General features: G+C 41.6%; 172 protein-coding genes, 1 tRNA gene and 10 pseudogenes (2 of these 183 cut by a window edge). 86 read left to right on the top strand and 97 right to left on the bottom strand.

What is annotated here, in order from left to right; translation table 11 throughout:
* Positions 1-457, top strand: the 3' portion of a protein-coding gene (locus EPB74_RS01825; RefSeq protein ID WP_274902437.1) for a hypothetical protein. It extends 122 nt beyond the left edge of the window; the window shows 457 of its 579 coding nt (coding positions 123-579); the start codon falls outside the window, past its left edge; the stop codon is at positions 455-457.
* A 125-nt stretch (positions 458-582) separates the two neighbouring features.
* Positions 583-3216, top strand: a complete 2634-nt coding sequence (acnD, locus tag EPB74_RS01820) for a Fe/S-dependent 2-methylisocitrate dehydratase AcnD (RefSeq protein WP_274902668.1) — start codon at positions 583-585, stop codon at positions 3214-3216.
* Between the two features lie 115 nt (positions 3217-3331).
* Here acnD and EPB74_RS01815 read toward each other — a convergent pair whose 3' ends face one another.
* Positions 3332-3622 (bottom strand): type II toxin-antitoxin system RelE/ParE family toxin, encoded by a 291-nt coding sequence (locus EPB74_RS01815; RefSeq protein WP_089554731.1) that lies wholly within the window; start codon positions 3620-3622, stop codon positions 3332-3334.
* Positions 3623-3639: 17 nt separating this feature from the next.
* Positions 3640-3861 carry a TA system antitoxin ParD family protein gene (locus EPB74_RS01810; RefSeq protein WP_089554732.1) on the bottom strand — a complete coding sequence of 74 codons (222 nt, stop codon included), beginning with the start codon at positions 3859-3861 and terminating at the stop codon, positions 3640-3642.
* A gap of 101 nt (positions 3862-3962) precedes the next feature.
* Here EPB74_RS01810 and prpF point away from each other — a divergent pair, with 101 nt between their 5' ends.
* Positions 3963-5228: a 2-methylaconitate cis-trans isomerase PrpF gene (gene prpF, locus EPB74_RS01805; RefSeq protein WP_274902436.1), complete on the top strand. Its 1266-nt coding sequence runs from the start codon at positions 3963-3965 to the stop codon at positions 5226-5228.
* On the opposite strand, the gene EPB74_RS01800 is transcribed toward prpF, so the two are convergent.
* Positions 5225-5689 (bottom strand): DMT family transporter, encoded by a 465-nt coding sequence (locus EPB74_RS01800; protein ID WP_274902435.1) that lies wholly within the window; start codon positions 5687-5689, stop codon positions 5225-5227. The genes prpF and EPB74_RS01800 overlap by 4 nt on opposite strands.
* 116 nt (positions 5690-5805) lie before the next feature.
* Here EPB74_RS01800 and EPB74_RS01795 point away from each other — a divergent pair, with 116 nt between their 5' ends.
* The 3 genes from EPB74_RS01795 (at position 5806) to EPB74_RS01785 (ending at position 10049) form a co-directional block, all read left to right on the top strand.
* Positions 5806-7659 (top strand): ABC transporter ATP-binding protein, encoded by a 1854-nt coding sequence (locus tag EPB74_RS01795; protein WP_274902433.1) that lies wholly within the window; start codon positions 5806-5808, stop codon positions 7657-7659.
* A gap of 102 nt (positions 7660-7761) precedes the next feature.
* Entirely contained in the window at positions 7762-8352 is a 591-nt protein-coding gene (locus tag EPB74_RS01790; protein WP_274902431.1) for a GNAT family N-acetyltransferase, read from the top strand.
* Positions 8353-8546: 194 nt separating this feature from the next.
* Complete coding sequence (locus tag EPB74_RS01785; protein WP_274902430.1) at positions 8547-10049, top strand: bifunctional 2-methylcitrate dehydratase/aconitate hydratase; 1503 nt, start codon at positions 8547-8549, stop codon at positions 10047-10049.
* Positions 10050-10088: 39 nt separating this feature from the next.
* Here EPB74_RS01785 and EPB74_RS01780 read toward each other — a convergent pair whose 3' ends face one another.
* Together EPB74_RS01780 and EPB74_RS01775 are read right to left on the bottom strand one after the other, a co-directional pair.
* Complete coding sequence (locus EPB74_RS01780) at positions 10089-10841, bottom strand: SDR family oxidoreductase (RefSeq protein ID WP_274902429.1); 753 nt, start codon at positions 10839-10841, stop codon at positions 10089-10091.
* Between the two features lie 239 nt (positions 10842-11080).
* Complete coding sequence (locus tag EPB74_RS01775; RefSeq protein ID WP_079691773.1) at positions 11081-12568, bottom strand: nucleobase:cation symporter-2 family protein; 1488 nt, start codon at positions 12566-12568, stop codon at positions 11081-11083.
* 500 nt (positions 12569-13068) lie between these two features.
* Between EPB74_RS01775 and EPB74_RS01770 the strand changes: the two genes are divergently transcribed.
* From EPB74_RS01770 to EPB74_RS01755, 4 genes are all read left to right on the top strand, one after another.
* Complete coding sequence (locus tag EPB74_RS01770) at positions 13069-14478, top strand: DUF2868 domain-containing protein (protein ID WP_274902427.1); 1410 nt, start codon at positions 13069-13071, stop codon at positions 14476-14478.
* A gap of 86 nt (positions 14479-14564) precedes the next feature.
* Complete coding sequence (locus tag EPB74_RS01765; protein ID WP_274902425.1) at positions 14565-16259, top strand: GTPase/DUF3482 domain-containing protein; 1695 nt, start codon at positions 14565-14567, stop codon at positions 16257-16259.
* 80 nt (positions 16260-16339) lie between these two features.
* A complete protein-coding gene (locus EPB74_RS01760) occupies positions 16340-17008 on the top strand; it encodes a hypothetical protein (RefSeq protein WP_274902424.1) in 669 nt (222 codons plus the stop codon).
* A 102-nt stretch (positions 17009-17110) separates the two neighbouring features.
* Positions 17111-17674 carry a hypoxanthine-guanine phosphoribosyltransferase gene (locus tag EPB74_RS01755; protein WP_274902423.1) on the top strand — a complete coding sequence of 188 codons (564 nt, stop codon included), beginning with the start codon at positions 17111-17113 and terminating at the stop codon, positions 17672-17674.
* 104 nt (positions 17675-17778) lie between these two features.
* On the opposite strand, the gene recD is transcribed toward EPB74_RS01755, so the two are convergent.
* From recD to EPB74_RS01740, 3 genes are all read right to left on the bottom strand, one after another.
* Positions 17779-19983, bottom strand: a complete 2205-nt coding sequence (gene recD, locus EPB74_RS01750) for an exodeoxyribonuclease V subunit alpha (RefSeq protein ID WP_274902422.1) — start codon at positions 19981-19983, stop codon at positions 17779-17781.
* 40 nt (positions 19984-20023) lie between these two features.
* On the bottom strand, positions 20024-24460 hold the full coding sequence (locus EPB74_RS01745; protein WP_274902420.1) for a UvrD-helicase domain-containing protein: 4437 nt from the start codon (positions 24458-24460) through the stop codon (positions 20024-20026).
* Positions 24461-24536: 76 nt separating this feature from the next.
* Positions 24537-28901 carry an exodeoxyribonuclease V subunit gamma gene (locus tag EPB74_RS01740; protein WP_274902418.1) on the bottom strand — a complete coding sequence of 1455 codons (4365 nt, stop codon included), beginning with the start codon at positions 28899-28901 and terminating at the stop codon, positions 24537-24539.
* A 516-nt stretch (positions 28902-29417) separates the two neighbouring features.
* Between EPB74_RS01740 and EPB74_RS01735 the strand changes: the two genes are divergently transcribed.
* The 11 genes from EPB74_RS01735 (at position 29418) to EPB74_RS01685 (ending at position 37918) form a co-directional block, all read left to right on the top strand.
* On the top strand, positions 29418-29951 hold the full coding sequence (locus tag EPB74_RS01735) for a hypothetical protein (RefSeq protein WP_274902416.1): 534 nt from the start codon (positions 29418-29420) through the stop codon (positions 29949-29951).
* Between the two features lie 41 nt (positions 29952-29992).
* Positions 29993-30832: a hypothetical protein gene (locus EPB74_RS01730; RefSeq protein WP_274902415.1), complete on the top strand. Its 840-nt coding sequence runs from the start codon at positions 29993-29995 to the stop codon at positions 30830-30832.
* A 72-nt stretch (positions 30833-30904) separates the two neighbouring features.
* Positions 30905-30980, top strand: a tRNA-Arg gene (locus EPB74_RS01725).
* A gap of 220 nt (positions 30981-31200) precedes the next feature.
* A complete protein-coding gene (locus EPB74_RS01720) occupies positions 31201-32664 on the top strand; it encodes a tyrosine-type recombinase/integrase (RefSeq protein WP_274902414.1) in 1464 nt (487 codons plus the stop codon).
* A 184-nt stretch (positions 32665-32848) separates the two neighbouring features.
* Positions 32849-33715: a hypothetical protein gene (locus EPB74_RS01715; protein ID WP_274902413.1), complete on the top strand. Its 867-nt coding sequence runs from the start codon at positions 32849-32851 to the stop codon at positions 33713-33715.
* Between the two features lie 128 nt (positions 33716-33843).
* Positions 33844-34140, top strand: a complete 297-nt coding sequence (locus EPB74_RS01710; RefSeq protein WP_274902412.1) for a helix-turn-helix transcriptional regulator — start codon at positions 33844-33846, stop codon at positions 34138-34140.
* 1 nt (position 34141) lies between these two features.
* Positions 34142-34426, top strand: a complete 285-nt coding sequence (locus EPB74_RS01705; RefSeq protein WP_274902411.1) for a helix-turn-helix domain-containing protein — start codon at positions 34142-34144, stop codon at positions 34424-34426.
* A complete protein-coding gene (locus EPB74_RS01700) occupies positions 34423-34710 on the top strand; it encodes a hypothetical protein (protein WP_274902410.1) in 288 nt (95 codons plus the stop codon). The genes EPB74_RS01705 and EPB74_RS01700 overlap by 4 nt, the downstream gene beginning before the upstream one ends.
* Complete coding sequence (locus EPB74_RS01695; protein ID WP_274902409.1) at positions 34703-34900, top strand: hypothetical protein; 198 nt, start codon at positions 34703-34705, stop codon at positions 34898-34900. The genes EPB74_RS01700 and EPB74_RS01695 overlap by 8 nt, the downstream gene beginning before the upstream one ends.
* A gap of 109 nt (positions 34901-35009) precedes the next feature.
* Positions 35010-37283: a YfjI family protein gene (locus tag EPB74_RS01690; RefSeq protein WP_274902408.1), complete on the top strand. Its 2274-nt coding sequence runs from the start codon at positions 35010-35012 to the stop codon at positions 37281-37283.
* A gap of 131 nt (positions 37284-37414) precedes the next feature.
* Entirely contained in the window at positions 37415-37918 is a 504-nt protein-coding gene (locus tag EPB74_RS01685; RefSeq protein ID WP_274902407.1) for a DUF4268 domain-containing protein, read from the top strand.
* Between the two features lie 164 nt (positions 37919-38082).
* Here the strand turns inward: EPB74_RS01685 and EPB74_RS01680 are convergent, their stop codons facing one another.
* Positions 38083-39189 carry a hypothetical protein gene (locus tag EPB74_RS01680; RefSeq protein WP_274902405.1) on the bottom strand — a complete coding sequence of 369 codons (1107 nt, stop codon included), beginning with the start codon at positions 39187-39189 and terminating at the stop codon, positions 38083-38085.
* Between the two features lie 492 nt (positions 39190-39681).
* Here EPB74_RS01680 and EPB74_RS01675 point away from each other — a divergent pair, with 492 nt between their 5' ends.
* Entirely contained in the window at positions 39682-40212 is a 531-nt protein-coding gene (locus tag EPB74_RS01675) for a hypothetical protein (protein ID WP_274902403.1), read from the top strand.
* 118 nt (positions 40213-40330) lie between these two features.
* Here EPB74_RS01675 and EPB74_RS01670 read toward each other — a convergent pair whose 3' ends face one another.
* The 7 genes from EPB74_RS01670 to EPB74_RS01640 all read right to left on the bottom strand — a co-directional run bounded on the left by EPB74_RS01670 (position 40331) and on the right by EPB74_RS01640 (position 50688).
* Positions 40331-43585 carry a type I restriction endonuclease subunit R gene (locus EPB74_RS01670; protein WP_274902402.1) on the bottom strand — a complete coding sequence of 1085 codons (3255 nt, stop codon included), beginning with the start codon at positions 43583-43585 and terminating at the stop codon, positions 40331-40333.
* 46 nt (positions 43586-43631) lie between these two features.
* Complete coding sequence (locus EPB74_RS01665) at positions 43632-44015, bottom strand: hypothetical protein (protein WP_274902401.1); 384 nt, start codon at positions 44013-44015, stop codon at positions 43632-43634.
* A gap of 30 nt (positions 44016-44045) precedes the next feature.
* Entirely contained in the window at positions 44046-45350 is a 1305-nt protein-coding gene (locus tag EPB74_RS01660) for an SEL1-like repeat protein (RefSeq protein WP_274902400.1), read from the bottom strand.
* A 271-nt stretch (positions 45351-45621) separates the two neighbouring features.
* On the bottom strand, positions 45622-46377 hold the full coding sequence (locus tag EPB74_RS01655) for a hypothetical protein (protein WP_274902399.1): 756 nt from the start codon (positions 46375-46377) through the stop codon (positions 45622-45624).
* A gap of 37 nt (positions 46378-46414) precedes the next feature.
* The gene (locus EPB74_RS01650) at positions 46415-46924 is read right to left on the bottom strand and encodes a DUF3592 domain-containing protein (protein ID WP_274902398.1); all 510 of its coding nucleotides are present in this window, start codon (positions 46922-46924) and stop codon (positions 46415-46417) included.
* Between the two features lie 6 nt (positions 46925-46930).
* Complete coding sequence (locus EPB74_RS01645) at positions 46931-48304, bottom strand: restriction endonuclease subunit S (RefSeq protein WP_274902395.1); 1374 nt, start codon at positions 48302-48304, stop codon at positions 46931-46933.
* Positions 48304-50688, bottom strand: a complete 2385-nt coding sequence (locus EPB74_RS01640) for a type I restriction-modification system subunit M (protein ID WP_274902393.1) — start codon at positions 50686-50688, stop codon at positions 48304-48306. Before EPB74_RS01640 ends, EPB74_RS01645 begins: the two co-directional genes overlap by 1 nt.
* 1129 nt (positions 50689-51817) lie before the next feature.
* Here EPB74_RS01640 and EPB74_RS01635 point away from each other — a divergent pair.
* A pseudogene (locus EPB74_RS01635) lies at positions 51818-52147 on the top strand (HPP family protein).
* Between the two features lie 34 nt (positions 52148-52181).
* Here the strand turns inward: EPB74_RS01635 and EPB74_RS01630 are convergent.
* On the bottom strand, positions 52182-53579 hold the full coding sequence (locus EPB74_RS01630; RefSeq protein ID WP_274902392.1) for an aminotransferase-like domain-containing protein: 1398 nt from the start codon (positions 53577-53579) through the stop codon (positions 52182-52184).
* A gap of 170 nt (positions 53580-53749) precedes the next feature.
* Here EPB74_RS01630 and EPB74_RS01625 point away from each other — a divergent pair, with 170 nt between their 5' ends.
* Positions 53750-54421: a LysE family translocator gene (locus tag EPB74_RS01625; protein WP_274902391.1), complete on the top strand. Its 672-nt coding sequence runs from the start codon at positions 53750-53752 to the stop codon at positions 54419-54421.
* A gap of 75 nt (positions 54422-54496) precedes the next feature.
* Complete coding sequence (locus EPB74_RS01620; RefSeq protein ID WP_274902389.1) at positions 54497-55453, top strand: EamA family transporter; 957 nt, start codon at positions 54497-54499, stop codon at positions 55451-55453.
* A gap of 310 nt (positions 55454-55763) precedes the next feature.
* Here EPB74_RS01620 and EPB74_RS01615 read toward each other — a convergent pair whose 3' ends face one another.
* The 4 genes from EPB74_RS01615 to EPB74_RS01600 form a co-directional block, all read right to left on the bottom strand.
* Complete coding sequence (locus tag EPB74_RS01615) at positions 55764-56417, bottom strand: DUF1345 domain-containing protein (RefSeq protein ID WP_274902666.1); 654 nt, start codon at positions 56415-56417, stop codon at positions 55764-55766.
* A gap of 96 nt (positions 56418-56513) precedes the next feature.
* Positions 56514-59252, bottom strand: a complete 2739-nt coding sequence (gene mprF / locus EPB74_RS01610) for a bifunctional lysylphosphatidylglycerol flippase/synthetase MprF (RefSeq protein ID WP_274902387.1) — start codon at positions 59250-59252, stop codon at positions 56514-56516.
* Between the two features lie 170 nt (positions 59253-59422).
* Positions 59423-60127: a COG4705 family protein gene (locus tag EPB74_RS01605; protein ID WP_274902385.1), complete on the bottom strand. Its 705-nt coding sequence runs from the start codon at positions 60125-60127 to the stop codon at positions 59423-59425.
* Positions 60076-60228 (bottom strand): hypothetical protein, encoded by a 153-nt coding sequence (locus EPB74_RS01600; protein ID WP_274902384.1) that lies wholly within the window; start codon positions 60226-60228, stop codon positions 60076-60078. Before EPB74_RS01600 ends, EPB74_RS01605 begins: the two co-directional genes overlap by 52 nt.
* Before the next feature lie 263 nt (positions 60229-60491).
* Between EPB74_RS01600 and EPB74_RS01595 the strand changes: the two genes are divergently transcribed.
* From EPB74_RS01595 to EPB74_RS01560, 8 genes and pseudogenes are all read left to right on the top strand, one after another.
* A complete protein-coding gene (locus EPB74_RS01595; protein WP_274902382.1) occupies positions 60492-61076 on the top strand; it encodes a PepSY domain-containing protein in 585 nt (194 codons plus the stop codon).
* Between the two features lie 159 nt (positions 61077-61235).
* Positions 61236-61895, top strand: coding sequence for a response regulator (locus tag EPB74_RS01590; protein ID WP_274902381.1), 660 nt, complete (start codon positions 61236-61238; stop codon positions 61893-61895).
* 52 nt (positions 61896-61947) lie between these two features.
* Entirely contained in the window at positions 61948-63603 is a 1656-nt protein-coding gene (locus EPB74_RS01585) for an ATP-binding protein (protein WP_274902380.1), read from the top strand.
* A 76-nt stretch (positions 63604-63679) separates the two neighbouring features.
* Positions 63680-64213, top strand: a pseudogene (locus EPB74_RS01580) (COG4705 family protein); the annotation flags it as partial.
* Positions 64214-64861: 648 nt separating this feature from the next.
* The gene (locus EPB74_RS01575; protein ID WP_274902377.1) at positions 64862-66535 is read left to right on the top strand and encodes a glycosyltransferase family 2 protein; all 1674 of its coding nucleotides are present in this window, start codon (positions 64862-64864) and stop codon (positions 66533-66535) included.
* Positions 66536-66655: 120 nt separating this feature from the next.
* Positions 66656-68011 carry a glycosyltransferase gene (locus EPB74_RS01570; RefSeq protein WP_274902376.1) on the top strand — a complete coding sequence of 452 codons (1356 nt, stop codon included), beginning with the start codon at positions 66656-66658 and terminating at the stop codon, positions 68009-68011.
* A gap of 2 nt (positions 68012-68013) precedes the next feature.
* Positions 68014-69225, top strand: a complete 1212-nt coding sequence (locus EPB74_RS01565) for a hypothetical protein (protein WP_274902375.1) — start codon at positions 68014-68016, stop codon at positions 69223-69225.
* 97 nt (positions 69226-69322) lie between these two features.
* Complete coding sequence (locus EPB74_RS01560) at positions 69323-70309, top strand: glycosyltransferase family 2 protein (RefSeq protein ID WP_274902373.1); 987 nt, start codon at positions 69323-69325, stop codon at positions 70307-70309.
* 15 nt (positions 70310-70324) lie between these two features.
* Here the strand turns inward: EPB74_RS01560 and EPB74_RS01555 are convergent, their stop codons facing one another.
* The 4 genes and pseudogenes from EPB74_RS01555 to EPB74_RS01540 form a co-directional block, all read right to left on the bottom strand.
* Positions 70325-71080, bottom strand: a complete 756-nt coding sequence (locus tag EPB74_RS01555) for a hypothetical protein (RefSeq protein WP_274902372.1) — start codon at positions 71078-71080, stop codon at positions 70325-70327.
* Between the two features lie 472 nt (positions 71081-71552).
* Entirely contained in the window at positions 71553-71912 is a 360-nt protein-coding gene (locus tag EPB74_RS01550; RefSeq protein WP_274902371.1) for a hypothetical protein, read from the bottom strand.
* Between the two features lie 37 nt (positions 71913-71949).
* Positions 71950-72705 (bottom strand): hypothetical protein, encoded by a 756-nt coding sequence (locus EPB74_RS01545; RefSeq protein ID WP_274902369.1) that lies wholly within the window; start codon positions 72703-72705, stop codon positions 71950-71952.
* 71 nt (positions 72706-72776) lie between these two features.
* Positions 72777-73265, bottom strand: a pseudogene (locus tag EPB74_RS01540) (glycosyltransferase); the annotation flags it as partial.
* A 67-nt stretch (positions 73266-73332) separates the two neighbouring features.
* Between EPB74_RS01540 and EPB74_RS01535 the strand changes: the two are divergent.
* On the top strand, positions 73333-73473 hold the full coding sequence (locus EPB74_RS01535; protein ID WP_165767644.1) for a hypothetical protein: 141 nt from the start codon (positions 73333-73335) through the stop codon (positions 73471-73473).
* Between the two features lie 170 nt (positions 73474-73643).
* On the opposite strand, the gene EPB74_RS01530 is transcribed toward EPB74_RS01535, so the two are convergent.
* On the bottom strand, positions 73644-74795 hold the full coding sequence (locus EPB74_RS01530) for an acyl-CoA dehydrogenase family protein (RefSeq protein WP_274902366.1): 1152 nt from the start codon (positions 74793-74795) through the stop codon (positions 73644-73646).
* A 287-nt stretch (positions 74796-75082) separates the two neighbouring features.
* Between EPB74_RS01530 and EPB74_RS01525 the strand changes: the two genes are divergently transcribed.
* The gene (locus tag EPB74_RS01525) at positions 75083-75790 is read left to right on the top strand and encodes a TetR/AcrR family transcriptional regulator (RefSeq protein WP_274902364.1); all 708 of its coding nucleotides are present in this window, start codon (positions 75083-75085) and stop codon (positions 75788-75790) included.
* 73 nt (positions 75791-75863) lie between these two features.
* Here the strand turns inward: EPB74_RS01525 and EPB74_RS01520 are convergent.
* From EPB74_RS01520 to EPB74_RS01485, 8 genes and pseudogenes are all read right to left on the bottom strand, one after another.
* A pseudogene (locus EPB74_RS01520) lies at positions 75864-76999 on the bottom strand (RNA-guided endonuclease InsQ/TnpB family protein).
* 135 nt (positions 77000-77134) lie between these two features.
* Positions 77135-78160, bottom strand: a complete 1026-nt coding sequence (locus EPB74_RS01515) for an MBL fold metallo-hydrolase (RefSeq protein ID WP_274902362.1) — start codon at positions 78158-78160, stop codon at positions 77135-77137.
* A gap of 182 nt (positions 78161-78342) precedes the next feature.
* Entirely contained in the window at positions 78343-79581 is a 1239-nt protein-coding gene (locus EPB74_RS01510) for an outer membrane protein transport protein (protein WP_274902361.1), read from the bottom strand.
* A 144-nt stretch (positions 79582-79725) separates the two neighbouring features.
* A complete protein-coding gene (locus EPB74_RS01505; RefSeq protein WP_274902360.1) occupies positions 79726-81411 on the bottom strand; it encodes an AMP-binding protein in 1686 nt (561 codons plus the stop codon).
* Positions 81412-81472: 61 nt separating this feature from the next.
* A complete protein-coding gene (locus tag EPB74_RS01500) occupies positions 81473-82570 on the bottom strand; it encodes a CaiB/BaiF CoA transferase family protein (RefSeq protein WP_274902359.1) in 1098 nt (365 codons plus the stop codon).
* Positions 82563-84758, bottom strand: coding sequence for a 3-hydroxyacyl-CoA dehydrogenase NAD-binding domain-containing protein (locus EPB74_RS01495; protein WP_274902357.1), 2196 nt, complete (start codon positions 84756-84758; stop codon positions 82563-82565). The genes EPB74_RS01500 and EPB74_RS01495 overlap by 8 nt, the downstream gene beginning before the upstream one ends.
* Before the next feature lie 56 nt (positions 84759-84814).
* Positions 84815-86023 carry an acetyl-CoA C-acetyltransferase gene (locus EPB74_RS01490; protein WP_274902356.1) on the bottom strand — a complete coding sequence of 403 codons (1209 nt, stop codon included), beginning with the start codon at positions 86021-86023 and terminating at the stop codon, positions 84815-84817.
* Positions 86024-86142: 119 nt separating this feature from the next.
* On the bottom strand, positions 86143-87294 hold the full coding sequence (locus EPB74_RS01485; RefSeq protein ID WP_274902354.1) for an acyl-CoA dehydrogenase family protein: 1152 nt from the start codon (positions 87292-87294) through the stop codon (positions 86143-86145).
* A gap of 361 nt (positions 87295-87655) precedes the next feature.
* Between EPB74_RS01485 and EPB74_RS01480 the strand changes: the two are divergent.
* From EPB74_RS01480 to EPB74_RS01470, 3 genes and pseudogenes are all read left to right on the top strand, one after another.
* Positions 87656-87775 (top strand): annotated as a pseudogene (locus EPB74_RS01480) (IS1/IS1595 family N-terminal zinc-binding domain-containing protein); the annotation flags it as partial.
* Between the two features lie 99 nt (positions 87776-87874).
* A complete protein-coding gene (locus tag EPB74_RS01475; RefSeq protein ID WP_274902353.1) occupies positions 87875-88144 on the top strand; it encodes a hypothetical protein in 270 nt (89 codons plus the stop codon).
* Between the two features lie 74 nt (positions 88145-88218).
* Positions 88219-88644 (top strand): hypothetical protein, encoded by a 426-nt coding sequence (locus EPB74_RS01470; RefSeq protein WP_274902351.1) that lies wholly within the window; start codon positions 88219-88221, stop codon positions 88642-88644.
* A 251-nt stretch (positions 88645-88895) separates the two neighbouring features.
* Here the strand turns inward: EPB74_RS01470 and EPB74_RS01465 are convergent, their stop codons facing one another.
* Positions 88896-89891 (bottom strand): phosphatase PAP2 family protein, encoded by a 996-nt coding sequence (locus tag EPB74_RS01465; protein ID WP_274902350.1) that lies wholly within the window; start codon positions 89889-89891, stop codon positions 88896-88898.
* 262 nt (positions 89892-90153) lie between these two features.
* Positions 90154-90639: a hypothetical protein gene (locus EPB74_RS01460; RefSeq protein ID WP_274902349.1), complete on the bottom strand. Its 486-nt coding sequence runs from the start codon at positions 90637-90639 to the stop codon at positions 90154-90156.
* A gap of 153 nt (positions 90640-90792) precedes the next feature.
* Here EPB74_RS01460 and EPB74_RS01455 point away from each other — a divergent pair, with 153 nt between their 5' ends.
* The 11 genes from EPB74_RS01455 to EPB74_RS01405 all read left to right on the top strand — a co-directional run bounded on the left by EPB74_RS01455 (position 90793) and on the right by EPB74_RS01405 (position 102481).
* Positions 90793-92493, top strand: a complete 1701-nt coding sequence (locus EPB74_RS01455; protein ID WP_274902348.1) for a phosphoethanolamine transferase — start codon at positions 90793-90795, stop codon at positions 92491-92493.
* A 45-nt stretch (positions 92494-92538) separates the two neighbouring features.
* Positions 92539-93225 carry a response regulator transcription factor gene (locus EPB74_RS01450; protein ID WP_274902347.1) on the top strand — a complete coding sequence of 229 codons (687 nt, stop codon included), beginning with the start codon at positions 92539-92541 and terminating at the stop codon, positions 93223-93225.
* 99 nt (positions 93226-93324) lie between these two features.
* Positions 93325-94632: a sensor histidine kinase gene (locus EPB74_RS01445; protein WP_274902346.1), complete on the top strand. Its 1308-nt coding sequence runs from the start codon at positions 93325-93327 to the stop codon at positions 94630-94632.
* 178 nt (positions 94633-94810) lie between these two features.
* On the top strand, positions 94811-95254 hold the full coding sequence (locus tag EPB74_RS01440) for a diacylglycerol kinase (protein ID WP_274902345.1): 444 nt from the start codon (positions 94811-94813) through the stop codon (positions 95252-95254).
* Positions 95255-95301: 47 nt separating this feature from the next.
* The gene (locus EPB74_RS01435; RefSeq protein WP_274902344.1) at positions 95302-96036 is read left to right on the top strand and encodes a PAP2 family lipid A phosphatase; all 735 of its coding nucleotides are present in this window, start codon (positions 95302-95304) and stop codon (positions 96034-96036) included.
* A 48-nt stretch (positions 96037-96084) separates the two neighbouring features.
* Positions 96085-96783, top strand: coding sequence for a VIT1/CCC1 transporter family protein (locus tag EPB74_RS01430; protein WP_274902343.1), 699 nt, complete (start codon positions 96085-96087; stop codon positions 96781-96783).
* A 398-nt stretch (positions 96784-97181) separates the two neighbouring features.
* Entirely contained in the window at positions 97182-97796 is a 615-nt protein-coding gene (locus tag EPB74_RS01425; protein WP_274902342.1) for a YceI family protein, read from the top strand.
* 102 nt (positions 97797-97898) lie between these two features.
* Complete coding sequence (locus EPB74_RS01420) at positions 97899-99263, top strand: cytochrome c (RefSeq protein WP_274902341.1); 1365 nt, start codon at positions 97899-97901, stop codon at positions 99261-99263.
* 108 nt (positions 99264-99371) lie between these two features.
* Positions 99372-100973, top strand: coding sequence for a flavin monoamine oxidase family protein (locus tag EPB74_RS01415; protein WP_274902340.1), 1602 nt, complete (start codon positions 99372-99374; stop codon positions 100971-100973).
* Between the two features lie 76 nt (positions 100974-101049).
* On the top strand, positions 101050-101703 hold the full coding sequence (locus EPB74_RS01410) for a c-type cytochrome (protein WP_079693071.1): 654 nt from the start codon (positions 101050-101052) through the stop codon (positions 101701-101703).
* Positions 101704-101779: 76 nt separating this feature from the next.
* On the top strand, positions 101780-102481 hold the full coding sequence (locus EPB74_RS01405; RefSeq protein WP_089555781.1) for a DUF1003 domain-containing protein: 702 nt from the start codon (positions 101780-101782) through the stop codon (positions 102479-102481).
* Positions 102482-102498: 17 nt separating this feature from the next.
* Here EPB74_RS01405 and EPB74_RS01400 read toward each other — a convergent pair whose 3' ends face one another.
* Complete coding sequence (locus EPB74_RS01400) at positions 102499-103644, bottom strand: M14 family metallopeptidase (protein WP_274902339.1); 1146 nt, start codon at positions 103642-103644, stop codon at positions 102499-102501.
* 542 nt (positions 103645-104186) lie between these two features.
* Between EPB74_RS01400 and EPB74_RS01395 the strand changes: the two genes are divergently transcribed.
* On the top strand, positions 104187-105176 hold the full coding sequence (locus EPB74_RS01395; protein WP_342462730.1) for a YhdH/YhfP family quinone oxidoreductase: 990 nt from the start codon (positions 104187-104189) through the stop codon (positions 105174-105176).
* Positions 105177-105444: 268 nt separating this feature from the next.
* On the opposite strand, the gene ppc is transcribed toward EPB74_RS01395, so the two are convergent.
* The 4 genes and pseudogenes from ppc to EPB74_RS01375 form a co-directional block, all read right to left on the bottom strand.
* On the bottom strand, positions 105445-108240 hold the full coding sequence (gene ppc, locus EPB74_RS01390) for a phosphoenolpyruvate carboxylase (RefSeq protein ID WP_274902337.1): 2796 nt from the start codon (positions 108238-108240) through the stop codon (positions 105445-105447).
* 138 nt (positions 108241-108378) lie between these two features.
* A pseudogene (locus EPB74_RS01385) lies at positions 108379-108519 on the bottom strand (benzoate transporter); the annotation flags it as partial.
* A gap of 592 nt (positions 108520-109111) precedes the next feature.
* Positions 109112-110171 (bottom strand): annotated as a pseudogene (locus tag EPB74_RS01380) (aldehyde dehydrogenase family protein).
* A 139-nt stretch (positions 110172-110310) separates the two neighbouring features.
* Positions 110311-111702, bottom strand: a pseudogene (locus tag EPB74_RS01375) (GntP family permease).
* A 174-nt stretch (positions 111703-111876) separates the two neighbouring features.
* Between EPB74_RS01375 and EPB74_RS01370 the strand changes: the two are divergent.
* A complete protein-coding gene (locus EPB74_RS01370; protein ID WP_274902336.1) occupies positions 111877-112647 on the top strand; it encodes an IclR family transcriptional regulator in 771 nt (256 codons plus the stop codon).
* A 458-nt stretch (positions 112648-113105) separates the two neighbouring features.
* Here EPB74_RS01370 and EPB74_RS01365 read toward each other — a convergent pair whose 3' ends face one another.
* Entirely contained in the window at positions 113106-113882 is a 777-nt protein-coding gene (locus EPB74_RS01365; RefSeq protein ID WP_274902335.1) for a hypothetical protein, read from the bottom strand.
* A gap of 447 nt (positions 113883-114329) precedes the next feature.
* Here EPB74_RS01365 and EPB74_RS01360 point away from each other — a divergent pair, with 447 nt between their 5' ends.
* Positions 114330-115673 (top strand): lysine N(6)-hydroxylase/L-ornithine N(5)-oxygenase family protein, encoded by a 1344-nt coding sequence (locus tag EPB74_RS01360; RefSeq protein ID WP_274902334.1) that lies wholly within the window; start codon positions 114330-114332, stop codon positions 115671-115673.
* A 251-nt stretch (positions 115674-115924) separates the two neighbouring features.
* Here the strand turns inward: EPB74_RS01360 and EPB74_RS01355 are convergent, their stop codons facing one another.
* Positions 115925-118090, bottom strand: coding sequence for a heavy metal translocating P-type ATPase (locus tag EPB74_RS01355; protein WP_274902333.1), 2166 nt, complete (start codon positions 118088-118090; stop codon positions 115925-115927).
* A gap of 169 nt (positions 118091-118259) precedes the next feature.
* On the opposite strand from EPB74_RS01355, the gene cadR reads away from it, so the two are divergent.
* Complete coding sequence (gene cadR / locus EPB74_RS01350) at positions 118260-118670, top strand: Cd(II)/Pb(II)-responsive transcriptional regulator (protein WP_274902332.1); 411 nt, start codon at positions 118260-118262, stop codon at positions 118668-118670.
* Positions 118671-118897: 227 nt separating this feature from the next.
* Here cadR and EPB74_RS01345 read toward each other — a convergent pair whose 3' ends face one another.
* Both EPB74_RS01345 and EPB74_RS01340 read right to left on the bottom strand, forming a co-directional pair.
* Complete coding sequence (locus tag EPB74_RS01345) at positions 118898-120358, bottom strand: cytochrome P450 (RefSeq protein ID WP_274902331.1); 1461 nt, start codon at positions 120356-120358, stop codon at positions 118898-118900.
* A gap of 127 nt (positions 120359-120485) precedes the next feature.
* Positions 120486-120806: a 2Fe-2S iron-sulfur cluster-binding protein gene (locus tag EPB74_RS01340; protein WP_274902330.1), complete on the bottom strand. Its 321-nt coding sequence runs from the start codon at positions 120804-120806 to the stop codon at positions 120486-120488.
* Positions 120807-120961: 155 nt separating this feature from the next.
* On the opposite strand from EPB74_RS01340, the gene EPB74_RS01335 reads away from it, so the two are divergent.
* Positions 120962-122047, top strand: coding sequence for a helix-turn-helix domain-containing protein (locus tag EPB74_RS01335; protein ID WP_274902329.1), 1086 nt, complete (start codon positions 120962-120964; stop codon positions 122045-122047).
* Positions 122048-122456: 409 nt separating this feature from the next.
* Here the strand turns inward: EPB74_RS01335 and EPB74_RS01330 are convergent, their stop codons facing one another.
* Together EPB74_RS01330 and EPB74_RS01325 are read right to left on the bottom strand one after the other, a co-directional pair.
* Positions 122457-123767, bottom strand: a complete 1311-nt coding sequence (locus tag EPB74_RS01330) for an iron-containing alcohol dehydrogenase (RefSeq protein ID WP_274902328.1) — start codon at positions 123765-123767, stop codon at positions 122457-122459.
* A 149-nt stretch (positions 123768-123916) separates the two neighbouring features.
* Positions 123917-125350 carry a coniferyl aldehyde dehydrogenase gene (locus tag EPB74_RS01325; RefSeq protein WP_274902327.1) on the bottom strand — a complete coding sequence of 478 codons (1434 nt, stop codon included), beginning with the start codon at positions 125348-125350 and terminating at the stop codon, positions 123917-123919.
* 186 nt (positions 125351-125536) lie between these two features.
* Here EPB74_RS01325 and EPB74_RS01320 point away from each other — a divergent pair, with 186 nt between their 5' ends.
* Positions 125537-126571 carry an AraC family transcriptional regulator gene (locus EPB74_RS01320; protein ID WP_274902326.1) on the top strand — a complete coding sequence of 345 codons (1035 nt, stop codon included), beginning with the start codon at positions 125537-125539 and terminating at the stop codon, positions 126569-126571.
* 432 nt (positions 126572-127003) lie between these two features.
* Here EPB74_RS01320 and truC read toward each other — a convergent pair whose 3' ends face one another.
* The 4 genes from truC to EPB74_RS01300 all read right to left on the bottom strand — a co-directional run bounded on the left by truC (position 127004) and on the right by EPB74_RS01300 (position 132190).
* Positions 127004-127762 (bottom strand): tRNA pseudouridine(65) synthase TruC, encoded by a 759-nt coding sequence (gene truC, locus EPB74_RS01315; protein WP_274902663.1) that lies wholly within the window; start codon positions 127760-127762, stop codon positions 127004-127006.
* A 494-nt stretch (positions 127763-128256) separates the two neighbouring features.
* Positions 128257-129621, bottom strand: coding sequence for a flavin monoamine oxidase family protein (locus tag EPB74_RS01310; RefSeq protein ID WP_274902325.1), 1365 nt, complete (start codon positions 129619-129621; stop codon positions 128257-128259).
* Between the two features lie 366 nt (positions 129622-129987).
* Positions 129988-131472, bottom strand: a complete 1485-nt coding sequence (locus EPB74_RS01305) for a histidine kinase dimerization/phospho-acceptor domain-containing protein (protein ID WP_274902324.1) — start codon at positions 131470-131472, stop codon at positions 129988-129990.
* A 1-nt stretch (position 131473) separates the two neighbouring features.
* Complete coding sequence (locus tag EPB74_RS01300; protein ID WP_079691842.1) at positions 131474-132190, bottom strand: heavy metal response regulator transcription factor; 717 nt, start codon at positions 132188-132190, stop codon at positions 131474-131476.
* Positions 132191-132507: 317 nt separating this feature from the next.
* Between EPB74_RS01300 and EPB74_RS01295 the strand changes: the two genes are divergently transcribed.
* The 4 genes from EPB74_RS01295 to copM all read left to right on the top strand — a co-directional run bounded on the left by EPB74_RS01295 (position 132508) and on the right by copM (position 137202).
* On the top strand, positions 132508-134994 hold the full coding sequence (locus EPB74_RS01295; RefSeq protein ID WP_274902323.1) for a copper-transporting P-type ATPase: 2487 nt from the start codon (positions 132508-132510) through the stop codon (positions 134992-134994).
* A gap of 157 nt (positions 134995-135151) precedes the next feature.
* Positions 135152-135769, top strand: coding sequence for a DUF411 domain-containing protein (locus tag EPB74_RS01290; protein WP_089554442.1), 618 nt, complete (start codon positions 135152-135154; stop codon positions 135767-135769).
* Positions 135770-135814: 45 nt separating this feature from the next.
* Positions 135815-136300 carry a DUF305 domain-containing protein gene (locus EPB74_RS01285; protein ID WP_079691844.1) on the top strand — a complete coding sequence of 162 codons (486 nt, stop codon included), beginning with the start codon at positions 135815-135817 and terminating at the stop codon, positions 136298-136300.
* Between the two features lie 143 nt (positions 136301-136443).
* Positions 136444-137202 (top strand): CopM family metallochaperone, encoded by a 759-nt coding sequence (copM, locus tag EPB74_RS01280; RefSeq protein WP_274902322.1) that lies wholly within the window; start codon positions 136444-136446, stop codon positions 137200-137202.
* Positions 137203-137774: 572 nt separating this feature from the next.
* On the opposite strand, the gene EPB74_RS01275 is transcribed toward copM, so the two are convergent.
* The 7 genes from EPB74_RS01275 to EPB74_RS01245 form a co-directional block, all read right to left on the bottom strand.
* On the bottom strand, positions 137775-138701 hold the full coding sequence (locus EPB74_RS01275) for a bestrophin family protein (RefSeq protein ID WP_274902321.1): 927 nt from the start codon (positions 138699-138701) through the stop codon (positions 137775-137777).
* Between the two features lie 149 nt (positions 138702-138850).
* Positions 138851-139576 (bottom strand): DUF3726 domain-containing protein, encoded by a 726-nt coding sequence (locus EPB74_RS01270; RefSeq protein ID WP_274902320.1) that lies wholly within the window; start codon positions 139574-139576, stop codon positions 138851-138853.
* Between the two features lie 13 nt (positions 139577-139589).
* Entirely contained in the window at positions 139590-141317 is a 1728-nt protein-coding gene (locus tag EPB74_RS01265) for a hypothetical protein (RefSeq protein ID WP_274902319.1), read from the bottom strand.
* 103 nt (positions 141318-141420) lie between these two features.
* The gene (locus tag EPB74_RS01260; protein WP_274902318.1) at positions 141421-143103 is read right to left on the bottom strand and encodes a BCCT family transporter; all 1683 of its coding nucleotides are present in this window, start codon (positions 143101-143103) and stop codon (positions 141421-141423) included.
* A 115-nt stretch (positions 143104-143218) separates the two neighbouring features.
* A complete protein-coding gene (locus EPB74_RS01255) occupies positions 143219-144205 on the bottom strand; it encodes a membrane dipeptidase (protein ID WP_274902317.1) in 987 nt (328 codons plus the stop codon).
* Positions 144206-144316: 111 nt separating this feature from the next.
* Positions 144317-145780, bottom strand: coding sequence for an aldehyde dehydrogenase family protein (locus EPB74_RS01250; RefSeq protein ID WP_274902316.1), 1464 nt, complete (start codon positions 145778-145780; stop codon positions 144317-144319).
* A 96-nt stretch (positions 145781-145876) separates the two neighbouring features.
* Entirely contained in the window at positions 145877-146266 is a 390-nt protein-coding gene (locus EPB74_RS01245) for a RidA family protein (protein ID WP_274902315.1), read from the bottom strand.
* A gap of 175 nt (positions 146267-146441) precedes the next feature.
* On the opposite strand from EPB74_RS01245, the gene EPB74_RS01240 reads away from it, so the two are divergent.
* Positions 146442-147359, top strand: coding sequence for a LysR family transcriptional regulator (locus EPB74_RS01240; RefSeq protein ID WP_274902314.1), 918 nt, complete (start codon positions 146442-146444; stop codon positions 147357-147359).
* A gap of 184 nt (positions 147360-147543) precedes the next feature.
* Here EPB74_RS01240 and tehB read toward each other — a convergent pair whose 3' ends face one another.
* Positions 147544-148110 (bottom strand): tellurite resistance methyltransferase TehB, encoded by a 567-nt coding sequence (tehB, locus tag EPB74_RS01235; RefSeq protein WP_274902313.1) that lies wholly within the window; start codon positions 148108-148110, stop codon positions 147544-147546.
* A gap of 40 nt (positions 148111-148150) precedes the next feature.
* Positions 148151-148828: a glutathione S-transferase gene (locus EPB74_RS01230; protein ID WP_274902312.1), complete on the bottom strand. Its 678-nt coding sequence runs from the start codon at positions 148826-148828 to the stop codon at positions 148151-148153.
* 487 nt (positions 148829-149315) lie between these two features.
* Here EPB74_RS01230 and EPB74_RS01225 point away from each other — a divergent pair, with 487 nt between their 5' ends.
* The 4 genes from EPB74_RS01225 (at position 149316) to EPB74_RS01210 (ending at position 154014) form a co-directional block, all read left to right on the top strand.
* Positions 149316-150020, top strand: a complete 705-nt coding sequence (locus tag EPB74_RS01225; RefSeq protein ID WP_274902311.1) for a hypothetical protein — start codon at positions 149316-149318, stop codon at positions 150018-150020.
* Positions 150021-150555: 535 nt separating this feature from the next.
* Positions 150556-152082 (top strand): copper-containing nitrite reductase, encoded by a 1527-nt coding sequence (nirK, locus tag EPB74_RS01220; protein ID WP_274902310.1) that lies wholly within the window; start codon positions 150556-150558, stop codon positions 152080-152082.
* A gap of 212 nt (positions 152083-152294) precedes the next feature.
* Complete coding sequence (locus EPB74_RS01215) at positions 152295-153137, top strand: formylglycine-generating enzyme family protein (protein WP_274902309.1); 843 nt, start codon at positions 152295-152297, stop codon at positions 153135-153137.
* Positions 153138-153267: 130 nt separating this feature from the next.
* On the top strand, positions 153268-154014 hold the full coding sequence (locus tag EPB74_RS01210) for an SCO family protein (protein ID WP_274902308.1): 747 nt from the start codon (positions 153268-153270) through the stop codon (positions 154012-154014).
* Between the two features lie 116 nt (positions 154015-154130).
* Here the strand turns inward: EPB74_RS01210 and EPB74_RS01205 are convergent, their stop codons facing one another.
* The 4 genes from EPB74_RS01205 to EPB74_RS01190 all read right to left on the bottom strand — a co-directional run bounded on the left by EPB74_RS01205 (position 154131) and on the right by EPB74_RS01190 (position 164105).
* The gene (locus EPB74_RS01205; RefSeq protein WP_274902307.1) at positions 154131-155657 is read right to left on the bottom strand and encodes an acetyl-CoA hydrolase/transferase family protein; all 1527 of its coding nucleotides are present in this window, start codon (positions 155655-155657) and stop codon (positions 154131-154133) included.
* Between the two features lie 500 nt (positions 155658-156157).
* Complete coding sequence (locus EPB74_RS01200) at positions 156158-161446, bottom strand: YadA-like family protein (RefSeq protein ID WP_274902306.1); 5289 nt, start codon at positions 161444-161446, stop codon at positions 156158-156160.
* Between the two features lie 308 nt (positions 161447-161754).
* The gene (locus EPB74_RS01195) at positions 161755-163419 is read right to left on the bottom strand and encodes a sensor histidine kinase (protein WP_274902305.1); all 1665 of its coding nucleotides are present in this window, start codon (positions 163417-163419) and stop codon (positions 161755-161757) included.
* Entirely contained in the window at positions 163419-164105 is a 687-nt protein-coding gene (locus tag EPB74_RS01190) for a response regulator transcription factor (RefSeq protein ID WP_274902304.1), read from the bottom strand. The genes EPB74_RS01195 and EPB74_RS01190 overlap by 1 nt, the downstream gene beginning before the upstream one ends.
* Positions 164106-164277: 172 nt before the next feature.
* On the opposite strand from EPB74_RS01190, the gene EPB74_RS01185 reads away from it, so the two are divergent.
* Entirely contained in the window at positions 164278-164808 is a 531-nt protein-coding gene (locus EPB74_RS01185) for a Spy/CpxP family protein refolding chaperone (protein WP_274902303.1), read from the top strand.
* A 161-nt stretch (positions 164809-164969) separates the two neighbouring features.
* On the opposite strand, the gene EPB74_RS01180 is transcribed toward EPB74_RS01185, so the two are convergent.
* From EPB74_RS01180 to EPB74_RS01170, 3 genes are all read right to left on the bottom strand, one after another.
* Complete coding sequence (locus tag EPB74_RS01180) at positions 164970-166742, bottom strand: hypothetical protein (RefSeq protein ID WP_274902302.1); 1773 nt, start codon at positions 166740-166742, stop codon at positions 164970-164972.
* Positions 166743-166829: 87 nt separating this feature from the next.
* Positions 166830-168890 (bottom strand): hypothetical protein, encoded by a 2061-nt coding sequence (locus EPB74_RS01175; protein ID WP_274902301.1) that lies wholly within the window; start codon positions 168888-168890, stop codon positions 166830-166832.
* A gap of 222 nt (positions 168891-169112) precedes the next feature.
* Positions 169113-169547: a hypothetical protein gene (locus EPB74_RS01170; protein ID WP_274902300.1), complete on the bottom strand. Its 435-nt coding sequence runs from the start codon at positions 169545-169547 to the stop codon at positions 169113-169115.
* A 206-nt stretch (positions 169548-169753) separates the two neighbouring features.
* Here EPB74_RS01170 and ggt point away from each other — a divergent pair, with 206 nt between their 5' ends.
* From ggt to cysE, 6 genes are all read left to right on the top strand, one after another.
* Complete coding sequence (gene ggt / locus EPB74_RS01165; protein ID WP_274902299.1) at positions 169754-171691, top strand: gamma-glutamyltransferase; 1938 nt, start codon at positions 169754-169756, stop codon at positions 171689-171691.
* 310 nt (positions 171692-172001) lie between these two features.
* Positions 172002-175748 carry a DNA polymerase III subunit alpha gene (gene dnaE / locus EPB74_RS01160; RefSeq protein ID WP_274902298.1) on the top strand — a complete coding sequence of 1249 codons (3747 nt, stop codon included), beginning with the start codon at positions 172002-172004 and terminating at the stop codon, positions 175746-175748.
* Between the two features lie 92 nt (positions 175749-175840).
* Positions 175841-176224: an Hpt domain-containing protein gene (locus EPB74_RS01155; protein ID WP_079691876.1), complete on the top strand. Its 384-nt coding sequence runs from the start codon at positions 175841-175843 to the stop codon at positions 176222-176224.
* Positions 176221-177162, top strand: coding sequence for an RNA methyltransferase (locus EPB74_RS01150; RefSeq protein ID WP_274902297.1), 942 nt, complete (start codon positions 176221-176223; stop codon positions 177160-177162). The genes EPB74_RS01155 and EPB74_RS01150 overlap by 4 nt, the downstream gene beginning before the upstream one ends.
* Before the next feature lie 188 nt (positions 177163-177350).
* A complete protein-coding gene (locus EPB74_RS01145) occupies positions 177351-177794 on the top strand; it encodes a YtoQ family protein (protein WP_079691878.1) in 444 nt (147 codons plus the stop codon).
* Positions 177795-177984: 190 nt separating this feature from the next.
* Positions 177985-178884, top strand: coding sequence for a serine O-acetyltransferase (gene cysE / locus EPB74_RS01140; protein WP_446740007.1), 900 nt, complete (start codon positions 177985-177987; stop codon positions 178882-178884).
* 136 nt (positions 178885-179020) lie between these two features.
* Here cysE and EPB74_RS13425 read toward each other — a convergent pair whose 3' ends face one another.
* The 8 genes from EPB74_RS13425 to pheA all read right to left on the bottom strand — a co-directional run bounded on the left by EPB74_RS13425 (position 179021) and on the right by pheA (position 187122).
* Positions 179021-179296, bottom strand: a complete 276-nt coding sequence (locus EPB74_RS13425; RefSeq protein ID WP_446740006.1) for a DUF488 domain-containing protein — start codon at positions 179294-179296, stop codon at positions 179021-179023.
* A 195-nt stretch (positions 179297-179491) separates the two neighbouring features.
* Positions 179492-180031: a DUF924 family protein gene (locus tag EPB74_RS01135; protein ID WP_274902295.1), complete on the bottom strand. Its 540-nt coding sequence runs from the start codon at positions 180029-180031 to the stop codon at positions 179492-179494.
* 65 nt (positions 180032-180096) lie between these two features.
* Positions 180097-180603, bottom strand: coding sequence for a 2-amino-4-hydroxy-6-hydroxymethyldihydropteridine diphosphokinase (locus EPB74_RS01130; RefSeq protein WP_274902294.1), 507 nt, complete (start codon positions 180601-180603; stop codon positions 180097-180099).
* Between the two features lie 13 nt (positions 180604-180616).
* The gene (folB, locus tag EPB74_RS01125; protein ID WP_274902293.1) at positions 180617-181012 is read right to left on the bottom strand and encodes a dihydroneopterin aldolase; all 396 of its coding nucleotides are present in this window, start codon (positions 181010-181012) and stop codon (positions 180617-180619) included.
* 45 nt (positions 181013-181057) lie between these two features.
* Positions 181058-182017, bottom strand: coding sequence for an EamA family transporter RarD (gene rarD, locus EPB74_RS01120; protein ID WP_274902292.1), 960 nt, complete (start codon positions 182015-182017; stop codon positions 181058-181060).
* A gap of 266 nt (positions 182018-182283) precedes the next feature.
* Positions 182284-184629, bottom strand: coding sequence for a bifunctional prephenate dehydrogenase/3-phosphoshikimate 1-carboxyvinyltransferase (locus EPB74_RS01115; protein WP_274902291.1), 2346 nt, complete (start codon positions 184627-184629; stop codon positions 182284-182286).
* An 83-nt stretch (positions 184630-184712) separates the two neighbouring features.
* Positions 184713-185855, bottom strand: a complete 1143-nt coding sequence (hisC, locus tag EPB74_RS01110) for a histidinol-phosphate transaminase (protein WP_274902290.1) — start codon at positions 185853-185855, stop codon at positions 184713-184715.
* Positions 185856-185940: 85 nt separating this feature from the next.
* Positions 185941-187122: a prephenate dehydratase gene (gene pheA, locus EPB74_RS01105; protein ID WP_274902289.1), complete on the bottom strand. Its 1182-nt coding sequence runs from the start codon at positions 187120-187122 to the stop codon at positions 185941-185943.
* A gap of 604 nt (positions 187123-187726) precedes the next feature.
* Between pheA and EPB74_RS01100 the strand changes: the two genes are divergently transcribed.
* Entirely contained in the window at positions 187727-188668 is a 942-nt protein-coding gene (locus EPB74_RS01100; protein WP_274902288.1) for a transaldolase, read from the top strand.
* A 179-nt stretch (positions 188669-188847) separates the two neighbouring features.
* Complete coding sequence (locus EPB74_RS01095) at positions 188848-189324, top strand: hypothetical protein (protein ID WP_274902287.1); 477 nt, start codon at positions 188848-188850, stop codon at positions 189322-189324.
* 93 nt (positions 189325-189417) lie between these two features.
* Here the strand turns inward: EPB74_RS01095 and EPB74_RS01090 are convergent, their stop codons facing one another.
* Entirely contained in the window at positions 189418-189987 is a 570-nt protein-coding gene (locus EPB74_RS01090; protein ID WP_274902286.1) for an adenine phosphoribosyltransferase, read from the bottom strand.
* Positions 189988-190327: 340 nt separating this feature from the next.
* Here EPB74_RS01090 and EPB74_RS01085 point away from each other — a divergent pair, with 340 nt between their 5' ends.
* Both EPB74_RS01085 and EPB74_RS01080 read left to right on the top strand, forming a co-directional pair.
* Positions 190328-190492, top strand: coding sequence for a rubredoxin (locus EPB74_RS01085; RefSeq protein ID WP_068406924.1), 165 nt, complete (start codon positions 190328-190330; stop codon positions 190490-190492).
* Positions 190493-190520: 28 nt separating this feature from the next.
* Positions 190521-191561, top strand: a complete 1041-nt coding sequence (locus EPB74_RS01080; RefSeq protein WP_274902285.1) for an alpha/beta fold hydrolase — start codon at positions 190521-190523, stop codon at positions 191559-191561.
* Between the two features lie 147 nt (positions 191562-191708).
* On the opposite strand, the gene EPB74_RS01075 is transcribed toward EPB74_RS01080, so the two are convergent.
* Positions 191709-192692 carry a WG repeat-containing protein gene (locus EPB74_RS01075; RefSeq protein ID WP_274902284.1) on the bottom strand — a complete coding sequence of 328 codons (984 nt, stop codon included), beginning with the start codon at positions 192690-192692 and terminating at the stop codon, positions 191709-191711.
* Between the two features lie 516 nt (positions 192693-193208).
* Between EPB74_RS01075 and EPB74_RS01070 the strand changes: the two genes are divergently transcribed.
* The gene (locus EPB74_RS01070; protein ID WP_089554402.1) at positions 193209-194141 is read left to right on the top strand and encodes a DMT family transporter; all 933 of its coding nucleotides are present in this window, start codon (positions 193209-193211) and stop codon (positions 194139-194141) included.
* A gap of 104 nt (positions 194142-194245) precedes the next feature.
* Here the strand turns inward: EPB74_RS01070 and EPB74_RS01065 are convergent, their stop codons facing one another.
* Positions 194246-195667 (bottom strand): solute carrier family 23 protein, encoded by a 1422-nt coding sequence (locus EPB74_RS01065; protein ID WP_274902283.1) that lies wholly within the window; start codon positions 195665-195667, stop codon positions 194246-194248.
* Between the two features lie 735 nt (positions 195668-196402).
* Between EPB74_RS01065 and EPB74_RS01060 the strand changes: the two genes are divergently transcribed.
* Positions 196403-197836: an L-serine ammonia-lyase gene (locus EPB74_RS01060; protein ID WP_274902282.1), complete on the top strand. Its 1434-nt coding sequence runs from the start codon at positions 196403-196405 to the stop codon at positions 197834-197836.
* A gap of 129 nt (positions 197837-197965) precedes the next feature.
* On the opposite strand, the gene EPB74_RS01055 is transcribed toward EPB74_RS01060, so the two are convergent.
* The 3 genes from EPB74_RS01055 to xthA all read right to left on the bottom strand — a co-directional run bounded on the left by EPB74_RS01055 (position 197966) and on the right by xthA (position 200914).
* Positions 197966-198364 (bottom strand): DUF4377 domain-containing protein, encoded by a 399-nt coding sequence (locus EPB74_RS01055; RefSeq protein WP_274902281.1) that lies wholly within the window; start codon positions 198362-198364, stop codon positions 197966-197968.
* A gap of 430 nt (positions 198365-198794) precedes the next feature.
* Positions 198795-200018 carry a bifunctional glutamate N-acetyltransferase/amino-acid acetyltransferase ArgJ gene (argJ, locus tag EPB74_RS01050; RefSeq protein WP_274902280.1) on the bottom strand — a complete coding sequence of 408 codons (1224 nt, stop codon included), beginning with the start codon at positions 200016-200018 and terminating at the stop codon, positions 198795-198797.
* Between the two features lie 71 nt (positions 200019-200089).
* Positions 200090-200914 carry an exodeoxyribonuclease III gene (gene xthA / locus EPB74_RS01045; RefSeq protein ID WP_274902279.1) on the bottom strand — a complete coding sequence of 275 codons (825 nt, stop codon included), beginning with the start codon at positions 200912-200914 and terminating at the stop codon, positions 200090-200092.
* Positions 200915-201269: 355 nt separating this feature from the next.
* Between xthA and EPB74_RS01040 the strand changes: the two genes are divergently transcribed.
* From EPB74_RS01040 to EPB74_RS01030, 3 genes are all read left to right on the top strand, one after another.
* Positions 201270-201851 (top strand): thioesterase family protein, encoded by a 582-nt coding sequence (locus tag EPB74_RS01040; protein WP_274902278.1) that lies wholly within the window; start codon positions 201270-201272, stop codon positions 201849-201851.
* A gap of 460 nt (positions 201852-202311) precedes the next feature.
* Positions 202312-204009, top strand: a complete 1698-nt coding sequence (locus EPB74_RS01035; RefSeq protein ID WP_274902277.1) for an AMP-binding protein — start codon at positions 202312-202314, stop codon at positions 204007-204009.
* 668 nt (positions 204010-204677) lie between these two features.
* Positions 204678-206378: an AMP-binding protein gene (locus EPB74_RS01030; RefSeq protein WP_274902276.1), complete on the top strand. Its 1701-nt coding sequence runs from the start codon at positions 204678-204680 to the stop codon at positions 206376-206378.
* A 117-nt stretch (positions 206379-206495) separates the two neighbouring features.
* On the opposite strand, the gene EPB74_RS01025 is transcribed toward EPB74_RS01030, so the two are convergent.
* From EPB74_RS01025 to sohB, 5 genes are all read right to left on the bottom strand, one after another.
* Positions 206496-207365 carry an SDR family oxidoreductase gene (locus EPB74_RS01025; protein WP_274902275.1) on the bottom strand — a complete coding sequence of 290 codons (870 nt, stop codon included), beginning with the start codon at positions 207363-207365 and terminating at the stop codon, positions 206496-206498.
* Positions 207366-207543: 178 nt separating this feature from the next.
* Complete coding sequence (locus tag EPB74_RS01020; protein ID WP_274902274.1) at positions 207544-208302, bottom strand: histidine phosphatase family protein; 759 nt, start codon at positions 208300-208302, stop codon at positions 207544-207546.
* A gap of 70 nt (positions 208303-208372) precedes the next feature.
* Positions 208373-209653, bottom strand: coding sequence for a phosphotransferase family protein (locus EPB74_RS01015; protein ID WP_274902273.1), 1281 nt, complete (start codon positions 209651-209653; stop codon positions 208373-208375).
* Positions 209654-209804: 151 nt separating this feature from the next.
* Positions 209805-211055, bottom strand: coding sequence for an acyl-CoA dehydrogenase family protein (locus tag EPB74_RS01010; protein ID WP_274902662.1), 1251 nt, complete (start codon positions 211053-211055; stop codon positions 209805-209807).
* Positions 211056-211310: 255 nt separating this feature from the next.
* Positions 211311-212285, bottom strand: a complete 975-nt coding sequence (sohB, locus tag EPB74_RS01005; protein ID WP_446740003.1) for a protease SohB — start codon at positions 212283-212285, stop codon at positions 211311-211313.
* 366 nt (positions 212286-212651) lie between these two features.
* On the opposite strand from sohB, the gene aspS reads away from it, so the two are divergent.
* From aspS to EPB74_RS00985, 4 genes are all read left to right on the top strand, one after another.
* A complete protein-coding gene (gene aspS, locus EPB74_RS01000; protein WP_274902659.1) occupies positions 212652-214478 on the top strand; it encodes an aspartate--tRNA ligase in 1827 nt (608 codons plus the stop codon).
* 67 nt (positions 214479-214545) lie between these two features.
* Positions 214546-215472 (top strand): lysophospholipid acyltransferase family protein, encoded by a 927-nt coding sequence (locus EPB74_RS00995; RefSeq protein ID WP_274902272.1) that lies wholly within the window; start codon positions 214546-214548, stop codon positions 215470-215472.
* A 120-nt stretch (positions 215473-215592) separates the two neighbouring features.
* A complete protein-coding gene (locus EPB74_RS00990) occupies positions 215593-216393 on the top strand; it encodes a glycosyltransferase (protein ID WP_274902271.1) in 801 nt (266 codons plus the stop codon).
* On the top strand, positions 216342-217304 hold the full coding sequence (locus EPB74_RS00985; RefSeq protein WP_274902270.1) for a hypothetical protein: 963 nt from the start codon (positions 216342-216344) through the stop codon (positions 217302-217304). Before EPB74_RS00990 ends, EPB74_RS00985 begins: the two co-directional genes overlap by 52 nt.
* Here the strand turns inward: EPB74_RS00985 and EPB74_RS00980 are convergent.
* Positions 217297-218418, bottom strand: coding sequence for a glycosyltransferase (locus EPB74_RS00980; protein ID WP_274902269.1), 1122 nt, complete (start codon positions 218416-218418; stop codon positions 217297-217299). The two genes, EPB74_RS00985 and EPB74_RS00980, sit on opposite strands and share 8 nt — an antisense overlap.
* Positions 218419-218692: 274 nt before the next feature.
* Between EPB74_RS00980 and EPB74_RS00975 the strand changes: the two genes are divergently transcribed.
* Entirely contained in the window at positions 218693-219457 is a 765-nt protein-coding gene (locus EPB74_RS00975) for a glycosyltransferase family 25 protein (RefSeq protein ID WP_274902268.1), read from the top strand.
* A gap of 10 nt (positions 219458-219467) precedes the next feature.
* Positions 219468-220241 (top strand): glycosyltransferase family 25 protein, encoded by a 774-nt coding sequence (locus EPB74_RS00970; protein WP_274902267.1) that lies wholly within the window; start codon positions 219468-219470, stop codon positions 220239-220241.
* A 130-nt stretch (positions 220242-220371) separates the two neighbouring features.
* Here EPB74_RS00970 and EPB74_RS00965 read toward each other — a convergent pair.
* From EPB74_RS00965 to EPB74_RS00920, 10 genes and pseudogenes are all read right to left on the bottom strand, one after another.
* A pseudogene (locus EPB74_RS00965) lies at positions 220372-221596 on the bottom strand (IS3 family transposase).
* Positions 221597-221847: 251 nt separating this feature from the next.
* Complete coding sequence (locus EPB74_RS00960; RefSeq protein ID WP_274902266.1) at positions 221848-222933, bottom strand: glycosyltransferase family 4 protein; 1086 nt, start codon at positions 222931-222933, stop codon at positions 221848-221850.
* A gap of 42 nt (positions 222934-222975) precedes the next feature.
* Entirely contained in the window at positions 222976-223857 is an 882-nt protein-coding gene (locus EPB74_RS00955) for a glycosyltransferase family 2 protein (protein ID WP_274902265.1), read from the bottom strand.
* Between the two features lie 175 nt (positions 223858-224032).
* A pseudogene (locus tag EPB74_RS00950) lies at positions 224033-225089 on the bottom strand (IS3 family transposase).
* A 215-nt stretch (positions 225090-225304) separates the two neighbouring features.
* A complete protein-coding gene (locus EPB74_RS00945; RefSeq protein ID WP_274902264.1) occupies positions 225305-226243 on the bottom strand; it encodes an NAD-dependent epimerase/dehydratase family protein in 939 nt (312 codons plus the stop codon).
* A 58-nt stretch (positions 226244-226301) separates the two neighbouring features.
* On the bottom strand, positions 226302-226988 hold the full coding sequence (locus EPB74_RS00940; protein ID WP_274902263.1) for a WbqC family protein: 687 nt from the start codon (positions 226986-226988) through the stop codon (positions 226302-226304).
* On the bottom strand, positions 226985-228061 hold the full coding sequence (locus EPB74_RS00935; protein WP_274902262.1) for a DegT/DnrJ/EryC1/StrS family aminotransferase: 1077 nt from the start codon (positions 228059-228061) through the stop codon (positions 226985-226987). Before EPB74_RS00935 ends, EPB74_RS00940 begins: the two co-directional genes overlap by 4 nt.
* Positions 228058-229095 carry a glycosyltransferase gene (locus tag EPB74_RS00930; protein ID WP_274902261.1) on the bottom strand — a complete coding sequence of 346 codons (1038 nt, stop codon included), beginning with the start codon at positions 229093-229095 and terminating at the stop codon, positions 228058-228060. The genes EPB74_RS00935 and EPB74_RS00930 overlap by 4 nt, the downstream gene beginning before the upstream one ends.
* A 6-nt stretch (positions 229096-229101) precedes the next feature.
* Positions 229102-230214: a DegT/DnrJ/EryC1/StrS family aminotransferase gene (locus tag EPB74_RS00925; protein WP_274902260.1), complete on the bottom strand. Its 1113-nt coding sequence runs from the start codon at positions 230212-230214 to the stop codon at positions 229102-229104.
* A protein-coding gene (locus EPB74_RS00920; protein ID WP_274902259.1) for a WxcM-like domain-containing protein crosses the window boundary here: on the bottom strand, positions 230215-230686 show its 3' portion. 383 nt of this gene lie beyond the right edge of the window; only the last 472 of its 855 coding nucleotides appear in the window; its start codon lies beyond the right edge, outside the window; it ends in the stop codon at positions 230215-230217.

Genomic DNA, 230686 nt, shown 5'->3' with positions numbered 1-230686 from the left:
AGCCTGTGGTTATGTGGACAGCGCCAAATCAAATAACGCTGCTAAAACCTATAACACATTCAAAAACAGTTTTATTGCCCATAAAGAATCAACGACAAAGGGCATTTATAACGACACGATATTTTCTTTAAAAAAACACTATGTTATCCCAGCACCGTATAAAAATACTATTGTCTCAATTACGATGAAAAAAGGTGATACATATAGCAGTGATAGCGTCACTTATACCGTGAAATTCAAAGACGCTACTTATAGAAAAAAACCAATATCTCATCTTGAGATTTATGTGGTGCCCAACTCAGATGTATTCTACGATGCTCTGTATCTCAAAACATCGACACAAGGTTTAAAGCCGCACTTTAAATACGTACAGTTTGATGATGAAAAACTTGGTGCACATTTAGATTCCGCCAAAAAACTTATTTTATGCGACGGCATTGTTGGCAGTTATAAATAACTGTGCAGTATTAAATCTTAAAAATATCAAATATAACAATACCTTGAAGTAACACTGCTATACAAAAATCATTCCAACCAGCTAACCGCCAAAGGTGACTCATGGACAACGCCCTAGTACAACCGATGAATGAACAATTCAAAAAACCACTTCCTGATACCGACTTATATTACTTTGATACTCGTGAAGCAATTGAGAATATTGAAGCTGGCGCGTATGACAAGCTACCGTTTTGCTCAAAAGTATTGTGTGAGAACTTAGTACGCCGTTGCCCACCAGAAGACTTAACGGCAGCGCTCAAGCAACATATCGAAGGTAAGCAAGATTTAGATTTTCCTTGGTACCCTGCCCGCGTCGTCTGCCATGATATCTTAGGTCAAACAGCCTTTGTTGATTTGGCTGGTCTACGTGATGCTATCGCTGAACAAGGTGGCGATCCCTCAAAAGTAAACCCTATCGTGCCAACACAATTAATTGTTGATCACTCGCTGGCGGTTGAACATGCCGGCTTTGAAGAAAATGCCTTTGAGAAAAACCGCGCCATTGAAGAGCGCCGTAACGATGACCGCTTTCACTTTATCAACTGGTGTCAGTATGCCTTTGATAACGTCAACGTCGTACCGCCTGGTAACGGCATCATGCATCAGATCAACCTTGAGAAAATGTCACCGGTTGTACAAGTGGCAAAAGGTAAGGACGGCTATAAAGTTGCCTTTGCTGATACGCTAGTCGGTACTGATAGCCATACTCCAATGGTTGATGCGTTAGGGGTGATTTCAATCGGTGTTGGCGGTTTGGAAGCTGAAAGCGTGATGCTAGGCAATCCATCCTATATGCGCCTACCAGATTACGTTGGGGTGAAATTAACTGGTAAATTACAAAAAGGCATTACTGGTACTGATTTAGTCCTCGCTATGACAGAATTCTTACGTAATGCTGGTGTGGTTTCTACCTATATTGAATTCTTCGGTGACGGTGCACGCCAGCTAAGCGTTGGTGATCGTGCTTCTATCTCGAATATGACCCCTGAATATGGCGCGACGGCAGCGATGTTCTATATCGACGAGCAAACCATCGACTATTTACGCTTGACTGGTCGTAGTGAAGCCCAAATCAAACTGGTTGAGCAATATGCTAAGCAAACTGGTCTTTGGGCTGATGGCATGGAAAATGCGGTTTATGACCGTGTCCTTGAATTTGACTTGTCTGCGGTAGTACGTAACATGGCCGGTCCTTCACGTCCACATGCTCGCGTATCAACCACGGACTTGGTTGCCAAAGGCATTGCTCACGGTGAGGGTGATAAATTACCAGAACCAAAAGATGGCTTAATGCCAGATGGCGCGGTTATCATTGCCGCCATTACCAGTTGTACCAACACTTCTAACCCGCGCAACATGGTTGCTGCTGGCTTGGTTGCCCGTAACGCCAATGCAAAAGGCTTATTACGCAAACCTTGGGTGAAAACATCATTAGCCCCTGGTTCTAAAACCGTAAAAATGTACCTAGAAGAAGCAGGCCTGATGTCTGAGATGCAGGAAATAGGCTTTGACGTAGTCGGTTTTGCTTGTACTACCTGTAATGGTATGAGCGGTGCACTCGACCCTGATATCGAAAAAGAAATCATCGATAATGACTTATTCACCACCGCTGTGTTATCAGGCAACCGTAACTTTGATGGTCGTATCCATCCTTATGCCAAGCAAGCATTCTTAGCGTCTCCACCATTGGTGATTGCTTACGCCATCGCGGGTAACATACGCTTTGATATCGAAAAAGATTCGTTAGGCAAAGACCAAAACGGCAATGATGTTTATCTAAAAGACATCTGGTTTGACGATGAAGAAGTCGATGCTATCGTTGCTAAAGCGGTGAAGCCGGAACAATTTAACGCTGTATACATTCCAATGTTTGATGAAGCCAAAAAAGACACGGGTAAAGCACTAAGCCCACTTTATAACTGGCGTGATCAGACTACTTATATTCGCCGTCCGCCGTATTGGGAAGGCAAAATGGCAGCGATGAATAAGCTGACAGGTATGCGTCCGTTAGCGGTTCTTGGTGATAACATTACTACCGATCATTTATCTCCGTCTAATGCGATTTTGGGTGATTCGGCTGCTGGCGAGTATCTAGATACTATGGGTTTACCAAGCGAAGATTATAACTCTTACGCCACCCATCGCGGTGATCACTTAACCGCTCAGCGTGCCACCTTTGCTAATCCTAAGCTATTGAATGAGATGGTACGTGACGAGAAAGGTGACGTCATACAAGGTTCGCTTGCTAGGGTTGAGCCTGAAGGTCAGGTCATGCGCATGTGGGAAGCGATTGAAACCTATATGAACCGTGAGCAACCCCTTATCATCATCGCCGGTGATGGCTATGGTCAAGGCTCAAGCCGTGATTGGGCTGCCAAGGGTGTGCGTTTGGCTGGCGTGGAAGTTGTCGTTGCTGAAGATTTCGAACGTATTCATCGTCAAAACTTGGTTGGTATGGGTGCCCTACCGCTACAGTTTGAAAAAGGTGTCACGCGCAATACGCTTAATATCGACGGAACCGAAGTCTTTGATGTCACCGGCGAAGTATCAGCTGGAGGTATGATGGCGTTAGTAATCAACCGTAAGGATGGTAGCAAAACTGAAGTACCAATTATCTGCCGCTTAGATACGGCTGATGAGGTCAAAATGTATAACGCAGGCGGTATGCTACAGCGCTTTGCCAAAGAGTTTATCGATGGCACGCTAGATATTGCGTAATCGTCATGAATTTTGAGTAACTAAAGAGCCGATGTTGTATAGAGTGTCTATATGGTATCGGTTTTTTTAATGTTTAGAGGTGACAAATAATGAGACTAGCGCTTTAGAACGATTATTAAAGTATTAATTTAACATCACGATAAAAGTTCTCATGCGTGCCAATCATTAATAAGGTGAGGACAAGCTGACCATCATCAATTTGATAGGCCAATAAGGTTAGCTGCTTTAGCATCTTAAACTTATAGATACGTACAGAGGATAAATCACCTACTTTCTGTATGCCTAAATTAGGGTTATCCATTAAGGTACGTACAGCAGCATCTAGATCGGCTTTCTGATTTTTATGTAATTTTTTAACGGCTTTTTTAAAGCTATGTGATTGAACAACACTTAAAGATTGAGTCATCATTTATCCAAAAAAAATTATCCGAATTCGTAAGGCTCGACCATGCCAGCATCCACTTCTGCTTGTGCAATTAATATTTGGCGAACAAATTCATAGGATAAATCAGGATTGTCTTCCATAATTTGTCCAATGGTTGCCCAGTGTTCTATTTGCTTTGGCGGGGTACGATGTTGTGCTTTTGAGATCGCATAGGCTTTATCAACCAGTTCTTTATTAAGACGTATGCTTGCAGTAGACATAGGATTCTCCTTATTCAAGACTATTAACCTTTGTGGTATTTTACCACAGATCTAATGTATTAACGACTATCATTCTGATGAAAAAATAAAAGGAATAAAAAATGACCAAAACAAAACCAATATTCGCCCCGCAAATATCAGTCCCCGCTACCTATATGCGTGGCGGCACGTCAAAAGGGACTTTCTTTAAATTATCTGATTTACCAGAGCGCTGCCAAGTCGCTGGCCAGTCACGTGATAGTTTTCTATTGCGTGTTATCGGTAGCCCTGATCCTTATGGCAAACAAATCGACGGCTTAGGTAATGGTAGCTCGAGTACCTCAAAGACGGTCATTTTATCGCCTGCCAATAACAGCCCTGAAAAAGCAGATCACGATGTCAATTACCTGTTTGGACAAGTAAATATTGCCAAACCACTGATAGATTGGGCGGGTAACTGCGGTAATTTAACGGCGGCGGTTGGGGCTTGTGCTATCAATATGGGTTTAGTCAATGCGGATAAAATCGCTAATAGTGTCAGTCATAATACGGGCAGCGGCATCTGTGAAGTACGTATTTGGCAACAGAATATCGGTAAAACCATCATTGCTCATGTGCCTGTCTATCTAGATGCACAAGGCAAAGTACAAGTACAAGAAACCGGCGATTTTGAATTAGACGGCGTGACCTTCCCAGCGGCTGAGGTGAAGATTGAATTTATCGATCCGGTAGACTCATCAAGTGACATGTTCCCTACCGGCAACCTAATAGATGACTTTGATGTATCCGGTTGTGGTCTAGATATCGATAGTATCAAGGCAACCTTTATTAGTGCGGGTATTCCAACTATTTTTATCAATGCAGAAGACTTGGGCTTTAACGGGACTGAATTGCAAGGTGATATTAATAGTGACAGCGAACTACTTGCCAAGCTTGAGAATATCCGTGCCAAAGGTGGTGTCGCGATGGGGCTGTTTAAAGATGTGAGCGAGGCGCAAACCAGTCAGCATATTCCAAAAATTGCTTGGATAGCGCCTGCACAAAGCTATACTGCCTCTAGTGGCAAAGCCGTTGATGCTAATGATGTCGATTTAGTCGTACGGGCGATGAGTATGGGTCAATTGCATCATGCGATGATGGGTACAGCAGCAGTAGCGATTGCCGCCGCAGCAACGACTCAAGGAACATTGGTTAATCAGGCCGCAAGCGCAGGCCAATCCGAAAAACAGCTATCTGAGGTACGCTTTGGTCATCCATCAGGTACATTGTTGGTTGGCGGCAAAACAGAGCAAGTCGACGGTCGCTGGCAAGCTAAAAAAGTCTCGATGAGTCGTTCAGCTCGTCGTATCATGGTTGGTGAAGTTTTTGTACCAGAGGATGGTTTTTAACCGTTAACTCTCGTTTCACCATATATCATTAACATCCCGCCTATAGTGACTAAGGCTAAGCCAGCGATTTTATAGATATCTATCGCTTTAACCTCTAAGCCAAACAAGCCAGTTTGGCTTAGAATCAGAGCAAAATACATTTGCCCAAGAAACACCCAAAGCAGTGTATTACCTGCGCCTATCTTTGGCGCGGCAATAAAAATGAATAAGATATAAAAGCTGCCCAAAAATCCTGGTAACCACATCCACCACGTCGCATTTTCAATCATTGGTGGCTTGATACCACCACTCATCACATACGACAGTACTAAAGAAGCTAGTGCACCTCCTAAGTATAAATAAAAGGTAGATTGTATTTGAGAGGCTTGTGTACTTTCTCGAAAAGCATTGACGATAGCCAGTTGGAGCGGAACAATAGCACCACCTGAAAGGCTAATTAAGACGTAAGGAAGGATTTTCAAATGACTGCCCCAAAAAATAAATAGTGTATATCTGAATATCATCAATAATAAATCTTACGCTAATTAGGGCATAATAAGTTTAATCAATTAAATACTCAAACTATTGAATCTAATACATGCCAACCACTTCTAATCTCAGAAAGTCTCCACTCGATAAAAAACCGCCGCTTAAAAAAACTGAGCGGCGGGCTTTGCTGTGGGACATTCTAAAAAAACTGGCGGTATTTGCCGCACCTTACAAAACCTTAATTATCGCCACGCTAATCTTAACGGTGCTTGGCTCCTTTACCGCACAGGTCAATGCCTTTGTACTGCGCTATGCTGTTGATACTTTGACCGAAATCGCTACCCTTGCCGAGCCTTGGGAAGCTGGTGTGCGCATGTTAACCATCATCAGTGCGGTGTTGCTGACTAAAGAAGTGTTATCAATATTCATCTCTTTTGGACAGCGCTTCTTTGGTGAGAAAATTCGTATCAATCTCTCCCGTGATTTATCACAAAAAATCATTGAGCGTATCTTAACTTATCGTATGGCGTTTTATACCAGTAGCGAAAACGACAGTGGTAAATTGCAAACCCGTATTGATTATGGCGTTAGTAGTCTCACCAGCTTAGTACAAAACTTCTTTATCGATATGCTGCCATTATTCGCCAGCGCCATTGTATCGCTGATCATTATGTTTTCGACCAACTTTTGGATTGGTCTAGTTGGTCTTATCATTATCCCCATTTATTTCTTTATCAGTCAAAAACAAGCACGGCGTCTACAAGGCTTTCGTCGTCAAATGCGCGGCTTTAGAGAAGCCAAAAGTGGTCTTGTCATCTCCTTGATTAACTCTATCAGCGTCGTGAAGTCCTTTGTCCGCGAATCTATCGAGGCTGAGAAGCACTTAACCATTCAAAAGGACATGACTGACAATCAGCTACGTATTCGTAGTATTGGCTTCATTTATGATGCGGTGAAAACCTTTATAGAGCAAATAGGCGTGGTGGCGATTATTTTACTGACCTCTTATTTTGTGCTAAAGGGTCAGATGACCATTGGTATGATTTTATTTCACGTCATGCTGTTTCAAAACGTCGCCGCCCCTATCCGCCAATTGCACCGCATTTATGACCAAATTAACAATGCCCTGACCTATGCAGAAGGCTTTTTTGAGATTTTAGAAGATGATGAACAAGTTGAAAAAATATTAGGTTTAAGTAGTAAAAACCTAAAAGGTCATATTGAGCTTAAAAATGTCGATTTTACCTATCCTAATGGTACTCAAGCGCTAAAAGATGTCAGCTTCACTATTAAACCCAATCGTATTACCGCACTGGTGGGTCTAAGCGGTGCTGGCAAGAGTACGATTATCAATTTGTTGGTGAGATTTTACGAGCCAGATGCTGGCATGATATGCTTAGATGGGAAAAGTTTAGCCGACTATGACACCCATGAGCTACGTCAAAATATCGGTTTGGTGCTACAAAGCAATCATATTTTTTCGGGTACTATTAGCGAGAATATCCGTTATGGCGATATGAATGCAACTGATGAAGATATTATCGTTGCTGCAAAAAAAGCCTCTATTCATGAGCAGATCATGTCGTTATCAAAAGGCTATGAAAGCACAGCCAAATCCTTATCAGGCGGTCAACAGCAACGTATTGCGTTGGCAAGGATGTTTTTAAAAGATCCGCCGATTGTATTTTTGGATGAACCAACCGCAAGCCTTGATGCGATTGCCAGCCAACAGGTGAAAAAGAGCCTAGATTTGATTAAAAAAGACCGAACAGTGATTATGGTCTCACACAATATTGCCCAAATTATCGATGCCGATGACTTAGTGGTGATAGAAAACGGGCGTGTGGTCGAGACGGGTACTCACGAAGCGCTATATGAGAAGCGCGGCAAATACTTTGAAATATTCAGCGCCATGTCTGATAGTTTGAATTTGGATAAAATCAGTCAAACCTTAAATAGTTAATGTAGGGCGAAGTCGTTATAATACTCACTCTGTGATGCATTGATGCATTATATTTTTGATTACCCTATGACAGCCCTTTAAATCGTTAGAAGCTATTTGACTATGACTTGTGAATTTTCTATAAAAACCTTTGATGAATTAACCTCCGTTGATCTGTATCATATTTTAAAAGCGCGCTCGCAAGTGTTTGTGGTTGAGCAAAACTGCCCTTATCAAGATATGGATGAGGTAGATTTTGACTGCTTGCATTTGGTCGCGCATAAAAACGAAGCATTGATTGGCTATTGCCGAATCATTCCACCGACATTTAATAGCAAAAAATCTTCCGTAACCCCTTCAGGCCCTATCCCCTCAATTGGCAGAGTTTTGGTATTGGCGGAGCATCGAGGTGATGGCGTTGCCCGTCAGATGATGCTGGAGGCCATCAAATACTGCCGTAAAAAATATGGCAAAAAACCCATTATCATCTCAGCCCAGACTTATTTATTAAATTTTTACGAATCCTTGGGGTTTATTCCTGAAGGTGAACGTTATCTCCATGACGGCATTGAGCATGTGATTATGGTTTTACCAATAATCAAAAAGGTCAAGGTCAAAAAGGAGAGCTCAGGTACAGCAAGCAATATCCTCAGCTTTTTACTATTGATATTGGCGCTTTTATTTATTGTCGGTTTGGTTTATTTGATGGTCTGAATAATTGCCTGATTAATTGCCTGATTAATTGCCTGATTAATTGCCTGATTAATTGCCTGATTAATTGTCTGATTAATTGTCTGATTAATGGTTACGTTTTAAACCAGTCTTACACTACTTCACTGTGGTTAGATATCGAGTATGCTATTTTTGATGAATGGCTTAACTATCTAACTCAAGGAAGAGGTAAGACTATGTCTAATGTAGAAAGCAACGTCCGCCCAGAGTATGACGTAGAAATTCAAAAAATTGCCGATTACGTTCTTAATTACTCTATAGATAACGACTCCCCAAATAGCGCTGATGCTTGGAATACCGCCCGCTACTGCCTGATGGATACCCTCGGCTGCGGACTGTTGGCATTACGCTTTCCTGAATGTACCAAACACTTAGGTCCTGATTGCCCAGAGCAGATAACGCCTCATGGCGCGCGCGTTCCGGGCACCTCTCACCGGCTAGATCCTATCAAAGCCGCCTTTGATATTGGCTGTATCGTGCGCTGGCTTGATTATAATGATACATGGCTTGCTGCTGAATGGGGTCATCCCTCAGATAACTTAGGTGGTATCTTAGCGGTAGCGGATTATATCAGTCAGAAAAATGTCAGTCAGGGCCATGCAGCACTCACCATGAAAGAGGTGTTAGAGGCGATGATTATGGCGCATGAGATTCAAGGAGTTTTGGCGCTTGAAAACTCTTTTAACCGTGTGGGTCTTGATCACGTGTTTTTGGTAAAATTGGCTTCAACTGCTGTCGTTGCAAAATTATATGCTCTGCCACGTGAGCGTATCATGGCAGCCATCTCCCAAGCTATCGTCGATGGTCAAGCGCTGCGCACTTATCGCCATGCACCCAATGCCGGTAGTCGTAAGTCTTGGGCAGCAGGAGACGCCACCAGTCGCGCGGTACGTTTGGTCGATATCACTCGTCGCGGTGAAATGGGGATTCCTGGCGCACTCTCCGCACCGCAGTGGGGTTTTTATGATGTGCTGTTTAGCCATACCAATAAGGATTTGGCTACCAAGCCTGAGAATGAACGCACATTTATTTTCCAGCGTGAGTTTGGCAGTTATGTGATGGAGAATATCTTATTTAAATTAAGCTTTCCTGCAGAGTTTCATGCGCAAACAGCCTGCGAGGCTGCTGTTATTTTGCATCCGCGTATCGATGACAGAATTGATGAGATTGAAAAAATCGTCCTAACCACTCATGAATCGGCGATTAGAATCATCTCTAAAGAAGGGATGCTCTCCAATCCTGCCGATCGCGATCATTGTCTACAATATATGGTGGCAGTGCCTTTACTGACGGGTGATTTAATGGCGGAAAATTATGAAGATGATTATCATGCGCAGCATCATATTCTGATTGATGGACTACGCCGTAAGATGGTCGTTGAAGAAGACACCGGTTATTCAAAAGATTACCATGATCCAAGCAAGCGCTCGATTGCCAATGCGATTCAGATCTTCTTTAAAGACGGCAGCAGCACGGATAAGGTTGCCATAGAATACCCTATTGGGCATAAACGCCGCCGTACTGAGGGCTTACCGGTATTAGAAGCCAAGTTTCGTGCCAGTCTTGCAACGCGCTTTATAGACAATCGCTGTGCGGATATTTTTGCATTATGTAGCGATCAAAAACGTTTAGAGCAAACGTCTGTGAATGAATTTATGGATTTATTTGTGGCTAATTAACTAATTAGCTATTTAATCATTCAACCCATGATTTGAAATCTACCAAGGTATTGACTCTCCTGCCCAATCAACAAAGCTGCCTGATTGGGCAGCGGTCATTCCCGATAACACCTCTAATAAGCACTCTGCACTATAGGCTGGCGAGAAAAGATGTCCATCAGCGACATTGCTTTGGAAGGGTGCAGACAGCTGTGTGTTTACCGTCCCCGGTTGCATGACCACCACACAGACATCTTTTAGCGACCTTCCCCATTCGATACTCAGGTTTTTCATACCCATATTAAGCGCCGCTTTACTCGTACGATAGCTATACCAACCACCAACTTGGTTGTCACTGATACTGCCTACACGCGCAGATATCGTCGCAAAAATTGCTGGCTTGTCGTTGCTGCGTTCAGCTTTAGCCAATAATGGCTTTACATGCTTAGCAATAAGCAGACTGGCTAAGGCATTCACCTGCATATTTTGTAAGAAAAAATCTGTTTCAACTTGTCTGAGTGCTTTTTCTGGTTGCGCTTGCTCAGTATGCAACAGCCCCGCACAGTTAAGCACCCAATCGATATGCGCGCGCTGTTGCTTAATGACATCGGTCGCCTGCTTAATACTATCTTCATCGCTGACATCCATTTGTAGCCAATGTAGGTTATCCGCTTCAATATCCGGTACGCTTCGATAATAAGTCGCAAAGACGTCAACGCTATCATGTTGCTTAGCAGACGATAAGATCTGTGCAATCATGGCTTGGCCAATACCGCCGGTGCCGCCAATGATGAGATAGGTTTTAGAGTTCATAAGGCATACTCCTAGTTGTTGTTAATCGGGTCATCAACTGATTGTGTACTCATATCTATATAGTGACTGACTTTTTAAATATTTACTATAAGGCTGTTGTGCTTAATCAAGATTCAGAAACAGTTACTCAATACGATAGCCGATTAATAAAAAAGCCGCCTCAATGGGCGACTAATGGATGATTTAAGCTAAAAATATCAAGGCTTTGATTTACAGTAAGCTGAGTGTAGCGGTAACCGTTAATGCGCTGCTGGTTTGTCTACCGCCACAACAGGTACTTCCTTATGATCAACATCGAATAATTTACCTTCGCTAAAATAATCACCTTCAGTCAAATCTAAGATAACCGCAGGACGCACTGAACGGTCTTCTGTACCGGCGACAAATACTGACTGTTGGTCTGAGTTACCTACTTTTAGGTGGTTAAATAACAAGTTTAGTGCGATGGCCATAATGGCAGCCGAGCTGATGCCTGAATGGAAAATAGTCGCAAACCAGTCTGGGAATTGATCGTAAAATGATGGCGCTGCAATTGGTAACATACCAAAACCAATAGAGGTAGCAACAATAATTAGATTCATATTATTGTTATAGCTGACTTGTGCTAGTGTACGAATACCACTGGCTGCAACCGTACCAAACAATACGATACCTGCGCCGCCTAATACTGCGGTAGGAACTGTTGCAATAACACGACCCATAATCGGCATCAAGCCTAAAACGACCAAGATAATACCGGCATAAGCGACTACAAAACGGCTTTTAACGCCGGTTACCGCGACCAAACCAACGTTCTGTGCAAAAGCACTTTGAGTAAAAGAGCCAAAGATTGGCGCAACCATACTGGCTAGCATATCCGCACGCAGACCATTACCTAAGCGCTTTGAGTCAACATCAGTCTCAATAATATCACCAACTGCCAAGATATCTGCTGACGTTTCTACTAAAATAACCAATACTACGATAAACATAGAGATAATCGCAGCAAGCTCAAAGGTAGGCGCGCCAAAATGGAAAGGTGTCGGAAAGGCGAAAATAGAGCCGGTTGTAATACCAGAGAAATCGACTAAGCCGAAAGCCCAAGCAGCAAAAGTACCGATAACCATCGCTAGCAGAATGGATAAGCGACTGATAGCCGCATTACCAAGCTTGCTTAGTAATAACACCATCGCTAATGTGAAGCCGGCAAGACCAATGTTGGTCATGCTGCCAAAGGTTGGTAAGTTGCTATTGCCACCCATAGCCCAGCGTGCGGCTACTGGCATCAAGGTCAAACCAATGGTCGTAATCACTGTGCCGGTTACCAGTGGCGGAAAGAACTTAATAATCTGGGAGAAAATAGGCGTAATCAAAAAGCCCAGAGCAGATGCTGCAATGACGGCACCGAATACAGAAGGTAGCCCGCCCCCCGACGTCACAATGGCTACAACGGTTGCAACACTCGCAAATGATACACCCTGTACTAGCGGTAGCTGACAACCAAAGAAAGGCACACCAATGGTCTGCAATAATGTCGCTAGACCACCAATAAATAAAGAGGCAGCAATCAATAAACCGATTTCAGCCGGTAATAGTCCAGCTGCTTGTCCAACAATCAGTGGTACAGCAATAATACCACCATACATCGTCAGTACGTGTTGAAAGCCGTAAGCAATATTGGCGCCAACGCCCAGATTTTCGTCTTCTGGGCGGGCAAATGCCGATTGAGAAGTAGATTTAATATCCATATTAAATAGCCGTCCTTGGTGTTCTGTCGTTAATGTATTCTAGGCTTGTTCTTTGACAACTCCTAGAGTGAAACTCATTATTTATATAAAAACCAGCGCTCTATCTACTGTATGACTAGTCGTAATCACTGCAAAAATAGGCTTATTGGATTTTATGGTTTTTACTATGAAAAGGAGTTTAACCTCGTTTTCAATTAATCTGAATCAGTTTTACGCTATAACTGTATATAGAACTGTGTATTATCTGAATTTAACATTAGAATGAGCATGACTGTTTGGGATACATATCCAAATCAGATTTCTAATTTGTTTTTAGCATAACGTTTATTTGCGATAACTGCTAGTTATTATTGACCATATGGTCAGGATTTTTTTTCATTCAAAGAAAATCCTTTAATATCAAAGGCTTTAACAACAAAATAGTAATGCCGATAAAAATGCCATTATCATTAAAGGTTTTATTATTTTAATTTCATCATTGATTATACGGATATCAGACTATGCTATCGCCCCAAGACCAATTGACTGAGCTGGTCCGCACGCTTGAGACAGAGCAACATATCTTTGCCACTGATCCGCTACTCATCACTGAAAAACTGCAAGGTGAAGATGGCAAACCGCTGCAAAAACTGCATCGGAGGGCATCACGTATCGATAGCAATGGTGCGCTGGCACGAGTACTGGGTAAGATTGATGGGCGCATCAAAGGCATCATGGTTGTGATGAGCGTGGTGTGGTGCATCTCAGGATTTTTGGGACTGTTTACCTTGCTACAGACCAATGTGGTCAATTTCTTTTATGTGTTGGTTTGTTTACTGGGTTTTCATAGCATCATGCTTTTAGGTTGGTTAGTCATGACATTAATCAATCAAGGTCGTCAGTCGCCAAGCTGGTTTGCCAGTTTTGTTAGTCCCAGTTATCTCATCCGTGGTAAGGATGATGTCACCAAGGCGGCAGTCGACTTGTACGAGCGTCAATTGCAACATAGCGGTATGCGCTGGTATTTAGGTCGGTTTAGCCATCAGTTATGGCTGGCGACGTTGACCGGCATGCTGCTGGCGATTATATTTTTATTAATCGTCCGTCAGTACAGCTTTAGTTGGGAGTCAACGCTACTCTCCGATCAGGCGCTTATCACCTTGACTCAAGTGCTCGGCTGGCTGCCAAGCATGGTTGGCTTCGATGTGCCAGACAGCACGGCTATTGTACAGAGCCGGTTGGTGACCGATGCGATGCCACTATCTGTTGCCCGGCAATGGGCAGGATTATTGGTAGGTAGTTTGCTGATGTATGGAATTGTGCCACGCGCCATAGCATGGGCGTTTTGTGCATTGATGTTTCGTCGTAAAAAAATGCGCTTGGATATCAAACTACCCTATTATCAAAAGATTTTGAATTTTTGGCAGCGTCACGTGGTCGATGTAGATGATTTTACTGCAGCACCAGCACCTATTGCCCCAAAAGCGACTGTCAGCGCTGGCAAGAAACTGGTCGCGTTACTTGAATACCCATCAGAGCAGGATAACTGGTGGCAATCGGGACTTAGTACGGACATTAAAGACAATAGTGACGTTGAAAACTTCGGTATCGTGGACGATCGTGATGATATGGCACGGTTAAAAACCTATTTAGATAGCCATTCGGTACAAGTCTTACTGGGGATTCATGGTAAAGCGTTGCCTGATCGTGGCACATTGCGTAAACTCGATCAAATTGCCAGTCATGCAAAACACGGACTAATTGTACAACTGCTTAATGATACTAGCTTTACTGGCAACAATATTGCCACCGATATTTTAGAGTCGAGCCAAACAACAGAGCAATTGTTAGAAAAACCAGACGTTCGTTATCAGCAATGGCAAACAGCGCTCTCCGCTCGAAAAATTGGCTTAGTTAAAGTTGACTCTTAGAAAAATGCGCCTTATGATTCATCAGATAATAACCGTAAACGGCTACAGTGTTTTTTGGCTATTAATAATTGATATAAGATTCTATTATGAATAATGACAATAATAATCAAGATAACAGCCAAGAAAGTAACCAAAAAACTGATAAGCATGTCGGTCTCTTTGCCGATAAGGCTTATGAGGTAACACCCGACTCAAGAAAACAGCCAGCGCATCAGCCATATCTGGCCGTTACTAGCGATGAAGACCTGCCCTTGAACAAACAGACGTTAGATAAACAAGCATTCACTGAACAAGTAAAACCTGTCAATACGACATCTAAAAAGACAATCGCTAGTGGCGAAGCTCTTAAATTAGCCGTTGTTGGTCATACCAATACGGGGAAAACGTCTATACTGCGCACCTTATTACGTGACGTATATTTTGGTGAAGTAAAGAACGAAGCAGCAACCACGCGGCATGTAGAGCGCGCCCAACTGACGGACAGTCAAACGGGTGAAGTGTTGGTGACATTGTATGACACTCCTGGTCTAGAAGATGCATCGGGATTGATGGACTGGCTTGAAGACAATACCGCCAGTCGCCGTGATGGCATTGAGCGCTTACAGCAGTTTTTGGCAGCAGATATCGCTCAAGGTGTCGATAGTAATGTTACGGACAATTATGGCTCGCAAGATTATAACTACAGCCAAGAGGCCAAAGTTATCCGTCAGCTGCTGGCAAGTGATATGGCCATCTACGTCGTAGATGCACGTGAGCCAGTATTAGGTAAATATAAAGATGAGCTGGCTATCTTGTCTTGGGCTGCGATACCTGTTATGCCGGTGTTTAACTTCACTGACAGTCAGGATGCCAATATTGATGATTGGCAGACTATGCTGGCAAGACGTAATTTGCACATCTCTACGCGCTTTGACTCAGTAGCATTTGAATTTGAAGATGAAATGCGCCTGTGGAAAAATCTTGCGACCATGCTCACACATTCTGAGATGCTTGAACAATTGATGCAGCGTCGTACTGAAGACTGGGCACAGCTGTACGATGAGGCCAATATTATCATCGCTGATTTTTTGCTAAATGTCGCCGCTTTTGTACGCGAGATTAATGAAGATGATGACCCAATGCCTGTATTGCAGCAAATGCAGGAAGCAGTCAGACAGAGTGAGCGCGCTATGCAGCACAATTTGCTTAATTTATATAAATTTTATGATAACGCAGTTGCAGCAACCCCGCTTGAACTGCAAGCGTACCAGCAAGATCCATTTGATCCTGAGCTTCTTAAAAGCTATGGTATTCGCACGACTTCTGGCGCTGCAGCTGGCGCACTATTAGGATTGGGCATTGATGCCGCAGCACTAGGCACGACCTTAGGATTAGGTGCTGCCATAGGGGGTATCGCAGGCGGCCTATTATCTAATACCAGTAGTATCGCCGATAGAATTACTGGGGTAAAACGCCTGTATATCGACCCTGCTACATTAACTTTATTGGCAACTCGGGCCATAGATTTATTGAATACGCTACGCCATCGTGGCCATGCTGCAACAGATGCCACGCAACTGATATATAATGGCGAGAAAAATAACAATAGATCGTCTGTTGATGGCAATGAAGATAATGTAGTGACGCCATGGGTTGCGCACAAGTTACCCAGTGAGCTTAAAAAAGCGCGTGGTAAACCGCAATGGTCATCGCTCAGTAGCGGCAAGTCAGAACAAGCTCAACTACTACGAGTGGATATGGCATGGTCGCTGGCAAGTAAGCTACCCTCACATAAATCCTAGCATTCTTAAATAAAAATCGTAATTAAAACCACTGAACATATTTAGCAGTAATCAAAACCAATAAAGACCAAGGAAAATTAATGACATACTATTTTGGATTCGTACCTTCAGATAAATTAAAAGCGTTAATTATTGAGGCAGAACAAGTCATTGCATCAGATGTAAAAACTGACTATTACCCTTATCGCGATGCACTGACTCACCAAACCGCACGCGACCTTATCGATAACTTATTGGTTGGTCTGGTTGAGATTATTCCAAACCCTGAGCGCCAAGCATCCATGCGTAAAATTGTTGCGACGGTTGAACGAGCGTCGGATACCCTACTCAATATTTTACTGGGTAAAGAAAATAATGAAGAAGTTTTGCCCAGTTTTCATTTTTTAAGAGACCGTGCAACCTTTATCGATAATGAAGGTTTAAAACGCGTGGGTTTCAAGCTATCAGAAAAAGATGCTGAAATCATTGATAAAGGTTTTGCTGCTGTCACCCCTGAACATATAGATATGAAGACGTTTAAAACAGCCCTTGAAACGATGAATGAAGAGACATTGACTCATTTTATCAGTCGTTATGCGGAAACACTAAAGCTTGGTATGATTAAACGTAAGTCTGTACCAGTTGCCAAAGCGGCTATCGATAAAGGCATGAGTATGGCGCTTAATAAGCTGTTGCCTGACTTACCAGACAGCTCATTAAATCGTTTAGCGAATTATTACCGCCCTTTTATGGTAAAAAAGCCAGAATAAGACATGGTATTTGATTAAATTTGCCCTAAAAGTCATATGGCGTTGGGCAAATTCACTAAAATTTGCTAAAATAAGCGGCACTTTTTACCAAAGGCACACCCGATGACCCAAATCAGCAATCAAGAAATTGAAAAAACATTACGCAACTCAGAGTGCCTTATCAGTAGTATGGAAGTCGCTGCTGCTTATGAGCGCTTAGCGGCCCAGCTCAATCTCCATTATGCTGGTCTAAACCCGATTGTTATGGTCGTTATGAACGGCGGTCTTATCCCAGCCGGTCAGCTACTGACCCATTTGACGTTCTACCATCGTATGCATTACATCCATGCATCACGTTATCGTGATAATGAAGGCACTAATGAACTTGATTGGAAATTTAAGCCGGATGTAAAGCTTGCTGGTGAGCATATACTGTTGATAGATGATATTTTTGATGAAGGCATCACCCTAAAAGCAATCGTCGAAGAATTGAGTAAAGAAAACCCCTTGTCTATCGAGTCTTGTGTTCTGCTCAATAAAGAACATGATCGTAAAGTTGCGGGTTTTGATGTTGATTTTGTTGGTATCAATGTTGCTGATCGCTATGTTTATGGTTGTGGTATGGATTTCCATGGTTATTTGCGTCATTTACCAGGCATCTATGCTATTAAAGAAGACAAAGTGTAAATTTAAAACTTTTGTCATTAAGAAAAGCATCCAAATTGGATGCTTTTTTTGGTTTAATTTTTCATATTGAATAAATAATGGAGATTAATGGAGTGCTAACAGCACTATTCTATAAATCTTTCGAACTGTAAACTTAGCCCTGTTTGTCTTTCAGTTGGCGTTGATAATGCGCGCGTAAAAGCGGAGGCAGTACTAAAAATAGAAACTTGTTTTTTGGCACGTGTCACCGCGGTATAAATAAGCTCCTTGCTTAGCAAGCGTCCATTACTATCATCAAAGGCAATAGCCACATGATCAAACTCTGACCCTTGCGATTTATGTATGGTCATCGCATACGCAGTCGCAATCATCTCATCACTCAGCATATTAATATTAATGCCTTGAGTTTTGTTCTCAAAAAATACTTGTAAACGCCCTTTCTCAGTTTGTAGACAAATACCAATATCACCGTTAAACAGCCCTAGCTCATAGTTATTCTGTAAAACCATGACAGGACGTCCATGATACCAAGGTGATTTTGATAACGGCAATTTTAATTGGGTTTTATGCTGTTCACTCAGGTAACTATTGATGTGGTGATCACCGCAACGCCCATGGTGACCAGCAGTTAATACTCTAAATTTATTGAGCATTACCATTAGTTCGGTAAAATCATTAATAGATTCTTTTATTGGCATGGAACTCGCTAACTTAATTTTTGTTAATATTTTTTTGGTTTGATTAAAGTATTGAAGGTAATTTTTTGAGAGGTTGTTTAGAAACTTATATTTACTTAGGCTATTTTGTATCTTATTAATTGTTATATCGCCGTCCGTATTTTCCTTTGCACTAGATGCTAGATGATAGAAGTTTAGGGCGTCATCATCTTGAAGAAGCTGCCAAACTTCTATCATGTTTTGTGTGCTGTCCGAGCTTATATCTGCCTGATTAATGAGCTTAGCAAGCTTGCCTATACCTGAATCTTCTGTAAAACGCCGACTGGCTATTAAACACTGATTTACGTCCTGTAGCACAGGTATACGGCATAAATCCGCCAGCACTGCCCCTGCATCGACTGCTGCTAACTGATTGGCGTCACCAAGTAGTATCAGCCGCGCATTGGCTTTTATGGCGCTTACCAGATGATTGGCAAGCTCTACCCCAAGCATAGAAGCCTCATCAACGATGATAATATCTTCACTTAGCGGGTTATTATTATTGTAGCGTGGACGACCGCCCTGCCCGATACCTAACAAGCGATGAATGGTCTTTGCCTCTGGCAGCTGTATAGAGACACCAGCTTGCTGTATGGCGTCCTGTAGCGACTCCTGCATCCGCTGGGCGGCCTTACCTGTTGGGGCGGCTAATGCTAGATTGACCTTTGATTGACCCCCTTCAGTCTGTTCTTGCTGCAGCGCCATGACCAACTGTGCAACGGTAAAGGTTTTGCCCGTCCCTGGTCCACCAGTAATGATGCTAAATGCCGATCGATTTGCCATATGAATGGCATCTTGTTGCTCGATGTGTAATCGAGGATTGGGTGCTATCGGTAATTCTATTAGCGTCTGGTTTTTAATACGAATCACATTCTTTGCTAATGCGTGTTCAGCCTGCCATGTACGATGTAGCCATAAGGTAATTTTAGTTGCTTCGTCACCTCTCTCTCCTTCATAACCAAGATTACTATCTACTTGAAAAATAATTGGGCAGGCAATTTCACTTTTCACTTTTTCAATTCTAGTAAAAAGTGGTTGGTCATTTAATATCTCATTAAATTTACTTAGGCTATTTTCTATTGAAGTAGCGTTACTAGCTATATGTCTTAAAGATCGATATAGATTTACACAAACTTGACGGCGTTGTTCTAATATTTTTTTATCATATAAAGGTAAGGTTGATTGGCGCATGGCGGCATGCCACATCTCATCGCTTTCTAATAGCTCAGCAATTGATAGAGCTGTTATGCCAGTACTTATAAGCGCTGTAAATAATGGCTGTAGTAAAGGTTGCAATAGATGCTGTTGCCAAATAAACAGCCCAGTATCATCATTGAGCCTATTATCACTTACAACACCATTAGACGCGTCAAGGACCAATACAGTATGTCCCTCCTCTAAACGCTGCACCAGTACCTCAAATAGCGCCTCAAACAACCAAGCTTGCGTGTCATGAACCTCTTCACCTGTATTAGCTACCAGCTGACTTTTTAGCTGTCCTCGGTATGCCACTTGCGTTTGTGCGCGTCGTTGTAATAAATACTGACTAATCGTCGTAGACCAGTTATTAGCAGCATCTGTGCTAGTAGCGTTTATACCTTTAACATCACTCATCGTTTATCCATTTTTATCGTTATTTTAGTATTTTCATTTGCTAGGCACTTGGGCTACCAAACATCTCGTCTAATGCTTTAACCAGCTCAAACGGTATCTGCCATTGGATACGTCCATAGTTCTGCGCACCTTTTGAGTCGATACCACGCAAAAACACATATTCTACGGCGCCTAAATATTGCGTCTCATTACCTTCATAATTAGGTAGACGCAAGCGCAAAAATCGATGGAGTGCCACCTGATAGATAGCGGCCTGTAACCAGTAGCCTGCTTTATTCATAGCAGCGCTTAGACCTTCATCATTATAGTTGCTTAGGCTATCTCCTAAATAGTTACTTTTATAATCAACCACATAGTACTTGCCAGCACATTCATATACGAGATCAATCTCACCGCGTAGGTAACGATAAATATAATTAGAATACTGGGTGGTCAGCTCAATATGCTTTTCTGGTTCATCAGGTAAATACTGGCTGAAGATACGGTTAATATGCTCAGGTGTGAAGTCTTCTGACAATCCCATGTTAAAGCCAAGCTCCGCAATACGCTGCTTAACTGGTATGTCCTGTAAAGGCTGACCAGATGCCAATAACGGTGCGGCCAATACGTCTGCCACCCATGCCATCAACTCATTATGAGCGACACCTAGCTGGTTAGCCTCAGCTGATTCAATAGTCTCTGTATCCAGTTCTGAAGGCGATTCGAAAGGAGTTGCTTGGTTTTGCTGTAAGCGCTGTTGAGAGGTAGCGCTAGCATAGCTAATTGGCAGCTGATATTGACGAATACTTTGATCAATGATGGCTGACCATTTACTACTGTCTGTAAAATCTATTTTTTCAAAAATCTCATGCAAAAACGTACCAGCATTAGCACCTTTTACAAAGCGAAAACGAATATCATCGCTGGTGATTAAATTGCTGCTATTTCCACTATCGTCATTTTGCATATCTTGTTGATTTTCAATTCCACTTAGAGTTTTAGTAGACAGATTGATACTGTCTGTCAAATCTAAATCATCTTCTACCCCATCATCAAAAACAGCCAGCGCTTTACTTTGTTCGTTCAGCTGACGCGATAGTGCGGTAAAACTGGTTTTAGCCCAGCCTTTAAACGAGTTCCGTTGTATTTGCGCATAGGCATGTTGATAATCGATACGTAGTGCGGTAGCAGAAGTAGAGATAGACTCAGTATTATCAATTCCTTGGGAAGTCTTGCTCGTATTAATAACTGCTTCAGCGCTTAGCTCAATTGCAGCATACTCTAGCCAGCCTATATAAGGCTGTAATCGCTCTGGCAATGCAAACTTTTGGTCTGAGCAGCTGAGCCACTTTAAGACAGGCTTATATTCGAAGCCTGTCTTAGTTTTAGTATCCGCTAGTACAATATATAGCTGCTCACTCGCACGAGTAAAGGCGACGTAGCCAAGTCGTCTGAGTTCTTCATAGTTTTCCGTCGTTTCAAATTGTGCATAATAGTCTGTTGCTGTTTCGCCTTTAGCCGATTTACTATGCGGCTTGCCTTTACTGGCCGATAGGCGACGCTCCGTCTTATTGTCATCAATATCATGGTCATATAGAAATAGATTATGGTCGCTACGACCGCCAGCCTTAGGACTAGCGCTATCCATACCGACGACATAGACAATCGGGAATTCTAGACCTTTGGATTTATGAATAGTCATCAGCTGTACACCTGACTCTGTTGGCAGTGGCTGCTGCTGTGCCCACTCAGGCGTACGGCTACTATTCATGTTTTTCTTATACCATGCCAACAGCTCATGCTCACCGACATGCATACCGTGTTGTGCTAAAATATCGAGCAGGTGACGCAAATCCATCAAATATCGCGCACCATCTTCTAAGTCAGCAAGACCCACCCATACGTTTTGGCTCTTTGCTTGTTGACCAGATTGCTGAGAGTTTCGGCTCACCATAGGGTTACGACCAAACAGATAGTGCAGCGCTGACAAAATACCATTGTGCTGCCAGTACGACGCTGCAATCTTTAAATACAGTAGGAAATCTTGATAGCGCTGTTTTAGCGCTGCTTGCTCGGTATCCTCATAACCGTGCTCTATACCCGCTTGGTCAGAATTATCTTCATCCTCATCTAGCATCAGCGCTTGTACATCATTGAGGCTCAGCTGATAAAAATTGCTGGTCAACACACGATTAACGATGTCACGCCGATGTGGTCGTAGCATTGCCTCTAATAAAGCTGCCAAGTCAGCGGCGATAGGCGTATCAAAGACGTTTTTTTCTGCGGTTTCAAGTGTCGGCACACCAAGCTTACTGAGCATATCCTCAACTTGCTTTAGCTCCTTCTTACGTCGACCCAGTACCCCAATATCGTTTGGTTTGATGGGACGACCTTCGATAGTTTGCTGACTTGCCAGCAGTGCCGCTATATGTAGAGCGGTTAGCTCGCAAGCATTATACTTAGCCTGTTTATCATAAGGCAGGTGAATCACACTGACAGGACTACTCGATAAAACAGCAGCATTGTCTGGCTGCTCTTTCGTTTGGCGTCCTATTACGTCCTCTACTGGTATTTGCCATGAAAGGCGAGCGTTGGTATTTGCCGCCGTTATATGTTGGTAGTAGATACTCTTACCAAGCTGCGCCAATTGGCTAGCCTGATCTACACCAAAGTCTTGTGAGTCTGATACCGGACTCGGTCTACCGAACCAGTGGTTCAATGCGGTAATCAAGCGCTCATTAGAGCGTCGATTGATATCAAGGCTCATAATCTGGCTGTTATCAAACTTAGCTTTCATGGCATTATAATTGGCGACATCTCCACCGCGAAAGCCATAAATCGCTTGTTTAGGATCGCCTACTAACAGTAGAAAGCCGCGATTACGATTTTGATTGTCGTTATCGGTATTTTTGGACAGATAAATGCGCTCAATCATACGCGCCTGTTCACCATTGATATCTTGTGACTCATCAATCAATGCCACCGGATAATGATGGCGAATATAACGCGCCAGCCGCTCACCTTGTTTGCCTGATAAGGCTTGATTTAAGCGCACCATTTGCAGTGCAAAAGTAGTCTCGCGCCGTGCTTCTAATATCGATGGCAGTTTTTGCCGTACTTTTAGCGCGATATCACGGTTTAAACTTTCAACCAGTGATTTTAAATATAAATTAATCTGTTCGGTATAATTGCGTAATGATGCTAATAATTGTATACCTTTAAAACTAGCAAGAATTTGGCGCTGTCCATCAAATTTCTTTTTGAAAAGATTTCCGCCTTCTTCTTCACTCAGAAAAACATCAGACACTAAGCCATAAAAGCTTTCAGAATCAGCATCTAAATTCGCGAAAAAAGCACCTTCATATTGGCCAATCAATCTTTGAATAGTAACAATAGAGTGTATGGTTTTACCAAATTTACCGCCTTTTTTTAGCCCTTTTTCAATACCGAACTCTATATCAAAATACGGCTCTAACTCTTTTAAATCACAATTCTTAAAATTATCTAATGCCTGCTGATAAGCCACAAAGTCTATCTCCTCACCCATCTCAACATTTTCAATCGGCGTCGAGATAAATTGGAGTGATTTTTGGGCAACACCAACATGATCGGTAGGTGACGTTAGCTTCTTAGTATGCTGTAGTAGCTGATAAGTCTCAGGCTGCTGGTTATACAGGTAGCTATGATGCGCGCGTACCGCATCATGGATGATACTTTCTATCACTATCTGTTCTTGATCGCTGATTTGTATGCCTTGCTGATGGCCAGTCTCGGCACTGTATTCAGACAGCCACTTTTGGGACAAGCTATCCAATGTACCCACGAACAGCTTATCCAGCGTGGTCAACACCAGAGCGCAGCGCCTAAGCGCATCAGCCAACGGGTAATCTTCGGTATGATCTAATAAGAATTCGAGCAAATAGCTGTTGATAGGATCGTCCATAAGATCCTTATTGCCTGAGAGGGTAGCTTGATTGTTAAGCCATTCCAGCCGTTTTTGCTTCTGCTCTGCACTTATTTTTTTATTAGAATCATTAGCTAGCTTAGAGTTTTCATCGCTTTCATCTGTCTTATCACTAGGTTTTTTGATGCTTTCATTTATTAGCGGTGGGTAAAGAATAGCTCGGAGACTAGAGTCAATTTTCAGCCTATTAAACCATTGCAATAGCTGATAAAAATCAGTCAAACGCTCATTGATACGCTGGCGCATCTCAGCGGCAGCGGCCCGGGTAAAGGACGTCGCGATAATCTGCTCAGGTGCGCGTTTTCCTTCAATTAATAAACGCAAAACAATACCCGTTAAAGTCCACGTCTTACCAGTACCAGCTGAAGCTTCTATCAAGTACTTACCGTTTAACTTGATACGAATCGCAGGCGGTTCTTCTGGCTTATTAGCGGTCTTGCCAGCTATGTTGTCAAAAAGGTCTTCAGGTAAAGCACAGCTGTAGTCGTGCCCGACATCATCGAAACCATTAACAGCATTATTGTATTGATCCATAAAAAATCACTTGTTCAAATTCGTACGGTGTCGTACGGTGAAAATCATTATTATTTATTATTTAGCATCAATAGCCTTACAGCGCTATTAAAGCTTTATCCATCGCCCCAAATAAAGGCTGTGCCAATGCAGGCAAGGCGTCCTTTAACTTGGCAAAGGTATCTTGTTTATAAAGGATATATTGCCATAGCTCATGCTGTGAGCAGCTGTCATAGATGGCGTCGCTGTTATAAGTTGGCCATAACCAGCTTTCAAAATCACTGTGCTTGGGTTGATAATCGGGTTCTTTGCTCAGTTTATGTAAATAATTAAGCGCATATACCGGTAATAGGATTATTGGTGTACTAGCGGCAACTTGTGCAAATCTGATCCATTTGATTAGCTCTGCCAGCGCATCGTCATAAGCGATTGGTGCAAGCTCAAAGGTACTGTCATTTTTAGAGAATTTATACTCATCACTCCCTTTATTAAAGCGCCAGATACTTCTACCGTCACCAGCAGCCACTTGCGCCTCAGTGGTACGCCTTGCGACCTGCCAATAAATATGCGCCAACCAAAAACGCAGTAAATACTGTGTCCGCGCACTATTGGGTAATATATTTAACCACAGCTCAGGTGAGGATGACTCAGCTAACGACTTGTCTGAGCTTTGAGTGGCAATAGTAGCGACAACTGGCACCACACCTTTAATCTGCAATTGACCTTGAAGGTTTATATCAGGGGTATCAACCGTAATCATGGTCTCAGCACAAAGGGTTAGCAGAGCACTAGCATTTTTACTGGCTTGATCACGAGCACTGTCATTAGTGTGGCAATGAGTATCAATACCCAATGCTGCTAACTGTTCCACGAACTCCTGACATTGCTGCTGTAGCTTAAGCTGTTGATATTGCAGCGTTGATTGGCGTGCTACACCTGCTGGCATGATGGGATCGTATAGCAAATTACTTATGCGTTTAGTAGCTTGGTTGCTCGCGCTGGTATTATTAATATCGATATCTTTATTTAATTCATCAAGTAGCTGCGCATTCACCTGATAGGCACTTAAACCAGATAACGACAAAGGCTCTTGGTGTGCCATCTCATCTTCAGCTAATACAACATGTACTTGCTGCTCTCGTAAAAAATGCTTGGCGGGGTGACGTACTTGGTAGTACAGATGTTGCATATCCACTTGGCTGATATCAAAGCGCTCATTCACGCCTTGCACGGCCTCATGATTCCCAGCTTCAATTTCTAATAAGCCATTTGATAAATTATTTAATAAAATGCGCCGAGCAATATTGGTATAGTCTTCCTTGCTAGGCAGATTAACTTTAACAGGATTTAAATGAGGGTTGTTTTGAGAATGCAAGCGCTCAAACACCTCGTGCCAAACTCGCGCTGGTGCATTGGTGCTTTGTTGATACAACTTTTCTTTTTGCATGGCACGCGCAAGTAATTTCATCAGCACTTGTCCATCATCCTGACTGGACATTAAGCTAGCAGAGTCAACGGATTCAGTATTTGACTGCACAAAAACTTCTTGCGCAAACGGTAATGCAGGATGACGCGTTACTAGCCATTGCTCGATAAGCTTAGGCAAATAACGCTGCACTTGCGCGGCCAATGCTGATTGGTCATCACTATCAACAGTCATTAGCGATTTGGTTTTAATCTGCTCAGTTTTTAAAGGATCCCACTGCCACTGCACTTCACCTTGTAGGAACTGCAATAGCTCACTTACCGGATTGGCTGGCAGATGCTCATGAGTATCGGTGAGACGCTGACCATTATAAAAAATCCAGCAAGCATTACGAGCACAGAGCAGCGCATCTAAAAACGCGCCATTATCATCGTCTTCACTAAATCTATCACCGCGACGTGCCAGCCCAGATTTCATCAAGTCATAACGGTTGTCACGGTCACGGTTGGGGAACTCGGACAAATCCATATTGAGCATGACGACCAAGCCAAACGGTACGTTACGTAGCGCACCAAAACGTCCAAAGGTAATCACACCAGTCGGCTCGGCACTGACTTGCTGGCTCTCAAGCTCATCTTCGATACTATCAAGCATAAAGCTGAGCTTTAAGGGTAAATTACTGACTTGTGATAACTTTGACTCAACTTGACTGGCTTCGAGCTGCAGTGACATTGAGGAATGGGAAGCATCATCTGTCATCGTACTCGACTGGCTATCATTATCAGCATGGTAACGCTGATAATGACGGTTGGCACGCAAACTACTCTTAAAGCCGTTCATGGCATTAAAGATAGCGCGCATCGGACGCGTTTGATCAAGTGCGCCAAAATACGGATGAATGATATGATTTTCGATATTATTGAGCCAATTCTCAGCATTATGACGAGCTTGAAACTCGTAACGGCAATGATGTAATCCACTATAAACTCGGCATAGTGCTTCAACAATCGCTGCATCCGCCAAACTAATCGCCGACGTAGGTATCGTTTTTTCGGCTAACGCATTATCTTGCCAATGGTCAGGGTATAAGCAATCACTGATACCAGCTTCAGGCATGACCAAACCTAGCGCTATCTTATCCAGTGCATGGGCAAAGCTAAACCGGTAATCGTAGTCTTGTGTATCAAGCGTTTGCTGCAAATGCGCTTCATCAAAACCACGTACAAACCCTGCTTGTTCCAATAAATCACACGCACGGCTCATCTGCTCATGCGTTAAGCCAAGGCTCTCATATAGCGGTGGCAGCATCAGCCAATCAAATACTTCAGCCGCTTCAAAGCGGGCGCTGTCACTGCCTAGCAGCCCATAAAAGCCACGTATCGCTTCCCATAACTGTCGAATGGATTTATCGACGACGCCAGTGACTTTTGCCGGTAGCGTCAGACCGTCCTGCCCTTCTCCATTGACAAATACTGAATTAATGAGCTCATGATGACGATCGACATCTGGTAATAATACCACGATATCGGACAGGTGACGCGTGCTACCGTCTTCATTTGACTCGTTTAACCAGCGCCCAATCATGCCGCGTAATACTTCAAGTTGACGTTGTAAATTATGGCAGGAGTGAATACTCAGGCTATTATCATATTGCGATAATTGCCATTGGCGTGATTGCTCGTAGCGTTTGCCTTTTAGGGTGACATCGCTATACCATAAATCAGAATCATTACTTTTGCTTAGGCTATTTTTTTCAATAACGTCATTATTACCCGAATCCACTTGCATCTGCTTACTAAGCGCAGCACTTAATCTTCCAGCGGTGGTTTGCGGCGTTGCGCTTTCATCCAGCATCAACACATCTTGCTGTAAATTCGCCAGCAAACTTAGCGGGTGCTCGGATTCTGATTCTGTTTCAGGTGTTTGCTGATAACCAACATCGAATTTATCTTGCCAATTTAACTTAAAGCCATTTTTATCTTCATTACCAGATAAACTTGCCAGCATGGCAAAGGTCTCACGCGACTGCTTACCCAAGCGTGACAATAGCGTATGCCCGTAATCACGTAAAAACACGCTTTCAGGGTTAATCACTTGCTGACGCTGTAGCCACTGTTTGTCAACAATATCCGCCCAAAACAACTGCGATGGATTGTAATGTAATAAGGTGATATCAAGGTATGTCGATAAACGCTGTAAAAAATTAAGCTCATTTTGTGGTAATTGCTGAATGGTGAAAATATGCAGTTGCGTTGGTAATATCGCTTGGATATCTACACCGCTCTCGGCTTTATCTTGCGCCATAATCTGCCAAAATCGTGCCTCAATAGACGCGCGATGCTCGTATACTGAGGCAAATAACAAACGCCATAAATGTCGCTGGGCAAACTCCAGCTCCGTATAATGCGCAACCAACCACTCAGGTGTCTTGCCAGCATGCTTATCGAATTCTAGCGTCAGCTTATCTTTTTCAGCCACGAGCAACTCTACATCGACAGGCTTATTATCAGACCATAGTGTTAACCAGTCCTCACGATGAGTCAGATAACGACTAAATACCCGCGAAAAATCCGTTGCCAACGACCATAGCCGTATATCTTGCTGACTGCGATCCGCTTCTTCATCCAATAACGCTGATAGCAGCGGATACAAAGGATGCTTATCATCTGCCATAATTTGCGCTTGATAATAAGTAAAGTAACCAAACAGACGCCACTGCATCACTGCACCAGTTAACACTGCCACTTCTGGCACCGTCACAATCTCTTGTGTTCGCTGATGGGACTCTAACCAGACATTGTGCTCAGCCAAGACCTTTTGCATCAACGTCCATTGATACTGTCCCCAAAACTTAGTCGTGACTAAAGTACTGATCCCCGCCTGACTGGCAATCGACTTATCCAGCCAATCACCCAGCACCATCGAGGGCACGATGACAATGAACTCTTCAAAGATAGGTAGGTTTTTAGACTTATAAGCGTCAAGTAACTGCTCAACTAAGCGTTCGGTACGATGCGACTGAATAATGGTAAACATAGAAAATAGTCTGATTGGGATAATGGAATAGTGAAGCGAATAAGTATTGTTTGAAGACTTTAAGACATAAGCACTGTTATTAAAAATTTAGAGCAAATCGTATCGACGTGGTAAGCAAGCGAACCTGTTGATACTAAATTCAAAAGACCCTCTATACGCATACACTACAAATAAAGAAGGCGACAGGCGATACTTAGCAATCTATGTTTCGCGGTCGTTACTACAGTGTATTTCTGCTAGAATGATAGTCTTAAGTGTCAGATAAAAATAATCACCAGTTTTGCACCTTTAATGATAACGACTCATTACAATACTATTGATGATAATGATAAAGGATGATCCCTATCAGTGTGCCATTGATAGGGATCGTTTACCAGTATAGATACCAGCATTATCATATTTTGCGACAGTTAGTGTCGCGCTTAACCTACTCATAATTATAAAAAACGGTCATCGCTTTTATCGGACCAACCATTGCACCTTTTGACCTTTTTATTAACGAGATAACTAAATACTATGCGTTTGCGTCCCATTGATGCCATCTTCGTTGATCCTAAACGACGTTTATACGTTGTATACTATCGCGGTGAGCTATGGCAATTGCCACGTATGAAAATTGATGACAGATCTTGGCAGAATAGGCAGCCCTATACTGATGATAGCAGTGCACTCTACCTCAGTATCCATCAAGCCATAAACGACCCTGTTTTAGCACAAAAATTACGCACGTTAAATCTCCCTGTGGCTGTACGTGGCTGTACGTTACCACGCTTTGAAGCATGGTGGGAAACACATGGTTTTAAGTGGCTTAAAGATAAGCTGAGTACTGGGCAATCACCGTTAGCTGCACATCAAGCAGCAGTGGCAAAAACCATTGACAATCAGCCTACTTCCCCTTCAAACTACCCATCTACCCAGCCAAACAATGACAACACTACTGGTCATAAAGCTCCTGAACAAAAAGCCATGCCCGTTGCAGGAGAAGCAACCGATATTTTTGCAGATATGCTGGCGGATTTAGCCGATGAAGTGCTGCATCAACAGCTTTAGCTCACATTCAAATAAACCAACAAAAAGAAGATCGGTACTATATGAAAGACTATAAGCTGCTACTAGCTGGGCTAATTTTACTGCTGTTGATCATTTTTATCGCAATCTTTACTTGGTTATGGACCAGCAACCGTAAAAATATGGATCCACTGCCTATTATGGCAAACGAGAGTGGATCATCAACTGCCGAAGAGGACAAAGATAGCATTACCAAAAGCTCGTTGCATATACAAGCAGAGGAGAAATTGCAAGAACCCTTGGATGACGTCATTACAAACTTTCAATCACGCTATCCTAATGTGCAAATCTTGACAAACTATGTATCTTCTACTGCCCTCCTTACACTATCAGACAACAACTTCACAGACAGCAACCTCATTGCTAATGAAGGCTCTCCTTTCGTCGTTGATATTGATATGATTATTGCCAGTAGCAACCTATCGACAGGACGCCTGTCACCGCTACAAGAAAAACTAAAAATGGCACAAGATAAGTATAACCAAACTAAAATAAATGATAGCACTGCGCAAAATGCTGATGTGAACGATATTCTCAATATAGACGGCAGTGCTGATGAAGCGGTCACTACTGAAGGTAAAAATGACAATGCTAATACCCGTAGTCTTGTGTCTTTTAGCTATGCCTTAAAAGATAAACAAGCAGCTGATGGTGTTATCTTAACGCAAAACCCTGTTGCCATTAACTTTCGAAACTTTTTGCTCTCAAGTACAGGGCAAGATGTATTGAGTAGACACGATTATGACAATATCGACGGCTATAAAAACGAGATGACTGACTTGTTCAAACCGAACTCTCGAGGAAAACAAGCAACAGACGAGCTGTCAGTAGATGTAGCCGAAGCACTTAGTAACGGCAAGTAAATCCAAATCACTCTGTTTATCTATTATTCATTGCTTTTATGAGTGCTTTTTTCTACAATAGCACTCCATTATGCGCCTATAGCTCAACAGGATAGAGCAGTTGCCTCCTAAGCGATCGATCCGAGTTCGAGTCTTGGTGGGCGCACCAATCATTGTATTTAGACATAACCTCGCATTACCTCAATCCTTTCAAACCCCTATAATACCTAAGTATCAGTCTTTATTAAACACTTGTCATTACCTCGTGTCACCTATACAATGTTGTACATACTAATGTACATATATGAAATTACCAATATCTTGTTGTACATAAATTGCATCATTGTTGTACATGGTAATTCTTAAACGTGGCTAATCGAGGTGTGGCAATGGCTGAGCGCAAAAACTACCTATTAAATGTCAATGGTGTAAAAGCGATTGCTAAGCTTGCGCCACCCGCTAAACGTAAAAGATATAGCGATGGTGATAGCCTTCATCTAGTACATGATCCAAAGGGTTCGCTGTACTGGGTAATGACCTATCGTTATCAGTCAGATAAAGATATTAAGCCCAAACAAAAAACCTTTCACATTGGAACATACAAGTCATCTAAGCAAGATATTGACACTGTGTTCAAACCTGATGTAACTCTCAAGCAAGCTCGTTCTGAGCGTGATAAAGCCAAGGCATTACTTGCCGATGGTATTGATCCCGCTGTCAATAAGAACCAGCATAAGAACAGCGTTGAGCAAAAGGACCTATTCAATGTGATAGCGCAAAGCTATATCAATGATAAGTCGGACACCACACCTAAAAACGTGCAAAAACTTCAAACCTACCTTGATAAGCATGTAGCGCCACATATCGGTAACTACCCTATTCAAGCTATCACGGCTCAAGATGTAATTAAGACAGGTTTAGCCGTACAAACCTACTTTGAGCAGCAAGGTAAATTGACAACAGACACCGCTCACAAGAGCGTGGCTTTTATAACGTCAGTGTTTGAGTATGCTATCAATACATTAGGCTATGACATCATCAATGTGGCTTATGGGCGCAGTAAGGCGCTTAGAACCCATAAAGCTGAGCGTATGAAAGCTATTGAACAACACCAATTCTCAGAGCTGTTACGCAATATTGACAACTACGGTAATAATAACCCGAACGGGCATGACCAAACAGTGGCAGGTATGCAGCTGATGGCGCTGTGTTTTGTCAGAACTAAAGAGCTAAGGTTCTTTGAATGGTCAGAGATTGATTATCATAAAAACGTGTGGCGCATACCAGCGGCTAAGATGAAGATGCGCCAAGACCACATCATTCCACTGTCACCTCAAGCGATAGCTATTATTGAACGTATGCGGCCACTAACGGAGCAGACGGGTTATGTGTTCTATAACTTTGAACGCAGTCAGCCCTACAGTGAGGTATGGTTCAATCAAGCACTCAAGCGCATGGGTTACACAGGTGATCCCTACCCTAAGATGACAGGACACGGCTTTAGACAGCTTGCCAGCACGGGGCTGTATGAGCTGCAATTCAATGACAACTTAATCGAGATACAGCTAGCGCACCTTGAACAGTCGAGCGTTAAGAAGCGTTATGACTTATCGGCACATTTAGCCGAACGGCAAATGATGATGAATAAATGGGCGAACCATCTTGATGACTTGCGAGCTGGCAAGGCGGTCAGCTTTGACTTACTGACCCCTGATGAACTCGCTAAAGAAATGGATAGCCGTAACGAGCAAGCCACTGATATAGCGCTGCATGATAAGGACATACTGATAAAGAGCTTACGGGCGCAAGGCGTATCGCAAGAGGTACTAGCCAAACTTGCCGAGCAGCTTTAACAACATTTAACAACACCGATTTACTAATCATTGTCAGTATTGGACTGGCAAGCCAAACTTGATAGTGTCAATCGTTGTCATAACCGATTGCAAGGCTAGGATTAATTACCCGAACGACAGTAACCGCACCCTTAGCTGTCAGCGCCTTGCTCCTATTTTTATTTAGGGGTGTGAGGGTGCAAGTATGAGTTATTATAATTTAGAGCAAACTCTAAAAGAATTTCAAAACAAATTACCTGAAAAGCTTTTACCCTTCGACTTACCGCAGCTTGCAGACTTATGCAAGCGTGGAGAAATAACACCAGTTTTTCCTTATGATAAATATATCAATGTGAGTCTTGGTAACGACCATGAACTTCCCACATACCTCAAAGAGCTTAGGGAACCTTTCAATGGTTATCTTACTTTGCCAAAATTAACAGATTTAATATTGCAGCCTACAACAGAAGTTACTACAAGTACTGCCTATATTTATGAAGAAATAGGGAAGATTAGTAAAGGTACATTTGTTTCTTTAGAGAACCACGGTTATGATCGCTTCGAGGATTATAGTGACGGTCATAATAGTTACTGTAATGGTGACATTAATTGCATAAATGTAGAAAATCTATTATTCCCAATTGAACAGGTTCGAACTTACATATCGTTAAAGCAAAGTAATGAACCAGACAAGTTGACTTCACCAGCTGCTACAGGAACGTTTGGTAATCTAACAGCAGCACATGGCGAAGATAAGACCTATGAACAGCTTGTTGAAGCACTGACAGCAGCCAACTCTAAAATAAAACAGCAAGATGAGGATATAAAAAAGCTCAACAACCAGTCAAAGGAGCAAGCAGATAAACCCTTACGATACAATTCCGAAATGGGCGTAGCTAGAATGCTTTACGCTATTTTGACAGAGCATAATTACGACCTATCAGCTACAAAAGGGAAGGCTAATAGCCTGATAGAGAAAGCATCGCAATTACACGGCACACCAGTTACTAGAAACTTTATAGCACAGTGGATTGAATTAGCTAACCAAGCTAAAAGCGATAGCACAAAATAGGGTCATATCAATTATTTTAGGGTCATGTGACCGTCATGTGACCCTTAGCACCTCACCCTACCCCGTAACATTCATCTCATAGCAGGGCATTACCGCCCATTCCTTTAACCGCTATGAGGTGAAATAACATGAAGTTAGCAGATAAACATCTAAGAATGGCAGACCTTGCCAACCAGCCCGAACGCAAAGCTAAGACTTACATTGCAAAGTCAGGTCAACAGCGCACCGTCACCGCCAAAGCCGCCACACGTGGTATCACAGGCTTTAGTGCTAAGCATCTCTATCATCTGATTAATGAAAGTAAATTCCCAGCACCCGTAAAAATCGGTCGTGCTAGCTTGTGGCGTCTATCTGAGATTAATAAATGGTTAGACAGTCATGCTCGGCCGACAGATGACAATGCCAACGCAAAAGAGGAGGTTTAACATGACGACTTCAGCAACCTCCCCAGTAATCAACCAGCCAGCACCACAAACCCAAATAGAGATTGTTAGAGCACATCTAATGACAGGTGCAACTACCACTACATGGGACGCTTACCGTCTTTATCAAATCACATGCTTGGCCCAGCGCATACACGATTTAAGAAACGCTGGCTTAGTTATCCAAAGCGAGATTGTCACCCACAATGACAAGCGTTTTTCGGTCTATTGGCTTGATGAACAGACCTTACTTGAAAGCGAACTGTCTGACAGTGAGGTGACACTATGAGTAACCACCCTAGTGTATCAATCGATACCCCAGCCAGCCGACTAGTGACTATAGATAGTCTGTACTTACGTCTTATGAATGACCGCGTACAAGACATTTATATTAATACTGAGCATTTAGCCACCGCGCTAGAAGCTATCAAAACAAAAGACGATGTTAGCCAAGGTGTTCTTGTGGCAGTCAAAGCGGCATTGCTTGCCAATAGCGAGCTGGCAGGCCTTGTTAGTGAAATGTTTTGTGACTACGCATTGCCGTACCAAGCGGAGGTATCAAGTGATGAGTGATAATCATATTAAAACCAACCTAAAGCCCCATCACACGCCAGCCAATGAGCCACAGGCTGGCAAGCGCGGCCTACTACTAAGCTTTATCATCTTTATGGCATGGGTGGTAATTATTGGCTTATTTATATCACTGGTTCCTTGCCATCAGAACGAACCCATAATCTTTGTTATTAAGGTGGGCAGCCTATGAAGACCTACTCACAACCAAAGCAAAGCCGTAAGTATGCCAAGCGCAAAAACTACTATAAAAAGTATAGAGCTACGCGCAAGCCGAACCAGTCGCAAGCAAGGGGGAATAGATGACTATTATAGACAAAACAAAGCCCCAAGCTGATGACAAAGGGCTAAATGCTTTACTAGGCACTTCAAAGCAAACTACAACCGAAATTATAACAGATGATGAAACAATAACTAGCCTGATAACACAGGGTCAAGGCGATAAGCTAAGACAGTTTGGTGATACCTTTACTATTCATAATGGCGATAGAAGAAGTAAATTTATCGACACTGCTGGCAAGGTGGCTTTGATACTAAGTAACAACTTGCACCAGCCAGCCAACTTAGGGATTTATACGCCTAACACTGATGAACCTATCGAAGTGACTGACCCAAGCCAGCCAAGCGCTTTTATCATAGGTAATCTTAGCTTTGATAGTGACTGGTACGCGGTCAAAAGCCTAGCTGAGGGTATAGAGCTATACAAGCAGCTGATAAACCAAATGCTAAATGTCACTATCTTAGTCAGTGTTAACACCTTTCACTTTAACAAAATGGTCAAGCATTTTGCTGAGGTTAAGCAAGTTATTGTTACGACTACCCTAGAGCAAATAGACCAGTTAACCAAGCCATTGGTAGGGCTAAACGTCAAAGCGATTATTACTGTTTTTGACTTGCTGCTATCGTTTGATAATGGGCAGACGCTTGATGATGTGCTTAGTGAACCTGAAACGATAATTAAAGACTTGTTAGCCGACGCATGGGCCGACCCAAAGCCCATAAATCATACCTTGCCACCAGTGGCCAGCATAACCAAAGATATGCTACCTAAATCTCTATATGACTACGCTATTAATACCGCTGAACGTCTTAGCGTACCGATTGAATTTGTAGCTGTACCGTTAGTAGTGGCACTAGGTAGCGTTATTGGCACCAAGGTGGCTATCATGCCGAAACGCTATGATAACTGGGATATTGTGCCTAATCTATGGGGTGCAGTGATAGGCAAACCATCTAGTAAGAAAAGTCCATCAATTACAGAAGCAATGAAGCCCATTGATAATCTAGTCAGTAAAGCACGAGCAGACTATGAGCTGAACAAGCAAGAACATGAAACCCAAAAGCTCATTAATGATAGCAAGGCCAAGATAGCCGAAAAGGAGTTAAAGAAACTCGCTGATATGCTGGCTAGTCAAACTGATGACGATAACAGCACGGACAAAGTGACTGATGATGACTTGCGACAAAAAGCCGCCTTTATAGCAGATAGCAAAAAGCAAGATGAAAGCATACCTGTACCGCGCAGACACATGGTAGGTAATATTACTATGGAGAAGCTGGGTGAAATTGAGAACCAAAATAATAATGGTGTATTACAATTTCGTGATGAACTATCAGGGTTTTTAGCCAGCCTTGAAAAGGATGGTGAGCAAGAGCAACGAGCATTCTATCTATCAGGGTTCAACGGCACAGGTAGCGAAATGGTGGACAGAATAGGACGCGGTTCGCTATACATTGAAAATCATTGTTTGTCAGTCATGGGCGGCATACAGCCTGATAAGTTAGAGATGTACTTAGAGCAGACCATGCGAGGATTAGGCAATGATGGGCTGATGCAACGCTTTCAAATGATGGTTTACCCTGACCCACTACCAAGATGTAAAGAAAAAGACATAGCAGTCAATAAAGAAAGCCGTGATGCTGTGTATGAGTTGTTTATAGCAGTTGATGGACTGTTTGAGGGTAAACTTGTTAGCTATGGTGCTAATGAGTCAAACGAGTATTACAAGCGCCCTTACTTCCGTTTTGCTGATGATGCTTATAACGTCTTTATGGACTGGTACGATACACTACAAGCCAAAGCTGATGATACAGAACATGAGGTCATAGCCCAGCACTTACTTAAGTATGGCAGACTGATACCAGCTCTAGCGTTGATATTTCATTTAGTCGATTGTATCGAGATTGGCAGCCGTTTAGGTGGAGTTAGTCTCAAAGCCCTACAAGCGGCCATTGCATGGGGTGATATGTTAGAGACGCACATGCTTAGGGTTTATAGTTGCATTACTGATAATTCGCACCTCAAAGCGTCTTTATTGGGTAATAAAATACTGGCATTACTTAAAAAGCCAAGTGACAAAACTGACAAAACTGATTGGATTAGTCACGGCTTTACCGCTCGCAGTCTAAAGCGTAAGAATTGGAAAGGCTTAACAGATGATAATGCTGTCCAAACTGCTATAGACGTATTGATAGAACATGACTGGCTCGACTATAAGGAAGTGAAAAGCACAGGACAAGGTGGCAGACCAACAGAACGCTACTGGATTAACCCCAAATTAAAAAGCTTTATATAGTTTCGTCAGTTTTGGCAGTGCAACTACGGGGCGTTATTTAAAAATAGCGTTCTTATACCTTATATTTAAATGCTAATATCTTGCCTTAGGCTACATTCCATTCATTTGATATAAGCATAAAAGAGAATTTTATGAATAAAGCAAAAGATGAACTTAAAAAGCAATTCTGGAATCAGTTTATTCAAGCCCGAATTTCAGGCTATGAAAATATCTACGCTAATAACAGCACAACCAGTAAGAAGGGTATAGTAAAGCAAACTGAGTTCAGTGGCGTCAGTGTGTACGTGAATTTAAATCAAACCAGTGTGAATGTTACTCTAGTTATTTACTCAAATCCTGAAGTTCCTGAAAAATCCAAGCTTTCAAAAGATGAAAGAAATGCGATTAGTCTAGAGCAAAATATTCGAATTTTCGAATACTTGCAGCAAAACTCAAACGAGATACAGAAACACTTCTCTGAAAAGATATATTGGAAAGAGTCACACTATATAAGAAAAACTGCCATCATCAGTAATGATAGCTGGCAGTATGAGAAGCAAAGTGAATGGGATGATATTAATGCTTACCTTATTAAAACCAGCTACTTATTAAAGGAGTCAGTTGAAAAAGCTTTACTAAATTTTGAAGCTAGCTAGTCTTTTTCTGTCTCATTACTGGTTCAATTATCGGAAGCCATTAAAAAATAGCGTCCTTTTTTATACTGATAATACGGTTATGTCAGTTTTGGCAGTGTAATAAGTAGGACTTTGATAATATTAAAAGAGTAAGAGAGTCATGCCAGAATAGTCGTTAATATTGATTAGTTACACTGCATTTGTCCTCCTACGTTCTGACAAACCCCACCGGTAGAAGGAAAATAGGTATTACCTGCCCCTTTATTGTATCTTGTTCCATTAGAGTCCCAACATCCTGCTCCATCGCAATTAGTCATGTTACTTGGTGCTGGTGCTGACGAGCTACTATTACTTGATCTTGATGGCATAGGCTGCCTCGTTTCTAGTGAGCCTAATGCTTCAGTCTGCGCCCTAGTCAAACCTTGAGAACCTTTAATTGGCTGACCAATCAAAGCTTTTGTCTTTTCACGCTCCTGTCTTTCGCTATAGCTGAGGTTATTTTGAGAAGGTAACGCTTGTCTATTAGCTTGCGAAGTGGAATTAGCTAATAGCTGCTGTTGTTGGCGCTGCTGATCATAACTTCTTTGATTATTAGACTTACTACTTTCTATCTCACGATTTAGTTTCTCTTGATATTGTCTTTTTGCTAAAGCTTGCGCATTATTTTCTCTTGCTTGATAATCATTATCTATTGAGCTAGCTAAGTCTTTTTTAAAATTAGTAAGGACATAAATCACTTCTGAGGCTATACCCTCTTTTAGAATTTTAGAAGTAATATCGTGTTGTTCTGGGGTTTGTTGCTGTAGCCAAAGTGCAAATTCTGGACTATCAACAATCTGATCCGCATCAGGATGAACTTGGAAAATAGCCTCGTAGTGTAGCGCTTCAGTCTTAGCTGTATCACGATTATCAATATGGTTTAAAGCTAGGATTTCTTCCTGACTTTCAGCACGTATATCCCATTCCCATGGCTGACTTGAATCGATTTCATCAACTATGGTGTTCTGAGGTTCAATGGTAGGTATTGTTACAGTGGCAATAACACCTAAAGCAATTAGCGCCCCAACAGATGTAAAATAACTTTTAAAAAGTCCTTTCTCATACTTATTAAAACCGTCTTTAGGTATAAAATAAAAGGCGATATGAATAAGAGGGCTAAAAATTATTGCCGCAATTGCTAACAAAGAACTGTATGTCCACATTACGCGCACAGTTTGGTATAAATACCAAAGTAATGCTATAACAGCAACTAACGCCACCAATCCAAGTACAAAAATCAAAATATTACTCATAACCAGACCTATACCTGAGTTGGTTTAATATGCCGCTATAGTAAGCAAGCATAGCATCATCTATATAACAAACATTTGCAAGAAACAGGCTAATTCAAATTAGTATTGAATAAATGACTATACCACCCAAACCTATAGCCGATATACTTTCTCAGATAGTTGCAAGCATATCTCATATTAATCAACACAGTGTTTACCGTTCAAAACGCACGATTTATGCAAAAAAACGTCCGTTATTTTCGTGGGTTTTGTATGACTCAAACTACTATACAAGTAATGTAAATAATCTAATGATATACGAGGTGGTACGAATTAATACGAGCGCTAGCCAGTTAAAAGCTCGCATTTTTGCAACAAACACCTTAGGCAGCAAATTCGCCATTATAGCTAAAGATTATTAAGGTGTACGTTATGCGTACGCCTTTTTTATAAGTAGCTGACAAGTAAGTAATGATACAATCCATTTCTTTACATCCCATAACGAGTTATAAAATGAATTTAAAATCAGTATTAAGCAAGGTAGCCCTTGGCATCAGTTTGTCTATGGCTGTGACGTTTTCAAACGCCGCACTTACCTGCAAAGACGTTGAATATGGCAATGACAACTATGGTGAGAATATGGAGATATTAACCATAGAAGCAAGACTAATAGGCGGATCGGAAGGTTACTTTAACCGTAATCATGAATCTGTAATATCAGCATTATGTGAAGCTGATAACGCTGGTGTTGAAGAAATGATAGATACGGGTTATGTCAGACGCTCGGAGGTAGAGGGCATCAAAGAGGTTCTTGGGCTTGATAAGCGTTCACCCGCTGGAAGAAACTATGAATACGCTTATATCAAACTTATTAATGAAGTAGGTTTATCAACTGCTGGCTCTAGTCATGCAGCCTCTTTTTATGCTTATAAACCTAATTCCGAATGTGGAAAACTTGCTAAACGTGCGTTAGTAGGTGACCGAACAGCAATGAAGAAACTAGAAAAAGAAGATAATATTTGCACCTCAGGCTACGAAGATTAATACAATAAAAGTATAATGACTCCTAATATGATATGACATATTACCCCTAGTCAAAGGTAGCAGTTGATTTTCTACCTTTGATTAGGAATATTCTTACCGTTCAAACCCGTATCAATTTCTAAGCATCCATCTTACTATCCAACAAAAACCGCGTAAATTGCGCCAAGCGATTAGAGTCAGATAACAGCTGCCGTGTGATCTCTTGATAAGCGTCTTGGCTGTCAAAGATAGCGTCCAAGGTGGCATCAGGGAAATCACCTAGCATGACTTTTTCAGCGGGATTATTGGCAATCTGCTGCATAACGATTTCGTTTTCGTTAATCTTATCCCATATCGTTTGAGAGTAATTGATCAAGTCGCTATCGGTCAGCTTTTCGGTATCGAACATCTCATTCAGACGCGCTACGATTTTGGATAGTAAGTCCTCTTCTTTATCCTTTGCCTTGCCTGCGCCACCGCCGCCAGATTGTAGCGGCTCGATACTCTCTTCTTGCAGCTTAAGGTCTTGTTGACGCAGTTTAGACAAGCGGTAATGACTCATAACGATATTACTTAAATCAACCTCGTCTTCATCGTCTAGCTTCTCGCGTAACATGGGTTGCAGATGACGGGCAAAAAGGCTCAGCTTTTCTAAGTCCTTATCGTCATAATCAACAATCTGCGACATAAACTCATAAGAACGCGTATAGGTGCTCAAGTCCTTTTTAAACAGCCCTAGCGCGTCTTGTTCGACCTTATAGCCTTTATAGTCGGTTTCGGCATTGGCGATCAATACCGCATCGTCAGTAGCTTTGGCGCGCTCAAGCAGCATCTTAGCTTTACTCGCCTGCTCGACTGCTTCTTTGTAACGCTTTTGCCAACGCTCAACAGCTGGCTTGCAGATATTGCTAATGGCAGCATTAGACTTATTCTTAGCATAAAAGGCAATCGCAAACTGCTCTACCTCTGACCATTGAAATATACCGCTAGCGCATAGCTTATCATGCAGATCAAACACGCTATCAGGATCAGACACGTCATCTAAGGTGGCGTTCTTATAATATGGCTGGAACGCTTCTAATATGTCTTCTGGTTCATTAAAGAAGTCGAGCACAAAGGTGCCACTGACTGACTTACCCGCATAAGTACGGTTTAAGCGGGAGAGCGTCTGCACACAATCGACGCCGCCAAGCTTCTTATCAACATACATAGCGCATAACTTGGGTTGGTCAAAGCCGGTCTGGAACTTATTAGCCACCAGCATCACTTGATAATCGTCGCTATCAAATGCTTTACGCATATCACGCCCTTTTAAATTAGGGTTCATATTATGCTCAGTGAACTTCTCACCGATGAATGCGCTGCTATCAGGGTCATTAGCGTTAAAGGTGACCTCTCCTGAGAACGCCACCATGGCATTGATACCGTTATAGCCGTTATCAGTAATATACCTATCAAACGCCATTTTATAGCGTACTGCTTCTTTACGGGAACCGGTCACGACCATGGCTTTGGCTTGCCCGCCAAGCAGACCTTTGACGTGTTTATTAAAGTGCTCAATGATGACTTTAACCTTTTGCGCAATATTATGATCGTGCAAGCGTGCCCAGTTATTCAGCTTGATGGTAGCTCGTCGGGTATCGACTTCTTTATCTTTAGCCGCAAGCTTTTGGCTCAGCTGATAGACCACTTTATAATTGGTATAGTTTTTAAGCACATCTAAAATAAAGCCTTCTTCAATCGCTTGGCGCATAGAATAGACGTGATAAGACGCTGGTACATTATCTTTTGATGGTGGCAGTTCAGGATTGGGAACGCGTCCAAATAGCTCAATGGTTTTGGCTTTCGGCGTGGCAGTAAAAGCGTAATAGCTCAAATTGGGGCTGCTACGGCGTGCAGCAATGGTAGCATCTAGCATATCTTCGCTAGACAGCTCCTTATCTTCATTGCCATCTTCACTGCCTGCTTCACTATCACCAACCAACACCTCTTTGAGCTGGCGCGCGGTTGATCCAGTCTGTGAAGAATGCGCTTCATCAGCGATAATGGCATAACGGCGTGACTTTAGAACACTAGAGTCTTCAATGGCTTTAAGCACAAAAGGAAAGGTTTGAATGGTGACAATAATAATCGGTTGCGCGTTCACCAAAGCAGCAGCAAGTTTTTCAGACTTAGAACCGCCGCCGTCCTTATTGTTAATCCGTCCTACCACACCATCGGCATGTTCAAACTGGTAAATGGTGTCTTGGAGCTGGTCATCGAGCACAGTACGGTCAGTAATGACAATCACCGAATGAAACTGCTTATCACCATCACTATTGTATAACGTCGATAGCTGATGCGCTGTCCACGCGATAGAGTTGGACTTACCAGAACCGGCGCTATGCTGAATCAGATACTTTTGACCAGCGCCTTCAGTGACGGCGGCATTAACTAACTTACTCACTACGTCCCACTGATGATAACGCGGGAAGATCAAAGTTTCTTTTTTGGACTTGCGCCCTTCCCAGTCTTCAACGTCCTCAATTTGCAAATGCACAAAATGCCCAAGGATAGCCAGTAGGTTCTCAGTGGTCAGCACCTCATTCCAGAGATAATCAGTAGCATAACGGCTGCTATCTGTTGGCACGTCATTACCCGCGCTGCCGTCCGCTGTTCCTTTATTAAATGGTAAGAAGTAAGTGCTGTCACCTGCCAGCCGTGTGGTCATATAGACTTCATATTGGCTAACAGCAAAGTGTACCAATGCCCCACGCTTAAAAGTTAATAGGGGTTCAGCTTTACCAGTACTTGGGTCTTTTGGCTGACGGGTTTGCTTATATTGAGTAATGGCGTTTTCAACTGATTGCTTAAACTCAGATTTTAGCTCCATGGTCACCACGGGCAAGCCATTCACAAACAATACGATGTCAATGCGGTTACGCTTGGCGGTTTTGCCGTCGCTGTCAGCTGCTGCTTTGACATGTGGGCTATAAACCACTTCAGGCACGATACGGCATATATTGCTCTCATAACGGGCGATAATATCAGGGTTTAAATCATGCTCTGGCTTAAACTGGCACAAACTAAAACGCGCATTACGAATCTTTAACCCATGCCGCAATACGCCCAAGGTGCCATAAGTGCGCGAAGCTCTATCAGTGGCGTTTATGTCCGCTTTATTAAGCTGCTTGACCAAAGCCTCAATAAAATGGCGTTCACTATCGATAGGAAACACACGGCAAAACTTATCCCACTCATCAGGCTGGGTGGCTTTGACAAAATCCAGCACGTCTTGCTCATATAGCGCGGTCGCTGATTGATAGCCGCTGGCATGACCCAATTGCCAGCCTTGCGTTTGCATCTGAGTGATGATATCAGCTTGGAAGACAGATTCGTAAGTGGTGTCTGACATAGTAAATCCATTTAAATTTATAGTTATTCTTGAGTACCTGATGCGTTTAGATTGATGAAGCTATAATACTGGTAAACTCTTTCGTAAATAAGTAAAAAAGCACCAGTAGCAGCGTGAGTAATGGCATTCTATGCTTTTCAACAGCTGCTTTTTTGGACGTCAGTGTTTTATAAAACACGAATAGGTAGAATATGGGCAGCGGTAAAAAGAAAGGTATTATTCCAAATAAAAAAAACGTTAATTCAATATCACGTTGCATATATTCAGCAATGCTAATTAAAAATGGTATAGAAACCGTTAAATCTTCATCATGCTTTTTAAAAGATTGATAAGTAAAATAAGCATTGATTAGATAGGCAATTATAGGGCTATAAATAAGCGCCAATAATAGCTGCTTATAGCGCTTCGCGATTGGATAGGGATGATTCATAATTATATCTATTACTTTGTAAAACTCATTTTAAGGCATATCTACCAAACGAGAGCCAAGACAGGCTTGCAAGTCGCCAGTGTCACAGCCTCTATCAAACCATTCCTTAGCCTGTGTATTGTCTTGCTTGACCCCTTGCGCTTTCATATACATCAGCCCCAGATTGCGCGGGGCGAACGGATGATTTTGGGCGGCAGCTTGTTTGAATAAGGTCATGGCTTTCGCATAGTTTTGCGGTACGCCATTGCCCTCTAAGTACATCACGGCAAGATTGTTTTGACCAACAGATTCCCCTTGATTGGCAGATTGTTGTAATAATTCAAAAGCTTTAACATAGTTTTGGTCAACGCCTTGACCGCTATAGTATGCCCAGCCCAAACCGCCCATAGCCAATGCATTGCCCTGATTGGCAGACTTTTTATACCATTTAAAAGCCTCGGCATAATCTTGCTCAACCCCATAGCCGTTCTCATACATGTAGCCTAGATTGTTTTGTGCCAAATCCTCACCTTGGGCATCTGCTTTTCGTAGCCAATACAGCGCTTTGGTATAATCCTGCGTCACACCTAAGCCTTTTATATAAAACTGTCCAATATTGTTTTGGGCAATCGCGTGTCCTTGATCAGCAGCCTTTTGATACCATTTTAAGGCTTCGCTATAGTCTTGTGTCACGCCTAAGCCTGCTTCATACATCACACCGATGTTATTAGCGGCGGCAGCTTCGCCTTGTTCAGCGGCTTTTTGATACCATTCATAGGCTTTAGTAAAATCTTGCTCGACTCCAATGCCGCTTTGATACAAAAAGCCTAAACTGTACTGCGCCATCACATTATCTTGTGCGGCAGCGCGTTGATACCACTCGACTGCTTTAGCATAGTCAGGCGTCACGCCGAGTCCTTCTTGGTACACCACGCCCATGTTATATTGCGCGAATGGCTCCTCTTGATTGGCAGATTGCTCAAACCATGCAAGCGACTTGGTATAGTCTTTCTCTACCCCCAAGCCTTCTCGATACATCGCGCCAAGATTATATTGCGCTATGCTGTCGCCTTGTTTGGCAGCCTTTTGGAACCATGCGGCGCCGGTAGCGTAATCCTGCGGCACATACTCGCCTGTCATATATATCGCGCCTATATCGTATTGCGCTGCCGCCACGCCCTGCTCAGCGGCTTTTTTGTACCAAGCCACCGCTTTGCTAGTGTCTTGGGGTACACCATCACCGAGCTCATACATCGCGCCCATGCTATATTGAGCGGCGGCATGACCTTGTTCCGCCAGCGCTTGAGTATTGGTAAAATTGGTTGCCTGTGCCGATAGCGATAGTGCAAATGCCATACCCAAAGCCATTGTCTTTTGCGTGAATCTGCATTTTATTATTGATGCTTTCATTTTTTGTCTCTAATTATTAGGGTGTAATGGGCGTAGCGTATTTTTCAGTGTAGTCTCTTTTTTGTTGAGTCAGCATATCAATATTCATGCTTTCACAATTAGCACCCCATTTCTCAATAGCAAGCTTACGGCAGCTGATGCTTCTTATTTTGCGATATTTTATTCGATGCTTTTTTATATTCCGCCCTATGTATTCCTAGGCTTAAACCAAACCTTATTACTCATCACAGATTTCTTTAAAGCGCTTACCAAACAAGATTTTATTAAGCTTTTGCTGATTGCTAAAGACTTTTTCGGAGTCAGGATGATAAGCCTGTTTATTGACGCAATTCCCAAAGCCAAAGGTCACCAAATCAATTTTGGCATACTTGGCAGGGTTGCTGGCTTTTTCTTTCTGATAGCGCTTGGTCGCCAAATTGCGATAATATTGACCCCCATCATCTGTGATATCTGCTTGTTCTTGAATTTTCTCTGCCACAAACTGCTGCCATCTATTCTGCACGGCGGTTTCGTTCTGTAAGAAAGGTTCAATATAGTTCTTACACATTTGCGGGCTTTGCTTGAGTGCTTCACTAGGATTCAGATACCCCAAAATCGTTAATTTATTGGTTTTATATTCGCTATCAATAGTCTTAACCAGCTGCTGTTTATAGCCCTTTGCTTCAGGTACAACGTCCAGTTGCTCGACATTACGCTTCACTTGCTTATATTCTTTGGTCAGCTTGTCTAGGTCTTTCATCGATAACTTGTCTAAAGCATCAATATCCATCGGTGAAAAAAAGCTTTCTAGATTTGAGCGCGTTAAACCCTCTAATACAAAATGAGAATTCTTGATTTGCTTGGCAGTGTATTTTTTATTGTCAAAATCACCTTTCATACTGCAATAATCACTTTCCCATTGATAGACTTCGGCTTGGGCGATAGTGGTCACTGCCGTTGAGGCCAGTATGGCTGCGACGGTAAATACTTTCATAACTTAAGCCTCTTTATTTACGGTTATGCATTTTAAATCAAAACACACCTGTTATTGTTAAGACTATACCACCCAAGCAAAGCAGCATACCAATGCTATAAGCGCCGGTCACCATCCAGCGTAGATGACGATATAAGCTAAAGTCTTGCTTCATATAAGACTGACTAGGATCGTTTGGATTATATAAAATATCTAGGGTTTGCTGCGATGATAGCAAATCAAACCGCGCTTTATTCAGTGACTTGAGGGCTTCTCCATCTTTTTGAACAGGATCAATGCGCCCATTACGATACTGCTGCCCATTGACACGGTATTCATAAATCAGCTCCAGACGGGTATTATCTATAACGCGGCTGTTATAGTCCTCTATAGACTCATAAAATAGCTTTGAACGCGTTACAGGTCTTATTTTTAAGGTTTTGATAATCGCTGTGGCTACCATCCATTTGTTCTCAATATCTATCAGTAATGAGAGGTAAGTCTGATAAATATAGCCATAAGCAATAGTGAGTAGCGCCATGCCAATTAATAAAAAGAATATATCCATAAGTGTTTACAGTGTTGGCGCAACCCAACCCCTCACATCAATCTTACCCGTGACAGCGGCAGAGATTAAAGCGGTGCGGCGTTCTTGCATCAGTTCTATGGAAGTCATAGCTTTCTGTATAACTTTATCAAAAATATCTTTTTGATTCTGAAGTTCTACTGCGATTTCTTTCTGTTCAGTTTTTGATGGAGGCAAAGTAATGACAATATCTAAAACGTCACTATTAGAGAGGTTGGCTTGCTTAGTACCTGAAGGCAAAGAGTACAACTGATTCAAGTAAGATTCAGACCAAAGTATATTTAACAAAAAATCCCGATCAATTTTTTCATCTGCTGGATTGAGCTTTGCTACACGCTGATTGAGTAAGTATTTTCCGTCATCTTTTATTGCAACTGCAAATCCATAGTCTCGTTTTCCTAATGTACCAGTTAAGGACATTAAGATATCACCATCTTTGACTATAAAGTCTGGAAGTGCTTCTAGCATGACTTCTGGCACAAATGTAGGTTGACGCTCTAGTGCTAGTCTATTCTGATATACATTACCTATCTTTAGTATTTGCACACCTTCTTCAGTAAAAGAATCACTACTAAATGCGTACCCACCTTGAATCGAAGAATAATATTTAAGCTTTGATATTTCCCAATGCTCAGGCACTTCCCCTAACCATTCAACGCCTGAATCTTTCATCGGTGCGTCAGGGTTTAAGCCTTTAGTCACGGCATGACTGATAACGGCTTGGCGCTTTTCTTTTAACAGTTGAATCAGGGTTTGCTGCTTATCAATTAAGGTGTCAATTTGAGCGGTTTCGTGGTCGAGGAAGTTGGCGATCTGGGTTTGTTCATCAATATTAGGTACAGCTATCGGATATGTATTAATCGTCTCAGCAGGAACACGCCGCAATCCTCCTGCACCTGTCATAGAAGCTGTAGCTACACTAATAAATATGGTTTCTAGTAAACGATAGAATAGGTAACGGTTATTAACCTTATTATTAACTCGTAAAACGAATATTTCAGACGATCCAAAACCAACCCCATTAATAAGGTTTTTAGCTATAGTAGTGTTATTATTTTCAAAGCACGGAGTTACTTTTGCGATTAAAATATCTTCATTTTCAAAATAGGTATAACCGTCATAAACGTCTTTGATGACTTTTTTTTTATCTAAAACAAGACTATTGAATTTAAGCTTTTCCATTGGCACAAAACTACATTCATCAGACATTAAATCTTGAGATAGCGTAGATTTTTTTGGATTAAGAATTGCTAGATGTTTTATAGGTACAACTTCCCAATGATTAGGGATCTCCCCTAACCACTCAACCCCAGAATCCTTATAGTCATCATACTGCTGATACTTCCTCACCAACTCAGCCATTACGAATGCACCTCACCCAACAACTGCATAATCTCTCTACTAACCGCATCCAAGTCCGCATCAATCTCGCTCAGCGCACGCGGTGGCTCATACACATAGAAATGACGGTTAAACGGTATCTCAAAGCCCACAATGCCAATCTCTTTATCAATGGCATCTATCTTATCCGCATTAATCCACGCATCAGGCACATGCGACTGCACTTCGCGCTTGAAATAACTTTCAATCAACTCGGTAGTGCTGATGCTAGGGTCAAGCGGCACGTTTTCATAATCACGTAAATCACTGTCAGGCTGGAACTCTACTATTTTGGTCTTGCTGGCAGGATCGATATAGCTAAACGCACCATAGAGCGGATTGGCACCCTTGATCGCTTTTTTGATGGCGGGTTCTGCTTCAGGGTTTTTCCAAGTGATGGCATCCATCAGCTGCTTTTTCTCTTTGGTATCAAGATTAACCTCAGCATCTTTTAACGCTTGCTTAAATACCTTTTCAAACTCATTAAAGTCATCGAACTGGCTCAAGCCTATAGCCGTTTGCAAAGCTTTGGCTTTGGTCATTAGCTTCAGTTGGACGCGCCATACTTTCGAATCAAGCACGTCTTTGATCTGGCTTTCTTTAAGCTCGCTAAAGTCGGCCTTTATCATTGCGCGCGCATCAATAGTAACCGCGGATAAGTCACCATAGCTGTCACTGTCATTATCAGTAGCCCAGTCACTGCCAAACTTCTCATACAGCGCGGGCATGACCATATCGAAAGGTTTAGGTGCATAGCGTAGTCTATCAATAGCGCTATCAGATAGTTGCGCCGATAGACGTAGCGGCCGCTCAATGGTGATACGGCGATAGCCAAACTCATGGGTTTTAAATATCTTACTGGCAAAGGTCTTGGCAGGTTCCGCTTTTGGATTGGCAGACTGACGGCCACGGTTGGACTTCACCTCTTCTGGCTTATCAAGAACGCGCGCGTCAACCACCTCAAAGTCACCAAAGCTGCGAGTAATGGTCTTGATATCGTCTTCGTTCATTTCATTACGCTTTGAGCCTAATGATTTACGCATTTTGCTGTATAGATTACTGCCGTCAATCAGTTGTACTTGTCCTTGACGCTCAGCGGCTTTCTTATTGCTTAATATCCAGATGTAGGTGGCAATGCCAGTGTTATAGAACATATCATTTGGCAAGGCGATGATGGCTTCTAATAAATCGGCTTCTAAGATATAACGACGAATCTCACTCTCGCCACTACCTGCGCCACCCGTGAATAGCGGTGAACCATTTAAGATAATACCGATACGGCTGCCATGGTGGTCATTAGCACGGCTGTTATCGTTATTTTCATTATTGGCTTGAGTATTGGCAGTCGTATTCTGCATCTTGCTTAATAAATGCATCAGGAATAATAACGAACCATCAGACACGCGCGGCAAGCCCGCCCCGAAGCGCCCGTCAAAGCCTTTTTCAATATGTTCATCACTAATTTCAGTCGATATCTTTTTCCAGTCCACGCCAAATGGTGGATTCGATAGCATGTAGTCGAACTTCTCATTTTTTAGCTGATCATTAGATAAGGTATTGCCTAGCTTAATACGGCTAACGTCCTGCCCTTTGATCAACATATCGGCTTTACAGATAGCATAAGACTCAGGATTTAGCTCTTGCCCAAAGGTACGCATAACCGCATCGGGGTTTAGCTCTAGCACATACTCCATACCAGACGACAAGAAGCCACCCGTACCTGCTGTGGGGTCGTAAATGGTACGGATGATACCCTCTTCGGTCAGCGCCGCGTCATCTTCCATAAACACTAAAGCGGTGGTCAAGCGCACAATATCACGCGGGGTAAAATGCTCCCCTGCAGTTTCGTTAGAGCTTTCGGCAAATTTTCGAATCAGCTCTTCGAACACAAAACCCATGTCATGATTGGATATCTTTTCAGGGCTAAGGTCAATATTGGCAAACAGCTGCACGACTTTATATAGTAAGTTGGCATCGTTTAGCTGTCCGACAAACTCTTCAAATTTAAAATGCTCGAATATTTCACGCGCGTCTAGAGAGAATGCCTGAATGTAGCTACTAAGATTGTCCTTGATGTCACTTTGCCCAAGCTTGCTTAGATCCATTGGTGACGTGTTATAGAAGGCGCGTTTACTGATACGTTTTAGCTGCTTTTCTTGAGTGTCCTCTGTCATGCTGCCGTCTTTAATAGCGGCATATTTCTCAACAACAGCTTCTTTATGCTCGCTCAATACGCACTCTAAGCGGCGCAGCAAGGTAAAGGGCAAGATTATGCGCCCATACTGTGATTGCTTAAAATCACCGCGCAATAGATCAGCGACTGACCAGATGAAAGCGGCGGTTTGAGAGTAGTTGTGAGTGGTCATAGAAGTGTCTTATTGTTTGTTAAGCAAGAATAAAGTTGTGAGATCGTATTTCGGCAATGAGGGGACACCCCATTTTAGTCAAAATACAGCCATCATAAGGGTATTCGACATTACTCGGCAAGTCTGAATGTGAGATTTATCGGAATAGTACTATATTTAATCATGCAAGACTTTGGCGTACCATGAGCGTTCGACAATTCAACCCCATGTAAGAAAGTTGCAAGTTGATTTTAGTATCAGAAAATTACGATATTATATTAATTGCTAACGGTAGTTGGGCCACTATAACTAAGTATCTTTAGTATGCAGACCTATCCTATCTATGCGAATTAGTGTGAGCTGATGCCGTAGTTTTTAGTGCGAACAATCGTACTACAGACGCGCTATAGGCTGGCAAGTAGGATAAGACCCACTAGGCACGATGCAAAGAAACGCATCATAAACGCAACTATAAACTGGCTATATTTAAACAATCACAATGCGCGTTATTTGCACACTAATTGCACGGCTTAAAACGGCATTATGATCATGCGAGCACAGTCGCCAATGCGCCTTATTTGCGCGTGTAATGAGATAGGCGCAAGATTGAGTGCATCTATTACAGCACTCAATGAGGACACCCTCACTCTGAGGGTGAACGATCAACAGAACACCAGTAGCAGTGATAAGGGGATAGTTTTTTATAGTTAGAATGTGAGCAGATGCAAAGAAAACGCCTAACTTTAAACAGCATTATCTAAGCGCGTGCAATCATCAGCAATTTAACCCCATGAAAGAAAGTTGCAAGCGATAGATTGTAGGTAGTTTGTGGGTGACACGTCGAGCATAATAACTAGAACCTATTATTTACTATCTTTACTTTTTAGAGCCAATACGAATTGAAGGCATAATTTTTGTAATCGAGTTTGCTTTATTTAAACAGTAAAATAACAGATTAGCGATAGTAAAATGTTGTACATACTGTTGTGCATATAATAATATTAAAACCTTTATCCTTTATTTTTTAAGGCTTTTAGCTTAAAGACTGAAGCGTGGTGGGCGCACCAATCATTGTATTTACACATAACCTCGCATTACCTCAAGCCCTTACAGCTCCTTAACTACAGATCCTCTTGTCTTTATTAATTACTTGTCATTACCTACTAGCCCTTTTGCGCAGCCAAAAAACGTCATAGGCGGGCATGTTATTGCGACTTTTACAGGACTGGTATTTATGACGTTATTTGGCATTCACTGGTGAAGTATGGCAACCACTGTAGGCACAGCCATTGCGCTAATGCTAATATTTAGAATGCCGCACCCTCCTGCCGGCTCCAACCCTTTGATAGTCATGCTGGGCGCGGTAAATTGGAGTTTTTTAATAACACCTACCCTGCTCGGTTCAATCGTTTTGGTCGTGGTAGCACTGATTTATAACAATCTAGGTAAGAATAAGCAGTATCCAACGTATTGGTGGTAAAAGCCTACCTTTGATAGAAAACAGGTGTTTATATTTAATTATCTAAATAACCCCCTAACCAAGCCAAAAACTCATCACTGGTTGTTGATACATTTACTCGCAAATGCGTTGAGGCATTAGCGTCTGGATGAAACAGATGCCCTGGCGCAACCAACCAGCCTTCTTTGTAAGCATCCAGTGCCAACTCTCCGGTATCTTGACCCGTATCCACCCAGACAAACATGCCTGCCTGTGTATGCTCAGGATAGATAAGTCCAATCTTTGGTAGTGCTTTACGCAGTCTTTCATGTCCGGCATATAACTGCTGCTGCACCTTTTTAATTTGCCGACGATACTCGCCATGTGTCCATAATCGATGAACGACGCGCTCACCAAATTCTGGCGTATTTGAGTTACTTAATATCTTTATTCGTATTACGTCATCAATAAATTTTTCAGGGCATACGAGCATTCCCACGCGCCAGCCTGATGCCATTGACTTTGAAAATCCTGCTGCATAAAACACCCGTTCGAACTGATCGAGACTGGCATAACGTAGTGCCTGACCATTTGGTACAAAGGGAGCATATAAATCATCTTCGAAAATGTAAGCGTCATATTTATGAATCAAATTGAGTACTTGATGCGCGCGTGCAGGATGCAAGTTATAAGACGTTGGATTATGTAGCACGCTATTAGTTAGGTATAACTTAGGTCGATACGTGGCAAACATCCTTTCCATTTGCTCAATGTTAGGACCTTGATGGTCGCGCTCAACAGCGATGACATTCAAGCCTTGTTGTTGTAAGCAGCTGGTTAGCCAGTACCAACCGGGTGCATCGACCAATACGGTATCGCCAGTTTGGGTCAGCAGCCGCCCGATCATGGTCACGGCTTGCGACACGCCTGCTGTAGTGATGACATTCTCAGCATGAGTTTGCATCCCTAATATATTTAAATGCTGCACGAATTGCTGACGTAGCGGCAAATAACCCTGAATATTTCCGTAGTTATAAATAAAGTCATCAGCGTGCTGAGTGACCTGCCGTATTGCCCATTCCATTTTGTCATTGCGCACCCAGCTATTTGGCAAGGTTCCTGATCCTGGCGAGCGGTTATGCGGGGTATTATTAAAGACTTGTAATAACCAACGTGTATCTATGACTGGACATTTAGCAGCTGTCTTTTCATTGGTATTTTGATGGTTCAAGCGTGTCGTTGCATTGACGTAGTAGCCAGAGCTAGCTTTAGCCGTTAATACATTGGTGGCCACCAGTTGCTCGTAGGCTTGTACCACCGTAAAGCTTGATATATCTAATAGTTTTGCTAACTTTCGCACCGAGGGCACGCGCTGATTGGGCAGGTAAATCTGCCAATCGATACGCTGCTGTAGCCATTCAGCGACAGCGGCAGTTTTAGTGAGATTAGGGTTCAAGGTATAGGTTTCGACCATAATAAGATATGCCTGCTTTTATAGACTTTTGATAGAACGATAAATTGTTATGTTGAAAGCGACTATACACTTTGTTCACCATCAGTGAAACTGTATCGGGGCTGTTATGGTCATATAATTTATAGTTAGTCTTATCAGTAACCTTTAGCACTATTGAGACGACAGACTAAATGAGCATAACCGCGAGCTTCGAAGGCAGCATAACGGCACTGGCACTTTTTATGCTGGTCAACTCAGTCACGCCAGGACCCAATAATTTAATGCTATTGCACGGCAGTATTAAGCACGGCTTTTGGGCTTGCCGCCTGCACATGCTTGGTATTACTCTCGGCGTCACGATTATGCTTTGGTTGAGCTATTGGGGCATGGCAGCCTTAATTATCAGCTTCCCCGCTGTCATGCTCATTATAAAGATATTAGGCACACTATATCTGTTATGGCTCACTTATCAGATGGCTAAAACTGACTTTATCGCTGTCGTTAATGAAGCCCTAAAGCATGAGCAACAGAAAGTGAATGAAGTCACTATTAAGATAAAGAAACGCTTTGGAGAATTGCCGCTAAGTTTTGGACAAGCGCTACTGTTTCAATGGCTTAACCCAAAAGCATGGACAATGACGGTAGTTGCGCCCAGTTTAGCGATATTCCATGCCGGCAAGCCTTGGCTAGACAACTATGCATTGCTTGCTATGTGCGCGATCATCAATCTGCTATCCATCAGCTGCTGGGCGGCAGGTGGTCATTGGCTGCGAAAGCTGGTGCATCTACCACGAGTCATGCGCGTTATTCATGCTTTGATTGTACTTATGACGCTGTATTGTGCCCTAACACTTTGGTTATAGATAAAAGCTACTCAAACCCAAAATTCAAGCCTTAACAACAACTATAAACCAATAATCATCATCTAGGACAACCCTATGAACCCAATCCACATCGCTTTAGCTGTATTGGTTGCCTTTATTTGGGGTGTGAACTTTACCTTTATTGCATGGGCGCTCGAAAGCTTTCCACCGCTAATGCTCACTGCCTTACGCTTTTTCTTTACCGCTGTGCCACTGGTTTTATTTCTCAAGCCACCTAAGTTTAACCGTACGCTATTTATCTATGCCATTGGTACGTTTGTCATGCAGTATGCTTTTGTATTTACTGCTATGCACTTGGGTGCATCAGCAGGGTTGACGGCGCTATTACTACAAGTTCAGATATTTATCACGGTATTACTAGCGTATGTCATATTAGGTGAGACAGTGAATCGTATGCAGATCATCGGTATGTTAGTTGGTGTGCTGGGTTTGGGTGTAATCGCGCTAAACCTTGGCGGTGATATGCCTTTGATAGGGTTTTTCTGTATCTTGATTGCGGCAATCGGTTGGAGCTTTGGCAACATTGCCTCAAAGCAAGTATCAACGCAATCTGCCTTAAAAGCTACGCAGGAAGAATCAAGTCTGTCTGTTGTCTTACCTACCACTCAGAAGAATAGGGCATCCGCGTTGTCTGCTCTATCTCTAGTAGTATGGGGTGGCCTGATCGCTTGTGTAATTTTGACTCTATCGTCTCTTATATTTGAAAGCACTGCATGGCAGGTGGCGACGTTTACGCAAGCATCAATTAAGTCTTGGCTGTCGCTTGGATTTATCGTGTACATCTCAACGCTGATTGGCTTTGGACTTTGGGCACACTTGCTCGCGCAAAATACGGCCTCAAAGGTTACGCCATTTGCCTTGCTGGTGCCCGTATTCGGTATGGCGACCTCAGTACTGCTCTTAGGGGAAGTAGTGACGTGGTGGAAGATGTTGGCAATGCTATTGATCTTGTCAGGACTGGTATTAGCAAATATGAAGATTGGGCTTGGGAGAGAAGCAACTCATAATTAGCAGTAAATAATCTAAGGGGCTGAGCTTATTATCTAGGAGAGCCCCCAAAATTAATATCGATAGCGGAAAATGAGTCAACGCTAGAGTAGACCAAATGTTAATTCAAACTATAACTTATTAGGTGATGTATACCCCAATATTATGGTGTTCGAAATATCGATAATACCTATATGCCCAATAGATTAATTTTATATTGATGGGTCGAAGAAGCCTTACAATGCTATTACCTACATAGCATGTAAGCTTGAGATATGAAGTTTAGTTTTCTTAGGTGATGTTGTTAATATTGGGGTTTGAACGATAAGCCTCATTATATATAACTGGCTATAATGTTAATTAATAAAGAGATGATAACCAAATTGAACACAAAGGCGATAACGCTATGCAAAGTAGCAAGCTTTCTACCCGATTTTGAGGTAAAAGCAATATCGGCGGTCTGACCTGAGGTACCGATAGCAACTGCACAATAAAAAAAGTCTTCAAATTTAGCACTGAATGCCCTTGTATGATTTTCACTGTAGCCCTCACCTGCCATCATAGCTTCAGGAAACATAAAAGGCGACGCTACTCCTCTACGTTGTTCAGAGAAATATAGATAAGCGTATTGCATAGCAAAGGTAACTTGTATCATCAGCCACGTAATAAAAATAGTACTCACGGTAAGCATAATAGTCAAAATACGCGCTATACCCTGATAGTCTTTACCAATCTGAGTTTGCTTTACAATAGCCAATAAACAAATCAAACTTGCGATACTAATGATGCTTAAGATAATCACTTTACCTTCATGGTTTTGGGTCAGATGACCATGAATGGTGTTAGCACGCATCATAACAATAATACTGACAATATAGATTAAAATACCACTATCCCAACCGACAATAAAGCCAGCACTAAAAGAGATAGGCCATATTGCAGCTATTATTAGGCCAATAAGTGCGCCGCTTAGTAAGCTTCCAAGCAAGCGCCAATGACTGAAAAACGCGTTTGGTAATAGTGCCTTAACTTTAATCAAACTCTATTAATGAAGGTTTAAATTATACAACTGTATTAACTGGTATTAATTTTTAACCAAACTACCTAGTCCACCAGAGATAAGTAAGGTGGTATCAGTTAAACCTTTAATAGGTTTTATGCCCGCTCTAAGCCCCGTTTCAATCCCTACATAACGCGGTTCCCACGCAGGATTGAATTTTTCTTTAAAGTGGCGCAGTCCTGTAAAGTTATAATAAGTCTTGCCGTATTTGGTAACGGTATTGGTTACATAGCGCCATTTAGGTCCGATAGCTTCAGCTTCTGTTGGAATCTCCATGTATTTACCATCTATAATATGTTGACTCATAGTTTTTAATGCTTCGTTGTTTGAGTCATTATCTTTTAAAGTACTATCTTCTGAAGAATGACTTTCAACGATAGGCTTAGGCTGAACCTCAAACCCAGTAAAGGGTGCCATTCCTAAACTAAAAGAATGAAAGCCTGCCTCTTTGCCCCACATAAACAAGCTAATAAATAAATAGTCCATCATACTTTTGATAGCTTTACCTTCGCTATTTTGCACCTCTTTATAACGCATCAAATCAATGGACAACTCATTCAGATGACCGCTTTGCCAAAGATTGGCGAAAGCCACGATGTCCCCTTGATATTTCACCACTGCACAATCAAAATGCTTCAAATAGTTTTCATCAAAATACCCCAGTGAAAATCCTTTTTCTGCTGATTTTTTATCGCCTAACCAAATATCAGAAACTGCTTTCAAATCTCCAAGTAATGTTGGGATTTGCGCCTGTGGCACGACTTCAAAGCTCAGCCCGTCTTTCATACCACGACTGATCACTTGACGGAATTTAGAGTTTTTGCTTCCTTGTAAGTTAAAGGCATCTAAGTTAACAATAGCTTCTTCACCGATTTTTAGCAGTTGTATGCCATTGTTGTTGAATAAATGCCGATATCTATTGCTGACTTCATAAAAGACACAAGTCCCACCAAAACTTTGGCATAATTCAATGAATGTCTCAATCAAAGTACCAAACTCATTGTCATCACCAATGGGGTCAGACATAACAATCCAGCTTCTACCATGAGTTTGATACATGATAAAGCTATTACCCGAATCACTAAATAGCAGTTGCTTATCACCCAGCAAGCTTAAGTTTGCAATTGAGTAGGCAGATTTACGAGCAACTTGCTCAGCTTGGGCAAGCTCTATTTGCGTAGGGAGGCTTGGAGATGGTTTTTTAAATCGAATGAGGCTGAACAATACATAGGCGATGGTTAAGATGGCAAGCATGGCGTATGAGCGCAAAAAGCGTGCTCCTCCATCACCTGATACTGTCCACCATAGATCAGGGCTATAGTCTTCATGACGATGGACATACATACCAACCCAAAACAGACTGATTAAAAATACCGACAATAAAACTAGAGTTTGTGAGTTTAAACGTAAGCTCATCAAATGAGACTGACGATTAAAGTAACGTCGATTAAAATAGGCCACGCCGAACAATAAGGCACAAATAACCGCCACTTCGACTTCTAAGTGCTTGACCATTAAAGTCACTATTGATGCACCCAATAACCACATTGATATATGCCATGCGCCATTGAGACGTTGATACAATCCACGTGCTAATACCAGTAAAGCAAATCCCATAAGCGTGTTGAGAAGATAGGACGTCTCGATAATGGGTATCGGTATGAACTCACCCAGTAATAGCTCTCGATTAGCCACGGGCGGCAAGATACTAACTATCAACATGACTATACCCAAACCCGCTGTTGCCAAAGCAAGGAGCTGAGGAATCCATATACTAGGGAGAATTCTGCGTTTCTTATTTGCATCCAGACCTGAGCGAATATAGGCTTCATGTAAGACAAACGATAATATCCCCAACATAAAGGGAATAAGGTAATAAAGAATACGAAATAAGAGCAGCACGGATAATAACGTGGTTTTATCCACCTTAGGTAATGAAGCCACCATCGTTAGCTCAAACACGCCCAGTCCGCCAGGCACATGACTGATAATACCTACCGTAATAGCTTGAACGTAAGCTGAGAAAACTTCTAGATAACTCACTGTGCTGGCAGGTATTAGCATATGAATGATATAAGCTACTAATGCGATATCAATAACGGCAAGCACGATAAGTCTAAACAATACCGTAGCTGGTGGCAGATGCAATTGCCAGTTTTTTATAGCAAACGCTCGTCCTGACTTGCCAGCAAATATCAGACTGGCAGCAATCGATAGCAGAATAATAAACCCGATCGCTTTGAACACTAATGGCGGTATATTTTCGAGCCAAGCTATATTGGAAAGCAATTGTGAGAGCATATGTGGATTTATGAGTAGTGATAGTCCGATCACCGTCATCATGCCATAACTAAATGCTAAAGAGACCAACAAGATAATATTGGCAATCTTCGCACTTTCAACACCGTACTTGCCATAATAGCGAAAGCGTACCGCGCCTGCCGATAGCATCGACACCCCTAAAGTGTGGCCAATTGAAAAAGCAGTGAGCGAGGTATTTAATATCTTAGGGTAAGGTATTTTAGTATTTAGATAACGCACCGCTATTAGATCATAAACGCTCAGTAGCGCGTAAGCGGCTATGACCATTGAAACTGCTTTCAACATCGTTAATGGCGGCGTTGCCAAAATGACAGATTTCATCTGCGCTATATCTAAGGTATGCGCCATATGAAACAACGACTTGGATGCCAAGGCAAACATCACGATAGCAACAACGGCTAATAACCAATGCCAATTAAACTTTATGTTTTTTATATTCATCGCTACTTACTTATATGAGGCGCTTTAGGCATAACACACAACGCGGCTATTTTAGTTGGCTGGCAAGTTCAGGTTGCTAACAGTCAATCTATAAAGTTATTCTTGATTTATAAAATCTTAACTCTCTCTTAACTTATAACACAAATTTGAATGAAAAATCTTACCGCTCATTAGTGATTATTCACTTGATAATTTTTCTTATAGGTCTCATAGCCTACCAAGCCCGCAATCATTAATAAAAACACAATGCTGATACTAGTCACTCCCAATTCAAGACCTCCATTCTTAACTGGTTGTGATAGCCAATCACCAAGTGCTGCTCCTAACGGACGAGTCAAAATATAAGCAAGCCAAAAGCACAAAACGCTGTTTAACTTAAGCACATAAAACCCCACTGCGATAAGCGCAAGACCACTAGCAAATATAAAGGTGGAGTTTTGATAGCCAATGTTAAGTCCTTCTGCAAACCAGTCGCCTGCGGCAGTACCAAGAGCGAAAGTCGCTAAGATGGCAACCCAATAGAATAGTTCACGGGGAAAGGTATCAATATGATGAATAGATAAGGTTTTTTCACGGGCGTACCAGATAGCGAACACGACTGCAAGCAAGACACTAAACCCTATCGTTGAGTATGCTAGTGGTATGCCTAAATTATCCGTCATATTGTCAGTAATCAGCGTGCCAAGAATGCTCACAAACACTACCGTCAGCCAGTACTTCCACGGGATATAGTCTTTGGTCTTTAACTGTATTACCAAAGCAATCAAAAACAGCGCTGTCATAATCAGAGAAGTTATCGGCAATCCTAGCTTAAAGTTAAAAATCATAAAGTCAGCGGCGGTTTCACGGTAGTTGACATCATTTTTATCAGCCAAAACACCACAGTGATTTGTGGCACTTTATTGAGCATGTTGGCATACTTTGATGATTTGGATAGGCGATTTTCTGATACGAGTATTTGAGGAGAGGTAGACATGAATACTTTCCTTTTTTAGGTTAGTTGGGAGATAGCACTGTATTTGCTACATCCTTAACCTATAGTAACTACCCAGCTATTAAGAAAGTGTTAAGACCTCATCAGCTATCTCTTAATTTGAATATATTTTCTCTAATCAAACGCTTAATCTACGCTAAGTTTCTCCTATGTCTTATTTTGTATGATGAACTCCTACCAGCATCACATCTGACGAAGTATTTATTGTGAAGTCAGCCCTACATTTAAGATATGGAGTAAATATTATGAAAAAGTTATCAATGCTAAGCAAATCAGCAATCGTTGTCGTGAGCGCCCTAGTTATCGGCACTGGTATCGGTACCATCGCTATCGCTTCAGGACAAATACCCGCTATTTCAGGGGCTGAGACCAGTGACGCGGTCGCGATTGCCAAAAGTAAAATCAGTCTAGAGCAAGCCATCGCTATGGCGCAGAAAACAGTTAAAGGGGACTTAATTAGCGCTGAATTTGACCAAAACGATTATGTGACAGGTGATGAGTTTGAAGTTAAATTTATTGACGGGGACATGGAGCATGAAGTAAAAATTGATGCCAGTAGCGGTAAAATCTTAAAGACCAAACAAGAAAAACTTGATGCGGAAGATTTAGCAGAATACGAAGCTTTGAAACAGGCTAAAATCAGTCTAACCCAAGCCATGCAAAAAGCAACGCAAAGTATCAATGGCAAAATTATTGAGGCAGAGTTTGATTTTGATAACGGCATACCCGCTTATGAGATTGAAATGGCTAAAGGGGTGGAAATACACAAACTGGTAATCGACAGCATAAATGGTCAGGTTATCAGCAGTCAGTTAGACTATGATGATTGATACGCCGAAGATTTGATTGAATATAACTTAACAATGGCTCTACTCTGTACACCAGTATCGATTAGAGCTTTTTGCTTTAAAGACGCTATAGAAAGTGACACTATAGATAAATACCTTAAAAAAACTTGAGTCCTAATAGCCATACAATAAGGATATCTCATGCGAGTATTAGTAGTCGAAGATGACTTAATGATTGGCGAAAGTCTGAGTGAAGCATTGCAAGATGAAGCTTATACGGTCGATTGGGTTAAAGATGGTCGTCAAGCCATACTGACATTAAGGGTGCAACCTTATGACATCATTTTATTAGATTTAGGCCTGCCAGAGGTTGATGGCATGGGCGTATTAACTGCTATTCGCGACGCTAAGATTGAAACACCAGTGTTGATACTTACCGCCCGCGATCAATTAAAAGACAGAATTGCAGGATTAGATTCAGGGGCTGATGATTATGTCGTTAAACCTTTTGAGCTAGCAGAAGTCTTTGCACGAATGCGTGTACTGATTCGCCGTGCCCAAGGCAAGGCTGACAATCAAGTTGCCGTTGGCAATCTAACTCTAGATACCGCGCACAAACGAGTCATGATGGAGAGCAATCCTGTAGATTTAACCGCTAAAGAATATATGCTGCTCACTACCTTTATGCAATCTCCTGAAAAGGTGATGTCAAAGACTGAGCTTGAGGACTCACTGTATGGCTGGGGCGGTGAAGTTGAAAGTAATGCTATTGAGTTTTTGATTCATAGCTTACGTAAAAAGGTCGGACAAGATAGAATCAAAAATGTTCGCGGCTTGGGTTGGTATATCAGTAATGCCTAACTTTGAACACCCAACACTAAAAACAATTTGTCATCCATAAAAGTTAATTGCTATGACTAAACTCCATAAGCTCTTTCACTCGCTACAGTTCCAACTTATCCTTTGGTCTGTTCTATCTTTATTGCTACTCGCCATAGGCGCTGGTGGTTATGGGTTTTGGTATAGCTATAACGAGCTTAACGACTTTCAAGATGACAGTTTAAAAAGCATGTCAGCGTTACTTGAGCAAACGCTTGATGTCAAAGCAGCTGACTCTACTACGTTGCTTGAACCCAACATTCATTTTGATACCGATGATGACGATGGCAGTATCACCGTTGATGTCATTAATACAGCAATATCATCACCACTAATATCATCACCGCTCGTCTATAACTCTTCTCTCGATAATAATGGCGATAACAGTAAGCACGATAATGATGATACCAATCACCATAATGATGAGAACTTTAACGATCTGACATTAGAGGACCTGCATGCTATAGCAGAGGGTTTAAGTACTCAAACCATAGATGACAAAGTATGGCGCGTTTATCGTAGTAATGATGCAGATAGAGTGGTTATAGTACGCCAGCGTACTGAGTTTCAAGATGATCTCGCCAGATCTAGTGCATTGCAGTCTTTTTTGCCCTTAATCATAGGCATGGCATTTTTGATACTATTACTGCCCTTTATCATGTGGCGAATGATGAAGCCTGTACGCCAATTACAAAAGGAGATTGAAGAGCGTCGTGAAAATGACTTAGACCCTCTGCCAGTGAGTAATCTGCCTTCCGAGCTGTTGCCACTAGCTGAATCGTTGAATAGATTATTGGCACTGGTCAAGGTCAGTATAGAGCGTCAGCAACGCTTTATCGCAGATGCTGCGCACGAACTACGCTCGCCATTGACGGCAATATCGCTACAGCTACAACGATTGCAGCGAATAGCCACTGATAGTGTGATGTCTGAAGGTTTAGATAAACTGGCTATACGATTAAAGCGTAATCAAAGCTTGGTTGAGCAGCTATTGACACTTGCACGTTCTGGTAATATCAATACGGCGCTCGGTGCCGAAGATACATTAACCTCTGTTAAATTTATAATCGAACAAGTCATCGGTTTACTCATCCCTATTGCTGATAATAAAAATATAGAGCTTACGGTTGATCTACAATCTAACCGTAAAATAAATATGGATGAAACGTCATTATTAGTTCTAGTCAAAAACCTGATTCAAAACGCTATTGTTTACACGCCAGCTAATGGTCAAGTCATCGTTAAGCTGTTCCAGCTTGAGCAAAACTCAGGCAGCATACAAAAATCGGGTTTAGATGCTCAGTATAATTTTGGCTCACAAGTGATTCACTCTGGGAAGTTGAACGACTCATCTAAAACATTGAGTAGCAGATTAATATTGCAAATAATAGATTCAGGCGCAGGCATTCATCCTAGCGATTATAAAACTGTTTTTGACCCTTTTGTACGGCTCAATCAGGTGAATAATAAAGCTGACCAGCTCAGTAATAGCATGAGCAATAATACAAGCGACTCAAGATCAGATAGCACTAGCAATACTTCACAAGAAATACAGGGAACAGGCCTAGGACTCTCTATTGTCAAGTCAATCTGTGAGCAAGCAGGTATCGATGTGTTTATGAATGATTCTACTGCGACCATTCCAAGTCAAAACAACAATAAAGGACTATGCATCACCTTAGTTTTCTAAGTCAATTGGGAAAATTTTGATAAACTTAGGTATATCTTGACGCTTTCTTAACGCCTCTATTGAATGGCTATATTGAGCCACGATTATTGCGACAACGACTTTGGGTACGACGATAGCAGATTATGTAACAAGATCTTTGGGCATTGGCTATGCGGGCGGCTCAGCATTACTGATAGCGCTACTTGGCCTATGTTTAATAACTTGGCAAAAGACGATGGGCAGTATGGCTGTCGATAGCATTAGCAAACCCAAAGCAGAGGTGTTTTATTGGGCGACTATTATGTTCTCACAAACCCTTGGTACCGCGCTTGGTGACTGGGTAGCAGATACCAAAGGCATGGGTTATACCACGAGCGCTATCATATTTGGATCTTTATTAGTACTCATCGCTCTAGCTCATTTTTATACTAAAATATCGAAAACACTATTATTTTGGAGCGCTTTCGTTTTAACTCGGCCTTTAGGAGCGGTATTAGGTGACTTCTTAGACAAGCCTATCGATCATGGTGGTCTTGCACTAAGCCGCTTTGGCGCTTCAGCTGCGTTGTTAGTTTTTATCATTATTTGTCTATTAGTGTTTAAGCAGCAGGCTAGTGCTAAAGCACATTGATTATTATGCTCCTAGCAAAACTTATTTTATTGATCAAATAATAATTTCTTAGATGCTAATAGTCTTGTTAACCAAGGTCTATAATTATTAGTATGATGGATGAATATCGATGATGATTGGATATTGATAGTAGTAAAAAAGGTTGCTAACACTATATATTACATAGCGTTAGCAACCTTTTTTTTGACAATCCACTTAGGTGACCTTGTTAATACTGGGGTTTGATAAAGCGATAACTGTGAATACCAAAACCTTCCATCATACCCAAGCTACGTGGCGGCGCGCGATCACTCATCAGACAAAAGGTGTTGATATCTAGTTAAAAACATATGCTTTAACAAATCCTTAGGTATAGCTAAAAAATTCTGCCCTTTTCTCCAAAAAATCAAGTTTAGCTATGGATCAATCACCATAGGTCAAATATTCACTTGAATTAGCTAAAGATTTACACAAATTACTTACGCTTACACTATTAAGAACTATTAAACAATTAACCATCCATTTCTTATCAAATCTTAAGCTATGATATTCAATCAACAAATATATCGGCGATAAACGTCAATGGTAAAGATTAGATACTGACGCTTTTAGTTCTTATCATTGTTTCTAATGGCATAGCATAGTTTGAGGCGTACATAGGGATAGGTTATGGCGATCGATAAGGGAGTTTGTACTAAAGAAAGTTTGGAATATGTAAAAGGTTGGGAGACTATAAATGGCTCCTCTGTAAATGATCATGTAGAAAAAAACCATTCACAAGCCCATACAGCGGCTTTAAGTTTTCAATTGATGACACGTGCGGAGCCTCCAGAACTGGTCATTGCCACCATACAATCCCTCCTTGTGGTAAAAAAAGACTGCGATGAGATTCTTATTATCGATAATAATAATAATGACACATCCATGTATAAACCATTAGCAGCGTTTTGCGCCAGCTTAGATCCTGAGCTAAAAGTATATTTTTACCACATTGATGCGGTAGAAGGGTTTAAGGCAGGCGCTTTAAATTTAGCATTAGGACTCATGAGCCCAGATTGTACGCATATTGTCGTCGTTGATAGTGATTATCAAGCATTACCACACGCTAGAGTATCAATTGCTAACGCTATCGAACAATATCCTGAGCACACTCTACTTCAGTTCCCACAGTTTTACCGTAACGCTGGACAAATAGATATTCATAGCGAATTAAACCACTATTTCAATCATCACTTATATCGTCCTTTTAATCGCAAGCGGGCTTTATCAACAGGAACTTATGCGGTGATACGCCGCTCAGATCTTTTAAGCTTGGGTGGCTGGTCAGGTGCATCGATTACTGAAGATGCGCAGATGGGTGTTCTTATGCATCAACAAGGTTTGCGTAGTCAATTCATACCTAAAGTTATTGCCACCGGTTTACTACCCAATACATTGAATGATTTAATGTGCCAACGTCGACGCTGGATCTATGGGAATATGCAAGTAATAAACACTTACTTCTCGATAGATAAATCCTCAATGCACCGACAACATCTAGAGAAAAGTCAAACGTTGACTTCTGTTACCCCTCTTAATCGATATGTTATCAATAGCATAAAAGTAAAAGGTATTGGCGAACGTCTACTCTATGTGCATGCACACCTTTCTCAGCTCAGCGCTTGGATAAATTTCACTGGTTTGTTTATTTTTCTACAAATCTGTACGCTACTCATTATCTTCAGTGCGCTCTTTGCTCCTACGCTTTTTAATATTAACGCCGACTCAACTCTGCTCACGCCTTTATATCTGGTGTACGCAGGTTATACAGTCTTCTTAGTAAGGCGTTTATGGGCATATATGAAGGATCAGGTACCGCTTAATAAACAAGTGAATGGAAACTATCAACCAACCATGAAAATGCGCTTGAGAGCATGGTTAATGCATTTGAATTTTTGGGAGCTTGGGGCGCTATCGTGGTTACCCGTTATGTGGGGTCGTGAAAAGCCATTTATATGCACCCCAAAGCAAGAGTATATTCGTACTCGTCACTCGTTATGGCAGGCAAATATAGTAGCATTGCCCAAACTGCTGTTGGCGCTTAATATCATTACAGCGCTTGTAGTAGCGCCGTTTTCTCCTCTTTACTCTCCAATATTATTTATCTGTGCTTTAACGGTTTGTCTATTAAAAATCGGTGCGGCAAAAGTGGCTTTTGATAACTTTGCTGCTACAGAGCCAAAACTTAACAGCATTAGGATCAAGTCTAAACCTGCGGTCGCGCACGCTCGAAAACAAACCAAACCTCTAGCACTGCCTAAGATTGAAACGGTATTTGAAAACAAAAAAATTATTAACCCTTAGTCTTAAACAAGGTCCATTTTTGAAGACCGGCGTTATACCAGTATCTTTAATAATTTGCCTGTATAAAACCTGTCGTGCTTACCAATTTAAAATAATCGCTATTTTTACTTTGAGGTTTATATGTCTTTCGCTCATTCTGTTGGTTTTGTAAGCTCTATTGAGGCTGATAATAAACGCCCTATCGCAATAACCAATAAGCCATTACGCATAGCGATTATTGCCCACTGTTTATATCCTATTGCCCAGCCGTATGCAGGTGGACTTGAGATGATTACGCAACTCATCTGTGATGAACTCGTTGCTCAAGGTCATGAAGTACTGCTTTATGCCCATAAAGACAGTCGAACGCAAGCAACCTTAGTCCCAATGCTAACCCGAGCTGATTTTGATGCAACTGTCTATGAGAACGAACATGAAACGCTAGGCATGAGCCGCGAGGAGATGTACCAGTACTTGGTTTATCAACGTGTACTGCGTGACATTATTGAACGTGATGCTCGCGGTGAAATTGATATCGTACACAATCACAGTCTCCATCATATTCCGATGATGACAGGTCAAGCGTTTGGTGCTCGATTTTTTACTACTTTTCATACCCCTATTTTCCCGCAGTTGCGTCTGGCACTTCTGACGTTACGTCACGGAACAAGCACCCAGTTTACCGCCATCAGCACACACCAACAGCGCCTTTTTTCTGAATTCGTTCCTTCACATGTCGTCTATAACGGCATCGATGTTGAGTCCTTTATCGCTAATACTGAGCCTACGGATAGTCTAATTAATGAGCATAGCGAGGTTTATTTTTGGTACGGACGTATTTGTCCTGAAAAAGGCACGCACTTGGCCATGCAGTACTGTATGGAAGCGGGGAAAAAACTCATTATTGCTGGTCCTAAAAGTAATGAAGATTACTTTAATAAACAAGTAGCGCCTTTATTATCTCAAGACCGCAAAAATGGCGAACAAAAACTGTTTGATTATATTGGTCATGTGACTAAGGAAGAGGTAAATCACTACCTCGTTCAAGCAACTGCCATGCTATTCACCAGTACGTGGGATGAACCTTACGGATTGACACTGGCCGAAAGCTTGGCGTGTGGTACACCAGTGATTGGTTTTGATGTGGGTGCAAGCGCTGAAATAGTCACGCCTAGTACAGGTATTATCGTTGCTAAGGAAGATAAAGAAGCCTTTATAAAGGCTTTTTTCGAGATTAAGCACATATCACGTCAGGCTTGCCGCGAACGCGCTTTACAGTTTTGCTCAGTATCAGCGATGGTAGAAGGATATCTTGCACTATATAAAGCAGCAGTAAGAGAAAGTCAGCAGAAGAAGGGCTTTGCCAATTCGCGAAATGAGCAGCTGGCACAGGGTTCATTTATCCATAATAAGTCAGATTCGTCAACGGGTTCAAATCTTAAATTAAACCATACTTCAAACGATCGCTCCATCACTATGAACTTTGAGGAGCATTGAGTATGCGTCTTGGCTATTACGCACATCATCACGGCTCAGGACACTGCCGACAAATTGATAAACTTGCGGCGCTATTACCGGTGGATGCAAAAAGACAATTAATAGTATTTACGAGCTTAAGCCTAGACGATTATGCTTTTTCCTGTCTCGATGAGCAGCAAATTATAAGGCTACAAGCAGAGGATGAGTGTGCAGATGATGTGCTAAAAGGTCGCACAGGAGAACATTGGCAACCAGCTAGCCTCCATTATTCGCCTGTCGGTAATAGCAATATTCAAAAGCGTAGCCATCAAATACTAGATACGATTTATCAGCATCACATTGATTTAATGGTTATCGATGTGAGTGTTGAAGTGGCGATGCTGTGCCGAGCTGCTAGTATTCCTTACCTTTATATCAGACTTCCTGGTATTCGCGATGATACCCCGCATCTCAATGCCTTTGCTGGCGCGCTTGCTTTACTAGCGCCCTATCCTCGTCTACTAGAGGCTAGTATGACGCCCGAATGGGTAGGTAAAAAAACGCTATACCTTGATTTTATTAATACGGCGCAACGAAAAGAGCTCGCCTATAATGAGTTTATAAAAATACTGACGAAGTTAAATACTTCAAATCTAAAAGACTGGGAAGAAGATACGTCCACTATCATTACTGTTATTAAGGGCTACGGTGGACATGAGGCTATTGATATAAAATTACCCGAGTTACGCCGCCTATTACCCAACGCTTTTATCATATCACTTGGTCCTATAAACGATGATATGCGATGCTATGTTGATATTGCCGCGCAAGTGAATGATGTCACACCATTTATGCAACATAGCGACTATCTACTGATGGCCTGTGGTCTGAACGCCGTTGCGCAGGCCTATTATTATGCTACGCCGCTTGTGGTTCTACCTGATGACCGTCCGCATCAAGAGCAAGAAGTGATGGCGCAAGCATTAATAAACCAAGAACGTGCATTGAGCTGGCAGCAATTTAAAACCTTAATATCTCATAAACAATCTCATATAGATCCGAATGGACTGCCTACAAATACGGCGCAACCCGTACAACCTAAATTAATTTCAAAGTCTAGTGACGCAAACCGTGACAAAGACTGTTTATCTACTGCCCAAGAATTTATGGATAGTACGACTCAATATCCAACGACTAAAGCTTGGTTCGAAAAGTGGTTACTCCCTAAGCTTGAGTTAAATCCTGACTACTAATAACTTCAATAATAATAAACAGTGCTCTTAAACAAACTCTCAATAATATCCAACGCATTATAAAAAAAGTAAAATAATAAAGAGGCTGTGACAACTGATGAGCATAAAACCAATTTCTGATATTAAAGCTGGTGCTGACCATGTGCCAGTAACGGTTATCACCACCTGTTACGGGCGCAATCGCCATCTTTATAATCTACTCAGCAGCCTTATGAACGGTAGCGTCCAGCCCGATGAAGTCATCATTGTCAATGACGACGCTGACCCAAAGCGGTTGGCTGAATTTTCTTTAAATATCATAAGGATTCCCACAACCATTGAAGCATCATCCAATAAATCAGATACAACTAAATTTGATATTGGGCACAATCGTAATATCGGTGCAGCGCTCGCCACTCATGACACTCTCATATTTTTAGATGTCGATTGTATAGTAGCACCAACGTTTATTGAGCAATTAAGCGCTAAGTTGCAAAAACATCCTGACTCCTTACTCATGGGTCAACCGCGCTATCTCACGCGACCTTTGTCAGATAAAGAAGGCTTAGAGTTACAAAGTGGCACGCTAACCCCCTGCTTTTTAAATGCACTGTCTGTCTATAACCCTTATCGTTATAATTTCAATGAGGTCGACTACATTGCCACATCAATAAAGCAGACGGTTATTGAGCAGACCGATGATTACGGTGCGTTTTGGAGTTTATGCTTTGCGATTAAACGCCAACAGTTTGAGCAGATAGGTGGGTTTGATACTCAATACATCGGTTATGGAGCTGAAGATACTGACTTTGCTTTTACTGCGCGGCTATTAAATATTAACTTTTATCTCACTGCCGACATTGTTTACCATCAGCAGCACAGCGTCTATCGGCCACCTCTTAATCATTTAGATAGCATTATCATCAATGCCAATCGTTTTTATGAGAAATGGCAGCACTGGCCGATGGAAGGGTGGCTTGAGCAATTTTCTAATATGGGACTTATTCGTTGGACAGCGGTACAGTCGACGCCGATAGTGGTGTTACGAAAACCTAGCGCTCATGAGATAAAGCAAGCACACTGCCCCAATGCACCCTATGTCTAAATTTTTAGTTAATGTTTAATACTGACGAATAACCTCTACTTCTTGCGGCGGCGCGCTCATTTCGCGGCGCTCAAAATCCCAGTTATGCCCGTGCCAAAAATGGGCAGTTTTGTCATTATCATTAAAACCTATCATTAATAGTCGTAGTGGTAAATCTGATTTTTGCACCAACTGTAGATGTTCTCGAGCGGCTAATAGCAATCGATATAGCAAAAACCCGGACGACGGTGCTGATGAATGAATATCGCCAAAGTAAGGGTAATCCGCAACGACCGGATGACGCTCGGACAATACTCTATGGTAGCTATCGTTCTGCAATAACTCTTGTACTATTGGTGGAATAATGAGTGTTCGGTCAGAAGTAATAGGATCATCATCAGGGTTTGGATCCTCACTTGGTAACGGAAACTGATAAGGCTGATTGCTCAGCAATATACCTAATGGTGCAGCCTTTGCCATTCTCTTCATTACAGCTACATTATTACTTCTCGGTGGCAAGCCAAAATGCAGTTTACTGTCGCCAATCTGCCGAAAAAACAATAATTTAGGCAATTTACTAATTAACAGATGATTAGCAAAAAAATCAGCGTGTATGAAGTGATTAAACAACACTAAAACATCATCAGGTTGCAACAGCTGCTCAAGTTGCGTGGTGCTAATAGATGGATTATTGGCGATAAATACTATTCTATTTTTTTGCTCTAAAGCATTTTGAATGTTAAAAGGCAAACTTGCAAAGGCAGCTTCTTCTTTACTTATTTTATTAGACACGCATTCACTCCCACCTGATAACGAATTATTTTTCTCAAGTATTGAATCATGCGTTTTAACTATGTCAGCTTGTTGAATAGACTTTGATACAATCTCATTTATACTCATTGACGAAAAGATTACATACTAAAAATATGAGTATTAAAAATAATTCTTGTAATCAACATGATCTATTCCGACAGCAAAATCACTGATTTGAAGACACAAAAATACTGTTAGACCTATTAGCATGAGGTTTTCATAAAAAGCTGCATAACTGCTTTTTATTCCCTGACGGAAGAATAAGCAATAACCAATCAAAAGACAATAAAAAATCCAATGATAGGCATTTTATTTAAACACCTAACATTGAATCACTGGCCCTAATCGTTTAAATAACCAATTAATTTCCTATCAAATACTTGTGAAAAACATAGACAGCGTACTCATCTTTTTTATGAGTTTCGCCATCTTTTTGCGAGCATTTAGAGTTCTACTGCAGCCCTTCAGCCGCTGTTTGATCTAAGTTCGGGTTTTCGTCAGTATGGTCATCTACCTCATCATTACCCATACTATCTGTAGACCCTGACTGATTCGTTGTGCCAGTTCCATCACTAGAATTAGTAGTAGAATCTGCCGCAGTATCCACATTAGTATCGTTTGTCGGTGACGGCGTACCTTCTTGGGAGGCTGTACCTGTAACTTCTGAACCTTGATTTGTTTCTATGCCATCAGCTGATTGGCCATTTGCATCTTCTTTTTCACTACTACAAGCACTCATGCCCATAATAGCGGCTAAGGACGCTATTAGAAGACCTGTACGTAATGATGCGTTTAATTCTATTCTCTTCATGTCAACGTCCTTAGGTAAAATTGAAGTAAGGTGCCAATTAGCTTCGTAGTTGGTCGAGCATATTTTGGTATTTATCTTTTTTATCAGTAATCTTACTACGTTCCTCTGTAGCATTGGGCACTGACTCTTTAGAGTCTTCTGCGTTCTTATCAAAGGTTTTTAGCTCAGCCTCTGCAGCGTCCAGAAGCCTATTAAGCATCATAGCAACCGCCTTTTCAGAAACTTCATGCGTCATACTAAAGGCTTCAGAGGTAAAATCATCTTTAAGCTTAGACGCCCATTGATAAATATTAGCTATTGTTGCACTGTGTTTGTCATCTTGATCAGATTTACTAGATGTCTCTTTATCATTAGAATCAGATTTCCCCTCTTTATCAGAGATAAAATCATCCTTAAGTTTAGACGCCCATTGGTAGATATTGGCTATCGTCATACCATGCTTATCATCTTTGTTAGATTCATCATCTTTGTTAGATTCATCATCTTTGTTAGATTCATCATCTTTGCTAGATTCATCATCTTTGCTAGATTCATCATCTTTGCTAGATTCATCGTCTTTGCTAGATTCATCGTCTTTGCTAGATTCATCACCTTTGCTAGATTCATCACCTTTGCTAGATTCAGCCTGTTTTTCCGCATTGTAATCTTCAAAGTCACCATCTTCATACATTACTGTATCGCCTTTTAAGACCTCAACACCCGTTACTCCATCATTTGAAGGCGCTTCTGTTGTATTCTCAAAAGACTCTAAAGCATTCTTGATATTATCGTTACTAGTAGGCTTACTTGACATGATTTATAATCCTTATTATTGAAGTATATCTACACTCAATGATAAGTCAGTACAATCTTATATTACGTATCTTAATGTGGATTGTTTTGTTCTAAATTGTTTAGAAATGCTGCAAAACCTCCGGTTGCCCGAGCTTGCAACCGACTACTGGTCATCACACGGACGCGATTACTCCAAATAATGGCAAATCCTTGCGCTTTAAATTTTCCGACCAAATCCACATCTTCATGACAAGCTATATGAGCGAAGCCACCCACAGCAAGATAAGCGTCACTGCTAAAGCTTAAATTTGCCCCATGAATATGATGATGTCCCATCCTATCTTGGTAATGATCGATATAATTTTCTCGAGTTTTCGGTGTCAAATGTGCCCAGCTATCAACGTCCACCACGCCGCAAATCATATCTGTCGGTTGGTGGCTAATATGTTCAATCTGCTGTGCTAACCAATCCACAGCTACAACTGAGTCAGCATCTGTACAGGCAAGCCATGTCGCACCATTTGCGATTGCATGACGAATGCCGATGTCTCTCACTTGTCCCACACATTGATAGTCACAGCACATAGCGATATCACATATATGTGATGAAGATGTTGCGAATGAGCTACCTAATACCGATTTTAGAATGCCTAACAGTGTTGAGAACTTGATTGGTCAAAATATTGATTTTGATATAGGTGCTCTTAAAGTTGCTGGCGTGACTGATGATCCCAAGTTAAATTGTACCAATGCGATGGCTAAATATCTTCTTCTCATAACAGGCTAATTTATAATTTCTTAGGTATCAATCACCTCGTTATTGAATGGGTATGATTATTACTATGTTGAATAAATTTAGTTACTGATTCAATCTCATCGGCCGTAAAAAGGTTGCTAGCAACCTTTTGTCATTTGGTATTTTATTCAAGTAATGTTGTCAATACTGGGGTTTGAAAGTTACATAAAGCGTGAAGCCAGCTCTTTCATAATCTCATTGGTGCCGCCATAAATTTTTTGTACCCGTGCATCGGCATATAGTCGAGCGATAGGATATTCCATCATATAGCCGTAACCGCCGAATAACTGCACGCATTCATCCATCACAATGCATTGCTTCTCAGTCACCCAGTATTTGATTAAGGCAGCATGTTGAACGGTAAGCTCTTTTTTAAGCAGTGCTTCGATAGCGGCATCACATAGCGCACTCGAAGCAATATAATGACTATTACATTCGGCTAATTTGAAGCGCGTATTTTGAAAGCCCCATACTGGTTTACCAAAGGCAGTACGCTCTTTAGTGTAGTCAATAGTCAAATCAAGCGCTAATTTCATAGCACCCACCCCTGCTAGGGCGACTAACAGACGTTCTTGCGGTAATTCCTGCATTAGCTGCATAAAACCCATACCTTCCACTGTACCCAATAGATTCTTTTGTGGAACACGCATGTTATTGAAGAACAGCTCAGAGGTATCTTGTGACGCCATACCGAGTTTTTTGAGTTTATTACCACGCTCAAACCCTGGGGAATTATCAGTCTCAACGACTATTAACGAAACGCCTTTTGCGCCTTCGTCTCTAGTAGTCTTACAGGCAACTATAATCAAATTACCCAATTGACCGTTAGTTATAAAGGTCTTTGAGCCATTGATAATATAATCATCACCTTCTTTTGTCGCATACGTCTTGATGTTTTGTAGATCCGAGCCAGTACCAGGTTCAGTCATAGCTATAGCACCGATTAGCTCACCAGTCGCCATTTTCGGTAACCATCTCTGCTTTTGCTCTTCAGTACCGTGATGCAGGATATAAGGTGCAACGATACCAGAGTGCAAAGACCCACCAAATCCTGACATGTTAGCTTCAGCTTGCGCGTAAATGAGCGCCGTTTCGTGACGAAAATCACCGCCTGCCCCGCCATATTCTTCTGGCATAGAGGCACATAAAAAGCCCATCTCGCCAGCTTCTAACCAAGCCTCGCGATCAAGCATGCCACTTTCACGCCATTTTTCATCGTGTTGCTCCCAACTTTTAAACAGCTTTAAAGCACTCTCGTGCAGCATCTCAATCTCTTCGTCCATCCACTGCGGTTTAAAACAGGCAATAGTCATAAGGTCTTCCTTGATAGTTTATTAATTGAGCTGATGTTAAATTTTTAAAAAGCCACAAAACGATATATATTAATTATATTAATAGTAATTATTATTACCTTTATGTATAAAATATATATTCTTTATTAGTGCTACTGTTTACCTGTATTATCTTATGAAATTAATATCATATTTGCAATGAAGTACCTTATAATGGTAATTAAAATTATCATAGGGTATTTAGTGAGAATTTTTAGAAACTACTTAGAGGTTATTTAGAAGCTAATGCTATAAAGGAGATATTAAAAATGAAAACCTCTCGGTCAAAATCGCCACCAAATGTTAAAAGTGGCACTGATAAAAAAAAGAGTAAAAATCTATCCAAAATAGATGCCCAAACTGAGCCTTTAGCTTTAGCACCATTATCCGATATGCGCCCTGCCACATTAGACAAAATAGAAAAAGCAGTGCGCCAACTTTTTGCTGGCAATGATGCCAGCGATATTACGATGATACAAATTGCAAAGGCTGCAAACGTCTCGTTGCAAACGCTATATAAATATTTTGGTGATAAGCAAACCGTACTTTATACCATTATGGATTTAGTACTAGGCAGGCTAGCAACAAGGATGATGGATCATCTGCAAGGCATTGATAGTGTGGAAGATCGTCTACGCAAAACGCTATGGGTGTGCTTAGATTTTGTAGATACTCATCCTGACGCAGTGATGGTGTTATCTAAAGTATCCATATCACGTTTTCATAACATTGCTATTTACAATAATAAAGACCTCATTAATGCTTTTTTGAGTGTGCTTCAGGATGGTCAAAAGCGAGGAGTTCTCGTCGATACGGTTCCATTAAATATTCTATTTGATGTCTTTATGGGATTTATCAGTCGCCTCGGTATTATGCAAACTATTCGTCAAGCAGACGCACCGCTCAATGCAAATTTTGACGCGCTATTTGATATATTATGGCGCTCCATGTCTAAACCTGAGGTATCAGCGCCTTAAGTCCTTATAAACGCATCTTAAAGAAAGATGGCTATCAGAGATTCGCTTTACTACTGCTAGTTAGAACCTTTGCTTAGAGCTCATTACCGCTTTTTGACTTCCTCCCCTCCCTAAAAGTGAAGGGGATTCCTACTAAAGACGGCCAAGCCCGACCGCGAGAATGTTTTTTGCTCCATTAACGTCTCTGTTATGGACAGTTTGACAAGAACTGCAAAGCCATTCTCTGATTCCAAGATCTGCTCTACCTTTCGGACTGTTTTGGCGTGAGCCGCAACACGAGCAGGTTTGGGTGGTGTACGCTTCATTGACTTCGATATAGTGGCAACCTGCGTTCGCGCATTTGTAATCCAGTTGCCGCTTAATCTCAAACCAACCCGCGTCATAGACGGATTTGGCAAGTTTGCTTGAAGTAAATGATTGTGATTTTATTTTACCAACAACAATTAAGCTGTTGGCTTTGACAAGTTTATTAGTGAATTTATGAATGAGGTCTTGGCGGGTATTTTTGATCTTGGCGTGAATAGCCTTAACCCGCTTTTTGTTGTTAGCCCGCTGAGCAATGGCCAGTTTTTCAGCATATTTATGGGTCAATTTAGTGGTTAGTACATCACCATCACTACTCACTGCTGCATCTTTGCAGCCTAAATCAATACCAGCTCGACCGTCACCACATGCTGTTTTTGGAAATTCTTTAACGGTAATACAGGCATACCAATGACCACGAGCATCTTGCACCAGCTCACAAGTATTAATGCTGTAGAGCGCTAAGTTGTAGCTGTCCCAGAGATCTATGGTGAGTTTCTGGCCTTTGGCAAGGCTGAGCTGAATGGTGGACTTTAAGCTCTTTTTACCAGTCTGTCTGGTTGCTAGGTGCTTGATGGCGGTCTTTTTAAACGGTATCCAGCCTAGACTTTTACGTTTAGCTTTAGGGTGGTTGGTACGCCAATTTAACTTGGCTTTCTTAAATTGTTTGCGGCTTTTGGCATGGGTTTCCGCCATAGCTTGCAAGGTTTGGCTATGCAAGTTTAGATATTCACCCGCACCTTTGGTGTAGTTGGCTAGGTCGTAGGCTGAAAAGAAGAGTCCTGTGCGCTGCAAGTGTTTAAAACTGAGCTCATTGACGTAATTCCAGACAAAGTTAACCGACCCAGCCAAGATATTTAGCTGATTAGCGTGTTTGTCTTTGATGCGTAGTTTGAGCGTTTTCATTAGGTAATTATGAGCTCAAAGAGTTTGGTTGACAAGGCTGTTTGAGGCTGAGCGACACTAGCTGACGCCTGATATCCATGCCCTAGAAATGACGTGGTTTTACGGCGCTTTTTGATAAAGATTCAGCAGCTTGCTCTAAGCCAAATGATAACGTAAAATTCCTGATGGGTCCGAGTCATCGCAGACCACTTGACCGCTATTGACTAAAAAAGTAACGTGCGCAAAGGTTTCTTCAAGAGCAAGACAGCGTGCAAAGCCGCGCTTATTCTTCCAGCCTAATACCGTACTTAAGCCATTTACGGTATGCCACTCAGTGAGGCTTGCTAGCAGTTTCTCTAAGCAGTGTTGGTGATGCGCTATGACTTGTTGCACTCGCTGCTCGCCATGATATAAAGGCTTATTGTGCGCAGGTAAGACTAAAGCTTTGGGGCTTATCCAGTCTAGCATATCATTTAAGCTATACAGCCAACCGGCTAGAGGGTCAGCCTCTTGGCTCATATAACTAATGCCAACAAAGGGAGTAATATGAGCAATGATTTGGTCGCCTGAGATTAAAATATCGCCTGAGGCTTTTTGTAGACAGATATGCTCTATAGAATGCCCTGATCCAGACCAAAGACTCCAAGGCGCGCCTCCTATCTGTATGGTATCACCAGACTTTACGAGGGTTACCTCAGTAGGTAGTGGCCCATAAAGCGTATCAAAAAATGATAAACCCTCCTCTAAGCCTTCCATGTCTGCTGGTGATGCATCCAACTGCTGATAAAATCGATTTAGACCCTCATAGTCTTTAGTATTACGATAGTTTTGCTCATTCAGCGCTTGACGCATTTCCTTTTCAGAAATATATAGAGGCGCAGCGCAATAGTCCTGTAGCCATCCAGCTAGCCCTATGTGATCTGGATGAGAATGGGTAACTAGAATACCCGTTACTTTGGCTTTACCCGGTAAGTTACTTAATAAGGTTTTCCAAAGCTCCTGATTTTCAGTCGATTGTGGGCCAGTATCGACAATAAACCAGCCGTCAGTATCTTCAATAAGATAGATGTTAATGTGATCAAGTTTGCCCGGTATCTTCATCCGAGTCCACAGCACCCCATCAGCGACCCTAATTAACTCACCAAAATCTGGTGGGTTAAATCTATTATTTAGTTTATTCATGCTGTTACCTGATAGCTATTGTTCAGATTTTTGATGTTAGTTAAAACAGTATTGAGAGGTATAATGAATTGAACTATTAAGCAAATAATTACTTAATAATAAATTTACTTTAAAAAAATAAGCTATAAGCCTTTAGATGAAAAGCTTATAGCTATGCCTAACTTAACGTAATTTATGAGACTTTATTTTGCGGCATAGGATAGCTTTAATCCTACAAGATAAGCATCATTGTCTTCAAATTGACCGATTTTCGTACCACTAGAAGCCAATAGACCTTCTGCATCGCCTAACATCAGATACTTAGCACCAGCAGATACTGCCCACTCAGGCGTCAAATTATATTTTGCCCCAAGGCCAACGCTATAATAGCCTTCGGTAGGTCCTAAAGGTGACACTGGATTACCAGCACCGCTATCCCAACCAATCGAACCTGATACCGCGAATTTTGGCGTTAGACGCTTACCCAATCCTACTTCAAGCATATAAGAGTCTTTATCATATTCCAACAGCCTTACTTCGTCTACAACCTTACCTTGTAAAGCATTTAAAGCGACGCCATTTTCATCTAACAAGGGCGGCGTTATATTAAAACCACTCCAAGGAACCCAGCGAGCTTTGGCGGTTAATAAGGTAGTGGGATTAAGACCGGTTTGAAAGTCAATATTTACTGATTTAGGGGTAGTAAGCTCTTTTTCCTTAGTTTGGGTGGCATCTAATCGTAGTGCGGGCGGTAATTGAGTGTTGACACCAATAATGTATGGCATAGACTCTGCATAATTCACATCATGGTCAATTTCTGAACGATAAGTAATCGCCGCTTTTAAGCCGATTTCAGGCTTAACGTAAGCTGCCCCAACCATGTAACCATAAGCCTCATTTTTTGGGATGTTAAGCGTGTAACCGTTTACAGCAGCAAGTGCTGGGTTTTTACTATTAATGGCCAATTCACCCTCAATTTTTTGTAGTACTGGGCCACCATAAATTTTGAAGTTGTTATTAGCTCCTAAATTAACGCCTAATAAGCCTGTGAAATTATCTGTACTGACATCAACTACCGTTTGTTTACGATCATTGTTTACAGCATTGATGTTAGTAAGTGAGTTGTCACCTTGGTAAAGAATTTTGGCACCCAAAGGTTGGTCATAAAATACGCCAACACTAAACCTGTCATTGATGTCAGTTTTGACACCGTAACCATAGCCTTCATACTTTTCCCCAATATCGGGTATATTGTCGCCGTTTGACTCTTTGCCTGAGATATCAGGACTAATTTGATAGGCACTGATATAAGCTATGGTACCACTAGAGCTAAAATCCTCACTCGGTTGACCCGAACGATCTAGCCCTGCAGCGCCTGCAAGTGAAGTTAAAGATAGAGCGGCAAGCGCGCAGGAAAGTTTAGATAAGTTTAAATTCGACATTTTGTGTTCTCCTTGATAGTCAGAATAAATGACATCCATTGTCATCCAGTAATTCACTGCTTTAGTACTACCTATAAAAAATCTTACCGTAAAAAAGCTATCTTTAATAAACCTCGCAGTTGAAAATCATAAACTATATTGCCACTAAGCTTCATTAGCCGCTTTTCTCAGCTCATGGCGCAGTATTTTGCCAACGGTTGATTTAGGTAACTCTGCTATAAACTCGATATGGCGTGGGCATTTATAGGCCGCCAAACTTTCTTTACAGAACGCTTTAATATCACTTTCATTCAAACTTTTATCAGATTTTACGATGTAAACTTTGATCGATTGACCTTGTAACTCGTCTTCTACACCAACTACCGAACATTCGGCTACCTTGGGATGTGCTTCGATGACGTTTTCGACTTCGTTAGGGTAAACATTAAAACCGCTAACGATAATCATGTCTTTTTTGCGGTCATAAATCTTGATAGCGCCCTGCTCATTCATAGAAGCGATATCACCTGTTTTTAAATAGCCATCTGCGGTAAAAAATTGACTACTATCCATGTTATGATAGTGTGTAATGACATTATCGCCTTTGATGCACATCTCACCAACCTCACCTATGGTAAGGATATTACCCTCATCATCACGAATATCGATATCTACTCCAGGTAGAGGCAAGCCGACGTTACCACTGTACTCAGTACCATCGAATGGATTAGCGGTCCCAACCCCAAGCGTCTCTGACATCCCCCAACCTTCAAGGATAGGTAAGCCGGTGACTTCAAGCCAGCGCTTAGCAGTTTCGGGTGTCGCAGCCATACCGCCTACTAAGGTCAATTTGCATTCAGAAAAGTCCAACTTCCTAAATTCAGCATTATTCACTAAGGCTTGAAACAAGGTGTTAACGCCAGGCAATAGATGGAAAGGACGCTTGGCTAATATTTTGACAAATCCAGGGATATCACGTGGATTTGTGATTAAGGTTAGATGTTGCCCCACACTTAATCCTACCATCGAGCAAATAAAGGCATAGATATGATAAAGCGGCAAAGCAATAATGCTGTGCATCTGCGTATTAGCAGACATATTGGCATAAACAGGTTTGAACCATTCAATGAACTGGTAAGTGGCTATCGCAACATTTCGATTAGTGATTAAAATACCTTTAGCCACACCAGTAGTGCCGCCGGTATATTGCAACATCAGCAAGTCATCGGCTTCTGCAGTAGGTCGAGAATAGGGTAAGCTTTTGGCTTGTTTTAAGACAGATTTATAGCTAATTACCTTATAACTAGGATTGGGTTTTAACTCGTAGCTTGGAATTGCTTTTTTTACATATTTTGCGGCGATATCTACGAGTGTACCTTTTGCAGATCCGAGCATATCCCCTATTTTACTAATGACCACGGTTTTGACTGGTGTCTCTTTAACTATTTTTTCGAGTGTATTACAGAAGGGTTCTAAGATAAATATTGCTGACGCATTAGAATCAACCAATTGGTGCTTTAGTTCACGGGGACTGTATAGTGGGTTAATTAAGGTCGTTACCATGCCCGCACGAATTACTCCTATGACAACAGGTAGGTATTGATTGACATTAGGCATCATAATCCCTATAACTGACCCCTTCGCTAGTCCTAGACTTTGAATCCAAGCGGCAATAGTTAATGATATTTTGTCAATTTGCCCATAGGTGTAAGTGACTCCCATATTAGTAATAAAATCTTGATTGGCATATTCAGATAGTTTGTCATCGAAGATGTCAATAATTGTATTATGTAACGGCGCTATCTGTGCTTCTACTCCGCTGGGGTAACTCTGTGTCCAAAACTTATCCATAACTTACCTTCCTTGGTAATTAATTTAAAAATAGATAATGTTAAAGCTGGGTATATAAAAGCTAGTCTTTGATATCTTGCCAGCCTAGGGTCGTGTGATGCTGGTCTTGATGAGCAAATAACGGGTGTGCTTTGGCCTCCTCAAGTGTCAGCACTGGAGTCACGCAGACATCTGCTGATTCAAAAGCTTGCTGCCAGATTTCAAGCGGCTGGCTAGCAAAGGTTTCAGCAATAGTTTTAGCCGCCTCTTTACTAGCTGGCGTGTTTGGCATAACACCCATTTGCCAGTGTGCGGTTTTTAAGTCCGGTAGTTGCAATACCTCACATAACCCCTGCCAGAATTTCAACTCTAACGAGCCGACCGCCATATAACGACCGTCTGAGGTTTGATATAGGCGATAACAAGGCAATAGCCCACCTAAGAAGTCATAGTGCGGCGGCGGATTTTGACCGGAGAAGCTTTTGACTAGCGTTCCTGTCGCTTTGGGCATGATCATATGATTATATAAACTATGGGTCATACTTACCGCGACATGCCGTCCTTTGCCGGTGCGCTGGGCGGCGAATACAGCAGCGAGTAAGGCTATTACCGCGGTATCACTACCACCGGCCAAATCTGCAAACTGCACATTGGGCATGGCTTGCTCACCCTTTGCTGTCCGTAACTGGTCAAGCACCCCACTCATCGCCATAAAGTTGATATCATGACCGGCTTTGTCAGCCCACCCATGCTTAATGTCACTATTTTCTGCTGCTAGTCCATACCCCGTAATTGATACCATGACCAATTTAGGGTTTATAGCATGAATGGTTTTGGCATCTAATCCCATACCTTCTAGTACGCCTGGGCGAAAGCTATCGAGCATGACATCAGCATCTGCAATATGAGCTTTGATAGATTCGATACCTTTTGGATCTCGAAAGTCTATTTTCTCAATAGTTTTTCCGTGGTTTAAGGCTTCGAACAATCCACCCAAAGCGCGAGCAGGGTCACCATTTTTTGGCTCAATCTTTGTGATCTCTGCACCTAAATCAGCAAGCAAACGTGTCGCAAAAGGCCCAGGTAGATTGCGGGTCAAATCAATGACTCGCAATCCTTGTAAGCAGTCGCTCATTTGACTAATAGCTGATGATGTATTTGAAATATCATTATTAGCCATCAACAAACTCCTCGTCTTTTTCAGCCATCTTCACCAAGATGTTTGCAGGCTCAAAACGCTCGCCATATTGCTCTGCTAGCTCACGGCTGCGGGCTACAAACTTATCTACGCCCATAGAGTTAATAAATTGTAAGGTACCACCTTGATGCGGGGAAAATCCCCAGCCAAAGATAGAACCGATATTGGTATCAGCCACAGAACGCACCACATTTTCCTCATAGCACTTAGCGGACTCATTGGCCTGAATAAACATCAAACGATCGACTAAATCTTGTTGCGAAGGTTGTTCTGCTGTGGTTGGATAAAGCGTAGTCAGCTCGGACCATAAGTGCTTATCACCCTTTTCTGGATAGTCATAAAAGCCTTTGCCGTTCTTTTTACCTTCACGATCATGCTCATTGACAAAGGTATTGAGAATATCATAGGAGGGAGGCATGTCCATCGTTCTGCCTTCAGCTTCCATATCCTTCTGTTGCTGTTCGATGACATGCAAGGCTAGACTCAATGACACTTCATCTTGTAGCGCTAATGGTGGCATTGGCATACCTGTTTTCATGCCAGCAACTTCGATACTACGTGGATGCACGCCCTCGCCCAACATTGCTACGCCTTCTGACACATAAGTGCCAAAGACCCGCGAAGTATAAAACCCGCGACTATCATTGACAACGATAGGCGTTTTACCTATTTGCACTACATAGTCAAAAGCTCTGGCTAAAGTTTCATCATCGGTTTTTTCGCCAACAATAATCTCAACCAGTGGCATTTTATCGACTGGTGAGAAGAAATGTAGCCCAATAAATTGCTGCGGACGTTTGCTTGCTTCAGCTAATCCCGTTATCGGTAAGGTTGAAGTGTTGGATGCATAGACGGCTGATTCAGGAATGACCGCTTCAGATTGCTGCGTACATTTTGCCTTGATTTCACGGTTTTCAAACACCGCTTCAATAATCAGGTCGCAGTCTGCCAAATCATCATAAGAAACGGTTGGCTTAATACGCTCTAGTAGTGCCTGCTTTTTATCTTCGGTAGAGCGTTTACGACTGATCGCTTTATCTAAGATATTAGTAGAGTAAGCTTTACCTTTTTCAGCACCGGCTATTTCGGTATCTAATAGCACAACGTTTATACCTGCTTTGGCAGTGACATAAGCGATCCCTGCACCCATCATGCCGGCACCGAGAATACCGACCTTCTTAGTTTTATAGCGCTCAAAGCCGTCTGGACGTGACTGGCCTTTTTTGATGCTATTAAGCTGAGTCCAAAGGGTACCGATCATATTTTTAGATTCAGCAGACAGCACACAAGCGACAAAGAATCGTGATTCGATCTTTAATCCAGTATCTATATCGACGATACAGCCTTCAAAGACACTGGACATGATATGGGTGATCGCTGGATAGTTGCCATGTGACTTTTGATTGGCCATAGCAGGAGCGATAGAGAATACTTGCACCACTTTAGGATGCATGCTATTACCGCCAGGAATTTTGAAGCCTTTTTTGTCCCAAGGTTGCTGTACTTTCGGGTTGGCTTTGATCCACTCTTTTGCCTGCACTAACATGTCATCGTTATCAGTAGCGGTAGCATCAATAAGACCAATGTCCATTGCTGCTTTAGGACGTAGCTCTAATCCTTGCGTCATTAGCTCAAGAGCTTTTTGAATACCAACTAATCTAGGTAGACGCTGAGTACCACCGCCACCTGGCAACAATCCTAATTTGACTTCAGGCAAACCCAGTTTAGTTTTAGGACTATCAATTGCTATGCGATAATGACACGCCAAGGCAATCTCCAAACCACCACCTAGAGCCGTTCCTGTCATGGCAGCAACTACTGGCTTACCTGAAGTTTCAAGTTTACGCAGGCTACTTTTTAAATCCTCGACCAAATCAAAGGCTTGTTCAGCCGTTTCTATTTTAGAGAGTTGATCAATATCTGCACCAACGACAAAGGTGTCTTTTGCCGACGTCAGGATTAAGCCTTTAGCAGACTCATCACTGATAAAGCTTTCAGTCAAGGCGGAAAAAGCGTCTGTAAAACCATCACCGATGACATTCATTTTGCGATCGCTTTGATCGATAGTTACGGTGATAATGCCGTCATCGTCACGCTGCGCTGAAAAATTTGTTAGCTTATTTATAGCATCGATGCTGTCTATAGCGCTACTTGCTGTATTTGTAGTCATTTTTTATCCTTTAAATGATCTCAAAGTCATCATTTTTTATTCAATAAATAGCGGTTTTATACCCGCTCAATAATAGTCGCAATACCCATGCCACCACCTACGCACAGAGTAATCATCGCCGTTTTGAGGTCACGGCGCTCTAGCTCATCAAGCACGGTAGTCATAAGCATAGCGCCCGTTGCACCTAGCGGATGACCCATGGCGATAGCTCCACCATTGACGTTGACGATATCTAGAGAGATGCCAAAGTCATTAGCGGTATTCAGTGGTACGACAGCAAAAGCTTCGTTAATTTCCCAAAGATCGATATCTGAGGCTTTCATCCCAGCTTTATCTAATGCTTTTTGGCAGGCAGGCGTAGGACCCGTTAGCATAATGGCCGGTTCTGAACCTATGACTGCAGCCATAGTGATTTTGGCACGCGGTTTGAGACCGGCTTTTTTGCCAGCAGCAGCGCTACCGACTAAACATAATGCCGCACCGTCAACGATACCTGAAGAGTTTCCAGCATGATGGACGTGGTTTACTTTTTCAATGGTAGTGTATTTATCCAAGATAACGCTATTGAAACCCATCTGACCTGGCATAATAAACGAGGGATTCAATCCTGCTAAAGTCTCCACCGTAGTACTCGGACGGATAGTCTCATCTTTATCTAGTAGCAGCATGCCATTGAGGTCTTTAACAGGAACTACTGATTTATCAAAGTAGCCTTTTTCCCAAGCATTAGCAGCGCGGCGATGTGATTCAGTGGCGAATTCATCGACATCAGTTCGACTAAAACCTTTGAGCGTTGCAATAGTATCAGCACCTACTCCTTGTGGTACAAAGGCAGTCGCTGCGTTGACTCGCGGATCCATGTACCAAGCACCGCCGTCTGATCCCATTGGGACACGGCTCATGGATTCGACGCCACCAGCCACTACCATCTCTTCCATACCAGACATAACTTTAGCGGCAGCCAGATTAATGGACTCAAGCCCTGAAGCACAATATCTAGAAAGCGTTACGCCAGCAACGCTTTGATCCCAACCCGCATCGAGTACTGCAATGCGAGCAATATCAGCCCCTTGTTCGCCAACTGGCGTAACGCAGCCTAATACAACATCATCGACTAAGCTAGTGTCTAAACCATGACGCTGCTCCATTTCCTGTAATAAACCACGAACTAGCCATATGGGTGAAGCTTGGTATAGAGAGCCATCTTTTTTGCCCTTACCACGCGGCGTACGAATACTGTCATAGATGTAAGCGGTCTCAGTCATAAAAAAATCCTTTTTTTCTTAAAATGGGTAGTAAATATCAAATTAACAACTAAATTTATTATAAAATAGAATCTTACTAATAATGCTAGCTTTACTCTATCTTAATTCTAGCTATAAGTTTACATAAAGCGCGCCGCAAGTTCTTTCATGATCTCATTGGTGCCGCCATATATCTTTTGTACCCGAGCATCGGCATACAGACGCGCAATAGGATACTCTTTCATATAACCATAACCCCCAAACAGTTGCACACACTCATCTATCACATCACACTGCTTTTCAGTGACCCAGTATTTAATTAGTGAGGCATGAGGAATAGAGAGCCTTTTCTCCATGATGGCATCTATCGCCAAATCACACATACTATGCGCGGCTAAATAATTAGCGTAGCATTCTGCCATTTTAAATTTGGTATTTTGAAATTTCCAAATAGGTTTGCCAAAAGCTTCACGTTGTTTGACATAATCAAGAGTAATATTAATAGCCAGCTTCATAGCCCCAATGCCTGTTAGCGCAATAATTAAGCGCTCACGAGGGAGCTCTTGCATCATCTGAATAAAACCCATCCCTTCTATTGGGCCTAAAAGATTCTTTTGCGGCACACGCATATTGCTAAAGAAAAGCTCTGAAGTATCCTGAGAAGGTAGGCCAACTTTATCCAAATTACGACCACGCTCAAATCCTTCTAGGTTGTCGGTCTCTACTATAATAAGCGAGACACCTTGAGCGCCTTTATCACGATCCGTTTTACACGCGAGCAGAATTAGATTGGCATGCTGACCATTGGTGATAAAAGTTTTTGAGCCATTAATGATGTAGTCATCGCCATCTTTTACCGCATAAGTTTTGAGCGCTTGTAAATCAGAGCCTGTACCCGGTTCAGTCATCGCGATAGCTGCGATATATTCACCGCTAGCCATTTTCGGTAACCACTCTTTCTTCTGCTCTTCGGTAGCATGATTTAAAAGGTAAGGAGCGACGATACCTGAGTGCACAATCCCCCCAAAACCTGACTGATTAGATTCTGCTTGGGCATAAATAATCGCTACTTCATCACGAAAATCGCCACCACCACCACCATACTCTTCAGGCATTGAGGCACACAAAAAACCGTTTTCGCCTGCTTCATTCCAAGCCTCACGGTCGATCATGCCATTTTTTCGCCATTGTTCGTCTTTTGGTTCCCAACCTTTGAACATTTTGAGCGCATTCTCGTATACCATTTTGCGCTCTTCAGTCATCCAGTTTGGGGCTAAGTTCTCAATACTCATAGTGTCTTTCCTTGACGAGGTTATAGAGTGATAGTTAAGTGATTTGAAACTTGCATATAAAATCTAATAATAAATATTATAATAGTAATTATAATTACCGTAAAATAAATGTTAGTTATCGTTTTTAAGCGTTTGATATTATGATATATACTAGGATAGTAAATATTCTATTGCAACCAACATTTTTGTAATAGTAATTATAATTACTATTACGGTTTAGTAGTGTATCAGAAAGTATGCTGAGGAAATAAAAGGAGGGTGACAGTCAAAGCAAAACGATTATCTGAGATAATGAAGACACAAATAGATATTAGCTACCCCGACTGTCACAGTTCCAGTTTTTTCAATCAACAATATATAAAGCTATGGCAAGCAGAACTACCGGTGTAAAGACTGCAAGCGTCAATTTATTGGCGACCATGCGTTAACCTACCAAAGTTGTCACTCTAGAATAGAGGATAAAATACGGCTGATGACGGTTTGACCCCTGCCGTCAAAACCGTAGAAACAAACTTGGGCGGTTTTAGTTACGCAGCCTATGACTAATCATCTTCCTCCTACATTGGAGAGCCATAAGCTAGTGTCCTTTCTCTACTACTCTCACCGAGATATAGCCCGAGCTCAAGCAAAGAACGCACATACTGCCATTACTGACATTTACTTAACTGAGCTGGTGCTCGATAGTTTGATTGGTTTGGCCAATAGTCAGGGTCATGAAATAAGTGATATGGAGAGCCTATATGAGTTTAGTGAAATGGCACGTGTACCGACGCATTTAAGCTTTGGTAAACATAAGGGTGAGGCTATTGTAGATTTAGCCACATTAAAGACAGTCGTAACACCAATTTAACGGGTGAAGCACTGCGGGCACATATGGAAAAACGCTGATGGCAAGGCAGTGACAATGCTAAGCAAGCGGTTCATATGCAATTGGCGCACAACTACACCAAATTACATCAAGGTAAAGCCAAACCAGATCTGCAAGGTGTGCTTGAGTTTATGCGTTTATTGAATACCTCACAGCGTCTGTATAATCAGATTTATTTATCTAAAGCCAGTCAAGCTGAAAAGAATGAATTGGGTTTAGGTGCGTTTAATCAGAAAAACCTAAGTCGTCCAGATATGCTGTATGTACTCAGCTCTAAAATAATCGGCTATGACTTAAAGGCAATGTTCGCGCTATATGGTCTACCTACCACCGAAACTGCACAGGCTTCTATTGCGCTGCTGAAGTCACCTGAAGCACCATTGAATTTTTATACTCAGCCTGTAAATCGCGCTAATCATTTAAACGAAGGCACTTGGGTAACGCTGCCAACTACAGGGCCAATTGACAACTATCCAAATTAAATCTTGTTTTTAATACGCTAGACAAAAAAAGCCACTTTCATTCAATGAAAGTGGCTTTCTTATTAACAGAGTATGGGTAGTGTCCCTATTTTTGCTTGAGTTAATGAGTAGACAATCAATATGCCGAAGGAATCACGGTTATCATCAGATATCAGCAGTATATTTTGCTTCTGTCACCGAAACCTTCTCTCAAGAAAGTCGGTCTGAGGTAATCTCCGGGCTGCTCACTATCGACTATCTCTTTATTCTGCTTAGAGTAAAAGCGGAAATTGATAGACTCCCGCATATATCAATGTGCCAATCAGCACACAGACAACACTGAGCCAAACAAGATAAATATGACAGGGTAACCAATCTATTTGCCAGTTAACTTTACTCCTCACGCTCAACCACTCTGTTACGCTAATCGCTAGCGTGAGCCATAACGTACCTACTAAATAACCTCCCAGTACATCACTCAAATAGTGCTCATTTAGTACGATTCTGCTTAACCCTATCATTATAGCGAAAAAGACGGCAATCACCGCTATACGGACTTGTCGGATAAAGCTGTGGCTAAAACGGATAGCCATGTAGGCAATAAACCCATATAACGCAACCGTAACCGTCGCATGTCCACTTGGAAAGGAGTTTGTCTGTTCAAACAGTAAAATATCTGCTGGTCGGGCGCGCTGAAACAACAGTTTACTGAGGAAGGTAAATACCGTACTTCCTAAAGTAGCTATTAGTAATCCAATGACTATATAGCGTTGGCGAATCACCCAGCAGAATATACAGGTTAAAAGTGCCACTAAGCATGTAATGGGCGTAGAGCCCAAACTGGTAATGAAAATAAAGAAATTTACGACTGATGATTCGCTCAGTAGAGCCATCTGGTGTGACACAAAGTAGTCTATTGCCACGATAGAGTCTGACGTGACGACATCTTCAACCAATCCAAGAAACAACGCCAACGTATAGCCCATGACTAGCAACAGAAACGTCAGAGGTAAGCCATAAAAATGCTGGATATGAAGTCTTTGCCAAAACAAATGATATAGTTTTGGGTAATCATTTTTTAATACGATCAGTCGTTTGCTTAGGCCAATAGACTTGTCAAATGACAGCCAATAACGCATTACGTGAGCAAGTAATTTCTTGCCATAATGAATAACGCAGTATTGCAGAATCCATAAAAAAATAATCACTAATAAAACCAAACCACTTAAGATAACTAACTGCTGGTTGGTTTGAATGACAGTGAACATGAATAAGAACCCTCTTTTAGGGACATTTTTTGTAGATATATAGTCGATCTACTATCAAAAAACACAGTGCTACTGGGATAAGTTTTGCGCTGCCTCTGTCTGACGAAGAGCACAGCAAGCAAGGAAAATTTATCCCAGTAGCGCGTTATAATATTTGACCTTATTTTATTTAGGACTGGCTATAGAGTTTTTAGGCCAGTATAAACGATAGACGCAGCTTATCCGTTCATCTCAACTGTATTGGCCTACGACATGCTTTAAATTAAGCCATGGCATAGATTACGCTATAAGGAATACAAAAAGCGGTATTTTCTTTGATAGGTTTAAAGCAGTGTAAAACCTTGGAGAAATCAGGAACCTTCTTTTTATGAAGATTGTCCATTTCAATTTTAGTCAACTTCTTCAGAGTGCGTGAGTTAAGTTTTATGATCTCTGCTGGTTTGTCATTGATACTGATAGTTTCTTCTAGATCAAGCGTTTCTCCATTATCACCAAATCTAAAACTAGCATTATTGATCGTTGAGACTGTTTTATTAGAGGCTGTTATAAAATTAAGCTGCTGAACAAAGTAAACCATACTAGCGCCTGTGTTACCTTCAAAGCGACAGGGTGTTTTTGTCAGCACTTTTTTATTGGTCAGCGACACTGTAGTGCAAATTGTATCGCCCTCCACTTCAGCGACCATCGCCATTGCATTAACAGATCCTAAGAGCATAGGAAAAATAATAAGCAGTTGTTTAGTAGTCATGTGAGCAGCCTTTATTAGTCTTTAAAGTATCAAATACCATATAAAATCCGTTATCAATCACGCATTTTATTCAGTCTTCTTAACGTCTTCTTAACAGAGTAATTGCTATCTTAAAAAATGAAACCTTCCTTCATTCTATTAAGAAGTGCGTGTATGTCAAAACACTTAGTTGCTGAGCCAGCCGTTGCAGAAACCAATAATATAAGCCTTTCCAAAAATAATACTGCAACCAGCGATAAAAGCATACTCTATAATTTTGAAGTCAATATGACTTATCTTATTATCGTCGTTGTACTATATCTCGTTGCTACTGCAAATATGAGCTTCTTTAAGCAAGTACTCACTATTTATACATTTGCTAATAACATTGGCTTTATAGCTTCTCTTAGCGGCTTACTATTTGGACTGATGTGGTTGTTGTTTCAGCTATTGTGTTATCGGCCTACGGCAAAAGTAGTACTGATTACCATGGTGCTAATTGCCGCAGTATGTGGTTACTTCACTGATGCCTATGGAACGATATTTGACCGTAATATGTTGATTAACAGCTTGCAGACTGACCAAGCAGAAGCGATGGGATTGATGGCACCAAGCTTTGTTATTCGGCTGCTGTTATTAGGTGTGCTACCAGCTTTTGTTATCGGTAAAATCCGTATAAAGCGCCTCTCTGTACGTCGATCAATATTGCAAAAGCTAGTTACTTTAATAACGTCTATTGCAATAATAGCAGTCTGCCTATTACCATTTGGAGATCAATATGCCAGCTTTTTTCGCCAGCATAAGCTAGTGCGTAGTTATACCAATCCCATTACCCCTGTTTATTCTGTCATCAAACTTGGTACCGATTATGTCGATGAGCTACGCCGCCCTGATACCTTGCTACTGCATGCGACAGATGCGAAACGTACAGCACCTGTCGGTAGTACAACAAAACCTAAGCTGATGGTATTCGTAGTCGGTGAAACGGTTCGCGCTGACCATATTGGCTTAAATGGCTATAAGCGCGATACGATGCCACTGCTTGCCAGCCAGCCAGATATTTATAGCTTTAAGAATGCGACTTCTTGCGGCACCTCTACCGCTTATTCAGTACCTTGTATGTTTAGTTACTCTAATAGAGAAAACTACGACGTTGATACTGCGGAGTATAATGAAAACGTGCTAGATACGCTCAATAAGCAAGGCGTCAATGTCATTTGGCGGGATAATAACTCTAGCTCTAAAGGCGTGGCAGACCGCGTGACTGTTGAAGATTATAAAACGCCTGAGGTAAATCCAAATTGTGATGTTGAGTGTCGCGATATTGGCATGCTTAATGATTTTGATACGCTAGTCAAATCAGCGGCTAAGCCAAAGGATACACTCATTTTACTACATCAAATGGGCAATCATGGTCCTGCTTATTATAAGCGCTACCCCAAAGAGTTTGAAGAATATAAGCCAGTCTGTATGACCAATGAACTGTCCAAATGCGATGATCAGTCGGTTATTAACGGTTATGACAATGCGATTCGCTATACCGACTACTTCTTAAATGCCGTCATAGATACGCTAAAACCCTACGAGCAAGACTATGATGTGGTGATGGTATATATTAGTGATCATGGAGAAAGTTTGGGTGAAAACAATGTGTATTTACATGGTCTACCGTACGGTATTGCACCAAATGCTCAAAAGCAGGTACCAGTCATTATCTGGTCTCCTAGTAGCAACAGCATCGATAACAATAGCCTCTCTAGTATGATCAAGCAGCCAGTTTCGCATGACTTTATTACGCCAACCCTGCTAAGCTTCTTTAATATTACGAGTAAAGAAGTGGCGTCAGAACCTACTTTTTTCCAGACTACCCATTAAATTACTTTTTATCCGCCTCACGCTTTTTATAGAGTAGTAGCCATTATGTATAAAATACTTATCATTGAAGACAATCCTGATATCGTGGCAAATATCTATGCTTTTTTTGAACCAAAGGGCTTTGTGCTGGATAATGCCCATAATGGACTTAGTGGCTTGGCACTGGCAGCAAGTAATCGTTACGACGTTATACTGTTAGACGTGATGCTTCCCGGTATGGACGGTACCAAACTGTGCAAAACGCTCAGAGAAGAGCTGCATGATAAGACACCTGTATTAATGCTGACTGCGCGTGACACTGTTTTGGATAAAGTAGCAGGATTTGATAGCGGTGCTGATGATTATTTGGTCAAGCCTTTCTCATTGGTTGAATTGGAAGCACGTATCAAAGCGCTGATACGCCGCCATCAGGATGAACATTTTCAGCACAGTATTGAAGTTGGTAAGCTGTCTTTAAATACTGAGGAACATAGCATCGAACGAGAAAATAAACTGCTAAAACTCACCCCAACAGGATTCAAAATCTTACATACCTTAATGAGTGCCTCGCCTCGGGTCGTTAGTAAAACCGAGCTTGAGGAAAAAGTATGGGGACAGGATGTGCCAAGTAGTGATGCCCTTCGCACCCATTTGCATAGTGTGCGTGCACAAGTTGATAAACCGTTCGATAAAACTATGATAGTAACGATGCCTGGTGTTGGTTACCAAATTATTGATCCAGACAAGGTGTAAAGCTTCATAATAAGATTTAAATACAAAACGCTATAATGAGGAATCGTATCTGTATTTCTTCTTACTCTATCTACTACCCTACACTGCTAAGTAAATGCCATGTTCAATATAGACTCAATCGCTAATAAGTTTCGCATCTCCTATTTCTTATTTGCCTTGCTGCTCTGCACAACTTTCGTCAGTATTTTTATGTATGCTGAAGTCAGAATAGAGCAAGAGTTAGTCAAAGCTCGTCTTCTACAACAGTTAGAGCTTAGTCAAGAAAAAGAAGGTGAGCAGACGGTTTATACTGCCAATCCGGGTATTAAAATTTATCACTACGATATGGCACCAGCAAACTTACAGGCTTTAGCGACCGAAACAGTACAAGAAATACCAGTGATGGTAAACAATCAAGCTGGCAATTTTGAGACCAATTTACACTTTTTCGCCTATCAACAAAACAAAAAAGCTTATATTTTGACCTACTTAGAAGACGACGAAATGGTGATGGAAAACTATCCTGTTTTGGCAATATTTGAGCATCTAGAAGATATATTTGCGGATGCACTAAAAATTGCGGTCGTTTTGAGTTTGCTAATCGCCGCCATATTTTCACATTTATCTGCTAAGCAAATCACCAAGCCACTATTAGATTTAAAGCAAGCAGTGGAAACAGATCATCAAAACTTAACCGAATTAACCCATCTACCGTCAGAAGTTGGGGTGTTAGCGAGGGCAATTGATGAAAAAAACCATAAACTAGAGCAATATCTAAAACGCGAGCAACTATTCACAGGAGATGTCAGTCATGAGTTGCGCACACCGTTGACCATTATTATGGGCGCATCTGAGGTATTAGCCTCACAACTTGAAGACAACAGTCGCTTGAGCGAATTCGCCAACCGTATTAGCACTACCGCTAAAGAAACCTCTGAAATTATCAGTGCCTTATTACTCTTATCGCGCGCTCCTGAGCAACTGGACACACCACAAACGTCTATCAACACCATCGCCCTTAATGAAGTGTCACGCTTAAAATATTTGCTCCGCCATAAACCGGTAAATTGCAAAGTAGTCGCTGATGAAGATTATGTGGCTTATGTAAGACCTGAACTGTTAAAAATGGCATTGGGAAACTTAATAAAAAACGCCTTTCAGTACACCGATGATGGCGAAGTCATTATAACCATCGATAGTGAAAAAATCACAGTATCTGATACGGGTCTTGGCATTCCGGAGATTATGATGCCGCTACTCTATGAGAGGTTTGAGCGTCTGAAAGAGGTAAATACAGGCGATCAGGTAGAGGGAACTGGTTTGGGTCTAAGCATCGTGCAACGAATCATGGCTCATATGGATTGGCAGTTAACCCACCAAGCGAATAAAACCGGTGGTAGTACGTTTAGTATTTATTATAATAAATAATGTATATGAGTCTTTACTGTATTTCATACATCAACAAGTCAATATTGTCTTAACGTTTTCTTAATACTCACTGTCTTATACTGGTTTTATAAGAACGGTATGCTGATTTTTTAGTTGTTTTTTAAACTATTCAAAATCTACAGCATAACTCACTATTAATGAACATTAAGAATTCAATATGAATACAGTCAACTCTGAACCAAAAAATCAAGCCATAGCTACTCAGCTGCTTGCACCCGATAGTTATGCGAATAAGGCCAAAGGAAATAAAGGTCTTTCTCGTATTGTTAAAGCAGCGGGTTATTCTTTAGATGGTTTTAAAGCCGCTTACAAGTATGAGGCCGCTTTTAGACAAGTTTTTTGGCTCAATCTGATATTGTTTATTGCCATTTCCTTCACTCCCTTTGTTATCAACATAAAAATGATGCTAATGATCGCCTCTTTTTTATCGCTTATCGTCGAGCTTTTTAATACGGGTCTTGAAGCCAGCGTTGATCATACGTCAATGGATCAACACCCACTCGCCAAAATAGCCAAAGATGTGGGTTCTGCTGCACAATTTTTGGCGTTATTACTTTTGTTTATCTTATGGGTAATGGCGTTATTGAACCTTTTATATTGAGTAATACTTGGATATTTTTGACTTAATATATGTTAAAAGGTGACTCAATGACTTTAGCAAAAAATTTCACTGATTGGTTATGGCTCAAGCTACTTTGCTTAACCATTATCGCGACACTGATATTTGAGCATAGCCAATTAGACGTTCGTATTAGTGAGCTTTTCTATTCCAATGGACATTGGTCATTAGAAAAAGGCGCACAGCCTTATGCGTTTATCTTTTATGATTTTCCTAAATTACTCTTAATCTTGCTAGCTATTTATTTATTGACCGTTTTAATTCTCAAATATAGACAGCATTCGAACGCTACTTTTTCAATTAACACACCTAGATTCGATAGATTTCTTATACCTTTATCTGTTCGTGAGATAAGCTATCTGTTAATCGTCTTAATAGTTGTGCCTACGGTTATCGCAACGCTCAAGAGCTTCACCCACGTTAGTTGTCCAAATAACTTATCTCTATTCAATGGCGATCTACCCTATCTTAACCTCTGGCAAAACATCGTAGCCATGACACCAGCCAAATGCTTTCCAGCGGCTCATGCCAGCGCAGGGTTTTCTTTATATGGATTGGCATTTTTACCGACACTACAAAAACACCGCTATAAAATTTTTGCAATAGTCACTATCTTAGGATGGACGATGGGACTGTATAAAATGCTCTTTGGCGACCACTTTTTTAGTCATACTTTAGTATCTATGCTGCTGTCATGGACGCTAGCTTGCGCACTCGCAAGTATTCTTTTCAAAAGAGCTGCAACTAAGGGTGTAACATTATAGGCTACACTGCTATGTTTTAATTCATATCGACATCGTTTGAGGGTATCTATGCACCATTCTATTCATGACGAAGCGCATTTAAGTAACCGCAATCATTGGCTCAGGGCGGCAGTACTTGGTGCAAACGATGGTTTAATTTCAACTGCCAGCTTACTGGTCGGTGTCGCTGCGGCAAGCCCCAGTAGTCAGACATTACTACTAACAGGCATGGCAGCATTAACTGCAGGCGCGTTATCAATGGCGGCTGGCGAGTATATTTCAGTATCGTCACAAGCAGATACTGAAAAAGCGGATCTCGATAAAGAGCAGCATGAACTGACTCACAATGCTGAGCGCGAGCTTTTTGAGCTGACTAAAATCTATGAAACACGTGGACTTGATCATGTCTTAGCGCATCAAGTGGCTGTAGCCTTGACTGAGCATGATGCGCTTGAGGCACACGCCCGAGATGAGATTGGTTTGACAGATCTTAGTCAAGCTAAGCCCATTCATGCCTCAGTTGCTTCAGGATTATCATTCATTGTTGGTGCGATATTACCGATTATTGGTATTCTGCTGTTGCCAGCACAAACGCTGGTTTGGTCACTGGCTTCGTTGACTATAGTAGGCTTAGCGCTACTTGGAATAATATCAGCGCGCTTGGGCGGCGCTCCTGTCATTCCTGCTACTGCTAGAGTATTAATTTGGGGTGTGCTAGCGATGGTTGCAACATCATTAATTGGACGATTATTTGGTGTGGCGGTTTAGAGCATAATCTATCGTTAAAAACATTATTTTGCCTTCACATTATCTATCACATTAGCCAGCATCTTAACGCTATCTTAACGTCAAGCTAAGTTATGATGATAGAGATAGAAATGTGTGGTGTATTGGCTCATTATTTAAAAAATCACATTCGTTATTTAGCAAGGTATTACAATCAGTCAAATAAGCGAATGAGTGTTGGTCATCATTATTGCTTGGTTTATGATGTCGGTTGTCTGCCCGACGTCATATAAATAACATTTAATCGAAAACGTAATTTTTTATCTGCTGATTATAATAATCTTTGTATTAATCTTAAAACCTTCATCTAAATAAAACAGTGCTAGTAAAGTTTTAAAAAGCGTGTCATAAGTAAGATCACACAACAAAGGAATGTTGTTATGAGTCAGTTTTTATTTGACCCAGCAGTATTACGTTACTGCCAGCTATTAGGGACGCTATTATTGCTTGCAAGTTGTATGGCTAGCAGTCACGCAGCCACCTATAAAATTGAGCCTGACCATTCCAACGTACGCTTCGCTATTGACCACCTCAAAACCTCTGCCACCACTGGCGGCTTCTATAACGTGACGGGACTACTACAGTATGATCCGAGCGCAAAAACGGGCGACATCTCCCTTATTATTCCCATAAAATCTTTAAATACCGGCAATAAAGTGTTTAATCTTAAACTGATGGGCCCTGATTTTTTTAATATGGAACAGTTCCCATTGGCTCATTTTGAATCCACCAAATGGCATTTTACCTCTGACAAAGAAAACCCAACGGTCACACGAGTGGATGGCAAACTAACTTTAAACGGTCAGACCCATCCTATTAGTTTACTGGCGACCAAATTTAATTGCTACTTGAGCTCCCCACTTAAGAAGAACGTCTGTGGAGGCAATTTTACCGCCACCATTGACCGTACTCAGTGGAATATCAAAAAATATGTCTTATTCGGCATGACTAAAAATTTGACTTTAAATATTCAGGTCGAAGCTGCCAAACAGTAATCTTCTTGAGCGTTGATAAATCATCAGCATGTAATTCAACGTGTAATAGAGTCATCGCTAAAATGATTGAACATTAGTTTTTGCCAGCCTTGTGAGGATATTATGAAGCCAATTTCCATGCTGTCATCAGCACTTGTACTTAGTATGGCTTCCAGCGCTGTCATGGCTGATGGCGCACGCCTACCTAATGCGACGACCTTGCCTAGTCTCAGCCCAGCTACCAGTTTACCCAATGTAAGTCCCATGAATAGTGATTTGGCCAATCGCGGTGCCTATATTGCCCGTACTGCCGACTGTATGGCTTGTCATCGCGAAGACTATAGCGGCGGCGTCGCAATTGAAACCCCTATTGGTAACATTTACTCAACCAATATCACGCCCTCTCAACGTTATGGTATCGGCAACTATACCGAAACTGACTTTAAAAAAGCCCTGCAAAAAGGCCGTGCACCCACACATCAGCTTTATCCTGCGATGCCATATCCGTCTTATCATGGTATGGCTGATGCGGATATTAGTGCGTTATTTGCGTACTTTCAAACCGTACCTCCCATTGACATACCGCCTGAAAAAACCACCAAACTACCCTTTCCATTGAATATCCGCACCTTAATGCTGGCTTGGAATCTGATTAATGTACCTTCTACCGAAAACCGTTTAGGTCTCACCCAAACCCAGCAACGCGGTGAATATCTGGTTAATAACTTAGAACATTGCGGCACTTGTCATACCCCACGTAATCTCACTCAAGGTCTTGATAAAGACAAGTATTTATCTGGTGCGCCGCTTGGTAAATGGTATGCACCCAACATCACCCCAGATAATGATACTGGCATCGGGCGTTGGAGTCAGCTAGATATCGTTACTTATCTACGTAGCGGAATGCTTGATAAACGCGCATATGCTGGTGGGTCGATGGCTGAGGCGGTCGCCCATAGCACCCGTTATCTAACCGATGAAGATTTAAGCGCGATGGCGGCTTATCTAAAAGTCGTCCCCGCTATTAAAACCGATGATTACTTAATACCCGTAAATATCGCCCGCCTGCCAAATCCAGTGAGTAACTCTATTACTTACGATTTGCTTGAGCAAAAAGACTATTTAGCGCAGGCAAAAGCTGCCATTAATAATGCTGATGCTAACAACAATGCCACCAACTCACCAAAATCGCTGTATCTTGCTGCCTGTGGCAGCTGTCACGGGGTCGATGGTTACGCACAGCCCGATGCTCGTTACGCCTCTATCGTAGGGCTAAGCAGTATTCGTCGTGTTAGGCCAGATGCACTGATTAACGTCATTGCTTATGGTGCAAAAGGCGCATTGAATACTGCACCCAAAATGCCTGGCTTCGCTAAAGAGCTCACTCATGCACAGATTGCTAGTATTACCAACTATGTGCGTGTCAATTTCGGTGGCCTACCAAGCAGTGACGTCACTGCTAAAGATGTTAAAAAAGTAATGGAATGAGGCAGTATAAGTTTGAGGGTGGTTAATGAAATGTAAAAACAATACCGTGCTATAAAAATAAGCAAACACTGGCTGTCATGGACAAATGCTCTATAACAAGGATATGTAATGAACGACTTATTTCAAGCGCCTACAAGACGGCAGTTACTAGCAATGATCGGTAAGACTGCCGGAGCAACGGCCATGTATCAAGCAATGACGACCTTAGGGTTTGCTTCAGAGTCTAGCTTTAAGCAACAGATTGATCTTAAAGGAGCGCCTGCTGGAGCAAGTATCGTCATTCTGGGTGCAGGTTTAGCTGGTTTAACTGCTGCTTATGAGCTACGTAAAGCCGGCTATAAAGTGACCGTTCTTGAGTTTCAAAATCGCGGTGGTGGCCGCAGTTGGACACTGAACGCTGGTGATAAATATACTGAATTGGGTGGCGATGAGGTTACTTGCGACTTTAAAAAAGGCAACTACTTTAATGGTGGGCCATGGCGATTACCTATTCATCATTATGCCGTCTTTCATTATTGCAAAAAGTTTGGCGTGGCGTTGCAGCCTTTTATTCAAACCAATGACCGTGCCTACCTGCACCGTACCAATCATTTCAATGGCGCACCGCAGCGCTTGGGCGAAGTACAAAACGATGTACGGGGTTATGTCTCAGAGCTATTATCTAAAGCGGTCAATACAGGTGGTCTTGATAAGACGGTCAATAAAGAAGACAAAGAGAAACTATTAGAAGGCTTAAAGGGTTGGGGCGTTCTGGATAATAATTATCGTTACGTCAGAAGCCATGAAACCAGCAAACATCGCGGCTATAGTGTTTATCCAGGTGGCGGGCTGATGCCAGATGCTAAGCCCTCAACGCCGATACCAATGGATAAACTATTGGCTTCAGGAATGTGGGCAGACCTTTACAACAACTATACCATTCACGTCCATCAACCAACGATGTTTCAGCCTATCGGCGGTATGGGTAAAATCGGTGATGCCTTCACTCGCGAATGCCGTGATGTGATTACATTTAATGCAAAAGTGACCAAAATCGAGCAAGATGATAGCGGTGTGAGTGTCGATTATGTCGATAGCAATGATCTTGACGGCGTCTCGAAAACCGTACGCGCAGATTGGTGTATTTGTACTATTCCTCTATCAGTATTGACCCAAATAGATATTAATGTCTCAGCGCCGATGAAACAAGCGATGGCAGCCGTTCCTTATGACAGCTCCTATAAAGTAGGCTTAGAGTTTAAACGCCGTTTTTGGGAAGAAGACGAATGGATTTATGGCGGAGTTACTTACACTGATATGCCCATCTCACAAATCTCCTACCCCTCACACGATATGTTTACCACCGGCTCAGGGGTGCTGCTCGGTGCTTATGGGTTTGGCGAGGCGTCTTATAAATTTAATAGTCTGAATCCCAAACAACGCATTGATGCGGCGCTACAGTATGGCAAACATATTCATCCACAATATCCCCAAGAGTTCCGCTCTGGTACTTCAGTCGCTTGGCATCGTATTCCATGGGTACTCGGCTGTTATGGTATTTGGAGTGAGTCAAGTCGCGATCAATATTACGACACCTTATGTGCGATCGATCACCGTATCGTGCTAGCAGGTGAGCACTGCTCGCATGTTCCAGCTTGGCAAGAAGGGGCAATCTTATCCGGTATGGATGCCGCCAAGCGCTTGCACCAAAGAGCAAAAAGTATTGGCTAGCAGCAACAATATTGAGCTAAGAATGATTGAGTTTCAAAGTGATATTGACTCAATGATAAAGAACTTATAGGTGGACATAGAGATGATAAAACCAAACTTACTTGCCATATCTACCATCACAGTAGCGCTGAGTGTCACTACACTATCTGGCTGTAGCCGCTATAGCAAAGACCAAACTGCTCATACAACCCCTACTTTAGCTGATCTACAAGCCTCGCAAGTAGTATTTGAAAATCAAGCCAGTCGTAATAATGGCGCGTGGGGCGCGGTCTACATGTCTAAAAAAGCGCTTAGAGAGCCGCAAGCCAATATCGTCGATGTCAGCTCCTTACCAGCGATGGCAGAAGATGTTAACTTGCAGCAATGGCTAGTCAAATTCGAAGGCAGCTTAGAAGGTAAAACGGGATTTTTTAGTACCAGCGGTAAAAAGCTCTATGATGATTCTTGTGCAGGTTGTCATATGCAAGATGGTAAAGGCGCACAAGGGGCTGGTTACTATCCGCCGCTTGCCAATAACAGTAAGATGCAATCAAAATATTATATCATTAGCGTTATCCTCAACGGTCTGCGCGGTATGCCCTCCTTTCACAGCATGATGAACGATGAGCAGATAGCAGCGGTCACGCAGTATGTGCATAGTGATCTTAATAATTTTACCGATACCGTCACTGCAACCAATGTCGCCCAGCTCCGTCATGACTTTCCACCAGGTTCTGATCCGAGTGAATAATTTTATTGTAAAAGATACTTTCTAGAAAATTCTTGCTTGAGTTAGGTAATCATAAAAGAGTGTGACTATGAATAAAATGAATAAAAAAAATGGTTTTTATCCCTGTATTGCCTGTGGACAAAATTATCCTATAAAAAACCTCACACCTATAGGCGCAGTACGAAAGGCTATTACAGAAGAAATTCTACATGATTTCCCCGAATGCCTACCTAAAGACTATATTTGCCAAACAGATTTAAGCAAGTATCGGATGAAGTATGTTCACTCATCGCTAAAGTCTGGAAAGGGTGAGGTGACAGATCTTGAGTCTGAATTGATTAAAAGTATGCAACAGCATGAACTCATCACCAAAAATATTGATACTGGCCTAGATCAAAAATGGACTTTTGGTGAACGATTAGCAGATAAAATTGCAACGTTTGGTGGTAGTTGGTCATTTCTCATTTGTTTTGCTATTTTTCTAGCCATTTGGATTATCGTAAATACCGTGGTAATGGTCGCCCGTCCTGCAGATCCGTACCCGTTTATTCTATTAAACTTAATACTCTCCTGTATCGCTGCTATTCAAGCACCTGTCATTATGATGAGCCAAAATAGACAAGAAACCAAAGACAGGCTACGCTCAGAAAATGACTATCAAATCAACTTAAAAGCCGAACTTGAGATTCAACAGCTGCATGAGAAGCTAGATCACCTTCTCATACATCAATGGGATAGGCTGACTGAGATACAAGAAATACAACTCGACTTGTTATCTGAAATGAGCAAAAAGCATTAGGATAAGTAAGTCATTAATTAACGTAAGTCATCAACGACCGCCAACATCGCAATTAACGATGCTTCCCCTAATTTCATAGCGCGCTCTGGCGACCAACCTGTATCCGCATCGGGGACGTTATTGTTATCTATAAACGGCATCTCCAAGGTATTGGCAAGACAGTCGAAACGTTCAGCCACCCAGTGAGTTGCGAGCGTCATATTCGCTGTACCTGGCGCATCAACGTCATAACCAAACTCAGTTTGAAAGTCGGCACTGGCCAGTTTTAACACTTCTGAGAATCTATCGCGTAGACGCGCGAGTCGGTCGTTATAACTCGGCGTACCTTGAGAGCCGGCAAGGAATACAAAAGGTATCTCCTCATCACCGTGCACATCATAAAATAGATCAACACCAGTTTCTTCCATTTTATTAATGACATGAAATACTTCAGGGCTTGTTTCTAAGCTTGGATTTGACCATGCGCGGTTTAGGTTAGTCCCAACTGCATTGGTACGCAGATGACCACGCACACTGCCATCGGGGTTCATATTCGGCACAATATAGAAATTCGCTTTTTCTAATAACAACTTACTGGTCGCATTATCACTATCTAACAAGCTATGCAGTAGACCATCGACCAGCCATTCAGCCATCGTCTCACCCGGATGCTGGCGCGCAGTGATCCAAATATTGCGTTTGCTTTTATTATTAACGCCATCACTATTGCCATCATTAATTTTGACTAAGGTTAAGTCGCGCTTATCAAGCGTTTCGCCTAAATGCTCTAAAGTCACAAATGGGTGCATTTGCACAGCTGCTAGTAAATCTTGATGACGCTCATAACTGTAAGGGGCAAAAAAAGCAATTTGAATGGTTTCACATTCCAACTCTACCGTTATGGTGAGTTTGCCGTCTTGATAAGAGGTGGGCAGACGGAACCAATACTCACGATCGTATGAGGCAACCGCTTGATAACTCTCCCACCCTGCAGGAAATGCCGCTTCCCCTGCATTCAGAATATTGAGCACATATTGCTCGCTAATCTGACCAGTTATACGAAAGTTAAACCATTGGAAAAACTCGCCACCAACGTCCGGACGAATAGCCAATTGGATATTTTTTTTATCTTCTAAATTAATAACGTCAATATTGCCTGCATCGAAATTAGCGGTGATATGCATAACTTTTCCTTAATCAGTTTTTATGGTGGTGTTTTAAAAAGTAGCAGTCAGAGCAATTTATCTCTATTTTTTCTTCACGCCATCAAATATCATGTTTTTCTCTGGCTGTAGCCTCTTCTACAACTCACTATTATACTTTCTAAAAGCACAGCAAAAAATGATTAGAAATTATTTTTTTATGGAGCTATCCATGTTAAGCCCTTCCATCTTAGAAGATGATTATCAAACCAATGATTGTTTTGCCAATATCATACTCAATATCAATAAACCTCTTCAGGCTATTGACTACCTAGCACAAAGATATTGATTTATACTTTCTTTTTTTCTTAGGTGAAACTATTCAGTATTGGGGTTTGCAGCTTGTTATCATAAAGCTGTTATGTTATTTTATATATCGATAACTTTTATATCGATATATAAAATAACTAGCATGCTATAAAAAGTGTAATGTTAGCACCTTAATTTTGGCTTTAAACAATTGATGACGCCCAATCCTTTCGTTGCAAACGTTGAGGTGTTACGGTGTTAGTGATGTATAAGGAATGAATATGAAAGCGTTTTTAGTAGAGAAAGTAGCAGATAGAGAATTCTTAGCTGCAATAAAAGAAGTGCCTGAACCTAAATGTGACGAAGATGAGATTGTAATCAAGGTATCCTATTCATCACTGAACTATAAGGATGCCTTAAGTTCTATAGGAAATCCTGGCGTCACTAGAAAATTCCCGCATATCACGGGTATTGATGTGGCTGGAGTGGTACATGAAACAGCATCTGACGCATTTGTAGTCGGAGAAAAAGTATTGGTCACCGGCTATGACTTGGGTATGAACACCGATGGTGGCCACGCAGAGTTTGTCAAAGTGCCCGCATCATGGGTCGCTAGCATTCCGGATGCGATAAGCGACAAAGAAATAATGACTTTTGGTACTGCAGGATTAACAGCGGCTTTGAGTGTCAATGAATTGCTAGACAACGGTGTCAAGCCAGAAGATGGTGAGGTTTTAGTCACTGGCGCCACAGGTGGCGTGGGTTCTATCGCCGTTTCTATCCTGAAAAAGATTGGCTTTACCGTCGTTGCCGTATCAGGAAAAGAAGAGCAAATCGATTACTTAAAGCAAATTGGCGCCTCAGAAGTCATTATTAGAGATACCTTCAATGAGGATGCTAAAAAACCCATAATGGCTGAAAGGTACGCAGGGGTTGTCGATACGGTAGGCGGTGAAATATTAGCCAATGCCTTGAAGTATATAAAATATGATGGTGTAGCCACATGCTGTGGGCTAACAGCGTCACATGAACTTAATACCAATGTATTCCCGTTTATTTTACGAGGAGTAAGATTGATCGGTATTGACTCTGTCGAATGCAAGTTAGAGAAGAAGCAAGCAGCATGGGATAAGTTAGCGGATGAATGGAAAATAGATACTTTGGATAGTATAACTAATGAGATTACTCTAGAAGGTGTCAAAGATATCTACGCATTAATGTTAGAGGGAAAATCAGTAGGCAGGTATGTGGTAAAAATATCATAAGGGTTTAGTTTCTCAGCGATATGATATGCCTCAAGCATATGGCAAAAGATTTTATTCAAAATAGGCAGGGTAATCCCCCCAATAAATAAGAACCCTTAATAATTTGGTTCACCCTCAAAAACCTCACTCAAAGTACATCACCAATATCTCAATAATACAGACCATTGCTATCAATGGTCTGTATTTAAAGGTTCAAGTCATATTTTTCTGCTTTTAGCAGATCATAAGTGTTTGCTATTTTCACTCCATAACCATACTGCTCTAGCAATTACCCCGTATTACGTAGACCCGCTGCCAACGCATTGATACTACGGATCAATGGATCTTCAACGGCAAGATCACCATGATTAAGGTCACCATGGTTCACATCACTTTTAGCCTCTTTTTGTCTGGCACGTTTTAGTAGCTCTATTTGGATATAGTTGGTTGGATCTAAATAAGCGTTCCGCCATTCAAGAGAAGCCGCAAGATTCTGCTGATGAGCCAATAATGATGTCTGGTTAAGCAAAGAATTTAAACCTGAACAGGTGAGCTGGTGTTCATCGATTACCGCTTGCATAATCTTTTTACGTAATCCCTCATCTTCACATAGCTGGCTATAAGCCTGAGCAATACTCATATCAGATTTGGTAAACGCCATTTCAATATTGCTAATAAACACGTTAAAGAATGGCCAGCAGTCATTCATCTCCTTCATCAATGCTTCATTATCGATGACGCTATATAAAGCACTGCCGACACCATACCAAGCAGGCAGTGTAAAGCGCGCTAGAGACCAACCAAACACCCAAGGAATTGCGCGCAAGGTCGTCTTACTTGGCAAACCCTTATTACGGTGCGCTGGGCGTGAGCCGATATTTAATAAAGAGATTTCTGCCACTGGCGTGGCTTGTGAGTAGAATTGATAAAAGCCTTCGGTATGATCAGTCAGCTGCCGATAACGCTGCTCACCAGCGTCTGCTAAACGCGCAAAGAGCGCTTCATAATTTGGTAATTCAGGCGGTTGCACCACAAACCTTGAGGAACAAGCTTTAAGTGTACCAGTGATGCCCATGGTCAGCTCAAACACCGCAGTATCGGTGTTGGCATATTTGGCATAAAGGACTTCACCTTGCTCGGTTACTTTAATTTGTCCGTGCAGTGTACCTGCAGGTTGCGCGGCAATTGCGTTATGCGTTGAGCCGCCACCACGACTAACAGATCCACCGCGACCATGAAACAAGCGGGTTTTGATACCATATTCATCAGCGATACGGTTAATGGTTTGCTGCGCGCTATAAAGCTGCCATGCAGAAGTAATGATGCCGCCGTCTTTTGAAGAATCTGAATAACCTAACATGATTTCTTGGGTGTTATCTGAGTGTTGCAGCAGTCCGCGATATAGCGGGTTATCTAAAACCGCAGGTAGAATCTTATCGATATTTTTAAGATCTTCGATGGTTTCAAACAAGGGTGCGACAGGTAAGTCAGCAGATAACTGCCCATCATCATCAATCTTGCATAAGCCTGCAAAGCGCATTAATAGTAAAACTTCTAATAATTGACTGGCGTTGTTGGTCATCGAAATAACATAACTGCCAAAAGTATCTTGCCCGACCAGCTTACGTAATGTGGCCACAGAGTTCATCAAAGCCAATTGTTCGCGTGTTTTATCACTCAAATTATCGGTGTAAATAAGTGGTGTGCCCGGCTTTTCAAGTAAGCGCGTGAGCCACTCTTGGCGCTCGGTTTCACTAAGGGTTTGGTAGTCTGGCAAATTAGAAGCATTGGCAAAAATATCGGCTATCACATCGCTATGATAAGACGATTCTTGACGAATATCGAGCGCTGCTAGATGAAAACCACAGGTTTTGACCAGACGAATCATATCGAGCAATAAGCCTTCGCCATGTACCTTGTCATGAGTATTGACGCTTTTCCGGATGATGCGTAAATCTTCTAACAACTCTTGTGGGTTGGCGTAAGCATCTTTTTTAGCCTCACTATCATTCCCTTTACTTTGAATAAGGCAGTTAGTAGCTTTGACCTTATTAAGGATTAATGAAAGTAATCTGCGATAAGGCTCATTACCGTAATCATCAAGATTGTAATCAAAGACTCGTCTGTCGAGCTCAACGTAACTTTCAATCTTTGCATACACTTCAGGTTCGATAGTAACAATCGTATCGCTGTGAATAAGCTGACGACGTAGTTTCTTGAGCAGGACTTGATAATGGCGCAAAACAGCATTGGCATGCATCAATACAGCCATTTCTGTGGTGTCATGAGTGACAAATGGATTGCCATCTCTGTCGCCACCTATCCAAGAGCCAAAGCTCATGAACGCAGGCAATGGGTAATCTGTTAGCTCTGGATAGATATCAACAATGGCGTCTTTAATATTGCGATAAACCTTGGGAATGGCGTTGAATAAACTGGCATTGAAGTAGTGTAAACCATTATTGATCTCGTCATAGACTAAAGGCTTACGCGTACGTACTTCATCCGATGACCATAATAAATCAATCGTTTGCGCCGTTTGTTCTTTCGCTTGCTGGTAGGCGAAACTGTTTTGGGCAAGATTGTTTAAAGCATCACTATGAGTGAATAAACTCTGCAATAGATTCATGGTCGTACGGCGACGCGCTTCAGTAGGATGGGCAGTAAAGACAGGGATAAATTTTAGCTGTTCAATCAGCTCTTGCATTTGGGCAGGTTCAATATGGCGTTCACGGCATTCAAGGAGCGTACGACGAAACGATCCTTCCCAGCTGTGCTCTGATTGCATACGCAAGGCTTGACGCTGCTCGCGTAAGTAATTTTCTTCACTTAGATTGGCTAAGAAAAAATAGATAGAAAAGCTGCGGATGACATTTTTTAAGGTTTGATTGTCTAACGAGGCTATGAAGTCGATAAGTTGCTGCTTGTTCGCTTCGTTAGGCTCTCGGCGTTGTTGGATAAAGCCTTTGCGCAGGGTTTCAATCGTATTAAGCGTTTGTTCACCAGTCTGGCGAGAAATCGCATCCCCTAGGAATGATCCTAATAAGCTGATGCGCTCACGTAATACGTCGTTATCGATAGTCATCCTTAACCTTCTCATCAAATTAGTGGGTGAAATAGTCATGCTGTCTTAAACGTAGTTTTTATATAGATAGTTCTTTGTGACAAAAATTTATCACCATATTCACCAGCAGTGCTGTTCAAATTTATCTTTACGGTTTCTTCAGTATAGTTCAGCAATCAGCTTACTATGTTTTTTAGTCAATATGTAGTGAGCAATCATACCGATACAAATATTCCAAAATACCGAACTCAGCCCCAAAAATTGCATGCTGAATGCCGTGGCTAAAAAGGTTATCAGCGCCGATATTTTTTATTATCTTCAGCAACGATTTTAATACTATTCATGCATTATATATAGTGATGTATCCGGTATATGAAAAGTTATGGCATCAGACTTCACACACAAGAATTCGTAAATCTCGAAAGATTCATTGGTATATAGTAGATTCATTTTAAAAAAGATACAGTGCTATTGACTATAGCTTTTTGCAGCCTCTGTCACGCCTACGAACAGCAAGCAGGAAAAAATGATAGCAATAGCACGTTATTACAATCGTATCGCTTTCATTTTTAACTCACTATAATCTATTAAATTTTTTGGATAATCTAAAATTGATTTTGGAGACAGTAAATATTAAACGGCATTTTATGTTACTACCATGTAATAGGTACAGCTTTTCAAAAGTCATCGTTTGACCATCCCGGTCACTATGATGATATTTTGAACTTAGATACTTTTGATTAGTCTAGTTTTATTAAAAATACTGAGTAGGTGTTTTTTTATATATCTTGTCACTAATCTTTAAATAGACTTGGAGTTTTAAACTCAAGATTAGGGATAAGGTTAAGGTATTGCTCATATTTTTCAAACTATCACTAATAGAATACAGGTTCTAATCTAGAGTTGGCATAGAAAACTGCTTGTCTTCTCGTATGGTAGCACTTGGCCAGCGCTGGTTAACCGTTTTACGGCGAGTAAAAAATCTTACACCGTCTGGTCCATACATAAACAGATCTCCAAATAATGAGCGATTCCAACTGCCAAAACTTTGCGATGCTACTGGCACTGGTAGTGGAATATTTACCCCAACCATGCCGACTTGGATATTATCAATGAAATAGCGAGCCGCTTCATTTGAAGTACGGGACCAAAAATCTCTGTATCATAACTGTCCATCTCTTTTGTCACATGGTCTATTAGAGTAGGACCAACAAAGAACCCTTGCTCATGACCTGTTGGTGCTGCATTAGAACCATCAATGATGACCTCTGCTCCTTGGTTTGCAGCACTTTTGATATGTTCCAAAATTTTAGTTTTATGAGCTTGCGTAATGACTGGGCCGAAATCATTTTCTTGGTCCGAATAGGCACCCAATTTTAATTGCTGTATCGCCGGCTGTAATGCTTCAACCATTCTGTCAGCAATATCATCACCTACTGCTACCGCAATAGACAAAGCCATACAACGTTCACCTGACGAGCCTAAAGCTGCGCCTAATAGAGAAGTGACCACATTATCTATGTCAGCATCTGGCATCACAATGGCGTGATTTTTGCACCGCCGAGAGCTTGGCATCTTTTACCTTATACTATGTTCGCCTTTTAGTAGTTCTGGCGCGCCACAAGCATATTCAACGTTTTCAATCCCGCATTGTAGTTCACCGGCAGCATCATGTGAAATTTTTCCATGCTCTTCACCGATTAATCGACAAATTTCATCAGCGTTTTTTTCCAAAAGCTCTTTGAACTTAAACATAACTCTAGCGCGCTTCATCGGTGGGGTTTTACGCCATGCTGGAAAGGCAGCTTTTGCAACGATAACCGCTTCATCAATAGTTTTAGAACCACCTAGAGCAATTTACTCACTTCACCAGTAGAGGGATTATAAATAGGTTGTGTTTGGCTCTCTTCATTAATTGCTTGACCATTAATAAAATGTCCGATAGTTTGCATAATATATATTCCTTTTATAGCATTTAGTTTGTAGGTAGATTAAAAGTAAGTTTTGTATTTATTATTGGCAGCTTTTGACATGCATCGCGGCCGACCTTCATGATTCTTGATAGAAGAATACTATGTGTTTACTACTGTGCTAAAACGAGCCCATTAATGTACCTAAGGTAATTACTGCTATTAGAGCTAACACAGGTACTGCAACAGCTACTACAAAAATATCTTTATAAGACTCTCTGTGAGTAAGCTGACAAATGACAAGTAGTGTTATAACTGCACCATTATGAGGAAGAGCATCTAAACCACCTGACGCTATAGAAGCGACACGATGCATTAACTCAGGATTAATACCAAATTGAGACGCTAACTAGAGGTAGTTGTCTCCCATGGTATTGAGAGCAATACTTAGTCCACCAGATGCAGAGCCAGTAATCCCCGCCATAACGTTTACGAAGACAGCTTCTGAAATAAGAGGGTTTCCTGGAGATAGACCTAATAAGAATTCTTTTACAATAATGAACCCTGTCAAAGTAGCGATAACCGAGCCATAACCCACTTCAGATGCGGTATTAAAAATGGGTAGCAATGACCCTAGCGCACCCTCGCTAAGTGATTCTTTTAAGTTCTTCCAGCGCTTCCAGTTAAGCAAGATCATCGACCCACATGATATTACTAAAGCTATGACAATAGCCCAAATACCAAGCACTTTAGACAGAGGAACAGCGCCGAACTCTTCACTTGCTAGATAACTGTTATCCATACTAGGCAATAGCCATTTAGTACAAATGAAGTTAATCAATATGACTAAGATAATGGGTAATAATGCCACCCATAATGAAGGCTTAGAGCTATGATCGACTACCGCTAATTTGTCATTATGATGTTGACCGTAACCCTCACCCGCATTGAAAGCAGTTTTAGTACGATAGTTAAGCCAGATCATTCCGCCCACTAGCATAATCAAACCACCGATAGCACCAAGCCCAGGTGCTGCAAATGAGTCAGTGTTAAAGAATGGCATTGGAATGGCGTTTTGAATGGCAGGCGTACCTGGTAGAGCGGTCATCGTGAAGGTCAAAGCACCTAACGCGATTGCACCAGGAATGAGTCTTTTGGGAATATTTAATTCGCGAAATAAAGCAGCAGCGATTGGGTATACAGCAAAGCCTACTACAAACAACGACACACCGCCGTACGTTAAAATCGCACAGGCCATGACGATAGATAAAACAGCCTGCTTCTTACCGAGCTTGGTAACTAATGACTCTGATATGCTAAGTGCGGACCCTGAATCATCCATCAACTTGCCAAATATAGCGCCTAGTAGAAAAAGCGGGAAGAAGCTGATGATATATCCGCTTAGACCCTTCATAAACACTTGGGTATAAACGCCAAGCATCGTACTAACTTCACCACTTAAAAGCACAGCAAACATTGCTAATAATGGTACTAATAAAATGACGCTATGACCACGGTAGGCCAAATACATCAATAACCCTAGCGAAAGAAACATGGGCAATAAACTTATTATATGCACTCCTTGTGCGACATCAAATCCATTTTATAAAAATATATAACGATAAAAATTATATCGATATAAGAAAATAACAGGATAAATTTATAATAACAAGCCGCAAACGCATAAATATTATCGTTATAATGATTAGAGTTATTTCATGTCATATAGTTCGGGAGCTAAGAAGAAGTGAATGATACTAAAAAGAAAGGTTCAAGCGTTGAGCGTGTTTTACAAATAGTAGAAGTCTTAGCCAGCTCACAGAGGCCAATGAGTGTTAGCGATCTAGCAGAAACGTTAGAGGTGCCTATACCGAGTATGTATCGGCTGTTGGATCAACTACAAAATCTAGGATTCGTCTATTTAGATTTACATGGGAAAGTAGCGTGCGGGAAACGAACATATAAGTTAGCTATGAACTTATGGCAAAACAGCCATTTTAAAACCGAAAGGCTGGCCATATTACAGCAACTTTCATCGCAAATAGGAGAAACAGTAGGTATCGCGATCATGCAAGATTTAGACGTGGTTTATGTAGATCGTGTCTTATCTGAGTGGCCGCTTCAAATATACTTACCAGTTGGAACTCATGTGCCAATTTGGGCAAGTGCAAGTGGTAAGCTACTTCTGGCACAGTTATCGAATGATAAATGTGAACGTATTATCGATAAGATGTCGATACATGCATTGACTACGAATACACAGACGGATAAAAAAAGATTAACGCAGAGTATTACTGAAACACGGGATACTGGCGTAGGAATAGATAACGAAGAGTTTATTCCCGGTATGGTAGCTTGTGCTGTGCTGATTCCTAATGGGGAAAATGAAGCTTTTGCGACAGTTTTCACCCATGGTCCAACGGTAAGAAAAACTTTAAATGAGTTGTTGGAGTATGTACCTATCATGCGGAAAGCTGCTGATGAGCTATCAGGTATTTTTAGTAGAGACTATGAATAAAATTGTTAACAATGGGTAGCCCTCCCAACCATAAGAAAGCTAATAAATAGAATTAAGCTGCGTAGTTTAGTTTCTGTCTAGGTATAAAGCCACCATTGCCCATACTAGAGCACTTATAATTGTAATAAGCACAAAGGAATATCCTGACTTCTGTGTGACTGCCATTTAGATTAAATGCTTGCTGACACGGTCAGCAAGCATAATCATAAAGCGTCATTGCTTATTCTCCGGTTAGTGGATTATAAGCAGTTACACACTTTTTAGGAAAGGCTCCACAAGTTTGGGAAAGACCCTAGTTTTTTAGGAAAGCCTCAACACGGGGTTTACCTCTTCATTAGATGAACATCTTATTTGACTGATTCCTCTAACAAAATAAAAAACAATAAAAAATCCAATGCTAAACGCTTAATTTAAACGTCTAACACTGGATTAATGACACTAATTGCCTAAATTGCTAACTAACCTTCTAGTTGGTCGATCATACCTTGGTATTGCTCTTTCTTTGCGGCAATCTTACTACGTTCTTCTTCTGCATTATCTACCGAACCTTTAGAGTCTGCTACTTTCTTATCAAAGGCTTCTAACTCAACAGTTTTGGCATCTAAAAGCCTCTTAAGCATCATAGCAACTGCTTTTTCGGAAACGTCATGCGTCATATTAGATGCTTCGGATGTAAAATCATCTTTAAGCTTAGTTGCCCATTGATAGATATTAGCTATTGTCGCACTGTGCTTATCATCTTTATCATCTTTATCATCTTTATCAGATGCAGCAGATTTGTCTTCTTTATTAGCATCAGATTTGCTGTCTTTATCAGACTTAAAGTCATCTTTAAGCTTAGTTGCCCATTGATAGATATTAGCTATCGCTGCACTGTATTTATCGTCTTTATTAGCATCAGACTTGTCATCTTTATTAGACTTGTCATCTTTATCAGACTTGTCATCTTTATCAGACTTGTCATCTTTATCAGACTTGTCATCTTTATCAGACTTGTCATCTTTATTAGATTTGTCGTCTTTATTAGATTTGTCGTCTTTATTAGACTTGTCGTCTTTATTAGACTTGTCGTCTTTGTTAGATTTGTCGTCTTTGTTAGATTTGTCGTCTTTGTTAGACTTGTCGTCTTTATTAGACTTGTCGTCTTTTAGAACTTCTACAGATGTCACAGTATTGTTCTTAGGGGTTTCTACTGATTCATTGTCTGTATTGTTATTAGAAGAATTATTTGACATGATTTATAGTCCTCTTTATATTATTGTTTAGTAAATCTTGACACTTAATATTAAGCCAGTACGATTTTTTATTCAGTATCTTAATGTAAGTATACCTATCAAGCGCTTAGTCTAATAAAAGCTATGCGCTGCGGTCTAATATTTAGGAGGATGTCGAATTATTAAGTTGCTGATTATTGTGCTAGATACAAGAATCCATCCACAATAATTTAAAACATTCAATAGTGTATTCGCGTACACAATCGATGTACGTAAACCTCCTCACATTTCTTAAGGTTTAGTATAAATTACTAAGAAATATCTCTGTAATCGTGACGTCATATTAAATCAGCCCACTTGTAAACCTCACTTAAAATACCGCTTACCTTTCGATGTTTGTTATTGGTAGTAATCTTAGTAACTATTCAGGGTGAATATGGCCATACGAGAAATAGGAAGGGGAACGTAATGATAGATCTTATCGGTATAGGGTTAGGCCCATTTAATCTTAGTCTTGCAGCTTTACTGGAAAATCAGCCAACTGTCACTAGCAAGTTTTTTGAACAGAAAAAGGAGTTTAATTGGCACAAAGGTATGATTTTTCCTCATACTACCCTACAAGTGCCTTTTATGGCAGATCTGGTCACACTCATCGATCCAACCAGCCGCTATACATTTTTGAACTACTTACATACCCAGCACCGATTATTGAAGTTTTATATCCTAGAGGATTTTGAGATTTACCGTAAAGAGTATAATCACTATTGTCAGTGGGTGGCAGGCCAATTAAATAGCGCGGTATTTGAGACGACAGTAATTGATGTGGCGATTAAAGAAGATGGGAATGGATTTAATATAACCGTCTGTGAACATGGAGAAAATAAGACCTATATGGCTAAAAACATAGTAATAGGCACAGGCTCACAACCAATCCTACCGCCATTTTTGCAGCAGATTTCTGAACGAGTGCCATATCAATGCATGCATACGGCCAATTTTTCAGAAAATTTTAATTTCACTAACATTAGGCGCACCGATAAGCTAACAAAAGTGCTGGTGTTAGGCTCTGGGCAATCAGCGGCGGAGGTATATCAAGTGCTATTTGACCAGCAGTTTGATAAGAATAATGCAGTAAAATTTCAGCTAGACTGGATGACACGCTCAGCAGGGTTTTTCCCAATGGAGTATACCCCACTTGGCCTAGAGCATTTCAGCCCCGCTTATATCAATTACTTTCATCATTTAAAACCAATCACTAAAGCCAATGTGGTCTCTAAGCAAGATTTGCTACATAAAGGGATAAGCGCTCATACGATTAAAGCTATTTATCATAAGCTTTATGAGCGCAGTATCGCGAATCAAGAGATATGCTCCACCATAACGTCCAATTGTGAACTACTGGATGCTACATTGGATAGCACACGTAACAATATGATCAGTTTGACATTGAGACAACATGAGCAAGACAGTGTATTTAGCGCTGAATATGACTGTGTTATTGCAGGAACAGGCTATAAAGATACATTACCTGAATGTATGAGTAGCTTATTGTCCGCTATTGAATATGATGAGTTTGAGCAACCTAAGATTAATCGAAATTATACGCTAGCCTATAAAAACCACTCAAAAGACACCAAAGATAGTGGCAGGATTTTTGTACAAAATAAAGAAACTCACAGCCATGGTATTGGTGCTGGAGATTTAGGGTTGGGTGCGTATAGATCGGGATGTATCGTCAATGAGCTGATGGGTAAACAGGTTTATGATACTGAGGCTTTGCAGGTTTTCCAAAATTTTGGAAAGTTCGTTTGATATTAAGTCAAAAATCACGTAATGAGGTGGTTGACTTTCAATCAGGGTACTACTCGTTGTATAAGCATTCATATTAATGGTTAGATGCAAATTTAAACCCATAAAAAGGATAGGTAAGAAATGATTTTTAAACTCTCAATAAGTTGTGGCAGCGTTTATAAAACGCGGCTTAATCAAAAGCCATATAACCATAAATAATGTTAATAAAACGGCCCCGATGTAGCTAAGGCCGTCTTATTCTTTAACTATCGTTAAGTGGAAGACCCTGTTTTAAAGCGCAGTAACCGCAAAGCATTCAACGTAACCAGCACGGTTGCACCAGTGTCAGCCAACACAGCGATCCATAAACCAGTGATTCCTAACACGGTAGTGATTAGAAACACTGCTTTTAGGCCTAGTGCAAAAATCACATTTTGATGAATATTGGACATCGTTGCGCGCGATAGTGCAACCAGATGAGCGACGTCCGTAACGCGACTTTTCATTAATGCGACATCAGCCGTTTCAATGGCTACATCAGTACCACCACCCATCGCAATGCCGACATCGGCGGTTGCTAGCGCTGGCGCATCATTAATACCATCACCAATCATCGCTATTTTGGTTTTGTCTTTCATCTCGTTTAGCAGACGCAGTTTATCTTCGGGCAAAAGCTCAGCTTCCCATTCTATGTCTAAATGACTGGCAAGCGCTTGAGCGGTAAGGCGGTTGTCGCCTGTCAGCATGACGGAACGCACGCCCATCGCTTTGAGCTGTGCTATACCTTCTTTGGCATCGTCTCGTAACTCGTCTCGTAGCGCTACCAAACCGAGCACTTCACGGCTTTGTTCATCGAACAGCACCGAAACCGTTTTCCCTTCATTTTGCAGCGCTGCAATTTGTGCATTTTGTTCAGAGGTTATCGAAGTTTCATTAGCGGCGTAGACAGGAGAACCGATGGCTAGAGCACGCCCAGCTACCGTCGCATGTACCGCTTTACCTGCAGTCGCGTAAGCCTTTGAAGCTACTGGTATAGCAATATTAGCGGCTTTAGCATGATCAATGATGGCTTTTGCAAGCGGATGACTAGAGGCGGACTCGACACTGGCAAACAGCGCTAATATCGCATCTTCACCTTGAGAATCCACGCGCTCTTTTGTGACTTTCTGTTGTGTAAAGGCAACAACGTCGGTAACGCGTGGTTTACCTTCGGTCAAAGTACCTGTTTTATCAAAAGCAACGGTATTGACACGACCAATGATTTCTAGAGCGCTACCGCCTTTGATAAGTAATCCGCGACGCGCACCGACAGCCAAACCGGACGCGATGGCAGCTGGGGTCGATAGTACCAGTGCGCAAGGACAGGCAATTAACAGTAGTGCCAAACCGCGATATAGCCAAGTTGCCCATTCTCCTCCCATCGCTAACGGCGGGATGATAATAACTAAGGCGGCAATAGCCATCACTGCTGGGGTGTAGTAGCGACTAAATTTTTCAATAAAACGAGCAGTAGGTGCTTTAGAAGCTTGTGCTTGCTCTACCAGCTCAATAATACGCGCAATAGTATTGTCGGCAGCTGTTTTTTCTACGCGGACTTGCAGCGCTCCCTCCATGTTGATCGACCCTGCGAATACATCGTCGCCTACCGTTTTGGCCACTGGTATGGATTCGCCAGTAATGGGCGAATCATCAAGGCTAGAATCACCTTGAGTAATAACGCCATCGGCAGATACCTTATCACCAGGGCGTACCAGCACTAAATCATCGACCTGTAATGATGCCGCAGGAACGCTACGCTGTCCGCCCTGTGCATCGAGTAAAATCGCAGTTTTTGGAACCAGTGACGCCAAAGCTCTAATGCCAGCACGTGCACGATCAGCAGCCACACCTTCTAATAATTCACCAACTGAGAATAAGAAGACCACTGCTGCTGCCTCTTCAGGCTCGCCAATAATAAGCGCGCCAAGTGCCGCAACCGACATCAGCATTTCAATTGAAAAAGGAGTGCCTGTCATCGCTAAGGCAAAGGCTTTGCGGGCAAAGGGAAAAACACCCACAATGACTGCAACAGCAAATGCCCACATTCCATAATCAGGGAAAAGTAAGGACAGTGCGTAAGCAATGCTCATCAACAGACCGAGGCCAACCACTTGCTTGCCTTTTCGGCTTTGCCACCAACGCTGATGCTCTGTAGCGGATTGACTGTCGCTATTTGCTGCGATTGATTGATCTGAAGTGGCAGATATACCAAAACCAAGCCGTTTGATGGTCTTTTCGATATCATCGACCTGAGTGGTCGCATCAGGTGCCAGCGTTAGCTCTAACTTTTCGGTAGCAAAATTAAGCTGTATGTCAGAAACACCGGGCATACGTGCTAGCGCGGTTTCAATCTTGCCGACGCAACTTGCACAGTCCATACCTTCAATACGATATTGCATAATAGTTTGTCCTGATAACTTGTCCTGCTATAAGAGTTCTTTCAATAACACCATTATGAACCTTGTAGTGGCTTCAGAGTCAAGGGCGTTTACATGCAACTGCATAAATTTGATTTTCTCTACATTTAACCTTATAGTTACTTTAATGTTTTAAATAATAGAGAGTATTATGCTGATCAAAATCGGAGAGCTTGCCACGCGGACAGGAGCCACAGTAGAGACCATTCGTTACTATGAAAAGGAGAGCTTATTACCAGAGCCTTCACGTAGCCAAGGGAACTATCGTTTGTACCGTGAGGAGCATATTGAACGTCTGCAATTTATCTTACACTGTCGTACGCTCGATATGACGTTGGATGAAGTACGAACCCTGCTTCGGTATCGAGATAAACCTGATCAGGACTGCGGTGAAGTAAACAGTTTACTAGATGAGCATATTCAGGCTGTGGAAAACCGTATGCAAGAATTGATGCAATTAAAACAGCACCTACTGGTTTTGCGGCAAAAATGTGCAAGAGAAGCTCCAGCTGAATCATGTGGTATCTTAAATGCTCTTGCCGATAATTCTTGTCATAAGTAGTGATATCAACAGCAGTTGCTAACACTTAAGATATTGTCAGCTATAAGGCAGTCTTTTATATTACTGAGAAGAAAGCAAAGCATTTTTTCCTGAGTATAAAATGAAGGCTACAATTGAAATAATGAAAAAGGCAGCAACGATTTATTAATAGTGCATACCTCTAGAAAGTTAATGGTATTATTTACCTTTGTAACCTATGCTTCTATTGCTTCACTGCGCTTTAGTCATCAGCCTTTAGCAGTGAGTTTGACCATCATTTTAGAATAGCCTCTGATAAAGTTAGATTGCACAATCTCTGGTTTTGAGACCACTTCGATATTCTCAAAGCGTTGTAGCAACTCTTCCCATAGAATACGCAATTGCATTTCGGCCAAACGATTGCCCATACAACGATGTACGCCAAAACCAAATGACAAATGGTTACGAGCATTTTTGCGATCAATGATGAATTCATCTGGCTGATCAATCGAACGTTCGTCACGGTTGCCAGAGGCATACCACATCACTACTTTTTCACCCTTTTTAATCAGTTTACCGTTTAGTTCAACATCTTGGGTGGCGACACGGCGCATATAGGCCAAAGGGGTTTGCCAACGAATAATTTCAGACACCATATTGGGAATTAAACTTGGGTTATTTTTTAGCTTGGCAAACTGCTCTGGAAAATCATGCAACGCTAATACACCGCCAGTCATCGAGTTACGTGTGGTGTCATTACCGCCGACAATTAATAAAATCAAATTACCAATAAATTCCATCGGGCGTCTAACAAGGTCTTTGGTGTCGTCATTTGATTGCAATAAGGTGATTAAGTCAAAACCCTTTGCCTCACCCGCAGCCGTTCGCGCTGCTTTATCGTGCCACAACTCTGCAAACTGTTTGGCCATATCAGCCACAGCAACAAAGGTTTCATCCATATCATTTGAGCCACCAGTCATCTCTGGTGCGCCCGCTGCCAAATCTGACCAATAAACCAGTTTACGGCGTTTCTCATAAGGGAAATCTAACAAGGTGGCTAACATTCTTGCCGTAAGCTCAATAGATACGGTTTCTACCCAATCAAATTCCACACCTATTGGCAAGCTGTCTAGCACTTCTTGGGTACGCGTACGAATAAGTGCTTCCATCTCTAACAAGTTTTTGGGCGCGACAACGCCTTGTACCGCTTGCCTTTGAATGTCGTGCTTTGGCGGATCCATCGCAATAAACATTTCAGCCTTTAATCCTTCAGGCTGATTACCCATCAAAATCACAGGTTCAGACGAAAATAATTCGTAGTGTTTATCTACAAAAACAATATCTTCATAACGCATGACTGACCAAAATGCACCAAATGGACTATTGGCCTGATAATGTACAGGGTCTTCATCACGCAAACGTTTATAGTAGGATTGCCAGCGATGCTGCCTAAACAAAAATGGATTGCTTAGGTCGATATCAGCTAGCGCTAGCGTAGACACTTCTGGAATTGGTTTTTCAATAAAATCAGGAAAATCACTTTGGTTGAGCGCGCGTTTTTTAACCGTTTGAAACAGATGTGCCCCTTTTATTTGAATATGAATGGGCACCACTGCCGATACTTTTGTGATAGCCTGCACCGCAGTTTTATCAATGGCTGTGGTTAGAGATGATGGCAGAGCTGTTTTTAATGCGACTTTTACAGAGTTAACTATTTTTGTTTTTGTCATTGTATTGTCATCCTTTGACCGACTGCGTGAAGTGAGCACTCAATGACTATAAGTCTAATAAATAGCATTTTTTAGCTCATTGGGCTTGTTTAGATACTGACTTGAAACATACATTATGTTAATTACATTACATTTGAAATTCAGGTAACTGTACCATCATGCCATCCATAGCATCTGACACTTGGATTTGGCACGACAGCCGCGAGGTACTGGTTTTCTCTGGCGTCATATCCAGCATTTGTAACTCATCCATTTTTGCATCATCCATAAGAGGCAGCCATTGACGCTCAAGAATGACATGGCAGGTACCGCACGCGCACTCACCACCGCAATCAGCATCAATACCCGGTATGCCATTATCAGTTGCAAGCTGCATCAACGATTTGCCTACTTCAACATCAACCGTATGCTGTGTTCCGTCATGTTCAATAAAGGTAACAATAGCCATAATTTTATCTCCAAAAAAAATCACAATAGTTCACTAGGTATTAAACTCTACAGTGATGAGCAAAAATTAAGGAGGTCATTTATTGACAACATAGGGTCATAAAGAGACAATACTGATTGAATTTAGCTATGAAAAACATTAGATCGGAAGTCACTATGACAAGTGCTCAATCAGTAGATTCAAAACCTTCAGGTGTTAACAATTCTGACAATGCCAACGTTGCTAACACTGCAACCATTCCGTCCAATTACGCGCGCATTATTGGCCGTGAACTGGCACTAAACATTCGTGATATTCCAAAGTTACTGCAATTTACATCGCTCAATACCAAGCAATTTATGCAGGAGGAGACACGTCTAACTGCGCAACAACAAATTCAGATTTTGCACAACGGTTTATATTTATCCGAACATGAGGATTTTGGCTTACGACTTGGTCAACGCTTGACGCCATCAACACACGGTGCGATGGGTTTTTTGGCCAACAGTAGCCCTAATTTATTGATTGCCTTACAAGCGTTTCAGGCATTTTTACCAACGCGTATCAGCTTTGCGCGCCTGAAACTACGGATCGAGGCTGACACAGTTATCTGTTTGGTTCAGTTTGATGTTGCGCTAAGCCCAACTATTCATCGGGTGTTGTCTGAAATCTGTGCCGTTATTTTTTATGAGTGTGCAGAATTTATTGTAGGAAGACCGGTGACTGAGGCCAGTCTCTATTTTAGTCACGTTAAACCCAATTATAGCCATTACTATGCAGATTATTTACCCGGCACCTACTCATTTGCAGCCAACGATTTAAAGGTCAGTATTCCCTTGAGTGTGTGTGAAATTCCTAATGCCTCAGCCAATCAGGAAGGTTATCTTTTGGCGATGCAACAATGTGAATTAATGCTCGCTCAATTAAATCCACAGACGCCAAGCGACCTTTATCAAATACAAAAAATAATGCTGTCGCATCCTTTAAGCGAACTGAATGAGGCAAGCGTTGCAGCCGCTTTATTCGTGAGTAAACGCACACTGGCGCGTAAATTAAAACAAAACAACTCATCGTTTAGAGACCTTCGAGACAACATACTATCGAAGCAAGCCAGTAGTTATTTACGTGATAGTGAGTTATCGGTTGATGCGATTGCTAGCTTGCTAAACTACCATGACAGCGCAAATTTCCGCCGCGCGTTTAAACGTTGGTTTGGTATGACACCGAGCGATTATCGTAAAGAGCAGTCAGACCCGTCATGACCCATTGAAAACTTCAGAATCAGTGCCAGAAAATAGTACATTTAGTACCGTTCAGGAATCTATTAGATTTCATAGAACTATATCTACAGTACGCCTAATAAAGTCTATTTCAGCGAGAGCGCGCCCTATAAGGCCTATTTCCACTTAACTAAACACTGGTGAGCGCATCAAAAAAACATGACTTTCTCAATGAGAGATATTCTATCCGTTATCACCTTAAATATTTACTACTCTTCAATTAAACCAGTGTTTTATGAGCACCGATTTAATCCGAAAAGATTGTACAGTGAGCAACGATAGCTGGAGCTGAGAGTGATTCCTGATACATGCACCATTATTAGAGAATTAGAACCACAAAGCGGCCGTTAATATTATTAACGGCCGCTAGCTGTAAAGCATGCTATTAAACTTAGTCACTAACTGGTTTGTTATGATTCGCCATTTCACTTGCTGTCTTAATTCTCATTAAGATGTCTTTAATATCTGAGCCATTCATATAGGCTGGAACTGCATAAGTATCTCTGACTTCTTTAGCAGCAGCTTTTGCCATATGATCAAAATCACTCGATTGCATATCCCTGACAATAGGACTAATACCTATGCTTTCGATTAAGCTTTTCACTTGTGCGATAAAGTAATCTGCTAGTTCAGCATCACTATGTTCAGTAGGTTCACTGTCTTTTACAACGCCCGTCTTTTTGGCTAGTATTGCCAATCTTTTTTCACTGGCTTTACGGTTTAATTCAAGCACATACGGCAATACGATAGCATTGGCTCGTCCGTGCGGCGTACCATAATACGCACCGAGCTGATGAGCGATAGCATGTACATAGCCAAGCGCTGCTTTATTTAATGCAAGTCCACCATAGTGAGCAGCGATACCCATCTCTTCTCGAGCTTTTAGGTCACTACCATCTTTATAAGCTATTGGCAGGTAGTGCATCACAGCTTTAACAGCAGCAGCTGCATAATAGTCGGTCTCTGCACTAGCGTTCACGCTCATCCATGACTCTAAAGCATGAGTGAGGACATCGATACCAGTATCGGCCGTAATGTGCGGCGGCATACCTTGCATGATTGTCGGGTCAATAGCTGCTGCTAGTGGTATCATTTTAGTATCGACAACGATAGATTTTTGATGGGTTTCATCGTCCGATACGACTGCGCCGATGGTCGCCTCTGAGCCTGTGCCAGCGGTAGTAGGAATACAGTAAAGAGGTAAACAAGGTTTCCTAGCTCTAAAGAGACCTATGAGCTGCTTCGGTTGGCAGTTATTGCCTTGGCACATGGCTATCATTTTGGCAGCATCAATCACTGAACCGCCACCAATCGCTAATACCACATCACATCCAGCATCAACAGAATGCTGAAGACCATCCTCTATTACTTTAGAAGTCGGATCAGGAGTGATACCATCGTAAATTTGATAGCGAATATTTTTTTCTTGAAGATAGTTGGTCACTTTTTCTGGTACCCCAAGCTTATTGAGTACAGCATCAGTGACGATGAATACATTGGTGCTTCCTTCATTAATAAGCATGTCACACAGCTCATCACAAGCGTTCTCACCTACCAACAATACCGGCTTTCGCATAGGAACCACCAGCGAGAAGACTTTTAGTATTTTAGCTCGAGTTTTAGCAACCGCTAGATAGCCCGTATGTTGCAATGAATCAGCGAGATTTGTGCGTTTCTTTTTTGTGGGTTTCTTCATAGTCATATTAACTTCCTTTTAGTCGTACTTTTAATATCCATCTGCAAAATTAGTTGACCACTACCATGTTTTTATCCATATATGTGGCTCTACTCAACTTTTAAAATAACAGCTTTAAAGATTGAAAATTTATGAACGTATCTAAGCGCTATAAATTAAGATTTAATGCGTGTTAAAAAATTAAGGACACGATCGGCAAAATTACCGTATGGCGGTGCCAGAAGCTTCAAACTTGAAAAATGTGCTTGATAAAATACTGGACGCAGCTTTGAAAAGGTTAAAAACCCTTCATAACCATGGTAGTGCCCCATGCCACTTGCACCAACACCACCAAACGGTAGATCATGCTGTCCCACGTGGAATAAAGCGTCATTTACGGATACCCCACCAGACATCACACTATCAATGTAATAATTGACTAAAGCTTTATTTTGACTAAAAGGATAAAACGCCAATGGACGATCACGCTGCGCAATATATGTCACTACTTCTTCAGGCTCACGGTAGGTTTTGACCATCAGAATGGGACCAAAGATTTCTCGGGTGTCAATTTCCATCTGATCCGTACTATTAAAAATTAAAGTTAGTGGAAATTTGCGGCTTACCTCATCAGCTTTTTGCTGATTTAAATTGATCACCGTGGCGCCTTTATCCTGTGCTTCACTGACACAGTGGCTTAAGCGTTGAAACGAGCGGTCATCAATGATGGATGTATAATCTTTACTATGGATATCAGGGACATGCTGTTTTACCCACTCCTCTACCGTTTGGATGAATTTTTCTTTTTGTGATTCGTGTACAAATAAATAGTCAATATTCGTGCATATTTGTCCCGCATTAAACTGCTTTACGAACATGATGCGCTCGACTGCTTTTGCTAGCGGGTAGTTTGGATCAATCACCGCAGGTGACTTACCACCTAGCTCTAGGGTCACGGCCGTCAAATTCTCTGCAGCTGCTGCCATGACTTTTTTGCCAGTAGCACCAGAACCTGTAAATATTAAATGGTCTAAAGATAATTTTGAAAAAGCGATACCTACCTCACCCGTCTCATCAAAAATCTGTAACTTTTCAGGCTCAAAATACTGCGGAATTAATTGAATTAATAAAGCCGCCAGATGACGTGAGTTCTCTGATAGTTTTACCATCGCTTTATTACCTGCTGCAAAGACAGCAGAAAGCTGGGTAAACATTAAATTGATGGGAAAGTTCCACGGTACAATCAAACCTATGACACCCAAAGGTTGTGGAATCAGACGGTTTTTTGCGCCAAAGTAGCTAATCAAGTCTACTTTGCGTTTTTGAATTTTAGTCCATTTTTTTAGATACTTAATACTACTATTAATGTCATCTGTCACCGTAATAATTTCAGCCAACAAGGTTTCATGTCTTGAACGATTACCGTAATCACGATGGACGGCATCAATCAAGGCTTCACGATTGTCATTAATTAATGCTTTTAAATTTTGTAAGTGCTTTTTTCTTACAGCAATGCTTTCTATACCTTCTTTTTGTGCGTGGTTTTTTTGCAGTTGTAAGCAGTCATGTAGTTGTTTTTCTATATCTAAATGTTCGAATGGCATTTGCATAAATTTCCCTATTACAGCGAATGTGGTGATGGCTCAATTTATGACTCAATAATATTTTTCACTTTCCTATTGAGCATTTGGTTATCAAACTTTAGCAGAACACTCAAAGCATCGCTTGATAATACAGGACATTAATTTGACATTTTAGGACATTAAGTTAATAATCTGGGGTAAAAGGAGTGTTGTATGGGAAATTACATCAGGGCAGCCGGCTTAAGCGGTTTTGAGGATTTAGTTCGTAGTTATGGCAAAGATCCTATCGATATTCTCGGTAAAGTCGGTATATTACCATCGATGATAAATGAACCAGATTCGCTTATTGACTACGATCGATATTTGAATTTATTGGAATTAGCAGGATTAATTTGTAACGAGGAGTGTTTCGGTCTAAAGCTAGCTGCCAATCAAAATATTCGAACGATAGGTCTAATTGGTGTTTACATATCTAGGCAAAACAGCGTATTAGAGTCATTGCATGTCGCACAAAAATACATTGACATGCATGCAGAAGGCTTCACTTTTCATGCAAACAAGCTTCCCAATCAATTATCCGAGCTAAATATACTCAGTCAGAATGCAGAAAATATAGATAGACCACAAGAGGCACAACTTGCTATGTGTTTAATGCGCAATGTTATAAAAGATTTAATTGGACCAACATGGCGCCCAGAAAAAATAAAGTTAAAACAAAATCCCACGCTTGAATCCCAACAGTTATTAACTAAAATGTTTGACTGTGAGGTGGAATTTGATACCAAAAAGAACGCTTTGTATTTTTGCACAGATCTTTTAGCTCGTAAGCCCTACCACTTTAATGATGATTTGGTTAATCAACTTATCTTGCAACAATTAGAAAACGAAAGTACTAAATCTATCAATAATGACACCTTTTTAATAGAAAGCGCTATGAAAATGCTCTTGGCCACGGGCGATTGTAGCATTGCAAATGTCGCATTATGTGTGGGGCAACATCAAAAAAAAGTGCAACGCCAATTGAAAGAACAAGGAACAACCTATAGAGAGTTATTAGAAGATGTGCGGAAAAAAGAAGCGATACGTATTATTAGCACAGCGAGCATTAACCTCACAGATGTTGCACTCCAGCTTGGTTATGCTGAACTGTCTATTTTTAGCCGCCAATTTAAAATCTGGTTTGGTATGACACCAACAGAATGGAAAAATAAATCTAAAAGACCCGCAAAAAATACATTGCTGAGTTAAGTGCGAACTGAGCTATATTGAAGAAACTGTAGAAGTAAACTTGGTGAAATAAGTATCATAATAGGAGCTTACCATAACCAAGAAAACGAGAACTGACCCTTGCCGTCAATTCCGTAGAAATTAACTTGAAAGATTCTAATCATGCAGCTTGATAATAATATCCTGTACGGTCGATTTTATAATTATTAAATTTATATTTAATATGAGTAGTTCGATGCCTGTATAGCGCTACAAACACGACTTAAACTGGCATGAAGAGATTAAATAATTCATATAAACATCCTCAAAAAAAGCTGTTTTTATAAAAGTGTTCCGGTATGTAGAATAACGTATTCATTACGGTTTATGTTTAAAGTCTGCTAACCACGTTAAGGCCAGTATTTCGACTCCTTTGATAGGATTTTCTAAGATAAATCCTAAATCTTACGCTGCTTAATATTCAGCGCTATTTACCCAAGCAAATTCTTCCATGATGCGCAGCCATTGATCATCTAATCCCGCTTTTAACAGCAATGGCTCACCGGTAACCGGATGGCTGAGCGCTAAACTCTGGGCATGCAGCAGCATGCGCGCGCAACCATATTGAGTACGAAAAAATCGATTGTGCCGTCCGTCGCCGTGGCTGGTATCACCCACTATGTGATGGAATAAATGCCTCATGTGCCGACGCAGCTGATGCTTGCGCCCGGTCTCAGGTGTTAAGCGCATTAGACTATAGCGGCTAGTGTCATGCTTTTTTGATACCGCAAATGGCAGCTCAACTTGTGCCAAACTCTGCCAATGGGTCACCGCCTCTTGAGGAGGTTTGTCCAAGTCAGCAAACTTATCGGCAATGGCATCGGGCTTAAAGCTCAACGCATAATCAACAGTGCCCTGCTCTGGCATAAAGCCGCGCACCACGGCTAAATATTGCTTAGTAACTTTGTGGGCAGTAAAAGCCTCGGTAAGACTGCGTGCCACGACTGAGCTTTTAGCAAACAATAATACGCCCGAGGTTGGTCTGTCTAACCTATGTACCGGAAATACATGGCAACCTACCGCATCACGGGTGAGTTGCATGGCAAAGCGCGTCTCGCCTTTATCCAGCCAACTGCGATGCACCAATAGACCAGCCTCTTTATTAATCGCTACCAGAAATTCATCTTCATAGATAATGTCTATTTGATTAGCGGTGCCGCTTTCGATATCCATGTTTTCAATGCCCATATTTTAGATACTATAATTATACATCCTTTTTATCGCACCCTACCAAGTCACGTACAAAGGTCTTCCAATGATTTCACCCATACTTGCGCTGATATTTCTTGTCTATGCCATAACTTTCAAACTCACTCATTGCTTTAAAAAGTCCAAAAATAGTTATTAAAGTTTATTATGGTATAGTCAAAGCAGATACGCTGATTAAATGTTTTGGTTCCCTAGTGAGGAATCGAAGCTTTGGCTGTAGTCCAAGTGATTATAATGGGTATAGGTTTTTATGTTGAGTCAGTGTACATCTGAGTGTACTTAATGAGCTTGGCTTGATAGTTTTTTGACTAGATGACCATGTGATATTTTGAGTTTGGATGGCACTTACTGTAGGAAGTAAACCATCCTCTATAGTGATATAGACACTCCTAAGCCCATAGTGGCTCCTGTATACCATGCTTTGACCGTCTACGTGATCAAAGTACTTTTAACACTCATTACTTAAGCACTGTGTTACTAATATTTTCCGCTGCCTCTATGCCTGAAAGATACGCTCCATGGACAGTCGATGGATAATCTTCTGAAGTAGCTTCACCAGCAAAAAATAGACGGTCATTAATAGTTTCTGCCAGCGCCAATCTCGAATCAGAATTTGCACCTACACCATTAAAAGAATAAGAACCATATGCAAATGGATCTTTACCCCAACGAGTGATTTGCCAGCTTTCAGGATCAGGAATATCAGTACCGTAAATAGTTCTCAAAACGCTCATAGCATCATTTACAATCTCTTCATCACTCCATTGTTCAGTTTTTCGTGCATACTCAGCAGCATTAAACCCTAGCAAAACAGGTTTTTCAGTATAAGCTGCGATATTGAGCCATTCGTTCCATCTACCATGTTCATCAGATATCCAATTTAAGATTTCTTTATTTTTATCCCAAAAAACATAGGGAAATCTTAAGAAAAGCTTATCAAGCAACCCGAAGCCTATGACATCAACTGCTTGTTGCTTACTCTCTGGGAGTGGTGGTATGAATTTTACGCTGCCTTTTTTTAAGACACCAACAGGCAATGTAACGATGACCTGATCAGCTAAAAACTCACTTATATTTGTTTTTACCACTACTTTATCATTTTGATACTCTATTTCTTCAACAGCATGTTCCATTTTTATTTCGATGCCAGTTGCTAGATAGTCTGTAAGCAAACCATAACCATCTGGAAACATCATATCTTCACCAGAAAATGCTTCTGAATCATCTGGATTTACAGCAGATATTTCGTTTAAAGCACCTGAAAACTCATGTTCAATTGTAGTATTCAGAAGATGCATAACAGATTGCCTTTGCTGTTTTGACAACCCTTTCCATAAATTGGTGTTCTCGATGGCATCAAATATGGTTTCAGGATCTGAGGCATTATTAAATACTTGTCGAACCAGTTTGTTGAATATTTTATTGGCTTCCTTGTCGATCTTATTATCAATCGGCTTTCCTTCATTTCCATATACGATACTATTATCGTAGTTCGTAGGAAGCCTTCTGACACCTAGATCCTTAGCCAGTTTAGTCAGTGGGTTTTTATGTTCTCCATGGATCCAAGAGGCACCTAGATCGACAGGCACATCAGACCACAAACGACTCGTCCAAACTCTGCCGCCAATACGTTTTCTAGCCTCAAGTACTGTGACTTTATATCCTAACTTATGCAGCATATTCGCAGCTGCTAATCCTGCCATACCCGCGCCAACCACTACTATTTTTTTATCACTAGTTGCGATATCTTTAACACTCTTACTATTACAAGCCGCCATTAACATCGTTACGCTACTCATTAATAAAAAATTTCTTTTATTCATTGTTTTCTCAATTATAATTTTTTATAAAAATCAATCTATTCCTGATTATCAGGTTTACCTTTATTAGCCCTCACTAGGAAACCGAACCAATAAAGGCACATGACTGGTTCGACATAAGTATACCCAAGTGGAATCAGTCTATTAAACCGCCAAACCTATTTATAGACCACTCAAAATAGACCAGCTCAATGGACCACTTATATTAGACTGCTGAGCTAATTAGGTTTATCAATATAGATATTAGAAATACCTGAACCTCCCTAGGTAAGTGTGATTAACTTGAGGTTTGCTCAAGCGTCCACATCATTATCTACCTCCCTACTCTATTCGATCATAGCATGATAATTAATAAGCAGATTGGAGCGCTCACTCAGAGACTAGCAGCTCGATACTAACTTGAAAACAGTACTCATTTTTGACAATGATGCTCATTTTGCCGTTATGTGCGTTAATAATAGCTTGTGCTATCGATAGCCCTAAACCCGTACCTGAATGCAAAGTATTGTTTTTATGATGACGATAAAAACGCTCAGACAATTTATCCACCTCTAGCTGCGTTAGTGGTTCATCTAAGCGATTAGTAAGCACTATCTGTAAAAACTGATTTTTTAACAAGGATCGAGTGATTTCATTCGAATCACTTACATCGGCATCAGAGACAGTAGATGCTTGAATAGAGATAATGCTATTACTTGCTGCATAGTACACAGCATTTGATATCAGGTTCGCAAACAATCTCTGTAATAAACGCTCATCTCCTAATACTGCCTTAAATTCTCCACTTTTTTCGAATGAAATACCACGATCTTCAGCGATTAGCTCGTAATAAGAAATCATCTTAGTAACCAGAGACTCGCTATCAACTGGAGTGAACTGGGAGTCATAGACCCCCTTTTGTGTTTTTGCCAGTAGCAGCATGTTATTAATTAAGCCGGATAACTGCTCGAGTGTGTCATGTTGATGGTGCAGCTGCTCAACGTATTCATTGCTGTCTCTAGGCTTGCTTAACATGACTTGAGTCTGGGTACTTAAGGTTGCAAGCGGGGTACGAAGCTCATGCGCGATATCGTCTGAGAAGCGCGATAATGACTCAAAATTATACTCAAGTTTATCCATCATCGCGTTATAAGCATCAGCAAGCGGTCGCAACTCACTGGGCATCTCACGAACCACAATACGATCATCGAGCTGTTCGGCATTGATGCGAGTCATCTTTTGCCTGATAGTTGATAGCGGGGCAAATCCTAAGTGCACACTAAGTGCCGCAACAGACACCAATATAAAGGTGATTGCGATTAATATAAGAATTAAATGACGGTTGAATTGGACGAGGTATTGATGATGGACATCAATAGGTAAGGCGATGAGCGCTAGGCGTTCAGAGTGCCGAATGACAATAGCCCTATAGTGACGACTATCAACTTTTAAATCAAACGGCTGATCATGATATTGCTGCCATAAGTCTTTTACTGAACGTTTATTCCCTGACTGACTGATAAAGCCTTTGGGCATACTGGTAATAATTTGTCCTTGTTCATCAGTGATGACGGTTTTTACATCGTAGTCTAGTCCAGCATTCTGTAGTGGCTGTGACTGCTTACTCACAGGCTGATTAGGCTGATCAGAAAGTTGCGTTATACTCTGATCATCGAGTAAGCTATCAGTCATGTGCTGACGTAAATTAAACGCAGCATGGGTTAAAATTTCTGAATCCATTTGTTCGAAATGACCATTAACCGAACGCTGAATCCAAAGGTACAGGCAGATTTGAGTGACTACTACGCAGAGCGTCAATAGGAATATAGTCCGCCATAACAGTGACAGGCGTCCGTCTGTGACAATAGGCGTCATGCTAGTGGCTTTCTGTTAGATGTGTTGAGTCACTACTACTTTCTGTAACCTCCAATCGATAACCCATACCACGCACTGTATGTATCAGTTTTACCTCATAGTCATCGTCAACTTTAATCCTTAAGCGCCGAATTGCTACATCAATGACGTTGGTGTCGCTATCAAAATTTATATCCCAAACTTGGGAGGCAATAACCGATCGTGGTAACACTTCACCCTCTCTTTCAAGTAAAAACTGTAGTAAGGCAAACTCTTTTGCGGTTAACTTAATAGGCAGCTCACCTCTGTGCACGGTGCGTTTGGCAATATCCATCTTTAAATCTGCAATTTGCATGAGGTTGCTGCTGTAATCCGCCTGATTAGCACGGCGTAGCAAGCTTTTTATTCTCACCAGCAGCTCAGCAAAGGCAAAAGGCTTAGTCAGGTAGTCATCACCGCCAATCTCAATCCCCTTTATGCGATCACTCAAGTCATCTTTAGCGGTCAAAAACAAGACCGGGGTATGCTTACCAGCGGCGCGGTAATTACGTACCAGCTCAAAACCACTGATATCAGGCAGCATAACGTCCATAACCACGACATTAAAATCCTCACTCATTAAAGCATGGTAACCATCTAATCCTGTGGTTTGATGCTCAACAATAAAGCCTGCTTCGGTCAGACCTTGTTTTATGTAGTTCCCGAGTGACAACTCGTCTTCGACTAATAATATTTTCATAGCAAGCGCGACGCTGATTGGTTAGGTTAATGCTATTAATGATAGAGGAATGTCAGCAATATTCCTATACCAAGACCGCAACATGACAAAATTATCATCTTAGCGTCATGTTGTTGTCAGAGCCATAATGGTACGCTGTTACTAATGCTAGAGCTAATTCTGATGCTAACAGTGACGACGCTGCTCAAGTATCTGCGTAAACTAGAATAAGGTTAACGATAAACATCTGCATTTAACCGTAAAAAACGGTGTTCGGGTACTAATTGATAATTGCATAGCGTCTAAACCTCTACTCACCGTCTTCAAGGAATGATTTCATGAAACATGATATGCACGAAGAAGAAAGAAAAAGAGAAATAGACAGTAAGCACGCAAGCTGCCACAGCGCAGCGAATAAGAATGAAAAACCTACCAAAGGTGGCAAGCATGACAAGGTGCCAGCCGGCTACAGCGGTACTGTTTATGTCTGCCCAATGCATCCCGAAGTCAGGGATGTCGAAGATAGCGGCTGCCCAATATGCAAAATGTCTCTCAAGCCTGAAGGCACTGTTGTCGAAGATAATGTTGCCGAAATGGCAGAGATGAAAGACGGTCATGCAAAATGTCATAGCACAGCTAATACAGAGGTAACGTCTGTTAAAGGCGGCAAATACGACAAAGTGCCAGCTGGCTACAGCGGTACTATTTATGTCTGTCCAATGCATCCTGAAGTCAGGGACGTAGAAAATAGCGGCTGCCCGATATGCGGAATGGCACTTGAACCAGAGACGGCTACCATTGGTGAGGAAGACACCTCAGAGCTCGACGATATGACACGCCGTTTCTGGATTTGTACGGTGTTGACCATACCGCTATTTCTGTATGCTATGAGTGACATGGTCGGGATAAACCTAGACAATATTGGTCAGATTGATATTTCAGGGCAGATCGCTCAGTGGATTCAGCTAGCGCTTGCGACACCCGTCGTGTTATGGGGAGGTGCACCGTTCTTTATTCGTGGCTGGCAATCAATAAAAAGCCGAAACCTGAACATGTTCACTCTGATAGCAGTGGGCGTAGGCGCAGCTTTTGGTTTCAGCCTAGTAGCAACCTTTCTTCCGGACATTTTTCCAGACAGTTTCAGAGATGCCTCTGGTCAAGTCGGAGTCTACTATGAAGCGGCAGCGGTCATTGTGACATTGGTGCTATTAGGTCAAGTTCTAGAACTTAAAGCCAGAAGTCAGACCTCTGGCGCGATCCGTGCGCTACTCGAGCTGGCTCCACCAACGGCAAGACGTGTGGATGAGAATGATGTCGAAACCGAAGTCTCACTTGACGAAGTTGTCAGCGGTGACACACTGCGAGTGAAACCAGGAGAAAAGCTTCCCGTAGACGGCACGGTACTTGATGGCAATAGCAACGTCGATGAATCAATGGTAACTGGTGAACCACTACCTGTTGCAAAAACAGCAGGGGATACGGTCACCGGTGGCACAGTCAACGGTACTGGGACACTATTAATTGAAGCGGTCGATGTTGGTGATGACACCGTATTATCCAAGATCGTCAAGATGGTTGCCGAAGCCCAGCGCAGTCGTGCACCAATACAGAAACTGGTCGATAAGGTAGCTGGTTGGTTCGTGCCGATCGTGCTTATCTGCTCCGTCATTACCTTTATTGTCTGGGCTATGTTCGGACCTGCGCCTGCAATGGCTTTTGCACTGGTTAATGCCATCGCGGTATTAATCATAGCCTGCCCCTGTGCATTAGGACTCGCCACGCCGATGTCGATTATGGTTGGTACTGGAAAGGGCGCCCAAAATGGCGTGCTCATCAAAAACGCTGAAGCGTTAGAGAGTATGGAAAAAGTCGACACCATCGTTGTGGACAAAACCGGAACACTGACAGCAGGCAAACCAGAACTCACCGCTATCGAAGCCCTTGGTGGCTTAAATGAGGATGAACTTCTTATGCTCGTCGCAGCCGTAGAGAGTGCTAGCGAACATCCTCTGGCAGAAGCTATTGTCAAAGCTGCGAAGGCTAAATCTCTTACTACTGCAAAAGCCAGCGATTTTAGTTCAACCACCGGTGAAGGCGCACAGGCGCTCGTTAATGGTAAGCAGGTCGCCGTAGGCAACTCAAAATTCATGCAGCGCCTTGATAGTTTTGACAGTGCGCTTTCAGAACGCGCCGACAAACGCAGGAAGGACGGTGAAACCGTGATGTTTGTCGCAGTAGATGGGCAAGCTGCTGGTCTAATTTCAGTCGCTGATCCGATCAAGCCGAGTACGAGTGAAGCCATATCGCTGCTGCACAAAGCTGGACTGCGGGTGGTCATGCTGACAGGTGACAATGAGATAACGGCCAAAGCGGTTGCCAGTAAATTAAATATTGATGAGGTACATGCCGACGTCTCTCCAGAAGACAAAAACCGTATCATCAAAGAGCTGCAAAGTAGTGGCAAGGTCGTGGCTATGGCGGGCGACGGTATCAATGATGCCCCTGCCCTTGCGCAAGCAGACGTTGGCATCGCCATGGGCACAGGAACAGATGTGGCGATGGAGAGTGCTGGCATCACGCTAGTGAAAGGCGATTTGATGGGGATTGTGAGAGCCCATAAACTGAGCCATTCTACGATGCGCAATATCAGACAAAACCTGTTCTTTGCGTTTATCTACAATGCACTTGGTATACCGGTTGCTGCTGGCGTCCTGTATCCATTTTTCGGACTTTTACTCAGTCCAATGATAGCTGCGGCTGCCATGAGCCTTTCTTCAGTGTCTGTTATTGGTAACGCGCTGCGATTGCGCCGTTTGCAGCTATGATTTTAGTATGGTAGGAATATTCCTATGTAAAAACCGCAACATGACAAAATTGTCATCTTAGCGTCATGTTGTTGTCAGAGTCATCATATTAAGATACTCAGCGTCTTAATTTATTATCTGTACTATTAAATATTATAAAAAAATATGAGAGAGCCTTATGACAGTCTTTAAAATCGAATCTAGCTATGTATCTACATCTAATAGCCAGTCGTCTAAGCTATTGCGTAGTACGCTAATATTATTTGCAGCCTCATCACTGTTTGCTTGCAGTCAACCTGAGAGTAGTGCCTCTACTGCCAGCACGGTAAAAGCTGAGCATCATACTGCAGCCACCTCTGTGATGAGTAAGCCAGTAAGCAATCCAGATTTACTCAAAAACATCTCAGCAACCGTCTATAAAGATGTGAATTGCGGCTGCTGTAAAGACTGGATAAGCCATGCAGAAGATAATGGTCTAGGTACTACGGCGCACGATGTTGCGGATGTGGCATTATTTAAAGACCGCTATGGCGTACCCACTGAGATGCGCTCTTGCCACACAGCAATCACCACCGATGGCTACGTCTTTGAAGGTCATGTCCCTGCTAAGTATATGGCGCAGTTTTTAGAGAATCCACCAGTACAAGCGCTTGGTCTTGCTGTACCCGGTATGCCGGTTGGTAGTCCAGGTATGGAATATCAAAATAAATTTGCACCGTATCAAATTATGCAGCTCAATAAAGACGGCACTACTCAAGTTTATGCGGATATTGAGTCTACTGAGCAACAGTTATAATATTAATAACTGTTTTCACTTTGTACCGTTTGTAAAGGTTACCTTATGAATAATTCAAATCAAAAAGATATGAATAACCAAAATCAGATGAACCCCTATCTCAAATTCTCCCTAATGATTCTAACCTCTACGGTCGTCATGTTTATCATGATGTATTTTAATACCTATAAATGGGATCACGTTTATTTTAGTGAGACCAGAGCCTATATGGCGCTGTATATGGGCGCTATGATGGCAATCATTATGCTGGCCTTTATGACCAACATGTATAAAAAAACCAAAGTAAATTTGATGATTTATGGTCTGAGCGTAGTGTTATTCGCTTTTGGTCTGTGGGGTGTCAGATCGCAAGCGACTGTTGATCAGGTTGATTGGATGCAAGCGATGATACCGCATCATTCAATTGCTATCTTGACCAGCTCAAGAGCAGATATCGAAGATCCACGCGTACGGAAGCTAGCGGATGACATCGTTGAGGCACAAAAGCGAGAGATCGGTGAGATGCAAGCACTCATTGAAGAATTGAAGTAAAGGTGTACCCACAAAATTATCGTGACTTTTTAAACTCTGTTTTTTTAAACTAGCAAAGCTTATCTAATAAAATTTAATTTTTTAAATTATTGTTGGAAGCTTTGCTAGCCTTTTATTTAATCTATGTATGTTAAGGATATAGCATGAAAAATCATTACAAATTACGCTTCTCTGTTCTTGCTGCTAGTGTTAGTGCAGCATTATTACTAAGTGCTTGTCAGCCAACAGCTGAGAAAGTTGACCCTACTACAACAGAAGACGTCGCACCAGTCGAAGCAACTGAGACTGACACTACAACCGCAGTAGACCCGCATGCTGGTCATGATATGAGTGCAGATGCTATGGTAGCAGACGGCACACCAATGACCCCTATGCTCAAAGACTACACCGAATCAATGACCAAAATGCATAAAGAGATGATGATTGGTATGGATTATAACGATCCTGATGCGGCATTTGCTCAAGGTATGCTTGGTCATCATATCGGTGCAGTGGATATGGCAGAGATTGAGCTCAAGTATGGTACTGATGCAGAAATGCGTAAGCTTGCACAAGAAATCATCGATGCCCAGCAGTCTGAAATTGCTACGATGAAAGCATGGCTCGCGGATAACCCTGACGCTAAAACCCCAACCGCTGATACCAAAGCAATGCAACAAGCCTATGCCGACGGTATGGATGCGATGCATGAAGAAATGATGGCGGGTATCGCCGACCCAGTACCGGATATGGCATTTGCTCGTGGCATGTTACCACATCATGTTGGCGCGGTAGATATGGCAGAAACTCAGCTTAAATATGGTAAAAACCCTGAAATGCGTAAGCTGGCTCAAGAAATTATCGATGCACAGCAACCTGAAATTGAGCAGATGCAAAGCTGGATTGCTGCTCAAAAGGGCTAAGCAAGGTTTTAATAGATATTTACGACTCTTAAATTAAAAAAGCAGCCTCTTAAAATATCATTTTAGGAGGCTGCTTTTTTGTTTACTATTAATACTATAGAGAACTATAAACTGTGCAATTTATTACTTTTCACCACACTGACAGCATTTCGAGCACATATCACATTTGTCACAAGTTGACGCACAGGTGCACCCACATTTCGGACAAGTACAGCTAGAATTATAGTGTACAGACGGTACCAACGAGTTAAATTTATCTTTAGAAGTAAAGTTCATAATAAATCCTTATTCATGATAGATAACTCATTGTGGCAGGTATTAATAGAGTGTTAAGTAACCTTATTGTCAGTTTAGTAGATGAGTTAGTTAACGGCTATTAAAGCTATTATCTACTAAGTATTTATCTATTTTTATAGCTGGCGCTTTAAATATCATCGCATAGATACTGTACTTATCACTTGCTTAAAAATGCCCAACACGCGTAATAAGGTACATATTAGACCTTACTACCCAGCACTGACAGTCGGTTTCAATTCTATTGCCGCGTATGCCATCCGTTCATTGCATGCTATCTATTGTAAGCAACCGTCTTGAGGGACAATATCAGTGGGAAGATCGGTTTCTCCCAAGGCTTCTAATAAATTGATTTCGATAGTGCGTGATAAAGTAGTCAGTGGCAGATGGTTTGGGGCCACGCCAAAAGGATCGGTTATCTCTTCACTGAGGGCATCGAGACCGAAAAAGGTGTAGGCAATGACGCCACAGACTAAAGGGGTGACCCAGCCCAAAGAAGTTGCCAAGCCAAAAGGCAACATAAAGCAATAAAGATAAGTCGTTCGATGCACCAATAGGATGTAAGCAAACGGCAGTGGCGTGTTTTGAATGCGCTCGCAGGCAGCCAAGACTATAGTCATAGAAGTCAGACGTTCATCCATGTTTTGTATCATAAGATCTGATGATAGCTGGTGGCGACGACTGTAACCGAGCTTTTTGCCCATCAGCCGTAGCAGATACTCGGGGAGATTTCCCGCTTGGCGCATACTGATGTGATACTCAGGCTCAACAAAGCGCTCAACGTCCTGCCAAGGTGCAGTGCCACGAAGCCGATGCCTCAGTGCATGAGTAAAAGCAATGGTAAGATGGATCATACACCGCTGAGTATCCCGCCCAATCTCAGTTTCTTCGTCTATAAACGACAGCAGTTGGCGGGTCAGGCTGCGGGCATCAAATACCAACTGTCCCCATAATCCCCGAGCCTCCCACCAGCGTTGATAGCTGGCATTGTTACGAAAGCCAAGAAATAGAGATAGCGCAATTCCCAATAAGGTGAAAGGCGCTGTGCTATAAGATTCGAAAGAACTTGGAATCCCGTGCTGAACTGCTGATATTAAGGCACTGAGCAGGGTTATTAATAAAACCTGGGGATAAATGTGTGGGATTACAGAGCCGCGCAGGGTGAAAAGTATTTTGAATGCATTTGGTGTCTGCCTGACGATCATGTAAACTTCCTAACGATGGGTTCTGTGAATGCGATATCTTTAATCACGCTCATTAATGATAACAGATCTAGACTAAATCCTATATTTTTAGACCTTAATATCTATAGCAGAAAGCTTTTTAAACCCATCGTTAAAAGCACTTTTATAGTCTATACGCCCCCTGCCCCTTTACTTGACGCCTCACTATTTTCAACCAATATTGCAGCAGCGCTCTTTTTAAGAATTGCCCACTGTTCATCATCGACATAAATACCTTCTTTCCATGCGCGTTGATGGGTTTCAAACAGCTCATCCGTTGATACTTTTTGATCAAAATGCTGAATGTCTTTTTCGATATCAAAGTTAGAGGTTGCAAGCTCAATCACCATATCATTGGTATTATAGTTGTCCTGCGCCTTATTAAAGAAATACAAATCAGGATAGACAAATCTTTTATCCAAAGTAAATATGGTATGTTTCGGTGCGCTGCCATTGTCCCATTTAGCCAGACAAGCAATCCCTTTTGCCGCAAGTTTCACCAGTTCGCTATAAGCCAGCCAGCGGTTATGACAGTTACGCAAGTAGATTCTAAAATGCTCACGATTACCCATTTTTTCAATGGCATAATCCATTACTACCGGCAAATGACAGACCAGACTGCTGCCATGCAGATCTAAGATGAGCTCTTCCTCAGTTTGATGAACAATATCAATAGCTACATCACGTTCGGACAGTATAAAAGGACTGGCATTATTAAAATGTAAGATACCATTAAGACCAGCCATCTGTAGCTCCGCTACCATAGAAGCTATCAAATCTGCTTCCCCGACTTCACGTTGCAACCCCAAAAAGGCTTTGTTCACCATGGTCACGATTTCATTATGCGATACAATCATGTCTCAATACTCCTTATTGGGCAGCTAATGGTAAGGTCGATAGCTCATTTATTTTTGGTAAAAGAGGAAACAGCCACTCATCACTATGGACTTCATCAAATAAAGGCGCGCCTTGAAATAGTGTGACACGCACCCAACGATCTGATCTGGGATCAAACTTAGTTGCACCAAACATAGATAATTTACAACGCAATAGATGCATCGGTAATGCGGTCTTTTGCAAGACGTTAATCTGAATATCGCCCATCTTTTTATGACCCATCGTCCAAACGCGACGTGCAATCGAGCGATATTTTGGCTTAGTTAAGATAAATTCGGAAATAAACTGCTGCGGATCTGCTTGCTGTAACGCCAAATACAAAGTATTTGCTTGTCTACCAATATCTAGTAAGAACTCTTTATCATCGCCACGCTCTTGTCCACGTATGCCCATTCTCGGCTCTTCTTTATCCTCGGAGCGATACCAGAACCAATAGACATTATCTTCTGCGGCAAAATCAATGCTAATTGCCCACTGATAACGCGCTTCTAAAACTTCAACAAGGTCTTGAACGACTTTACCGCTGGGTAGTGACATCGTCTCATCAGCATTTACTTGCCCTGCAAATCTATCTACAAGCTCAGGATAAAGCTCCATCATGCAAGAGATAATGACCTCTTGGCTCTCATAACTGAGATGGTCATTGCGCTGTAAAAAATCCGCCCACGTGTCGCAGTCTTTAAGCTCAGCCTCAAGGTTGTTTTGCAATTGCGTCAGCTCATCAACAATCGTACTATTCAGTAAAATTTGCGGCTCATTGATAGTGACTACTTCAGAGAAATGCTGGATAGCACGATTCATTAAGGTTGAGAATTGGGGTATTTTGCTATTATCAGATTCATGCTCGATATTACAAACCAATACCGCTTGTAGCGCCCCTTCACGGGTACTTAACCATTGATCAACGACACAAGGATGATTAATTAAATAAGGCGCCATGCCAAGACCGGTAGCATTACCGATACCCAAATATTGCTTAATCTCTGGATGTAAGTTGACTGCCTTAGCGCCGCCTTTTTTCTTCGCCAAATAATCGACCCAATCAAGGCTGAATTCTCTCAGCAAATAAACTGCACACATCTGCGCACGAAATGATTGGTTAAAATCCTCACTATGATCGAGTGGCTTAAAGTCGTAAATACCGAATTTACCATTACCATAAACGGCAGTGGTGCGCAGGATATAACCAACTTGTGCCAGTACGTTCAAATCAGGCTGTTGACCATCGGCAAGCGCGCTGACAATATGCTCAAACACACGCACGCTTTTATTAGCCCGTGCCAGCACCATAACCATATTAGAATTACGACCTGCTTCTTGTAGTGGTACATTGGCTTTGAGATTTGCCAATAGCTCATCACCTATCTCACCATAAACCAAAGCAAACGTCACATCCCACTTTTGCGCAATGACGCGATCATTACGTTCTTCATCAGCGATTTGATTACAGAATACAACTAAGTGATAAACGTGCTCAGGCGTTTGCAAACGATAAATAACTTGTCCATAGCCATTATCATCCAAATCCCAAAGATGCTTACTTAACGTCCAATTTTCTTTATCGATTTTACGCAGGAGCGTCCGCACGAAGCTGATACGCGTTTGGTGCATCGCGCCCAATCTTTCAGAGTGCATCACCACATCTGGGGTACGGAAGCTGACCGCGTCTAGCTTATCGTTGGTTGGCAAAGTATGTTCCATATGACTCTCACCTTAAATAATATATTAAGCCAATAACTTATTTGCTACTTTCAAATACTGACATCAATAAGTAAATAGGTTATTGGCTATATTCATGACGCTCTTAATCAATTTCTTTGGGAACTGATTCTTTGGCAAGCTTTTCTTCAGCGAGTCGATGATCGGTCTCAACTCGGTTAGGACGGTAAAGGTCTTGATCACGAGCCATTTGCTGCGCAATTTTTGGCCCATTCCATAACGATGGTAGAAGAATAAAGGACACCGGCACAGCGGTAATCACGATAAAGGATTGCAAAGCCGTCACCCCGCCTGACCCAAGCGAGATTAAAACGATAGCCGTTACCCCCATCATGATGCCCCAAAAGGTACGAATAATAGCGTTAGGCTCGCGCTCGCCACTGATAACGACACTAATGGTATAGGTCATCGAGTCACCCGTAGTGACAATAAAAACCATAGTTAAAATGATAAATAATAATGAGGTAATCAAAGGAAATGGTAACTGCTGAGTGATTGCTAGCAAAGCACCAGGAAGGTTAAAGCCTTCAAAAGCAGTACTAACACTACCCGGATTGGCGATCTCAAACGCTAGGCCTGTGCCACCCACGACCGTGAACCAAAAGCAGGTCACTAGTGGAGCAATAATACAAACCGTCGTGATTAATTGGCGAATGGTACGACCCCGTGAGATACGCGCAATAAAGATCGCCATCATCGGGCCATAACCCAAGAACCAACCCCAAAAGAATACCGTCCAGCCACCAAGCCAACCTTCATCACCGCGAAAAGTTGCCATCGGGATAAAGTTATGGACCATGGTGCCAACACCTTGAATATAGCCATTAACGATAAACTTGGTTGGTCCAAATAAAAGAATAAACACCATGAGAGCGACAGCCAGCATGACGTTAAATCGACTAAGTAATTGCATACCGCGGGCAAGTCCACTAATCGCCGAAAGGGTATATAAGACAATAGCAAATATGATAATAATGAGCTGGGTGGTAAAAGTATCTGGAATACCAAATAAAGTGTTTAATGCATAGCTGGTTTGTAGACCCAAAAAGCCAATAGGACCGATCGTACCGGCAGCAACCGCTACAATACAGCAGGCATCAATAATCGCTCCGGTATGACCGGTAAGCACACGATCGCCAAACATAGGATACAGAAGTGTACGCGGTTTGAGTGGCAAGCCTTTGTCATAATGCAGGTGCATTACCACAATAGCGGTCAAGCTACCGACAATCGACCACGCTAAAAAGCCCCAATGCATAAACGATTGTGATAACGCATTAAATGCGCGCTGTTGGATATCAGCTGTTTCAGCATAGACAGGCGGTGCACTAACGAAATGAGCGATCGGTTCAGCGGCTGCCCAAAAAACCCCACCACCCGCAAGTAGCGTACAAAATAGAATGGCCATCCATTTAAAGTTGTCCATTTCAGGCTTTGGTAGATTGCCTAAAATAACTCGTCCAGTGCGACCTGCCCCAACCGCTAAAGCAATCACAAAGGTGGCTAATAATAAGATTTGCCAAAAAGGGCCAAAGACTTTAGCCGACCAAACAAAACCTAAATCTACTATTTTCGATAAGCGCTCTTCTGCAAAGATCGCCATCAGAACAAAGGCAATAATAAAACCGCCACTGTACCAAAATGCTGGGTTTTTGAGTCCTAGAGTATCTGTGTCTGCCTCTTTAGAAGGTGATCCATGATTCGCTGCTGTGTTTGCCACACTTGAGCGTCCTTGCTCGTCTTTGTTAAATCCCTTTAAATCAGCCATGATGTGGCTCCATATGATAATGTTGCGTCACTTAAATTAGCAGTAGCTTGTCTTGAAAATCAGCAGCCAAAGACAACGTTACATTGTCTATTTTTAGCTTTAAATATTACGATTTTTATAAAGGCTTTATACCGCTCTCAAGAAAGTCAAACCAGTTTTGACCGATGATCTTGCCAGCATCTTTATCATTAAAGCCATGTTGCAATAGACCGTTATAGATATTTTCCATACCGTCCTTGCCTGCAAACCACGGCAGCGTATCAGGCCAGCCTGAATTATTGGCATTACCTTCACCATAATCCATCGCTTTTGACCAGCGACCGTTACGCATCCATTCAAGCACTGCTTGTGGTTGGTTAAGGCATAAGTCACTACCAATTGCTAAATGCTCAACGCCATATTTATCCGCACAATCAGCAATCATGCTACAAAAGTCATTGAGCGTACAGGCGCTGCCATTCGGCAGATGAAACGGATATAAGCTGAAACCTAACAACCCGCCAGCCTTGGTTAAGGCACTAATAACAGTATCGGATTTATTACGTAACGCTTCATGGGCGGTAGTCGGATTGGCATGACTGATACAGATTGGACGGCTCGATATCTCAATTGCCTCAAGCGTTGATTGCTCTGCGCTATGCGACATATCAATAATCATCCCTACCCGATTCATCTCAGCTATTGCTTGTTGACCGAAACGCGTAATGCCACTATCATTCTGCTCATAACAACCGGTTGCTAATAAGCTTTGGTTGTTATAGGTCAGCTGCATAATCAGTAAACCTAGGCGGCGCATGACACTAATCAAACCAATCTCATCATCGATAGGCGAGCAGTTTTGCGCACCAAAGAAGATACCCACTTTGCCTTGCTGCTTAGCAGTCTCAATATCAGCGACCGAATAAACGGGCAAGATAAGGTCTGAGTTTTGCTCAAAGCGGGCATCCCATTCAGCAAAGCGCGTTAGGGTCTGCCGAGCATCTTCGTGATACACCAAGGTGGCATGTACCGCATCGATACCACTGGCTTGTAGCATCTTGAAATAATCACGATCCCAATGGCTATACTGTAATCCGTCAATGATGATATGGTCTTGGTACATTTTCAAATTCCTTTTATGCTTTTTGTAAGTAGCCGCTCGGCGCAGGTCCAACCAGTTGCGCCGTGATTAATTAATCAATTAACTGCGGCTAGCATCCTTTTTAATCCGCTTCTAGTACGCTTTCTGATAAGCCGTTTTAACAATGGTATAAAACTCTTTGGCATACGTTCCTTGTTCGCGCGGACCAAAGCTTGACTCTTTACGACCACCGAACGGCACGTGATAATCCGTACCTGCCGTTGCTAGATTGACCATCACACAGCCTGCTTGGACTTGTTCTTTAAACATCGCGCTATTACGCAAACTTTGAGTAATAATGCCGCCAGTTAAGCCAAAACGCGTGTCATTGGTCATGGCAATCGCTTCTTCCAAGTTCTTTACACGCATGACGCAAGCAAGCGGAGCAAACACTTCTTCTTGGTTGATGTCCCAACTGTTATCGGTCTCGGTAAACAAGGTAGGCGACATATAATAACCGTCATGTGGCATGTCTAAACGCTCACCACCAAAGGCTAAATTGGCACCGGCTTGTTTGGCTTTTTCAATCCAATCCATGTTTGACGCAAGCTGTTTGTCATCAACGATTGGACCCATAAAGATACCGTCATCAAGCGCATGACCGACTTTCAACGTTTTCATTTTTGCAATAACGCCATCAACGAAAGCATCATGAATACCGTCCATGACTATCAGACGTGAAGAGGCGGTACATTTCTGTCCTGAGCCACCGAACGCGCCAGCAACGGCAGCATCAATAGCAACTTGCAAATCAGCATCATTAGCGATGACTAAAGCATTTTTACTGCCCATCTCTAACTGGCAACGGACAAAGTTTGGCGCGGTCGCCGCAGCAACTTTGCGGCCCGTCGCTACTGAACCAGTAAAGCTAACTGCATCGATGTCTTTTGAATTGATTAAAGCATCACCAACTGATGAGCCGCCACCAAGTACCAAGTTAAATGTGCCTTCTGGCAACCCTTGACGGTGAATGATTTCTGCCAACGCCACCGCACTGGCTGGCGTTAAATTCGCAGGCTTCCAGATAACGCTATTCCCATAGGCTAGCGCTGGTGCAATTTTCCATACAGCAGTAGCGGTTGGAAAATTCCAAGGAGAAATGATAGCGACGACACCGACCGCCTCACGAGTTACTTCGACTTTCACCCCAGGGCGTACCGAGTCAGCAAGGTCGCCCATTTGGCGTAATACCTCGGCAGCATAATAGTGAAAGAATTGACCGGCACGATAAATCTCGCCGCGACCTTCCGCAAACGGCTTACCTTCTTCACGTGATAGCAGAGTACCTAGTTCATCACAACGCGCAATCATCTCATCGCCAATCGCTTGCAAGATAGACTGCTTTTTTTCCATGGGCGTTTTTTCCCATTTTGGCTGCGCAAGGCGCGCGGCAGCAATGGCATCTTGTACTTGGTCACTGCTGGCTTGAGCAAAATCACCGATAGTTTCCGTAACATCAGACGGATTAATATTGGCAATCGTATCTGCACCACTTTGCCATTCACCGTTAATATAGAGTGATTTTTTTGGGTCTTGTTTGAACGCTTGAGTTGACATAAAAATATCCTTAATAACAATTTCGAGTGAGTTTATTTAAATAAAAAATACAATAGATTTGAGTCATAAAATCAATAAAAACTTATAAATGAGCACTTAAGGTACAGCAGCATAGACAACCAATTCAACCAGCATTTCCTCGCGCGCCAAACCCGATATTACTAAGGCTGCTCTGTTCGGATAAGGTGCGGTGAAGTATTCAGCATAAACTTGATTGACCGTTTTTAGATAGTCGCGATCCGTGACATAGATGAGCACCTGTAATACCGAGTTCATACCGACATTGGCACATTCTAAAGTGTGTTTCAGATTTTCGAGGGTTTGGCGAGTTTGGGCTTCGATACCACCAGCGACCACCTCACCATTGCCATCGATAGGAATCTGCGCGGTATACAATGTACCGTTATTAGTCACTGCCCATTCAAGGGGCGACTTCGACGCATAAAGTGAAGTCTTAACGGCTTGTTTGGTTGGTTGAGTAGTCATGGGTTTTTATCCTTTAAGAAAAGTATTTCGTCAGTCCTTTACGTCATAATCCTTATGCTACCTATTTAAATACGATAAATCTAACCAATTAAATATTAAATATGATAGATTTAATCTATCATCTGAAGTTATCTTATTTCTTGTAATATCAGCAAGCATAAAGGCGCTAACCACTATGAAATTACAGCAGTTACGACATTTTTTATTCGTGGTAGAAGAAGGCGGCTTCCGTGCAGCCGCCAATCGAGCTAATCGCTCACAAGCCGCAATATCGGCGTCAATAAAGGAGCTTGAGAAGACGCTAGATCAGCGTTTGTTTGAAGTTGGCAATAAGGCGACACTGACAGCTTTTGGAGAAGGTTGTGTACCCAAAATCCAGCAGTTTCTCAGTGTCTATCAAGCATTAGAAGATGATTTACAAGCCATAGCATCAGGGGACAAAGGAAAAATCAGGATTGCCAGCGTGCCATCGTTGGTTACTAAGCTACTGCCTAGCGTGTTGGTCGCCTATTCAAGGAAATATCCAGATATCGAAATCGTCTTAATAGATGATAATGCGGTGGGAGTGGCGAATCGCTTGCTTACGGGTGAAGTAGATTTGGCTTTGGGTAACTGTACAAGTATCGACGAAAAAGAGATTGATTTCACCCTGCTCATATCAGACCCTATCGGGGTAGTTTGTCTTAAAAGCAACGAGCTAAACCGTTTATCAGAGCAGTTATCAAAGCCGTCAAAAAGTGAAGTGCAAAAAGGGCTAAAATGGCAACAACTCTTAACGCAGCCATTTATTTATAATGGCACCTGTAGACTACTTGAGAATACACCCGCAGAAGCGCTCAATCGCAAGGCTCGCTACACGGTAGAAAACATCACCTCATTGTTTTCATTATTGAGAAACGATTTGGGTATCACGACCTTACCGAAACTCGCCTTCCCTGCTAATGAACCTGAGCTGGTTTGGATAAAATTACTTGATCCTTCCTTAAATAGACAAATTGGTATCTTTAAACTGGCCAATAAATCTATCTCTCCACCTGCCCAAGCCTTTTATGAGCTGTGTATTTCGTATGTTCAGGAGAACTATTTGTTGTAAGCATTAACAATAGTATTAGTAAAATCCAAGCAGACGCTACTATAATTGTAGCGTTCCGATTTAGTCATACAAAAAAGGTTGCAAGCGCTATAGCTAATATAGCACTAGCAACCTTTTTATAATTAATTAATGAACTTCAATTACTTAACGTTATCAAATACTTAACGTTATCAAAATTTATTGGCTAACTAGACTTACGTGCCAGCACAGTCGCAAATTGTAATTGAGCGCCGTTGTGCATCGTACCTATGTCTTCATTATACTTAATCAGCTCCCATCCTTCATAAGCGTCGCGCAGTTGTCCTGCGCTTAGGGTAAATGGGAAATTAACTGGGCATGGGTACTGTGCCGTACTCATAGCACAAACAATCAGGTTATAACCAGCAGGCAAAGTACGCGCCTGCATGTCAGCGATAACAGCGTCAACACGAGCAGGATCAAGAAACATTAAGGTTACCGTACAGGAAATAAAACCATAATCTGCCTCAAGGCTTGCACGATTAATATCGTACACTTCAGCCTTAATATTGGTCAGACCTTCTTCATTAATGATGCTTTTCAGCATATCTATAGCACTGGGGTTAGCATCTATCGCGGTAACGTTAAATCCGTTTTGGCTAAGGTACAGAGCATTACGCCCACTCGAACAACCCATATCTAAGGTGTCGCACGGCTCGATAATTTTGCATGCTTCTACCACTTCGCTATGTGCAGGAGTTAAGCCGTAACGGCTATTGAGATCAACGGTCATGGTAACCTCTTAAGTTTGAAATGAGGCTTTTATCATATCACTAATTGAGGTCGATTAAAGAGGCAGGAAAAACCATCACGTCATCCCCTTCTTGCCATGGTTTAAATTTAATCATGGCTTGCAGAAAGAGGGGGTGTTCCAACCAGTGTTGTAGCCACTGCTGTAAATTGGGGTAAGGTAAGCTGTAAAAAACATCGCGATCGACATGGGCGAATTGGCGGACAAAAGGCATGATGCCAATATCGGCGACGCTAATACTATCGCTCAGCAAATACTTATTTTTAGCCAATAATTTTTCTAATACCTGCAAGAATACTTCACCTCGTTGCCGATACTCTGTCTGGGTCATTTCAAGATGACGGTCGGCATATTTATAGCGATCTAGCCAATGTTTAAATTCATTGTCGTTTTGCTTGATCAAAGCATTGGCCTGATGTAAAAACTTTGTATCCAAAAGCCCTTGCGGATCTTGTTGCTCAAGCGCCCACATCATTATCTCCCTGCTCTCTTCAATCACTGCATCATCTACAATAGCATCAAAAACCTGTAAAACAGGCACAGTGCCTTTCGGACTAATCGCTAGCATTTGGGTGGGTTTATTTTTCAATACTATCTCTCGCAGCTCCACTTGTAACTCGGCGAACAAGAGTCCTAGACGGGCGCGCATAGCATAAGGACAGCGACGAAAAGAGTAAAGGCGATAAAGTGAGGAAGTCATGGGTATTTATGGTAACCACTTAAGTTTGAAATGAGGGCTATTATCTTACTACTAACCATGCTCAATTGAAAATAGCAGCATCAATCTCAAGGATTAATAGATAAGGCTTAGTAAATAAAGCATATTCCTAAAAGGTCGTTTCATAATATTATCTCTAAATTCAGCTGTTCCTAAACCAAATTACTCATAAACGCTAAGACTGATTTTTACCTCAACGCAGGCTAGGCATACATTCACAAGGCGATACCGAAAAGGCTGATTTGAATAAAGAGCGACATGAACTCACTCTTAACTGTGAGCACGAGCTTTTTGCGCTAACTACGATAAAATACTCTTTTTAAATATGGCTTAAATTTCTGAAAAATCATTGGTTGTTATAGTGATGTAATAATAGCAGGGTCAAGGATACACAGCAGATGTTATCGCTTAAAAATTCGACTATAGTGGATATTTATATGACTATTTCAATAAACTGAGGAATTAAACCATGAAAAAATTAGCATTATGCGGCGCAGTAGCACTAAGTTTAAGCGCTTGTGCTGGCGGTATGAATGGTGGCACGACTGGCAATAATAACCAAAACAATATCGTCACCCAATACCCCGTTGAAGCAACCATGCTCAACATCTATACCAAAGCCCGCAGCCAAAGTTTAGTGGCGACGGTGGGCAATCAAAGTGCCTCAGCAGACATTACAATCACACCTAAAGGCAGTATGGTATTCAATAATAAATCTGTGCAAGGTGCTGAAGTAAACACGATTAATAAAATGAATAACCAAATCACCGATCAGTCAGTTGTAATCAACTACTTTACTCTAAATCCATTGATATTCCACGGCTTCACTGACAGCTCAGGTGAGTATTCGTTAGCCACTCAGACGACGACTATCCCCAAGATGGCGACCGTTGGCAGCTCTAGCCAATTGCTGACGGAAGATATATATGCTGATAGCAGCAAACGTAAAAAAACAGGCACGTATAAACAAGATTGGTCTTTGACAAGAGATACCAATAATACTGCATGGTTCTGTATAGAAACCTCGCAGAATCTACTTCTAGCCAATGATCCAGATGGTACTTCATCAGAATGCTATAAAATAAATAATCGAGGCGATATCTTAGATAGCAAGGTAACTATTAACCAGCCTACAAGCAACGGCTTAAGAACCATACTTTTTACTAGCCGTTAGTCATTCACCCCTAATAGGTCTTGATTTATGAGACTTTATTTTATAATCCTTTGATTTACAAAATTTTGATAGGGGGTTTTTATCCTCAATGATTGCTATCTCTTTTATTGTTACTAATAGCTGAATAGCAGAAATATTTAACAAAAAGCCTGTCTTAATATTGAGACAGGCTTTTTTATTGGTTTTTAGGCGACTTATAATTAGAACCCTAACCTACTTCCAACATCATAGCAATTATTATCCTTAATCACAGAATATAAAGCTTTACTACAATGTATTTTCTAACCTACTTAACTGCACAAATTTATATATAAATTAATAACTCATCAGTATAAAAGAAGTAAACAAATCTTACAGAAATTATTCGCTTATATATAAACATTCATTTAAAATGAATTTTATGGAAGCCAATTTATAAGTTCATTATCTAATTGGTAATTTATGCTTCTTGCAAAATTAGTGTTAGGATACCAAAGACCGATAAAAATCGAGCTTTATTAAATAAGCCACTTATTTTTAAATACTGGAGAGCATTATGCGTTTTTTCAATTCAACATTCGCTCAACATCAATCCCCTACTTACTCTAAACTGGCCCTAGCTTGCTTGTTAGCGTTGAGTACAGCAGGTATGGTTGGTTGCGATAAATCAAACCCTGAACAGACTAATGCGACCAGTGCCGAAAACACACAAGCCGAAAATGACAACAAGGCTCAGAACACTAAAGACGGTGAATTGCCCGTTATTGATGCCATTATCACCCATGCTCCTGAAGTTCCGCCTCCCATCGACCGCGATTATCCCGCAAAAGTGATCGTAAAAATGGAAACCGTGGAAAAGGTCATGCGTTTAGCGGATGGCGTCGAGTATAACTTCTGGACATTTGGTGGGCAGGTGCCAGGACAATTTATACGGGTTCGTCAAGGGGATGAAATTGAGTTTCATCTATCCAACCATCCTGACTCTAAAATGCCGCACAACATTGACTTACACGCAGTGACTGGTCCAGGAGGCGGTGCAGCGTCTTCGTTCACCTCTCCAGGCTATACATCAGAATTCAACTTTAAAGCCTTAAAGCCTGGTTTGTACGTCTATCATTGTGCCGTAGCGCCTGTTGGGATGCATATTGCCAACGGGATGTATGGTTTAATCTTAGTCGAGCCAGAAGAAGGCTTACCAAAAGTTGATCGTGAATTTTATGTCATGCAAGGTGATTTCTATACCAAAGGTGACTATGGCGATAAAGGCTTACAACCTTTTGATATGGGAAAAGCCGTCAAAGAAGATGCTGACTATGTGCTATTTAACGGCTCAGTTGGCGCGCTAACTGGTGAAAACTCGCTACAAGCGAAAGTTGGCGAAACGGTTCGTTTGTTTGTCGGTAACGGTGGCCCTAACTTAGTATCGTCATTCCACGTTATCGGTGAAATTTTTGATAAGGTCAATATGGAAGGCGGCTCAGCTGAAAACCATAATGTGCAAACCACGCTTATCCCAGCAGGTGGCGCAGCCATTACTCAATTTAAAGTAGATGTGCCGGGTGAGTTGGTGATAGTCGACCATTCTATTTTCCGAGCATTCAATAAAGGTGCGCTAGGTATCATTAATGTCGAAGGCCCTGAAGATCCAAGAATTTACTCTGGAAAAGTACGTGAAGCTGTCTATTTACCAGAAGGTTCAGCCGCTCAGAGTATTGGCAAGAATGATGCACCTGCACCAAAAGTAGTTGCTGCAAACAAACAAGAAAGAATTAAAATGGGCGAGTCAATTTACGCCAGCAACTGTGCAGCCTGTCACCAACCTGATGGTACTGGTGTGCCAAAAGCCTTTCCACCACTGGCCAAATCAGACTATTTAAATAAAGACCCCAAACGTGCCATCAGTGCTATTTTAAATGGCTTAAGCGGTAAAATCACCGTCAATGGTCAAGAGTATGACAGTGTCATGCCAGCCGTTGCTTTAGATGATGAGAAAGTTGCTAACGTTGTGACTTATATCATGAATAGCTGGGGTAATAAAGGTGGCGAAACCACTCCAGAAGAGGTTAAAGCGGCTCGTCAATAAATCTGATTGGTTTTTTAAGTAGATAATCGAGTATCTTATCGTCAAGTCGAAAGCGGTGCCAGACTCAGTAAGGGTTTGCCACCGTCACTATAAATAAAGTTTTCAAAATATAGCCTTGAAAATAAGACTCTTTATATTGACTAACGGCTTTATTGACTACTTGATTGATCGCTATACGCCCCGCCCTTTTTAGGGCAACTAGGAGGTTAATTATGTCCTCTACTCGCATCACTAAAAGCTGCAAAACTATAACCGCTTATGCTCGTCCTTTCGCGTTGTTATTGGTCGTCAGTGCGCTTACGATAACAACAGACTTTGGATTCATGAGTACGCAAGCGCAAGCAAAAGAACTAGCGATACAGCCGGGTACTTACCGCCCTTTATACTTGAGCAAAAACTCGCCCTTAGTGGCAGTGGATAGATTTAAAATAGATGAATTACCGGTTACCAATATACAGTTCTATCAGTTTTTAAAAACAAATCCGAAGTTTAGAAAACATGCTATCGCACCCATCTTTGCAGATTCCAATTACTTAAAGCATTGGCTAAACACAAAAGATATTTCTGTGCCTAAAAAATCTGATTTTCGCAAGCCTGTGGTGAATGTGTCATGGTACGCCGCCAATCAATATTGCCGTTCTCAAAACAAGCGCTTACCCACAGTTGAGCAGTGGGAATACGTGGCACAAGCTTCTACTACCAATAAAAATGGCAGTTTAGAGGCTGGTTATAACCAGCGCATACTGGACTGGTATGGCAAATCTGCTGGGAATAAAGACCAACTTGCTGATGTCGGACAAAGCCCTGCTAACTATTGGGGCGTCAAGGACTTGCATGGTCTCATTTGGGAGTGGACAGAGAATTTTAACAATAGCTTAGTCACTGGCGAATCACGCTCAGACAGCAACCTTAACCAACAGATGTTTTGCGGATCTGGCGCCGCGGGTGCCGTCGACCCAAGCGATTATGCCGCCTTTATGCGTTATGGCTTTCGCTCAAGCTTAGAAGCCAAATATACTGTCAGTAGTCTCGGCTTTCGCTGTGCTAGTGATTAATGTTGTGTGATTGATTTATAAAGCTGGCAAGTAAACAGCCAGATAGACCTTTTATCTAAAATAGTGAGTATTAAAACGCTAATTTAGCCGCTATTTTAAAATGAATTTAATTGCTTTTAAGGACTGTCTCATGAAAACAATAAAAACCATGCAAAACAGCACCACTCACCCATTGGTTCATGCTATCAAACTGACCTTAGCTGGCGGGCTATGTATTGCTTTACTGGCTTGTAGTAATCCTGACGCTAATGAAGTGGCTGCTGTACAGGATAACCAAAATGAATCCAAGTCTGGAGCTAACTCTAAGCCTGCAGTAATGGCTCATGACAATATGAATGACATGGATCATAAAGACATGAATTCACAACAACCTGCAGAAGCATTGGGGCAAGATTACTCTATTTATCAGGTGGGCGGCGACTGGACAGACCATAATGGCAATACCTTTGAGCTTGATAAGCTTCAGGGTAAAAACCAAGTGGTGGTGATGGCTTATACCAGCTGTCAGCATACTTGTCCTATTCTGGTTCAATCCATGAAGCAGATTTATAAGGAAATGACACCTGAAGTACGCGCACAAACTGAGTTTTTACTGGCCACATTAGATACTGAGCGTGATACCGTTGAGGTGATGAAAAACTTTGCTGAATATAATGAGCTCGGTGATAATTGGCGCTTGATTCGTAGTGATGAAGCCAGTACCCGTATGCTTGCCAACACCCTAAATATTAAATATCAATTTGCTGCTAATGGCGATATTAACCACTCTAATCTGATTTCTGTTTTGGATAAAGAAGGTCGCTTAGTGGCGCAAGGAATTGGTGTGGCGGATTCTGGCATTAAGCCGTTGATTGAGTATTTGAACACTCATAATTAAGCTATCAAAACCATCGCTTACGTACGACTAACCTATATATAAAAACACCGCTTATCTGATAACAGACAAGCGGTGTTTTGTTTTGAATGGATTTATAAACTTACAGCGTTATACGCTTACTTGATGCGCATATCGCCTGTTTCGACATAACGTTGATGCCATGATAGCGACTCATTAAGAATATGCGGCGTTTGCATACCTGCTGTGCTAGAGGCGCGATCGAAGTAATCCTGCAACATCGGACGATAATCTGGGTGCGCACAGTTATCGATAATCGCTTGGGCACGTTGACGCGGCGCAAGACCACGCAAGTCAGCCAAACCTTGCTCAGTCACGATGACCATCACATCATGCTCAGTATGGTCATGATGCGATACCATTGGTGTGATACAAGAGATAGCACCATCTTTTGCTACTGATGGCGATACAAAGAATGAGGTGTAAGCGTTACGGGCAAAGTCACCTGAACCGCCGAGGCCATTCATCATGTTGGTGCCCATGACGTGGGTTGAGTTGACGTTACCATAAAGGTCACACTCGATCATGGCGTTAATTGCCAATACCCCTAAGCGACGCGCCACTTCAGGGTGATTGGTAATCTCTTGTGGACGCAACACAATACGAGCACGTAACTCTTCAAGGTTGGCATTAAACGTTTCTAGTGCATCTGGGCTTAATGACAGTGCAGTGGCAGACGCCATGGTCATTTTGCCAGACATGATGAGGTCTAACATACCGTCTTGTAATACTTCAGTATAGCCGGTCAATTGCTCAAACGAGCTGTGCTGTAATCCGGCCAATACCGCATTAGCCACGTTACCTACACCTGATTGGATAGGCAATAAGTTAGCAGGTAGACGGCCTTTTTTGACTTCATCATGGAAAAAATTAATGATATGGCTAGCGATTTTGTTTGAGCATTCATCGGGATCAGCAAACTTGCTGTTGCGGTCTGGTGAGTCGGTTAAAACAACCGCCACGACTTTATCCAAATCACAATGTAAGTATGGAACACCAATACGTCCGCCTGGCGTGACTAATGGAATAGGCTTACGGTTAGGTGGCATACCAATGTCGTTATAAACATCATGCATACCTTCTAACATTAAGCTTTGCTGAGCGTTGACTTCTAAGATGATTTGGTCAGCATTCTCTAACCATGCATTACTCGTACCAATTGAGGTCGAAGGAATTAGGCGACCATCTGGTAAAATACCTGATACTTCGACGACAGCCATATGCATATCGCCGTAGAATCCAATAGTACTTTGCTGAGCTACATGCGATAAATGCATGTCAAAATAATACGCTTCACCGGCGTTAATTTGTTTACGCAGCGCAGGCTCTGACTGATACGGCGTGCGCCATTTGATGCCCTTGGCTTCAGCCAATACGCCATCACATTCAGTTGCAGTAGATGCGCCAGTCAGTAAGCCAATTTGAAATTCTTCACCGCGAGCGTGAGCAGCTTCCATATGTTTAGCAAGTGCTGCTGGTATGGCTTTAGGATAACCCGCCCCAGTAAAACCACTCATACCGACGTTCATATCATTTTTAATAAATGCCGCCGCTTCATCAGCAGACATGATTTTTTTATTTAAACCGTCGTGCAGTACGCGACCTTCATGATTAATTGATGTCATACCTTTTTTCCTAGTAACTTCCATATTAAAATCAAACCTCACCATAGCGAAGGGTTTGATACGAAACTAACAATAAAATTCATTGCAGCATATTAACAACTTTACAATAAAAAACAAGCTGGTTAGCTTAAGTTTTAAAATAGGCACTTAAGTTTTTTATAACGTGCTAACAATAGTTTATAATTTAAAAGCAAATATTTCTTGGTGATACTATAGTCAGTTCAAAATAAAAGCTATACGATTGTAATGACATGCTATTGACTATAATTTTTTTGCAGCCTTTGTCACGCCTACGAAAAGCAAGCGAGAAAAAATTATAGTCAATAGCACTGTATCGTTTTTAAAATGGATCCAATATACGACAGAAATTATTGCCAGTACACTATACCCTGTCACTTGTTTTTAGCGTTTAATCGTTCACCATTAAAAAAGCAAGGCATCTGATGCCTTACTTTTTTGTGTTTAACTAACAGTTTTGATTATTATCTGGCTTAGATCGTTTAGTCAAAATGGAAACCTGCACCAATTGCAGCACCTACGTTCCCCTGGGTATCCGCAGTACCATTTAACTTCATAACCCAACGTCCATCATCAGATAACTTAGAGAAGCCGATAGCGACGGCACTCTCACCATTATACGTTGCAATACCACCGCCTATCATTGACTTACCTATGATGTAGGCTTGGGGCAATGAAGACATTGCCATGGCTGCTGAGATACCCGCATTTGCGTCATCTTCAACTTCATCAACTCTATAACCTAGCTCATTGATGCTGTTACCTAAACCTCTACTAACAGCGTCTAATTGCCCGAAGTTAACCGCATCTCTAGGTGCCATGCCATCAGCAACGTTAGTTACCTTAGTGCCAGCAGCATTGATACCGGCTGCCGTCATACTTGGGGCCGTTTCGGCATTACCTGCATAGATACCAGCGGCTGTCATACTTGGGCCATTTTTAATAGTAACACCACTATTATTAACCGTCGTATTGCCAGTCGTCACGCTCTCTACATTGATATTACCGTTCAAGTCAAACTTGATGCTACTGCCTTCAGCGGTAGTTTTAATGTTATTACCACCTTTGAAGCCGAGTACACTACCGTCACCAATTTTTTTGTTGATATTGACACCGCTATCTGCACCAAAATTGAGGCCAGTATTCATCTGCCCAGCAAGTACATCTGTGTTTCCATCAAGAGCAGCAATAACTTCATTTAACTGACCTCCATTAATGGCTTCCTTACTATTGATGCCAACAAGACCATTAGCAACATTAGTTATTTTATTGCCAGCAGCATCGATACTGGTTTTAGTAAATTTAGGACCACCTGCGATAGTTAGACCACTGCTATTCATCGTAGCATCACCAGTTTTTACGCTATCTACCGCGATGTCTTTACTTAAATTAAAGCTAACATTATTACTCTCTGCTGTTTTAGAGACCGTAATATTGTTGTCTGTGTTGTTTAAGTCGACTTTATCGCTTGGTTTCACTGTGCTGGTATTTGCTCCTTGGGCACTGACATTCCAGCCTTTGTTAGCATCAGCTGCACTTTGTTTGACTTCGTTTAACTGTCCAACATTAACAGCATCAGTAGTTGCTTCACCTCGTGCAACATTGGTAATAACATTACCGCCATTGTTAAGACCGCTGCTACTTAAGCTTACTGTACTACCACTGAAGCTGACGCCACCAGTATTTATTACGGTAGTCCCTGCTCTTAAGCCATTGGATGAAATCATAACGTCATTGCCAAAGCTTGCACTGTTAAGTCCAGTTAAGTCTTTTGCCAATTTCACTGTCAGAGTATCAGTACCATCAGCGATAACGCCAATATTACTATCCGTTAGCTTTGTAGGATCACTCACTCCACCTTTGACGATAATTTTTTCACCAAGCTTACGCTTGATGGTCGTTGGCGCGTTATCGCCACCAAACGAGATACCTTTATCGAAGGTGTCGCTTATGCCGCTTTGAAGACCCGATAACTGCTCCTGAGTCGCTGCTTGACCACCGGTATAAGTTGTACTGGCATCAAAGGTTGTGTTAGTCAATCCTTTAACGATGCCGGCAGTACCGTCGATTGACACAGCATTTGCGCTAGTGCCACCGATTTTAATAGTGTCAGCTAGACCGAACTTCGCACCATTACCAAAAGCAGTAGTGGTAATATTGGCATCAGTCGCAACTTGGATTGCCTCACCTAATGCATAGGTTTTTGTTGTACCATTTAGGTCAAACTTAATACCTTTGGCAACGTCTTCGTTAGTCTTAAACAACTGACTACCGTTAACCGCATCCTTACTAGTAGCGCTCAATAATCCAGCAGCAACGTTAGTAATTTTATTATTGCCGTTGTTAAGACCATTGTTGGTCAGAACTACTTGGCCGTTGTCACCACGATATAACGTAATACCAGCATTATTAACTTGAGTATTTCCAGTGGTGACACTACCAGTTTCACCAAGGTTAATATCTTTAGCCAGTCTGACCGTTAAAGTATCATCCCCATTAGCCGTGACACTAATATTTTTCGTTGCTGAATCAGCATTAATAGTATCGCCACCTTTGACAATGAGCTTTTGACCAAGCTTACGGTTAACATCTGTACCACTGTCTCCGCCAAAGTTTAAGCCTTTATCAATGGTAGTATTAGCCAGATTTAACTGTCCAACGTTAACGGCATCCATATCTTCTGTACCAGCTTTGACATTTGTGATCTGATTGCCACCGTTGTTAAGACCAGTGCCGCTTAAGTTTACAGTACTGCCAGTGAAACTGACGCCACTGGTATTCATCACAGTATTACCTGTCGTGACGCTATTAAGACCGGTTAAGTCTTTGGCCAGCGCTACCTTGATACCACCGCTTTCAGGGGTCAACAGAATGTTGTCACCTTTGAGGAAGTTGGCTGTATTGTCTGCTTTAGTAATAGTTTTAACAGCAACACCATCAATCTGAGTGACAACAGATTGTAAGGCACTATCTGCACTACTCAAGCTGTCTTTACTAGCTTGGCTTAGATCAACTGCGTAGTCAGTTAGGTTGTCAGCACCTTTAGTGCCTGGCGTTACTGTCACTGCAGCTGAACCAGCTGAAGCAGTAGTACCATCAGCGTCAATCGTATAAACGTTCTGACCATTAACGCCAGGGTTGTTTGTGACAGCAACGTTAGTACCAGCTTCTACTTCTGTTTTAGAAGCTGCGGCAGAACCTGTCAGCTGACTGACGTTCACAGCATCAGTTGGGGCGACACCAGCATCAACTCGAGTAATCTTCTTATTACCAGCATCGATACCAGATTTAGTGACGCTTGGACCACCAATGATATTAAGGCCATTAGTCGTTAAAGTAGTACTAGGAATGCCTAACGAACCATTTAAACTGATACCTGCACCAGTAACTGCTGTACTACCTAGCACATTACCTGTGAAGACACCTAGGCTGTTAACGGTAGTCACAGGTCCTAAACCTAAGAAACCAGCTTTACCCATTGTGACACTACCAGTAGCACCTAAATCTAGATCATTATTTAAGGCAACTGCAATTTTACCACCAATCACTTTAGTGGTAATGTTGCTGTTAGAGCCAACTACTTCAACTTGCTCACCCAATGGTTTCATTACCGTATTGCCATCAGCAGCTTTTAAACCAAAACCTTTGTTGACCACTGTGTTGGTAGCATGCAACTGACTGCCATTGACCGCATCGGTACTGGTTGTGCTTAGATCACCAGCGGCAATATTAGTTAGCACGACTGGCGCTGCGGCTCCTACTCCACCTAGCGTTACGCTGGTCTGAGCTGGGTTGTCATACTGTACTGAGTTGTTAGCTTTCACTAAGCTGTCTTTACTAGCTTGGCTTAGATCAACTGCGTAGTCAGTTAGGTTGTCAGCACCTTTAGTGCCTGGCGTTACTGTCACTGCAGCTGAACCAGCTGAAGCAGTAGTACCATCAGCGTCAATCGTATAAACGTTCTGACCATTAACGCCAGGGTTGTTTGTGACAGCAACGTTAGTACCAGCTTCTACTTCTGTTTTAGAAGCTGCGGCAGAACCTGTCAGCTGACTGACGTTCACAGCATCAGTATCAGTCGCACCAGCTGCCACATTAGTAATGCGGCGCTCGCTACCAGCAGAGCCTACCGAAACTTCACTTTTTGCTGTTGGAGCTGCAACAGCAATTAGACTACCATTGCTGTTTAGTGGCTGGAATGCTGCCGTAGTTAAGGTTGTACCATCAGCAACAGAACCGCTACCTAAGGCAACAGAGCCTTCGTGAGTAGCATTAGCTCCTTCCCCCAGCGCGATACTTTTATTAGCCATAGCTTTTGCTTCTGTACCTAAAGCCATACTATTATTAGCGGAGGCAGAGGCTTGCAACCCTAACGCCGTACTATTCCTACCAGATGTATTAGCTTCTCGGCCTAATGCTATGTTGTTAGCCCCTGTTGCCATTGCTTTTCGGCCTAAAGCCATACTATTTTCAGCGGAAGCAGAGGCTTCCCACCCTAAAGCCGTACTGTTAGTTCCAGTAGCTTTAGCTTGTCGCCCTAACGCTAAGGAATTAGTTTTAGTAGCATCAGCCTCATTTCCTAAGGCCGTTGAAGCATATCCTTGAGCGTTCGCGTCAGTCCCTATAGCAGTAGCAAAAGTACCGCCTGCTGTAGCAGCAATACCAGCTGCCATCGAATTTCCACCCGTAGCACCATCATTATTGTAGTTCGCTTTAGCTACTCCATTATCATTAACACTGTAGTAATGCGTTTGGCCTTCACTAACAATGTTAGTTAACGACTTTAACTGACTTACGTTCACCGCATCACTGTCTTTGGTACCAGCTGCTAGATTGACGATCTGACGAGTGCCGTCTTTAGCATTACCAAGAGAGACAGCACCAAGGCTTGTGCTGTTAGTCGCTGTGATAGCAGCTTTGTCTGCGACACTGGCACTTGTTGGAGCGAAACCTGCTGCACCGCCTGCAATGTTAGCCACTGACCTTGAACCTAGTGCCACCCCGTCTTGTGTCAAAGATTTTGCACCTGCACCCAATGCTAGTGCGCCTTGTCCAGTAGCTGATGATGCTACACCAAATGCTGATGAAGCTATACCAGATGCGCTCGAATGAATACCCATAGCAGTTGCTAGGTTACCAGCAGACCGCGCTTTTGCACCCATCGCAATAGAGGCAGCACCACTCGCTTCAGTATATACACCATACGCATCCCATGACTCTAACAAGTCTCGACCAGCATATTCATTAAAAGTCGTATTGACCTGACCACTATTTAATGCACCTGTAGATATACTGCCATCGAAGTTGGTCTTAGAGGCGGTGTCTAAATCATCACCGCCAATGGCGATAGATGATGCACCTGATGAGACAACGTTCGCACCAATAGCGATAGATTGGTCTCCACTAGCAGTGGTGTTCTGACCGCTTGAACCCCCACCAATTGCTATCCCTTGACTACCTAAGACTGTGGCATTCTTACCTATAGCAATGCCATTAAGAGCACCTACTGTAGCATTAGTTCCGCACTTTACCTCTGCACTACCGTCGCAAGGTGCAGCAATCGCCTGCATACTAAATCCGGCGACAACTAACCCCAACCCAAGAGTAGTCATACGGAAAATACTGGCAGAAGAAATATTAGAGGTAGTATTGATAGTAGCGTTTGAGCTCACGCTAGATTTTGATGACTTACCACGCGATTTTGCATATTCTGCAACAGCAGTAAAGCAGCCTAACGAGCGGTTCCATATGACTTTATAATTCCTGTTCATGACGCATACTCCCTTACAGACATATCAGATTTAAAAAGCAAAGTTAAAATCCATCTTTTAGAGAGTTAATGCTACAAAATAAAGTCGTTATAAATATATAGGATTGAAGTGAGACACGAATTGTTACTTATATTAGTGCTTTAGAAATAAAACGCCTTTTTTTGTAAATTCATTATTACTCTCTGTATATGATTATTAACGAATATACAGAGAGTCTCAATACCGTTCGTCGGGGTTTTAATACCGTTCGTCTAATATATTCGTAATTATGAATATAAAGATTTTATTTTATTTCTTATTCATTAGTGCTACTTAACAGGTATAGTCAATTGTACAATTAGACCTTGCATATCGTCTTTACGGTTATAGATACCAACCTGACCTTTATGCGCCATCACTACTGCATAAACTATTGCCAATCCCAATCCATAACCACCTGTTTGGCGATTACGAGCAGAATCAAGGCGGACAAAAGGCTGAAATATGCGCTCTAAATCTTCTTTTGCAACGCCGCCGCCCTCGTCTATTATGCTGATTTGAATAGATTCAGTATTGTCATTATTTTTTATCTGCAATACTTCAACTGTGACGGTCGAATTGGCTGCCGTATGCATAAAAGCATTACGAATGATGTTTTCAAGGGCGCTATACAACTGCTCATGATTGCCTGACACTGTGCAAGAATCTGTCAATAAAGGATTACTTGGCTGCCATTGCCAATGTACATTTTTATGTTGAAACTCAAAACAAACATCTTTTCCAATCTCGCTGATAATGTCACAGATATCTACTGTTTCATTTTCTATATTAGCGATAGTGTATTGCTGCATTTGTAGGGATTGAATACGAATGATTTGTTCAATCAGCTCATTCATACGGGCAGATTCTTTATCAATGCGGTCTAAATAGCGACTGGCATTGGGGGCAAAATCTCTTGTTAATTCAGTGGCAACATCGAGACGTGCTAGTGGTGAGCGCAGTTCATGGGAGATGTCACTTAACATTTGCTTACGCGCCAGCTCACTATCAGCCAAACGCGTGGACAATTGGGCCACGTCTTTTGCCAGTAGCCCCAGCTCATCTATGCCTAGCCTTGATAGACTAGGGTTAACTTGATAATCCCCAACCAGCATGCGATGCACGGTATGTTGCACACGGCGAATGCGTTGAGTCATGGTACGACTGAGCCAAAAGCACACCAAGACACTAAACAGAATAATTAATCCTAGCCGCAGCATGAAATTACCGCGCTGCAACTCCAGCACATCCTTAAATAGTAAGTGCGGACGCAGCTGTATGATAACTGTCTGCTCATCAGGTAACACCACCATCACATCAGCCAACTCCGGGCGGCTGTCGGCATTAGCAATGGCTTTACGAGACGGCTTGGGCTGCAAGATATCATTAAAGATAAAAGGTTGTTCGCCTGACTTATCACTATTTAAGCTATCACTGTTTAAGTCGTAGCGACTATAAGGGTTTCTATCGGCACGTGCTTTATTACTGAATTTACTATAATCCGATTCTTTATTATCAAGAGCATCACTCACAGAGCCGCGATTTTCTGAAGACGCAGAGGTTTGTGAGTCTATTGCTTGACGTTGCTCTCCCCGACTTTCCCTAAAACGATATCTCGGAAATATGATAGCGCCTTGCTCATCATATATTCTTATCTGACTCATTAGCCTGCGGTCTTCGTTATAAATCTGCTTAACGGTGGATAAATCACCTGCTTGCAAGGATGTTACTAACCGTTCACGCTGAGTTAATAGCTTTTCGATTTGAGAATCCATGCGTGTCGCCAGCTCTTGCTCATTAAGCCAGCGCTCAACTGAAATGGATAAAACAGACGTGATAAGAATCATCAATAGCAAACTCAAAAACAGTCGCCAGAATAGCGTTATACGCACTCTAAATTTCGGTTTTTCTATTGATGAACCTGTCATTTTAGTCATATCAGTTATGTCAGTCATTAAATTACCAGCTGATAACCTTTACCACGAATAGCCTTAATCGGCTCATCATGAAAAGGTTGGAGTTTTTTACGTAGGCGTGAAACATGCACATCAAGACTACGGTCAAACGGCTGTAATTCACGCTGCAAGACGTTTTTTGACAGCCATGCTTTGCTCACCACCTCGCCCTTTTGTTTTAATAACGCAACCAATAAGTCAAACTCTGTACCGGTCACTTGCAACGCTATATTGTCTATTTGACAAATTCGCTGGGTCTGGTCAAGATGCAAACGGCTGGCTGGTAGCGGAGTATGCTCTAAAAAAGGGGTTGCCGTACGTTTAATCACGGCATTGATACGCGCCAGCAATTCACGTGGATTACAAGGTTTGGTAATATAATCGTCCGCACCGAGCTCAAGCCCAATGATACGGTCAATCTCCTCGCCTTTAGCCGTCAACATAATGACCGGAATATCGCTGATAGTTGGCAGCTGACGCAGTACGCTAAGTCCATCTATCTTTGGCATCATAATATCAAGCACCAATAAATCATAAGGTAAGTCGTCCTGCATCGTAGTCTTTAGACGTTCTATGACCGCTTCACCATCATGCACGCAGTCGCATGTCACACCATGATTGTGCAAGTATTCTTGTAACAACTGGGTCAATTCTTCGTCGTCATCGCCTAGTAATATGTGTGGCACATCTTTCTCCTTCAGCGCTAGATCGCTTTATTAGCCATATTATCAGTCAATTGCTTATCAATTCGCTATAAACGTTACCTTTCTTAATCTTTCATAAAGCATCGTAACGTCTATCTGCTCTATCATAGGTTCTATTAAAAGCCGGTTCAGACAACCAATCAAGGATATTACAATGAAAAAATTATTTATGGGCTCAGTATTAGCGATATCTAGCGTATTTACAGTGACTGCTTGTACCAGTGTCAATGCAACCACCGATACTGCGCCAACAACCAGCAAAATGCAAAAGCATCATAAAGAAGGTATGAACAAAGGCGGTATGAGAGGTCCGATGGCACAGTTGGATTTGACAGCCGAGCAGCAAGCGCAAATCAAAGCCATCATGCAAGAAAAATATAGTGGTTATAAAAATGACCGTACAAAATATCAAGCAGAACGTGCGCAAATGCAGCAGCAGATGCAGGCATTGACGAATGCCAGCACTTTAAACAACGCCGCTGTCAATCGTTTGGCGGATCAGCAAGCAGCTAAAACCAAGCAGCGCTTTATTGAACGTATCGAAACCCAACATGCAATCTCACAGGTATTAACCACTGAGCAGCGTGCAAAAATGGCACAATTAAAATCAGAAAGACAGGCAAAAGGTCATCATGGTTCAAAGAACCGTAACATGCATAGCAAGCATCAACAGCAAGGCATGTGATTGACTACTATTATTTAATTAAAATCTGACCATTTAAAAAAGCGCATCGGTTAGCCGGTGCGCTTTTTTGCTGATTTATTTAAGAATTCAATCGTTTAATAGCTTATGTTTTATGCTAGTTTCTAGAGCGATCCCAAACCTATTTTATCAAGCTCCGTCTCTTAATCTATCGAGCCAAACCGCTGTTTATACATTGGTAGTACATTAAACAGCATTTTTCCCATCGCTGTACCATTGCCTTGACGGTAATACTCTGCAAGCTCAGCGCTATATTGTTTTAGATCAATACTGTTGCTAGCATTAGGCACCTGACTGTCACTAGGTAAATTAGGAAATGCCTTATCTTGCGCACGGATAGGCATATATTGGTTAAGTGCGTCGATAATGAAGCTGTTTTGTGCAGTGGCTTCAGTACTTTCTTTAGTCGGAAGATAATGACGACTATGCTGCCATTGCAATTGACCACTCTTACTAAAACCATATAGCTCTTGCACAGGCAGACCCGAACTTAGCGTAGGTGATGTGAGTTCAGTTAATGAGCTTTCTTGAGTTTTTAGATTTTTATCATCCGCAAAATCTTTCATTTTTTCTAAACCTTGCTGGACCAACCATTTACTGGTAATTTTACTATCCGCAAAATAAGTATCTTCTGACATATCAGCATGGCTTTTTATGATTAGCTCAGGGTATTGCTGAGTAATAAGCTGATAAAAAGTACCCATGTAGTCTTTATAAGCTTGCTCATCTTCAGCGTTACTTCTCACACGGCGGATAATTTCCGCACTATTGAGCATGGGTGCTAGCTGTTGTTCAGGCAATTTAGGTGAAAGTGCCGCCAACATGTTTGGCGCTATAAAATCAAATTGACTCATAGTAGCCTTGGCATACACCCTGTCTCCTGCTTCAATATGACTTTTTATCACGGCTCGAGCAAAACCTTTAGGTAACGTACCGTCATCAAGCGCTATTTTTAGCCATTTATTTTGCCACTTGGTACCTAACTTATCATCAGCAAGCTTCGATGTCAGTAATGCAAAATTGTCCGCCCATAGATAGAGGCTACCCGTTTTAAAATCGACGTAAATAGGCTGATTGATACTACTATGATGGTTGCGCGCCGAATACTGCACACTACCCAACATGGTAAACTTGCCAGCTAGCGGCTGATAAACGCCCTGCGCATTCATAGACAATGGCTGTAGCAAATAAGCATCCAATAGTTGTGATTTTTTGACATCCAGTTTAGATTTTTTGCTGTCATATTCATTAAATAGCTTTTCGTAATATGGCGAAACAGGAGTCATAGAGACATTAGCAATGCTTGCTTCGCTATCGGAATCCATATCAGACGCTGAAACTGATGTCGCCATTGCCTCCTCCGCTGCTATTCCATCTACAATATCCTCAGCCGCCTCATCAACGCTATAAGCCGTACTATCATAATGATTGTCTCTCCATGCCTGATAAGCATCAGTACATACTAGATAAGACTGCTTAAGTGCATCGCGCTGAGCATCATAATCAAGCGCTGCAATATCTTTATTGTCTGCTTGCGCTTTGAGTAGTAGCTCAGAATAAGCATTGTCGTGGGTGGCATCACAATAGCTATCAACCTCTTCTGACACCGCCAATTGCGTACTATCGATGTCTGTAAACTGCTGCTGATTCACAATCTCAATATTACTATGATAGGCAAAAGACTGTCGCCTCTGCTGCTGTAGTGCGGTTGCTAATGCTGCTTTGGCAGCGCTAGGCGTATTATCTGCACTCAAACTCTTAGATTGACTCAGATTGGTAGACTGGCAAGCCGTCATCAGTAGCGTACTCGTTACCAGAGCACTCAACATTATCACTGATTTAGAAGGCGCTAAGCACATTTTTTTTGTTTTTTTGATATCAGAAAATGCCACACTATCATCATTCGATTTTTTCATTTTTTTATCCTTAAAAGGCGTTATATAAAGACTTTATATATGGCGCAACTATGATTGACCGTAATTATGATTAAACGTGATAACCTCTCAGTCATTGCCTTCGAATACTTCTGCCTCAGTTTCCATGTCTGCTGCTTCATCCGTTACATAGCTACTGTCATCACCTGCATAGCCATCACCTGCATAGCCATCATCTGCATAGTCGGCGCTTGCCTCTGCATAATCGGTACTAGCTTCCACATAGTCATAACGTGCATAACGAGCCTTCTCAAGCCTTTCTTCTTGCTGGCGCTGTTTTGCAAGCCAAGCATTGCCATCTATAGCTGCAGGGGCCTTTGCGCCAAATGACTGTGCCAATAATGGCGTTAACGGATTTTTATTAAAACTGGCGTTATCGTAGCGAGTCTGATTCAAGACTGTATTTTGTGAGCCAAAAAAACCACTGCCGATATTGACTCGTTGTTGCTTGGCGAGTAGACGATCTGAGCCATCTAAGTAGTAATAATTGATGTGATTAAAAGAAATAGGACTAACTGCTTCTACCAGCTGTAGTAATGCACCCATGTCAGCACTTTGATAGCCTTTATTGTATAGCTCAATCTTGGCAATCGCTGTTTTAAGCACCGTATCATCAGGATAGCTATTAGGGTTTTCATCGATATGTTTTTGTAGTGAGCGTGAGATATTTTTTACCATTTTTCCTATCATCTCACCACTTTGCCGGCTACCAAAGTAGACTTTGACTGCCCTATCAGCACCGACTTGCTTAGCAAACTGATCATCACGAATATCAACAGCGCTGAAATACTCCGGTTCTAGCTCTGCCATACTATTTTGTAAAGCACTCATCACTGCATCATAAATCACTGCTGAAGGTATTTGCGAGGTAATAGCTTCAGATAAACCAAAATTCACCGTATGCGAGGTCATTTGTGCTGGTAGCGGTGTATGTTCAGGATTACCCAGTGCCAAGATGGGCATCAATGCTGATGGATCGATAGTGATTGCGCTTTTAGTAAAGTCGAGGGCAAGAGGAATCTGTACAGATGAGCTAATCGTTGGCGACACATAATCATAGCTATAAACACTCTGTAACTGTTTTTGCTGTGGTTTATAGTGACTGACGCTATTGACCGTTAAATATTGGTATTGGTAAGCATTCATTGCTTCAACTTGCTCAGGGGTGCGAATGAACATATTGACAAGTTGGGTTAGCATTCCAGGATAAGTACGAATGGCGTTTTCATCCTGAGTGCCATTTGCGGCTTTTCTGGCTTGCATATTTTCATAATCATTAAGTAAACCATGAACATTTATGCCACGAATTTTTGATGCTAAATCTCTGTTACTGTCGCTGTTATCGCCATAATCACTGTCATTTTCATCATCGCTACTATCTTGAGAATTGCCATATTCATCGTAGCCATCTCTATCGTAACCGTTTTCATCATAGCCATATTCGTCGTAACCATGTTGGTCATAGCCAAGCTCATCATATGATAGTACCTCAGTTGCAGCAGCCGCTTCGACTTCGCTATATTCCGCTGCATAGCTATCTTCTTCAGGGTAGCTATCTGCAGCATTATCTACTTCGCCATCTTCTTCAGTCGCGTCAGCCGCTTCTTCGTATTCACTATAATCATCTGTTTCTGTGTTTTTAGAGAGATAAAGCTCAAGCAGTGTTCTAAAAAAACTGCTTGAGCCAGCATCAATACTATCGGCTTTAATATAAGGAACAGAGTGATAATTGGCTTGCGAAACAGCGACATGCTCATTGGCTAAATGTTTTTGAATAGCGCTAAGCAGACGGGTCTTAGCGTGCGTTTCCATATTGGGGTTTTTGCTTTGATCAAATAGCTGTTGATACTGCTCGGCACTAGCATTTAATTGGCTGGTAAAGGCTTGAGATTGCGCTTGATTACGTTTGCTGTCTGCAACACTAAAATCTATGGTCGTGGCAGGTGTTTGACTAGACTGCGACAAACCTGTATTTGTCTGACAGCCCATCAAAATCGTCGTTGCGCTAACGGCGGCAAGCGCATAAACGGCAAGCTTTATAGGATGATGTTTATCGGTAATCGATGATTGTACAACTGATACTTGAGAACGATGCGCTAAGGTGCGTTTTTGAGAAGTAAGCTGCCCCATAAAAATCCCTTTATTTGATAAAAACAGACAATTATAACTTTAGTAATTATTCTGTTATTTATAACATAAAAGTTTACAACTGAGGAATAGTACAGACATTTTTTTAGACAAATCTATCAATTTATTAAGATTTTATAATCAATTTTATATTTAAAAAGCAAAAAAAGCGCTATCAAATGAGATAGCGCTTCGCATTACACATCAACCAAGTAGTAAAGCTGGTTACCATAAGCGGATATGTTCTTTATAGTCATCATTAATAATGACCAAGCCTTTTGTAAAATCTATACTGTGGCGAGCGTTTTTAATCGTTTTATAGTTATAGCTTTTACGGTCTGCTAAATTAATTAACTCATACACTTCATCACCGCCTATATCTACATAACGGCTACTGTCACCATCTGGCCATTTGATGGTCAGTAATGGTAGATATTCATCAACACCAAAAACCTTTCTAGCCCTAGAATCCTTTGAAGAATTAATGTTTGAGGTTGTTACCAAGCACTTCTTGCTGGCAATTTTAAGTTTATAAGCACAATTAAAATAACCTGACCCATTCTCAGCAGACATAAACTCTTCGATAGTCGGCGCAGCTTGTACTTGGGTTGTGCCAAACGCAAAAGCTAAGCCTGTCGCTGCTGCTAATAATTTATTCATAATAACCTCCAGAGATTTTGGATAAAGTGAGATTAATAACAAAATTTTATTGTAATACAATTATTAATCTTTTAATTATTTATCTAATTTTAGTAACCATCTATTTTTTGAGGTAAGATATTTGTGTGATTAACCAGTAACAATATTGACCAATAACACTCGCAATCACACCTTACCCTCTTTTTTCACGTAAAAAGGATTTTACGATGCATCAATCAAACTCAAAAATTCATCAGGACGCTCACCGTCATCACTCTCGCAACAAAACAAAAATTAAAGCCGCTATTGTACTTATTAGTAGTACCTTTTTAATCTCTGTATCTGCTCATGCTCTTGAGCCCACTAAAAGTACCATAAATACGAGTTCGATAAATACCAGCGCCATAAACCTAGCGATTATGAATGACGCTCCAACGGTATTGTCCGAAACCAAACGTATTACTCGATCCAAAAGCAATAGTCTCAAATCCACGACTAGCAATGCCCAAGCTGATCAAGCCATCTATTCTGAGGACGCTATCCATCACCCTGTCTGGGCAAAAAACGGCATGGTCGCTACCCAAGAAGCACTTGCTTCTGATATCGGACTAAAGATTTTAAAAGATGGCGGTAATGCGGTCGATGCCGCTGTGGCCGTTGGTTTTGCCTTAGCAGTTACTCTGCCGCGCGCTGGCAATATCGGTGGCGGTGGTTTTATGATGGTTTATGATGCTAAGCAAGGCAAAACGGTGGCGCTAGATTATCGCGAAAAAGCCCCTAGTAGCGCCTCGCGCGATATGTATCTTGATAAGGATGGCAATGCGGTTAGCGACTTATCTCAATATCATGGCTTAGCGGTTGGCGTACCGGGTACGGTCGCAGGCTTACTCAAAGCGCTGGAAGATCACGGTACGATGAGCCGCGGCCAAGTCATGGCACCAGCGATTGCATTAGCAGAGAACGGTATTGAAGTCACCGCTGGCTTGTCTGAGTCGCTCACCGCCTTAAGCGATCGCATGCAAAAATGGCCTAGTACTAAAAAGATATTTTTTAAAGCTGACGGCAGCGCTTATCAGCCGGGTGAGCGTTTGAAACAACCAGAGCTTGCTCATTCGCTAAAGCTAATTGCAGCAAAAGGCGCTGATGGATTTTATAAAGGCGAAACGGCGCGTAAATTAGTCAAGGCTGTCAATGAAGCTGGCGGTAATATGAGCTTAGCGGATCTAGCCAATTATGAAGCCATCGCCCGTGAACCTGTGAAGGGTAGTTATCGCGGTTATGAAATTGTCTCTATGCCACCACCATCTTCTGGTGGTATACATATCGTACAGATTTTAAATATTTTAGAAGGCTATCCATTAAAAGACTACGGCCAAAACAGCGCACAAACCATTCACTTAATGGCAGAAGCAATGCAATTGGCTTATGCAGATCGTGCTGAGTATTTGGGTGATTCTGACTTTATTGATGTACCTGCCAGCGGCTTAACCTCACAAGCTTATGCCGATAAACTGCGCGCCTTAATTAACCCAAACAAAGCCACGCCAGCAGCAACCATCAAAGCCAATAATCCACTACCCTATGAGAGTGATCAAACCACGCACTTCTCTATCGTTGATAAAGACGGCAACGCAGTCGCCAATACTTATACGCTGAATTTTTCTTACGGTACTGGTCTCGTCGCTGAAGGTACAGGGATATTACTCAATAATGAAATGGACGATTTTTCTGCCAAGCCGGGCGTCCCTAACGGTTATGGATTACTGGGCGGTGAAGCCAATGCGGTAGAAGCAAATAAACGTCCCTTATCTTCTATGAGCCCAACACTGGTATTTAAAGATAGCAAACCTTATATCGTTACTGGTAGCCCGGGTGGTAGCCGCATCATTACCACCGTTACGCAAATCATCTCAAACGTCATCGATCACGATATGAATATCGCTGAGGCCACTCATGCCCCACGTATTCACGACCAATGGCTGCCCGATGAGATTCGGGTTGAAAAAGCATTAAATATCGATACCGTTAAAAAACTTGAATCAATGGGACATACCGTCAGTCCAAAATCAGCCATGGGTTCAACGCAGTCGATAATGATGACGCCAAACGGTGTTTACGGTGCATCCGACCCACGTATTGTCGATGCAGCAGTGGTTGGATATTAGGCTAAAGCTTGTCTTATCTAGTCATTAAAAAAAGCCTTCTATTCTTTATAGTGTAGAGGGCTTTTTAATATGATTTTTTATGTGGTTTTTATATTACCCAAATAACTTACCTATGTGTTTCAAAGAGATTAAACCAACCGAATCAGTGGCTGTCTACGCCAAATAATGCTATTATTAACGACCAAATTTAAACCTTAAAAATACAAACTTTAGCGTTTTACTACGCCCTAAAAAAACATAAAGTATTGATAATAAAAAATTTATCATCATACAACTCATTCCTTCTCGATCGCATCAGTAAGAGTCTTCTATGGCATTTGTACACCTTGGCATCCACAGCGAATATTCAATTACCGATTCTATCGTCCGTATTAAGCCATTGATTAAAGCGGCGGCGGCAGACAATCAAAGCGCGCTTGCCTTGACCGATTTATCCAATCTTTATGCTACAGTAAAGTTTTACCGTGCCTGCTTAGGTGCTGGTATCAAGCCAATCATCGGTAGTGAAGTCATCATGGAGAATGAAGACACGCGCCTAACTCTGCTAGCAATGGATAACGAAGGTTATCAAAACATCACGCGTATTGTATCGCTTGGCTTTACCGAAGGTCGCGCCGACCCTACCAATCATGGCACGCCTGTCATCAAACGCAGCCATATTTTAGAGCACGCGGCTGGTGTCATCGTCTTATTTACCGAAAAATCTGATGTCGGTCAAGCGTTAGTTGGCTCTATGCCAGAAAAAGCCGATGAGCTGATTACAGAATGGCAAGAACAGTTTGGCGATCGCTTATATTTTGCCATTAAGCGGACCAATCGCTCAGGTGAAGACGCTTTTATTAACGCTGCTATTCATGCCGGTGCTAAACACAATATACCTATTATTGCCCATAACGACGTACGGTTTTTAGAGCAAGATGATTTCGATGCTCATGAAGCGCGGGTTTGTATTGCTGGCTCCTACGTACTTGCAGACCAAAATCGTCCGCAAACTTATTCCGATGCGCAATATCTTAAAACTCAAGCACAAATGCAGCAGTTGTTTGCCGATATTCCACAGGTTATCGATAATACTTTGCGCTTAGCAACGCGCTGTAATGTGACTTTGACACTTGGTATAAACGTGCTGCCAGAGTTTCCAGTACCTGAAGGTGAAACCACCGAGTCTTTCTTTCGATTAGAATCGCAACGCGGACTTGAACATCGTTTAGAAAAGCTATTTCCTATGGAAGCACGTAGTGATAACTGGAGCGATATTCGCCAAAGATATGATGAACGTCTAGAGTATGAGCTAAAGATTATCCTATCAATGGGCTTCCCCGGTTACTTCTTAATCGTCATGGACTTTATTCGCTGGGCTAAAGCCAATGGCGTGCCTGTTGGACCGGGTCGTGGTTCAGGTGCTGGTTCGCTAGTTGCTTATGCGCTAAATATTACTGATCTTGACCCTATCCATTACGACTTATTATTTGAGCGCTTCTTAAACCCTGAGCGCGTATCCATGCCCGATTTCGATATTGACTTTTGTATTGAAGGACGTGATCGTGTGATTGATTATGTGGCTCAAACTTACGGCCGAGAAGCGGTATCGCAAATCATTACCTTTGGTACTATGGCCGCAAAAGCTGTGGTACGTGACGTCGCGCGCGCGCAAAGTAAATCGTATTTCCTTGCCAGCAAAATGTCCAAACTGATACCTAAGACACCCGGTATTACGCTCAGTCAAGCGCTTGAACAAGAGCCGCAGTTAAAAGACTTAATCTCCAATCCTGATAATATGGATTATGAAGATGCCACTGAAGTGTGGGAGATGGCCATTAAGCTTGAAGGCATTTGCCGGAACGTTGGTAAGCATGCTGGTGGTGTATTGATTGCCCCGCATAAAATCACCGATTTTAGTGCCATTTATTGTGATGATGAAGGACACCGTGTCAGTCAATTTGATAAAGATGACGTTGAAGCAGTTGGTCTGGTAAAGTTTGACTTTTTGGGTCTGCGTAACTTAACGGTCATTAGTGCCGCCGTTGAAAATATCAATAAGCGCCGTTCTAAAGAGAACAAAGAGGCGTTGGTATTAGAAGACTTACCATTAGATGACGCTAAAGCTTATAAGCTCTTGCAAGATGCCAAAACCACTGCCGTCTTTCAGTTAGAAAGTATGGGCATGAAAAAGTATCTTGCCAAGTTGCAACCGACTAACATCGAAGACGTTATCGCTATGTGCGCGCTGTATCGCCCAGGTCCGCTCGATGCTGGCATGGTAGAGATGTATATCGACCGTAAGCACGGTCGCGAAGAAGTCATTTATGACCATCCCAATCTTGAGCCAATTTTAGAAAACACCAACGGCGTTATCGTCTATCAAGAACAAGTGATGCAAATCTCGCAGGTAATGGCTGGCTATAGCTTAGGCGGTGCTGATATGCTCCGCCGCGCTATGGGTAAAAAGAAACCTGAAGAGATGGCTAAGCAGCGCGATATCTTTATTACTGGTGCAACCTCACAAGGTATCGATGAAGCTACTTCAGGTGGCGTATTTGATTTGATGGAGAAATTCGCCGGTTACGGCTTTAACCGCTCGCATTCAGCCGCTTATGGCGTGCTGGCTTATCAGACGGCCTATTTAAAACAGTACTACCCTGCTGAGTTTATGGCAGCAGTACTGACTTCGGATATGAACAACACCGATAACGTGGTGTTCTTTATCAATGATTGCCGTGAAAACTTCGATCTAACCGTGGTTAATCCATCGGTTAACCGTAGTGAGTGGCATTTTGTCGCTGATACCGCGACCAATATCATTTATGGCTTGGGTGCGATTAAAGGGGTTGGTGAAGGTGCGGTTGAATCTATTGTAGAAGCGCGCCGCCGCGATGGCTATTTCAAAGATTTATATGATTTTTGCCGCCGTGTCGATATCAAAAAAGTCAATAAGCGCACCCTTGAGGCATTAGTAAGTGCTGGCTGTTTTGATGACTTCGCCGCCACTTTACGACCTGACTTGCCAGCCGACGAAGCTTACGAGATTCGCGGTGCATTAATGAGTCAATTGCCAAGCGCAGTACAAGCCGCTGAGCAAGACCGTCAAAACCGCGAGATCGGCATGATGGATTTGTTTGGTGAGATGGACGGTATCGTCGCTGCGCCGCCGTTGGTGATGACTCCAGAGCTGATTTGGGGTGATAAGCATCGCTTAAAAGCTGAAAAGAATACCTTGGGGTTATACCTGACCGGACACCCAATTAATGAGTATTTAGATGAGCTAAAACGTTATACCTCAGGCGCACGTCTCGATAAGTTAGCTGATACCGGCTACAACGGCAGCTGTTATTTTGCCGGATTGATTATCGATATCGCCAACTTCGGTAATCGTAACGTTATTATCTTGGATGACGGTACGTCAAGATTAGAAGTCAGCTGCTATGCTGAGCGCTTTAACCGTGTCAAAGAGCAATTAAAAGTCGATGAAGTCGTCATTATTAAAGGCAGTATTCGTGAGCGTGATGGACGCCTATTTGCGCGCCTTGATAATGCCATGAGTATGGTCGATGCGCGCCTAAGATGGCTGAAGAAAATCAGCATTAAAGTCCATGGTAGCGATATTACCCTGCTGACACGCCTGCAACCGTTACTCAAGTCTGCACAAGCCAGCATTATTCCTGCACCAAAACTGTCTTATGATAACGATCAGGACGAGCAAGGTAGCCATATTAACAACAGTAACAATGGTGCTTACGATCCTGCTATGGGTGGCAGCTTATATGATGAAGATGGTAATGATTTATTGGCTCTTGAAAACGATATGAATCAAGATTCTACTTATCAAAACAGTGCTAATCAAAGCGTTTCTGAACAAAGCTATGCCAATCATGCTCTTAGCAATACAGACGCTTCGATCAATGATAACTGTCTGCCGCTTGGACTCAGTATTTATGAAGAATATGGCATTGCCAATGTAGGGTTGTCGGAGCATTGGCGCGTCTATCCGAGCGATGATAATTTACAGCAGCTGAAAAGTATGATTAGTGAAAACAACTTACACTTTCATTACAGCTAACGTTTTCAGTACATTTAGCAGGTTCATTCGTATTAAAAAATTCATTATAGTTAACCTTCCTGCTTCAACTTTATTCTATTGGACACATAACCATGGCTGAGATTATCAATAACAATACAACCGCCAAGATTGATGATGAGATTATCAATAACGAGCAGTTTGAAGACATGCGCGACTTATTAGAAGAAGACTTTGCTGATTTAATACAAGTCTATTTTACTGACTGTCAGCACCGCATCACACAACTAAGAACCGCTCAACAAGAAGAAGATAACGCTAATGGCTTTGAGCTTGCTCATGCATTAAAAGGTGCCAGTGCTAATCTGGGTACAACCCAACTGGTGAGCCTTAGCAGTCAATTACAAGAGCGATGCCGCGAGCAGCGTATCAGCGAACAAGCTCCGCTTATCGAAAATATTGCCATTGCATTAGACAATGCTGAACAAGAAATCAACCAGCGCTTGGGGCAACAATGAGTAACGACGTGTCATCATTTTTAGCATCACCGGCAGCGTCGACGCTAAGTCATACAGCGAACGATTATTTGTCTTGTTTACAAGTGGTCATGGTTAATACTACCCTGCCCGCCAATATTGGCTCAGCAGCAAGAGCGATGCACACTATGGGCTTGTCACGATTGACAGTCGTTAATCCCAAACTACCAATTGATGAAACCAGTATCTCTCATGCCGCAGGTGGTAGTGATTTATTGTCATCCGCAATCATAGCACCGACGCTAGAGTCTGCTATCGAAAATTGTCAGTTGGTATTTGCTGCCAGTAGTCGCAGTCGTCATTTGCCGCGCCCTGTGGTGACACCCACACAAGCGGCCAAAATCATGCTGGATTTTATTGATAAACAGGCGGCTCTCGATACAACTAAGAGTACTACTGATAATCAAACCGCTCACACTACTAACCAACCAAATATCGCTATCTTATTTGGCCGTGAAGATCGTGGTTTGACCAATGAAGAATTGGCGTATGCAGATTATCATATTCAAATCGATGCCAATCCTGCTTATCCAGTGCTCAATGTCGCCTCAGCCGTGCAAGTGATTGCCAGTTTTATTTTTGCTTACGCGCAAACGCACATCAACGCTGACACTGACACTGATACTGATACTGATACTGATACTGATAAATTAGGCACAACTGACAGTTTAGAAATGTCAGAACAACCAATGCTGAATACTTACGTGCGGCAACAATGGGATGAGCCTGCTATCACCCAACAACAACTGCAACAACTTACTCAGCGTACTACCGCTTTGATGGTTCAGCGCGGTTTAGCAGACAGCGAACATTTGAAATCGCTACCATCGCGCCTATCTCGACTGGGATCACGTATTCAGCTCGATCAAAAAGAATACCAGCTATTAAGCGCCTTGATTGCCAAACTTGCAAAAGACTAATATTTAGCTACAATTCGTGGTACGTCGGTTTTTTACCCTAGACTGCGGCTGATATACTGCCGAAAACCACGCACATTATTTGATTACTATTATTTTTTATGAGTCGAACAACAGCAGCAACTAATTATAATTAGCAGTTGCCCTGAATTTAATGATAACCAGCATTTAATACTAAAAAGGAATTTATTATGAATTGGACCGTTTATTTATCTGGAGAAATACACAGCGACTGGCGTCAGAAAATCATGCAAGGTGCTACAGAACATGGTCTTGACATTAAGTTCACATCCGCAGTAACTGAACACGAAGCCAGCGACGCAGCCGGTGACGTGTTAGGTAAAAATGACAATGGATTCTGGCGCGATCATCAGTCCTCAAAGGTTAATGCAATTCGCACTAAAAATATGATCCAAAAATGTGACATTGCTATCATTCGGTTTGGTGATAAATACAAGCAGTGGAACGCTGCATTTGACGCGGGATATTGCGCCGCTTTGGGTAAGCCGTATATCACCCTGCATGCTGAGGATATTATCCATCCGTTAAAAGAAGTGGATGCGGCGGCAATGGCATGGGCGCAAACGCCTGAGCAGGTTGTAGAGCTGCTAAAATATATTACTAACGATAGCTAAATTAGAAACGAGCGCCTATAGATACAAAAGCTAATGATTGGCTTTTATATCTATAGGCAATCTGTTTTTATTTATAGCCCATCGCTATATTTTATGATACAAAGCTGCTATAACTAAAGAGATTGTAATAAAAAATACGATAGGATGATTTATGTCATTGCCAACCAATTTTTTCAAATCGCTTGCCAGTATTAAAAAAGATTTAAAAGAAGATATCGATGCGGTATTTACTCGCGATCCTGCTGCGCGTAATAGCTTAGAAGTTATCTTGACCTATCCTGGTATCCACGCCCTTATTTTGCATCGCGGGGCCCATTGTCTTTGGCTAAATGAGCAAAAACTGGCTGCCCGCGTTATCTCTTATGGCTCGCGCATCATCACTGGCATTGAGATTCATCCTGCTGCCAAAATCGGCAGACGCTTTTTTATTGATCATGGTGTTGGCGTCGTCATTGGTGAGACCGCCGAGATTGGTAATGATGTCACCTTGTATCACGGTGTGACTCTTGGCGGCGTATCACAAAATAACGGCAAGCGCCACCCAACATTAGAAGATGGCGTAACGGTAGGTGCGGGTGCAAAAGTATTAGGGCCATTTACTGTTGGTAAAAACGCCAAGATTGGCTCAAATGCGGTCGTTGTCAAACCTGTGCCAGCAGGCGCAACCATGGTCGGCAGTGCAGCGCGCATGATATCCGATCATCACGACGAGAAAGGCAATCCTATTGTGAAAAAAGTCGATGACGCCAAGCAACAAGAAAGCGTCATAAAAGCAGCCGCTACAATCAATAATACAGAGCAAAGCAATAGCTCTAAAGATGAGCCAAAGACAAGCACACAGAGCTCAGCACGTGACACCGCTTTTCAGGCTTATGGTATCGACCCCTATTCACAAGACCCAGTCGCTGAAGCTTTTGCTAAAATGCTCGAGCATATTCAGCAGTCAGAAAACCGTTTGGATCAACTGCAGGCAGCAATGTGTAAAATCGATCCTGATTTTTGCAAAAAAGAGTATGACAAACTCTGCTTAGAGGATTTGGATGTGATTGGGCAAAAAGATATGGATCAGGCAGGCGCTGAGCAAAAATAGGCGTATAGTTGATTAATTGCACTTGCATGCAACCTTACTCTTAATAAAACTAAAAATCCCGAAGCCAATTAATGTAACGGCTTCGGGATTTTTTTAATGATAATAGAAGCGCCTCTTTAATAGAACAACATCTTTATTAATTTAATTTTTCTTCAACCCATGCTTTTAATACCACTGCTTGATTATGTTCTTCATTTTTTGCGCCATAAATAAAGGTAACATTATGTTTCTCAAGCTGAGTTTTTACTTTGTCTAGAAACTCATCTTTAAGATCATTGTCTTCTAGTTCTTTTTTATAGGATTGTTTAAAGTCACTAAACTTGTCTTCATCATGATCAAAGGATTTCCTCAGTTTATCTGAGGATGCAATATCTTTTGGCCACCAGCTATAACTTAGGTTCTCTTTTTTTATGCCTCTCGGTCATAAACGGTCTACTAATATACATTATCCATCATCCTTTCCCTTTTCTGTATACGCTCTTCGGATTTTAATTTTTGACATGACTATAGAATCCTTTTAGCCTTAAAAATTAATATTATATTTGAATGACTCACTTACTGAACCGTCCTGTCCATAGCATGAATGATGATACCCGAAACAGTCTGCTTAAAACGATGAATTAGGTTGCTTTAAGAACGCTACTTCTTCGACAGTTGAAGTCCGCCCCAAAATTTCATTCCGGTGTGGATAACGACCAAAGCGATCAACGATGACTTTATGTTTGATCTCAGACTCGTATATTTCTTCATTAGTAAATTTCTTAAATAACAGCTCAGCTTGTTGGTGAATTAACTTTGATTCGCTATGCATATAAGGCATCAAAATAAACTTGCGCTCATCCACACTCTTTAGTTCTTGTAGTATGCCAGCTGCTACCGCTTCTTGAGCTAAGGCCAATGCCATAGGGTCTTGAGAAAAAGCGTTTGGCGTATTGCGGTAAATATTGCGTGAAAATTGGTCTAATATAATGATTTCAGCTAATCGTCCCTGAACGCTGCTACGCCAAGCATAAAACTCTGCGGCGGCAGCTTGCGTAAGAATATCGATAAAGTGTTCTCTAAGCACTTGATCTAAGCCTAAATCCTTCTCGAAAAAATTTTGGCTACCCACCTCTTTAAAACAAAAATTCAATATTCTGTTGTACATAAACAGCACCTTTCAAAGCTTTAGAAGCGGTGATATACGGGCTAAGCGTTTGCCTAACTTATTTCCTAACAATCAGTTCCACTTCCTACTATCAATTCCTCTATCCCCGCACTCTCATGCGCTTTAAATGGATAACGATCCGCCATCACTATCCATTCGGATATGCTTTTATCGCTTAGGCTATTTTTATTACTGGTTAATTTTATTAGTAAAATATCAATATCCATCGTCACTTGCCGAATGGCATTAGGCTCGATTTTTCGTTGTCTATTACAATCACCTTCAAACGATTTAAAGCTCTGTTGTAGCTGCTGCAAAGTCGTTGCTGAGCTTAAATTCAGATAGACACATTGATTGGTATAATCCGGTTTTGGGTTTTCTACGGTCGCCGTAAAGTCTGGATTTTGAAAGGCAGTAGATAGCTGTACTCTACCAAACGCTTGTAATTTCATACGAACGCGAGACAAGTAATGCTCAGCTCGATGGTTACTACCCAACGCTAATAATACCGCCGTCACTGATTGCTGTTGCAACCGCTCAGGGGCAATTATTTTTAACGTTTCGAGATTCATAGTGAATGAACCTTTATGCGTCATTAGGCTTTTTTTCAGCTGCTTTAGCATAGCGAGTAATTTGTACGCCAACTGCATCAGCCTGTTTAATAGCGGTAGGCTTAGCAACGCTCAAAGTCAATTTATGACAAGAATAGTTCGCAAGCAGTCTATCTGCAATTTGCCCAGCCAAATGCTCAAGCAACTCTGCTTTGATTTCTTGACACCAAGCGCTAACGTCATTGCAGACGGCTTTATAATTAAGCGCGTCATTTACATCATCGGACGCAGCAGCTTTACTAATATCTGTTTCAAGCGCGATATCAATCAATATTGGCTGGGTTATTGCGCGCTCCCAATCGTAAACGCCAATCACTGCCTCTACCTTTAGACCTTTTACAAATACCACATCAGACTCTGTGTGCAACATCATTTTATCCTTATCGACTACGTTTTTTATAATTAGACTTTAAACTTAATGATTCTGTAAATTTTCATCATGCATGCGAGCTGCTTTTAGCTGTTTGCTAGGACGATGACGCCACAAGTCAATGCTAAATAATAACAGACCAAACCAAATTAAACCAAATACTGCTAAGCGGTGTAAGTCAAAGGGCTCTTTATAATAAAATACAGCTAAGAAGAAAATAAAGGTCGGCGTTAAATAGTTCATAAAACTAAGAATACTATAAGCGACCTGCTTGGTGGATTTATTAAATAGCAACAACGGTATCAAAGTGATCGGACCTGCTAGCATCAGTAGCCAAATATTTGGGGTAAACCAAAAGCTAAGCTGGCTACTCACCACATCCGCCTGCCAAAACCACCAAATACAAATGGGTACCAGCATCGCCGTTTCGACAAACATCGCATCAACAGCAGTCAACGGTGTTTGGCGCTGAATAGTGCCATAAGTACTAAAACTAAACGCTAATATCAAAGATATCCACGGCAAGCTACCAATCATAAGCACTTGAATAACGACAGATAATAGAGCGAAGCCAATTGCTACCCATTGTAGGGTACGCAATCGCTCTTTAAATAAAATCATCGATAATGCCACGCCTACTAGTGGCCCGATAAAATACCCTAAACTGGCCTCAAGGATACGATCGTCATTCACCGCCCAAACGTAGGTCAGCCAGTTAATGGCGATAATAATACCGGATACAAAGGTGATTGCTATCCACTTTGGATTTTGCTTAAGCGTATCAATCCATTGCCAGCGTTTACTAACAATAAGCACGACAAGCAGGCATAAAAATGTCCAGATGATACGATGACCAATGATTTCGGTCGCGTCATAGGCGGACAGTTGCTTAAAATATAATGGAAATATGCCCCAAATAGAAAAAGCGATCAGCGCGGTAATAATGCCACGTCTGGTCGTTTTGATAGGAGCTACTGTTTTTTTGACGACATTCTGGGTAGTCATGAGACGAAACAACTATTTTAGAGCAAAGCGCACCCTCACCTGATTTTAATTATTCATGTCAATTGATATTAATTCATAGGCAAGAACGCAGGGTTACTACGGTAGGATACAAGGTAAAAAGCAATGTATTCATGCCTGTATTTGCATGAACACATTGCTAACGACAACAACAGTTTTTACATAAATTTTATATAACGATTAACAAGCAATCTTGTTAACTTTGGCAACCAATATAGCTAATAATCAAGTTAATACTAGATTGCGAACTAAGGAGCGCTACTATTGACTTCAATAGACATACCGATTTGAGTGGCAAGCTCAGCAAATCCTGGGAAGCTGGTATTAACCGTCTCAACGCCTTCAATCGTAATTTGCTTCGATGCGCGTAAGCTAGCAACCGCAAAGCTCATCGCAATACGATGATCATGATGCGAGGTGATATGTCCGCCACCAAAAACAGGCTGGTTATTATTTACCTCACCATTCTGACTTACAAGACCTTTGCCTTCAATGATCAGACCATCTTCAGTGACGGTACAATCAACGCCAAGCGTTTGTAGCCCGTCCGCCATGACTGCAATACGGTCTGATTCTTTAACACGCAGCTCTTTTGCTCCAGTCAAAATGGTACGACCTTGTGCACAGCTGGCAGCGATAAATAAGACTGGAAATTCATCAATCGCCAGAGGTACTAAATACTCTGGTATCTCAATACCGACCAAATTTGAGCTGCGAATCGTGATATCAGCAACTGGCTCACCACCAACATAAGTCTCATTACTTAAGCTGATATCAGCATTCATCAACTTTAAGATATCAATAATACCCGTACGTGTCGGACTAATACCAACTTGTGTTAACGTCAGCTCGCTATCTTGGCTGATCGCGGCTGCCACCATAAAGAACGCCGCTGAGGAGATATCGGCAGGTACAGCGATATCACCGCCTGTTAATGTACCGCCACCTTCAACACTGATGCGATTGCCATCGACAGTTACTGGATAGCCAAAAGCCGATAACATGCGCTCGGTATGGTCACGGCTGACTTCAGGTTGGACAACCGTCGTGGTTCCCTCTGCCCAAAGACCTGCGAGCAATAAGCACGACTTAACCTGTGCCGACGCTACCGGCATATCATACTCAAAACCTTGTAATGGCTTACCTACATTCGTACGACCAGTAATACTTAAAGGTGCTGTGCCCTGTTGACCAGTACTTTGAATAACCGCGCCCATCTCGCGTAACGGTGCTGCCACGCGCTCCATCGGACGTTTATTAAGACTGGTATCACCCGTTAATACACTATCAAATGCTTGAGCGGCTAAGATACCTGCCAATAGGCGCATACTGGTGCCAGAATTGCCCATATATAATGGCGTCTTGCTGGGTTTTAGACCGTTCATACCCACGCCGTGAATGGTCAGTTTACCGTTATCAGGTCCTTCAATAGTCACCCCCATATCACGAAAAGCTTGCAAGGTTGCTAGCGCATCTTCCCCTTCCAAAAATCCAGTGACATGTGTCACGCCTGTTGCAAGGCTACCAAGCATAATGCTGCGATGAGAGATAGATTTATCACCAGGAATGGTTATGGTGCCGACCACGGTGTTGCTTGGTGAAATATTATAAGAAGCTGACATAGCAGAGGTATCCGTATAAGGAGTGCTGGCTAACATATGGCCAAAATGTCGCCGTGCGGCTTGCGCGCGGCCCAAAAGTCCCATCAGGGCGGTTGAATCTTTATCAATGATAAGCTGGCGCATCGTTTGTAAGTAGACGCTGTACTCATCGAGAGCGCTGACAATTGCGCCTTGATTGGCAAAAAATATATCGTGCCACATCTTCGGGTCACTGGCGGCAATACGGCTAAAGTCTCGAAAGCCACCAGCAGCATAACGAAACATATCTAAATTGTCATCGTGACTGGCCAATTGCTCAACGAGATTAAAGGCGAGTAGATGTGGTAAATGACTGGTATGTGCCAATATCGAATCATGATGCTCAGCTGCCATCGGCATGACGGTGGCACCCACTGCTTCCCATAACTGGCGTAACTTATTAATGGCTACATTACTGGTTGTTGATAGCTCACAGATAATGACGCTATGATTGGCAAATAAATTAGCGCGGCGAGCATGATACCCTGAATTTTCAGCACCGGCAATCGGATGTGCAGGTACTAGCCCTATAGGCAATGTTTCGAATACGTTCCTAGCGGCTTCAATGATATTGACCTTGGTGCTACAAACATCGGTAATAATGCAATCAGTGGCAATTTGACCATTATCCATTGCCGTTTTGATATCAGAAAATACCGCTTGTGCCGCTTGTACCGGCACGGCAATAACGATTAAATCACTGCCGGATACAATATCGCTAAGTACAGCGCTGCCCGCATTTAGTAAGCCTTGCGCAATCGCTTCTTCTATACTTGGCAGATAACTATCGACTGCCACTAAACGTTCACTTAAACCATTATCTTTAATAGCTTGCGCAAGACTGGCACCAATCAATCCAAGACCAATCACACAAACTTGATTGAATAATGGCTGTAAAGTAGATCTGTTTAACATGGCTGCTTGACGACTTACCGTTTGATTTATTTTTTGCATATTATTTTAATTATCTTTCACTTAAAAATTATTAACTTAACAATTCTGAGTTTGACAGCATTAAGCCTAATCATCAATCAATCTTAATCATCAGTCAATATAGAACGCAGAGTATCAATAAGGCGTGTATTGTCTTCTGCGACCCCAACGGTAATCCTTAACCAGTTAGGTAAGTCATAAGCATCCAGCGGACGCACTACAACGCCTTGCTCTAATAACGCTTGGTAAATCACAGCAGCCGTTACGTCCTCCATCTCAACTTCTACTTCTACCATCATAAAGTTGGCATGTGATTTAATGAAGCCCAAGCCTAACGCATCAAATTGTTTCTCTAACCAGCGCATTTGCCCTTGGTTAGTTGACCTAACTTTCTCAATAAAATCTTGATCAGCAAGTGCGGCAGCGGCAGCGGCTAGAGCCAATCTGCTGACATTAAATGGCTGACGAATTCGATTGAGCAACTCTGCTACTGGAACTGAGCTTAGCGCATAACCAACACGCAGACCGGCGAGTCCATAGGCTTTAGAAAAGGTGCGGACGATGACTACATTATCAAATTCATCTAACAGTGTTCGATTATTACTCTCAGGACTATATTCGATATAAGCTTCATCCAATACTACCAATACTGAGCTTGGTATACTAACCATAAATTCATGCAGCTCTTTATGTTCAAGCTGCGTACCGGTTGGGTTATTAGGATTGGCGATAAACACTATCTTAGCATCAGGATTATCATGAACCGCTTGGCTCATGGCTTTTAAGTCATGACCAAACCGGTTAGCAGCTACCTCAATGCCCATAGCACCTTGCATTTTAGCCAACATCGGATAAATGATAAAGGCATACTGGCTATAAACAATCGCATCATCAACACCGGCAAAACTACGCGCCAAGATATCAAGCAAATCATTAGAACCATTACCTAAGGTGATCTGATCGACATTGACATCATTAAAATCAGCCAATGCTTGCTTCAGATAATAGCCATTGCCGTCAGGATAACGTGCCAGCTGACCCAACTGCTCAGTAATCGCTAGCGTGACTTGCGGTGAGCAGCCTATCGGATTCTCATTACTGGCAAGCCTTACCACATCTGAGACGCCATACTCACGCGTCAACTCTTCAACCGGCTTTCCTGTTTGATAAGGTGCCAACTCTAAAATACTGTCATAGGCAGGCACTAGCGGTGATAAATTGGACTCTGTCGATTGGGTAGACTGCATGGTTTATCCTTAGATGTGATAACGCATCTATTATTGGCGAAGACGCTTGACTGAGTAATGACCGCTGCTTGTTATCTTGTTATCGCTATAATACGGCTTTTGGATAAGAACCTAGTATACGTAAGTCTTTGACCAATGGGCGGATATCAGCGATCGCAGCACTAACATTTGGGTCTTGAATATGCCCATCCATATCGATAAAGAAGACGTAAGCCCACTTATTAGGACGCTCTGGACGCGTTTCAATACTGGTCATAGATACGCCATGATAAGATAATGGTTTTAAGATTTCGATAAGCGCACCGGCTTTGTCATGAGCTGAGACCATAATCGAAGTTTTATCTTGGCCTGATGGCGCGACCGCTTCGTGACCAATGATTAAGAATCGCGTGGTATTGCTTGGATTGTCTTCAATATTTGAGTAAAGCTTGTGCAAGTCATATTCTGCAGCAGCCACATCTCCAGCTATCGCCGCCGAATGCCACTCGTTTTTCAAGCGACGTGCTGCTTCACCGTTGCTAGATACGGCAACACGCTCAACATTAGGAAAATTCACATCGAGCCAATGACGGCATTGTGCTAGTGATTGCTGATGCGAATAAATACGGCTTAGACCATCGATTTTAGTATGTTCAGCGACCAAGAAGTTTTGATGGATCGGTAGCTCAACTTCGCCGATAATCTTTAACGTCGAAGATAAAAAGCCATCTAACGTATGATTGACCACGCCTTCTGATGAGTTTTCAACGGGTACTACACCATACATCGCTGTGCCCGCTTCCACTTCACGGAATACATCGGTAATGGTCGTCAGTGGAACAGTGTCGGCAGCTTTACCAAAGTGTTTTAATGCAGCGGCATGAGTAAAGGTGCCGACTGGACCCAAGAAAGCAATACGTTGCGGCGCTTCTAAATCAAGGCATACCGACATGATTTCACGGAACAGGCGCGCCATTTTTTCATCGGCGATTGGTCCGGTATTGCGAGCCATCACAGCTTTTAGCACTTGCGCTTCACGCTCAGGGCGATAAAAGATAGGATTGCTATTATCGGCAGTCGGATTATTGGCAATGTGGTTTTTCTTTACCGCTGCCACTTGCTGAGCCAGCTTGGCACGGTTATTAATCAGTGTCTGAATTTCGCAGTCTACTGCATCAATATTTTGGCGAATATTGTCCAAAAACTCTTTTTCGTTTGCGGTATCGCTAGCGCCTACGCTGGTTTGATTTAGATTGTCCACGTTTTGCTCTGGTGACTGCTCACTCATTACCGCCCATCCTTTTTTAGATTTTATCACTGTTAAGTATGACTATTTTTTGAAAACTACTGTATTGATATTTGATTTAAAAAAACACTTAAACACTTTTGATATTTAATACTAAGTGACATTTAACGTATCATCATTGGGTTTTTTAGGAAACCTCTTTTAAAAAGCCTCTTTTAGAAAACACTTCAATGATACAGTCACGTCATTAACTATTATATAGTCGATTCACTTTAAACAGAATACAGTATTGCTGGTATGAATTTTTTGAAGCCTCTGTTTGGCGAAGCGCACAGCAAGCGAGAAAAATTTATACCAGCAGAGTGTTGTGATAACCATATATTAATTAGTAAATGCCTAGCTTGCCAGCTGACCGGCTCTACTATAGCAAAAACTACGGACAGTGCCCATTCGTAAATGAGTGTAAACCTGCAAATTGCTATAAATCTTAGCACAGTTATATAATATAAGGGCTAAGCACATTCAAACTATCAGGTAACATACGTTCAAATCTATGTTACAGTTTAATGGTACTCATAAGTTTATGTACTAGTACAACCATTAATAAGAAAATAACACCGTTAATTGACTATACCAAGGATATCTGATGAGCGCATTACAACAGCTTCGCACCATGACCACCATTGTCGCTGATACCGGCGACCTTGCCGCCATTGCTCGCCTAAAACCCATCGATGCGACCACCAATCCTAGCCTAATAACCAAAGCACTTATTAATCCTGATAATGAAGCGATGCTCTCAGAAGCAATGAGTCGCCATCGAGATGACATTGATGCCGTGATTGATGAGCTGACCATTCAGATTGGTTGCGATATTCTAGCCTTGATTGAAGGTCGCGTCTCGACCGAAGTCGATGCACGTTTGTCTTATGATACCCAAGCGACGATTGATAAAGCCTTGGAGTTTATGGAAGCTTATCAAAAAGCCGGTATCGATTCAGAGCGCGTCCTGATTAAGATGGCAGCGACGTGGCAAGGCATTGAAGCGGCACGCTATCTGGAAACTCAGAATATTCACTGTAATTTGACCCTGTTATTCGGTCAGCATCAAGCCATCGCCTGTGCTGATGCAGGCGTAACTTTGATTTCGCCTTTTGTTGGACGTATTTTAGATTGGCAAAAACGTCAGCAAAATCGTCAAAATGTGCCGGCTTCTGATGATATGGGCGTGCAATCTGTTAAGCTTATTTATCAATACTACAAACAGCATGGCTACAACACTCAAGTGATGGGCGCAAGCTTCCGCTCGACTGAGCAGATACTAGCATTAGCAGGCTGCGATTTATTGACCATAGCGCCTAACCTTATTGATGAACTGGCGGCGATGGATGTAGAGGTGACTCGTCAGTTATCACCAAGCATGTCAATGGACATGAAAGACATGACTCGAGTGAGCTTGACTCCGGAAGAATTCAGTACAGCCTATCAGCAAGATACGGTTACTCAAGACTTATTACCAAAGGGTATTGATGGCTTTATTGGTGCGCGTGATGAGCTGGCGGCGATGTTGGCGACTATGCGTGACTAGACTTAATAGATTAAGTGTTGATCTGAGCGCATAGCTAGCTTGAGCGTTAATCAATATAAACGATAATTAATATCGACGATTTTCTATCAGTGTGAGTAGCAGGAAATAAAAGAAATTTGCCTGCTATTATTAATTTGGCTATTATGAGCGTCTTTAAATTACACAAGCAAGGCTGAATTATGAAACGGCTAGCAGTGATATTAGCAGGTAGTACGCTTGCGCTTAGTGCTCATGCAGTAAACTGGTCAAAAGTATCAGACAGTCAGACTGGATCTACTTTTAGCTTAGATTTGGACTCTATTGAAAGCTCCGATATTAATATCATCGATGAAAAAAGTGTCGAAAATATCACCGTATCTATTCGTAGAACGTATCCTACACAAAAAAGTGTTACTAAAAACATAGCTAAAGGCGTAACGAAAAAAAGTAAAGAAGCGGATATTCATCATAGCGATCAGCAATGGCTCATCTCTTGTAAAGACGCCAGCTACTATAGGCGCGCTTACGTTAACTATGCCGCTGATGGCAAGGTTATAAAATCTTGGCAATCAGAACAGCCAATACTGACCACCAAAGACTTCAAAGTCACTACGCCAAAAACGATTAGTCGTCTGCTAGTAGAACAGTCTTGTAAAAATTACGAGCAAGCTAAGTAAACGGTTTAAAACTGACTGACATAAAAAAGCGCGCTGAATGAGTTCAGCGCGCTTTTTTTTATACTGTACAACCCACTTTATACACTCAGCTTTCTAAGCCTTTAATACCGTATAAACCGGCACTGGAAATTCACCGTGTAAAGCGACCAAATCCAGTAATACCAAAGCACCCACTACTGTATGCCCAGCTGATCTACACAACTCATAAGCGGTGGTGAGCGTGCCGCCCGTAGCTAAGATGTCATCGACCAATAAAACGCGCTCAGGTGGCAGATTGTTTTGCATCTCAAGCGTGTCTTTACCGTACTCGAGGGCATAAGCTTTATTAGCGACCGGTGGTGGCAGCTTACCGGGTTTACGTAGCAAAATCATACCTTTACCCAATCGACCCGCCAGCAAACTTGCAAACACAAACCCACGCGCTTCAACCGCACCCAAACAATCTACCTCGTCCATTACGCCTTCAGGCAGTGCAGTAAGCAGCGCATCAATCACTTCATCAATATGACTGCGCAGTAACGGTGTAATATCATAAAAATCAATGCCGACTTTCGGGAAGTCTGCTACTGTGCGAATGATTTGCCAAAATGGATGATCGATATTAAGTGTATTAGATGACTCGGTTGCGGTATTAGCTGATGTAACGGCGGTGTTAGCGCTCATAATAACCCTTAGCTTGTATGACTTAGATGATGATATAACAATGGTCAACGACGTATGAATTTGTAAAATTAGCGGCGGCAATTATATCATAAGCGGCTTTAATATTGCGCTGAGATAGGCAAAAACACCACTGCTTAAGTAAATAAAATCAGGCATAGTGACTTGATAAATGCTGATTAATCTCAATATACAAGTGTAAACTTAACTATGAAAATGACGGTTATATGCTAAACTACCTGCGTTTTTACGGTCTACATATTGACGGTAATCATTTTTGATGTGCAGTTAACATCAACTTAAAAACGTACGGTAACACCGGTAATAATCGATAGGACTATTTATGAAACGTTATGAATGTATTGTCTGCGGCTGGATATATGACGAAGAACTCGGCTGTCCTGAAGAAGGTATTGCACCGGGCACAAAATGGGAAGATATCCCTGATGATTGGACATGCCCGGAATGCGGCGTTGGCAAGCTTGATTTTGAGATGCTTGAATTTTAAGCCAACGACCTTTTAAATAGGACAGTTCATGACAGAATCAAACGACATCAACAATAGCGCTAACTTGCCTGAAACGTCAGGGAAAAGTCTAGGCAGCTACCCTACCCCTGAATGGCAAAAATTTGGCGAACACCAATGGCGCGCCTCAGATCTTAGCGAGCATCTTCATCAAGCAATGATAGATATTGGTGATGGCATCGAGCTGTGCGTTGAGGCTGGTGGTAACCCTAATAATCCACCATTACTGATGATTATGGGACTTGGCTCGCAAATGATATTTTGGCCAAATAACTTCATTAAGCGACTTATTGATGCTGGGTTTTTTGTGATTCGTTTTGACAATCGTGATATTGGTTTGTCCTCTAAGGTACAGATTGACGGTCTACCCCGTATCAGTCAGCTAAAAATGATGATGCGTCTGCAAACTGGGTTATCTAATAAGGGTACACAAGTTGCTTATAATTTAACCGATATGGCAGAAGATACAGCGCGTTTAATCAAAGCATTACAGCTTGGCAAAACACATCTACTTGGCGCCTCTATGGGCGGTATGATTGCGCAGATCGTGGCGGCGCGTTATCCAAGTTTAATACAGCGGATGGCGTTGATGTTTACCACCACCAATCGTGCCTTTTTAAAGCCGCCCAAGCCCAAACAGTTATACACGCTGATTAATCGTCCTGAGAGCCATTCTGAGCGCGATATTGTACGTCATAGTGTCTGGTTTATGAAGACCGTCGGTACGCCAGGACATGTAAACGTACGAATGGTGCGTGACATTGCCAAGCTACGCTATCAACGTAACTTTCATCCGCTTGGTACAGTACAACAGCTGAATGCTATTTTAGCGTCAGGCTCTATCAGCCGATTCAGCAAGCAAGTCAAAGCACCGACGATCGTGCTGCATGGTAGCGCAGACGGTCTGCTGCCTTCCTCACAAGGACGGGTAGTTGCCAAGACCATCCCTAATGCCAGATTTCATTTAATCGAAGGCATGGCTCACGATATCCCTGAATATTATCAGCCTTACATGGTAGATTTGATTAGCAATCACTTATTAGACAAATAGTTTTTTACAGTCTGAACTTATTGGCTGAATAGCTAATTATAAAAAAAGAGTGACAAACCTATCGATGACTCATAGGATTATCACTCTTTTTTGTTGCTAATTTTTCTGATTATTTTTTATACTGAAACTTAAGCTTGCTCTTAAAGTCTAGTCACAACCAACAGCAGCGCCTGCTTTATCAATACACATTTTATTACCGTTTTCTAAGCTGCCAATCCAAGCCTTGTCCTCTATAAATACAAATGACGGTTTGTCTTTATAGTTATCGTCAGTACTCACACTATTATTATTAAAGTTGTCAAAACCAAAAGGAATCACAAGCTCGCCGCCCAGATTGATAAAACCCCATTCTCCATTGATACGTACGCCAGCCAAGCCTTCTGAAAATGCACGTGCCTCATCAAACGAATAGGTAATCATAGTGACATTATTATCGTCAATAAAGCCCCATTTGCCGTCTTGTTGACGTGGCTGTAAAGTGGTAAAACGACTTGCTAGCGCTGGTCGCTGCTCTGAAGCATTGGCGTTATTGACATTATTAGCAGATTCTTTTTTCGAAGGCGACTGAGTATTAGCACTGCTGTTTGGGTCGCTCTTAGCGTTGCCACTTTTATCCAACCAGCTGATCGCTTTATTTTTGCGCACGCGAGCCATACCGCCACGATAATTATCAATATCACTAATGGATGCTGAAAACGGCACAATAGTCTTATTGGCAGTGTCAATAACGCCATAATGACCACCCTGTTTGACTACAATGCGACCCTCAGATACGGGGCGCGCCCAGCCTTGACCGCCACTTAGCGCATCATACATCACAGGAATCACTTCACGACCTTGCATATTGAGATAGCCGACATGTCCATTTCGCATGACCGGCAATAGACCGCTAGATATTTTATCAGCATCAACTTTTTGATAGCGCGATAAATCAACGAGACTCTTACCTTGACTATTGATGAGTGCTACCGGTGCACCAAAATCTTTTACTGCCAAAAAATAACCACTGCTAGCCGTGCAAGAGACATTTTTATAATAACTTTTTGGAATTTTACAGCTGGCTGCTTGGACACCTGTCACGGCAAATAGCGCCGTTACTAAAGCGCTAGTAATAAGAGAGTACCGCATCATTTGTATCTGCAATCCAGATGTTGATATTAATGATATTTGTCGTTTTGATAAGGAACGTCGAAGCATAAGCAAACCTAAGCTAAAAGTAGTAATGGCTATTGAAGTACTTTAATAATGTGGATTTTTTAAGATGACATTTCACCATATAAGCAGAAAACAGAGTAACAAATAGCAGCGTTTGCGCCAATGCCATTCCTGTAAGGATATAAATCGCTGATATATTCTTTTCAAGATAGCAAAAGGTCATCTTTTATATCTTATTACTATGTGCTACTGCACAAAAAATTTCTTACCTGCTGTTCACAAGCGTGGCAGAGGCTACAAAAAACTCATGTCAGTAGCACACTATGGTTTTTAAATTGGATCGACCATAGCTCTACGCACTGTCATCATAAAATAAATAATGCTGAACCATTCCAATTTAAGCTCAAAACATCGACAATGTGGTTCATTTTAGCGACTTCTTTAGCACGCGACGATTTAAAAAATAAAACGGTATTGATATAAGGATAATCCATGGCTATTGCCTCTTCACGCTCCGCCGCAACTGGCTTGGTCATTGGTTGTATTATCTTTGGCTTGGGTAGCTTGATTGTAGCTCATGTCGCTATTGGCGGTTGGGCAATGGCTTTTTGGCGCCTTGCTATATCAGGTATTATCTTTACGATACTGGCTAAAATGATGGGGCAACGTTTACCGCAGTCAAGGCGGGCTATCGTTTATGGTTTATTATCCGGCGTATTTTTAGGTTTGGATTTAGCTTTATGGCACGAGAGTATCTATGCGGTTGGTCCCGGTATTTCAACCTTACTCAACAGTTTACAGATTTTCTTTTTAGCGGCCATCGGTTTTTTATATTTTAACGAGCGTCAATCTATCTTACAGCTCATCAGTTTGTTTTTAGCGATGTTAGGTGTGGCGATGATAGGGAGTCCTGAGTTTGCGCAAAACAAGGCTGCTACTTGGGGGTTTGTCACTGGTATTATATCAGGGGCGATGCTTGCCGCGTCGATGACTTTTATACGCAAAACGCACGATACTGAACCAACACCGATATTTGTATTGATGCAACTAGTAAGTATCGGCGGCGTACTGGCGATGATTGTGCCAATGTTCGTCTTTGATATGGGTAATATTCTACCCAATACTTGGTCTGAGATTGGCTGGATATTGATTTATGGGACGGTGATGCAGTGCTTAGCCTGGGGTCTTATCGCCTACTCTATTCCCAAGCTATCTTTGGCATTGACTGGGCTGCTCTTATTGACTGAACCCATTGCTGCATTGGTGATTGACTACAGCTGGCTGGGTAAATCTATCAACACCTTACAATGGAGTGGCGCGCTACTGACTATGTTTGCCATCTATTTGGGTTCACTAAAACCTAAGCCGCGCGCCCTAAGACGTTATCGGTTTTTTGCACGATTTTATAAGCGTGACTATAAATAAGCAACGCTATAAACAAACGTTATAACAAATAAAAGCCACAATAATCATTGTGGCTTTTATTGATTAATGTATTAAGTTATTTTAAGCTTAAGATCGCTAAGAAGTTAATCCTTTTGGCGATTAAATAAAGCATTCAACACAATAGCCGTCAAAGTAGCAGTACCAATACCGCCCAAATCAAAGCCGCCTATATGCAGGCTAAAGTTACCAGTACCCATAATGACGGTCACAGCAGCAATGATTAGATTGCTGTTTTTACTAAAGTCGATATGGCTGTCTATCCAAATTTTTGCACCAGCAATCGCAATCAAACCAAATACGACGATAGAAGCGCCACCTAATAATGCGGGTGGAATGGTTTGAATAATTGCACCAAATTTCGGTGACAATCCCAGCATTATAGCGACTAAACCCGCGATGACAAAGATTGTCGTACTATAGACTTTAGTCACTGCCATGACGCCGATATTTTCAGCATAAGTGGTCACACCTGTCCCACCAAAGCCCGCTGAAAATGTCGTTGCCAAGCCATCAGCAAAGAATGCACGCCCCATATAAGGCGTCACGCGAGCTTTGGTCATACCTTCGACCGCTTTGAAATGTCCTAAGTTTTCGGCAACCAAAATAAATGCCACCGGCGCAATTAAGATAATGGCACTCATCTCAAAGCGCGGCGCATGAGTACTTGGCAGACCAAACCATGAAGCGGTAGACACGCCACTAAAATCAATGGGACTACCAAAGCCCATAATATTGGTCATTACATAATAAGCGACATAAGATAATATCAAGCCAACCAGCAACAAGAGACGACGTAGCATACCGCGCGTAAAGACAGCCACACCGCTGATTAATAATACCGTTAACGCAGCCATCCACGCATCAAACTGATTGGCGGATACCCCTTGGATGGTCACTGGCGCTAAATTAAGACCAATAATCATTACAATGGCGCCGGTAACAATAGGTGGCATCAGACGCTCAATCCATCCTGTACCGGTTTTCATCACCAATAAGCCTATCAAAGCATAAATAATACCGCATGCCATGATACCGCCCAAAGCGACATTCAAATTATCGTTAAACCCGACACCTGCATAAGCAGTCACTGCGATAACTGGACCGATAAAGGCAAAGCTTGAGCCCAAGTAACTTGGCATACGCCCACCAGTGATGATAAAAAACATCACCGTACAAATACCGGACATCAAAATAGCTAAATTAGGATCAAAACCCATTAATAAAGGCGCAAGTACTGTCGAGCCAAACATGGCAAAGGTATGTTGTACACCAAGTAGCATACTTTTTGATGGTGGCAAATACTCATTGATACCGACTGGCGTGCGGTCTAAATCACCTTTGAATGGTCGCCATGTAGGGAACCAGCGGCCATTTTCAAAGTCCGGATCATACGGTAAGCTCATCGTAGCTGAATCGATACCCGCAGCGTCTAACGCTGTTGGAGATAAAGATTCGGCTTGACTGTTTTTCTCTAATTGAGATGAGTTCTCTGGAGGGTTTGCCATGCGCGAATGTCCTATGAGGCCTAAGCTAATAATAACAGGCTAGTAATAGCTAGGATAAATAAAGAGATGATAAATAACTACATTTGCAATAAGGGTTATTGCCAATAAAGCATATTATAATAGACAGCTGTTTATGTAATAAAAATAATTATAGTCAATCGAAGATAAAACAAACACCGTGATAATAACGTTCCGCTCATACAAAATATCTAACAACAAAATAGTTTATTAAACTATAGCTGGAATATGCATATATAACTTATAAACTATCACCTGTGCCTACAACTTAGCGATGGCAAGTAGCAAGAAAGCAGCGTATATTGATACGCCTTTTTAAAAGCTTCTACTATATCCACTCACTTGTTTGGAGAAAGGCAGATAACATGTTTTATTTTATAAAACCGCCATATTTTGCTAGATGTATCGGGCGAGATATGTTCTACTAAATTCACCGCTTCGGCCGCTCGCACCTTACTGTATTCTACAGCGACGGTTAACTTACAGGATGTTACATAAGCGTTGATGCCGAGCATCATAACGGAATTTAATAATAAACAACAGCTATTATTCACCCGTCACTCGAACTACCACGTTTAAACATTTTCATAGACGACGCTCTAAATTCACCGATCAACGGTGCCTGTAATCTTCTGTTGCCTATCATACTTCTATGTAGGCGCGATAGTTTTGCTATGCGGTTAAGCTGACTCCACCTCACTTTTTTGGTAATTTATTATGATTAGTGTATTTGATTTATTTAAAATCGGCATTGGCCCCTCAAGCTCTCATACTGTCGGTCCAATGGTAGCGGCTAACTTGTTTTTAGAGTCATTACTTAAGCAAACTGATATAACCAATATAAAAGCACTAGAGATTGAGCTATACGGCTCCCTAGCGGCGACAGGTAAAGGCCATGCAACCGATACGGCCATATTACTAGGCTTACTTGGGCATGCTCCCAGTACCATCGATACGCGTTTGACCAGTCAATATCTATCACCGATTTTTTCAGATAAGCAGCTCAATATGGCAGGCGAGCATCTGATTGCCTTCGATACTGAGCGTGATATTCACTGGTATGGTGATACCGTCCTACCCTACCATCCTAACGCCATGACTATCCGTGTGCTATTAGCAGACGACAGCCATTATCAGCAAACCTACTATTCTGTTGGCGGTGGTTTTGTTATCAATGAAGAAGATGCGACCAATCCGGATGAAGATCATGCCACGCCAACGATTGATGTTATTCCTTACCCCTTCAATAGCGCCGCAGAGCTGCTAGAGCAATGCCGTCAGCATCGCTTAAGTGTCAGCGATTTGGTACTGGCGAACGAGCTTCATTATCGTGAACAATCAGAAGTATTTGCTTATTTAGATTCTATTTGGGATTCGATGCAAGATTGCGTGACGCGAGGCTGCCAAAACAGTGGCATATTACCCGGTGGTTTAGATGTGAAGCGCCGTGCTCAAGCATTATATTTGCAACTGTGTGCTGAAAAAGATCAGCCGATTGCAAAAAATGACAAACTGGTTGCAATGGATTGGATTGATTTATATGCCTTGGCAGTCAATGAAGAAAATGCCAATGGCGGTAATGTCGTGACCGCACCCACCAATGGGGCGGCAGGCATCATTCCTGCCGTCATGCATTATTATCGCGACTTTTTATCAAGTTATAGCATAGATGGTGCGCGCAAATTTTTGTTAAATGCCACTGCTATCGGCAGTCTCATCAAACAAAATGCCTCTATTTCTGGCGCTGAAGTTGGTTGCCAAGGTGAAGTCGGCTCTGCTTGCGCGATGGCAGCTTCTGCATTGGCGGAAATCTTAGGTGGCGATCCTGCTAAATGCCTCAATGCTGCCGAGATTGGTATTGAGCACAACTTAGGTCTTACCTGCGATCCTGTTGGCGGCTTGGTACAAGTACCCTGTATCGAACGCAATGCAATGGGCGCTGTCAAAGCCGTCAATGCTGCACGACTTGCTTGCCGTGGTAACGGACAACACTTTGTTTCTTTAGATAAAGTCATCGAAACCATGAAAGTAACGGGCGCAGATATGCTGGATAAATATAAAGAAACCTCACGTGGTGGACTGGCAGTTTATGCCGACAACCGTATACCTACCGCCACTCAAGGTGTCAGTGTAAAATATAGCCAGTGCTAATACAGTCTTTATTGATATAGCCTTTGTCGATATCAATTTTACAAAAATTCATGCAATAAAAAAGACCTCTAACGAATTAGAGGTCTTTTTGTTTACGCTAAATGCAATTAATCAGTAATCAATTAATAATTATTCGGCTTTCTTTGACACAACTTCATTTAGAATCCAAACTGGCTTAACGACATTAGTTGCTTCATTCATGACCGCTTCTTGACGAACATCTAGAATATAGCGGTAATTTGGCTCATAAGTGAAGCCTTGGATATTACCGTTTAAAAGCGTGTAGTTTTTCTGATAAGTTTGACGATACTGTAGGCACTCTGATTCAACCATCGTACCATTAGACGCTTGAAGCTCACATACTGCTTTAAGTGGCGCTATTTCTATCTTAAAACTTGGAATGCTGACAACTTTAACATCCATAGCTTCACCTTCTACTACCATGGTACGTTCATCATTCATACCCATAGTCGAACAACCCGATAAAACAAAAGTCGTCATCAATGCTGCAATTGCTAGTTTTTTCATTATTTAATCCTCAGTGTATTAGTATTAATTATTGCCTTTTCTGAGCGCTTTTTAATCTGTTTTTTAATCTGTTGTCGGGGCTCAAAATATAGTAGGCATTTATAACGATACCGCTGCTCATCGCAAGCAAGACATCAAGCTCAATAAAACCTATACTTAACGAAATAAAATAAGTAGCCTATTTGAAGTACCGTTTATTGTTTACTGCAATTAGTATAGGTTGCAAAGTAACTAACGCTCTATAACTACTTTGTAACTTAACGTCAGCTTTTGCAACTAGTATCAATCAATGGTCTTTATTAGTAACTTAAATAGCATAATTTTAGATAATATGATTTCAAACCACACCTTCATAATATGGAAGATAAAATAAAAACGCTCAGGATCATAGCGATTCTGAGCGTTTTTTACGTGAACTTAGAGAGGATACTTAACTACGATAGTCAGCATTTATTTTGACATAATCATAAGACAAATCGCAGGTGTAAACCGTATCACTAGCATCACCACGTGCTAAATTGATATGAATGGTAATCTCCGGACGATTCATCACGCTCTTGCCCGCCTGCTCTGTATAGCTCGGTGCAACTTCACCATTTTGACAAATCATAACCTCGTCTAAATAGACATCGACTTGCTCGGTATCGAGGTCTTCAATTCCAGCATAACCAACGGCTGCTAATATACGACCCCAGTTGGCATCACTGGCAAAAAACGCTGTTTTAACCAAAGGTGAATGCGCAACGGCATACGCGACATCACAGCATTCTTGCGTGGTTTTACCACCCGTAACTTTTACGGTCATAAATTTTGTAGCGCCTTCACCATCACGTACAATCAATTGTGCTAGACGAACAAAAACTTCAGTCAAAGCCTCAAATATCGATTGGTAATGTGGATGCTGTGGGCTATCAATCATATCTGAGCTGGCAGCGCCCGTTGCTATCAGTACACAGCAGTCATTGGTTGAGGTATCACCATCGACAGTAATGCGATTAAAAGACTGCTCATTAATAGTGCTAAGCATCTCTTGTAATAAATCAGCGGCAATATTGGCGTCAGTTGCCACATAGCCGAGCATCGTTGCCATATTGGGGCGGATCATTCCTGAGCCTTTTGACATACCAGTAATATGATAACTACTGCCAGCAATATCGATCTTTTTACTGGCGAGCTTTGGAATCGTATCTGTCGTACGAATACCATTCGCTGCTGCAAGCCAATTATTAGGCGCTAAATTGGCTAATGCGTTGTCTAGTCCAGCGATAATGGCGTCACTGTTTAGCGGCTCACCTATCACCCCAGTCGAAAACGGCAACACAGCATAGGTATCCACGCCAGCTTTAGCAGCTAATGCAGCACAGATATCTGTCGCACGACGTTTGCCATCAGCGCCAGTACCCGCATTTGCATTACCGGTGTTGGTTACCAAATAACGAGGTGCCGCTTTAGCAAAGTGCTCACGTAATACACGCACAGGAGCGGCACAAAATGCATTTTTAGTCGTCACAATAGCAGCCGTTGAGTCAGCAGCGATTTCAATGATCACCAGATCATCACGATCTCTATAGCGTACGCCTGCTGCGGTGGCGCTTAATTTGATACCATTAATGGGATAAATCGTCTCAGGTACTGCAATATTGCCAACCGCCATAGTCAAATCCTTATTCTTCAATACTTATATATTTTTTATGAGTGATAAAGTTGGTTATAAAATCATCTTTATTATACTTTAGTTAAGTCAAATTCTGTCCAAATAGGCGCATGATCAGACGGTTTTTCCATAGCGCGCAGCTCGTAGCTGATACCAGCATCAACACATTGACTGACCAAATCAGGTGTACATAAAATATGATCGATACGCAGCCCGCGTTTAGGGTCATCATTAAAACCGCGACTGCGGTAATCAAACCAGCTGTACAATTCCGTACTTTCTGGATAATGCAGACGATAGGTATCAGTCAGCTCACGCGACATCAGTGCTGCATACCACTCACGCTCCTCTGGCAAAAACGAGGTTTTTCTATTTTTCAGCCAGCGCTTAGCATTGACTTCGCCAATGCCAATATCGATATCTTCTGGTGCAATGTTCATATCACCCATGATAACAAGTGAGCGTCCTTCTGCTTTTAGAGTGTCGATATACGCCATTAAATCTGCATAATAAGCGCGTTTCATCGGGAATTTGGTCGGATGGTCTTGGCTCTCTCCTTGTGGGAAATAGCCATTGAGCACATCAATCTCCCGTCCGTCAAACTCATAACGCGCATGAATAAAGCGTTTTTGCGCCTCAGCATCTTCACCTGGAAAGCCTTTTTGTACAAAAATAGGGGCGACTTTAGATAACAATGCCACACCGTAATGGGCTTTTTGTCCAAAATACTCGACGTGATAACCCAAACTTTCAACATTTTCAAGAGGAAACTGCTCATCATGCACTTTGGTTTCTTGCAAACCCATGACATCAGGATCGATGATATCTCTTACCGCCTCAAGCTGATGTTGACGGGCGCGGATACCATTAATATTAAAGCAAACAAAACGGGTCATAAATTATCCTATACTAATAAATAAAATCACAGTGCTTTTATAAATAAATGCTTCTCTGAATAAATGTTGTTATGAAACAGTGCTGCTATAAATAAGTGCTGATATGAATATGTGAAATACGGCAGAGCACAGAGGTTTATGATAACAGACATAGACAACTCTATCTGTTGCGCCCCTTTATATCTTGAGTTAGAGTAGCTATTCAGCGTGGCTACCTTATGGTTGCTTAGTGGTTACCTATGCGGTATCGCTCGCTTATTATCTTCACTATCGTATACCGTAATTTTTATTAAACGATGTTTATCCAGCCACTTTATTTAACCATTTTATCAAAAAAAATCTATTGAGCATTATTATGACAGCCGTTACTATTAAAAATACACACGCAGCATCAAAACTAAGTAGCGCGACCACGCCGCTATTTGCCACTAATTATAGTATTTATATCAATCACACTGATGCTGGTGGCATAGTCTACCATGCCAATCATCTAGTATTCTTTGAAAACTGCCGCCGTGACTGGTTTACTAAGCTGGGTCTAAATGGTTATTTTTTGCAGAGCGATGACGGTAATATTCAGCATTTTGTCGTCAGTCAAGCAGACTTGCAATATAAACGCGCCATTTTATTAGATGAAGTTATCACTGTGCGTATCGATAAAGTTGAGCTAAAGCCCGCCAGTATTATCTTTTATCAAAGTATTTATCGTCAGCAACCTAAGAACGAGTCTTCTGGCAACAATAAGGCGAGCGCCACTTTATTAAGCACGGCTAAAATCGTCGTGGCCTGCGTACAAAACCAGCTAACAACAGACACTATATCTAATAATAAGTCTGATGCTGACGTTAATAATATCGCACCAATGCGCCCTATTCGTGTGCCACAAGAATTACACGATGCTATTCAGCAAGTGCTAGCACTACATAATGATGAGTAATTGCACTAACAATCTTCTTTCATGATACATAACAGTTTAGCCTGCCATGATGGTCGCTGGTTTTATTTTATTAAAGACTAGATATATTCATCTACAGCTATATTGTATGGACTGAGCAGTATTCGCATGCTAATAGTGACTTTACCTAGATTCATGCTATTGTATTGCTTAAATGTATCATTTTATGTTAGATAGATTATACTTTAGTTATAGATAACTGGTAAAACACTTTAGTTCAGTATATTCATCTAAGATTAGACTGTTTATTCATTAGACTCTCACCCTTTTATCATTAATCAACGTAAATAACCGCACCGAAACTTAGTAGTCCGTCAATAGATAAGGATATTATCAGAATCAGCGATAATTATTTTATGTCAGCGCTGTTCTTCTTATTGACACGGATCTGGCTGCTTAGCTACAAAAACTTAACCTATATTAAATTTCAAGGACGCTGACTATGATGCCAAATAAACCTTGGCTTGCGAATTATCCTACTAGTGTACCTAAAACTATCAATCCAGATAGATATAGCAGCATCATGGAGCTATACGAAGAGTGCTTTGATCGCTTCCGTATGCATCCAATGAGTATTTGTATGGGCGTCACTCATACTTATGATGATATGGATAGAGCATCCCTCGCGGTTGCTGCATGGCTACAGGCGCAAGGACTACCTCAAGGCAGTGTGGTTGCACTCATGATGCCAAACGTACCGCAATACTTACCAACGATGATTGGTATTTTGCGCGCAGGCTACGTATGTACCCCTATCAATCCTCTATATACTGGTCGCGAGCTTCGTCATCAACTAAATGATTCAGGCGCTAAAGTAATTTTTGTGGTCGATAACTTTGCCCAAGCACTTGAGCAAGTCATTGAAGAAACTCATATCAAGCGTATTGTCCTATCGAAAATGGGCGATATGATGGGGTTAAAAGGTATTTTAGTTAATACCATCATCCGTCAGGTTAAACGCTTAGTCCCTAAGTACAATCTTAATGATCCTAAATACGACGTCACCAAATTCCCTGATGTGCTTAAAAAAGGCAAGAACCTTCCCTTCCAAAAGCCAAAATTGTCTTTGGATCAAACAGCCTTTTTACAATATACCGGTGGTACAACGGGACTATCAAAAGGAACCATTTTAACTCAACGTAATATCGCAGCTGCTGCCATGCAGTCAGAAGCATGGACACGGCCTATTACCTCAGAGATTAATGAGGTCTATATCAATATGGTCATGGCGTTACCGCTGTATCATATTTTCGCCTTTATGCTAAGCCTGCTGGGCATGCGCTCAGGTTATACCTTTATTCTGGTACCCAATCCACGTGATATACCAGGGTTTATCAAAACTTTATCAAAACAGCCGTTCCATATTTTCCCTGCGGTTAACACCTTATTTAAAGGGCTACTCGATAATCCGAACTTTAAAAACTTAGATTTTAGCTCATTACGCATCTCACAGGCAGGCGGTATGGCGGCCACTGAGCAAACAGCAAAGCGCTGGCTTGAGACTACAGGTTGTCCAATGGTTGAAGGTTGGGGGATGACTGAAGGGGTTGCTGCCGGTACTGCTAACATCGTAACAGACCGCAAGTTTAACGGCACTATCGGCTTACCACTTCCTAGTATCGATGTCATTGTCATTGATGATGAGGGAAATAGCCTCGGTATCAACCAAGCTGGTGAAATGTGCGTAAAAGGCCCTAACATTACCTCAGGTTATCTTAACAGAGACAGTGGTGATGACTTTACTCAAGATGGTTATTTCCGTACGGGCGACATCGTCAGCATGGATGAAAAAGGCTACATTACCTTATTAGATCGTAAGAAAGATATGGTTTTGGTCTCAGGCTTTAACGTATATCCGAATGAGATTGAGTCAGTGATGCTTGAGTGCGAAGGCGTTATTGATTGTGCAGTGATTGGTATCCCTGATGAAAATCAAGGAGAAGCGGTTAAAATCTATATCATACCTGCCGATAATAATGTCACCAAAAGTATTATTAAAGAATTTGCGTTAGATAATATGACGGGTTATAAATGTCCGCGTCATATTGAGTTTGTTAGTGAGCTACCAAAGAGTAACGTCGGCAAAGTACTGCGTCAAAAACTCCGTGAAAAGCATATGGCAGACAATCCGCAACGATAATTAAAGCGAAACCTTATTCAAAGCGCCTTACATGTTATGTAGGGCGCTTTTTTATTTATCATGCATTTTTTGATGCTAAAAACCACCCTATTGTAACTAGTTGACTAACAGAGAATCATTAAATTGATCTCGTAGCTTTACTTATATTAAAGGTTATTGACTAAGTGACGAATACTTTTTAACCTTAAATGCCGCTCTCAAATACAGTTCATCTTGTATTCTCAACCACTTATCTTTTTTCTCTTGCAACATATATTTTTTAATTTATCAAGTTTAACTATAAACTATCAAGTTCTTGTATAAGAATAATCAAATCAATGGTAGTTATGTTAATGTGTTGCCAAAACATGTTACGCTATTTTTTCTTAATTTAAATTGATAGTAGGTTGGACTGAGGTTAACTTACTCACCTCTTTCGGAAGTACGTTTCCGAAGTATTAAAAGCAATGACTAGCCATTTAATATACTTAGGTGCTTATTCTTTGTAGTTATATCAATTCGTAATTGAATAAAATTTTATAAAGGCCACCGTATTTTAGCAGTTTGTGAATAAATGGGATAACACTCGACAATCCATCGCTTACGTTGCGATGAATCATATTGTTGACATGGATGTGACTACTTTTTTATAGCGCCTTAACTGATCGCAAAATTTAAGGACACTAAGTATGACAATCGATAAACCTTGGCTCGCTCAATATCCAGATAACGTACCCAAGACTATTAATCCTGATCAATATGAAAGTCTCATAGAGCTATATGAAGAGTGCTTTGACCGTTTTCGTATGCATCCTATGACTATTTGTATGGGCGTCACTCATACTTATGGTGATGTGGATAAAGCCTCCCTTGCCGTTGCTGCATGGTTGCAGGCGCAAGGCATTCCTAAAGGTAGCGTAGTGGCCGTAATGATGCCAAACGTGCCGCAATATTTGCCGACGATGATTGGTATTTTGCGCGCAGGCTACGTATGCACTCCTATCAATCCTCTATATACTGGTCGCGAGCTTCGTCATCAACTAAATGATTCAGGCGCTAAAGTAATTTTTGTGGTCGATAACTTTGCCCAAGCACTTGAGCAAGTCATTGAAGAGACTAATATCAAACGTATTGTCCTATCAAAAATGGGCGATATGATGGGTCTAAAAGGTATTTTAGTTAATACCATCATCCGTCAGGTTAAACGCTTAGTCCCTAAGTACAATCTTAATGATCCTAAATATAATGTCACGAAATTCCCTGATGTGCTTAAAAAAGGTAAAACTCTGCCTTTTAAAGCGCCAAAAACCTCACTGCAACAAACAGCCATCTTACAATATACCGGTGGTACGACAGGACTGTCTAAAGGTGCTATCTTAACTCAGCGCAACGTCGTAGCCGCCGCTATGCAGTCAGAAGCATGGTATCGCCCTATTACCTCAGAGATTAATGAGGTCTATATCAATATGGTCATGGCATTACCACTATATCATATTTTTGCCTTTATGCTTAGCATGCTGGGCATGCGCTCAGGTTATACTTTTATATTAATACCTAACCCACGTGACATGCCTGGGTTTATCAAAACTTTATCAAAACAGCCGTTCCATATTTTACCTGCGGTTAATACCTTGTTTAAAGGACTACTTGATCAACCAACCTTTAAAGACTTAGATTTTAGCTCATTACGCATCTCACAAGCAGGCGGCATGGCAGCAACCGAACAAACAGCCGCTCGCTGGTTAGAAGTTACTGGCTGTCCGATGGTTGAAGGTTGGGGCATGACCGAAGGGGTTGCGGCCGGTACTGCTAACGTCATTACTGATCGGAAGTTTAATGGCACCATTGGCATTCCTGTACCGAGTGTCGATGTTATCGTGGTCGATGATAATGGTGAGCATGTGGGTTTCAATCAGTCTGGCGAGATGTGCATTAAAGGGCCAAATATTACCTCAGGATACTTTAATAAAGACAATGCCGATGACTTTACTAAAGATGGTTATTTCCGTACTGGTGATATTATCAGCATGGATGACAGAGGCTATATCACTTTACTTGACCGTAAAAAAGATATGATTTTGGTGTCAGGATTTAACGTTTTCCCGAACGAAATAGAATCTGTCATGTTTGATTATAAGGGTATTCTTGATTGTGCAGTGATTGGCATCCCTGATGAGCATCAAGGTGAAGCCGTTAAAATCTACATTATACCTGCCGATAATAATGTCACCAAAAGTACTATTAAAGAATTTGCTATCGATAATTTAACGGGCTATAAATGTCCGCGTCATATTGAATTCGTTACTGAGCTGCCAAAGAGTAATGTCGGCAAAGTATTACGCCAAAAACTGCGTGAAAAACATATGTCAGACAATCCTCAAACACTGTAGTTTCTAAAAGTTGTACCCTTAAAACAAGAGACAATAAAAAGCCCTCTACATTATGATGTAGAGGGCTTTTTATTGTCTCTTGTTTCTTGATTGATACCAATCTCAAAGCAAGTGCTGTTAACTTACTTTATTAACGACTTGTAAGGGCAAGTGCTTCATTGCCTGACCCACAATTGACCATGGTAGGCTTGGTACGCAAGCTTCTTCTACACCAGCTTCAATGGCTGCAACGATGGCTTTAGTGCCCGTATCCGCATCAACTTCGAACGGTAACGGTTTAGCATTGGTATTGATTTCAGTACGGATATAACCGGGGTAGATAGTAGAAACTTGAATAGGCAATTTGGTTAATAGCATATCAGCACGAATGCCTTCTGCCAAATGAGCCAAGCCCGCCTTACTCGCACCATAGGCAGTTAAGTGCTTAGGTAGTCCGCGCATCGCTGACATACTTGATATCACCACCAGATGACCGCTGTTTTGTGCACGAAAGATATTCATCGCAGCTTCACACTGCGCTAGCGCTGATATAAAGTTGATCTCAACCGTACGGCGGTTGGTGTCAAAGCGCCCTTTACCAATACGACGACTATCGCCAATACCCGCATTGACAACGACACGATCAATATGACCAAAATCAGTGGCGAAAGCATCAAAAACTTCAAAAATTGAGTCATAATCGCTGACATCTAACACGCGATACTCAATACGAATATCAGGGTATTGTGCCATCAGCTCTGACTGAAGGCTCTCTAAGCGTTCGGCACGCCTTGCACAAATAGCAAGATTATATCCAAGCTTAGCAAACAATTTTGCCATGCCCTCGCCCAATCCTGAGCTGGCACCGGTGATTAAAACTGTTTTGCCATGACCAACCTGCTGTTTATTCAGCCCTTTCAGATAACGCACTGGCTGTATGGCACTAAATAATTGATTTTTACTTTTGGCAGCCGTTTTTGCCACTAGGCTCAGTAATTTATTTTGCATGAATAGTCCCTTATGTATCAATAACGATATCAATATAGCGTGAATACTTTATTAACTGTCTAGCTAGCTGTATTTATCCGCTTAAGCTAATTATTAATTCACCATAAATTATTATACTTTTAAAATGCATCAACTATACCTTATTAAAAAAGCTTTACCATTAAAACTACTTACTAGCTTATCGCCATGTCACAAAGCGTTTGCCCTCAGCAAATAAATGACTGTATTCATTTAAAGACAATAAACGTGCATTCTGCTCTTTTAAAGTAATAGACGTCACTCCCGTATTGACCAAGCTTTTATTCAGCTGATAAGCGGTTTGACTGCCCTGTTGTAATAATTGCGCAGTAATTGCTGCAATCACACCGCCTGAAGTAAACACCAAAACCGTACTATCACGATCTAAACTTAGGTTTGCCACTTGGATGCGTACTTGCTCAAGCGCTTGCTTTGCACGTTCATTAAATTGTGACCAGCTTTCGATATAGTCATGATCATTGTCGCCACTATGCCAGCGCTGCATCGCGGCATCAAAAAGCTCAGCTAGGCGCGTGACTGGCATCTCTGACTTAGCAATCTCAAGCGCAATGGCACCTTTACTCATAAAAGCAGGATCGGATTTTATGAATACATCTTTATGATTAAACTCATCAAATTGTGGCAGTACATAGCTATCTGGCGCACTCATATCGATTGCTGGTTTGCTGGATATATCACTATCCGTACCAACAGATGACTGATAAGGCTCCCAAAAATGCCGTGCAGAATCTTGTTGCCTGACTAAGCTACCGGTAAAAATAGCATCGATTCGGCGCTGGGTCGTAGCATAATGTTGACCTAGCATTTGTGCCTGTACCTCACCAAGCTCTGACAGCTGGTCATAGTTTTCTTGACCAAATGACGCTTGACCATGACGCGCTAAAAGTATGGTTGTCATAAAATACTGCCTTATTATTGCTTTATTATCACTTCATTAATGATACTTTTTGATTTTTTTTAAACGCTTATTATTCAGTTTTATGAGCTGCTTGCGCAAAATAACTCTTTGGCAAAATGCCTTTAATAACGGCTTGTACAGGAGTTGGTAGCTGCTCAATCATAGCAGTATCGACACCCATATCTTGCAGATGCGGCTGTACATGGCTGGTAAATAGCGCCTCGCCTTCATACTGAGCAATCAGTTTAAGACATTTGGCATGTAGTACATGGACGATAATCCAAAAGTTCTTAAACGCAGGATTGGTCGTTTGTTTATGATAATAGCGGTAGTAAATTTGCTGGACGATACCCGCTAGACGAAATAAACCAAACACTTCATAAAAAGCCCAGTTATCTATCTTTAATCCTGTCTTTTCAAGATAATAAGCAACCACTTGATCACGCGTCATCATACCTTTTAAATGCGTAGGCTGACGGCGTGACTGCTGCATGATGATATTGTCGTCTGCTTCAATCCAGTAAGCCAAGGCGCTACCCAAGTCCATCAACGGATCGCCAAGGGTAGCCATTTCCCAATCGAGTACGCCGATTACTTTGGTCGGGTCCGCTGCATCCAAAATCACATTGTCAAAACGCCAATCATTATGAATAATGCAAGTTTTGCTATCAGCAGGCGTGTGCTTACCCAGCCACTGTCGAACCAAGGCAAAGCTTGGCACGTTAGGTGTTTTCGCTTTGACATAGCGCTTATCCCAGCCACTTACTTGGCGCTCACAGTAGCCATCACCGCGACCAAGGGTCACCAATTCAGGATGCTCTTTATAATCTACTTGATGCAATTCAACCAAAGCATCGATGACATTTGTACATAGCGTACGCGTTTGCTCTGGATCTAAATCAATACTTTTTGGTAAATTGGCACGCGGAATAATGCCTTCTATACGCTCCATAACATAAAAATCAGCACCGATAACGTCTTCATCAGTACATAGTGTGACCATTTTTGGTACATAAGGATAAGCGTCTTTTAAGGCTTTTTGAACGGTGTATTCTCGTACCATATCATGCGCAGATTTGGCTTTGGTGCCTTTTGGTGGACGACGCAAGATTAAGTCTTGGTTTTTCCCTTCACCATCATATTGCAAACGATAAGTCCAGTTTGAGGCGCCGCCTGAAAATTGAGTAACGGTAGGTTCGCCTTGGATGTCGACACCTTGTTCGCACAGCCATGTGCTTACGGCTTTGACATCAAGCTCTTCGCCATCACGAACAGCGCCACCTTTATCTAATACTTTATTAGGTGTTTGTTTATCGGTAGCAGTATTTTTGGCATGATTAACAGTTGCCATAAGACATTCCTTATCGTGTGGTCAGTTATTTTTATCAATGAGTATAGGGGTGAAGATTCACTATTAATGGTTTAATAGTGAATTTCAATTAAAGATTACGTCAAGAAAATGGTAATTAAAACCAATTTACATACGCTTATTACCAGCTAAATTAGGCTTTAGCAGGTTTTGACGGACGGCTAAAACCCTGACGTTTCAATTCTAACTTAGCAATCATAGTTTTATGCACTTCATCAGGACCATCGGCTAAGCGTAGCGCACGTGCTTGAGCAAAGAAGCTTGGCAACATCGTATCTTGGCAAACGCCCATACCACCATGAATCTGGATTGCCATATCGACCACATCTTGTAAGACTGTTGGCGCGACGACTTTGATGGCAGAGATTTCAGTGAGTGCCGCTTTCGTTCCTTGCGCGTCCATCTTTTGCGCCGCATATAGCGTTAATAGACGCGCTTGGTCAATTTTAATGCGCGCGTCAGCGATACGTTCAAAGTTACCGCCCAATTGTAGCAATGGCTTACCAAAAGCAGTACGTTCCATACCGCGTTTAATCGCCAACTCTAGAGACTTTTCGGCGGCACCAATACAGCGCATACAGTGATGAATCCGACCTGGCCCTAGGCGACCTTGCGCAATCTCAAAGCCCATACCTGGTCCACCAATAAAGTGACTGACTGGCACGCGTACCTCATTGAAGCTGACTTCGCCATGACCATGTGGTGCATCATAATCACCAAATACTTTAAGCATACGCTCGATGTTTACACCCGCTGTTTTTGCCGGTACTAACACCATAGAATGTTGATGATGACGGTCTTTACTTTCATCAGGGGTATAGGCCATAACAATCAATACATCAACCGCAGGATCACCGAGACCAGATGACCACCATTTACTACCATTGATGATAATCTCATCGCCTTTCACCACAGCCGTCGCTTGCATATTGGTCGCATCACTTGATGCCACATCAGGCTCAGTCATACAAAACACAGAGCGCGTCTTACCCTCTAATATAGGCGTTAACCATTTGTCTTGCTGCTCTTGCGAGCCATAACGCCATAACAACTCCATATTGCCGCTATCAGGCGCATTACAGTTAAACACATAAGGTGCCAGCAAACTGCGACCCGTCAATTCTGCAATCGGTGCGTAATCCGTGACCGAAAGCCCTGCGCCCAATTCATCATCAGGTAAGAATAAATTCCATAGACCTGCTTCGCGTGCTTGTTTGCGCAAGCTTTCGTACTTTGCTGGCCACTGCCAATTTTTCCAATTACCATCAGGATTTTGCTCATGACAATCTTGCCAAAATTGCGCTTCTATTGGTTCAATTTGCGTCTCAATAAACGCTTTGACTTTGGCATGCATGGCTTGGCCATGTTCTGTTGCGGTAAACATTAAGGTGTTTGTAGACATAGATGACATCCCTTTCCTTGTTGATTGTCTTAATCAAGCTTTTATAAAAAGCTTAATTAAAATTTTATAGTGTACGTACGTATACTCTCATTGGTATCCTATATTTATAACATAGGGATTATTAATAAACAGCAAAAAGGCGCGACCCGCTGGGACACGCCTTTTACAAAATACAAACAATGCTTGGATTAGAGTCAAATCACTATAGCATTACCCTCTAAAAGCTCATCTAGAAAGCTACTTTAAAATATTTAAACGGCTATTGAAATCAAAGCGCATCAAAGCATCGGGTAGTTTCTCAACTGCCATATTTAACGTTGCTTCTGCGGCTTGTGACAACCCCAATTTTTCTGCTAGTGTTGGCTTTTGGCGTGAATGCAGTGCATAGACGTCGTTGTTTTCCATACGCTCTAACAGATAACTGTCTGATGTCTGTAATTTATCGACTAGGTTTAAATGCAGCGCATCTTCGCCATACCAATGCTCGCCTGTCGCAACCTTATCTACATCAAGCATACCGCGATAACGATTAACAAAGTGCTTAAATAACTCGTGCGTTTGCTCTAACTCTTCTTGATATTTGGCACGATCTTCGTCGTCATTTTCACCAAACATAGTCACTGTGCGTTTATAATCACCAGCCGTAAACATCTCATAATCTACATCATGATTTTTGAGCCATTTATGGAAATTAGGCAATTGTGACACCACACCAATAGAACCAATAATGGCAAATGGCGCAGCCACGATATTGTCCGCTACGCAGGCCATCATATAACCACCACTAGCTGCGACTTTATCGACGCATACTGTTAGTTTAAAGCCGGCATCTTTTAGGCGAGCCAATTGTGCTGCTGCTAGTCCATAACCATGTACTAACCCACCGCCTGATTCTAAGCGCACGACGACTTCATCGCCTTTATTCGCCGTACTAATAAGCGTGCTAATTTCTTCACGTAGATGTTTGACAGCAGTTGCTTTAATATCGCCATCAAAATCGAGTACAAAGACTTGTTGCTTATTATCGGTATTTTTCTTCTTGTTTTTGGTTTTTAGCGCTTGTTTTGCTTTCTTAGTCATCGTTTTTTTTAATTGCTTGAGGGCAGCTTTACCTTGGGTTGCTTCCATCAGGTCTTCACGGCGTTGCTCTTGATTCTTATTTAGATGTATAACTCTTAACTCAACGGGGTTCTTAGAGGGATAAAAAAGCATGAATACGATTCCTTCAATGATTAAGATAGTTTTAGTATGATTTTATAAGTTAGGCTGATATGTGCACGCTAGCTGATATTTTCAAGCAAAAGAACAATATTTAACTTAATGCAATTGTTACAGCATAAATACGCCATATACCTATCCTTGCTGAGCTTTGATTCGGCTGATTCGGTTGTATAACAAAGGCATATTAGGCATAATATGCCTTTACACTAAATTTTCTGTAGCCAACGTGATGACTATTTGTCTTAATCGCGTTGTTTGTGCTTTTTAGCGGATAGCTTGGATCGCACAACGATGGCTGCATGATTGTATTTCGAATTGGGCTGACAACTGGATAACCTTATTATGACGCAAAGCATTATGACGCATAGCGAATACCGAGACGAATATTGCGGAGCCGTAACCGAAAGCTTAATAGAGCAAACCATTAGTGTCGTAGGCTGGGTACATCGTCGTCGCGATCACGGTGGCGTGATTTTCTTAGACATGCGTGACCGCGCTGGTATCTTGCAGGTAGTCGTCGATCCTGATACCCCAGAAGCGTTCGCTACTGCTGATGCGGTACGTCCTGAATACGTACTAAAAATTACGGGTCGTGTACGTCGCCGTTATGAAGGTACTGAAAACAATAATATGACCAGTGGGCATATTGAGCTATTGGCTAAAGAAATTGAAGTATTGGCAAAGTCTGAAACGCCGCCATTCCCATTAAATGATGAGAAAACCACGGTATCAGAAGACTTGCGTCTAAAGTATCGCTACCTTGACATGCGTCGCCCGCAAATGCAAGATCGCATGGTATTCCGTGCTAAAGCTACCTCAGCGATTCGTCGTTACCTAGACGATCATGGCTTCTTAGACGTTGAAACGCCTATCTTGACTCGTGCAACGCCAGAAGGCGCGCGTGATTATCTCGTCCCTTCGCGTACACGTCCGGGTAACTTTTTTGCCTTACCGCAGTCACCGCAGCTATTTAAACAATTATTGATGGTTGCAGGTTTTGACCGCTATTATCAAATTGCCAAATGTTTCCGTGATGAAGATTTACGTGCTGACCGTCAGCCTGAATTTACCCAAGTAGATATCGAGACTTCTTTCTTAAATGAAGAAGAGATCATGAATATCAACGAAGGTCTTATCAAGCATGTCTTTAAGACCATGATGGACGTTGAATTTGAGCAATTCCCACGTATGACTTATGCAGAAGCCATGCGTGACTATGCGTCAGATAAGCCTGATTTACGTATTCCGCTTAAATTGATCGACGTTGCCGACTTGATGAAAGACGTTGATTTTAAAGTATTTGCTGGTCCTGCTAACGATCCTAAAGGTCGTGTTGCTGCCCTACGCATACCTGGTGGCGCCTCATTAAGCCGTAAACAAATCGATGCTTATACCAAATTCGTTGGTATCTATGGTGCGCGTGGTTTGGCTTATATTAAAGTCAATGACGCTAGTAAAATCAACAACGGCGTGGACAAAGAGTCTGGTCTACAGTCTCCGATCATTAAAAATATGACGGATGATGTATTGGTTAGTTTAATCGAGCGTACTGCTGCAGAAGATAGCGATATCATCTTCTTTGGTGCGGATAAAGCCAGTGTGGTAAATGATGCAATCGGTGCACTACGTCAGAAAATCGGTCTAGACTTAGAAATGACAACTTGTCAGTGGGCACCGCTTTGGGTGACTGATTTCCCGATGTTTGAAGAGACTGACGATGGAAAATGGACGTCAATGCATCATCCGTTCACTAAGCCTAAAGGAACCGTACAAGAGCTAAAAGACAGCCCAGAAACTGCGCTATCTATCGCTTATGATATGGTCTTAAACGGTACAGAAGTTGGCGGTGGTAGCTTACGTATCAACACCTTTGATATGCAGCAAGCGGTACTTGAGGCTTTAGGTATCGGCGCGCAAGAGGCTGAAGACAAGTTCGGTTTCTTGCTCGATGCGCTAAAATTCGGTGCGCCGCCGCATGGTGGCTTGGCTTTTGGTTTGGATCGCTTAATTATGTTGATGGTAGGCGCGGACTCCATTCGTGATGTCATCGCTTTCCCAAAAACCAAAACTGCTGAGTGTCCACTGACTCAAGCACCTGCGGAAGTAGATAGCAAGCAGCTACGTGAGCTTGGTATTCGTGTGCGTGAAAAGGTGCAAGCTGACACCAACAAACCTGCTGAATAAATGGTCTGATAATGCGCAGATATTTTTTACATTGCCTGTTACGTCATTCGTCACCATGTGAATGGTCATGAATCCGTATCATATTTTCACAATCGTGCCACTATCTGTTTTGCAGATGCTGGCACGTTTTGCTGCTTGGGTAATTTTAAGGATGCCAAGCGCTAGTATCATGCGCACTGTTAAAATCAACATAGCGCTGATTGCGCCTAAGTTATCCGATCTGCAAAAACAAGCATTAACCAAAGAGATTATCTATCATCAATGCTTGACCAGCATTGAGTCGATCAAAAGCTGGGCGATGCCACCTGAATGGAGTATCGCGCAAATTCGTGACGTCCATAATAAAGACATTTTACTTGACGGACTTGCCAGCTCTAACGGCATGCTCGCGATCGTACCGCATCTGGGTACGTGGGAGATGATGAATGCTTGGCTCAATCAATTTGGCTCGCCAACCATCATGTATAAACCCGTAAAAGGTGACATTACCAACGATTTCATATTACAAGGTCGTGCCCGCCTCAATGCGACGTTAGTACCGACGGATGGTAGCGGGGTAAAGGCAGTATTTAAAACACTCAAACAAGGTGGCTTTAGTATTGTCTTACCCGACCACGTTCCTGATCCATCGGGCGGTGTCATCGTGCCCTTTTTCGGTGTTGAAACGTTAACCAGTACCCTTGCCTCTAAACTTGCTAGTAAAACTAAGTGCGCACTGGTCGGATTGGCATGTATTCGCCGTGATGACGGGCGTGGCTTTGATATTTATTGCTATAAACTCGATGACCCAGCATTATATGATCGAAATACTGAAACGGCGGCTTATGCGCTCAATCTAGCAATGCAACGTATGATTGAAGATAATTACAGTCATTATATGTGGGGTTATCGACGCTTTAAGCATATCCCTATGATAGATAACCCTTATAGCGCTGATGACGCTGATTTAGCAGAATTCATTCGTACCTATCACGCTAGAGTCGATAATAAATAACATCGATATAGTGAGATTCTTAGGCTACTGACTGCTCTGACTACTGGTATTAGCTGACTATTATACTCTTTATTAAACCTTTAATAGTTAGTCCCTTATTTATATAAATATGAGTGCACTATGGCAACTGACGTAAATCAAAATTCATCAACCAATCAAACGCTAACAAACAGCAAAAATTCTGAACAGCGTTATATCATTTGTATGAAATGGGGTGATAAATATGGTGCTGAATATGTCAACCGCCTCTATAATATGGTTCGTCGTAATCTGACCTTAGACTTTCAGATGGTCTGCTTAACCGATGACAGCACTGGTATTGATCCTGCTGTTATTTGTCATCCGATACCTGAGCTTAATTTACCTGCTGGACCTGAGCGTGGCTGGAAAAAGCTCACTACTTTTAAGCCAGAATTATATGACCTCAAAGGCGTCGCGTTATTTTTAGATATTGATATCGTGATCGTTGATAATATCGATGGCTTTTTTACTTATGAAGCTGAGCACGAAGACAGCGTAGTGATTATCCGTGACTGGAAAAAACCATGGCGTATGATTGGTAATAGCTCGGTATATCGCTTTAATATCGGCATGAATACTTATCCTGATTTGCTTGCAAACTTTGAGCGCAACTTTGATACGATTCGACAGCAAGTTCGTCATGAGCAAGCTTACCTGTCTAATTATTTACGTGAGCATCATCATCTTGAATATTGGAATAAAGACTGGTGTGTCAGCTTTAAATACCAGTGTATCGCGCCCATTCCTTTTAACTTCGTACGCGCGCCTACTCTACCTGATGGCGCAAAAATTGTTATCTTTCATGGTGAGATTAATCCACCCGATGCCATTAATGGCGGCGGCGGTAAATGGTATCGTCACGTGAAACCGAGTCCTTGGCTAAAGGCGTATTGGATATAAATACCAATACAGGCGTCGAAAATAATAGACATCGAAAATATCTGGAGTTGAACTTGGCATTACCTCCTATCGTTGAGTTTGACATTAACAATCAAATCGTATCTATTCATGCCTTTAATGCAGCAGATACTCAACAAAACTTAAATAAGCAAGCCGTCAATATTATTGCTTCAGGTCCGTCTATTGTTGACGTAGATTTTACCGATTTATTAGCCACTGCAACTATTTTTATTAATGGTAGCATCAGTCTCACCGCTCAGCACCACTTTACCAATATCGTCGGTTATGTCATTAGCGATGCCCGCTTTATTTTGCATCAGTACGATATCTTAGAAAAGTATTATACCGGTCAGCCGTTATATGCTACTTTGGCAGTACTTGAGGCATTAGCAATTACCCATCCTAGTATAATCAGCAATTATCATAACGCCATACGTATTATTTATCCTGTCGATAGACCTTGGGGCGTTAAAGCAAATGATTCAGAATTTAGTCGTTTGCTGCTAAAAAAAGACTTACAACTCCAAGCGCTCAATAGAAAAACACCACTATCAGCATTTGCTCAGAACCCTCAATTTGTTATCGATAGCCATCATCAGCCAGCATCTATCGGACTGTCTTTAGACATCACTCACGGTTTTGTAGAAGCAGGAACCGTTACTTATGTTGCTACACAGTTGGCTTATTCACGTGGTGCTGCCGCCATCCATTTATATGGTCTTGATCTGTTAAATAGCAATGAGCCACGTTTTTACGAAGATAAAGAGCGTAGCGCGCCGACCGTGCTTAACAATGTTATCAGCAATACCATTGTGCCATCGTTCAACTTATTGGCCGAAGTCTATAAACGGCATGGTATGATCGTGATCAATCATTCTCCTATCTCTAAATCTCTCTTCAACTTTAATTAATATAATTTTTTACTCCTTCAGCAAAATCTAAATACTGCTTGGCTATATGACTTGGCAATAGCTGCTGATTCAATGGAACTTTATAGTGATTCAAATTATCTATTTCCTGATTCATCAGTGCTGCTAATGCGTTGATATCGCCGACAGGCACTAAGTTTTTCTTTGGCAGTAGCTCTCTTGGGCCAAAGGGACAATCCGTACTGATGACAGGCACATTTAATGCTTGCGCCTCGACGATCACATAGCCAAAACCTTCAAACTTAGAAGTCATTACTAGCAACGCTGCTGCGGCAATAAACGGATAGGGATTGGTTTGAAACCCTAAAAAATGAACACAATCATCAATACCCAGCTCGATAGCCAACTGTTTCATTTCAGCTTGAAGTCGTCCTTTCCCCACCAATACCAAAGGTAATTTTTTCGCTGTTTTGGCATAGGCTTCTAATAACTCTCGATGACCTTTCATCGTATCGAATGATGCTACATGAATAATATACATTTTATCAATCAAGCCAAACTGCTCGATAGCTAACGGTTGATCAGCGGCTTTTTGAATCTCATTAACATTGCACGGATTATAAATCGTTGTCGTTCTATTCAAGTTGCCTATTAATGCTAATAAGTCTTGGCGTGCACCTTCGCTGACACAACTGCAAGGATGTGCACCATAGACCATTTTTAAATGAGCCATGATTTGATCAGGCATAATTGCCAGCTTCTCTTGAAACTGTTTGGACAATGCGGTATGTAATACATTGACAATGTTTGGTAGTTGACTATACGCCATGATCCAGTTGACTTTGTAGATGTTAGCCAAAACTAAATCAGGTGTTCCTATGTTCTTTAGGACATAGAAATCTATGCGCTCAGCAACCTTTTTATAAACATCGGCTTGCTCAGACTCTGTCTCAAATAGCGGCTGATTATAAGGTACAATATGATACTGAATGCGAGAGTCTAGTCGCATGTCCTGCGACTCCTCTAAGCACAGAACATGAACATGATAGCTCATCTCAATATAAGCACGTGCCAATGTCGTGACCATACGTTCAGCGCCCCGCCCTTCCAATGCTTTTAATATCAGTAATATAATAGGTCGATTTGTAGACGTCATAGTAAGGTATCTTTCGTATTTGTGATGCATATCTTGTTATAATTAGCATAAATAATAGCGTCAAACTATTTATTTGATATTGCGGGGCGACATCTTTGTATGCTAGTCTCCATTTTTTTAGATGAAATCTATTATCGAAAAATAGAAGCTCATTTTATCCACTTGTTAGCGTAGCAATCACTTTTTATTATTTAATACATTTTTAATATTTTAATAAAAACAGAAAGCCCAACTTTAACGTAAGTCCAAATTTATAGTTAGGAATGTCTTAGAGATGAAAACAATAACCTACCTAATCAATTTAGATGAAAGTTATGAACGTTTAGAAAGCGCCAAAAGTCAGTTGGATAACATTGATTGGCAGTTTGAAAGATTCCCAGCATTCGATGGTCGCGGAAAAAAATTATCAGATTTTGAGAACTACGACGATAATCAAGCTCGCAAGATTTTAGGGCGTAGTTTATTAAACTCTGAAATCGGTTGTTACCTTAGTCATTATAACTGTGCGTTAGAATTTTTGAAAACTGATGCAGACTTTTTAGTTGTATTAGAAGATGATATGGAGATATCTTCTGACTTCAAATCTGTTACCGAGCAGTTAATAGCATTTTTATCTCATGAAAATGAATTAGAATGGCATTTAATTAATATTGCCGCTAAAAAAAAGAAAATAACCAAAGATATTACTCAAATTAACAATCATACCTTGTGGCATGCTTATTATTTTCCAGTACTAGGATTGGGGCTAATATGGTCGAGAAAGGGTGCGCAGGAATTTATAGAAAAAGGTAGAACCATCACTATGCCGGTCGATGTTTTTTTTCAGAGTTGGCTTAGCCGGAATAGCAAAGGTTTGGCAATTTGGCCAGCTCTAGTTTACCCTACAGGGTTAGATAGCGATATATGGAGTGAAGCGACTGCGCAGAATATAGAGCGTAGGGATTTAGAAAACAGAGACTGGTCATACAGCTTAAAGAAGAAGAAAAGAATGATGCAAAATAAGCGTTTTGCTATCAAAAACCTATATTCACATAAATAGTTCATACCTTATGAAAAATATCGTTATTAGCCTCAAAACTGCCACAGACCGCAGACATCATATCGAGCAGGAATTCCAAAAAAATCATGTAGAGTTTGGGTTTTTCGATGCACTGACGCCAGATGCAGCTAAGTCATATGCCAAAAAATTGTCCATAAATTTTGAAGAGAGCGACCTTACGGGTGGCGAGCTAGCATGTCTGATGAGTCATGTCTCAATCTGGAAAAAAATGATTGATGAAGGAATACCCTATCTGGCTGTTTTTGAGGATGATGTCTATTTAGGAGAGGATGCTGAGTATTTATTGAATACGATAGATTGGATTAAGCCTGAATGGAATATTATAAAAACTGAGACAGTCAATGATAAGATAATTCTGTCTTCTGATAAACATGCCGTTATCGCTGGAAAAAGATATATTGCTCAATTAAAGAGTATTCATTTAGGTTCGGGTAGCTATATTTTATCATTACGTGGTGCTAAGCTTTATTTTGATTATTTCACCAAAAACAAGTTAATACCAATAGATGAGCTGATGTTTGATGCTTTTCTTTGTGAGCATTTAGAGCCAGTTTACCAAATGACGCCTGCTCTATGTATACAAGAAATTATATTGCGCGGTGCTAACTCGGAGTTATTATTGCCAGGCTCATTAATGACAGATCGTAGCAACAAAGTAAATAAAACAAAAAAATCATTCACCTATAAGCTAAAAAGAGAAGCAAATAGGCTTGCTTCGCATGTGAGAAAGGCGATATCTGCTGAAGATATTCCTTTTAAGTAACCTACTGTATTTTAGTCACCCAAATAATATCAGAATAAGAAAAGTATTATCAACGATTAAATGATCGCAATGCGATTTGCGATTTGCCCCCTGCCGTCAACATCGTACAACTAAACTTGGGAGATTGTAGTTATGCAGCCTGACGATAATAATAAAACCACACCTGCCTTGGCGTTTTATAGCCCAAACCCTTTTGAATCCTAGTATGATTGTAATACAACTCGATATATCCAATGATATCGCTAATGGCTTCAGACCTTGTTCTATAATCTTGGTGATACATTAATTCGTTCTTCAATACGCCCCAAAAGCTTTCTATTGGCGTATTATCGAAGCAATTACCTTTACCATTCATTGACCCTTTAAACTGATGTTGCTTAATTATTTTATGATAAGCATGGCTACAGTACTGGCTGCCTCTGTCTGAATGTACAATCAGCCCTTGGCTTGGTCGTTTATTCTTGATTGCCATGTTCAATGCTTTACAGACTAAATCAGCGGTCATGCGCTTACTTATGGCATATCCAACAAGCTCTTTAGTGTAGAGGTCTTTAACACCTGCTAAGTATAGCCAACCCTCATTTGTCCAGATATAAGTAATGTCACTGACCCACGCTTCATTAGGACGCTTAGCATCAAACTGCTGATCCAGCACGTTTGAATAGACAAGCTTGTTATGATCGGAGTTGGTAGTAACTTTGAACCGCTTGTGGCGACGGCATTTGATGCCGTATTCTTCTTTGATGCTTCTAACCATATATTGGCTGATATCCTACCCTTGCGCACTTAGGTGGGCATGCAGTCGATCAACACCATAACGTTCTTTAGTTTCACTGTGAGCGGCTTTAACTAATAGCTCACAGTGGTTACGGTGTATCTGCTGCTCGCTGATGTTACGACTTACCCAGTCATAGTAGCTTGATGGTTTAAAGCTAATACACGGCACATGCTCATTACGGTAAAGATATGCCGATTAGTTTTTATAAAAGCGTACCTTACTAGCTGTGCTTTGCAAAGTACGCCGTGGCCCCACTCGAGCATAGCTTTCATCTTGCGTCGGGGCGAAGCAGTGCTTCGCTTTATCCCTCCTCATTTAGTATCTCTCGTTCCTCTTCGGCCACTTTAAGTTGCCGCTTGAGCTGCTTTATTTCCTGAAGAGCCGCCATAAGCTCAGGATCATATTGTTCTGTGCCGACAAGCTTGCCTTGATTGGCTTTATTATGCCAGTTGGATAACGTTTTCATGGCTATGCCAAGCTGCTTGGCAGTGGCTGAAATATTACCGTTATTGTCCGCTATCTTCTTAACAGCTTCTGCTTTAAATTCTGTGCTATAAGTTCTAATTTTCTTCGTCATGGTAAACTCCTCATCGAGTCGTCAGTTTACCAAGTTTAGTTGTACGGCTGCTTCAGCATAGCTCAGATTGATTATTACCAATAATACGATAGTCAGTCCTAAATAAAATAAGTAGAAATATTACGACGCGCTATTGGGATAAATCTTTCTTGCTTGCTGTGCCTGCACAGACAGAGGCGGCGCAAAACTTATCCCAGTAGTACTGTACTTATTTTATAGTGGAACGACTATAGAACTATCAAATGACTAGCTTATTTTTCGAGCAATTCTTCAAATAACTCATGATAGCCTTGAGTAACATGGTCTTTACTATAAGAGCTTAAGGCCTTTTGTCGCGCAGCCGACGCTAATTGCTGATAATCTGCAGGATTAGATAATACCGACGCTATTGTAGCAGCTAGTTTGCTAGCATCGCCAATAGGAAAAAGAAACCCATCTTTTTCGTGATTTATCAGCTCTTCTACCCCTACTGCTTCACTACCAATAACTAAGCAGCCGCTCGCCATTGCCTCTAGTACAGCCAGATTTAGTCCTTCAAACCTGCTAGACATCACAAATACTTTGTGCTCCAGCAGTAATTTATCAACTTCGTTACTATAATCTATAAATTGAACTTGGTCTTCTAAAGCATATTGTTGTACCAGTTGCATAACTTCTTTTTTATAACGCTCGCGTCCAGTGCCTACCAACATTAAATGTGGAATGACTCCTTGTTCTTTGAGCTCATGCATTGCCTCAACTAAGGTAATATGATCCTTACTCTTTGCGTACCTACCAACCATAATTAAGTCTTGTGGTCTATCACTTATAGGCGATTGGTTATCTCCTCCAAATCGCATAGTATCAATGCCATTTGAGATCACTTGGATAGGCGCCTTTAAATCTTGATTAGACAAGGTTTTTGCAACCCCTTGTGAAACCGCGACCACTCTATCGGTATGTTTACTTAATTTGCGTGTTTGGTAGAGCTTCCAAGGAGTATAGCGCTCCTTAGAGTTATGCTCGACTTGTATTAAATGAGGTACTTTAGCCAACAATCCTGCTCGACGTCCTAGTAAATGCTCAGGAAATCCATGAGCAACTAAAATATCAGGTTGCCATTGTTCACATAGCTTTTTTAGCTCAAGTATTGTAGTGATATGAGTCGAACCTGTTATCACTCGATATTCAATATTTTTCTCATCTAATTCTTTTAACTTTTCCGCTACTGTCGTGCTTTTGCGACGTAATACCAATAAATTCTCAATTGAAGGTAATTGATTGTGTTCAGCGATTAAGTCAACAGCTACCTTTGTAGCTCCAGAGAAACCGCCTGTGACAAAATGTAAAACTTTCAATGGTTTCTCCTTAAGCAAATTCAAATAGATATAAAATATTACTTACCTTAAAGACAGTTTTATTATCTTTATAATTTTTTTGAAAAAATAATTCGCAGTTTTAAATGGCTTAATAGAAAACAGTCTTAGTGAATATTTTATTTTATCATTGCTTTCTTCATACTGTTTTTTAGTATTAAACCACTTTATATTGACGAGTGCTTTATTATAATATTCTGAATCCTTAAAAAAACTTAATACATCCAATCTACCCTGTTCCATTTTTTCTGAATCTTTTGACAGGTTGTTATCATGTTGTCTATAAAAAGCAAATATTTCACTCATATAATAAATCCTGCCATGCTTTGTTAGTTTTAACCACATGTACCAATCTTCTAAAATGATGCTGGAATCATAGCCACCTGTTTCTTTTAATGCTTGTAGTCTAATCAGTTGTGTCACTGCAGGCAGGTCAAACTTGTGCATTATTATTCTTTCAAAATCATAGTACCTTGGTTTGCTTAAGCTGGTTGCTATTATTTTGTCATTCTCATCAATATGCTGAACTCCGCCAAACACGGCTAAAACATCTTGATGCTCATTCAGAAACTCAACTTGCGTTTTTAGCTTATGACTAAGTATCACATCGTCTGAGGCGATACCCGAATAGTACTCTCCCTGACACCACTCTATAGCTTCATTCAAAGTTGCACTTAAACCTTTATTTGGTCTAAATCTGAACTCAAAATTAACAAAACGCTGCTCACATAATGCCGTCATCTCCTTAATCTTTGCAATCGATCCATCTTTCGAACCATCATCTATAATAATTAACTCTATATTTTTATATGTTTGGTCTATGACACTTTGGATAGAAGCTTGCACAAAACTCTCATGGTTATAACAAGGGATTACTATTGACACTAAAGGTTTATTATTTCTCATAAGATTAATTTTTGCTTTAAGGGAGGCTTAAGGTTATATAAAATATCGTGTACTTTACAACTTTTTTAAATTCTATATAGTAAATAGAACAACGAAATTATTTTTATTATAAAAGTTAATATAATATTCTATGAGCTGGTAATAATCCCAAGCATAAGACACTTATCAAATAGAATTAAGCTGCGTGGTTTAGTTTCTGTATCGGCGTAAAGCCGCCATTGCCCATATTAGGAAGCTCATAATTATCATAGTATAACCAGTCTTCTGCTTGCTGACGGACTTGATCTAAACTAGTAAACAATTCTTGATTCAGCCAATTATACCTCATCGTTCTGTTATACCGTTCAACATAAGCGTTTTGTTGTGGATTACCAGGTTCAATATAACTGATCACAATGCCTTGATCTAATGCCCAATCTTTAAGCGCGTTACTGATGTATTCAGGGCCATTATCACATCTTAATTAGGCAGGTTTGCCTCGACATTCAATCAACCGATTTAAACTGCGTATGACTCTTTGAGTGGGTAATGAGAAGTCGATCTCAACGGTTAAGGTTTCACGGTTATAGTCATCAATCACGTTGAACAGTCTAAATGCCCTGCCATCGGCTAAAGCATCATGCATGAAGTCCATGCTCCAGCTTTGATTCGGTTCTACAGGGACAGTAAGTGGCAGTGGTTTAGCACGCTTAATGCGACGTTTAGGTTTGATTCTAAGATTCAGTTCAAGTTCACAGTAGAGGCGATACACACGTTTATGGTCGTACGGTAGTCCTAGCACATTGCGTAAGCTTAAGAAGCATAAGCCAGAGCCTCAATTCTTATTCTGAGTAGTCAACTCTATAGGCAAGTCAGCTATTTGACTATTCTCATCAGAGGTGACTGCCCTGTGGTAGTAGCAGGTCACGCTTATGTTAAAGATCAGGCAAGCCTTACGGATGTTTATGCCACGATCATCAATGTAGTGACAAGCAAGCGCTTTGCGCCTTTGAGTCGCTACCACTTTTTGACATGGTATCCTGTAGGATATCTGATTTAAGATATTCATCAGTATACATCTTCTTTAATCGAGCATTCTCAACTTCAAGCTCTTTTAAACGACTGATAAGCGCAGCATCCATGCCGCCATATTTAGACCGCTAGTTATAAAAGGTGCTTTAGCCGACATTATGCTCACGGCAAAGCTCATCAATAGGCACACCCTGTTCGGCTTGTTTTAAGATGTTGACGATTTGGTTGTCGCTAAAGCGTGTCTTTTCATAGTAATCTCCTGCTGATAGTTTAGCAGTTAACCTCTACTTTCAAAAGTTCTTGTTTTTAGAAGGGGGGGGTTTACCAGCTCAATTAGATATTAATTTTGATTTCAATTACACATCTTTTGCTATATTAGTATATAAATAAAATTTATATACTAATATAGCAACTCTTCATTATTTTTAAAAAATTATTAAAGTAAAGTATTCTTAATATCAATTAGCATTTTTTTTATTCCAAAACTTGGACTATAATCAAAAGCCTCTTTTGTTTTTTGCATATCGAAAGTAAAGTTTGGTTGCGATGGTTTATCAGGTAAATATTTTTTATCTATAGCTTCCCCTTCTGAAAAAACTTCTATCATTGTATCAACTAGCTCTTCTAACGAAACGGGGTTACCTGTACCAGCATTAAAGACACCTTGTGCTATATCATTCTCCAAAGCCTTATGAATTAATACAGCAAAATCTTTAATGTATGGCATATCTTTTGAGTTTTTGGGATTTCCCCATACTTCAACCTTACGATCATTCATAATAGATTCAATCATCTTTATGTAGGCTTTAGTTTTAAGCTCACCATCAACAAAGTATTTATGATTATTATCATTGCAATATACTGTAGGTATTCTGAAAATAATAGTTTGTAACCCATACTCTTGGTGATAATGTTCAATTAGATCACATGCAGCAACTTTAGATATTGCATAAATGGCGTGATCACCAGTTAAGGTAAGAGTTCTTGGACTATCATCTTGTATCGGTATGCCTGTATAAAACGAAGCTGAAACATCAGAAAAAGTTTGAATATAAATTAATTTTGGGATTTTTTTAGTTCGACAGTACTCCAATACATTCATAACACCAGTAATATTCACATCAATATAGCTTTGAGGAGTGTAACCTTCCATCATTGCAGGCATAGCACCAGCAACTAAAAACACTGCATCATAGTCACTCTCTAAAACATCAAAGTCTTTACGCTTTGTAATATCAAGTTTTTTACTAACAATATTATCTATTTTGAATGGTCGAGTTGTATATGTACCTGTAATACTATACCTATCTTTTAGCTCCTCAACGACACCTTTACCCAAACTACCTGATGCACCTATCACTAAAATATTTTTCATAACTAGACTACACCTTTGAATATTCATACCTATAAAAAAGTTACTAAGTATACTTTTATTAACTGAGCTTATAGCTACTCAACATTTCAACAATATCATCTTTACTACAATTCATTAGAATATCAATCATTGATAAATAAGGAATAAATTCATCTGAATTTTGACTATACGGTTGAATTTCAGTTTCTATAAAATTTAGCTCCACTCCCTGCTCTTCAAAATATCCTTTTTGATAAAGCTTCTTGCCCCCTTGGGAATTAATATATTGATCACAACTATGCATCTTAGATAGCTCTAATAGCCTATCGGCTCTTTCTTGGGTTCTATCATAATTGATTTGACTGGCAGTAAGTAGTTTTTTATCAATATTTAAATATTCGAATACCACTTGGATGCTCATTCTATTTATATGTGTAACACTTCTATTTTCTTGACTAAAAACAGACTCAATCATAGAAAAAACATCATAGAAATATGGTGATTTACTATAGGCTTGCGCTATAGTTCTTAGTATTTTCTTACCATCTGAATACTCTAAACTTTCAATTGGTACATTAGAAGACGCACCTAAAACGGGTAATGTAAAACGTAGAGCTTTACCGTTTGCTAATATATTATTTCTATTTATATAACTCTGTTTAATGAAGTTGACGTCATCATAAAAAATAAATATGCTGGATGCATAAACTAGTTGATAATAGCCTATATATGGGAAAAGATAGGGCTGCATTACGGCTAAAATCATAAACCCTCCCTTGATATTATATCTAAAACTAGATTTTGGTCGGTACTATTTAGGTTTGGATAGAGTGGCAAGCAAAGCACTCGGCTTGCAATATCTCGTGAATGCTGACAAACCTGTTTACTTTCGAGATAATCTAACGTGTCTAAGCTTGGATAAAAGTAACGCCTTGGTAATATATCGTGGTATTTAAGCCTACTTTCAACTCTAAGCAATTGCTCTTCACTGTTAAGCAATATTGGTGCGTAAGCATGATTGTTTTTGCTATGCTCATTCCATTGTTGAAACTCAAACATGCCACATAGATTTTGTTTATAAGTTTCCCAAATAATGCCACGTTGCTTTCTGATTCCTTCTATTTCATCTAATACACACAGCCCCATCGCTGCCTCAAACTCATTCATCTTCGCGTTGGTGCCAACTGTTTCAATAGTTGATGGGCTAGTGATACCAAAGTTAATCAATAATCGTATTTTTTTAGCTAACTCATCATCATTGGTAATGACTGCTCCACCTTCAATGGTATGAAACAGTTTAGTAGCATGAAAACTCAAAGTACTGATATCACCATAGTTTAATACGCTTTGAGTTTTATAATCAGAACCAAAAGCATGTGCCGCATCATAAACAACTTTAAGCTTGTGTTGATTAGCAATGGCTTGAATAGCCTCAACATCGCAGGGGTTGCCAAAAACATGTACAGGTACAATAGCACTGGTTTTAGAGGTAATACATTCTTCTATAGATGTTGGATTAATATTAAAGCTGTCTGGATTTATATCAGCAAAGATGGGAGTCAAGCCTTCCCATACTAGCGTGCTAGTCGTAGCAGCGAAGCTAAAAGGTGTCGTAATGACCTCACCTTTTAATTCTAAAGCTTTATAAGCCAATTGTAATGCTAGCGAACCGTTCGCTACTAAAATTATATTTTTAACACCTAGATACTCTGCGAGCCGCTGCTCTAATTCTTTAAGTAAGCTACCATTATTGGTTAGCCAGCCACTTTGAAAAATACGATCAACATAAGACTGATACTTTTTTTTATTAGGGAGATAGGCTTTAGTAACAGGGATCATATATTCTTTCCAAGAATTTTAGGAATTGCACGTATTTTTCTTTTGATGCTTCGCATCATTCTACCTATAGTAAAGTTTGATACATAGATAAAACTTCCCATATTAAAAGATTTAATTATAATTACTACTATAGTTCTTATTTCAGAATCACTAATACTCAATATTTTTTTATACTCTAACAGAAACAAAAGAAACCTGAGATTGGCTATGGATTGGTATTTAGGTAGTGAATAATGAGCTAAACTCTGATAAATACTATAGGAATCTACAATTTGCTTTTCTCTCGTTAAGCCTGACCAAATACCACCTTCATGTATCCTATAAGCAGCCATTGCTTTCTTAAAGTTATAAGCCTTACCAAAGTTACCATAATAACTAAACAAAAAAGTATCGCCCATAGGCATTTTTGGACCTAAACAAGGTAAATCTGAGCGCCACATGGCAGACTTTGAAGGTAAGTTAAGCCCTAATGAAATCCTATTCTGTGAATACATCTTATTTTTAGATAGCTTTAGCTCCGACTCTAAAGTCACTTCAGTATTTGGTGCAATTCGAGTGACATCATGACCACACATTACAACCTTCGGGTTTTTTTCTAAAAAATCCACTTGAATTTGAAGCTTGTCTTTATCGAACCAAAAGTCGTCTCCTTCACATAAAGCAGTATACTTTCCCTTCACCCGTAAATAATTAAAAAGAGAAGTTCTGTAGCCTTTGCTATAAGTATTCTCTTTTTGATAAATCGGAATGATTATATTTGGATATTTCTCTACATATGTTTTTATTATCTCAGCCGTATTATCAGTGGATGCATCATCATTTATTAATACTTCAAAAGCAAAATTAGTGTCTTGTATTAAAAAACCGTTTATAGCATCCTCAATGAACTCTTCATGATTGAAAGCCATGCAATGGATACTTACCATTATTTCATTTTTATTATCCCAAGAAGCCATTATTTCAGCTTCTGTTCGCTGAGTTCTTGGAGGAGTTATAAACCCTAGTGAATCCTTAACTTTTGAACTATGATTCATCAAAAACTACCCTTCAACAACATTAGAAAAACTATTTATTACTTCAATTATTTTAATCACTTCTTGTTCTGGGATCGTAGGCCCAATTGGTAAACTCAATACTTGTTTATGAATCATTTCAGATACTGGGTAACTATAAGTATTCCAATCATTATAGGCCTGTTGCTGATGTGGAGGTATTGGATAGTGAATTAAAGTTTGAATACCTTGTTCTGCTAAATACTTCTGTAGCGCATCTCGTTGTTCACAGCGAATCACAAAAACATGCCAAACGTGAGCATTATGTTGTTGAGCAGGTAATATAATCGCTGGATTATCAATACTTTCAATATATGCTGTGGCAACTTTACGGCGATGAGCAATTTCTGTATCTAGATGGCCTAGCTTTACACTGAGCATCGCTGCTTGGATTTCATCCAAACGACTATTAACGCCTTGAAATAAGTTTTTATATTTTTCATGTGAGCCATAATTACGTAATGCACGCAATGTATTAGCCAATTCTTCATTACTCGTAGTAATTGCGCCAGCATCACCTAATGCACCAAGATTCTTACCGGGATAAAAACTAAAACCTGAGGCATCACCCCAGCTACCTGCTCTCTTACCATCAATAGAGGCGCCATGTGCTTGGGCAGAATCCTCTAGCACTAACAAATTATGACGCTTAGCAATATCCATAATAGCTGGCATATCAGCCAAGCGCCCATATAAATGAACCGGTAATATTACTTTTGTTTTATCTGTAATAGCCAACTCAATATTATTGGGATCAATATTGAAACTCTCTAGAGAAGGCTCAACTAAAACAGGGGTCAGACTATTGGCCGTTATAGCCAATATACTGGCAATATAGGTGTTGGAAGGCACGATCACTTCATCACCATCTTTGAGCTTACCGAGCTCTTTCCAAGCACGAAGGGTAAGAATAAGCGCATCCAAACCGTTAGCAACACCTATGGCAAACTCTGTTCCACAGTAACTAGCAAATTTCTGCTCAAATTTTTCAAGCTCATTGCCGCCGATATACCAACCTGAGTCAATAACACGAGTACAAGCATCTACAAGCTCATCACGATATTGGGCATTAATTGCTTTTAGATCAAGAAATGGGATCATTTATACATACCCTTTAATAACGGCAGGGTTGCCTACCATAATTGCGTTTTCTGGAACATTTTTAGTGACCACTGCTCCAGCACCCACTAATGCATTTTTTCCAATCGTAATACCGGGTAAAAGAGTAGCATTGGCTCCAATACTTGCTCCTTCTTCTACAACAGTTTTTGGAAACTCATCTGGGTATTGCTTTGAGCGAGGTTTCTTATCATTCGTAAAAGTGACACAAGGACCGATAAATACATTATCTTTTAAAGTAATGCCATCCCATACATAGACGCCTGATTTAACTGTCACGTTATTTCCGATTACAACATCGTTTTCAATCAAGGTATGTGCGCAAATGTTGCAACTTTCTCCAATCACAGCTTTTGGAAGAATCACGCTATATTGCCAGACTCTAGTTTTTTGGCCTATCGTGGTTGACATAACATCAGATAATGGGTGGATAAAAGGCTTATTAACTTCATTC

It is taken from the genome of Psychrobacter sp. DAB_AL62B, assembly GCF_028895345.1.
In the GTDB taxonomy this organism is placed as follows: Bacteria; Pseudomonadota; Gammaproteobacteria; order Pseudomonadales; family Moraxellaceae; genus Psychrobacter.
This window is presented reverse-complemented; position numbering and strand designations above follow the sequence as displayed.

Coding starts and splice junctions, on each gene's coding strand:
- acnD (WP_274902668.1), top strand. CDS start 583: ATGAATGAACAATTCAAAAAACCACTTCCTGATACCGACTTATATTAC.
- EPB74_RS01815 (WP_089554731.1), bottom strand. CDS start 3,622: ATGACTCAATCTTTAAGTGTTGTTCAATCACATAGCTTTAAAAAAGCC.
- EPB74_RS01810 (WP_089554732.1), bottom strand. CDS start 3,861: ATGTCTACTGCAAGCATACGTCTTAATAAAGAACTGGTTGATAAAGCC.
- prpF (WP_274902436.1), top strand. CDS start 3,963: ATGACCAAAACAAAACCAATATTCGCCCCGCAAATATCAGTCCCCGCT.
- EPB74_RS01795 (WP_274902433.1), top strand. CDS start 5,806: ATGCCAACCACTTCTAATCTCAGAAAGTCTCCACTCGATAAAAAACCG.
- EPB74_RS01790 (WP_274902431.1), top strand. CDS start 7,762: ATGACTTGTGAATTTTCTATAAAAACCTTTGATGAATTAACCTCCGTT.
- EPB74_RS01785 (WP_274902430.1), top strand. CDS start 8,547: ATGTCTAATGTAGAAAGCAACGTCCGCCCAGAGTATGACGTAGAAATT.
- EPB74_RS01780 (WP_274902429.1), bottom strand. CDS start 10,841: ATGAACTCTAAAACCTATCTCATCATTGGCGGCACCGGCGGTATTGGC.
- EPB74_RS01775 (WP_079691773.1), bottom strand. CDS start 12,568: ATGGATATTAAATCTACTTCTCAATCGGCATTTGCCCGCCCAGAAGAC.
- EPB74_RS01770 (WP_274902427.1), top strand. CDS start 13,069: ATGCTATCGCCCCAAGACCAATTGACTGAGCTGGTCCGCACGCTTGAG.
- EPB74_RS01765 (WP_274902425.1), top strand. CDS start 14,565: ATGAATAATGACAATAATAATCAAGATAACAGCCAAGAAAGTAACCAA.
- EPB74_RS01760 (WP_274902424.1), top strand. CDS start 16,340: ATGACATACTATTTTGGATTCGTACCTTCAGATAAATTAAAAGCGTTA.
- EPB74_RS01755 (WP_274902423.1), top strand. CDS start 17,111: ATGACCCAAATCAGCAATCAAGAAATTGAAAAAACATTACGCAACTCA.
- recD (WP_274902422.1), bottom strand. CDS start 19,983: ATGAGTGATGTTAAAGGTATAAACGCTACTAGCACAGATGCTGCTAAT.
- EPB74_RS01745 (WP_274902420.1), bottom strand. CDS start 24,460: ATGGATCAATACAATAATGCTGTTAATGGTTTCGATGATGTCGGGCAC.
- EPB74_RS01740 (WP_274902418.1), bottom strand. CDS start 28,901: ATGTTTACCATTATTCAGTCGCATCGTACCGAACGCTTAGTTGAGCAG.
- EPB74_RS01735 (WP_274902416.1), top strand. CDS start 29,418: ATGCGTTTGCGTCCCATTGATGCCATCTTCGTTGATCCTAAACGACGT.
- EPB74_RS01730 (WP_274902415.1), top strand. CDS start 29,993: ATGAAAGACTATAAGCTGCTACTAGCTGGGCTAATTTTACTGCTGTTG.
- EPB74_RS01720 (WP_274902414.1), top strand. CDS start 31,201: ATGGCTGAGCGCAAAAACTACCTATTAAATGTCAATGGTGTAAAAGCG.
- EPB74_RS01715 (WP_274902413.1), top strand. CDS start 32,849: ATGAGTTATTATAATTTAGAGCAAACTCTAAAAGAATTTCAAAACAAA.
- EPB74_RS01710 (WP_274902412.1), top strand. CDS start 33,844: ATGAAGTTAGCAGATAAACATCTAAGAATGGCAGACCTTGCCAACCAG.
- EPB74_RS01705 (WP_274902411.1), top strand. CDS start 34,142: ATGACGACTTCAGCAACCTCCCCAGTAATCAACCAGCCAGCACCACAA.
- EPB74_RS01700 (WP_274902410.1), top strand. CDS start 34,423: ATGAGTAACCACCCTAGTGTATCAATCGATACCCCAGCCAGCCGACTA.
- EPB74_RS01695 (WP_274902409.1), top strand. CDS start 34,703: ATGAGTGATAATCATATTAAAACCAACCTAAAGCCCCATCACACGCCA.
- EPB74_RS01690 (WP_274902408.1), top strand. CDS start 35,010: ATGACTATTATAGACAAAACAAAGCCCCAAGCTGATGACAAAGGGCTA.
- EPB74_RS01685 (WP_274902407.1), top strand. CDS start 37,415: ATGAATAAAGCAAAAGATGAACTTAAAAAGCAATTCTGGAATCAGTTT.
- EPB74_RS01680 (WP_274902405.1), bottom strand. CDS start 39,189: ATGAGTAATATTTTGATTTTTGTACTTGGATTGGTGGCGTTAGTTGCT.
- EPB74_RS01675 (WP_274902403.1), top strand. CDS start 39,682: ATGAATTTAAAATCAGTATTAAGCAAGGTAGCCCTTGGCATCAGTTTG.
- EPB74_RS01670 (WP_274902402.1), bottom strand. CDS start 43,585: ATGTCAGACACCACTTACGAATCTGTCTTCCAAGCTGATATCATCACT.
- EPB74_RS01665 (WP_274902401.1), bottom strand. CDS start 44,015: ATGAATCATCCCTATCCAATCGCGAAGCGCTATAAGCAGCTATTATTG.
- EPB74_RS01660 (WP_274902400.1), bottom strand. CDS start 45,350: ATGGCATTTGCACTATCGCTATCGGCACAGGCAACCAATTTTACCAAT.
- EPB74_RS01655 (WP_274902399.1), bottom strand. CDS start 46,377: ATGAAAGTATTTACCGTCGCAGCCATACTGGCCTCAACGGCAGTGACC.
- EPB74_RS01650 (WP_274902398.1), bottom strand. CDS start 46,924: ATGGATATATTCTTTTTATTAATTGGCATGGCGCTACTCACTATTGCT.
- EPB74_RS01645 (WP_274902395.1), bottom strand. CDS start 48,304: ATGGCTGAGTTGGTGAGGAAGTATCAGCAGTATGATGACTATAAGGAT.
- EPB74_RS01640 (WP_274902393.1), bottom strand. CDS start 50,688: ATGACCACTCACAACTACTCTCAAACCGCCGCTTTCATCTGGTCAGTC.
- EPB74_RS01630 (WP_274902392.1), bottom strand. CDS start 53,579: ATGGTCGAAACCTATACCTTGAACCCTAATCTCACTAAAACTGCCGCT.
- EPB74_RS01625 (WP_274902391.1), top strand. CDS start 53,750: ATGAGCATAACCGCGAGCTTCGAAGGCAGCATAACGGCACTGGCACTT.
- EPB74_RS01620 (WP_274902389.1), top strand. CDS start 54,497: ATGAACCCAATCCACATCGCTTTAGCTGTATTGGTTGCCTTTATTTGG.
- mprF (WP_274902387.1), bottom strand. CDS start 59,252: ATGAATATAAAAAACATAAAGTTTAATTGGCATTGGTTATTAGCCGTT.
- EPB74_RS01600 (WP_274902384.1), bottom strand. CDS start 60,228: ATGTCTACCTCTCCTCAAATACTCGTATCAGAAAATCGCCTATCCAAA.
- EPB74_RS01595 (WP_274902382.1), top strand. CDS start 60,492: ATGAAAAAGTTATCAATGCTAAGCAAATCAGCAATCGTTGTCGTGAGC.
- EPB74_RS01590 (WP_274902381.1), top strand. CDS start 61,236: ATGCGAGTATTAGTAGTCGAAGATGACTTAATGATTGGCGAAAGTCTG.
- EPB74_RS01585 (WP_274902380.1), top strand. CDS start 61,948: ATGACTAAACTCCATAAGCTCTTTCACTCGCTACAGTTCCAACTTATC.
- EPB74_RS01575 (WP_274902377.1), top strand. CDS start 64,862: ATGGCGATCGATAAGGGAGTTTGTACTAAAGAAAGTTTGGAATATGTA.
- EPB74_RS01570 (WP_274902376.1), top strand. CDS start 66,656: ATGTCTTTCGCTCATTCTGTTGGTTTTGTAAGCTCTATTGAGGCTGAT.
- EPB74_RS01565 (WP_274902375.1), top strand. CDS start 68,014: ATGCGTCTTGGCTATTACGCACATCATCACGGCTCAGGACACTGCCGA.
- EPB74_RS01560 (WP_274902373.1), top strand. CDS start 69,323: ATGAGCATAAAACCAATTTCTGATATTAAAGCTGGTGCTGACCATGTG.
- EPB74_RS01550 (WP_274902371.1), bottom strand. CDS start 71,912: ATGAAGAGAATAGAATTAAACGCATCATTACGTACAGGTCTTCTAATA.
- EPB74_RS01545 (WP_274902369.1), bottom strand. CDS start 72,705: ATGTCAAGTAAGCCTACTAGTAACGATAATATCAAGAATGCTTTAGAG.
- EPB74_RS01535 (WP_165767644.1), top strand. CDS start 73,333: ATGCCTAACAGTGTTGAGAACTTGATTGGTCAAAATATTGATTTTGAT.
- EPB74_RS01530 (WP_274902366.1), bottom strand. CDS start 74,795: ATGACTATTGCCTGTTTTAAACCGCAGTGGATGGACGAAGAGATTGAG.
- EPB74_RS01525 (WP_274902364.1), top strand. CDS start 75,083: ATGAAAACCTCTCGGTCAAAATCGCCACCAAATGTTAAAAGTGGCACT.
- EPB74_RS01515 (WP_274902362.1), bottom strand. CDS start 78,160: ATGAATAAACTAAATAATAGATTTAACCCACCAGATTTTGGTGAGTTA.
- EPB74_RS01510 (WP_274902361.1), bottom strand. CDS start 79,581: ATGTCGAATTTAAACTTATCTAAACTTTCCTGCGCGCTTGCCGCTCTA.
- EPB74_RS01505 (WP_274902360.1), bottom strand. CDS start 81,411: ATGGATAAGTTTTGGACACAGAGTTACCCCAGCGGAGTAGAAGCACAG.
- EPB74_RS01500 (WP_274902359.1), bottom strand. CDS start 82,570: ATGGCTAATAATGATATTTCAAATACATCATCAGCTATTAGTCAAATG.
- EPB74_RS01495 (WP_274902357.1), bottom strand. CDS start 84,758: ATGACTACAAATACAGCAAGTAGCGCTATAGACAGCATCGATGCTATA.
- EPB74_RS01490 (WP_274902356.1), bottom strand. CDS start 86,023: ATGACTGAGACCGCTTACATCTATGACAGTATTCGTACGCCGCGTGGT.
- EPB74_RS01485 (WP_274902354.1), bottom strand. CDS start 87,294: ATGAGTATTGAGAACTTAGCCCCAAACTGGATGACTGAAGAGCGCAAA.
- EPB74_RS01470 (WP_274902351.1), top strand. CDS start 88,219: ATGCAATTGGCGCACAACTACACCAAATTACATCAAGGTAAAGCCAAA.
- EPB74_RS01465 (WP_274902350.1), bottom strand. CDS start 89,891: ATGTTCACTGTCATTCAAACCAACCAGCAGTTAGTTATCTTAAGTGGT.
- EPB74_RS01460 (WP_274902349.1), bottom strand. CDS start 90,639: ATGACTACTAAACAACTGCTTATTATTTTTCCTATGCTCTTAGGATCT.
- EPB74_RS01455 (WP_274902348.1), top strand. CDS start 90,793: ATGTCAAAACACTTAGTTGCTGAGCCAGCCGTTGCAGAAACCAATAAT.
- EPB74_RS01450 (WP_274902347.1), top strand. CDS start 92,539: ATGTATAAAATACTTATCATTGAAGACAATCCTGATATCGTGGCAAAT.
- EPB74_RS01445 (WP_274902346.1), top strand. CDS start 93,325: ATGTTCAATATAGACTCAATCGCTAATAAGTTTCGCATCTCCTATTTC.
- EPB74_RS01440 (WP_274902345.1), top strand. CDS start 94,811: ATGAATACAGTCAACTCTGAACCAAAAAATCAAGCCATAGCTACTCAG.
- EPB74_RS01435 (WP_274902344.1), top strand. CDS start 95,302: ATGACTTTAGCAAAAAATTTCACTGATTGGTTATGGCTCAAGCTACTT.
- EPB74_RS01430 (WP_274902343.1), top strand. CDS start 96,085: ATGCACCATTCTATTCATGACGAAGCGCATTTAAGTAACCGCAATCAT.
- EPB74_RS01425 (WP_274902342.1), top strand. CDS start 97,182: ATGAGTCAGTTTTTATTTGACCCAGCAGTATTACGTTACTGCCAGCTA.
- EPB74_RS01420 (WP_274902341.1), top strand. CDS start 97,899: ATGAAGCCAATTTCCATGCTGTCATCAGCACTTGTACTTAGTATGGCT.
- EPB74_RS01415 (WP_274902340.1), top strand. CDS start 99,372: ATGAACGACTTATTTCAAGCGCCTACAAGACGGCAGTTACTAGCAATG.
- EPB74_RS01405 (WP_089555781.1), top strand. CDS start 101,780: ATGAATAAAAAAAATGGTTTTTATCCCTGTATTGCCTGTGGACAAAAT.
- EPB74_RS01400 (WP_274902339.1), bottom strand. CDS start 103,644: ATGCATATCACCGCTAATTTCGATGCAGGCAATATTGACGTTATTAAT.
- EPB74_RS01395 (WP_342462730.1), top strand. CDS start 104,187: ATGAATATGAAAGCGTTTTTAGTAGAGAAAGTAGCAGATAGAGAATTC.
- ppc (WP_274902337.1), bottom strand. CDS start 108,240: ATGACTATCGATAACGACGTATTACGTGAGCGCATCAGCTTATTAGGA.
- EPB74_RS01365 (WP_274902335.1), bottom strand. CDS start 113,882: ATGTCAAATAATTCTTCTAATAACAATACAGACAATGAATCAGTAGAA.
- EPB74_RS01360 (WP_274902334.1), top strand. CDS start 114,330: ATGATAGATCTTATCGGTATAGGGTTAGGCCCATTTAATCTTAGTCTT.
- EPB74_RS01355 (WP_274902333.1), bottom strand. CDS start 118,090: ATGCAATATCGTATTGAAGGTATGGACTGTGCAAGTTGCGTCGGCAAG.
- cadR (WP_274902332.1), top strand. CDS start 118,260: ATGCTGATCAAAATCGGAGAGCTTGCCACGCGGACAGGAGCCACAGTA.
- EPB74_RS01345 (WP_274902331.1), bottom strand. CDS start 120,358: ATGACAAAAACAAAAATAGTTAACTCTGTAAAAGTCGCATTAAAAACA.
- EPB74_RS01340 (WP_274902330.1), bottom strand. CDS start 120,806: ATGGCTATTGTTACCTTTATTGAACATGACGGAACACAGCATACGGTT.
- EPB74_RS01335 (WP_274902329.1), top strand. CDS start 120,962: ATGACAAGTGCTCAATCAGTAGATTCAAAACCTTCAGGTGTTAACAAT.
- EPB74_RS01330 (WP_274902328.1), bottom strand. CDS start 123,767: ATGACTATGAAGAAACCCACAAAAAAGAAACGCACAAATCTCGCTGAT.
- EPB74_RS01325 (WP_274902327.1), bottom strand. CDS start 125,350: ATGCAAATGCCATTCGAACATTTAGATATAGAAAAACAACTACATGAC.
- EPB74_RS01320 (WP_274902326.1), top strand. CDS start 125,537: ATGGGAAATTACATCAGGGCAGCCGGCTTAAGCGGTTTTGAGGATTTA.
- truC (WP_274902663.1), bottom strand. CDS start 127,762: ATGGATATCGAAAGCGGCACCGCTAATCAAATAGACATTATCTATGAA.
- EPB74_RS01310 (WP_274902325.1), bottom strand. CDS start 129,621: ATGAATAAAAGAAATTTTTTATTAATGAGTAGCGTAACGATGTTAATG.
- EPB74_RS01305 (WP_274902324.1), bottom strand. CDS start 131,472: ATGACGCCTATTGTCACAGACGGACGCCTGTCACTGTTATGGCGGACT.
- EPB74_RS01300 (WP_079691842.1), bottom strand. CDS start 132,190: ATGAAAATATTATTAGTCGAAGACGAGTTGTCACTCGGGAACTACATA.
- EPB74_RS01295 (WP_274902323.1), top strand. CDS start 132,508: ATGAAACATGATATGCACGAAGAAGAAAGAAAAAGAGAAATAGACAGT.
- EPB74_RS01290 (WP_089554442.1), top strand. CDS start 135,152: ATGACAGTCTTTAAAATCGAATCTAGCTATGTATCTACATCTAATAGC.
- EPB74_RS01285 (WP_079691844.1), top strand. CDS start 135,815: ATGAATAATTCAAATCAAAAAGATATGAATAACCAAAATCAGATGAAC.
- copM (WP_274902322.1), top strand. CDS start 136,444: ATGAAAAATCATTACAAATTACGCTTCTCTGTTCTTGCTGCTAGTGTT.
- EPB74_RS01275 (WP_274902321.1), bottom strand. CDS start 138,701: ATGATCGTCAGGCAGACACCAAATGCATTCAAAATACTTTTCACCCTG.
- EPB74_RS01270 (WP_274902320.1), bottom strand. CDS start 139,576: ATGATTGTATCGCATAATGAAATCGTGACCATGGTGAACAAAGCCTTT.
- EPB74_RS01265 (WP_274902319.1), bottom strand. CDS start 141,317: ATGGAACATACTTTGCCAACCAACGATAAGCTAGACGCGGTCAGCTTC.
- EPB74_RS01260 (WP_274902318.1), bottom strand. CDS start 143,103: ATGGCTGATTTAAAGGGATTTAACAAAGACGAGCAAGGACGCTCAAGT.
- EPB74_RS01255 (WP_274902317.1), bottom strand. CDS start 144,205: ATGTACCAAGACCATATCATCATTGACGGATTACAGTATAGCCATTGG.
- EPB74_RS01250 (WP_274902316.1), bottom strand. CDS start 145,780: ATGTCAACTCAAGCGTTCAAACAAGACCCAAAAAAATCACTCTATATT.
- EPB74_RS01245 (WP_274902315.1), bottom strand. CDS start 146,266: ATGACTACTCAACCAACCAAACAAGCCGTTAAGACTTCACTTTATGCG.
- EPB74_RS01240 (WP_274902314.1), top strand. CDS start 146,442: ATGAAATTACAGCAGTTACGACATTTTTTATTCGTGGTAGAAGAAGGC.
- tehB (WP_274902313.1), bottom strand. CDS start 148,110: ATGACCGTTGATCTCAATAGCCGTTACGGCTTAACTCCTGCACATAGC.
- EPB74_RS01230 (WP_274902312.1), bottom strand. CDS start 148,828: ATGACTTCCTCACTTTATCGCCTTTACTCTTTTCGTCGCTGTCCTTAT.
- EPB74_RS01225 (WP_274902311.1), top strand. CDS start 149,316: ATGAAAAAATTAGCATTATGCGGCGCAGTAGCACTAAGTTTAAGCGCT.
- nirK (WP_274902310.1), top strand. CDS start 150,556: ATGCGTTTTTTCAATTCAACATTCGCTCAACATCAATCCCCTACTTAC.
- EPB74_RS01215 (WP_274902309.1), top strand. CDS start 152,295: ATGTCCTCTACTCGCATCACTAAAAGCTGCAAAACTATAACCGCTTAT.
- EPB74_RS01210 (WP_274902308.1), top strand. CDS start 153,268: ATGAAAACAATAAAAACCATGCAAAACAGCACCACTCACCCATTGGTT.
- EPB74_RS01205 (WP_274902307.1), bottom strand. CDS start 155,657: ATGACATCAATTAATCATGAAGGTCGCGTACTGCACGACGGTTTAAAT.
- EPB74_RS01200 (WP_274902306.1), bottom strand. CDS start 161,446: ATGAACAGGAATTATAAAGTCATATGGAACCGCTCGTTAGGCTGCTTT.
- EPB74_RS01195 (WP_274902305.1), bottom strand. CDS start 163,419: ATGACTGACATAACTGATATGACTAAAATGACAGGTTCATCAATAGAA.
- EPB74_RS01185 (WP_274902303.1), top strand. CDS start 164,278: ATGAAAAAATTATTTATGGGCTCAGTATTAGCGATATCTAGCGTATTT.
- EPB74_RS01180 (WP_274902302.1), bottom strand. CDS start 166,742: ATGAAAAAATCGAATGATGATAGTGTGGCATTTTCTGATATCAAAAAA.
- EPB74_RS01175 (WP_274902301.1), bottom strand. CDS start 168,890: ATGGGGCAGCTTACTTCTCAAAAACGCACCTTAGCGCATCGTTCTCAA.
- EPB74_RS01170 (WP_274902300.1), bottom strand. CDS start 169,547: ATGAATAAATTATTAGCAGCAGCGACAGGCTTAGCTTTTGCGTTTGGC.
- ggt (WP_274902299.1), top strand. CDS start 169,754: ATGCATCAATCAAACTCAAAAATTCATCAGGACGCTCACCGTCATCAC.
- dnaE (WP_274902298.1), top strand. CDS start 172,002: ATGGCATTTGTACACCTTGGCATCCACAGCGAATATTCAATTACCGAT.
- EPB74_RS01155 (WP_079691876.1), top strand. CDS start 175,841: ATGGCTGAGATTATCAATAACAATACAACCGCCAAGATTGATGATGAG.
- EPB74_RS01150 (WP_274902297.1), top strand. CDS start 176,221: ATGAGTAACGACGTGTCATCATTTTTAGCATCACCGGCAGCGTCGACG.
- EPB74_RS01145 (WP_079691878.1), top strand. CDS start 177,351: ATGAATTGGACCGTTTATTTATCTGGAGAAATACACAGCGACTGGCGT.
- EPB74_RS01135 (WP_274902295.1), bottom strand. CDS start 180,031: ATGTACAACAGAATATTGAATTTTTGTTTTAAAGAGGTGGGTAGCCAA.
- EPB74_RS01130 (WP_274902294.1), bottom strand. CDS start 180,603: ATGAATCTCGAAACGTTAAAAATAATTGCCCCTGAGCGGTTGCAACAG.
- folB (WP_274902293.1), bottom strand. CDS start 181,012: ATGTTGCACACAGAGTCTGATGTGGTATTTGTAAAAGGTCTAAAGGTA.
- rarD (WP_274902292.1), bottom strand. CDS start 182,017: ATGACTACCCAGAATGTCGTCAAAAAAACAGTAGCTCCTATCAAAACG.
- EPB74_RS01115 (WP_274902291.1), bottom strand. CDS start 184,629: ATGCAAAAAATAAATCAAACGGTAAGTCGTCAAGCAGCCATGTTAAAC.
- hisC (WP_274902290.1), bottom strand. CDS start 185,855: ATGCAGTCTACCCAATCGACAGAGTCCAATTTATCACCGCTAGTGCCT.
- pheA (WP_274902289.1), bottom strand. CDS start 187,122: ATGAGTGAGCAGTCACCAGAGCAAAACGTGGACAATCTAAATCAAACC.
- EPB74_RS01100 (WP_274902288.1), top strand. CDS start 187,727: ATGAGCGCATTACAACAGCTTCGCACCATGACCACCATTGTCGCTGAT.
- EPB74_RS01095 (WP_274902287.1), top strand. CDS start 188,848: ATGAAACGGCTAGCAGTGATATTAGCAGGTAGTACGCTTGCGCTTAGT.
- EPB74_RS01090 (WP_274902286.1), bottom strand. CDS start 189,987: ATGAGCGCTAACACCGCCGTTACATCAGCTAATACCGCAACCGAGTCA.
- EPB74_RS01085 (WP_068406924.1), top strand. CDS start 190,328: ATGAAACGTTATGAATGTATTGTCTGCGGCTGGATATATGACGAAGAA.
- EPB74_RS01080 (WP_274902285.1), top strand. CDS start 190,521: ATGACAGAATCAAACGACATCAACAATAGCGCTAACTTGCCTGAAACG.
- EPB74_RS01075 (WP_274902284.1), bottom strand. CDS start 192,692: ATGATGCGGTACTCTCTTATTACTAGCGCTTTAGTAACGGCGCTATTT.
- EPB74_RS01070 (WP_089554402.1), top strand. CDS start 193,209: ATGGCTATTGCCTCTTCACGCTCCGCCGCAACTGGCTTGGTCATTGGT.
- EPB74_RS01065 (WP_274902283.1), bottom strand. CDS start 195,667: ATGGCAAACCCTCCAGAGAACTCATCTCAATTAGAGAAAAACAGTCAA.
- EPB74_RS01060 (WP_274902282.1), top strand. CDS start 196,403: ATGATTAGTGTATTTGATTTATTTAAAATCGGCATTGGCCCCTCAAGC.
- EPB74_RS01055 (WP_274902281.1), bottom strand. CDS start 198,364: ATGAAAAAACTAGCAATTGCAGCATTGATGACGACTTTTGTTTTATCG.
- argJ (WP_274902280.1), bottom strand. CDS start 200,018: ATGGCGGTTGGCAATATTGCAGTACCTGAGACGATTTATCCCATTAAT.
- xthA (WP_274902279.1), bottom strand. CDS start 200,914: ATGACCCGTTTTGTTTGCTTTAATATTAATGGTATCCGCGCCCGTCAA.
- EPB74_RS01040 (WP_274902278.1), top strand. CDS start 201,270: ATGACAGCCGTTACTATTAAAAATACACACGCAGCATCAAAACTAAGT.
- EPB74_RS01035 (WP_274902277.1), top strand. CDS start 202,312: ATGATGCCAAATAAACCTTGGCTTGCGAATTATCCTACTAGTGTACCT.
- EPB74_RS01030 (WP_274902276.1), top strand. CDS start 204,678: ATGACAATCGATAAACCTTGGCTCGCTCAATATCCAGATAACGTACCC.
- EPB74_RS01025 (WP_274902275.1), bottom strand. CDS start 207,365: ATGCAAAATAAATTACTGAGCCTAGTGGCAAAAACGGCTGCCAAAAGT.
- EPB74_RS01020 (WP_274902274.1), bottom strand. CDS start 208,302: ATGACAACCATACTTTTAGCGCGTCATGGTCAAGCGTCATTTGGTCAA.
- EPB74_RS01015 (WP_274902273.1), bottom strand. CDS start 209,653: ATGGCAACTGTTAATCATGCCAAAAATACTGCTACCGATAAACAAACA.
- EPB74_RS01010 (WP_274902662.1), bottom strand. CDS start 211,055: ATGTTTACCGCAACAGAACATGGCCAAGCCATGCATGCCAAAGTCAAA.
- sohB (WP_446740003.1), bottom strand. CDS start 212,285: ATGCTTTTTTATCCCTCTAAGAACCCCGTTGAGTTAAGAGTTATACAT.
- aspS (WP_274902659.1), top strand. CDS start 212,652: ATGACGCATAGCGAATACCGAGACGAATATTGCGGAGCCGTAACCGAA.
- EPB74_RS00995 (WP_274902272.1), top strand. CDS start 214,546: ATGAATCCGTATCATATTTTCACAATCGTGCCACTATCTGTTTTGCAG.
- EPB74_RS00990 (WP_274902271.1), top strand. CDS start 215,593: ATGGCAACTGACGTAAATCAAAATTCATCAACCAATCAAACGCTAACA.
- EPB74_RS00985 (WP_274902270.1), top strand. CDS start 216,342: ATGGTATCGTCACGTGAAACCGAGTCCTTGGCTAAAGGCGTATTGGAT.
- EPB74_RS00980 (WP_274902269.1), bottom strand. CDS start 218,418: ATGACGTCTACAAATCGACCTATTATATTACTGATATTAAAAGCATTG.
- EPB74_RS00975 (WP_274902268.1), top strand. CDS start 218,693: ATGAAAACAATAACCTACCTAATCAATTTAGATGAAAGTTATGAACGT.
- EPB74_RS00970 (WP_274902267.1), top strand. CDS start 219,468: ATGAAAAATATCGTTATTAGCCTCAAAACTGCCACAGACCGCAGACAT.
- EPB74_RS00955 (WP_274902265.1), bottom strand. CDS start 223,857: ATGAGAAATAATAAACCTTTAGTGTCAATAGTAATCCCTTGTTATAAC.
- EPB74_RS00945 (WP_274902264.1), bottom strand. CDS start 226,243: ATGAAAAATATTTTAGTGATAGGTGCATCAGGTAGTTTGGGTAAAGGT.
- EPB74_RS00940 (WP_274902263.1), bottom strand. CDS start 226,988: ATGATTTTAGCCGTAATGCAGCCCTATCTTTTCCCATATATAGGCTAT.
- EPB74_RS00935 (WP_274902262.1), bottom strand. CDS start 228,061: ATGATCCCTGTTACTAAAGCCTATCTCCCTAATAAAAAAAAGTATCAG.
- EPB74_RS00930 (WP_274902261.1), bottom strand. CDS start 229,095: ATGAATCATAGTTCAAAAGTTAAGGATTCACTAGGGTTTATAACTCCT.
- EPB74_RS00925 (WP_274902260.1), bottom strand. CDS start 230,214: ATGATCCCATTTCTTGATCTAAAAGCAATTAATGCCCAATATCGTGAT.